Source organism: Vitreoscilla massiliensis, from assembly GCF_001457815.1.
GTDB classification, from domain to species: Bacteria; Pseudomonadota; Gammaproteobacteria; order Burkholderiales; family Neisseriaceae; genus Vitreoscilla; species Vitreoscilla massiliensis.
Window position 1 is genome coordinate 224,516 of sequence record NZ_LN898221.1, and the last position, 227,956, is coordinate 452,471.

Annotated in this window: 226 protein-coding genes and 6 tRNA genes (1 of these 232 only partly in view); 101 read left to right on the plus strand and 131 right to left on the minus strand. The window is 49.1% G+C overall.

The window, feature by feature from the left end:
- On the minus strand, positions 1-178 hold the 5' end (the start) of the coding sequence (locus BN3003_RS12645) for a GNAT family N-acetyltransferase (RefSeq protein WP_058357032.1). The gene continues 335 nt to the left of window position 1, outside the view; 178 of the gene's 513 nt are visible here — the first part of the coding sequence; its start codon is at positions 176-178; its stop codon lies beyond the left edge, outside the window.
- A 155-nt stretch (positions 179-333) separates the two neighbouring features.
- Here BN3003_RS12645 and BN3003_RS12650 point away from each other — a divergent pair, with 155 nt between their 5' ends.
- The 3 genes from BN3003_RS12650 (at position 334) to nusB (ending at position 2,425) form a co-directional block, all read left to right on the plus strand.
- On the plus strand, positions 334-1,422 hold the full coding sequence (locus BN3003_RS12650; RefSeq protein WP_058357033.1) for a metallophosphoesterase: 1,089 nt from the start codon (positions 334-336) through the stop codon (positions 1,420-1,422).
- A 93-nt stretch (positions 1,423-1,515) separates the two neighbouring features.
- The gene (gene ribH / locus BN3003_RS12655) at positions 1,516-1,986 is read left to right on the plus strand and encodes a 6,7-dimethyl-8-ribityllumazine synthase (RefSeq protein WP_058357034.1); all 471 of its coding nucleotides are present in this window, start codon (positions 1,516-1,518) and stop codon (positions 1,984-1,986) included.
- A gap of 10 nt (positions 1,987-1,996) precedes the next feature.
- A complete protein-coding gene (gene nusB, locus BN3003_RS12660) occupies positions 1,997-2,425 on the plus strand; it encodes a transcription antitermination factor NusB (RefSeq protein WP_058357035.1) in 429 nt (142 codons plus the stop codon).
- A gap of 107 nt (positions 2,426-2,532) precedes the next feature.
- Here nusB and BN3003_RS12665 read toward each other — a convergent pair whose 3' ends face one another.
- The 4 genes from BN3003_RS12665 to BN3003_RS12680 all read right to left on the minus strand — a co-directional run bounded on the left by BN3003_RS12665 (position 2,533) and on the right by BN3003_RS12680 (position 7,977).
- Complete coding sequence (locus BN3003_RS12665) at positions 2,533-3,054, minus strand: hypothetical protein (protein WP_058357036.1); 522 nt, start codon at positions 3,052-3,054, stop codon at positions 2,533-2,535.
- Positions 3,055-3,341: 287 nt separating this feature from the next.
- Complete coding sequence (locus tag BN3003_RS12670) at positions 3,342-3,914, minus strand: SMI1/KNR4 family protein (RefSeq protein WP_159061447.1); 573 nt, start codon at positions 3,912-3,914, stop codon at positions 3,342-3,344.
- A 143-nt stretch (positions 3,915-4,057) separates the two neighbouring features.
- A complete protein-coding gene (gene icd, locus BN3003_RS12675; protein WP_058357038.1) occupies positions 4,058-5,296 on the minus strand; it encodes an NADP-dependent isocitrate dehydrogenase in 1,239 nt (412 codons plus the stop codon).
- 449 nt (positions 5,297-5,745) lie between these two features.
- Entirely contained in the window at positions 5,746-7,977 is a 2,232-nt protein-coding gene (locus BN3003_RS12680; protein WP_058357039.1) for an NADP-dependent isocitrate dehydrogenase, read from the minus strand.
- Positions 7,978-8,559: 582 nt separating this feature from the next.
- Here BN3003_RS12680 and BN3003_RS12685 point away from each other — a divergent pair.
- Genes BN3003_RS12685 through BN3003_RS12695 form a run of 3 tightly spaced genes read left to right on the plus strand, consistent with a single transcriptional unit; the run spans position 8,560 to position 11,440 of the window.
- A complete protein-coding gene (locus tag BN3003_RS12685; protein WP_058357040.1) occupies positions 8,560-9,120 on the plus strand; it encodes a pseudouridine synthase in 561 nt (186 codons plus the stop codon).
- A gap of 35 nt (positions 9,121-9,155) precedes the next feature.
- Positions 9,156-10,340 (plus strand): ATP-grasp domain-containing protein, encoded by a 1,185-nt coding sequence (locus tag BN3003_RS12690; RefSeq protein ID WP_058357041.1) that lies wholly within the window; start codon positions 9,156-9,158, stop codon positions 10,338-10,340.
- Entirely contained in the window at positions 10,340-11,440 is a 1,101-nt protein-coding gene (locus BN3003_RS12695) for a hypothetical protein (protein ID WP_058357042.1), read from the plus strand. The genes BN3003_RS12690 and BN3003_RS12695 overlap by 1 nt, the downstream gene beginning before the upstream one ends.
- A gap of 273 nt (positions 11,441-11,713) precedes the next feature.
- On the opposite strand, the gene BN3003_RS12700 is transcribed toward BN3003_RS12695, so the two are convergent.
- The 5 genes from BN3003_RS12700 to BN3003_RS12720 form a co-directional block, all read right to left on the minus strand.
- Positions 11,714-13,018 carry a F390 synthetase-related protein gene (locus BN3003_RS12700; protein ID WP_058357043.1) on the minus strand — a complete coding sequence of 435 codons (1,305 nt, stop codon included), beginning with the start codon at positions 13,016-13,018 and terminating at the stop codon, positions 11,714-11,716.
- A gap of 1 nt (position 13,019) precedes the next feature.
- Positions 13,020-13,823 carry an MBL fold metallo-hydrolase gene (locus tag BN3003_RS12705; protein WP_058357044.1) on the minus strand — a complete coding sequence of 268 codons (804 nt, stop codon included), beginning with the start codon at positions 13,821-13,823 and terminating at the stop codon, positions 13,020-13,022.
- Between the two features lie 2 nt (positions 13,824-13,825).
- On the minus strand, positions 13,826-14,869 hold the full coding sequence (locus tag BN3003_RS12710) for an NAD-dependent epimerase/dehydratase family protein (RefSeq protein ID WP_058357045.1): 1,044 nt from the start codon (positions 14,867-14,869) through the stop codon (positions 13,826-13,828).
- Positions 14,866-15,849 (minus strand): 3-oxoacyl-[acyl-carrier-protein] synthase III C-terminal domain-containing protein, encoded by a 984-nt coding sequence (locus BN3003_RS12715; RefSeq protein ID WP_058357046.1) that lies wholly within the window; start codon positions 15,847-15,849, stop codon positions 14,866-14,868. The genes BN3003_RS12710 and BN3003_RS12715 overlap by 4 nt, the downstream gene beginning before the upstream one ends.
- Positions 15,850-15,946: 97 nt before the next feature.
- Positions 15,947-16,801, minus strand: a complete 855-nt coding sequence (locus tag BN3003_RS12720; protein WP_058358046.1) for a YicC/YloC family endoribonuclease — start codon at positions 16,799-16,801, stop codon at positions 15,947-15,949.
- Between the two features lie 185 nt (positions 16,802-16,986).
- Here BN3003_RS12720 and rph point away from each other — a divergent pair, with 185 nt between their 5' ends.
- Both rph and BN3003_RS12730 read left to right on the plus strand, forming a co-directional pair.
- Positions 16,987-17,724, plus strand: coding sequence for a ribonuclease PH (gene rph, locus BN3003_RS12725; RefSeq protein WP_058357047.1), 738 nt, complete (start codon positions 16,987-16,989; stop codon positions 17,722-17,724).
- Positions 17,725-17,807: 83 nt separating this feature from the next.
- On the plus strand, positions 17,808-19,049 hold the full coding sequence (locus BN3003_RS12730) for an aspartate kinase (protein WP_058357048.1): 1,242 nt from the start codon (positions 17,808-17,810) through the stop codon (positions 19,047-19,049).
- A 375-nt stretch (positions 19,050-19,424) separates the two neighbouring features.
- Here the strand turns inward: BN3003_RS12730 and BN3003_RS12735 are convergent, their stop codons facing one another.
- Positions 19,425-20,825 (minus strand): RtcB family protein, encoded by a 1,401-nt coding sequence (locus tag BN3003_RS12735; protein ID WP_058357049.1) that lies wholly within the window; start codon positions 20,823-20,825, stop codon positions 19,425-19,427.
- Positions 20,826-21,072: 247 nt separating this feature from the next.
- On the opposite strand from BN3003_RS12735, the gene BN3003_RS12740 reads away from it, so the two are divergent.
- On the plus strand, positions 21,073-22,161 hold the full coding sequence (locus BN3003_RS12740) for a hypothetical protein (protein ID WP_058357050.1): 1,089 nt from the start codon (positions 21,073-21,075) through the stop codon (positions 22,159-22,161).
- 180 nt (positions 22,162-22,341) lie between these two features.
- On the opposite strand, the gene hutC is transcribed toward BN3003_RS12740, so the two are convergent.
- The 3 genes from hutC to hutU form a co-directional block, all read right to left on the minus strand.
- Positions 22,342-23,082: a histidine utilization repressor gene (gene hutC, locus BN3003_RS12745; RefSeq protein ID WP_058357051.1), complete on the minus strand. Its 741-nt coding sequence runs from the start codon at positions 23,080-23,082 to the stop codon at positions 22,342-22,344.
- A gap of 82 nt (positions 23,083-23,164) precedes the next feature.
- On the minus strand, positions 23,165-24,700 hold the full coding sequence (gene hutH, locus BN3003_RS12750; protein ID WP_058357052.1) for a histidine ammonia-lyase: 1,536 nt from the start codon (positions 24,698-24,700) through the stop codon (positions 23,165-23,167).
- Positions 24,701-24,832: 132 nt separating this feature from the next.
- Positions 24,833-26,521 carry a urocanate hydratase gene (gene hutU, locus BN3003_RS12755; protein ID WP_058357053.1) on the minus strand — a complete coding sequence of 563 codons (1,689 nt, stop codon included), beginning with the start codon at positions 26,519-26,521 and terminating at the stop codon, positions 24,833-24,835.
- 167 nt (positions 26,522-26,688) lie between these two features.
- On the opposite strand from hutU, the gene hutI reads away from it, so the two are divergent.
- The 4 genes from hutI (at position 26,689) to prfH (ending at position 31,070) form a co-directional block, all read left to right on the plus strand.
- The gene (gene hutI, locus BN3003_RS12760; RefSeq protein ID WP_058357054.1) at positions 26,689-27,909 is read left to right on the plus strand and encodes an imidazolonepropionase; all 1,221 of its coding nucleotides are present in this window, start codon (positions 26,689-26,691) and stop codon (positions 27,907-27,909) included.
- Positions 27,910-27,979: 70 nt separating this feature from the next.
- The gene (hutG, locus tag BN3003_RS12765) at positions 27,980-28,930 is read left to right on the plus strand and encodes a formimidoylglutamase (RefSeq protein WP_058357055.1); all 951 of its coding nucleotides are present in this window, start codon (positions 27,980-27,982) and stop codon (positions 28,928-28,930) included.
- 380 nt (positions 28,931-29,310) lie between these two features.
- Positions 29,311-30,483: an RNA ligase RtcB family protein gene (locus BN3003_RS12770; RefSeq protein ID WP_058357056.1), complete on the plus strand. Its 1,173-nt coding sequence runs from the start codon at positions 29,311-29,313 to the stop codon at positions 30,481-30,483.
- Positions 30,474-31,070, plus strand: coding sequence for a peptide chain release factor H (prfH, locus tag BN3003_RS12775; protein ID WP_058357057.1), 597 nt, complete (start codon positions 30,474-30,476; stop codon positions 31,068-31,070). The genes BN3003_RS12770 and prfH overlap by 10 nt, the downstream gene beginning before the upstream one ends.
- 96 nt (positions 31,071-31,166) lie before the next feature.
- On the opposite strand, the gene BN3003_RS18885 is transcribed toward prfH, so the two are convergent.
- Positions 31,167-31,310, minus strand: coding sequence for a hypothetical protein (locus BN3003_RS18885; protein WP_159061449.1), 144 nt, complete (start codon positions 31,308-31,310; stop codon positions 31,167-31,169).
- Between the two features lie 611 nt (positions 31,311-31,921).
- Between BN3003_RS18885 and BN3003_RS12785 the strand changes: the two genes are divergently transcribed.
- The 3 genes from BN3003_RS12785 to BN3003_RS12795 all read left to right on the plus strand — a co-directional run bounded on the left by BN3003_RS12785 (position 31,922) and on the right by BN3003_RS12795 (position 33,037).
- A complete protein-coding gene (locus tag BN3003_RS12785; protein WP_147645438.1) occupies positions 31,922-32,119 on the plus strand; it encodes a hypothetical protein in 198 nt (65 codons plus the stop codon).
- A gap of 209 nt (positions 32,120-32,328) precedes the next feature.
- Positions 32,329-32,541, plus strand: coding sequence for a hypothetical protein (locus tag BN3003_RS12790; RefSeq protein ID WP_058357060.1), 213 nt, complete (start codon positions 32,329-32,331; stop codon positions 32,539-32,541).
- 310 nt (positions 32,542-32,851) lie between these two features.
- The gene (locus tag BN3003_RS12795) at positions 32,852-33,037 is read left to right on the plus strand and encodes a hypothetical protein (protein ID WP_058357061.1); all 186 of its coding nucleotides are present in this window, start codon (positions 32,852-32,854) and stop codon (positions 33,035-33,037) included.
- Between the two features lie 87 nt (positions 33,038-33,124).
- Here BN3003_RS12795 and BN3003_RS12800 read toward each other — a convergent pair whose 3' ends face one another.
- From BN3003_RS12800 to BN3003_RS12850, 11 genes are all read right to left on the minus strand, one after another.
- Positions 33,125-33,544 (minus strand): outer membrane protein assembly factor BamE, encoded by a 420-nt coding sequence (locus BN3003_RS12800; RefSeq protein WP_058357062.1) that lies wholly within the window; start codon positions 33,542-33,544, stop codon positions 33,125-33,127.
- Between the two features lie 62 nt (positions 33,545-33,606).
- Complete coding sequence (locus tag BN3003_RS12805) at positions 33,607-36,441, minus strand: YadA-like family protein (RefSeq protein WP_058357063.1); 2,835 nt, start codon at positions 36,439-36,441, stop codon at positions 33,607-33,609.
- Positions 36,442-36,455: 14 nt separating this feature from the next.
- On the minus strand, positions 36,456-37,772 hold the full coding sequence (locus tag BN3003_RS12810; protein WP_058357064.1) for an ESPR-type extended signal peptide-containing protein: 1,317 nt from the start codon (positions 37,770-37,772) through the stop codon (positions 36,456-36,458).
- A 1,021-nt stretch (positions 37,773-38,793) separates the two neighbouring features.
- Positions 38,794-39,960 (minus strand): Na+/H+ antiporter NhaA, encoded by a 1,167-nt coding sequence (gene nhaA / locus BN3003_RS12815; protein WP_058357065.1) that lies wholly within the window; start codon positions 39,958-39,960, stop codon positions 38,794-38,796.
- A 250-nt stretch (positions 39,961-40,210) separates the two neighbouring features.
- Complete coding sequence (locus BN3003_RS12820) at positions 40,211-40,456, minus strand: hypothetical protein (RefSeq protein WP_058357066.1); 246 nt, start codon at positions 40,454-40,456, stop codon at positions 40,211-40,213.
- A 116-nt stretch (positions 40,457-40,572) separates the two neighbouring features.
- A complete protein-coding gene (locus BN3003_RS12825; RefSeq protein WP_147645439.1) occupies positions 40,573-40,854 on the minus strand; it encodes a hypothetical protein in 282 nt (93 codons plus the stop codon).
- A 308-nt stretch (positions 40,855-41,162) separates the two neighbouring features.
- Complete coding sequence (locus BN3003_RS12830; RefSeq protein ID WP_058357068.1) at positions 41,163-41,726, minus strand: NADAR family protein; 564 nt, start codon at positions 41,724-41,726, stop codon at positions 41,163-41,165.
- Positions 41,727-41,759: 33 nt separating this feature from the next.
- Entirely contained in the window at positions 41,760-42,149 is a 390-nt protein-coding gene (locus BN3003_RS12835; RefSeq protein WP_058357069.1) for a hypothetical protein, read from the minus strand.
- A gap of 9 nt (positions 42,150-42,158) precedes the next feature.
- A complete protein-coding gene (locus BN3003_RS12840) occupies positions 42,159-42,809 on the minus strand; it encodes an HAD family hydrolase (RefSeq protein WP_058357070.1) in 651 nt (216 codons plus the stop codon).
- 64 nt (positions 42,810-42,873) lie between these two features.
- Positions 42,874-43,737 carry a ferritin-like domain-containing protein gene (locus BN3003_RS12845; RefSeq protein WP_234333072.1) on the minus strand — a complete coding sequence of 288 codons (864 nt, stop codon included), beginning with the start codon at positions 43,735-43,737 and terminating at the stop codon, positions 42,874-42,876.
- 83 nt (positions 43,738-43,820) lie between these two features.
- The gene (locus tag BN3003_RS12850; protein WP_058357071.1) at positions 43,821-44,084 is read right to left on the minus strand and encodes a DUF7336 domain-containing protein; all 264 of its coding nucleotides are present in this window, start codon (positions 44,082-44,084) and stop codon (positions 43,821-43,823) included.
- Between the two features lie 166 nt (positions 44,085-44,250).
- Between BN3003_RS12850 and nadE the strand changes: the two genes are divergently transcribed.
- Together nadE and lolA are read left to right on the plus strand one after the other, a co-directional pair.
- Entirely contained in the window at positions 44,251-45,039 is a 789-nt protein-coding gene (nadE, locus tag BN3003_RS12855; RefSeq protein WP_058357072.1) for an NAD(+) synthase, read from the plus strand.
- A 215-nt stretch (positions 45,040-45,254) separates the two neighbouring features.
- Positions 45,255-45,872: an outer membrane lipoprotein periplasmic chaperone LolA gene (gene lolA / locus BN3003_RS12860; protein WP_058357073.1), complete on the plus strand. Its 618-nt coding sequence runs from the start codon at positions 45,255-45,257 to the stop codon at positions 45,870-45,872.
- 322 nt (positions 45,873-46,194) lie between these two features.
- On the opposite strand, the gene BN3003_RS12865 is transcribed toward lolA, so the two are convergent.
- From BN3003_RS12865 to ilvA, 3 genes are all read right to left on the minus strand, one after another.
- Positions 46,195-47,721, minus strand: coding sequence for a hypothetical protein (locus BN3003_RS12865; protein ID WP_058357074.1), 1,527 nt, complete (start codon positions 47,719-47,721; stop codon positions 46,195-46,197).
- 179 nt (positions 47,722-47,900) lie between these two features.
- Entirely contained in the window at positions 47,901-52,673 is a 4,773-nt protein-coding gene (locus BN3003_RS12870; protein WP_058357075.1) for an NAD-glutamate dehydrogenase, read from the minus strand.
- Positions 52,674-52,900: 227 nt separating this feature from the next.
- Positions 52,901-54,418: a threonine ammonia-lyase, biosynthetic gene (gene ilvA, locus BN3003_RS12875; RefSeq protein WP_058357076.1), complete on the minus strand. Its 1,518-nt coding sequence runs from the start codon at positions 54,416-54,418 to the stop codon at positions 52,901-52,903.
- A 239-nt stretch (positions 54,419-54,657) separates the two neighbouring features.
- Between ilvA and BN3003_RS12880 the strand changes: the two genes are divergently transcribed.
- From BN3003_RS12880 to BN3003_RS12895, 4 genes are all read left to right on the plus strand, one after another.
- Positions 54,658-55,791: a D-alanyl-D-alanine carboxypeptidase family protein gene (locus BN3003_RS12880; protein ID WP_058357077.1), complete on the plus strand. Its 1,134-nt coding sequence runs from the start codon at positions 54,658-54,660 to the stop codon at positions 55,789-55,791.
- A 24-nt stretch (positions 55,792-55,815) separates the two neighbouring features.
- Positions 55,816-56,322, plus strand: coding sequence for a hemerythrin domain-containing protein (locus BN3003_RS12885; protein WP_058357078.1), 507 nt, complete (start codon positions 55,816-55,818; stop codon positions 56,320-56,322).
- A 108-nt stretch (positions 56,323-56,430) separates the two neighbouring features.
- Positions 56,431-57,894, plus strand: coding sequence for a catalase (locus BN3003_RS12890; RefSeq protein ID WP_058357079.1), 1,464 nt, complete (start codon positions 56,431-56,433; stop codon positions 57,892-57,894).
- A gap of 529 nt (positions 57,895-58,423) precedes the next feature.
- Positions 58,424-58,663 (plus strand): hypothetical protein, encoded by a 240-nt coding sequence (locus BN3003_RS12895; RefSeq protein WP_058357080.1) that lies wholly within the window; start codon positions 58,424-58,426, stop codon positions 58,661-58,663.
- A 149-nt stretch (positions 58,664-58,812) separates the two neighbouring features.
- On the opposite strand, the gene BN3003_RS12900 is transcribed toward BN3003_RS12895, so the two are convergent.
- From BN3003_RS12900 to zwf, 5 genes are read right to left on the minus strand one after another with little or no spacing between them, the layout of a single operon-like run.
- Positions 58,813-60,075, minus strand: a complete 1,263-nt coding sequence (locus BN3003_RS12900) for a sugar MFS transporter (RefSeq protein ID WP_058357081.1) — start codon at positions 60,073-60,075, stop codon at positions 58,813-58,815.
- A gap of 38 nt (positions 60,076-60,113) precedes the next feature.
- Positions 60,114-60,962 carry a MurR/RpiR family transcriptional regulator gene (locus tag BN3003_RS12905; protein WP_058357082.1) on the minus strand — a complete coding sequence of 283 codons (849 nt, stop codon included), beginning with the start codon at positions 60,960-60,962 and terminating at the stop codon, positions 60,114-60,116.
- A gap of 1 nt (position 60,963) precedes the next feature.
- Positions 60,964-61,938, minus strand: coding sequence for a glucokinase (locus BN3003_RS12910; protein ID WP_187119863.1), 975 nt, complete (start codon positions 61,936-61,938; stop codon positions 60,964-60,966).
- Positions 61,925-62,659: a 6-phosphogluconolactonase gene (gene pgl, locus BN3003_RS12915; RefSeq protein ID WP_058357083.1), complete on the minus strand. Its 735-nt coding sequence runs from the start codon at positions 62,657-62,659 to the stop codon at positions 61,925-61,927. The genes BN3003_RS12910 and pgl overlap by 14 nt, the downstream gene beginning before the upstream one ends.
- Positions 62,646-64,118: a glucose-6-phosphate dehydrogenase gene (gene zwf, locus BN3003_RS12920; protein WP_058357084.1), complete on the minus strand. Its 1,473-nt coding sequence runs from the start codon at positions 64,116-64,118 to the stop codon at positions 62,646-62,648. Before zwf ends, pgl begins: the two co-directional genes overlap by 14 nt.
- Before the next feature lie 175 nt (positions 64,119-64,293).
- Here zwf and edd point away from each other — a divergent pair, with 175 nt between their 5' ends.
- Both edd and BN3003_RS12930 read left to right on the plus strand, forming a co-directional pair.
- The gene (gene edd, locus BN3003_RS12925; protein ID WP_058357085.1) at positions 64,294-66,126 is read left to right on the plus strand and encodes a phosphogluconate dehydratase; all 1,833 of its coding nucleotides are present in this window, start codon (positions 64,294-64,296) and stop codon (positions 66,124-66,126) included.
- 12 nt (positions 66,127-66,138) lie between these two features.
- Complete coding sequence (locus tag BN3003_RS12930; RefSeq protein WP_058357086.1) at positions 66,139-66,765, plus strand: bifunctional 4-hydroxy-2-oxoglutarate aldolase/2-dehydro-3-deoxy-phosphogluconate aldolase; 627 nt, start codon at positions 66,139-66,141, stop codon at positions 66,763-66,765.
- A gap of 173 nt (positions 66,766-66,938) precedes the next feature.
- On the opposite strand, the gene BN3003_RS12935 is transcribed toward BN3003_RS12930, so the two are convergent.
- The 10 genes from BN3003_RS12935 to BN3003_RS12975 all read right to left on the minus strand — a co-directional run bounded on the left by BN3003_RS12935 (position 66,939) and on the right by BN3003_RS12975 (position 86,042).
- Positions 66,939-77,231: a YadA-like family protein gene (locus tag BN3003_RS12935; RefSeq protein ID WP_234333142.1), complete on the minus strand. Its 10,293-nt coding sequence runs from the start codon at positions 77,229-77,231 to the stop codon at positions 66,939-66,941.
- Between the two features lie 628 nt (positions 77,232-77,859).
- Positions 77,860-79,263 (minus strand): FAD-binding oxidoreductase, encoded by a 1,404-nt coding sequence (locus tag BN3003_RS12940; protein WP_058357088.1) that lies wholly within the window; start codon positions 79,261-79,263, stop codon positions 77,860-77,862.
- A gap of 17 nt (positions 79,264-79,280) precedes the next feature.
- A complete protein-coding gene (locus BN3003_RS12945) occupies positions 79,281-80,279 on the minus strand; it encodes an alpha/beta hydrolase (RefSeq protein ID WP_058357089.1) in 999 nt (332 codons plus the stop codon).
- Between the two features lie 41 nt (positions 80,280-80,320).
- Positions 80,321-80,587, minus strand: coding sequence for a GNAT family N-acetyltransferase (locus tag BN3003_RS12950; RefSeq protein ID WP_058357090.1), 267 nt, complete (start codon positions 80,585-80,587; stop codon positions 80,321-80,323).
- Between the two features lie 31 nt (positions 80,588-80,618).
- A complete protein-coding gene (gene argB, locus BN3003_RS12955; protein ID WP_058357091.1) occupies positions 80,619-81,503 on the minus strand; it encodes an acetylglutamate kinase in 885 nt (294 codons plus the stop codon).
- Between the two features lie 258 nt (positions 81,504-81,761).
- Positions 81,762-82,466, minus strand: coding sequence for a YoaK family protein (locus tag BN3003_RS12960; protein ID WP_058357092.1), 705 nt, complete (start codon positions 82,464-82,466; stop codon positions 81,762-81,764).
- Between the two features lie 66 nt (positions 82,467-82,532).
- The gene (locus BN3003_RS18470; protein WP_082625663.1) at positions 82,533-82,694 is read right to left on the minus strand and encodes a DUF1427 family protein; all 162 of its coding nucleotides are present in this window, start codon (positions 82,692-82,694) and stop codon (positions 82,533-82,535) included.
- A gap of 41 nt (positions 82,695-82,735) precedes the next feature.
- Positions 82,736-84,610, minus strand: coding sequence for an amidohydrolase (locus BN3003_RS12965; protein WP_058357093.1), 1,875 nt, complete (start codon positions 84,608-84,610; stop codon positions 82,736-82,738).
- Between the two features lie 95 nt (positions 84,611-84,705).
- The gene (locus tag BN3003_RS12970) at positions 84,706-85,395 is read right to left on the minus strand and encodes a hydrolase (RefSeq protein WP_234333074.1); all 690 of its coding nucleotides are present in this window, start codon (positions 85,393-85,395) and stop codon (positions 84,706-84,708) included.
- A gap of 461 nt (positions 85,396-85,856) precedes the next feature.
- On the minus strand, positions 85,857-86,042 hold the full coding sequence (locus BN3003_RS12975) for a hypothetical protein (RefSeq protein WP_058357095.1): 186 nt from the start codon (positions 86,040-86,042) through the stop codon (positions 85,857-85,859).
- A gap of 525 nt (positions 86,043-86,567) precedes the next feature.
- Between BN3003_RS12975 and BN3003_RS12980 the strand changes: the two genes are divergently transcribed.
- Positions 86,568-87,047, plus strand: a complete 480-nt coding sequence (locus BN3003_RS12980; protein WP_058357096.1) for a hypothetical protein — start codon at positions 86,568-86,570, stop codon at positions 87,045-87,047.
- Positions 87,048-87,218: 171 nt separating this feature from the next.
- Here BN3003_RS12980 and ruvX read toward each other — a convergent pair whose 3' ends face one another.
- The gene (gene ruvX, locus BN3003_RS12985; RefSeq protein ID WP_058357097.1) at positions 87,219-87,677 is read right to left on the minus strand and encodes a Holliday junction resolvase RuvX; all 459 of its coding nucleotides are present in this window, start codon (positions 87,675-87,677) and stop codon (positions 87,219-87,221) included.
- Positions 87,670-88,248: a YqgE/AlgH family protein gene (locus BN3003_RS12990; RefSeq protein WP_058357098.1), complete on the minus strand. Its 579-nt coding sequence runs from the start codon at positions 88,246-88,248 to the stop codon at positions 87,670-87,672. Before BN3003_RS12990 ends, ruvX begins: the two co-directional genes overlap by 8 nt.
- A gap of 154 nt (positions 88,249-88,402) precedes the next feature.
- Between BN3003_RS12990 and gpmI the strand changes: the two genes are divergently transcribed.
- The 6 genes from gpmI (at position 88,403) to BN3003_RS13020 (ending at position 99,863) form a co-directional block, all read left to right on the plus strand.
- Positions 88,403-89,926: a 2,3-bisphosphoglycerate-independent phosphoglycerate mutase gene (gene gpmI, locus BN3003_RS12995; protein WP_058358049.1), complete on the plus strand. Its 1,524-nt coding sequence runs from the start codon at positions 88,403-88,405 to the stop codon at positions 89,924-89,926.
- Between the two features lie 2 nt (positions 89,927-89,928).
- Positions 89,929-91,176 carry a murein hydrolase activator EnvC family protein gene (locus BN3003_RS13000; protein WP_058357099.1) on the plus strand — a complete coding sequence of 416 codons (1,248 nt, stop codon included), beginning with the start codon at positions 89,929-89,931 and terminating at the stop codon, positions 91,174-91,176.
- A gap of 101 nt (positions 91,177-91,277) precedes the next feature.
- Positions 91,278-92,795 (plus strand): S41 family peptidase, encoded by a 1,518-nt coding sequence (locus tag BN3003_RS13005; RefSeq protein ID WP_058357100.1) that lies wholly within the window; start codon positions 91,278-91,280, stop codon positions 92,793-92,795.
- The gene (locus BN3003_RS13010) at positions 92,788-93,582 is read left to right on the plus strand and encodes a nucleoside deaminase (protein ID WP_234333076.1); all 795 of its coding nucleotides are present in this window, start codon (positions 92,788-92,790) and stop codon (positions 93,580-93,582) included. Before BN3003_RS13005 ends, BN3003_RS13010 begins: the two co-directional genes overlap by 8 nt.
- A 333-nt stretch (positions 93,583-93,915) precedes the next feature.
- Positions 93,916-98,376: a glutamate synthase large subunit gene (gltB, locus tag BN3003_RS13015; protein WP_058357101.1), complete on the plus strand. Its 4,461-nt coding sequence runs from the start codon at positions 93,916-93,918 to the stop codon at positions 98,374-98,376.
- A gap of 77 nt (positions 98,377-98,453) precedes the next feature.
- On the plus strand, positions 98,454-99,863 hold the full coding sequence (locus BN3003_RS13020; protein ID WP_058357102.1) for an FAD-dependent oxidoreductase: 1,410 nt from the start codon (positions 98,454-98,456) through the stop codon (positions 99,861-99,863).
- Between the two features lie 77 nt (positions 99,864-99,940).
- Here the strand turns inward: BN3003_RS13020 and BN3003_RS13025 are convergent, their stop codons facing one another.
- Positions 99,941-100,333, minus strand: coding sequence for a MerR family transcriptional regulator (locus BN3003_RS13025; RefSeq protein WP_058357103.1), 393 nt, complete (start codon positions 100,331-100,333; stop codon positions 99,941-99,943).
- Between the two features lie 2 nt (positions 100,334-100,335).
- Between BN3003_RS13025 and BN3003_RS13030 the strand changes: the two genes are divergently transcribed.
- The gene (locus tag BN3003_RS13030) at positions 100,336-100,521 is read left to right on the plus strand and encodes a DUF2938 family protein (RefSeq protein WP_058357104.1); all 186 of its coding nucleotides are present in this window, start codon (positions 100,336-100,338) and stop codon (positions 100,519-100,521) included.
- A gap of 245 nt (positions 100,522-100,766) precedes the next feature.
- On the plus strand, positions 100,767-101,210 hold the full coding sequence (locus tag BN3003_RS13035; protein WP_058357105.1) for a CZB domain-containing protein: 444 nt from the start codon (positions 100,767-100,769) through the stop codon (positions 101,208-101,210).
- Between the two features lie 68 nt (positions 101,211-101,278).
- Here BN3003_RS13035 and BN3003_RS13040 read toward each other — a convergent pair whose 3' ends face one another.
- The gene (locus BN3003_RS13040; RefSeq protein WP_082625665.1) at positions 101,279-101,917 is read right to left on the minus strand and encodes a short chain dehydrogenase; all 639 of its coding nucleotides are present in this window, start codon (positions 101,915-101,917) and stop codon (positions 101,279-101,281) included.
- A gap of 79 nt (positions 101,918-101,996) precedes the next feature.
- Between BN3003_RS13040 and BN3003_RS13045 the strand changes: the two genes are divergently transcribed.
- A complete protein-coding gene (locus BN3003_RS13045) occupies positions 101,997-102,896 on the plus strand; it encodes a LysR family transcriptional regulator (protein WP_058357107.1) in 900 nt (299 codons plus the stop codon).
- Positions 102,897-103,117: 221 nt separating this feature from the next.
- On the opposite strand, the gene BN3003_RS13050 is transcribed toward BN3003_RS13045, so the two are convergent.
- The 6 genes from BN3003_RS13050 to BN3003_RS13075 all read right to left on the minus strand — a co-directional run bounded on the left by BN3003_RS13050 (position 103,118) and on the right by BN3003_RS13075 (position 109,295).
- Positions 103,118-104,296: a tetratricopeptide repeat protein gene (locus tag BN3003_RS13050; RefSeq protein WP_058357108.1), complete on the minus strand. Its 1,179-nt coding sequence runs from the start codon at positions 104,294-104,296 to the stop codon at positions 103,118-103,120.
- 213 nt (positions 104,297-104,509) lie between these two features.
- Positions 104,510-105,097: a DUF4256 domain-containing protein gene (locus BN3003_RS13055; RefSeq protein WP_058357109.1), complete on the minus strand. Its 588-nt coding sequence runs from the start codon at positions 105,095-105,097 to the stop codon at positions 104,510-104,512.
- Between the two features lie 126 nt (positions 105,098-105,223).
- Entirely contained in the window at positions 105,224-106,486 is a 1,263-nt protein-coding gene (gene rho, locus BN3003_RS13060; RefSeq protein WP_058357110.1) for a transcription termination factor Rho, read from the minus strand.
- A 248-nt stretch (positions 106,487-106,734) separates the two neighbouring features.
- Positions 106,735-107,226: a hypothetical protein gene (locus tag BN3003_RS13065; protein ID WP_058357111.1), complete on the minus strand. Its 492-nt coding sequence runs from the start codon at positions 107,224-107,226 to the stop codon at positions 106,735-106,737.
- Positions 107,227-107,332: 106 nt separating this feature from the next.
- The gene (gene trxA / locus BN3003_RS13070) at positions 107,333-107,665 is read right to left on the minus strand and encodes a thioredoxin TrxA (protein WP_058357112.1); all 333 of its coding nucleotides are present in this window, start codon (positions 107,663-107,665) and stop codon (positions 107,333-107,335) included.
- Positions 107,666-107,735: 70 nt separating this feature from the next.
- Positions 107,736-109,295, minus strand: a complete 1,560-nt coding sequence (locus tag BN3003_RS13075; RefSeq protein ID WP_058357113.1) for an ABC transporter ATP-binding protein — start codon at positions 109,293-109,295, stop codon at positions 107,736-107,738.
- Positions 109,296-109,453: 158 nt separating this feature from the next.
- Between BN3003_RS13075 and BN3003_RS13080 the strand changes: the two genes are divergently transcribed.
- On the plus strand, positions 109,454-109,900 hold the full coding sequence (locus BN3003_RS13080) for a hypothetical protein (protein ID WP_058357114.1): 447 nt from the start codon (positions 109,454-109,456) through the stop codon (positions 109,898-109,900).
- A gap of 491 nt (positions 109,901-110,391) precedes the next feature.
- Here BN3003_RS13080 and BN3003_RS13090 read toward each other — a convergent pair whose 3' ends face one another.
- On the minus strand, positions 110,392-111,597 hold the full coding sequence (locus BN3003_RS13090) for a sugar transporter (RefSeq protein WP_058357116.1): 1,206 nt from the start codon (positions 111,595-111,597) through the stop codon (positions 110,392-110,394).
- Positions 111,598-111,677: 80 nt separating this feature from the next.
- On the opposite strand from BN3003_RS13090, the gene BN3003_RS13095 reads away from it, so the two are divergent.
- From BN3003_RS13095 to BN3003_RS13105, 4 genes are all read left to right on the plus strand, one after another.
- Positions 111,678-111,983, plus strand: coding sequence for a monooxygenase (locus BN3003_RS13095; RefSeq protein ID WP_058357117.1), 306 nt, complete (start codon positions 111,678-111,680; stop codon positions 111,981-111,983).
- 731 nt (positions 111,984-112,714) lie between these two features.
- Positions 112,715-112,888 carry a hypothetical protein gene (locus BN3003_RS18890; protein ID WP_159061451.1) on the plus strand — a complete coding sequence of 58 codons (174 nt, stop codon included), beginning with the start codon at positions 112,715-112,717 and terminating at the stop codon, positions 112,886-112,888.
- Between the two features lie 2 nt (positions 112,889-112,890).
- Positions 112,891-113,097, plus strand: a complete 207-nt coding sequence (locus BN3003_RS13100; RefSeq protein ID WP_058357118.1) for a hypothetical protein — start codon at positions 112,891-112,893, stop codon at positions 113,095-113,097.
- A gap of 2 nt (positions 113,098-113,099) precedes the next feature.
- Entirely contained in the window at positions 113,100-113,660 is a 561-nt protein-coding gene (locus BN3003_RS13105) for a DUF4822 domain-containing protein (protein ID WP_058357119.1), read from the plus strand.
- Between the two features lie 422 nt (positions 113,661-114,082).
- Here the strand turns inward: BN3003_RS13105 and BN3003_RS13110 are convergent, their stop codons facing one another.
- The 3 genes from BN3003_RS13110 to mfd all read right to left on the minus strand — a co-directional run bounded on the left by BN3003_RS13110 (position 114,083) and on the right by mfd (position 118,574).
- Positions 114,083-114,553, minus strand: a complete 471-nt coding sequence (locus BN3003_RS13110) for an OsmC family protein (RefSeq protein WP_058358051.1) — start codon at positions 114,551-114,553, stop codon at positions 114,083-114,085.
- A 273-nt stretch (positions 114,554-114,826) separates the two neighbouring features.
- Entirely contained in the window at positions 114,827-115,183 is a 357-nt protein-coding gene (locus BN3003_RS13115) for a YfiM family lipoprotein (RefSeq protein ID WP_108721543.1), read from the minus strand.
- 49 nt (positions 115,184-115,232) lie between these two features.
- Positions 115,233-118,574: a transcription-repair coupling factor gene (mfd, locus tag BN3003_RS13120; protein WP_407701103.1), complete on the minus strand. Its 3,342-nt coding sequence runs from the start codon at positions 118,572-118,574 to the stop codon at positions 115,233-115,235.
- A 240-nt stretch (positions 118,575-118,814) separates the two neighbouring features.
- Between mfd and BN3003_RS13125 the strand changes: the two genes are divergently transcribed.
- Entirely contained in the window at positions 118,815-119,369 is a 555-nt protein-coding gene (locus BN3003_RS13125) for a protoglobin domain-containing protein (protein ID WP_058357121.1), read from the plus strand.
- Between the two features lie 45 nt (positions 119,370-119,414).
- Here the strand turns inward: BN3003_RS13125 and metW are convergent, their stop codons facing one another.
- Positions 119,415-119,999 carry a methionine biosynthesis protein MetW gene (metW, locus tag BN3003_RS13130; protein ID WP_058358053.1) on the minus strand — a complete coding sequence of 195 codons (585 nt, stop codon included), beginning with the start codon at positions 119,997-119,999 and terminating at the stop codon, positions 119,415-119,417.
- Positions 119,999-121,138, minus strand: coding sequence for a homoserine O-succinyltransferase MetX (gene metX, locus BN3003_RS13135; RefSeq protein ID WP_058357122.1), 1,140 nt, complete (start codon positions 121,136-121,138; stop codon positions 119,999-120,001). Before metX ends, metW begins: the two co-directional genes overlap by 1 nt.
- Positions 121,139-121,215: 77 nt before the next feature.
- On the opposite strand from metX, the gene BN3003_RS18895 reads away from it, so the two are divergent.
- Together BN3003_RS18895 and BN3003_RS13140 are read left to right on the plus strand one after the other, a co-directional pair.
- A complete protein-coding gene (locus BN3003_RS18895) occupies positions 121,216-121,392 on the plus strand; it encodes a protein MIGRI (RefSeq protein WP_159061453.1) in 177 nt (58 codons plus the stop codon).
- Between the two features lie 17 nt (positions 121,393-121,409).
- Positions 121,410-122,243, plus strand: coding sequence for a glycosyltransferase family 2 protein (locus BN3003_RS13140; protein WP_058357123.1), 834 nt, complete (start codon positions 121,410-121,412; stop codon positions 122,241-122,243).
- Here BN3003_RS13140 and BN3003_RS13145 read toward each other — a convergent pair.
- Positions 122,232-122,606 (minus strand): SirB2 family protein, encoded by a 375-nt coding sequence (locus BN3003_RS13145; RefSeq protein WP_082625666.1) that lies wholly within the window; start codon positions 122,604-122,606, stop codon positions 122,232-122,234. The two genes, BN3003_RS13140 and BN3003_RS13145, sit on opposite strands and share 12 nt — an antisense overlap.
- A 262-nt stretch (positions 122,607-122,868) precedes the next feature.
- Between BN3003_RS13145 and leuC the strand changes: the two genes are divergently transcribed.
- The 8 genes from leuC to BN3003_RS13185 all read left to right on the plus strand — a co-directional run bounded on the left by leuC (position 122,869) and on the right by BN3003_RS13185 (position 131,465).
- The gene (leuC, locus tag BN3003_RS13150; RefSeq protein WP_058358054.1) at positions 122,869-124,278 is read left to right on the plus strand and encodes a 3-isopropylmalate dehydratase large subunit; all 1,410 of its coding nucleotides are present in this window, start codon (positions 122,869-122,871) and stop codon (positions 124,276-124,278) included.
- A 302-nt stretch (positions 124,279-124,580) separates the two neighbouring features.
- Positions 124,581-124,721, plus strand: a complete 141-nt coding sequence (locus tag BN3003_RS13155) for an entericidin A/B family lipoprotein (protein WP_058357125.1) — start codon at positions 124,581-124,583, stop codon at positions 124,719-124,721.
- A gap of 63 nt (positions 124,722-124,784) precedes the next feature.
- A complete protein-coding gene (gene leuD / locus BN3003_RS13160; RefSeq protein WP_058357126.1) occupies positions 124,785-125,426 on the plus strand; it encodes a 3-isopropylmalate dehydratase small subunit in 642 nt (213 codons plus the stop codon).
- A 94-nt stretch (positions 125,427-125,520) separates the two neighbouring features.
- Complete coding sequence (gene leuB / locus BN3003_RS13165) at positions 125,521-126,600, plus strand: 3-isopropylmalate dehydrogenase (RefSeq protein ID WP_058357127.1); 1,080 nt, start codon at positions 125,521-125,523, stop codon at positions 126,598-126,600.
- A complete protein-coding gene (locus BN3003_RS13170; RefSeq protein ID WP_082625667.1) occupies positions 126,601-127,917 on the plus strand; it encodes a paraquat-inducible protein A in 1,317 nt (438 codons plus the stop codon).
- Positions 127,904-129,574 carry a PqiB family protein gene (locus BN3003_RS13175; protein WP_082625668.1) on the plus strand — a complete coding sequence of 557 codons (1,671 nt, stop codon included), beginning with the start codon at positions 127,904-127,906 and terminating at the stop codon, positions 129,572-129,574. Before BN3003_RS13170 ends, BN3003_RS13175 begins: the two co-directional genes overlap by 14 nt.
- Complete coding sequence (locus BN3003_RS13180) at positions 129,575-130,111, plus strand: PqiC family protein (RefSeq protein ID WP_058357128.1); 537 nt, start codon at positions 129,575-129,577, stop codon at positions 130,109-130,111.
- A gap of 463 nt (positions 130,112-130,574) precedes the next feature.
- Complete coding sequence (locus BN3003_RS13185) at positions 130,575-131,465, plus strand: hypothetical protein (RefSeq protein ID WP_058357129.1); 891 nt, start codon at positions 130,575-130,577, stop codon at positions 131,463-131,465.
- 411 nt (positions 131,466-131,876) lie between these two features.
- On the opposite strand, the gene BN3003_RS13190 is transcribed toward BN3003_RS13185, so the two are convergent.
- Together BN3003_RS13190 and BN3003_RS13195 are read right to left on the minus strand one after the other, a co-directional pair.
- Positions 131,877-132,128: an NGO1151 family protein gene (locus BN3003_RS13190; protein WP_058357130.1), complete on the minus strand. Its 252-nt coding sequence runs from the start codon at positions 132,126-132,128 to the stop codon at positions 131,877-131,879.
- Positions 132,129-132,136: 8 nt separating this feature from the next.
- Complete coding sequence (locus BN3003_RS13195) at positions 132,137-132,598, minus strand: GNAT family N-acetyltransferase (RefSeq protein WP_058357131.1); 462 nt, start codon at positions 132,596-132,598, stop codon at positions 132,137-132,139.
- A 69-nt stretch (positions 132,599-132,667) separates the two neighbouring features.
- Here BN3003_RS13195 and BN3003_RS13200 point away from each other — a divergent pair, with 69 nt between their 5' ends.
- From BN3003_RS13200 to hemB, 9 genes are all read left to right on the plus strand, one after another.
- A complete protein-coding gene (locus BN3003_RS13200) occupies positions 132,668-133,597 on the plus strand; it encodes a cation diffusion facilitator family transporter (protein ID WP_234333079.1) in 930 nt (309 codons plus the stop codon).
- Positions 133,594-134,466, plus strand: a complete 873-nt coding sequence (locus tag BN3003_RS13205; RefSeq protein WP_058357132.1) for an EamA family transporter — start codon at positions 133,594-133,596, stop codon at positions 134,464-134,466. The genes BN3003_RS13200 and BN3003_RS13205 overlap by 4 nt, the downstream gene beginning before the upstream one ends.
- A gap of 327 nt (positions 134,467-134,793) precedes the next feature.
- Positions 134,794-134,870: transfer RNA gene (locus tag BN3003_RS13210), tRNA-Arg, on the plus strand.
- Between the two features lie 17 nt (positions 134,871-134,887).
- Positions 134,888-134,962, plus strand: a tRNA-Glu gene (locus tag BN3003_RS13215).
- A 95-nt stretch (positions 134,963-135,057) separates the two neighbouring features.
- Positions 135,058-135,134, plus strand: a tRNA-Arg gene (locus tag BN3003_RS13220).
- A gap of 18 nt (positions 135,135-135,152) precedes the next feature.
- Positions 135,153-135,227: transfer RNA gene (locus BN3003_RS13225), tRNA-Glu, on the plus strand.
- A gap of 57 nt (positions 135,228-135,284) precedes the next feature.
- Positions 135,285-135,361, plus strand: a tRNA-Arg gene (locus BN3003_RS13230).
- 17 nt (positions 135,362-135,378) lie between these two features.
- Positions 135,379-135,453, plus strand: a tRNA-Glu gene (locus BN3003_RS13235).
- A 502-nt stretch (positions 135,454-135,955) separates the two neighbouring features.
- A complete protein-coding gene (hemB, locus tag BN3003_RS13240) occupies positions 135,956-136,963 on the plus strand; it encodes a porphobilinogen synthase (protein WP_058357133.1) in 1,008 nt (335 codons plus the stop codon).
- Positions 136,964-137,096: 133 nt separating this feature from the next.
- Here hemB and BN3003_RS13245 read toward each other — a convergent pair whose 3' ends face one another.
- On the minus strand, positions 137,097-138,200 hold the full coding sequence (locus tag BN3003_RS13245) for a hypothetical protein (RefSeq protein WP_058357134.1): 1,104 nt from the start codon (positions 138,198-138,200) through the stop codon (positions 137,097-137,099).
- A gap of 251 nt (positions 138,201-138,451) precedes the next feature.
- Between BN3003_RS13245 and BN3003_RS13250 the strand changes: the two genes are divergently transcribed.
- Positions 138,452-139,333: a cupin-like domain-containing protein gene (locus BN3003_RS13250; RefSeq protein WP_058357135.1), complete on the plus strand. Its 882-nt coding sequence runs from the start codon at positions 138,452-138,454 to the stop codon at positions 139,331-139,333.
- A 508-nt stretch (positions 139,334-139,841) separates the two neighbouring features.
- Positions 139,842-140,186, plus strand: coding sequence for a hypothetical protein (locus tag BN3003_RS13255; RefSeq protein WP_058357136.1), 345 nt, complete (start codon positions 139,842-139,844; stop codon positions 140,184-140,186).
- A gap of 157 nt (positions 140,187-140,343) precedes the next feature.
- Here the strand turns inward: BN3003_RS13255 and BN3003_RS13260 are convergent, their stop codons facing one another.
- Positions 140,344-140,988, minus strand: a complete 645-nt coding sequence (locus BN3003_RS13260; protein ID WP_058357137.1) for an NADPH-dependent F420 reductase — start codon at positions 140,986-140,988, stop codon at positions 140,344-140,346.
- Between the two features lie 101 nt (positions 140,989-141,089).
- On the opposite strand from BN3003_RS13260, the gene BN3003_RS13265 reads away from it, so the two are divergent.
- Positions 141,090-141,992: a LysR family transcriptional regulator gene (locus BN3003_RS13265; protein WP_058357138.1), complete on the plus strand. Its 903-nt coding sequence runs from the start codon at positions 141,090-141,092 to the stop codon at positions 141,990-141,992.
- A gap of 275 nt (positions 141,993-142,267) precedes the next feature.
- On the opposite strand, the gene BN3003_RS13270 is transcribed toward BN3003_RS13265, so the two are convergent.
- Positions 142,268-142,720, minus strand: a complete 453-nt coding sequence (locus BN3003_RS13270; protein ID WP_058357139.1) for a hypothetical protein — start codon at positions 142,718-142,720, stop codon at positions 142,268-142,270.
- Positions 142,721-142,841: 121 nt separating this feature from the next.
- Entirely contained in the window at positions 142,842-143,951 is a 1,110-nt protein-coding gene (gene serC, locus BN3003_RS13275) for a phosphoserine transaminase (protein WP_058357140.1), read from the minus strand.
- Between the two features lie 297 nt (positions 143,952-144,248).
- On the opposite strand from serC, the gene rimP reads away from it, so the two are divergent.
- From rimP to BN3003_RS13305, 6 genes are all read left to right on the plus strand, one after another.
- Positions 144,249-144,674: a ribosome maturation factor RimP gene (rimP, locus tag BN3003_RS13280; RefSeq protein WP_058357141.1), complete on the plus strand. Its 426-nt coding sequence runs from the start codon at positions 144,249-144,251 to the stop codon at positions 144,672-144,674.
- A gap of 34 nt (positions 144,675-144,708) precedes the next feature.
- Positions 144,709-146,211, plus strand: coding sequence for a transcription termination factor NusA (gene nusA / locus BN3003_RS13285; RefSeq protein WP_058357142.1), 1,503 nt, complete (start codon positions 144,709-144,711; stop codon positions 146,209-146,211).
- Positions 146,204-149,230 (plus strand): translation initiation factor IF-2, encoded by a 3,027-nt coding sequence (infB, locus tag BN3003_RS13290; protein WP_058357143.1) that lies wholly within the window; start codon positions 146,204-146,206, stop codon positions 149,228-149,230. The genes nusA and infB overlap by 8 nt, the downstream gene beginning before the upstream one ends.
- Positions 149,231-149,306: 76 nt before the next feature.
- A complete protein-coding gene (rbfA, locus tag BN3003_RS13295; protein WP_058357144.1) occupies positions 149,307-149,678 on the plus strand; it encodes a 30S ribosome-binding factor RbfA in 372 nt (123 codons plus the stop codon).
- Between the two features lie 312 nt (positions 149,679-149,990).
- Positions 149,991-151,367, plus strand: coding sequence for an ATP-binding protein (locus BN3003_RS13300; RefSeq protein WP_082625669.1), 1,377 nt, complete (start codon positions 149,991-149,993; stop codon positions 151,365-151,367).
- Between the two features lie 165 nt (positions 151,368-151,532).
- The gene (locus BN3003_RS13305) at positions 151,533-152,387 is read left to right on the plus strand and encodes a leucine-rich repeat domain-containing protein (protein ID WP_058357145.1); all 855 of its coding nucleotides are present in this window, start codon (positions 151,533-151,535) and stop codon (positions 152,385-152,387) included.
- Positions 152,388-152,496: 109 nt separating this feature from the next.
- Here the strand turns inward: BN3003_RS13305 and BN3003_RS13310 are convergent, their stop codons facing one another.
- The gene (locus BN3003_RS13310; protein ID WP_147645441.1) at positions 152,497-153,048 is read right to left on the minus strand and encodes a hypothetical protein; all 552 of its coding nucleotides are present in this window, start codon (positions 153,046-153,048) and stop codon (positions 152,497-152,499) included.
- Between the two features lie 245 nt (positions 153,049-153,293).
- Here BN3003_RS13310 and truB point away from each other — a divergent pair, with 245 nt between their 5' ends.
- The 7 genes from truB (at position 153,294) to BN3003_RS13345 (ending at position 161,505) form a co-directional block, all read left to right on the plus strand.
- On the plus strand, positions 153,294-154,208 hold the full coding sequence (gene truB / locus BN3003_RS13315; protein WP_058357147.1) for a tRNA pseudouridine(55) synthase TruB: 915 nt from the start codon (positions 153,294-153,296) through the stop codon (positions 154,206-154,208).
- Between the two features lie 83 nt (positions 154,209-154,291).
- Positions 154,292-154,561 (plus strand): 30S ribosomal protein S15, encoded by a 270-nt coding sequence (gene rpsO, locus BN3003_RS13320; protein WP_058357148.1) that lies wholly within the window; start codon positions 154,292-154,294, stop codon positions 154,559-154,561.
- Between the two features lie 170 nt (positions 154,562-154,731).
- Entirely contained in the window at positions 154,732-156,858 is a 2,127-nt protein-coding gene (gene pnp, locus BN3003_RS13325; protein WP_058357149.1) for a polyribonucleotide nucleotidyltransferase, read from the plus strand.
- Between the two features lie 146 nt (positions 156,859-157,004).
- Positions 157,005-157,784: a hypothetical protein gene (locus BN3003_RS13330; protein ID WP_058357150.1), complete on the plus strand. Its 780-nt coding sequence runs from the start codon at positions 157,005-157,007 to the stop codon at positions 157,782-157,784.
- A 192-nt stretch (positions 157,785-157,976) separates the two neighbouring features.
- Positions 157,977-158,429, plus strand: a complete 453-nt coding sequence (locus tag BN3003_RS13335) for a VOC family protein (RefSeq protein ID WP_058357151.1) — start codon at positions 157,977-157,979, stop codon at positions 158,427-158,429.
- 306 nt (positions 158,430-158,735) lie between these two features.
- Positions 158,736-159,641 carry an HARLDQ motif MBL-fold protein gene (locus tag BN3003_RS13340; RefSeq protein WP_199822591.1) on the plus strand — a complete coding sequence of 302 codons (906 nt, stop codon included), beginning with the start codon at positions 158,736-158,738 and terminating at the stop codon, positions 159,639-159,641.
- A gap of 514 nt (positions 159,642-160,155) precedes the next feature.
- Positions 160,156-161,505: an alanine/glycine:cation symporter family protein gene (locus tag BN3003_RS13345; protein ID WP_058357152.1), complete on the plus strand. Its 1,350-nt coding sequence runs from the start codon at positions 160,156-160,158 to the stop codon at positions 161,503-161,505.
- A gap of 207 nt (positions 161,506-161,712) precedes the next feature.
- On the opposite strand, the gene ubiE is transcribed toward BN3003_RS13345, so the two are convergent.
- From ubiE to queA, 3 genes are read right to left on the minus strand one after another with little or no spacing between them, the layout of a single operon-like run.
- Positions 161,713-162,450, minus strand: coding sequence for a bifunctional demethylmenaquinone methyltransferase/2-methoxy-6-polyprenyl-1,4-benzoquinol methylase UbiE (ubiE, locus tag BN3003_RS13350; protein WP_058357153.1), 738 nt, complete (start codon positions 162,448-162,450; stop codon positions 161,713-161,715).
- A 55-nt stretch (positions 162,451-162,505) separates the two neighbouring features.
- The gene (locus BN3003_RS13355) at positions 162,506-162,859 is read right to left on the minus strand and encodes a gamma-butyrobetaine hydroxylase family protein (protein WP_058357154.1); all 354 of its coding nucleotides are present in this window, start codon (positions 162,857-162,859) and stop codon (positions 162,506-162,508) included.
- 23 nt (positions 162,860-162,882) lie between these two features.
- A complete protein-coding gene (gene queA, locus BN3003_RS13360) occupies positions 162,883-163,905 on the minus strand; it encodes a tRNA preQ1(34) S-adenosylmethionine ribosyltransferase-isomerase QueA (RefSeq protein WP_058357155.1) in 1,023 nt (340 codons plus the stop codon).
- Positions 163,906-164,150: 245 nt separating this feature from the next.
- Between queA and aroQ the strand changes: the two genes are divergently transcribed.
- From aroQ to ppk1, 8 genes are all read left to right on the plus strand, one after another.
- A complete protein-coding gene (gene aroQ, locus BN3003_RS13365; protein WP_058357156.1) occupies positions 164,151-164,591 on the plus strand; it encodes a type II 3-dehydroquinate dehydratase in 441 nt (146 codons plus the stop codon).
- 13 nt (positions 164,592-164,604) lie between these two features.
- The gene (gene accB / locus BN3003_RS13370; RefSeq protein ID WP_058357157.1) at positions 164,605-165,063 is read left to right on the plus strand and encodes an acetyl-CoA carboxylase biotin carboxyl carrier protein; all 459 of its coding nucleotides are present in this window, start codon (positions 164,605-164,607) and stop codon (positions 165,061-165,063) included.
- Positions 165,064-165,122: 59 nt separating this feature from the next.
- On the plus strand, positions 165,123-166,487 hold the full coding sequence (accC, locus tag BN3003_RS13375; RefSeq protein WP_058357158.1) for an acetyl-CoA carboxylase biotin carboxylase subunit: 1,365 nt from the start codon (positions 165,123-165,125) through the stop codon (positions 166,485-166,487).
- Positions 166,488-166,489: 2 nt separating this feature from the next.
- Positions 166,490-167,380, plus strand: a complete 891-nt coding sequence (prmA, locus tag BN3003_RS13380; protein ID WP_058357159.1) for a 50S ribosomal protein L11 methyltransferase — start codon at positions 166,490-166,492, stop codon at positions 167,378-167,380.
- A 93-nt stretch (positions 167,381-167,473) separates the two neighbouring features.
- The gene (locus BN3003_RS13385; RefSeq protein ID WP_058357160.1) at positions 167,474-168,934 is read left to right on the plus strand and encodes an MJ0042-type zinc finger domain-containing protein; all 1,461 of its coding nucleotides are present in this window, start codon (positions 167,474-167,476) and stop codon (positions 168,932-168,934) included.
- Positions 168,931-170,253 carry an amino-acid N-acetyltransferase gene (gene argA, locus BN3003_RS13390; protein ID WP_058357161.1) on the plus strand — a complete coding sequence of 441 codons (1,323 nt, stop codon included), beginning with the start codon at positions 168,931-168,933 and terminating at the stop codon, positions 170,251-170,253. Before BN3003_RS13385 ends, argA begins: the two co-directional genes overlap by 4 nt.
- 64 nt (positions 170,254-170,317) lie before the next feature.
- On the plus strand, positions 170,318-170,590 hold the full coding sequence (locus BN3003_RS13395) for an oxidative damage protection protein (RefSeq protein ID WP_058357162.1): 273 nt from the start codon (positions 170,318-170,320) through the stop codon (positions 170,588-170,590).
- A gap of 104 nt (positions 170,591-170,694) precedes the next feature.
- The gene (gene ppk1 / locus BN3003_RS13400; RefSeq protein ID WP_058357163.1) at positions 170,695-172,752 is read left to right on the plus strand and encodes a polyphosphate kinase 1; all 2,058 of its coding nucleotides are present in this window, start codon (positions 170,695-170,697) and stop codon (positions 172,750-172,752) included.
- Between the two features lie 183 nt (positions 172,753-172,935).
- On the opposite strand, the gene BN3003_RS13405 is transcribed toward ppk1, so the two are convergent.
- From BN3003_RS13405 to BN3003_RS13430, 6 genes are all read right to left on the minus strand, one after another.
- Entirely contained in the window at positions 172,936-174,987 is a 2,052-nt protein-coding gene (locus BN3003_RS13405; protein WP_159061455.1) for an SEL1-like repeat protein, read from the minus strand.
- A gap of 356 nt (positions 174,988-175,343) precedes the next feature.
- The gene (locus BN3003_RS13410) at positions 175,344-176,246 is read right to left on the minus strand and encodes a DMT family transporter (protein WP_058357164.1); all 903 of its coding nucleotides are present in this window, start codon (positions 176,244-176,246) and stop codon (positions 175,344-175,346) included.
- On the minus strand, positions 176,243-176,815 hold the full coding sequence (locus BN3003_RS13415; RefSeq protein WP_058357165.1) for a TetR/AcrR family transcriptional regulator: 573 nt from the start codon (positions 176,813-176,815) through the stop codon (positions 176,243-176,245). The genes BN3003_RS13410 and BN3003_RS13415 overlap by 4 nt, the downstream gene beginning before the upstream one ends.
- Before the next feature lie 390 nt (positions 176,816-177,205).
- The gene (gene pth / locus BN3003_RS13420) at positions 177,206-177,787 is read right to left on the minus strand and encodes an aminoacyl-tRNA hydrolase (protein ID WP_058357166.1); all 582 of its coding nucleotides are present in this window, start codon (positions 177,785-177,787) and stop codon (positions 177,206-177,208) included.
- Positions 177,784-178,074 (minus strand): RnfH family protein, encoded by a 291-nt coding sequence (locus BN3003_RS13425; protein WP_058357167.1) that lies wholly within the window; start codon positions 178,072-178,074, stop codon positions 177,784-177,786. Before BN3003_RS13425 ends, pth begins: the two co-directional genes overlap by 4 nt.
- Positions 178,064-178,498: a type II toxin-antitoxin system RatA family toxin gene (locus BN3003_RS13430; RefSeq protein ID WP_058357168.1), complete on the minus strand. Its 435-nt coding sequence runs from the start codon at positions 178,496-178,498 to the stop codon at positions 178,064-178,066. The genes BN3003_RS13425 and BN3003_RS13430 overlap by 11 nt, the downstream gene beginning before the upstream one ends.
- A gap of 473 nt (positions 178,499-178,971) precedes the next feature.
- On the opposite strand from BN3003_RS13430, the gene smpB reads away from it, so the two are divergent.
- The 7 genes from smpB (at position 178,972) to BN3003_RS13465 (ending at position 184,722) form a co-directional block, all read left to right on the plus strand.
- Positions 178,972-179,427: an SsrA-binding protein SmpB gene (smpB, locus tag BN3003_RS13440; protein WP_058357170.1), complete on the plus strand. Its 456-nt coding sequence runs from the start codon at positions 178,972-178,974 to the stop codon at positions 179,425-179,427.
- Positions 179,428-179,443: 16 nt separating this feature from the next.
- On the plus strand, positions 179,444-179,791 hold the full coding sequence (locus tag BN3003_RS13445) for a hypothetical protein (RefSeq protein ID WP_058357171.1): 348 nt from the start codon (positions 179,444-179,446) through the stop codon (positions 179,789-179,791).
- A 14-nt stretch (positions 179,792-179,805) separates the two neighbouring features.
- Entirely contained in the window at positions 179,806-181,362 is a 1,557-nt protein-coding gene (guaA, locus tag BN3003_RS13450) for a glutamine-hydrolyzing GMP synthase (protein WP_058357172.1), read from the plus strand.
- Between the two features lie 180 nt (positions 181,363-181,542).
- Complete coding sequence (locus tag BN3003_RS13455; protein WP_058357173.1) at positions 181,543-182,715, plus strand: tyrosine-type recombinase/integrase; 1,173 nt, start codon at positions 181,543-181,545, stop codon at positions 182,713-182,715.
- A gap of 96 nt (positions 182,716-182,811) precedes the next feature.
- Complete coding sequence (locus tag BN3003_RS18475) at positions 182,812-183,021, plus strand: helix-turn-helix domain-containing protein (protein WP_082625671.1); 210 nt, start codon at positions 182,812-182,814, stop codon at positions 183,019-183,021.
- A gap of 125 nt (positions 183,022-183,146) precedes the next feature.
- Positions 183,147-183,515, plus strand: coding sequence for a hypothetical protein (locus BN3003_RS13460; protein ID WP_058357174.1), 369 nt, complete (start codon positions 183,147-183,149; stop codon positions 183,513-183,515).
- A gap of 97 nt (positions 183,516-183,612) precedes the next feature.
- Entirely contained in the window at positions 183,613-184,722 is a 1,110-nt protein-coding gene (locus BN3003_RS13465) for a hypothetical protein (protein WP_147645442.1), read from the plus strand.
- 212 nt (positions 184,723-184,934) lie between these two features.
- On the opposite strand, the gene BN3003_RS13470 is transcribed toward BN3003_RS13465, so the two are convergent.
- The 21 genes from BN3003_RS13470 to BN3003_RS13575 form a co-directional block, all read right to left on the minus strand.
- Positions 184,935-185,492 (minus strand): glycoside hydrolase family 19 protein, encoded by a 558-nt coding sequence (locus tag BN3003_RS13470; protein ID WP_058357176.1) that lies wholly within the window; start codon positions 185,490-185,492, stop codon positions 184,935-184,937.
- Positions 185,489-185,824: a phage holin family protein gene (locus BN3003_RS13475; protein ID WP_058357177.1), complete on the minus strand. Its 336-nt coding sequence runs from the start codon at positions 185,822-185,824 to the stop codon at positions 185,489-185,491. Before BN3003_RS13475 ends, BN3003_RS13470 begins: the two co-directional genes overlap by 4 nt.
- A 36-nt stretch (positions 185,825-185,860) precedes the next feature.
- Entirely contained in the window at positions 185,861-186,805 is a 945-nt protein-coding gene (locus tag BN3003_RS13480; protein ID WP_058357178.1) for a hypothetical protein, read from the minus strand.
- The gene (locus BN3003_RS13485) at positions 186,802-188,913 is read right to left on the minus strand and encodes a hypothetical protein (RefSeq protein ID WP_058357179.1); all 2,112 of its coding nucleotides are present in this window, start codon (positions 188,911-188,913) and stop codon (positions 186,802-186,804) included. The genes BN3003_RS13480 and BN3003_RS13485 overlap by 4 nt, the downstream gene beginning before the upstream one ends.
- Before the next feature lies 1 nt (position 188,914).
- Complete coding sequence (locus tag BN3003_RS13490; RefSeq protein WP_058357180.1) at positions 188,915-189,511, minus strand: hypothetical protein; 597 nt, start codon at positions 189,509-189,511, stop codon at positions 188,915-188,917.
- Positions 189,512-189,555: 44 nt separating this feature from the next.
- Positions 189,556-190,314: a leucine-rich repeat protein gene (locus BN3003_RS13495; RefSeq protein ID WP_082625672.1), complete on the minus strand. Its 759-nt coding sequence runs from the start codon at positions 190,312-190,314 to the stop codon at positions 189,556-189,558.
- Positions 190,315-190,647, minus strand: coding sequence for a hypothetical protein (locus BN3003_RS13500; protein ID WP_058357182.1), 333 nt, complete (start codon positions 190,645-190,647; stop codon positions 190,315-190,317).
- A gap of 104 nt (positions 190,648-190,751) precedes the next feature.
- Positions 190,752-191,180: a hypothetical protein gene (locus BN3003_RS13505; protein ID WP_058357183.1), complete on the minus strand. Its 429-nt coding sequence runs from the start codon at positions 191,178-191,180 to the stop codon at positions 190,752-190,754.
- Between the two features lie 341 nt (positions 191,181-191,521).
- Entirely contained in the window at positions 191,522-192,412 is an 891-nt protein-coding gene (locus BN3003_RS13510; protein WP_058357184.1) for a KilA-N domain-containing protein, read from the minus strand.
- 314 nt (positions 192,413-192,726) lie between these two features.
- A complete protein-coding gene (locus BN3003_RS13515) occupies positions 192,727-194,199 on the minus strand; it encodes a PDDEXK family nuclease (protein WP_058357185.1) in 1,473 nt (490 codons plus the stop codon).
- A protein-coding gene (locus tag BN3003_RS13520; protein ID WP_407701090.1) for an IS3 family transposase occupies positions 194,196-195,334 on the minus strand; the annotation gives its coding sequence in 2 pieces (ribosomal slippage) (positions 194,196-195,097 and positions 195,097-195,334; 1,140 coding nt in all). The genes BN3003_RS13515 and BN3003_RS13520 overlap by 4 nt, the downstream gene beginning before the upstream one ends.
- Before the next feature lie 22 nt (positions 195,335-195,356).
- Positions 195,357-195,713, minus strand: coding sequence for an IS3 family transposase (locus BN3003_RS13530; protein WP_058355569.1), 357 nt, complete (start codon positions 195,711-195,713; stop codon positions 195,357-195,359).
- A 59-nt stretch (positions 195,714-195,772) separates the two neighbouring features.
- Positions 195,773-196,051, minus strand: a complete 279-nt coding sequence (locus BN3003_RS13535) for an IS3 family transposase (RefSeq protein WP_058355568.1) — start codon at positions 196,049-196,051, stop codon at positions 195,773-195,775.
- Between the two features lie 22 nt (positions 196,052-196,073).
- Entirely contained in the window at positions 196,074-196,667 is a 594-nt protein-coding gene (locus BN3003_RS13540; RefSeq protein ID WP_058357186.1) for an ATP-binding protein, read from the minus strand.
- A 148-nt stretch (positions 196,668-196,815) separates the two neighbouring features.
- Entirely contained in the window at positions 196,816-197,820 is a 1,005-nt protein-coding gene (locus BN3003_RS13545) for a zinc ribbon domain-containing protein (RefSeq protein ID WP_058357187.1), read from the minus strand.
- 86 nt (positions 197,821-197,906) lie between these two features.
- Positions 197,907-198,368 (minus strand): hypothetical protein, encoded by a 462-nt coding sequence (locus tag BN3003_RS13550; protein ID WP_058357188.1) that lies wholly within the window; start codon positions 198,366-198,368, stop codon positions 197,907-197,909.
- 78 nt (positions 198,369-198,446) lie between these two features.
- Positions 198,447-198,773, minus strand: coding sequence for a hypothetical protein (locus BN3003_RS13555; RefSeq protein WP_058357189.1), 327 nt, complete (start codon positions 198,771-198,773; stop codon positions 198,447-198,449).
- Positions 198,774-198,809: 36 nt separating this feature from the next.
- Positions 198,810-201,221: a hypothetical protein gene (locus tag BN3003_RS13560; protein WP_058357190.1), complete on the minus strand. Its 2,412-nt coding sequence runs from the start codon at positions 201,219-201,221 to the stop codon at positions 198,810-198,812.
- Positions 201,222-201,283: 62 nt separating this feature from the next.
- Positions 201,284-201,784 (minus strand): hypothetical protein, encoded by a 501-nt coding sequence (locus BN3003_RS13565; protein ID WP_058357191.1) that lies wholly within the window; start codon positions 201,782-201,784, stop codon positions 201,284-201,286.
- A gap of 7 nt (positions 201,785-201,791) precedes the next feature.
- Positions 201,792-203,135 (minus strand): AAA family ATPase, encoded by a 1,344-nt coding sequence (locus tag BN3003_RS13570; RefSeq protein WP_147645443.1) that lies wholly within the window; start codon positions 203,133-203,135, stop codon positions 201,792-201,794.
- Between the two features lie 682 nt (positions 203,136-203,817).
- Entirely contained in the window at positions 203,818-204,354 is a 537-nt protein-coding gene (locus BN3003_RS13575) for a BRO family protein (protein ID WP_058357193.1), read from the minus strand.
- Positions 204,355-204,507: 153 nt separating this feature from the next.
- Between BN3003_RS13575 and BN3003_RS13580 the strand changes: the two genes are divergently transcribed.
- Positions 204,508-204,699, plus strand: a complete 192-nt coding sequence (locus tag BN3003_RS13580) for a hypothetical protein (RefSeq protein ID WP_058357194.1) — start codon at positions 204,508-204,510, stop codon at positions 204,697-204,699.
- Here the strand turns inward: BN3003_RS13580 and BN3003_RS13585 are convergent.
- From BN3003_RS13585 to BN3003_RS13750, 33 genes are all read right to left on the minus strand, one after another.
- Positions 204,696-204,887 (minus strand): hypothetical protein, encoded by a 192-nt coding sequence (locus tag BN3003_RS13585; protein ID WP_058357195.1) that lies wholly within the window; start codon positions 204,885-204,887, stop codon positions 204,696-204,698. The genes BN3003_RS13580 and BN3003_RS13585 overlap by 4 nt on opposite strands.
- Positions 204,888-205,138: 251 nt before the next feature.
- Entirely contained in the window at positions 205,139-205,366 is a 228-nt protein-coding gene (locus BN3003_RS13590; RefSeq protein WP_147645444.1) for a hypothetical protein, read from the minus strand.
- Positions 205,367-205,380: 14 nt separating this feature from the next.
- Positions 205,381-205,761 carry a hypothetical protein gene (locus tag BN3003_RS13595; protein WP_058357197.1) on the minus strand — a complete coding sequence of 127 codons (381 nt, stop codon included), beginning with the start codon at positions 205,759-205,761 and terminating at the stop codon, positions 205,381-205,383.
- Positions 205,762-205,771: 10 nt separating this feature from the next.
- A complete protein-coding gene (locus BN3003_RS13600) occupies positions 205,772-206,209 on the minus strand; it encodes a hypothetical protein (RefSeq protein WP_058357198.1) in 438 nt (145 codons plus the stop codon).
- Positions 206,209-206,598 (minus strand): phage tail terminator-like protein, encoded by a 390-nt coding sequence (locus tag BN3003_RS13605; protein WP_058357199.1) that lies wholly within the window; start codon positions 206,596-206,598, stop codon positions 206,209-206,211. Before BN3003_RS13605 ends, BN3003_RS13600 begins: the two co-directional genes overlap by 1 nt.
- On the minus strand, positions 206,595-207,125 hold the full coding sequence (locus tag BN3003_RS13610) for an HK97 gp10 family phage protein (protein WP_058357200.1): 531 nt from the start codon (positions 207,123-207,125) through the stop codon (positions 206,595-206,597). The genes BN3003_RS13605 and BN3003_RS13610 overlap by 4 nt, the downstream gene beginning before the upstream one ends.
- Before the next feature lies 1 nt (position 207,126).
- The gene (locus BN3003_RS13615; protein ID WP_058357201.1) at positions 207,127-207,477 is read right to left on the minus strand and encodes a hypothetical protein; all 351 of its coding nucleotides are present in this window, start codon (positions 207,475-207,477) and stop codon (positions 207,127-207,129) included.
- Between the two features lie 2 nt (positions 207,478-207,479).
- Complete coding sequence (locus BN3003_RS13620; protein WP_058357202.1) at positions 207,480-207,839, minus strand: hypothetical protein; 360 nt, start codon at positions 207,837-207,839, stop codon at positions 207,480-207,482.
- 1 nt (position 207,840) lies between these two features.
- The gene (locus BN3003_RS13625; RefSeq protein WP_058357203.1) at positions 207,841-208,026 is read right to left on the minus strand and encodes a HeH/LEM domain-containing protein; all 186 of its coding nucleotides are present in this window, start codon (positions 208,024-208,026) and stop codon (positions 207,841-207,843) included.
- A gap of 46 nt (positions 208,027-208,072) precedes the next feature.
- Entirely contained in the window at positions 208,073-209,023 is a 951-nt protein-coding gene (locus BN3003_RS13630; RefSeq protein WP_058357204.1) for a major capsid protein, read from the minus strand.
- 13 nt (positions 209,024-209,036) lie between these two features.
- The gene (locus BN3003_RS13635) at positions 209,037-209,834 is read right to left on the minus strand and encodes a hypothetical protein (RefSeq protein ID WP_058357205.1); all 798 of its coding nucleotides are present in this window, start codon (positions 209,832-209,834) and stop codon (positions 209,037-209,039) included.
- Positions 209,835-209,963: 129 nt separating this feature from the next.
- Positions 209,964-210,326: a hypothetical protein gene (locus BN3003_RS13640; protein WP_058357206.1), complete on the minus strand. Its 363-nt coding sequence runs from the start codon at positions 210,324-210,326 to the stop codon at positions 209,964-209,966.
- The gene (locus BN3003_RS13645) at positions 210,323-211,393 is read right to left on the minus strand and encodes a minor capsid protein (protein ID WP_058357207.1); all 1,071 of its coding nucleotides are present in this window, start codon (positions 211,391-211,393) and stop codon (positions 210,323-210,325) included. Before BN3003_RS13645 ends, BN3003_RS13640 begins: the two co-directional genes overlap by 4 nt.
- Positions 211,390-212,739 (minus strand): DUF4055 domain-containing protein, encoded by a 1,350-nt coding sequence (locus tag BN3003_RS13650; protein WP_058357208.1) that lies wholly within the window; start codon positions 212,737-212,739, stop codon positions 211,390-211,392. The genes BN3003_RS13645 and BN3003_RS13650 overlap by 4 nt, the downstream gene beginning before the upstream one ends.
- 36 nt (positions 212,740-212,775) lie before the next feature.
- Positions 212,776-214,014, minus strand: a complete 1,239-nt coding sequence (locus BN3003_RS13655) for a PBSX family phage terminase large subunit (protein WP_058357209.1) — start codon at positions 214,012-214,014, stop codon at positions 212,776-212,778.
- The gene (locus tag BN3003_RS13660) at positions 213,992-214,414 is read right to left on the minus strand and encodes a terminase small subunit (protein ID WP_058357210.1); all 423 of its coding nucleotides are present in this window, start codon (positions 214,412-214,414) and stop codon (positions 213,992-213,994) included. Before BN3003_RS13660 ends, BN3003_RS13655 begins: the two co-directional genes overlap by 23 nt.
- Before the next feature lie 19 nt (positions 214,415-214,433).
- Positions 214,434-214,787, minus strand: coding sequence for a hypothetical protein (locus tag BN3003_RS13665; protein ID WP_058357211.1), 354 nt, complete (start codon positions 214,785-214,787; stop codon positions 214,434-214,436).
- On the minus strand, positions 214,784-215,170 hold the full coding sequence (locus tag BN3003_RS13670) for a hypothetical protein (protein ID WP_058357212.1): 387 nt from the start codon (positions 215,168-215,170) through the stop codon (positions 214,784-214,786). The genes BN3003_RS13665 and BN3003_RS13670 overlap by 4 nt, the downstream gene beginning before the upstream one ends.
- Positions 215,167-215,469, minus strand: coding sequence for a hypothetical protein (locus tag BN3003_RS13675; RefSeq protein ID WP_058357213.1), 303 nt, complete (start codon positions 215,467-215,469; stop codon positions 215,167-215,169). The genes BN3003_RS13670 and BN3003_RS13675 overlap by 4 nt, the downstream gene beginning before the upstream one ends.
- 76 nt (positions 215,470-215,545) lie before the next feature.
- On the minus strand, positions 215,546-215,728 hold the full coding sequence (locus tag BN3003_RS13680) for a hypothetical protein (protein WP_058357214.1): 183 nt from the start codon (positions 215,726-215,728) through the stop codon (positions 215,546-215,548).
- A 497-nt stretch (positions 215,729-216,225) separates the two neighbouring features.
- Positions 216,226-216,765 (minus strand): hypothetical protein, encoded by a 540-nt coding sequence (locus BN3003_RS13685; protein WP_058357215.1) that lies wholly within the window; start codon positions 216,763-216,765, stop codon positions 216,226-216,228.
- A 2-nt stretch (positions 216,766-216,767) separates the two neighbouring features.
- Positions 216,768-217,064 (minus strand): nuclease domain-containing protein, encoded by a 297-nt coding sequence (locus tag BN3003_RS13690; RefSeq protein WP_058357216.1) that lies wholly within the window; start codon positions 217,062-217,064, stop codon positions 216,768-216,770.
- The gene (locus BN3003_RS13695) at positions 217,064-217,477 is read right to left on the minus strand and encodes a recombination protein NinB (RefSeq protein ID WP_058357217.1); all 414 of its coding nucleotides are present in this window, start codon (positions 217,475-217,477) and stop codon (positions 217,064-217,066) included. Before BN3003_RS13695 ends, BN3003_RS13690 begins: the two co-directional genes overlap by 1 nt.
- Entirely contained in the window at positions 217,474-217,830 is a 357-nt protein-coding gene (locus BN3003_RS13700; RefSeq protein WP_058357218.1) for a RusA family crossover junction endodeoxyribonuclease, read from the minus strand. Before BN3003_RS13700 ends, BN3003_RS13695 begins: the two co-directional genes overlap by 4 nt.
- Before the next feature lie 125 nt (positions 217,831-217,955).
- The gene (locus tag BN3003_RS13705; protein ID WP_199822593.1) at positions 217,956-218,276 is read right to left on the minus strand and encodes a DUF3310 domain-containing protein; all 321 of its coding nucleotides are present in this window, start codon (positions 218,274-218,276) and stop codon (positions 217,956-217,958) included.
- 48 nt (positions 218,277-218,324) lie between these two features.
- The gene (locus BN3003_RS13710) at positions 218,325-218,642 is read right to left on the minus strand and encodes a hypothetical protein (RefSeq protein WP_058357219.1); all 318 of its coding nucleotides are present in this window, start codon (positions 218,640-218,642) and stop codon (positions 218,325-218,327) included.
- A 61-nt stretch (positions 218,643-218,703) separates the two neighbouring features.
- Positions 218,704-218,925: a hypothetical protein gene (locus BN3003_RS13715; protein WP_058357220.1), complete on the minus strand. Its 222-nt coding sequence runs from the start codon at positions 218,923-218,925 to the stop codon at positions 218,704-218,706.
- Positions 218,925-219,380 (minus strand): hypothetical protein, encoded by a 456-nt coding sequence (locus BN3003_RS13720; RefSeq protein WP_058357221.1) that lies wholly within the window; start codon positions 219,378-219,380, stop codon positions 218,925-218,927. Before BN3003_RS13720 ends, BN3003_RS13715 begins: the two co-directional genes overlap by 1 nt.
- Before the next feature lie 177 nt (positions 219,381-219,557).
- The gene (locus BN3003_RS13730) at positions 219,558-220,223 is read right to left on the minus strand and encodes a hypothetical protein (protein ID WP_058357223.1); all 666 of its coding nucleotides are present in this window, start codon (positions 220,221-220,223) and stop codon (positions 219,558-219,560) included.
- A 5-nt stretch (positions 220,224-220,228) separates the two neighbouring features.
- Positions 220,229-221,200 carry a hypothetical protein gene (locus BN3003_RS19000; RefSeq protein WP_058357224.1) on the minus strand — a complete coding sequence of 324 codons (972 nt, stop codon included), beginning with the start codon at positions 221,198-221,200 and terminating at the stop codon, positions 220,229-220,231.
- Between the two features lie 128 nt (positions 221,201-221,328).
- Positions 221,329-222,033, minus strand: coding sequence for a phage antirepressor KilAC domain-containing protein (locus BN3003_RS13740; RefSeq protein ID WP_058357225.1), 705 nt, complete (start codon positions 222,031-222,033; stop codon positions 221,329-221,331).
- A 77-nt stretch (positions 222,034-222,110) separates the two neighbouring features.
- Positions 222,111-222,593, minus strand: a complete 483-nt coding sequence (locus BN3003_RS13745) for a phage regulatory CII family protein (RefSeq protein WP_058357226.1) — start codon at positions 222,591-222,593, stop codon at positions 222,111-222,113.
- 12 nt (positions 222,594-222,605) lie between these two features.
- Positions 222,606-222,827 carry a transcriptional regulator gene (locus tag BN3003_RS13750; protein WP_058357227.1) on the minus strand — a complete coding sequence of 74 codons (222 nt, stop codon included), beginning with the start codon at positions 222,825-222,827 and terminating at the stop codon, positions 222,606-222,608.
- Between the two features lie 107 nt (positions 222,828-222,934).
- Between BN3003_RS13750 and BN3003_RS13755 the strand changes: the two genes are divergently transcribed.
- From BN3003_RS13755 to BN3003_RS13800, 10 genes are all read left to right on the plus strand, one after another.
- The gene (locus BN3003_RS13755) at positions 222,935-223,627 is read left to right on the plus strand and encodes a LexA family transcriptional regulator (protein ID WP_058357228.1); all 693 of its coding nucleotides are present in this window, start codon (positions 222,935-222,937) and stop codon (positions 223,625-223,627) included.
- A gap of 125 nt (positions 223,628-223,752) precedes the next feature.
- Entirely contained in the window at positions 223,753-224,091 is a 339-nt protein-coding gene (locus tag BN3003_RS13760; protein WP_147645445.1) for a hypothetical protein, read from the plus strand.
- Positions 224,092-224,122: 31 nt separating this feature from the next.
- Entirely contained in the window at positions 224,123-224,581 is a 459-nt protein-coding gene (locus BN3003_RS13765; RefSeq protein WP_058357230.1) for a helix-turn-helix domain-containing protein, read from the plus strand.
- A gap of 2 nt (positions 224,582-224,583) precedes the next feature.
- Positions 224,584-225,045 (plus strand): hypothetical protein, encoded by a 462-nt coding sequence (locus BN3003_RS13770; RefSeq protein ID WP_058357231.1) that lies wholly within the window; start codon positions 224,584-224,586, stop codon positions 225,043-225,045.
- A gap of 549 nt (positions 225,046-225,594) precedes the next feature.
- Entirely contained in the window at positions 225,595-225,918 is a 324-nt protein-coding gene (locus tag BN3003_RS13775) for an Acb2/Tad1 domain-containing protein (RefSeq protein WP_058357232.1), read from the plus strand.
- Between the two features lie 449 nt (positions 225,919-226,367).
- Positions 226,368-226,553 carry a hypothetical protein gene (locus BN3003_RS13780; RefSeq protein WP_058357233.1) on the plus strand — a complete coding sequence of 62 codons (186 nt, stop codon included), beginning with the start codon at positions 226,368-226,370 and terminating at the stop codon, positions 226,551-226,553.
- Between the two features lie 185 nt (positions 226,554-226,738).
- Positions 226,739-226,921 carry a hypothetical protein gene (locus BN3003_RS13785; RefSeq protein ID WP_058356805.1) on the plus strand — a complete coding sequence of 61 codons (183 nt, stop codon included), beginning with the start codon at positions 226,739-226,741 and terminating at the stop codon, positions 226,919-226,921.
- Between the two features lie 2 nt (positions 226,922-226,923).
- On the plus strand, positions 226,924-227,160 hold the full coding sequence (locus tag BN3003_RS13790) for a hypothetical protein (RefSeq protein ID WP_058357234.1): 237 nt from the start codon (positions 226,924-226,926) through the stop codon (positions 227,158-227,160).
- Positions 227,157-227,429 (plus strand): hypothetical protein, encoded by a 273-nt coding sequence (locus tag BN3003_RS13795; RefSeq protein WP_058356803.1) that lies wholly within the window; start codon positions 227,157-227,159, stop codon positions 227,427-227,429. The genes BN3003_RS13790 and BN3003_RS13795 overlap by 4 nt, the downstream gene beginning before the upstream one ends.
- Positions 227,430-227,459: 30 nt before the next feature.
- The coding region (locus BN3003_RS13800; RefSeq protein ID WP_199822594.1) for a DUF7666 domain-containing protein at positions 227,460-227,956 on the plus strand (497 nt) is incomplete at its 3' end.

Consider the following 227,956-nt stretch of genomic DNA (forward strand, 5'->3'; position numbering starts at 1 on the left):
TCGCATCAATAAAGCTGAACAACACCACCGCGCCATCGTCCACATCGGCTTGAATTTGTGCGGTGGTCAATGGGTAGTGGTAATGTGGGCCAGCAAACTGCATCAACATGCGTGCATCGCTGACGGCGGCAATCAACGCGGCCATGTCCGTGGCTTGAAACAAACGCAAAGTCAGCATATCGGCCTTAACTTAAGTAATTGTTGTTAAATCCCCATAAAATCGCAACAAATGTCGCTATAATCTGCGCAGTTGGCGCTGCCGCGCTGCTGGGGAATCCTCCCACACAGTATGCAATGTCAGTTGCTTCTTTGCCCATACTTCTTTGAGAAAAAATGCGTAACCCTGCCATATTTTGGGGCGTGATGGCCCTGTTACAGGTTTTTTGGATGGTCATCGCCTTGGGCGCATACTGGTGGCTACGACCACTGTTGCCCAAACGCCCGCACCCGTGGCTGGCGATAGTCGCCACTGCCTTGCTCGGCAATGGCTTATTGCTGTTGTTTAATTTTATCGTGCCCGAATGGCGTTGGCGCGGCACCATGGCAGTATTGCTGTTCGCCGCTTATGCCTTGATGTTCACGCTGCTGTGGAGCGCTGTGCATGTGTTGCTGCGCTGGCTATTGCCACGCGCTACGCTGAACCGCGGCATCCGCATCTTGGTGCCACTGGCTTGGTTGGCCGCCATTGCAGCCGGCCTGTACGGCGCTTATGTGCCCAAAGTGGTGCATTACCAAGTGCATATCGACAAGCCTTTGGCCCAACCAATCAAAATTGCCTTGGTCAGCGACACCCATTTGGGGCGCTTCATCGGTGCGCGCCATTTGCGTGAATTGCAAGCCATCTTAAAGCGCGAACGCGCCGATGTGTTGCTGCTGGCGGGCGATGTGATGGACGATGTGCCCACGGTCTACCGCAAACAACACATGGCCAGCTTAATGAGCGGCCTGAAAACACCACTCGGACAATACGCAGTCTTGGGCAACCATGACAATTACGGCGGCGAACAAGCCGGCATCGTCAAAGACTTACAGGCCGCTGGTTTCACCACGCTCAGGGATGAGCGCATTACGGTGGGCAAACAATTTGTGTTGGTCGGCAGGCGCGATAAGGTTGAAAACCGCGACAGCGCCAAAACAGTCATTCCGAATTCCAAGCTGCCCGTCATTGTAATGGACCACCAACCGGCCGATATGGACGCCATTGCTAAAACAAGCGCCGATGTGGTGGTGTCGGGGCACACGCACCGAGGACAAGTGTTTCCCGCCACGTTGTTGATCAAATACTTCCAAGCCTATCCGTATGGGCACTACCGTGTGGGCGACACACAATTGGTGGTGACCTCAGGTTATGGCTTGTGGGGACTGCCATTTCGCTTGGGCGCGCGCTCGGAAGTGGCGATGATTGAATTAATTGGCAAATAGCTACAGGCTAGAGGCCGCATTACGCTATAATACGCCATTCGTTTATTGACGGCGCTTTTTGCAAGCGTCGTTGTCTTTCATAAAGGATTAAACATGCAAACCTTAGCGGTAAACCATCAAGGCAGTCATTTGCGCATCGGCATCGTACAAGCCCGTTTTTCAGACGGCATCGGCAGCCATTTGCGTGAGTCTTGCATCCGCAAATTATTGGCTTTGGGTGTGCAAGAAGACAACATCACCGTGGCCACCGTGCCCGGCGCTTTGGAAGTACCGTTGGTATTGCAAAATTTAGCGGCTACGGAACAATACGATGCCTTGATTGCCTTGGGCATCATCATCCGTGGCGAAACTTACCATTTTGAACTGGTTTCGAATGAATCAGGTGCAGGCGTTACCCGCGTGGGTTTGGACTTTAACATTCCCATCGCCAATGCCATCTTGACCACCGAAAACGATGATCAAGCCATTGCGCGCATGAACATCAAAGGTGAAGATGCCGCAGTGGTGGCCGTGGAAATGGCCAATTTATTAGCAGACATCCATCACGCAGACGCAGCAGAATAAGGACTTAAGCATGAAAACAGCACGCCGCCGCGCGCGTGAATTTGTGGTACAAGGTTTGTACCAAGCACAATTGAACAGCGCTTTGACTGCCAGCAACATCCGCAGCAATTTGCTCGACAACGAACAATTCTTAAAAGCCGACGAACCTTTGTTCACGCAAGTGTTCGATGGTGCGTTTGAAACCCAAACCGAATTGTTGCAATTGATTACCCCGCATTTGGACCGTGACTTAGCCGAAGTCAGCCCGATTGAACGCGCCGTTTTGTTGATGGCGACATTTGAATTGCGCGCCATGCCAGAAACCCCCTACCCAGTGATCATCAATGAAGCGATTGAAATCACCAAAACCTTTGGTGGCACCGATGGCTTTAAATTTGTGAACGGCATTTTGGACAAAATCGCCCCACAATTGCGCCCTAACGATCCTCCACGCAAATAATACTGTATTTGCAGTAATGTTCTGCATGATTGTGTTTTAATCAAAAAAGCGGCCTGTAAATCCCTATTGGTTTACAGGCCGCTTGTCTGTCATACACTGGCAATGGCTTAATCGGTTTCTGTTGCCTCGTTCAAAAAACCGACTTTGATTTCCGCTGGCAAGTCTTGGTGCCACCATGCGTAAATGCTGGCTTTGATGTCGGCGTCCTCTTCGGGGTCGTTGAAAGGTTCGTCGTCTTCGCGCACCAATTCGTCGCCATCGTATTTGAACCAAAATTCCCACGGGTCGTCGTCGCCACAACCCCATGCCTGCACTTGGATGCCGGGCAATAAGTCATGCACAAACGCCACGATGCTCTCCATGTTCTCATCGCCCATAGAGCCGTGCACAAAATGGACGATGCTAAAACCTTCAGCGTGTTGCACCGCATCGGGGCGCAAATCCCATTCGATTTCGTCAACCGAGTCTATCAAGTCTTGCGCCAGCTCAGCGCCCTGTTCGGCATTCAAGGCTTGCGCGGCGGCGATGATGTGTTCAGCATCGCCCTCATGCCCTTGCCACAAACCATCCAACTGCGCCATCACTGCTGCTTGTGGATGGCGGTAATACAATACGCTGTGTAACTCCATATTTCCCTCGTTTCTGTTTTGTTTTCACCTTGTGACTGGCTCGCGCTGCGTGATTCCCGTGCCTGAGAGCAAACCCATCGCAGCGCCAAATACGTTAAAGCAAACAACAAGAGCAAACAAATCAAAATTCAAATGGATAAGCGGCCTGTAAAGCAATAACAAACTTACAGGCCGCTTATACAATGAAATCTGTGCTGCTGATACTGCATATACTCTGTAATACGGCTATTGCAATCTCTGGTGCCACACACATCATCACAGTGAAAGGTTTACAGGCCGCATCTTGTTTACGCAGAAACCGTCGGCAAGCGTGGCAATTGTTGCCAAAACCCACAGTCATCCACTTGTAAATACGCCAAGGCCTCGGATACTGAAACGGTGTTTAAATACACACTGGCGACGGCGCGAAAGAAATCGTCAAACCCGCACGCCAACAATACCGCGTCTTTCTCCTCGCTATCCACGGCCAATACTTCGCCGCTGGTCACATCCAAAATAATGGCATGTGTTTCAGCGATGGCAATGAGTATGCGGTTTACAGGCCGCTTATCGCCTTGCCACCAAGAGTTGATGATGCCTGCTTGGTTCATTTGCCACACATGGTGCAAATAATTCTCACCATGCCCAAATTGCACATTGGCAATGGCAAAATCGTCTACTTGGTAATGGTTTAGAAATTGCACAAATTCGTGCGGCAAGACCACAGCCAGCGCCTGCTCAAATGCGACAATGGCCTCGTTGGGAGACAACAAATGCGGTATCAACAACAAGTCGTGCAAATCCAAGATTTCATCGTCATCCACCACATGGGCAAAATGGCGCAGCAAGGCAGTTTCAATTTCGGCATAGGTTAACAACATGGTTTTCATCCATTTTTTTCAAACAATACATGGCGGCTTGCATGGCAGCGTTCACACATCCAGCCTTAAACACGCCAACACATCCAAGCGCCAGATAAAAAACCCAAGCCTAAGCTTGGGTCTGTTTACTGTTGCGGCACAGCTTACATGCGCTCTATCATCGCGTCGCCAAAGGCGGAGCAACTGATTTCATGCGCGCCATCCATCAAGCGGGCGAAGTCATACGTCACTTGTTTGTCGCCTATGGCTTTTTCCATGGAAGCAATGACCAAATCCGCCGCTTCGGTCCAACCCAAGTGGCGCAACATCATCTCGGCCGACAAAATCAACGAACCCGGATTGACCTTGTCTTGACCGGCGTATTTCGGCGCCGTGCCGTGCGTGGCTTCAAATACCGCGTATTCATCGGAAATGTTCGCACCAGGAGCGATGCCGATACCGCCCACTTGCGCTGCCAAAGCGTCAGAAATGTAATCGCCATTCAAATTCAAGGTGGCAATCACATCGTATTCGGCTGGACGCAGCAGAATTTGCTGCAAGAACGCGTCAGCAATCGAATCTTTCACCGTGATGGTTTTGCCGGTATTCGGGTTTTTGAATTCACACCACGGACCTGCACCGATTTCAGTGGCGCCAAATTCGTTTTTGGCCAAGGCATACGACCAATCGCGGAAACCGCCCTCGGTATACTTCATGATGTTGCCTTTGTGCACGATGGTCACGCTGCTGCGGTCATTGTCTATCGCATATTGAATCGCCGCACGGGTCAAACGCTCGGTGCCTTCGCGCGATACTGGCTTCACACCTATGCTCGAGGTTTTCGGGAAACGGATTTTGTTCACGCCCATTTCTTTTTGCAAAAAGTCTATGACTTTTTTGGCATCGTCGCTTTCGCCCATCCATTCAATGCCGACATAAATGTCTTCGGTGTTTTCACGGAAAATCACCATATTGACTTTGCTTGGGTCTTTCAATGGCGACGGCACGCCAGTAAAGTATTGCACTGGGCGCACGCATTGGTACAGGTCGAGCTTTTGGCGTATGGCCACGTTCAAAGAGCGAATGCCGCCGCCAACCGGCGTGGTCATCGGGCCTTTGATCGACACTTTGTATTCTTGTATCGCTTCCAAGGTTTCATCGGGCAACCACACATTGTCGCCATAAATGCGCGTCGCTTTTTCGCCGGCGAAAATTTCCATCCAGCTGATTTTTTTGGCACCGTTATAGGCTTTGGCCACGGCCGCATCAATGACTTTAATCATCACCGGGGTAATGTCCACACCAATGCCATCGCCTTCGATAAACGGGATAATGGGATTATTGGGTATGGCTTGGCCGGGAACGATTTTCTGGCCTTCAGTTGGCACTACGATATGGCTCATGTAACACTCCTGTTAAAATAATGATGGGATATACACCACGTCAATAACGTGTTTCAGCGGATGAAGCGCTCGCGATGGTCAAATGCTATGCGGTACTGAGCAACACTAGTGGCAACGGTGACAACGGTTGCAAGCGTGTTACGCAGCGATTGGAAACTCAGTCTATCAGAAAATGTGGGCGACAGGTGTGACTGTGTGGGGCATAAATTGCACTGACAAACTCGCCATGATGCTGCTCATAAGCGGCCTGTAAACCTCTGAAGCAAGCTCTTAAGCTAATGGTTTGTTTCTTTAAGATATTTCTCACTCACCAATCATCTTCCAGCTTATTGTTTATCTTGTAAGCTGCTTAATACAGGCTTGATTTACCCATTAAATTACCGAGAAACAGACGCAAAAAAGCCAGTGTTTTGCAACACTGGCTGAGTTGATGCGCGTTTAAGCAGCGCTTACACGGCTGCCAAGATGGCGTTCAAGGTAGCGCTAGGACGCATTACCGTGTCCACTTTGGCTGGATCTACTTTGTAGTAACCGCCAATGTCAACTGCAGCGCCTTGTACCGCTGCCAATTCGGCAACGATTTTGTCTTCATTGTCGGCCAAAGCTTGAGCCACTGGCGCAAATTTGGCTTGCAATTCCGCATCTTCGTCTTGAGCTGCCAAGGCTTCAGCCCAGTATTTGGCCAAGTAGAAGTGGCTGCCACGGTTATCCAATTCACCTGTGCGACGTGATGGCGATTTGTTGTTGTCGAGCAATTGACCCGTGGCTTGATCCAAGGCTTTGGCAATCAATTTGGCGCGAGCATTGTTTTCTTTGATGCCCAATTCTTCCAAAGACACGGCCAAGGCCAAGAATTCGCCCAAAGAGTCCCAACGCAAGTGGTTTTCTTCAACCAATTGTTGTACGTGTTTTGGTGCAGAACCACCGGCACCAGTTTCGTACATGCCGCCACCGGCCATCAAAGGCACGATAGACAACATTTTGGCAGAAGTGCCCAATTCCATGATCGGGAACAAGTCGGTCAAGTAGTCACGCAAGATGTTACCGGTCACAGAAATGGTGTCCAAACCGCGAGCCACGCGTTCCAAGGTGTAACGCATTGCACGTACTTGTGACATGATTTGGATGTCCAAGCCTTCGGTATCGTAATCTTTCAAATAAGTTTGTACTTTTTTGATCAATTCGTTTTCGTGTGGGCGGTATGGGTCTAACCAGAAGATTGCTGGCATGCCAGAATTGCGCGCGCGTGTCACAGCCAATTTCACCCAGTCTTGTACCGGAGCGTCTTTGACTTGGCACATGCGCCAGATGTCGCCTTCTTCCACGTTTTGTGACATCAACACTTCACCAGTGTCCAAATCGGTGATGTTGGCTACGCCGGCTTCAGCGATTTCGTAAGTTTTGTCGTGTGAACCGTATTCTTCTGCTTTTTGCGCCATCAAGCCCACGTTAGGGACAGTACCCATGGTGCGTGGATCGAAGTTGCCATTCCATTTGCAGAAGTTAATCATTTCTTGGTAAATGCGCGCGAACGTTGATTCTGGCATCACGGCTTTACAGTCGTAAGGTTTGCCATCAGCGCCCCACATTTTACCGCCGCCACGAATCATCGCCGGCATAGAAGCATCGACAATCACATCGTTAGGCGAATGGAAGTTGGTAATGCCTTTGGCAGAATCCACCATTGCCAAAGCAGGACGGTGTTCTTGGCAAGCGTGCAAATCACGGATGATTTCTTCGCGCAAAGAGGTTGGCAAAGTCGCGATTTTTTCGTACAGGCCGGCCATACCGTTGTTGACGTTAATGCCCAATTCGTCAAACAATTTGGCGTGTTTTTCAAACGCTTCTTTGTAGTAAATTTTCACACAGTGACCGAACACGATAGGGTGAGACACCTTCATCATGGTCGCTTTCACGTGTAAAGAGAACAAGATGCCCGCTTCGCGGCAGTCTTCCAATTCTTTTTCATAGAAATCGCACAAGGCTTTTTTGCTCATGAACATAGAATCGATGATTTCTTTGTCTTGCAAAGCCACTTTTGGTTTCAAGACGATGGTTTCACCTTTGGCGGTGATCAATTCCATTTTCACATTGCGCGCACGGTCCAAAGTCATGGATTTTTCACCGTGGTAGAAGTCGCCTTCTTGCATGTGTGACACGTGGGTTTGTGACCAAGGTTTCCATTCACCCATAGAATGAGGGTGTTTTTTGGCGAAGTTTTTCACCGCAGCAGGTGCACGGCGGTCAGAGTTGCCTTCACGCAATACTGGGTTTACCGCAGAGCCCAAACATTTGCCAAAGCGTGCTTTTAAGGCTTTTTCTTCTTCGGTTGTCGGGTTTTCTGGGTAATCAGGAATCGCAAAGCCTTTGGCTTGCAATTCTTTGATACAAGCAGTCAATTGCGCCACAGAGGCACTGATGTTAGGCAATTTGATGATGTTGGTATCAGGATTTTGGGTCAAACGGCCCAAAGCAGCCAAGTTGTCAGCCACTTTTTGGTCTTCGTTTAAGAAGTCTGAGAATTCAGCAAGAACACGTGCAGCAACAGAGATGTCACTTTTTACAATTTCAATACCCGTAGACTTGGTAAAAGTCTCGATGATGGGAAGAAGCGAGTAAGTTGCCAATAATGGCGCCTCATCGGTCAGGGTGTAAATGATGGTTGACTTTCCACCAGTCATATGGAGCTCCTTGCTTTTGATATTAATTGGTTAGGGCTGAAATATGTGTGTCGCAGCCGCTGCAAACCAGTTTGCTTGAATGAAACCTTGAGAGTATCGACCCTCACAGCTTTTCAGTCAATGGATGTTGGCCCGAATTGACCCATTATTAAGAAAATAATCGCAAAGATTTCGCTGTTTTTTTAGAGTTTCATCCAATAAAGCCTTGCTCATGTCTTCTATTAAGTCAATAAAAGCGATGTTACTGCCATTCTCTGATAAACAGGAAATGGTCATGATCATAACTGCATTGACAAAATCCAGTCATACCATATGCTTAATTTTATATAAAAAACCCTGTTTCTGTCCATCCATAAACATGTATCTACCAAGCAAACCGGCGATTTTTATTCACCATTTGTTCATTACATAAAATTTTCATAAAGATGATAATTAACCAACACTCGCCCGCATTAAATTGGCTCATACTTGGACTTAAAAGCGAATGTCAACTCTGTCCAACCCGCCATCAGCCCGCACACTGCAAGCACAATCGTCTTTTTTCACTGGCAGCAAGCGTAGAGTGCTTGTAAAATTTCGGCCATGAATGATTTAATCGTATTGAACAAACCTTACGGGGTGATTTGTCAGTTCTCCGAACATGAAAAACACCCTACTTTAAAAAGCTTGGTCGACGTGCCGCATTTTTACCCTGCAGGCCGCTTGGATACCGACAGCGAAGGCCTATTGTTGCTCACCAACAATGGCTCTTTGCAGGCGCAGATTGCCAATCCGAAATTCAAGGTCAAGAAAAAATACTGGGCGCAAGTGGAAGGCGTACCCAGCGAAGACGCGCTCAACCAATTGCGCCGCGGTGTCGATTTGGGCGACTTTGTGACCCGTCCGGCGCAGGTACGGGTGTTGGAAGAAGCGGAATACACGCAATTGTGGCCGCGCAATCCGCCGATACGCGTGCGCAAATCCATCCCCGATACGTGGATAGAAGTGCAAATCTCCGAAGGCAAAAACCGCCAAGTGCGGCGCATGACGGCCAAAGCTGGTTTACCGTGCCTGCGCTTGGTGCGGGTGGCCATCGGCGACATCAACTTATTGGATTTGGGGGTGGAACTGGGCGCGTGGCAATATGTGAACCAACGCCCTTAAACACTTAATCTCTCGTGCAGTGACGGACCAACGCCATGCCAGCCACCTTAAAAGTATTGATACTCAGCGCCCGAGCACCGGTGGCGCTGGACTGGGCCAGACAAGTCGCTGCCGCGGGACACACGGTGTATTTGGCCGATTATGGTGCGGGAGCTTTGGGCGGATGCAGCGCACTGGCGGCGGATTTTTTCAACTTGCCAGCGCCGGCGCAAGCGCCTGAAGCCTTCATTGCCAGCTTGGCCGCCTTGATTGCACAACACCAGCTGGACTGGATTATCCCCACTTGCGAAGAAATCTTTTGCCTCGCCCATTACCGCCATTTACTGCCCGCCTCTTGCCAGATTTTCTGTGATGATTTTGATACCTTGCATCTGCTGCACCACAAACAGCGCTTGTTATTACAGGCCGCCTCATTGGGCACAGACACACCGCACAGCGAGTATTTCGATGAACATGGCTTAAGCGATGTGTGGCGCAGCCAAAAACGGGTGCTCAAACCAGTGTACAGCCGCTTTGGCCACCAAACCCACATCCTCGACGCCGGTGCCGATTGGCCTAATCACATTCCACGCGATGGCACTTGGCTACAACAGACTTACATCACCGGCCGCGAAATTTGCAGTTACAGCATTGCCCATAGCGGCCGCATCCTCACCCATGTCAACTATCTCGGTCGCTACCGCTATAAAAACGGGGCCTCGTATTATTTTGAGCCGCTTGAGCACGAACACATCCGTGCCCAAGTCGCCAAACTGGTACAGGCATTGAATTTCACCGGCCAAATTGCCTTTGATTGGATAGAAGAAGACCTTACAGGCCGCTTGTGTGTGTTGGAATGCAATCCGCGCGCCACCAGCGGTTTGCATTTATTGCCGCACGACGGTGGCGTCTTCCAAGCTTTGTTGCAACAACAGCCATACCAAGCGCCACTGACGACCAAGATGTTTGCCGCAATGATGCTCAGCGATGGCCTCAAACACGCATGGCAACAAGGCTTATTGGCCACATGGTGGCAAGATTGGCGCCGCGGCACCGATGTGTTGGGACAGCTGCGTTTGTACCGCGGCGTGTTGCAAGACAGTTGGGTATTTTACCGCCTGTCCAAACGCTTACAACTGCCACTCGAAGCTGCCACCAGCCATGCTTTTGAATGGAATGGCCAAACTTGGCCTAAACTTCACGATGTGAATAACATAGGGGTATTGCGAGGTGAGCGCTGATGTTAAACAACCACCGCGACCGTACCGAGGCTTTTGCCGCATTGCTGCAGCAACACCCACTGACCGATTTGCTCCACAACGCGCCCCATGTCAGCATGGACATCGTGCGCAGCGGCGACTTGGCCGTGCCCATCAGTGTTTGCCACGACGACGCGCCGCAAACTTGGGTGACCTCACCGCTGGCCATGTACGCCGATTACACCCAAGAAGAAAGCCGCCGCCACCTGCCCGCTTACGCCGCCCACCCCATCATCGCCGCGGTGGAATTGCTCAAACGCTATTTGCGCCAACAACACTTTGCCCGCGCCGTGACTTTGAACAATTGGCTCATCAGCACCAATTTGTATCCCGCTTTAATCCCCCAAGCGGCCTGTAAGTTGTTGCAACAGACGCGCGAACATTATCCGCAGCATGCGCTGTGGTGGCGTTCGCTCAATCCCATCCAACACAGAGATTGGCTGCAATTCTTACAACAACAAGGCTGCCTGCTCATCCCCGGACGGCGCATCTTTATCTTGTCTGACCCAGCCGCCGCACGGCAACGCCACCGCGATTGGCAACACGATGCACGATTGCAGCGCAATACCCGTTTGCATTATTGCAGCGATGCCGATTTTCAGCGCACCCAGCCGTATGAGCGCGTGCGCGATTTGTACAATCTGCTGTATTTGGCCAAATACTCACAGCTCAATCCGCAATACAGCCACACTTGGATGCAAGCCTTGCACCAACATGGTCTGCTGCACCTGCAAGGCTATGCCGATGACAGCGGTGAATTGTTGGGCGTGGCAGGCGTGGTGGCGAACGAAGCGACGCTGACCACACCGATTTTTGGCTTCGATACCAGCGTGGCACAAAAAGTCGGCCTGTACCGTTTGCACAATGGCTTGGCCGCCGATTACGCCATAGAACAAGGTTTGAGCATCAATATGAGCGCCGGCGCAGGGCAATTCAAGCAACACCGTGGCGCGGTGGCGTGCATGGAATACAGTGCCGTCTACGCCCATCATCTGCCACGTTCACAACAACGCGCCATACGCGCCGTGCAGTTCATCAGCCAATATGTGGCGGCGCCGCTGATGCAGCGTTTGGATATGTGAGCATTGGCACCAGCCATGATTGTGCCTATTGTGATTGGTTTAAAACGCGCTATATGCTGCGCAATTGATTAGCCAGTATTGGCGTTTGGATAGGTGAGTTTGACTGCAAGCAGCCGAAAATAGTGATGCAAAGCGATGGTGAAACAAGCCGCGACATCAAACGGTTTTCAAACAACGCCTCCCAATAATCGGGCAAAGTCCAAGCTTCGCATGCCCGTTGCATCTTGCTGATGGCTTATGACCTACAAACCGCCAGCAGCATTGACCATCAGGCTAACCCGCCATATCCACTTTAATACGCCGACGTTTGATGACCATCGCAGTGATTTCAACCGTGTCCGACAACGTCCACACCAACCCATCCACATCGACAGATTGCTGGCGCATATATGCCATCAATGCGGCCTGTAAACGCTGTAAGTCGGTGTAACTGGCTTGGGCTTGTAAACTTAAAGCTCTGGCAGCGGTTTGCGTGAGTTGGTAATCAGCGTGCATGGGCAGGTGTTGCGCGATGATGCGCTCTAAGGCATCGGCAAACAAGGCCACCGTAGGCTCTGAGGGCGATACTGTGTCTGCGTGCACACGCGGCAAGCGCAACACATCGTTCAAACGCCCTTCTATGCGTTTAATCACACGGCTGACGCGCCCACACGGGCACGGCTGGTCATCATGGTGCAACACATCATCGAGGCGGTAGCGGATGATGGGCTGACTGCTGCGGGTAAAATCGGTGATGATGGGCACATAGCGCACCTCGTCCAACCATTCTTGCTCCACCATCAAAAATTCTTCATTCAAGTGCAAGCGTCGGTGCTCACACGTCACCGCCAAAAAGCCTTCGGTGGCTTGGTAGACTTGGTGCAATTCGGGAAAACTGCGCTCGATAACGGCGCGGTCAGCATCGCTCAAAACTTCAGCTGCGGAGATAACGCGCTTGGGCTGGAGGGACAGCGTACCTTGTTGCTGCGCCACGGCCAAGGCACGCAAGACTTGTGCTGGCGCGACGATGATGCTAGGCCGATAAGCCTGTAATTGGGTTGCAATCTCATCAAACGATTGCAACAAATCAAAAAATCGAAAGGCGATAAAGCGGTTGTCTATGGTCTCGTACAAATTGTTGTTCGCCCGCAGCAACAAGGCCACGCGTTCGCCACTGAACAAGCCTTGCGGCAATAATTTCGCCAAAATCGTGCCGGCCCAACGCGCTTGCTCGGCGCGGCTGACCACAAACACGCCACGGCTGGCGGAAGTGCCCGACGACAGCCCCACGCTGTAGCCATTGAGCGTCGGTGCAAAATCGCGCTCTTGCTCGGCACGCTGCGCCAAGGCAAAAGCAGCCTGTAAATCAACGCCAGCAGTGTTCATTTGATTAAAATGTTCCAGCATCAACGCCTTGTTCATCAATGGCCATTGTGCCAACGGCAGACCAATATACGGGCGAAAATAAGCGCTGCGCGACAATACTTGCTGCTCAAAACGCTGCCACTGCGTTTGCTGGTAGGCTTCCAAAGCGGCGCGACTGTCAAAGTGCAAACGCTTGCCGCGCCAATACGCATGCACCAAAGACCACAATGCCATGTCACTCCTCCTCGTGGCTCAAGTGGATGCGCACCTCGCCACCCGCATCGAGTTGTTGCAATTGCCGCAGCGTGTGTTTGAACGCCGCCGCCTTGTCCATGATGATGTAACTGAGCGGCGATGGCAGTTTCCAGTCTTGGTAATTGGCACGGCTCCACGCCGCATCGGCAGCAAGCAAATGCCAACCATCATCACACGCCATCAACACGCCAATGTGACCGGCAGCATGACCGGGCAAATCCAGCAACAATATCTCGCCATGACTGTGCGGCAGCACATAAGCGGCCTGTAAAGGCGCTGCCTCACTCGGCAAGGCCACTTGCGCCAAGCTTTCGATGGCGACAAAGCGTTGGTCTGTGTCTTCAGGCATTAATTTGGGCACAAAGCCTTGCAATAAGGCGCGCACCCCATCCAAACGCCGCACTTGCTGCCAACCCTCGCCACTGCCGATGATGGGAACATCAGGAAAATCTTTCAGGCCGCCGATGTGGTCACCATGAAAGTGCGACACGATGACGCCGCTTAGATCGCGCTCATGCACGCCAAACTCGCGCAATTGCAGCCGCATCGCTTCGCTGTCATTGAAATACACCGGCGTGACCTGGCGGTACAAGGCAAACACGCCTGTGGCGGTGGCGTCCAAAAAGTGTTGCGCATAGCCAGTGTCAAACAGCCAAAACCGCCCCGCCGCTTCCAGCAAAAACACTTGCGCAGGGAACTCACACGCTGCCAAGCCCGCACCGCGCACCGCCATACAGGCCGCATGGGTGCAAAAACCGGCTTTGAAGGTGTGGATTTTGGCCATGTTTATTCCAGTGTTTTGAAGCGTTCCGCAGTGTTTATAATGGCTTGTTGCATGTCAACAAGCGGCCTGTAAGCCAGTATTTGTTGTGCTTGGGTATTGTCCAACGTCATGTCAAACGCCAATGCACCTATGGAATACGGCGTGAATTGTGGCTCTTTGCCGCTGATGTTGGCCCATGTTTGTGCCAAGGCAGCTACCCGTTTGGCCAAGCCATACGGCACCGACTTCACCGCCATTGGTTTGCCCATAGCCGCAAACAGCTGTTCCAATACGGCTTTGAGCTGCCATGGCTCTTGATTGGTAATGTTGAACACGCTGCCCGAGGCAATGTGCGGACTCACGCTGGCCAAGTGCATCGCCTGCACCACATTGCCGGCGTAAGTCATGTCCATCAACACCTCGCCGCCACGCGGCAGCTTGAACACGCCGCCACCGCTGCGCCACAATTGCAGCAAACGCGGCATCAACACGCGGTCGTGTTCGCCGAATATCGCCCGCGGTCGCAACATGATGTATTGCGTTGCAGGATAATCGGCAGCGGCCTGTAAGATTTTTTGCTCGGCCAACCACTTGGTTTGGGCATAAAAATTGGCAAAGCGCGGCGGCACAAAGCTTTCAGGAATGTGATGGCGCGATTGAAAATCAAAATACAGCGACGGCGTGGAGATGTGTACAAAGGTCTGCACCCCGGTTTTGCCGGCCGCCTGCGCCAATTGCTCGGTGGCATGAACATTAGCGGCGTAAAAATCGTCGTAGCGTCCCCACGGCGACGATTTGGCGGCGCAATGCCACACCGTGTCATGTCCTTGCAGCAAGCTCAGCGCATCTACTTGGTTAATTAAGCTTAAATCAGCGGCCTGTAAGGCGACTAGAGCGATGGCTTGATCTGATTGCAAGGCCGCGCGCGCCATCTGATGGGCTTGTTCTTCGCCCAAATCGCGCACATTGCGTGCGACTGCGGTGATAGATAGGTTGCGCTCCATCAACACCTGCAAAGCGCTGCGACCCAAGCCGTGGCTGGCGCCGGTGAGCAAGACTTTGTTCATAGCGTTAACACCATGCCCGCAATGCTAAAGCCGGCGGCCGTACCGATGAGCATCATGGTTTGGCCTTTGCGCGCGCGGCCAGTGCGAAACGCCTCATGCAAGGCGGTCGGTATCGACGCCGCCACTTGGTTGCCGTGGGTGGCGTAAATGTCGATGACTTGCTCACTGCTGAGGCCCAAGCGCGATTTGATGTGTTGCATGGCCAAATGGCTGGCCTGATGCGGCACCACCACATCGATGTTTTGCGGTTTAAAGTCCAGTTCGGCAAACAAACACTGCATAAACGATGGCATCAATTGCGACGCCAGTTTGAATACAGGTTTGCCTTGCATGCGGAAATAATGGTCGCTGGTGTCCAAACCCATGCGCGGATTGCGGTGAGTGCCGCCGGCGCGGATTTCACACAAATCGCGCCCTTGTGGGTGGGTTTCCAAACGGTAGGCAATGCAAGCGGCGCGGCCATCGCCTTGTTCGACGATAACAGCGGCCGCACCGTCACCAAAAATCAACGAAGACTCGTGGTCTTGCCAATTTAGACCGCGCGAGGCGATTTCCGCTGAAACAATGGCAATGCGGCGGTACAGGCCGGTTTGTAATAAAGCCGTAGCTTGAAACAAGGCAGTGACGAAGCTGACGCAACTGGCATTGATGTCAAACGCAGGCAAGCCCGCTTTAAGACCACTGGCGGCAATGATGGCACTGGCGGTATACGGCAATGCTTGTTCAGGAATGGCGCTGGCGCAGATGAGCAAATCGATGCTGTCCAAGGCAATGTCGTGGTGGGCGCAGGCATCGTGTAAGGCAGCGGCGGCCAATTGCGATTGGCTGGTTGTGTTGTCGGCGAAATGGCGCCACAACAGGCCGGATTTTTTTTCAACACTGCCGGCTTTTAAGCCCAATTGGGCATCCAAATCGGTCGATAACACCCGTTGAGAGGGCAAGGCTTTGCCGGTGGCAATGATGGAAATGGGCAGTTTCATGGCAGCGCGTCCGCAAGTACGACGGGATTTGATGATGCCACAGCATACAGCAAATCCCGTTATTCACCACAAAACAGCGGCATATTTTGCTACTTGTTTACTCGATATTCTGTACTTGCTCGCGCATTTGCTCAATCAGCACTTTCAGCTGCATTGAGGCGTTGGAACACTCGATGGCAATGGCTTTGCTGCCCAAGGTATTGGCTTCGCGGTTCAATTCTTGCATCAAAAAATCCAAGCGTTTGCCCACTGCGCCTTTGCCCTCGCTGACGATGCGTTCCACTTCGGTAATGTGGCCTTTTAAGCGCGACATTTCTTCGTCGACATCGGCTTTTTGCATGAATATGGCAAATTCTTGTTTGATGCGGTCGTCTTCGATGGTGTCCAAAGCCTCGCGCAAACGCTGCTCAGACTTGTCCAAATGCGCTTGCACCAAGTTTGGGAACACGGCCTGTAACTCGTCAACGATGACGCGCATTTGCGCCAAACGCTCCAACAAATGCTGCGCCAATTTCTCGCCTTCGCGTTTGCGTGAGGCATTGAAGTCTTGCAAGGCGCTGCTTAACATGCCCAAGACAGCGGCCTGTAAACCCTCGGCATCGGTTTCCGATTGCGCCACCACGCCAGGGAAACGCAAAATATCGGCCACACTCAAAGCCTGCAAATGCGGGTATTCGGTGGTCAAATCGCTGTTAATGGCCGCCAATTCATCGACCAATTCGCGATTCAAATGCAAACCGCTTTGTTCAGCGATGGCTTGGATGTAAACGCGGCATTCCAATTTACCACGCGCCACCGCCGCGGCGATGCTTTCACGCATTTTGCCTTCGAGCACGCGCAAATCGTCTGCCATCTTAAATTGCAAGTCCAAATAACGGTGGTTGACGGCGCGCAATTCCAAATTGATGCGCTCACGGCCAAAGTCTTGTTGGGCACTGGCAAAACCAGTCATGCTGTTGATCATAATGGGTACTTTCTAAGCGGGAAATACAACATGCCATCACCATAACGGCCACAGCAAAAGTTAATAAATGCGTTAATTAAGTTGCAGTGCAAAAAAATCTCATGCAGCCCCGCCTCAATGCGGTTTATCTAGGCTATAATCGACGTTTTGAAACACCTGTGTGCCTAGCTTACATGAACGAGCCCATTATCCGCCAACACCGCCAGCCAAATCAAATCCGTCCGATTACCATTACCCCCAATTACCTGCCGCATGCCGAAGGCTCGGTATTGATTGAGTGTGGCAACACGCGCGTGATTTGTACCGCTTCGGTTGAGGAAAATGTACCGGGCTTTTTGCGCGGCCAAGGTTTGGGTTGGGTCACGGCCGAATACGGCATGTTACCGCGTTCCACCGGTTCACGCATGCGCCGTGAAGCCGCGGCGGGCAAACAATCGGGTCGCACCCAAGAAATCCAACGCTTAATCGGCCGCTCTTTGCGCGCGGTGGTAGACCGCAGCAAATTGGGCGAGCGCCAAATCTTGATCGATTGCGATGTGATTACTGCCGACGGTGGCACCCGCACCGCCAGCATCACCGGCGCGTTTGTGGCTTTGCAATTGGCAATCAATGGTTTAATCAAACAAGGCTTGATTGCTGAAAATCCCATTACTGAGCAAGTGGCCGCCGTATCGGTAGGCGTGGTGAATGGTGTGGCCTTATTGGATTTGGATTATCCCGAAGATTCCGGCTGCGATTCGGATGTCAATGTGGTGATGACAGCCAGTGGCAAAATCGTCGAAGTGCAAGGCACGGCCGAAGGCGCGACCTTCAGCATAGACGAATTGAATACCTTATTGAAATTGGCCGAACACGGCATCAAAGAATTATTGGATCATCAACAACATGCCCTGCAGTCACAAGCTGCCTGAATATTCTTCAGCAATACCATCATTACCGATGATGGGGCACAAACTTGATGCGCTTGACTTAACTTAAACGGAAGCAAAGAAACATGGCATTAATCGTACAAAAATACGGTGGCACTTCAGTGGGTTCGCCAGAACGCATTAAAAACGTGGCCAACCGCATTGCCAAATTCAAAGCAGCTGGCCACGATGTGGTGGTGGTCGTGTCTGCAATGAGTGGCGAAACCAACCGTTTGGTGGCTTTGGCTGAGGCGATGCAAGAGTATCCAGATCCGCGCGAGATGGATGTGATTTTAGCAACGGGTGAACAAGTGACCATAGGCTTATTGGCCATGGCCTTGAAAAACATCGGCTTGGATGCCAAGAGCTATACCGGTTGGCAAGTGGCGGTCACCACCGACTCTTCGCACACCAAAGCACGCATCGAAGACATAGACGCCGATCACATTCATGCCGACATCAAAGAAGGCAAAGTCATCATCGTGGCTGGCTTCCAAGGTGTGGACAGCAATCGCGACATCACCACTTTGGGGCGTGGCGGTTCAGACACTTCTGCCGTGGCGATGGCGGCGGCATTGAAAGCCGACGAATGCCAAATTTACACCGATGTGGACGGCGTTTACACCACCGACCCACGCGTGGTGCCTGAAGCACGCCGCTTGAAAACCATTTCATTTGAAGAAATGTTGGAATTGGCGAGCTTGGGTTCTAAAGTTTTGCAAATCCGTTCGGTTGAGTTTGCCGGCAAATACAAAGTGCGCTTGCGCGTATTGAGCAGTTTACAAGAAGGTGGCGAAGGCACCCTGATTACCTTTGAAGAGGACGAAGACATGGAAAAAGCAGCAGTGGTAGGCATCGCCTTCGATAAAAACCAAGCACGTATCAATGTACGCGGCGTACCTGACAAGCCAGGCATTGCTTACCAAATCTTGGGTGCAGTGGCCGATGCCAACATCGAAGTGGACATGATCATCCAAAACGTGGGCAACGAAGGCACGACCGACTTCTCATTCACCGTACCACGCGGCGACTACCAACGCACCTTGAACATCTTGCATGAAGTGCAAAAAAACATCGGCGCGCAAATCGTTGATGGCGACAACACTGTGTGCAAAGTGTCTATCGTAGGCGTGGGCATGCGCTCACACGTGGGCGTGGCGTCTACCATGTTCCGTACCTTGGCCGAAGAAGGCATCAACATTCAAATGATTTCAACTTCAGAAATCAAAGTATCGGTGTTGATCGACGAGAAATACTTGGAATTGGCAACCCGCGTCTTGCACAGCGTGTTCGGCTTAGACGACCCAAGCAAAGTGGCACAAGCTTAAACACGGCAACACACATTAATAAAGCGGCCTGTAACTGTTTACAGGCCGCTTTCTCATGCCACACATAATTGTATTGCATCCAATCACACATTGCTGTTTGAATGTGGTGTGCGCAGCGTATGTTTGTCCATAAGCATGCAGTCGTGAGCAACAGTTTGTGTCTCCAAGCTAACCCATAATCCGATGAACTTCACAAATCCATTGCAACGAAAAGCCATTCAACAAGACGCTTATCCCATTACTGCACATGCGGCCTGTAAACGCCATAAACATACGCAAAACCAGCACCACACAGCTTAAACCCAAATTGGATTCACCTTATGACTACAGCGCCATCAAACCAGCCCACACAGCAGCATTCTCAGAGACATCCACTCACGCCTTAAACGTAAACCACGGCTTGAGTCTGGCCACGGGTTCGAGCAAGCCCGCCGCTTGCTGCGCCGCGATGACGGGCTTTACCGCTTTATAGGCTTGCGGCGCTTCCTCGCGCAAACGCTCAGGCTTTAAGGTGATACATTCAAACGGCAAACCGTTATGCTCAGACGCGTTGTGCTGGCGCATCGCTTGGCGCCGCACCGAACGCCCCGCCCCGTGTGAACATGACCACAGCCAATCGGGATGGCCCAAACCTGCCACCACAAACGAGTAGTCGCCCATAGAGCCGGGGATTAAGGCCAGCTTGCCTGCATGCGCCGGCGTCGCACCTTTGCGGTGAATGTTCATGCCTTGCTCTTGCAAGACGACATTGTGCGACACATCCACCACCACGCGGCTGTGGTCGCTGCCCAAGACTTGCCGCAAACCGGCACGCACCAATTCGGTGATGGAGATGCGGTTGGCCCACGCATAGCGCGCCGCGCCGCCCATCGCCAACAAATACTCGGCGGCGCTGCTGCCGGCCAAGGCAAACAAACCTGAAGTGGGGTATTTTTCGGTCGCAGGCCATGCTGCCTTGGCCTTGTCTTGCCAACGCTGACCGACATAAAAACCGACATCGCGCGAACCGGTATGCACCATAATGACCACCTCGCCCAGTTTCAGGCCGGAAGCATACGCCCAGTGGCGTTGCAAAATTTCGTCTACCACTTGGATTTCGACAAAATGGTTGCCCGAACCAACCGTGCCCAAACTGGCAGGACGCAAGATGGCACGCTGTTCAAAAAACGCTTCAGGCGCATAGCGACTGTCGGCCTGTATCTTATCGGCATCGAGGATGTGCGCCAGCTCTGCCTGCATGCGCGCTCTGTCGGCATGTTGCCACAGACCCGCTGCTGGCAAAGCCGCCAACCATGCATCCAAGCCCTGATCAAACAGCGCCCACATCGCTTGCGGTGTCACCGGCAAATCGCGCTGATCCTCCAATAACAAGGCTTTCAACACTTGCTTTAAACTGGCCACATGCGGCAATAACTGTTTCATTTGCAAGCCGGTGGCGATTAAGCGCATGCCGCAATTGATGTCGGTGCCTATGGCCGCAGGGATGACCATGTCGGCACTGGTAGCAACAATACTGCCGACAGGTGCGATGCTGCCAGGATGAAAATCAGGCGTGGCGCGAGCACTGAGCACTTTGCCTGGGTGCTCAGGCAGGTGTACAGCGGCAAAATCCAGCAATTGCAACACGGCTTTTTCTTCTAAGGGCAAAGCCTCAGGCAACAGCAATTGCGCGTGCGCACCATCGCTGGCGCGATGGAAACGGTAAACCGCATGATCATAAGTGGTGTGTATTCCCAAACGGGACAGGCGTTTTTGTAAACGCAAAAAAGAAGACATATGAGCTACTTTCAGAAAAACAAATACATTGCCTCCAGCTGTATTCACAGCCAGAGACTTGTTTTTCCTGCAGCAGCAGAGTCAGGAAGAATGGCGTGCATGATAAGAGGCCACACTCTAAAAGTAAACCGTTTTTTGTGATTTGTTAAGCCACATCAATACCAGCGGCCTGTAAAGCTTGAAAATACGGGCACGGCTGTTATGCTGCCTGTCGAAACAATCCTACACACATCCTAAAGAAGTTTGCATGTTAAAAATCCCTCTCAGCTGCGGCTTATTGCTGCTCAGCGCCCACAGTCCCCTGCTTTGGGCCGAAACCACTGCTCAAGCGGCGCCAGAGCGCAATGCCTTAGGCGAGCTTATTGAAACCACGGTCGAAGATTGGGGCGAGCGTGTGCCACAATTATTGCCCGCGCAAAGCGACCGCGCTACCGTGCCGCCGCAAACCGAAACCGAAGACGCCACCAAGCTAGACCAACACCACGGTAAATGGCGCCGCCGCATAGACACTTGGGCACATGGCATAGACGATTGGTTTGGTGAACCCGACCCCGACCGCCCTGCCAGCGCCAATGTGCGGCTGATGTTAGACCAAACATGGAGCGAGCACGAAGGCTACCATGTCAAACCTCGCATACGCGGCCGCATCAAATTGCCGACCTTGGAGCGCCGCTTCAGCGTGGTGTTTGGTGACGACAGTTTGGACGACCAATTGGCCACATCTAGCCAGTTGCAAGACAACCACAGCGCCGTCAACTCAGACAAACGCTACGATGCCCGCAACACGCGTGAAAGCAATCAATCTTTGGCCTTGCGTTGGTCTAAAGGGATGAAAAACATCGGCGTCGATACTGATTTGGACTTGGGTGTGCGCAGCGGCGACGATGTGTATGTGCGCGCCAAAGCCAGCAAAGACTGGCGCATTGCCGAACATGTGACCACGCGCGCCGAGCAAATTTACCGCTATGGCATAGACAGCAAACACTATGTGCGCAGCAATTTTGAAATCAAACACCAGCGCGATGGCCAGCCGTTTATTGCCAACCAAGTGGATTTGACTTACGCCGATGACGACCAAGACGCCGGCATCAGCTGGGGCAACACCGTGCTACGCGAGCACCAATTTTTCAAAGGCAACCGCATGTCTTATGGCATCAGCGCCAGCGGCTCCAGCAAGAAAAGCCATTTCAACAGCTATGGGCCGTTTGTGTCGTGGCGCCAACCGTTTTTGCGCGATTGGTTTTTTGTGCAAGCCGATGTCAATTACAAAAACAACCGCGACGAAGACCGCGACCATGAAATCGGCACGTTTGTGCGCTTGGAAGCGATTTTTTAAACCTAAGATTTTTAAACCAGCACAGTGGATGTCAACCCAAGCTGCGGGTTGGGTTTTGCATGCCATCGCTGTCGGTATGAAACAAGTGACTGTCATTGAATAAGATAAAATACGTATGTTGCAATGTTTACAGGCCGCATCAGCGACCTGTAAACACATAAATAGCTTGGAGATAGTCTGTTAAGCTTGCGGGGCAAAGCGACCGCTTAAACGGTAGCGACTGCTGGGAAACCACAAGCGCACAAACGTCACCACCGCCCCTTGACTCCACGTGCGGCGTTGGATGACCAAACACGGCTCGCCTTTGGGCATGTACAGCGCGTCGGCGATGTGTTTGGGCGGCAACAGCGCTTCGACAATGTGTTCACCTTCGGAAATGGGCGCCATTGCGCTCAAATAATCATGTGCAGTGGTGCGCTGGTAGTCTTGTTCCAAATATTGCGCCGCCAATTGTGGGTTAACCCAACGGTCTTCAAATTGCACCGCGCGCCCGTCCTCATCGTGCACCATTTGGCTGTGAAACACTTGCGCGCCCGGCACCACATTCAAGGCCAAAGCCACTTCAGCATCGGCGGCCACCCGTTCCAATGTCAAAATGTGGCAGCTGTGCACATGGCCACGGGCACGGATTTCATCGGCAATGCTGTGCACCTCAAACAAGGCCGATTGGCTTTTGGGCTGTGCCACAAACGTGCCCACCCCTTGCAAACGCACCAAGCGCCCTTCATCGGTCAGTTCACGCAAGGCGCGGTTGATGGTCATGCGCGAAAAACCAAATTGCGCCACCAACTCGTGTTCGGAAGGCAGGCGCTGATTCACTTGCCAAACACCACTGTCGATTTGCTGCAATATGTGTTGTTTGACTTGCTCGTATAAGGGCTGGGGTATGTTCAGACTCATGGTCGGTCGCGGCTGTGACATGGTAAATGCCCCATTGTAGCTGATTATGGAGAAAGACAGGCATCTTGCGCCGCAAGATGCCTGACAAATACCCACTCGATGCTTAAGCCATGCTCACAAAAATGTGTTGTGGCAACAAGTGATTCAATATTCGTTGTTGCAATAAGGTCGCGGCTTGCTCGATATCGGGCGCAAAAAAGCGGTCTTCTTCGTAAAACGCGACCTTGGCGCGCAAAGCCTGACGCGCTTCTTCCAGCAACACCGTGGTTTTCAAACCCTCGCGCAAATCCAAACCCTGGCACGCGCCCAACCATTCTATTGCCAAAATGTGGCGCACGTTTTCGCTCATTTCCCACAAGCGCGCACCGGCACGCGGCGCCATAGACACATGGTCTTCTTGGTTGGCCGAGGTCGGAATGCTGTCGACCGAATTCGGGAAGGCCAAAGCCTTGTTTTCGCTGCACAAAGCTGCAGCCGTCACTTGCGCAATCATAAAGCCGGAATTGACCCCACCATTTTTCACCAAGAACGGTGGCAATTGCGACATGTGTTTGTCCATCATCATTGAAATGCGGCGTTCAGACATGGAACCGATTTCGGCAATCGCTAAGGCGATGTTGTCGGCGGCCATCGCCACTGGCTCGGCATGGAAATTGCCACCAGAGAGCACATCGCCCTCATCGGCAAACACCAACGGATTGTCGGACACGGCATTGGCTTCGATTTCCAAGGTGATGGCCGCATGGCGCAATTGGGTTAAGGCCGCTCCCATCACTTGCGGCTGGCAGCGCAGACAATACGGGTCTTGCACCTTGCCACAATGCTCGTGCGACAAGCCCACTTCGCTGTCGTGGCCCAATAAATGGCGGTAAACCATCGCTGCATCAATTTGCCCCGGCTGACCACGCACCGCATGGATGCGCGCATCAAACGGTGTGCGCGAGCCCAAAGCCGCTTCTACGGTCAAACTGCCGGTGACACTGGCGGCGGCATACAAATCTTCCGCTTCAAACAAGCCTTTTAAGGCAAACGCCGTCGACACTTGGGTGCCATTGAGCAAGGCCAAGCCTTCTTTCGGCGCCAATTCGATGGCCGGAATGCCAGCTTGCTTTAAGGCGTCTGCCGCCGACAGCCATTGCCCTTGGTAACGCGCCTTGCCTTCTCCCAACAGCAGCAAAGACATGTGCGCCAACGGCGCCAAATCACCAGAAGCGCCAACCGAGCCTTTGAGCGGTATGTGTGGATACACACCCGCATTGACCATGGCAATCAAATGGTCGATGACAATTTGGCGTATGCCAGAAAAACCGCGTGCCAAACTGTTGATTTTCAATACCATGATTAAACGCACCAGCGCATCGTCCAAAGGCGCGCCCACACCAGCGGCGTGGCTTAACACGATGGAGCGTTGCAGTTTTTCCAAATCTTGTTGCTCAATGTGGGTAGACGCGAGCAAGCCAAAGCCGGTATTGATGCCGTAAGTGGTGCGGTCTTCGGCGACGATGGTATTGACGCAGGCCACACTTTTGGCGATGTTGGCAGCGGCATCGTCGCTCAAACTCACATGACAAGCGTCCTGTAATACCGCGCGTAAATCGGCCAAATTCATTTTGCCTGGGTTGATGGTCAATGCATTCATGGGAACACCTTTGTAGAAATGGGGGGAATTGTATTTATCGTTGTTTATCGTTGTAATGTGACTTGTAGTTATCGCTGCATGTTTGGGTTTACAGGCCGCATTGTTAAAGATGCGGCCTGTAAACCATAAGCATTATTTACCGGTAATCATCGGCAAATTCAAGCCTTGTTCATGCGCACAATCGATGGCGATTTGGTAACCGGCATCGGCATGGCGCATCACGCCTGTGGCTGGGTCATTGGTCAATACACGGGCAATGCGCGCTGCTGCTTCATCGGTACCATCACACACAATCACCACGCCCGAGTGTTGCGAATAACCCATGCCCACGCCACCGCCGTGGTGCAAAGACACCCAAGTGGCACCGCCAGCAGTATTGAGCAAGGCATTGAGTAGTGGCCAATCCGATACCGCATCCGAGCCGTCTTGCATGGCTTCGGTTTCGCGATTCGGGCTGGCTACCGAGCCCGAATCCAAGTGGTCGCGACCAATGACGATTGGCGCAGACACTTCGCCTGAGCGCACCATCTCATTAAACGCCAAGCCCAATTTGGCACGCCAGCCCAAACCTACCCAGCAAATGCGCGCTGGCAAACCTTGGAAGGCGATGCGTTCGCGCGCCATGTCCAGCCAACGGTGCAAATGGGCATCGTCAGGAATCAATTCTTTGACTTTGGCATCGGTTTTGTAAATGTCTTCAGCATCGCCCGACAAAGCCACCCAGCGGAACGGGCCCACGCCGCGGCAGAACAATGGACGGATGTAAGCTGGCACGAAACCCGGGAAATCAAACGCATTGCTCACGCCCATGTCTTGTGCCATTTGGCGAATATTATTGCCATAGTCAAACGTCGGCACACCCATTTTTTGGAAATCCAACATCGCTTGCACATGCACCGCCATCGCTTGTTTAGCGGCCTGTACCGTCGCTTCAGGATTGGTTTTGGCCTGTTCGCGGTATTGCTCCCACGTCATGCCTTGCGGCAAATAGCCATTCAACGGGTCATGCGCACTGGTTTGGTCGGTCACCATGTCTGGGCGCACACCGCGACGCACCAATTCAGGCAACACATCGGCAGCATTGGCACACAAGGCAATCGAAATCGCCTTACCTTCTTTGGTGTAACGCGCCAAACGCGCCAAAGCATCGTCCAAATCGGTCGCTTGTTCATCGACATAGCGCGTGCGCAAACGAAAATCAATGCTCGCCTGTTGGCATTCGATGTTCAAAGAGCTGGCGCCGGCCAATGAAGCCGCCAACGGCTGTGCCCCGCCCATGCCGCCCAAACCGGCGGTCAATATCCATTTGCCGGTCAAATCACCGCCATAATGTTGGCGACCCGCTTCAACAAACGTCTCATACGTGCCTTGGACAATGCCTTGCGAACCGATGTATATCCAGCTGCCGGCGGTCATTTGGCCGTACATGGCCAAACCTTTGGCATCCAATTCATTAAAGTGCTCCCAAGTGGCCCAGTGCGGCACCAAATTGGAATTGGCTATCAACACCCGCGGCGCGTCTTTGTGGGTTTTGAACACGCCCACCGGTTTACCAGACTGCACCAACAAGGTTTCGTCTTCATTCAATTCTTTTAAAGTCGCGACGATCTTATCGAAACATTCCCAATTGCGCGCCGCGCGACCGATGCCGCCATACACCACCAATTCTTTCGGATTCTCAGCCACATCAGGGTCGAGATTGTTCATCAACATGCGCAGTGGCGCTTCGGTCAACCATGATTTGGCGGTCAATTGGGTGCCACGCGGGGCACGAATTTCCACATCGCGGAAGCGGTCGAGGTTTTGGGTGGCAGTCGTCATGGTTGCATCCTTTGCAGAGTTGTTGGTTTCAATTCAAGATGATCTAACTTGTATAGACAACATAGTACAAATATTATATTCTGCATGCAAGAACTTTTTATGCTGCCTCGCAACAAGCTTTTTCAAATGCTTATCTGCATAATCACCACAACACTTAAGGAGTAGCCATGCCCACAACCTTATGGCGCAATGCCACCTTAGTCACCATGGACGCGCACATCGATGGTGCTTATGGCTTATTGCCACAACACGATGTGTTGGTGGAAAACGGTCACATTACAGCCATCCAAGCTACAGGCCGCTTGAGTGCCGATACAGTCATCGATGTGCACCAAAGCCTGATCACGCCAAGTTTAATCGACAGCCACACTCATTTGGTGTTTGGCGGCAGCCGCGCTGGCGAATGGGAGCGGCGCCAAAATGGTGTGTCTTACCAACATATCAGTGCCGAAGGCGGCGGCATCAATGCCACCGTGCGCGCCACCCGTGCCAGCAGCGCCAGCGATTTGTATGATTTGAGCGTCAAACGCTTACAAAACTACCTGAACGAGGGCGTGGGTTTAATTGAAATCAAATCGGGTTATGGTTTGAATCTAGAAGACGAGCGCAAGTGTCTGCAAATTGCCACAGAATTGGGGCAACGCCACCACATCGACGTCAGCCGCACCTTACTGTCTGCCCATGCCATCCCGCCCGAATACAAAGACCGCGCCGATGACTATTTGCAAGTGGTCATCAACGACATCATGCCGACCTTATGGCAAGAAGGTCTGTTTGAATGTGTGGATGTGTTTTGCGAAAACGTTGGCTTTACCTTGGCGCAAAGCGAGCGCTTGTTTCAGGCCGCGGCCAAGCTGGGCATCCCCATCAAAGGCCATACCGAACAATTGAGCCTCATGGGCGGCAGCGCTTTGGTGGCGCGTTACCAAGGTTGGTCGGCCGATCACATTGAGTATTTGGATGAGGCCGGCGTTATCGCCATGGCCAAACACGGCACGGTGGCGAATTTACTGCCCGGGGCTTTTTACTTTCTGCGCGAAAGCAAAAAGCCGCCGATAGACTTGCTGCGCCAACACGGCGTGCCCATGGCGGTGGCATCTGATTTCAATCCCGGCACCAGCCCGTTTGCCTCGCTGCGCTTGGCCATGAATATGGCCTGCGTGCAATTTGGTTTGACCCCATTGGAAGCTTGGCAAGGCGTGACCATCCATGCGGCGCGCGCGCTCAGGCGTGAACATGATTTTGGCCTGCTCAAAATTGGCAAACCGGCGCATTTCAATGTGTGGGATTGCGATCATCCCGTCGATATTTTGTACGAATTGGGCCGTCCATACTTAAAACAGCGCGTGATTCATGGCCAAAGCCAGCTTGGCGCGGCACCTGCTTGATGGCGAAGCTTGCAGCAACACTTTAATCATAATAATGAACCATTGATCATTAACCATAGGGAGAAATGCCATGTGGCAAGCCAGCAAACCTGAGCTTTGGACGGGTCGCGATGACAGTCGCGAAAGCGACAAGGCCAAACGCGTGTTCCAAACCCTCGATGTCGCCAACACATGGCAACCCGAACTCAGCCGCAACAAAATCGCCTTATTGGGCTTTGCCTCAGACGCAGGCGTGGCGCGCAATTTGGGTCGCATCGGTGCGGCTGCTGGGCCGCCCGTGTTGCGCAAAGCCTTGGCCAATATGGCCAGCCACACCAGCGCCTATCCTTTGGTCGACTTGGGCGATATAAGCTATATGGGCGATGATTTGGAAGCCGGCCAAGCCGAGTTTGCCCAAGCAGTGGTCGACATCCACGCCGCACGCGGCAAAACCTTGGTCTTGGGCGGTGGTCATGAAACCGCGTTTGCGCACGGCAGTGGTTTGTTTCAAGCCTATCCGCAGCAACACATCGCCATCATCAACTTCGACCCACATTTGGATTTGCGCCGCCACCCTACGCCAACTTCGGGCACGCCGTTTGCCCAATTGGCCGCCTTGGCCGCAGCGCAACACCGCGTGTTTGACTACACTTGCATCGGCGTCAGCCGCGCCGCCAATACCGCACAATTGCTGGAAGACGCCCAAGAATTCGATGTCAACATCGTGTGGGACACCGAAGTGAACTGGGGCAATGTGCAATACGTGAACACCACCATTGCCAAAGCGATGGCACGCGCCGATGTGGTGTATTTGACCGTGGATTTGGATGTGTTGCCCGGCCACCAAATGCCGGCGGTATCGGCACCAGCGGCGATGGGCATCCCCTTGGATTTGCTGATGCACCTCACCGGCCCGATTTTGCGCAGTGAAAAACTGGTCGGCGCCGATGTGGCCGAATTCAGCCCCCCTTTAGACATCAACGGCCAAGGCGCACGCGTGGCCGCACGCATGCTGTGGCATATGTGGCAATCGTGGTATTAAAACCAGCTTGCTGGCATTAGAATTTGAATATGAGCACATAAGCGGCCTGTAAGCCTTTACAGGCCGCTTATATTGATTTCAATCATTCCGTGTCATTCCTGTTTCATCATTATCACCTGTATATTTATTGCAACATTCAACCGATTTCGTTGCCATAAACCAACACATCAATACCAATAATGGCTTAATCGTTGCCAAAACACGACAAACTCACTTAAGCTGGCGGCTCATTATTTCAGTTCACCCACTTGTAAAGGAGACCACCATGCGACACCTCACCATGCACCCTCACCTTTGCAATCGTGCGTCTGTTTAAAGCCTGAGCTGCTTTCTGAACCACACGCGATTGCGTGTTTTTTTGTCTTTTCAGAAAGTGAAACATGGGCAATCTTATCCCAAGCGCCAAGGTCAACATCTTGGCAAATCACAAGGTATGGCTAGAAGACAATGCCATCCAACAATTGCACACCACTGCCCAATTGGCGCACATCCGCGCCGCCGTTGGCTTGCCCGATTTGCACGCAGGTCGCGGCTATCCGATAGGTGCGGCATTTTTTTCCACTGAGCATTTTTACCCCGCTTTGGTCGGCGGCGACATCGGTTGCGGTATGGCTTTGTGGCAAACCGATTTGCTGCGCCACAAAGTGTCTGGGCGCAAATTGGCCAAACAATTGGGCAATATCGATGGCAGTTTAAGCGGCGATGATTTACAGGCCGCTGCTGACGCTGTGCAACAATTATTGGCGCAACATGCGCTCAGACATGACTATGCCTCTTTACCTCTGGACGCGCACAGCATGACAGCCAGCGTGGGCACCATAGGCGGTGGCAACCATTTTGCCGAATTGTTGCAAACCGATACCGTTTACGACAGTGACACCGCACCCGACCCCAGTCGCGTGTATTTGCTGGTGCACAGTGGCTCACGCGGTTTGGGCGGCGCCATCTTGCGCGAACACGTCGAACAATACGGCCACCACGGTTTACAGGCCGCTTCTACTGCCGCCAGCGCCTATTTGGCTCAGCACAATACCGCATTGGCCTATGCCAAACTCAACCGCGATTGGATTGCCAAGCGCATATTGGCGGCGTGGAAAACCCCAGCGCGGTGCTTGCTCGACATCCACCACAACCATGTGTTGCCAGCGCGCATCAACGGTTGCGATGGCTATTTGCACCGCAAAGGTGCCACGCCTTCCGACCAAGGCTGGGTGATGGTGCCTGGCTCGCGCGGCGATTATTCGTATTTGCTCGCGCCCACCGACAGCAGCGAGTATCTGTACTCCTTGGCGCACGGCGCCGGGCGCAAATGGGCGCGCCAAGACTGTTATGGGCGCTTGTCTGGCAAGTACACGGCGCAAGACTTGCACCAAACGCGTTTTGGCAGCACCGTCGTTTGCGGTGACAAAGGCTTGCTGTTTGAAGAAGCACCAGCTGCGTACAAAAACGTCGATGCGGTGGTAATGACTTTGGTCGAAGCCGGTTTGTGCCGCCTCATCGCCCGCTACAAACCGATGCTCACCTACAAAAAAGGAGACAGCGCATGTTGCTAATCCAAATCAGCGCCGCGCAAGGGCCAGCGGAATGCGAATTGGCGGTGAAATACACGCTGCAACGGCTGCTCAAAGATGCGCAAACAGCCAAGATAGAGGTGCAGCTATTGGAAGCGCTGCCCAGCCAACACGGCTATTTGTCGGTATTGTTACAGGCCGATGGCGATGGCGTGCAAGCGTGGGCAGACAGTTGGTGCGGCAGCATACAGTGGGTGTTTCAAAGCAAAATTCGCCCCAGCCACAAGCGCAAAAATTGGTTTGTCGGCGTTGCCGCTGTTGCCCCAGCCGCGACCTTGCCCAACGACGACAGCATCGTGTTTCAAGCCTGTCGCGCCTCAGGCAGTGGTGGCCAACACGTCAACACCACCGACTCGGCCGTGCACGCCACCCACGTTGCCACTGGCATCAGTGTGAAAGTGATGAGCGAGCGCAGCCAACACGCCAACAAAAAGCTTGCACGCCAACTCATCGCCTTGAAACTGCAATCCTTGGCCGAGTCGGCACAAGCAGACCAGCAGCAACAACGCCACCAGCAACATTGGCAACTGGAGCGCGGCAATCCCGTGCGCGTGTTTAAACTGCCTTAAACACACACAGACAGACCGAGGTCTGTCTGTTTTTTCATCTGTCTGTTCAAAATCTGTACTTAATCGACCTTGTTCACAACGATTTACAGGCCGCATCTATATTGATGCAAACCAATAAGGGACTTCTGCAAAAGCCTGCATCACCGCATATAAGGCATCCTCATCCATGATGTAGACGTGTTTAAACTCCCAATATTGCTGGCGAAAACCCCATTGCGGTTCTGCCCAACTGATGCACATCTGATATTCCTGTGCCTGTGTGCGGCTCAACTGTAGCTTGAAAGTCCCATCAAGGTTTTACAATTGTGCTTGCACCCGACTTGCGAGTGGCAAAGCTTGTATATCCTGCTGAAACAAACGCAGCTGAGCGCACTCCATGTAGAATTTTAAGCGATGCGCAGATTCAGTTTCAAACGACGATGTTTTAAGCGTAACTTGCACGGCCGCAGTAGCCTCTCTGTCTTCCAAGGCCAAGATGTCCAAGCAAAACTCACACGGGTGATGAAAAACAATTTTCAATTTTGCCTCTTTTCTAGCCCATTATTGCTGGCTGCTTAGGGTTTACGCTAACCTATTACTTAATCATTTCCTAGAAAAAATCCATCGCAAACATTGCCTTGCATTTCATGGCAATGAAACAGACCCCGCACAGCAATCTTCAATACTGCAACACCACCCGTTCTGCCATGCAATCACTACAGCTGGCATTGATACGGCGCTGATACTCGTTTACAGGCCGATTGTATGCCTTTCAATGGCATCAATACACCGCAACAAGAACCTTGATGGTGATGCATCCAAATCATGCTGACATGTTACATTAGCGCATTATGATTTTGACAGACTCACACATGCACACCGAACCCATTTGTTGTGAACACTGTTTGGCTGCATTGGTAGCGCGTAAATGTCTGACTGCGGTGGATTTTTGGGTGGAAGCGAATTACGATGGCCGCTTGCGCTTGAGTTATGAATATGTGTGTCCACGCTGTTATGCACAGCGACAGCGGTGGTGTAACGACTTAATCCCCGAAGCTTGCCAGCGCTGAGGTGCAGACATCAGTCTGGGCGAATACCATCTTTACCCTAGCCATCACGCCAATGGCAAGTCATTGTTCATTCATGGGGTCAAGCACACCAACGAGTGTGAGTTTTTGTGTGCCACTTGCCATGCCGCTGCCAAATCAGCATCGGCATCCTAGGCCAAATGTGGAATTTGGGTTAAGCTGACCATATCTTCTTACCCACATGCACCACCATGACCGACCGCGAAATTGCCATTACCCTTATCGTCCTCATCAGTGCGGTGTCGATTTTGACCACGCCGTTTATGCTGATGAAACGCGGCCAAGCGCGCGCGGTGCCGGTCAAACGCAGCCCCTTGGGTTGGGCCTTGGTCATCGCCAGCAATGTCGCTATTACGGTGTTGTTGTTGTGGTTGGGCTTTTATCTGTACCAAAATTTAAGCTAAAAAGCGGCCTGTAAGCGGATATTTATGACTGTTTATCCATGCCAACACCATGATGTTGATTTTTATCGCACAAAACTCCACCATTACTTGATGATTTTGTGACATTTAACACACTATTTAGTGGTTTCTCGGAAAAACACGCGTTTGGGACTTGTGCGCGGCAGCAATTTAAGCCACTATTCTAGAGCAGTTCTGGTAATGTTTTCAAAGCAGTAAATCGTAGCACTGTCTTCTTTTAACTTGGACATTGGCAACTTTATCCGTTGCCCACAGTCTTAAAGTTTCATTTTGCATAAAATGAGGAGGTAACATGGCATACAAACGTGATTGCGCAAGAGCCGAGAGCATACGCATTAAAGATGCTACCGACGCGCACATACGCTCACTCTTTCGTGGTTTACCTCATCCCAAACCAACCGATAAACAACGTGAGCTGGCCAGCCGTCGCATCGCCGCCAGCGTTGATCGTTACTACTTAGAAAGCACCCTCGAGTAAGACTTACCTTGGTTTCTCTGGTAAAAAAATAAAGGCGCAAACCTTAAGGTTTACGCCTTTCGCTTTTTAAATGCGAGCCAACTGGGTTTACAGGCCGCTATTGCTGCTGCTGAGCCATTGTTTTTGCATTACTGCGCACTCAGCTTGTTTCCAATCCAAGTTTTCAACAAAACCATGTTTGTCGAATTGCACTTGCAAATCACAGCGTTGGTAATCTTGGCTTTGCGGTTTGCGGATGTCCAACACATAATTCCACACTTTGGCGCCAAACACGCCTTCGTCAAAATGCGGATTGCCGAGCAAATGGCGCACTTGGTCTTTGTTCAGATTTTTTTCCAAACGCACCACATCGCCTGCTTCATAGCGTTTGACTTGTTTCAAATAACTTTGGTCGAACTCGGGGAAATCCACTTTGCGTTCTTCATTGCTTTGTTTGGGCATGGCAAAAGCCGATACCACCAAGCAAGATGTCACTCCTGCCAACACGTATTTCAATAATTGAGTCATGTTACTCTCTGTTAATTGCGATGCTCGGACAGGTTTACACCTGCCCGATGTCTGCTAGATGATTAGTTGATGATGCCACTGAAGCCTACGCGCACACTGGCGGCACCTTGTGAACCTGCGGCCACACCACCGGTGATTGACCAACGGCCGTTGTCAGAGGTTTTGCGCAAGGTCGCACCGACGGCGTTTTCACCACCGTGGTAAGCGGCGCCCACGGCATAAGTGTATTTACCAGCGATAAACGGTGCGGTTTCCATTGCCATGGCGGCAGCGATACCGGCATTGGCCTTTTTCTCAACATCGTCTATGCGTTGGTTCACATCGCGCAAACCTTGGTTCAAATTGGTGATGCTGTTGCCCAAGGCTTGGTCTTGCTTGTTCAAGGCATCCAAGGCGCCGCCGACATTGTCATAGGTTTGGGCATTGTCACCGTGACCGATGGTGTAGCTAGGTGCGGTCATGACATTGTTTTCCATTTTGGCACCGCCACCCAAGGCATTGGCGATTTGTTGGTTGCTGGCATTCAATTGCGAACCATTCACAGCATCGGTCGAACTTGAATTCACCGCACCTGCAGCCACACCGGTGATTTGGGTATTGCCGGCATCGATGCCTTTAGATGTGATGCTGACATTGCCCACTTGCACTTTGTCTGCGGTCACAGAATCAAATTTCACATCTTTGGCGGTAGACACGGTGTAAATGCTTTGGCCATCTGCACCGGTAGATTTGTTCACCACGATGTTATCGCCTTGCACTACTTCGGTTTTGGCCGCTTGCGCTGCTTGGTTCACATTGCGGATGGCATCGTCTATCGTTGATTGGCCTGTACCACCGATGTCATTATTGCTGATGCTGCCATCAGGGTTAACCGTGGTATTGCCACCGATGATGTCGGCGGTGTTTTTACTCGCATCCAACATGGCATTGTTCAAATCACCGGCGTTCACGCCTTTATTGGCATTGGCCACGTCTTTGTAATCGCCGGCGCTGGCCACATTATTCAAGCTGGTGCCACCGGTGGTGGTGATTTTGCCTGTGGTCGCATCTTGATTAGATGTGGCTGGGGTGCCTTCAAACGTCACGCTGTCTTTGTTGACACTGCCATCGGCATTTTTGTCGTATTTCACCGCAGAATCATTGGCTGCTTGTTGCTCACCTTGCAATTGGTCTTTAACGGCCTGTAACTGCTCTTCGGTCGCCGCACGGCCTGCTTGGGCAAAGTCGCTGGCGGATAAATCGGTATTGCTCAAGCCAGTAATGGTATTGCTGCTGCCACTCATCAACACATTGCCCACCATCACCGAATCAAAATTCACATTGCGCGCCGTGGCCACAGTGTAAATGCTTTGACCATCGGCACCGATGCTTTCGATGACTTCAATATTATCGCCTTCTATCACTTCGGTTTTGGCCGCTTTAGAAGCAGTGTTGACCTTTTTGATCGCATCGTTAACATTGCTTTCACCTGTATCGCCAATATTGGCGTTAGTAATGCTGCCATCAGGATTGATGACGGTATTGCCACCAATGATGTTTTGCACATTGTCTTGTACCACTTGCACTTGCTCTTCAGTCGCAGCACGGCCTGCTTGGGCAAAGTCAGCAGCAGACAAGTCTTTGTTGCTCAAACCGGTCATGGTGTCTGTGGCTTGATCAAGCTTCACATTGCCAACAGTCACAGTGTCAAAATTCACATCTTTTTTGGTCGCTACGGTGTAGATGCTTTGGCCATCTGCACCAGTGGTTTCGGCCACTTCGATATTATCGCCTTCTACCACTTCGGTTTTGGCTGCTTTAGACGCAGTGTTGACCTTTTTGATTGCGTCGTTAACATTGGTTTCGCCTGTACCACCAATATCTGCATAGCTGATGCTGCCGTCGGCATTGATCACAGGTGTACCACCAATGGTGTTCAAGACATTGTTTTGTACCACTTGCACTTGTTCTTCAGTCGCAGCGCGGCCTGCTTGGGCAAAGTCAGCAGCAGACAAGTCTTTGTTGCTCAAACCGGTCATGGTGTTGGTGGCTTGATCCAATTTCACATTGCCAACAGTCACGGTATCAAAGTTCACGTCCTTTTTGGTCGCTACGGTGTAAATACTTTGACCGTCTGCACCTTTGGTTTCGCTGACGTCAATATTGTCGCCTTCCAAAACTTCTGTTTTGGCCGCTTTGGCAGTGGTGTTGACGTTTTTAATCGCATCGTTGACGTTGGTTTCACCCGTGCCACCGATGTCAGCATAGCTGATGCTGCCGTCGGCATTGATCACAGGTGTGCCACCGATGGTGTTTAAGACATTGTTTTGCACCACTTGCACTTGTTCTTCTGTGGCTGCACGGCCTGCTTGGGCAAAGTCAGCAGCTGACAAGTCTTTGTTGCTCAAACCGGTCATGGTGTTGGTGGCTTGATCAAGCTTCACATTGCCGACAGTCACGGTATCAAAATTCACGTCTTTTTTGGTCGCTACGGTGTAGATGCTTTGACCATCAGCACCTTTGGTTTCGCTGACGTCAATATTGTCGCCTTCCAAAACTTCTGTTTTGGCCGCTTTGGCAGTGGTGTTGACGTTTTTAATCGCATCGTTGACGTTGGTTTCACCTGTGCCACCAATATCAGCATAGCTGATGCTGCCGTCAGCATTCACAACTGGTGTACCACCGATGGTATTTAAAACATTGTTTTGCACCACTTGTACTTGCTCTTCAGTTGCAGCGCGGCCTGCTTGGGCAAAGTCAGCAGCAGACAAGTCTTTGTTGCTCAAACCTACCATGGTGTCTGTGGCTTGGTCTAGCTTCACATTGCCAACAGTTACGGTATCAAAATTCACGTCTTTTTTGGTCGCTACGGTATACACCGCTTCACCATTGGCTCCGACTGTTTCAACCACATCCATATTGGCACCCGCTTTTACCGCACTGCGAGCGGCCTGTAAGGCATCGCCAACATGTCATAAGTGCTTGTGCCCAAGGTGTAAGCAGGCGCGGTAATGCTGCCAGTGGTAGAGTCTAATGCAGCACCACCGCCCAAAGCATCGGCAGTAGAATTGGCAATGTTGTCTGCATAAGTCTTGATGGTTTTCAATTGCGCCACGTTCACAGCATCACTGTTTTCCGTACCCGCGGCCACACCAGTGATTTGACGGGTCACGCCATTGGCGACATCACCGACAGATACGGCAGCGCGGCTAGAATTCCAAGTGGCATCAGTGGCGGTACTGGCCAAACCGGTAATCGGGTCGTAACCGGCCACACCTTTGTCTATGGCAGAAACAGAGTCTGTACCGATGGCCACGCCGCCAGCCAAAGTGGCTTTGGCGCCTGTACCGATGGCAGTGGCATCAGCGCTGGCTGAAGAGCCGCTGCCAATCGCAGTTGCATTGTCACCGGTGGCTTGTGCACCACCACCAGCGGTATTGCCTGAACCAATGGCAGTAGAATTCACACCTTGCGCATCGGTATTCATACCAATGGCAGTGGCACCTGATGCGGATGCGGTAGACACCGCACCAATGGCCATCGCACCTTGATCTGTGGCCAAGGCACGCGTACCCATGGCGATAGAGGCAATGCCAGATGCTTCAGAACGGGTACCAATAGCGACTGCAAAAGCCTCACTGGCCACATTTTGCATGCCCAAAGCGGTAGATGCTGCACCTGAAGCGGTGGTTGGAGTGTAAGCGCCAGCTTTGAGCACGTCGCCAGTCAATGCGGTGTATTTGGTACCGTCAGAGGCAATGGCTTTATCGATGTCATCACCACCAATCGCCACACCAGAGTTACCAGAAGTACGCACATTGGCGCCAAAAGCTATGGATTGGTCACCTGAAGCCCATGCTTGATTACCAATGGCTATGGATTGACCGTGATTACCCGTGCTAGACGCATTTTTAGCGGTTGAGGCATTGTTACCGATGGCAATCGATTGTTGCGTCGGGGCACAAGCGCCATTGGTGGTAGGCGTGGTTGCAGTAGGATCTGAACCGATGGCGATGCCTGAATCCATTTTCGTACCTGAACCGGTACTGTTGGCGGTACAGTTGGTATAGGTACTGCCGCCGCCGGCTTCATAAGCCATGGCGTTTTGGCTGGCAGCCATTAAGCCGACAACGGCGATTGCTGTGGCCAAAGCGCTTTTCTTCGCTTTGGTTTTTGATGCTGTTACCTCCGAAACCACTGCCCATGCGTTAATGCTTGTATTCCATACCAATTTGTATATTTTATTCATTATGATTTCTCTTGTGTGTGCGATACCAAAAGTGATATTTGGATTCGATGCCTGTAATTAATATGTAAACATTATATTTACGTAAATTTCCAATGTAAAACAAAAATCTCAATATTTTCAATTAATAACATTACACAAATTACATATTATGACATTAATATATTTAAATTAATTAGACCCGTAAACCCAATAAGAATAATTTATTGCAAATATCTTGATTTAAATCAATACTTTAAAAAATAAAAATATTCTTAGCTCATACTCTATTTTCATTTTGCACAATATTTTGTTGCATTATTCAAATTAAAAAGTAAATGCTGCAAAAAACCAACATTTCGGACATTTTTATTCAATCATAATTTTTTTCTGACATAAAATTACAATTTATAAAAATATCAGGCATTAAAGTTTCATTATCAACTGTTTTAGAGCTCTACTTTTAGCTTCAATACCTGTCTATACCACTGTGCATATCGGTGCTAAACCCGCGACTACTCATGTGCGAAGCCTCATCAAAGCACCATCACAAACCCATGTTTTCATTGATAAATCAATTGAAAACCTCAAATTAACCCCTATCGTTCCCTGCTTGTGATGCCAAACTCAAATACCACTGCCAATTGGCTTGTTCGGCCAATATTCGTGACACTCAGTCGATAAACCCTCTCAAATGAAACAGCTTGCTTGGGCTGACAGCGCCGATAGGGGCCATAAACACCGACACAGTGCGGCTTGCCTAAGCAAAACCGGTTTACCACAGCAGTTGAAATACCAAGGCTGATACAGCATTGGCCATAGAAGTGTCTTGATGGCACAGTTTTGCCAGTACAGACGCAAAAGCGGCCTGTAAACCGCATATTGGGTTTACAGGCCGCTTATTGATTGCTGAGCCACACATTATTACTGTTTGATTATTGCTTGCTATCGCTTAATGCTGTGAATGAGGCTTAAGCCATCTGTAAGCAATGGGACAGCGCACAAACACCACCGTGCGCTTAAAACAAATTGCTAAAACAGCTTATCACCCCACACAGCTCGCTTCGGCTGTGGCCGGTTTTTGCAAACGCAACACCGCATAGCCTGCTACGCCAGCCAAGAGCGAGCCGGCAAACACGCCCAGCTTGCTCAAGTCTTGCCATTGCGGCTGGACAAACGCCAACACACTGATGAACAAACTCATGGTAAAGCCGATGCCACAAAGCAAGGCCACGCCATACACATGCCACCAATTGGCGCCTTGTGGTCGCGTTAACAGTCCAAGTTTCTCGCCCACATACACCATGCCAAACACGCCCACTTGCTTGCCCACAAAGAGGCCCAGCGCAATGCCCCACACCAACGGCTGCGCAAGGTCGGTCCAGCTGATGTTGGCAAACGACACGCCAGCATTGGCCCAACCAAACACCGGCACCACCAAAAAACCTACCCAGCGCTGCAAGCCATGTTCCCATTGCAACAGCGGTGGCCAGCCATCGCCGTGTGGATTCACCACCCGCAGCGGGATGGTCAAGGCCAAAGCCACGCCAGCCAAGGTCGCGTGTATGCCGGATTTCAATACCAACAGCCACAGCAACAAACCCAATATAATGTAAGGACTGTGGCGGTACACATGGCGACGGTTAAGCGCGTACAAACACAGCAACACCAGCGCCGCCGCCAGTAAATACAGCCATTGCAAGCCGCTGCTGTAAAACAGCGCAATTACCACGATGGCCGCCATGTCATCCATGATGGCCAGCGCCGCCAAAAACACCTTCAAACTGCTCGGAACCCGCGAGCCCAATAAGGCCAATACACCCAAGGCAAACGCAATGTCGGTGGCAGTGGGTATCGCCCAGCCCGCCATTACCTCAGGATGACCCCAATTCATGGCCACAAAAATTAACGCCGGCACCAGCAAACCCGCCAGCGCCGCCAAACCTGGCAGCAAGCGTTGTTGCAGGCTTTGCAAAGCACCACCGATAAATTCGCGCTTCATTTCCAAACCCACATACAAGAAAAACACCGCCATCAAGGCATCGTTAATCCAATGCAAGATTGATAAACCAAAAACGCTGTGGTTTAAAATTTGAAAATAGACAGGCGCAAACACACTGTTGGCAAGCGCCAAACCCAATACCGAAGCCAACATCAACACAATGCCGGCAGCAGGCTCAGACGCAAAAAAGACTTGAAAACGTTTGATCATCAACACTCCATAAGCTCGTTCAATCCACAGCCCGCCCCATGCAGCCTGTAAACTCAAAAAACTCAACTCAGTATTGAAACAGAGGCTGAATTATAACCGATTTGCATTTATTCACCCATAAAATCGGCATCTGCATACAAAAACTTACATTAATCAACATTTCACACAGATACCATCATGCAAAAAGATGCGGCCTGTAAACACTGAAACAGGTTTACAGGCCGCATCTTGGTATCGGTCACCTTGTCCATCATCGAAATAGGTAAAACAGCAGCGCAATCAAGCCAAAAAATCCCAACAGCCATATCAAACCAGCGCCCAAGAAACGCAGCCATGCCCACGCTTCAGCATCGACAGCGCGAAAACCATGGCGCAAATGGCGCCAAAACACCCGCAAGCCCTCCAGTATGCCTTCAAATACAGCTTCCAAAATAAGCTCAGGCAACAGCCACACCACCAAGGCGAGCAAGCCTAGCCCCAACAATGTTTCTAACATGGCCCACGTTTATCCATCAGGTCTGGCTCCATTTGCGGTCACTTTCTTTGCTGCAAACCACATCAATGCCGCTATGAATCGCCGCATGTGTTTACAGGCCGCATAATCACGGCGGTTTAAGCCAACACCCATATCATCCCATATATCAGTACTGCGCTAATACCAACAAATAAACCTGCCCACAGCAACATCCGCATGCCCCAGCCCAAACACCCGCGCACATCCTCATTCACCCAGCCCCAGAGCCGACAAATGTGCACCCAGCCACGATAAGCTTTGAGACACACCAGCCGTAACAGACCCCATAAGGCTGCAATCCAAATCTCAGGTGACAATACCAGCACGCAGATGGCCAATAAGCCATGCACAGCCAGCACACAGCGCCACAGTGCTTGCATGATGGTTTGCGCCCATTTATCCAACATCCCCACTCCCGATCATGAACCACACCCCTATCGACATACCACCTGATGTCAAGCCAACAGTTTGCCTTACCATCTCACCTCCAGCCTTAATGCAGATTGCATTCCAATACCGTCGCCACCTATTGAGCAATACATCGCAACGGCTGTGTTCTTACGCCAAACAAACTCTCTCAATCAATAACAAGCGACCTGTAAACGCTGAAACAGGTTTACAGGCCGCTTGTTGTTAATGCAAAAGCGTTGAAATACATGCAGTGTTTTAGGCAAAGAGATGGATGAGCTTAAACCTCGCGCTGTTGCAATTCTGAACGCACTTGCATCAGCGCAAAGCCCAATAAATTCAAGCCTTGCCAGCGCTGAGCTTGTTTGGCATGGGCATGGTTGGCGGCCAAGCCTATGCCCCAAATGCGGTCTACTGGCGAGGCTTCGACCAACACCCGTTTGCCGGTAGCCAACAAGAAGGTTTGCAAATCAAGGTGCTGCGAAAATTTGGCCAGATTGCCAGCGCACACGATGGCAAAGCGTTGCGCCTCCCATACGTCTTCTTGATAGCCGCGCACTTGCCGTCCCAAGTCTTTGGCCTGTTTTGGTGTAGCGGCCTGTAATACCTGCGCAAACACCGCTTCATCGCCAAACAATAAGGCTTTTTGCGCCATCATATAGTGTTCAGCAGTAGCATAAACATGCCCATCCACACTGAACGGCGCCGGATACCACTGACTGAAGCAGCTTTGGTCCACGCTGTAGCCAGCTTTCGGCGTGTGCCCCCAAAAACACAGATAATCGAAACATTCACCCTGCGCACACGCTTGCTGCAATTGCTGCACATACTGCTTGTCACTCATGTTCACCTCTCATGCCACCACTTACAGGCCGCTTCAAATCAAATCGTCATCATCATAAGGCAAGCTGTCGACATCGACATTGATGTAATCAGGCGCAGGCGTATGGGGCAAACGCTGCGCGGCAATGTGGCTGTGCCCTGCCAACACGGCTTTAACGATGCGGTGCATGCCATCCATCAAGCCGCCTTCGGCATCAATGAGGATGGGATAGGCCAAGTCCGCCGCTTCAACCAAACGCATGTGTACAATCAGTTCCAGCGTAGTAGGATGGCTGTCGGCATACCAATACGCTTGCTGCAATTCGGCAATCTCGGCCAGCGCCAATTGTTCTGTTGGCAAATCGGCGTGCACGCGCAGCAAACGGTTCACGTCCCACACATGGGTGTCGCTGCCGACTTGGCGGATGTGGTATTGCTGGCGCATCGCTCGTCCTTACAACAATTGCAACAATTGCTCAGGCGTGTCGATGACTGTGTCGGCCGGCCACGCAGCGATGTTGTCATCGGCATGGATGTAACCCCAAGACACCAACACGGTGTGCATGCCAGCATTTTTCCCGGCTTGCATGTCGCGCTCGGCATCGCCAACGTACAAACACGCTTCTGGCGCGACATCAATTTGTTCACACGCATACAACATCGGTTTGGTGCTGGGTTTGGCTTCGGCAGTGGTGTCGCCACTGACCACCACATCCGGCGCCACGCTAAAGCCCAATTGCGGCACCAAGCGGTGGGTGAAGGTGTGCGGCTTATTGGTGATGATGCCCCATTTCAAACCGCGCGCATGAATGGCCTGTATCAAGGCGTCTATGCCGTCGAACAAGACCGTGTCTTGATCGAAACAGGTTTCGTAAGTGTCCAAATACTGTTGGCGCAAACGCGCGTGGTTGGGGTCGGATTTGTCGAGATTCATGCCCAGTTTCAATAAGCCGCTGGCGCCGTGGCTGGCAACAGGGCGTATCTCGTCCATGCTCACGGCGGGCAAACCGTGCTCACGCAACATGGTATTGAGGGCGCCGCCCAAATCCAAGGCGGTATCGGCCAAAGTGCCGTCCAAATCAAATAACACTGCTTTGATGCTCATGCCTGTCCTTTAGCTTGAGAAATTAAGTTTGTTGGTATTGCTGAAATGATGGTATCAATGTGGTTTAAACGCGGCTTAATGCCTGTTTCCATTGCGGCGCTTGTTGGCTTTGAGCGGCCTGAAAGTCTTGCAGCAGCGCCAATTCAAACGAGCTAAAGCCAGCGCGTTCGCGCGCTTCCACATTCAAATGGCCACGAAACAAAAACAAATCGTAGCGCTGTATCAATTGCTGAAACAGTTGTAACGCGTCCAAACCACGCTGTTGACACAACACATGGTACCAATGATTGCCCACTTGCACATGGCCGACCTCATCGCGGTAGATGATGTCCAATACCGCGCACGTTTCCAAATCGCCGCGCTGTTCGATTTTGGCACGCATCGCCGGCGTCACATCCAAACCGCGCGCTTCCAATACCCGCGGCACCAAAGCCATGCGCAATAGCGGATCGTAAGCGGTTTTGTAGGCCATGTCCCACAAATGGTTGTGCGCTTCAAAATCACCATAATCAAAACCCAAGGCGCGCACGCGCTCGCGCATCAAGCCAAAATGGTAAGCCTCTTCAGCCGCGATGCGCAGCCAATCCAAGGTAAATTGGACATCAATGTGACGAAAACGGTAAGCGGCGTCCAAGGCCAGATTGATGGCATTGAATTCGATGTGCGCCACCGCATGCAATAAAGCCGCATAGCCTGCTTGTGTGCCCATTTTGCGCGGCTTCACATCTTTGGGATCAACCAGCAGCGGCCGCGCGGGCTGACCGGCACGGGCAAAATCCAAAATGGGCGCATCCGCATCCCACACCACGTCCTGCGTCAACGCTGCTTGTTGCAACTCGGCGGTCAATTGGCATTTCACATCGGGATTGGTCGCCAATAAAGCGGCCTGTAACTGGGCAAATAAGGCTATCACGGCATCAGCCAACAATGAAAACCGCCATTTTAGCCGCAAATGCCGATAAATTCAGCCCAATCAAGCATAGTATCGACCAGAGTCAAATCATGCCGCACTTAATTGGCATCCAAATCATAGCCTTCGGGCCAATAATCTTGATCCAAATCGTAGCTGTCTATGCTGAAACCTTGAAAATCGGGATGTTCGGCATCGTAATCGATGAGATTGGGGTGGTCACGAAAACCGCGTTGCTGCTTCAAGCGTTCTATCGCGGCCAGCGCATTTTCTTGCGTGGTATAAATGCCCACCCATTTTTGCTGCTCTTGTTCAAAATCGGGTGGCAATAACACCACGTGGCTGAGTACAAATACTTGTTTCATTGTAACTTCCTGTCTGAACGGGTTGCTCATCAACAAATGGTTGTCCTACCCACTGGAATTTTACACTGCAAATACTCATTTTGAGACACATAATCAATGCTTTTCAGGCCGCCTTAAGGCTTGTATCATGGGGCGCTGTGAGTTTTTTATCTTATTCGGAGGCAGTATGCAAGCCCAAGCCGTGATCGAACACATCGTCAACTGGTTAAAAGACTATGCCGCACAAGCCCGTGCCAAGGGTTTTGTGATAGGTATTTCAGGTGGCATCGATTCTGCGGTGGTATCCATATTGGCAGCCAAAACCGGTTTGCCGACCTTGCTGCTGGAATTGCCGATACGCCAACAAGCCGACCAAGTCAGCCGCGCCCAATTGCACATGCAGCAATTGCAGCAGCGTTTTGCCAACGTCAGCGCCGCGCGCGTGGATTTAACCCCCACTTTCAACCAATTTGCCGCCGACAATGAAGTCGATGGCAATGCGTTTACCAATAAAGCCTTGGCTTTGGCCAATGCGCGCTCGCGTTTGCGCATGGTGACTTTGTATTATTACGGCCAATTGCATGGCTTATTGGTCACCGGTACGGGCAATAAAATCGAAGACTTTGGTGTCGGTTTCTTCACCAAATACGGTGACGGCGGTGTGGATTTAAGCCCGATTGCCGACTTGACCAAAACCCAAGTATACGAATTGGCGGCTGCTTTGGATGTGGACGTGTCGATACAAAAAGCCGTGCCTACCGATGGCTTGTGGGATGAAGAACGCACTGACGAGCAACAAATGGGCGCGACCTATCCTGAATTGGAATGGGCTATGGGCGTGTACCCCGACCATACCGCTGCCGATTTCAGCGGCCGCGAGCAAGAGGTGTTTCAAATTTACGACCGTTTGCACCGCGCCATGCAGCACAAAGTTAATCCGATACCGGTGTGTGTGATTCCTCAGGCCTTGCTGTAAGCGCTGTCGCCTGAAAATTCATGCAAGTTTGTGTTACGATGACACGCAGATACTTAGCCGATTTTATCGGCTAATTTTATTGTGTCACAGGTGTTTAGCTCGGCATTAACCTTGCTTCACATAGCAAAGCGGCCTGTAAGCCCCCGCAGACAATGTGAATGTTTTGGCCTATAGTCTGCCCAACATTCATACAAACATACCCGAAAGAGGTTGTAATGAAATCGACCGTATTAAAAGCAATCGCCGTGAGCGCCGTATTCGGCTTCAGCATTCAAGCCCAAGCCAGTGGCATTGATGCCTTGAAAAAATTCAATAACGATGCCAATGGTTTGTCTGGCAGCTTCAGCCAAACCGTGACCTCGAAAAAGAAAACCCAAACCTCCAGCGGTACTTTTAAAATCTTGCGTCCTGGTTATTTCCGTTGGGACTACACCCGTCCTTACAAACAAGTGATTGTTGGCGACAGCAAAACCGTGTGGCTTTACGATCCTGAGTTAAAACAAGTGACCAAAAAATCACAAGCCGCGGCTTTGGGCGACAGCCCTGCTGCCATCTTGTCTAACCGTGGTGCCTTGGAAGGCAGCTACACCTTGAAAGACGAAGGCAACCAAGGCGGCATCGATTGGGTGCGCGCCACCCCGAAATCATCCAATGCGGGATATCAATACATCCGCATCGGTTTCAAAGGCGACCAATTGGCACGCATGCAATTGCGCGACAGCTTCGGTAACAACACCACCGTCAGCTTTGGCAGCTTGAACAACAACCCCAATTTGTCAGCCTCCAGCTTCCGCTTCACCCCACCCAAAGGCGTGGATGTGTTGAGCAATTAAGCTTTAGTAATCAGATACAAAAAACCACTGCACCGCAGTGGTTTTTTTGGTTTACAGGCCGCATTGCCCTCAAAGCAGCAGCTACGGCGATTTAAAGCCTAATTCTTTTGGTGAGTCTTACACTGTTCAAGTCAAACCACTTCAATACAGTGGTTTTTGGGTTTACAGGCCGCATCCATTTAGCTGCTGCGTCTGCTTAGGCTTGGTTGGCTCAGAACTTTTGAACATCAATAATTGGTCTTAGCTGATGCAGTTAAAGAAAAAACCACTGCCAAACAGTGGTTTTGATTGATTTACAGGCCGCATCAAACCGCATGCATGCTTAAGACTTGGTTTTCTTGGCTTTGGCCTTTGACTTTTTCGCTTTGGCCTTTACCGGTGTGGCTTCTGCTGCAGCGGCATCGGCGGCGGCAGCCGCTTCTTCAGCCGCCGCAACAGCTTCAGCAGTGAACGCTTCGGCATCGGCCGCAGCCTCATCGCCCTCACTGTCTTGGGCTTTTGCTTCTTTAATCAATTGCCAAATCGATACTGTCGGCTGGGTATTCGGGTTTAAGGTGAATTTCGGATTGCCATAACCGTGCATTTTCACGCGCGACACATACACCAAAGCCTTGGGATTTTTCTTGCCCGTCATCACCATGCGGTCTTGGATGCCGAGCACGCGACCACTGCGGCTTAAATACAAGTCTTCATGTACCTTAGGCATTTGACCCATTTCTTTTTTCAATTCGTCCAAAGCATCGTTGCCAGAACAGGCCAATTCCGATTTCATGGCAGCGCTCAAGCCGCCCACTTCGCTGCTCTCGGTCTCAGCCGTTGCCGCTGCTGCCGCATCCACTGCTGCTTGGGCATCGCCGTCTTTTTTGCACTCATTGCTGTCGCCACCGAGCAACATTGCCCCCAATAACAACACCGATTTGGCATCGTTATAGGCTTTTTCTGAGATGCCGGCTTCAGGTTCTTCGCGTTGCAAACGCAAAAACTCTTGGTTATAGCCTTGTAGCAAGGCCTTGCTCCACTTCAAGCTGTCTATGGCATCGTAAGACACTTGCACACGGTAAGCGGCGTGCAATTCACGTCCATATTCGTCCATAGGCTGCAAACTGAATTTCTCGGCTTCCATCGCGCCCAAATACGCCTCTAAGCCTTTAGGAAAAGCACGCAACAGGCTTTTCACCGGATAGCGCTCTTTCATGTCTTCTGGCTGTTTGATTTCCAACAAAGCGCCATTTTCCAAACGCTTGATGCCATCCAATTGCTTTTCTTTGCTGCTGCCTAAGATGGCCGCTTCCATCCAGCCAGCATAGCCTTGGGTGTCGAGCAAAATGCTTTCGCGTTTGGCATCCACCTGGATGGGCAAACGCCCCCACATGCCGTAATTGCTGGTGGCCATGTTCAAAGAAGGAATCATTTCCACTTTGCCTTGCGGCAAATCCACCGCACCTTCGATGCGCACATTGGAATTTTTCAAGAACGACTGCACCAACGGATAGCGGTCGGCTTCGGTCAACATGGTGTCAAACACCTCATTCCAATCTTCTTTGTGGTGCGATACTTCAATGTCTTCATCGGCACTGGCGGCAGCGGCGATTTCCGCTGCAGCAGCGTCAACGGCGGCGGCAGCGTCTGCTGTAGCTGCGCTATCGACCTCAGTGCTTGCGGCGCTTTTGGCAGCACTTGCCGCATCGGCAGCAGTGGCCGTTTGACCCAAAGCCAAAGTCGCCGCGTCCAAGCTGGCCTTGTCTTGCATCTTAATCGTGGCTTCGCCACTGAAATTGTAGCGATTGTCTTTTTGGAGGTTGTTCATCACCGCTTGGCGGTACATTTGATCCGGACGGTTGGTGTCCATGGTGGTACAAGCAGATAAGACTGCGGCGGCAATACAGCTAAGCATCAGAGGACTATAACGCATACGATTCTCGGGTGTCAGTTGGAAAACAGCTCGATATTAGCATGGAAAAAATTAAATACTCAAAAAAAAGCGCCCTGTTTGTTACAGGACGCTTGATATGCTACTTAAATGAACACTCAGTGCACGATTTTGCTGATGCTGCGCAGCAAAGCCGACAACATCGCCAAGTCTATGTGCGCATACGGCTGCATGGTCGCCACTTGCTGTTGGATCAATTGCAGCTTCTGTTCCAACACCGCTTCGCCACTGGCGTCTTCCACCACCAACATTTGTTTGGTGATGTCCAGCAGCAGATTTTGCGTATCTTCACGGATGGCCAAGCAAGCTTGGTTTTGCCAATGGTTTTCACGCGGCAAGGCGGCGATGGTGTGGTAAAGCCAATCGCTGTTCAATTTGGCACTGGCATCGAAATAATACTCGGCCACCATCGCCAACGGCTGCTCGGTTTTTTCGCTCAAATCAATCAAATTCAACAGATTTTCAGCGTAGGGCAAGCGCGCCAAGAATTGTGCGGTATCCGCAGCGATGGCTTCTTGACCAGACAACACTTCCAGCGAATTGACCACGCTAGGATGGATATCGGCTTTAATCAATTGTGGCAATTGACCCAACAAGTCTTGCACTGGCGCTGAATAATGCTCTTGCCATGTACGGATGTCGGACAAGTTGGCATGGTCTTTTAAGAGGCCACGCGCCACACGGCTGATTAAGCGCGCCAATGCCGCCATCAAACGCATTTGCAATTCGGCATTAATCTCGTTGTCCCAGCTTTCAATGTGGGCGAAATGGCGCTCAGCTTGATACAGCTCGCTGGCAATCCAATACGCACGCACCACATCGTCTATCGAGCGGCCCATCTCGGTGCTCAAACGCTGCACAAAGCTGATACCCATGCGGTTCACCACTTGGTTGGCCACTTGGTTGGCGATGATTTCACGGCGCAAATAGTGGTTTTCAATTTCGGCCGCGTATTGCGTTTGCATCGCTTGTGGGAAGTAATTCACCAAGACCGAATTGAAGGCGACATCATCAGGCAAATCGCCCGCCAACAATGCGTCTTGTAAATGCATTTTGCTGTAAGCCATCAATACCGCAATTTCCGGATTGGCAAAGCCTTGGCCACTGGTGAGGCGCTGTTGCAATTGCGCCGCATCCGGCAAGAATTCAAGTTTGCGTTGCAAACCAGCATGCTCTTGCAAATACGCCATCAACTCGGTCAAAGCTGGCAGATTTTTCACCACATCCAATTGGTTCATCGCCAACATTTGCGTTTGCAAGTAATTGTTGCGCAATACCAAATGTGCGACCTCATCGGTCATGGATTTGAGCAATTCATTGCGGTCTTCTATGCTCAATTGACCCGCTTGCACGATGCCACCGAGCAAGATTTTGATGTTCACTTCGTGGTCTGAACAATCAACGCCGGCGGAATTGTCGACCGCATCAGTATTACAGCGACCACCGTGTTGCCAGTATTCAATCCGCGCCAATTGGGTCATGCCCAAATTGCCGCCTTCGCCTATGACTTTGGCTCCGACTTCGTCGCCGTTCACGCGCAACACATCGTTGGCCTTGTCCATGGCATCGGCATGGGTTTCCGTACTGGCTTTGATGTAAGTCCCAATACCACCGTTGTACAACAATTCCACATCGGCCTGTAAAATGGCTTTGATCAAATCATTCGGTGCCATCGAGCCTTCAATCACATTCAGCCATTGCTGCACTTGTGGGCTCAAGGTGATTTTCTTGGCGCTGCGATCGAACACGCCGCCGCCTTCAGAAATCAAGTCGGTGTTGTACTCGCCCCAACCAGCCACTGCTTCAAACAAGCGCTGACGTTCCAAATAACTGCTGGCCGCATCGGGATTCGGGTCTAAGAAGATGTGTTGGTGGTTGAACGCCGCTTTCAAACGAATGTGCTCAGACAACAACATGCCATTACCAAACACGTCACCGGCCATGTCGCCAATACCCACCACGGTAAAGTCTTCAGTTTGGATGTTTTTGCCCAAGTGACGGAAATGGCGTTTCACCGATTCCCATGCACCGCGTGCGGTAATGCCCATGCCTTTGTGGTCGTAACCAGCAGAACCACCAGAAGCAAACGCATCGTTCAGCCAGAAATGGTTGTCTATGGCAATTTGGTTGGCGATGTCAGAGAATTTGGCCGTGCCTTTGTCTGCTGCCACCACCAAATACGGGTCTTCAGCATCGCGGCAATGGGTGGCTTGAGGGTGTTCCAAACTGCCATCGGCCAAGCGGTTGTCGGTTAAATCCAATAAACCTTGGATAAAGCGTTGGTAACAGGCGATGCCCTCGTTCAATACTGCTTGGCGGTCTTTCGGATTGGGGCTTTGTTTGCACACAAAGCCGCCTTTAGAACCATTCGGTACGATGACGGCATTTTTCACCATTTGTGCTTTGACCAAACCCAACACTTCGGTACGGAAGTCTTCCATGCGGTCAGACCAGCGCAAACCACCGCGCGCCACTTTGGCTCCGCGCAAATGCACGCCTTCTATGCGTGGGCTGTAAACCCAGATTTCAAACATCGGCCAAGGCTTGGGCAAGAAATCGATTTTGCCCGATTCAATTTTCATGCTCAGCACCGGTTTGTGAGCACCATCGGCATCTTGTTGCCAGAAGTTGGTGCGCACCACCGCCAAAATCACGGTTAAGAAGGCATTCAAAATGCGGTCTTCGTCGGCATTGCTGACGTCATCCAATTGCTGCTTGAATTGTTTCACCACAGAATCGGCTTGCGATTGGTTGGCCTGTTGTGGATGCAAACGCATTTGCCACAAATTGCACAAACTCAATACCGGCGCGATATTGTGTTGCAAGCATTGCTCCACATAGGCTTGACTGAATGGCAGCGTTGCTTGTTTCAAATACTTGGCCAAAGAACGCAACACCACGGTATCGCGCCAAGCTATGCCGGCTTTCAACACCAAGGTATTGAAACCATCGACTTCCACTTGTTGGTTAAACACTTGCTGTAACAAAGCGGTAAATTCGCTGCGCACCTCGTCCAAATGCAAGCGCTCACTGTCTTCGGCTTGCACTGCCAAACCAATGTCACTGATGGAAATCAGCGAGCCGTCTGCCAAGGTGAATTCATATGGAATTTCCTCGTACACGGTCACGCCCAAGCTTTCTATCATCGGCAATACTTTGGACAAGCTCGGCAATTGGTCGCGGTAATACAAACGCAAACGCCAAGGAATCTCAACATCGTCGCTGGCATCCAAATAAATGCCCACTTGCTGGTCGGCAATGCCATACCAACGTTGAATGTCTTGCCACGCTTCTTCCGGTTTGTGTTGGTCTTGGTAAGCCTTGCTCAAAGAATCTATGCTGAATTGGGCAAAGCTTTGTTCCGCTTCGCTCACATCGGCAAGTAAGACCTTGAATTGGTCTTGCCAACCGCGCACCAATTGTTCAATTTCTTGTTCCAAAGCCGTTGCATCCACAGGTGGCAACAATTTGGCATCGGTACGGAACATGAAGTGCAGGCGCGCCAACGGGCCATCGCCTTGGTTAACCGAGAAATCAAAATCACTGGAGGCAAACGCGCGTTCCAATACCGCCGCCACACGTTCACGCAAATTGGTGTTGAACGCTTCGCGCGGCAAAAACACCATCGCGCTGACATAACGCTTGAAATCGTCAACACGGGTGAAAATGCGCGTGCGCGGACGCTCTTGTAAGGTCACCATGCCTTCAACAATCGGTGCTAAAGCTGGCGCGGTGATTTGCAATAACTCATCGCGTGGATAAGATTGCAAAATAAAATGCAAAGTCTTGTCTTTGTAACCACCGGCGACATAATCGCATTCTTGTACCACATAACGGCATTTTTGGCGGATAACAGGGATGTCCCATACCGAGCTCAAATATGTTTGCGCGGTGTACAAACCCATGAAGCGCCATTGTCCCACCACTTCACCAGCGGCATTGAGTTTGTGGATGCCGATCAAATCGTAATGGGTGTTGCGGTGTATGGTGGCACGTTGTTGTGATTTGCTCAGGATTAAACGTGGGCCGCTGAGCCAAGTGGCTTTTTCATGCGGCTCCAAATTAGAGAAACCGCTGGAATATGGGTATACAGGCCGCAATTGGAACAAACCCAAGCAACTGTCTTGGTGTATCGCCAATTGTTGCGCGCCCTCATCGTCTTGGGTCAAATCGTATTCACAAAAGCCCATGAACAAGAAATGGTTGGCCGACAGCCAATTCAAGAACGCCAACACTTCTTCATTGTCTTGGTGCCATTGTTGCTGCACTTGTGTGGTCACTTGCGACAACGCACGGCGCATCAAACCCTCATCGCTGACCACTTTGTACAAAGTCGCCAAAGTAGATTCGATTTCGCCTTTTAATTGGTTGGCATGCGCTTCCGACAATTGGTTTAAACGGATTTGTACCCAAGATTCACGGCCATTGTCGGTGCTGCGGCTGCGCGACCAGCTTTGCAACTCGCCTTGCTCATTGCGCTTGATGGTGAATATCGGGTGCACCAACAATTGCAAATCCACTTTCACTTCACCACTTTGTTGTGGTGGGCGGTTGAGCAACATGATTAAAGAGTCGATGAGAAAAGGCAAATCGTCGAAGACGATGTTGATGACGGTTTCGTTGGCGGCAAATTCTGCATCGGTATGTTGCTGCAGGATTTCCACATGCGATTGACCGGGCAAACGAGGTAAGGCGGCGGTGCGTTGGTGGCTGCGGGCAGCAGCAACCAAATCGCTGACCGGCAAGAGGGACAAATCTTCGCTGTCCACATCTTCATAATAGGTTAAAAAGAAGGTTTGACCCGCTTCATTAATATTATGCTCTTGAGCATATTGTTGCAATTGTGTCTGCCAAGCGTGTTGCATCGACATACCGCCTCCACTCTCTTATCCGGTAATATAAGTAAACTCAGTCCAAATTACGCTGTATCCAGCCTCTATCCCGACTGAATATTGTTCTACTCACCACCTTAGCGTAGACGCTCGAAACGCACAAGAGCCACTCGGTACGGATTTTTTAAACCATTAATACACAAAAAGCACTGTTAATATCATAACAGTGCTTTGAAAGGCCAAATGGGGCAACGATGTTGCAGTGCTTATAAGAACAAGCGGTAAGCCTCATTGTTGCTGTGGTCTTGCCACACAAAGCCCAACTTCTCAATAAACTCAGCCAAAGCGGCATCGTCTTCCGGTGGCACATCTATGCCGATTAAGATGCGGCCATAGTCGGCGCCATGATTGCGGTAATGGAATAAGGTAATGTTCCAGCCCGTTTGCATCGAGGTGAGGAAATTACCCAAAGCACCAGGACGCTCAGGGAATTCAAAACTGAACACACGCTCATTCGCCACCTTATCGGTACGACCACCCACCATATAGCGAATGTGAATTTTGGCGATTTCATTCTCAGTCAAGTCTACCACTGGCAAATCAGCGGCCTGTAAGGCTTGAATGATGGTGTTTTTGTCGGCAGTGCCATTGGTTTGTATGCCGACAAAGATGTGCGCTTCGTTTTCATCGCCATAGCGGTAATTGAATTCGGTGATGTTGCGTGAGCCCAAAATTTGGATGAACTTAAGGAAACTGCCGCGGCGCTCAGGAATGCTCACCGCCAAAATCGCTTCGCGTTTCTCACCCAATTCGCTGCGTTCGGCCACATGGCGCAAGCGGTCAAAATTCATGTTGGCGCCACTGGTCACCGCTACCAAGGTCTGGTCTAACGCTTGTTCGCGCTCTATATAAGCTTTCAGGCCGGCCAAAGCCAAAGCGCCTGAAGTTTCGGCGATGCTGCGCGTGTCATCAAAAATGTCTTTAATCGCAGAGCAAATGTCATCGGTATCGACCAAGATGATTTCATCGAGCAAATCGCGGCACATCGCAAACGTTTCTTCGCCCACCAATTTCACCGCCGTACCGTCGGCAAACAAACCCACATCTTTCAGCTCTTTGCGTTCGCCCGCTTGGATGGATTGGTACATCGCGCACGAGTCTTCGGTTTGCACGCCGATGACTTTGATGTCAGGGCGCACGTTTTTGATGTAAGCGGCCACGCCTGCGGCCAAACCGCCGCCACCGATGGCCACAAACACCGCATCAATTTTTTTCGGGTGTTGGCGGCAAATTTCCATTGCCAAAGTGCCTTGGCCGGCAATCACATCCGGATGGTCAAACGGCGGAATGTAAGTCTTGCCGGTTTCTTCCACCAATTTCACCGCATGTTGGTAAGCATCGCTGAACGATTCGCCGGCCAACACCACCTTGCCACCACGGTTTTTCACCGCATCCACCTTAATATTGGGCGTGGTTTTTGGCATCACAATAATCGCCTCACACCCCAACAATTGCGCCGACATCGCCACGCCTTGGGCATGGTTGCCGGCGCTGGCGGTAATCACGCCTTTGGCCAATTCTGATGGCGACAATTGCGCCATCATATTGTAAGCACCGCGCAATTTGAATGAGAACACCGGTTGCAAGTCTTCACGTTTTAAGAAGATGTGATTGTTCAAACGTTGTGACAGGCTTTTGGCAGCGTCTAAAGGCGTTTCTATGGCGGCATCGTATACCGATGCGGTCAGGATTTTGGTCAGATAATGTTGATACGAAGAACTCATGATGGGTTTTGCCATGAACGAAATCGAAAAAAGGATTTCAACAATAACGCGTCAAGAGACTGGATGCAAGCCTGATTAATGTGTATCTTTACATCTCTTAATCAACTAGCATGCGCAATAGCCGCCGTATAGCCGCTATAATGGCTTTTACAGGCCGCTTACTTTAATGTTTCGCTCTAGGGTAGCGGCTGATTATTGTATTGTTAATTATCACCCTTTAAACACGGTTGTATTGTCACATGAAAAAACATTTGCTTGCACTGGGCTTGTCTTTATTTGCCTTTCAAAGTTTTGCTGCCGATGTCCCTGCAGCGCCTGCATTAGAAGCTTCTGCGTATTTATTTTTTGATGCCCAAAGCGGACAAATCCTTACCTCTAAAAACCCAGATGCACGCATAGAACCCGCATCGTTAACCAAATTGATGACGGCTTACCTGACTTTCGATGCCTTGAAAAATGGCCGTTTGAAGTTAGACCAACAATTGACCGCCTCAGAACGCGCGTGGAAAAGCGAAGGCTCACGCATGTTCTTGGACCCGAAAGTGCCCGTCAGCGTCGACAATTTGATCAAAGGCATGATAGTGCAGTCGGGTAACGATGCCTGCGTGACCTTGGCCGAAGCCATTGCCGGCAGCGAAGAAGGTTTTGCGCAAATGATGAATGCGCAAGCCAAAAAATTGGGCATGAACAACACCCATTTCACCAACGCCACCGGTTTGCCTGATCCACAGCTCTATACCACCGTGCGCGACTTGGCGACTTTGTCCAATGCCTTAATCCGCGATTTCCCGCAATACTACCCAACGTATTCCATCAAATCGTTTACCTATAACAACATCACCCAACCCAACCGCAATTTGTTGCTCTACCGTGATTCCAGCGTTGATGGTTTGAAAACCGGCCACACCGATTCGGCTGGCTTCAACTTAATCGCATCGAGCAAACGCGATGGTCGCCGTGTGATTACCGTGGTGGTGGGCACCAAGTCTATGGAAGCGCGCGCGACCGAATCAAGCAAATTGCTGAATTGGGGCTTGAGCCATTTCCAAACGCCTAAGCTTTACGACGCGGGCAAACCTCTGTCCAAAGTGACGGTATACAAAGGCAGCGCCAATGAATTGGACGTCGGCTTCTTGCAACCGGTATACGTGACCTTGCCGCGCGGCAGCGAAGAAGTGACACCGGTGTTGGAAACCGTGCAACCGGTATTGGCACCAGTGAAAAAAGGCGCGGAATTGGGCACTTTGAAACTGATGTCGGGCAATAAAGTCTTGGCCGAGCGCAAAGTGGTGGCCTTACAAGACATCGAAGAAGCTGGCTTCTTCGGTCGCATGTGGGACAGCATCGTATTGTGGTTTAAAAATACCTTTTAAAACCACTTAACACAGGAGATGGCGATGGGCGTGATGCAATTGGGTAACCACCTTGCACCGAGTTTTGAAGACCCCATCGCCATGCTTTTGGCCTGTCACGATAAAATCCGCCGCTTTTGCGCCGAACTCAGCTTATTACCCTCCTATGTGGCCGAACACGGCTGCGATGAGCAAGCCCACGCTAGCGCAAAGCGCATACGCCAATACTTCAATCAAGCCGCGCCCTTACACCATTTGGACGAAGAAGTGGATTTGTTCCCCGCCTATTTGCCCATGGCCCATCCTCAAGATGCCGCATTGATACGACAATTGTGCGCCGCCCACACCGATATGGAGCAGGCTTGGCAACGCTTAAACACACAATTGCACAATCTTAGCGACAGCTTATCTGCTGCTGACATACAATTATTCTGCCAACTTTACCAACAACACATGGCCTTAGAAGAACCGTTGTTTACACGCATACAAGCAGGTTTACAGGCCGATGTCTTACTCGGCTTGGGTCACAACATGGCCAACAGACGTAAATAGTATTTTTCTATACACGCATAAAATATAAAAACCTTACCGCAGCAACTTCTTAAGTAATATGGCATCAGAACTTCTTGAACCACCTCTTAAACCATAAGGATGCGTATCATGTCTGAACAAAAAAAAGCTGGTCCTGCGCTGTACACTGTCGCGGGTGCACCCGTCGCCAATAACCAAGACTCGATTACTGCGGGTGCCCGCGGTCCCGTGTTGTTAGAAGATGTGTGGTTGATTGAAAAATTGGCCCATTTCGACCGTGAAGTCATCCCTGAACGCCGCATGCACGCCAAAGGCTCAGGTGCATTTGGCACGTTTACCGTTACCCATGACATTTCCCAATACACGCGTGCCAAACTGTTCAGCGAAGTGGGCAAAAAAACCGATTTGTTTGTGCGCTTCTCTACCGTTGCGGGCGAACGCGGCGCCGCCGATGCCGAACGCGACATCCGTGGTTTTGCCGTAAAATTTTACACCGAAGAAGGCAACTGGGATTTGGTCGGCAACAACACGCCAGTATTCTTCTTCCGCGACCCATTGAAATTCCCAGACTTAAACAAAGCCGTCAAACGCGATCCGCGCACCAATTTGCGCTCCGCCACTTACAACTGGGATTTCTGGTCTTTATTGCCAGAGGCGATGCACCAAGTCACCATCGTCATGAGCGACCGCGGCATACCTGCGTCTTATCGCCACATGCACGGCTTTGGTTCGCACACTTACAGCCTGATTTCTGCCGACCAAAAACGCTATTGGGTCAAATTCCATTTCCGCACCCAACAAGGGATTAAAAACCTGACCGACGCTGAAGCCGAAGCCATCATCGGCAAAGACCGCGAAAGTCACCAACGCGATTTGTACGATGCAATTGAACGCGGTGATTTCCCGAAATGGACTTTGAGCGTACAAATCATGCCCGAAGAAGACGCGGAAAAAGTGCCGTACCACCCATTTGATTTGACCAAAGTGTGGCCACATGGTGATTACCCATTAATCGATGTCGGCGTGATGGAATTGAACCGCAATCCAGACAATTATTTCGCCGATGTCGAGCAAGCTGCATTCTCACCGGCAGCCGTGGTACCGGGCATCAGCTTCTCGCCCGACCGCATGTTGCAAGCGCGTTTGTTTTCTTACGCCGATGCCGCGCGCTACCGTTTGGGTGTGAACCACTTCCAAATTCCGGTCAACGCCGCCCGCAATGGCAAACCAATCTACCACCGCGATGGCACTGGCCGCGTCGATGGCAATATGGGCTCAACCTTGCATTACGAACCCAACAGCTTCAACACTTGGCAAGAGCAACCCGACTACAGCGAGCCACCATTGAAAATCGGCAATTCGGCACAGCGCTACGATTTTCGCGCCGATGACGACAATTACTGGTCACAACCGCGCGCGCTGTTTGAATTGATGTCGGCCGAGCAAAAACAAGTGTTGTTCGACAACACCGCCCGCGCCTTGGGCGACGCCTTGGACTTCATCAAAGAGCGCCACATCGCCAACTGCGGCAAAGTGCATCCAGACTATGGCGCGGGTGTACAAGCAGCGGTCAATAAATTAAAGAACGCATGATCTTCAGCGTGTCTGAGCAATAACAAAGCGGCCTGTAAATGTTTACAGGCCGCTTTTTGATGTGGGTTCAGACTCGGCTGTGATGGTTTTCATACCGTATTTATGCTGCAATGCACACTCCGCGCAGTCACACCGAGGCTGATGAATCTAAGCTGCTTGTTTGATTAGCCACTGCAGCCGTATTTTGCACTGCAACATTTAAACCACAAACCCAACCCAGTGATGCTTTGTACCATAGCAATGCCCAAGCACAGTAGCGCGCCCACTCATCGACACCGTCATCAATATCATTGGTGTCTAAGCTCCATATGCCCCGGCTCTAAGCTGCATTACCAAGCCTGCCAACACTGTTGCCACGCCACAGCCGCATCTGTGGTCTATCAATTGATAGCCCGCTGTTTTTGATTGTAAAAATCGCCACGAAACAATTCGGTTGCGGAACTCTAAAGCTTCTAGTAAAGTCTGAATATGTGTTTTGCACTGCACAAATTATTGGTAACTTACCCACCTCACACAAGGGACAGACACCATGACCGAACATGAATTACAACAGACTTTATGGTCCATCATCACCACTGAGCCGGTCATCTTGACCGATGCCCGTTCTGCCTTACAGCGCTACCAAGCCGCCGGCGGCACCCGCCAGCAAGCCGAGCGTTTGCTGCACCAAATGAATACCGCCAGCCACGGTTACAATGAAAATGCCATATACAATGTGTTGGACATGGTGGTCGGCAGCGACGCGCACAAACAACGCATTTGGCAATAGCCACTTATAGCACTCAGTTTTACGTCTTCTTTCCCTGCACACACGCATGGTCATAGGGATTTGTTGTAGGTTCATTCATACTCAAACCCACATGCAAATAAGCGGCCTGTAAACCGATTTACAGGCCGCTTTTAAACCGTGACGCAGCGCTAGACTTGGACTTTATGCCCTTTCAAGCCGAAATAGACGATGTAGACATAACACAAAGCCGGCACGATAAACGACAACATCAAGCCGATGTGGTCGGCAAAAAAGCCTTGCACCACCGGCATGATGGCGCCGCCGACGATGGCGGTACAAATCACACCCGAGCCGGCACTGGTAAAGCGCCCCAATTTGTTCACCGCCAATGAAAAAATGGTCGGGAACATGATGGAATTGAAGAAGCCTATGGCCAACAAACACCACATCGCTGCATGGCCGCCCAGCGTCATGGCCAAGGCAATCAACAGCACATTCATCAAGGCATTGAACGCCAAATACACATTCGGGGCAATTTTGCTCATCACCGCGCTGCCGATAAAACGCCCGACCATGGCACCGCCCCAATACATGGCCAAATAGCGCGCGGCGCTTTGGTGGTTCAAGCCCGCCACTTCAGGCAAGCCCATCACATTCACCAACAAGCTGCCTATGCCCACTTCGGCGCCCACATAACAAAAAATCCCCAAAGCGCCCAAAACCAAGTGTTTGTATTGCCATACCGAGGTTTTGCCATCGTTTAAGCTGTGGCTGCTGTCGGTTTGCACTTGCTCGGCCTTGGGCAAGCGTATCAAAGCCACCGCCACTGCCAACACCACCAATACCGCCGCCAAGGCCAAATACGGCATTTGCACCGACGCAGCTTGTTCAGCTTGGTAAGTGGCCAAAGCGCTGGCATCCAATGCCGCTTGTTCCGCCGGCGTTTTCACCACCGCCGCCAGAATAAACACCGAGCCCAATAAAGGTGCGATGGTGGTGCCCAAAGAATTGAATGCTTGCACCAAGGTCAAGGTGCTGGATTCCTTACCCGGCTTACTCAGCAAGGTCACATACGGATTGCCCGATACCTGCAATAAGGTCACACCGGTGGCCAAGATGAACAAGGCAAACAAAAACAAAGGGTAAAGCTTGGAAGAAGCCGCAGGATAAAACAGCAAACAGCCGACGGCGGCAATCAAGAAACCACCAATCACACCGTTTTTATAACCCAGTTTGATGATGAATTTGCTTGCCGGTATCGACATGATGGCGTAAGCGCCAAAAAAGCAAAATTGCACCAACATCGCTTGCACATAGCTTAAGGTAAACACCTCTTTCAGGTGTGGCACCAAAATGTCGTTCAGACAGGTGATGAAACCCATCATGAAAAATAAAGACGTCAACACCACCAAAGCGTGGTTGTGACCTGATGCTTGCGTGTGTGATGGCATAGCCGCTCCTTTGTATTGTCTCGACTTGGCAGTTGTTTTTAGTGTTGTTGCTTGTAGGAATTAATGCTTTTTTTGGTACGGCTTAATTGTTCACTCGCGCCGGGCATGGCCAAGGCCAAGCCTGTGGTCAACACGTCTATGGCCATCAATTGGCACAAGCGCGCAATCATCGGGATGTATTGGCTGTTGTCTTCGGTGGCTGGAATCGGCAGTAGCGCATCGGCCAGTATGGCCAAGGGTGTGTCGTTTTGGGTTAAGGCCAATAAGGTCGCACCAGACTGTTTGACCAAATGCGCCACTTGCAAGATTTCTTCGGATTGCCCCGACAAAGACACCAACACCGCCACATCGTGTTCGCCCAGCACAGACGCGGCCATGCGCTGGCTGTGGCTGTCGGTATAGGCGATGGTGTTTAGGCCAAAGCGAAAGAATTTGTGTTGCGCGTCTTGGGCAACGATGCCGGAATTGCCCAAGCCATAAAACTCAATGCGCCGCGCCGCCATCAAGTGCCCTACACAGGTTGCCAACAAGGTTTCTGACCACAAATCTGGCAAACGCCCTAAGGCATTTTGGGTGTTTTGTACCATTTTGTGGGCAATGGTGGTGTAACTGTCGTCGCGGCTTAAATCGGCGTGCACAAACGGTGTACCTTGGTGTTGGCTGAGGCTGCCAGACAATTTCAGCTTAAACTCAGGCAAGCCGCTGCAACCCAATACCCGACACAAACGTATCACCGTAGGTTCGCTCACGCCAACTGTCGCGGCAATGTCGGCCACCGCCGCTTGCATAAACACTTGTGGCTGTTGCAGCGCGTATTCGGCCACTTGCTTTTGGGCGGGACTTAAACCCGGTAAGGCTTGCGCCACTTGCTGTAAAAAAGTGGCCATCTTATGCCTCCAAAGTTTGTTGTAAGGCCACGGCAGCGCCCAATAAGCCGGGACATGGGCTCAAGACCACATACACCGGTATCGCCGCCAAATAGGCATCGAAACGGCCTTTGTTTTCAAAACGGTCGCGAAACGGCGATTGCTTAAAATACTCAATAAAACGCGGAATGATACCACCGCACAAATACACGCCACCGCGCGCGCCCAAGGTTAAGGCCAAATTGGAGGCGATGGTGCCGAGCATGGCGGAGAAGATGTCCAAGCTCAAACGGCACAGTGGATGCTGTCCGGTCAAGGCACGGCTGGAAATGTCTTGAGCGCTCAATTTTTCGCGTTTAATGCCTTCGCGTTCGGCCAAAGCCTCGTATATCAGCGACAAACCAGCGCCAGATAAGAAACGCTCGGCCGACACATGGCCAAACTTGGCCTTGGCATAGGCCCAAATGGTGGCTTCGGTGTCATCAAATGGGCTGAAACTGACATGACCGCCCTCGCCGGCCAAAGGCGTATAGCCATGGGCATGCGGAATCAAACCCGACACGCCCAAACCCGTACCCGGGCCGATGACGGCAATGGGCATTTGCTCGATTGGACTGCGACCACCGATTTTCACCAATTCGTCTTTGGGCAGGTGTGGTACCGACAGCGCTTGCGCGGTGAAGTCGTTGAGCAAAATCAGCGTTTCCAATTGTAAGGCTTGGCGGGTGGTTTCAATGGAAAACGACCAATGGTGGTTGGTCATTTGCACCCAGTCGCCGACTATCGGATTGGCAATGGCAATGGCGGCATGGCTGACTTTGATCTGGCCCACTTGCTGCAAAAAATGGCGGATGGCATCGGTAATGGTGGCAAAATCATTGCAGGCCAACACGCTGACATCGCTGAGCACCAACGGTGCGGTTTCGAGAGCAAAACGGGCATTGGTGCCGCCGATGTCGGCCACCAAACGCGGCCACAGAGGTTCAGCAATAGACATGAACAGGGATTCCTTGTGAGTGATGCAAAACCAAGCTGATGGGCAAGTTCACATCGGCTTGTTGGGCTGCTTGTTGCAACACCTTGCGTTTGGGTGCGCCAAAAGCGGCGATGTAGATGCTTTTGGCACTTACGATGGCAGCTAGTGTCATGCTGATGCGCCAATACGGCGCGGCCGGAGGCTGCAGAAGCAGCAACGGTGTTGCATTATCCAAATCAATGCCCGCGGCCAATTGCTCAGCATGTGCAAACAACGATGCGGTATGGCCATCTTCACCCATGCCCAACACCACCACATCGGGGCGCTGATAGGCTTGTAATGCGGCCTGTAACACTGTCATGCGCTCAGTTTCGGTCAATTCTCGTGGCGCGTCATTGGGATTGATAACTGGCAACAAGGGCTGCCACTGTGCTTGCGCGGCATGGTGTTGCAATAAGTTGGTTTCAATCAACACGCTGTTGCTGTTGACATGGCCACGACTGAGCAAGCGTTCGTCCACCCATTGGATGGTGACGCGTGACCAATCCAAATCTGCTGTGCTCAAGGTTTGCATCAGCGCACGCGGTGATTTGCCACCGGATACGGCCAGCAGCACGTGGTTTTGGCGGCTGAGCAAATCACGCAACTGACTGATTAAAGCACTGGCCAAGGCCAAATTAAATTCGGCCTCGGTCGCAAACTCATGCCATTTTTCCAGATGTTTTTTATCAGGCTTCTTCATGCCACATCACCCCGTTTTTGGACAATAAGGCGCTGGAAGCCGCAGGGCCCCAAGTGCCGGCGGTATAGGATTTGGGTTCATCGCCTTGCTCGGCCCACGCTTGCATGATGGGTGTGACCCATTCCCATGCCGCCACCAATTCATCGCGGCGCATGAACAAAGCCAGCTTGCCATCGATGACATCGAGCAATAAGCGCTCATACGCCTCGGCACGGCGGCCATCAAACATTTGGCAAAAATCCAAACTCAGGTAAGTCGGCTTCACCTTCATTGCATTGCCCGGCTCTTTCGCCATCAAATACAAGCGGATGTCTTCTTCTGGTTGCAAACGGATGACCAAGCGGTTGCCCGCTGCCACGCCGCCAGCAACTGGAAACACTGCGTGCGGCACTTCGCGAAACTGAATCACAATTTCGGCCACTTTTTCTTGCATGCGTTTGCCGGTGCGCAAGAAAAATGGCACCCCCGCCCAACGCCAATTGTCGATTTGTGCCTTCAAGGCGACAAACGTCTCGGTATTGCTCGCCTCGGGCGTGTCTTCTTCGTCCACATAAGCGGGCACGCTGAGGCCATCAATCGCACCGGCTTTGTATTGGCCGCGCACCACTTGTTTGGCGACATCGTTAATGCGCAGCGGCTTCAAGGATTTCAACACCTTGAGTTTTTCATCGCGTACGGCATCGGCCTGTAAACTGTGCGGCGGTTCCATCGCCACAAAACACAGCAATTGCAGCAAGTGGTTTTGCACCATGTCGCGCAAAGCGCCGATGCCATCGTAAAACTCACCACGACCGGCCACGCCCAATTTTTCTGCCAAGGTGATTTGCACATGCTCGACCCATTCACGCCGCCACAAAGGCTCAAACAACACATTGGCAAAACGCATCGCCAGCAGGTTTTGCACCGACTCCTTGCCCAAATAATGGTCAATGCGGTAAATCTGGTTTTCGGCAAAATACTGCGCGATGGCTGCATTGATGTTGTTGGACGAGGTCAAATCGGTGCCCAACGGCTTTTCCAATACCACCCGGTGTGGCTCGTGGTTCAAGCCAACGGCGGCCAAATTCGCGCAAATGGGCTCGAAATACTGCGGCGCAGTGGCCAGATAATAGACATTGAGCACACCTACATGACCGTGCAGCTTGGCTGCCAAGGCTTGATAATGTTCGGCTTGGGTGGCATCCACTTGCACATAATCGATGCGCGCCAAAAAGCTGTCCCAGCCTTCGGCATTGACGCCTTTGATGCGCGGCTTGGCCTCGGCTTCCAATTGCGCCACATAGGCAGCGCGACCCAAATCCTTGCGACCCAAGCCGATGATACGGCCTGTAGGATGCAGCAAGCCATGTTGGTGGGCGGCATACAGCGCCGGCAAGAGTTTGCGCATGGCCAAATCGCCCGTGCCACCGAACAACACCATATTGAACGGCGTTTTGGCATGAGGTAGGGTTTTCGACATAGGGATTCCCAGTTGAACATGTGTTAAGGTAGTAATATTACTTCATCATTGGCAACAATTCCATATTTAGGCATTGTTTTGCGGCATTTTTGAAACTTGTGTAAATACCCTTGTACAATCACCGCCAAATCCACGTAAAATATGTAATAAAATTACAAGCATTGGAACAACCACCATGAGTTCTGTATTGAATGCCGATTTGGCGCGCATCACCGAGCGCATCCGTGCGCGCAGCGCCAACAGCCGCCGCGCTTATTTGGACATGATTGCCAGCATGCGTTTGCAAGGCAAATTAGAGCGCAGCCAATTGTCGTGCACCAATTTGGCGCATGCGTTTGCCGCCATGCCCAATGCCATCAAAATCGAATTGCAGCAACAATCCGCGCCGAACATTGCCATCGTGTCGGCCTACAACGACATGTTGTCGGCGCACCAACCTTTACAAGCCTATCCAGACATCATCAAACAAGCGGCCTTGAGTGTGGGCGCGACGGCACAGTTTGCTGGCGGCACGCCAGCGATGTGCGATGGCGTGACCCAAGGCCAAGCTGGCATGGAATTGTCGCTGTTTTCGCGCGATGTTATTGCCATGAGCACGGCCGTGGCCTTGTCGCACCAAATGTTTGATGCGGCTTTGTATTTGGGCGTGTGCGACAAAATCGTGCCCGGTTTGCTCATCGGGGCTCTGAGTTTTGGCCATTTACCAGCGCTGTTTGTACCAGCCGGCCCGATGGAAACCGGCATCAGCAATGATGAAAAAGCCAAAGTGCGCCAATTGTATGCCACCGGCCAAGTCGGGCGCGAAGCCTTATTGGCCAGCGAAGCCGCGTCTTACCACAGCGCCGGCACGTGCACGTTTTATGGCACCGCCAATTCCAACCAAATGCTGATGGAAATCATGGGGCTGCACCTGCCTGCCAGTGCATTTGTGCATCCGAATACCGAATTGCGCACCGCCTTGGTCAAGCAAGCGGCAATACAGGCCGCCTCTTTGGCCAAAAGCGAACACATTATTGGTGTGGGTGAGATGATAGACGAGCGCAGCATCGTCAATGCCATTGTTGGTTTGATGGCAACCGGCGGCTCGACCAACCACACTTTGCATTTGGTGGCCATCGCCCGCGCGGCCGGCATCCGCATTGATTGGTCAGACTTTGACGACATCTCCAATATGGTGCCACTGCTCGCCCGAGTCTATCCCAATGGCAAAGCCGATGTGAACCAATTTCACGCTGCTGGCGGCATCGCCTTCATCATCCGCGAATTGCTGGATTCGGGTTTGCTGCATGAAGATGTGCGCACCGTGATGGGCACAGGTTTGCGCGCTTATGCGCAAGAGCCGTTCTTACAAGAGGGTCAATTAGTATGGCGCGATGTCACCGCGCACAGCTTGGACGACGGCATAGTGCGGCCTGTAAATCTGCCTTTTGCCAACAATGGTGGCTTGAAACTGTTACAAGGCAATTTGGGGCGGGCGGTGATTAAGGTTTCGGCAGTTGCCCCCGAGAACCGCATTGTTGAAGCACCGGCGGTGGTGTTTACCGAGCAAGCGCAAGTGATAGAAGCCTTCAAACGTGGCGAACTCAATCGCGATTGTGTGGTGGTGTTGCGCTTCCAAGGGCCACGCGCCAATGGCATGCCAGAATTGCACCAATTGACGCCGCAATTGAGCGTGTTGCAAAACCAAGGTTACAAAGTGGCTTTGGTCACCGACGGGCGCATGTCTGGCGCGTCTGGCAAAGTGCCTGCCGCCATCCATTTGACACCAGAAGCCTTGCTCGGCGGCACCATCGCCAAAATTCAAGACGGCGACATCGTGCGCTTAAACGCCGAAACAGGCGAATTGAGCGTGTTGGTGGCCGATGCGCTCTTGCAACAACGCCCTGTTGCCACGGTCGACTTGAACCCACACCTGCACACCGTCGGTCGGCGCTTGTTTGCTGGCATGCGCCAATTAAGCTCCAGTGCCGAGACTGGTGCCATGAGTTTCGGTGGTGATTTCAACTAAGGATTTTTTGCAATGAATACCCGTGAATTACTCGCTTTAAGCCCCATCGTACCGGTGATGGTGGTCACCGATTTGGACGACATCGTCCCTGCCGCGCAAGCCTTGTTTGATGGCGGCATCCGCGCTTTTGAAATCACCTTGCGCACACCGATGGCCTTAGAGGCGATACGCGTGTTAAACCAAGCTTTGCCTGCTGAAGCTGTGGTCGGTGCCGGCACCATCACCAACCCTGCTCAATTACAGGACGCTATCGCTGCCGGCGCACGTTTCGGTGTCAGCCCCGGCTTGACCGCAGATTTGGCTCAGGTCATACAAGCTACAGACCTGCCTTTCTTGCCCGGCATTGCCAGCGCCAGCGAATTGATGCAGGCTTTGGACTGGGGTTTTGATACCTTGAAACTGTTTCCTGCCGAAGCAATAGGCGGCGTGAACTTGCTCAAAGCCTTGGCCGGCCCATTTGCACAGGCGCGCTTTTGTCCAACCGGTGGCATCCATGCCGGCAATGCGCCCGACTATCTGTCTTTAAACAATGTGTTGGCAGTCGGCGGCAGTTGGGTCTTGCCACAAGACAAGATGCTGCAACACGATTGGCAAGGCATACGTGAGTTGGCACAAGCAGCGTGTGCACTCAAAGCTTGAATATCAAACCCATCTTTAAATAATACGGCCTGTAAACCCATATCGCTGTCGATACAAGAGCGGCCTGTAAATCATTGCCAGCAGTGGATTCTAGGTATTTACAGGCCGCATTCTTGTGTTTACACGCATAAAAAAAGCCAGCCCTAGGGCTGGCTTCGTTACTCTGAATCAGTTTAGTGCATCTTGAAGAACACACCGGCACCGGCACCAAACTTGCCTTGGCTGTTGCCCGTGGCTGAGGCTTTGAACACCCAATTGCCGTTTTCACTGATGGCCGAATAACCTACCGCATAGCCCGATTCACCTTGGTAAGTACCGACACCCAAAGACATACCGCCTTCACCTGCGTAAGCCGGTTGTGGCAAGTTGGCCATCGCCATTGCCGCTGCCGTACCGGCATTGGCATTGTCCTCGACATCGTTGATGCGGTTGCCCAAATTGGTGATGTTATTGCTCACTTCTTTGAGCTGGCTCACGTTCACCGCATCGGTGTCATTTCTGCCCGCTGCGACATTGGTGAGGGTTTGGTTGCCCGCATCAATGCCGGATTGGGTAATGCTGGCGCCGTTTTTACCGTCTTTGCCCTTGATGGTGACACCGTTGCCATTGACGACGGTGCTGCTGCCATCGGCATTTTTGGTGGTGACGCTGTTCAAATCCAAGTCTCTGGCAATGTCGACTTGTACTTGGGCACCGGTTGTGGTTTGCGTTGGCGTTACGGTGACATTTTTGCTGCCGGCGGCAAACTCAACATTTTTACCATCGGTAATTGGCACGCTGACAGAACCACCTTTGCCATCTTTGCCCGTCACATTCCAATCATCCATGCTGCCCGTACCCGTGCCGCCGGTTTTTGAAGACACGGTATAAGTGTTGGAATCCTTGTCGTAAGTCACGGTGGTGCCATCTTTGCCAACAATGTTGAGGCTTTCATTCGGCAAAATGGTGTCACTGCCGTTTTGGACATGCAAGCCAGCGTATTTCGAGCCGGCGATGGCTTGATTCAATTGGCTCAAGTTCACGGCATCGGTCAAAGCGGTGCCCGCGGCGACATTGGTAATGGTTTTGTTGCCGGCGTTGATGCCATTAACGGTCATACTCGGGCCATTGTTAATGGTAAAGCCTTTGCCATCCACCAATACATCACCCATGACGATGCTGCCGGTACTGCCCAAATCGAGGTTTTTGTTGAGTTCAAAATCAATCACATTGCCATTGCGGCTGACCTTGATGTTTTTCTCGCCATCGGCCACACCAATGTTAACAGTATCGCCCGGTTTCACTTGGCTGGCTGTATCCCCATCGGTTTGCAAATTCCAACCTTTGCCTGCCGTGGTTTGCACCGCAGTCAATTGGTCGACGTTCACCGCATCTTTGCCATTTTTACCCGGCGCCACATTGGTAATGGTTTTGCCACCCGCATCAATACCGTCGATGGTAATGCTAGGGCCATTGACGATGCTCAAACCACCATTGTTAATGGTCAAATCGCCCATTTTGACGCTGCCAGTGCTGCCCAAGTCGAGATTTTTGTTGAGTTCAAAATCAATCACATTGCCATTGCGAGTGACTTTGATATTTTTCTCGCCATCGGCCACACCAATGTTAACGGTGTCCCCCGGTTTCACTTGACTGGCTTTGTCGTCATCGGTTTGCAAATTCCAACCTTTGCCCGCCGTGGTTTGTACCGCAGACAATTGGTCTACATTCACTGCATCCGTGCCTTTCACACCAGGTGCCACATTGCTGATGACGGTATTGCCAGCATTGATGCCTGTGGTTTTGTTAATCACCACACCACCCACTGTCACTTGGTCAAACGCCACATTCGGTGTAGTGGCGATACTGATTGCATTGCCTGATTGGGTAATGGCAATATTGCTGCCGTCTTTAAACTCAATCTTCGACCCTTTGCCTATGCTGCGCGCCGGATCATTGTTTACCACCAAATCCCAATTGCTGCTGGAATTGGCGATGGCATTGTTTAATTGACTGACATTCACAGCATCGGTTAAGGCAGAGCCAGCAGCCACATTGCTGATGACGGTATTGCCCGCATTGATGCCTGTGGTTTTGTTAATCACCACACCACCCACTGTCACTTGGTCAAACGCCACATTCGGCGTGGTGGCGATGCTGATGCTGTTGCCGATTTGACTGATGGCAATGTTTTTGCCTTGGTTAAAGTTGACGGTTTCACCGGCGGTGATTTGCTCGGTAGTCGCGCTGTTATTGCTCGCCAGCGTCCAACCTTTTTGCAACTCGGTAATGTCATTGCCGTGTTGGTTCAAGGTCGTGGTGTGCTGCGCCAAAGTATTGGCATGTTGGTTTAAGATATTGCCTTGTTGCGTCACAATGGTATTGGTTGCATACAATTGCGAACCGTTAACCGCATCTTTAGAACTTGAGCTTAAGGTGCCTGGTGCCACATTGGTAATCTTCAAATCACCTGCATTGATGCCTGTGACATTGTTAATCACCACACCACCCACTGTCACTTGATCAAACACCACATTCGGTGTGGTGGCAATGCTGATGCTGTTGCCAGTTTGGCTGATGGCAATGTTTTTGCCTTGATTAAAGTTGACGGTTTCACCGGCGGTAATTTGCTCGGTTTTGCTGCCATTGTTGCTGGCCAGTGTCCAACCTTTTTGCAACTCGGTAATTTCGGTTGTGTGTTGGTTGACGATGGTATTGGTCGCATACAATTGCGAGCCATTGATGGCATCGGTGCTGCTGCCAGACAAGCGGCCTGCAGCCACGTTTTGGATTTGGCGCTCCTTGCCCACAGAACCGACGCTGACCACACCCACAGGCGCTGAACCTGCAAAGCCAGCCACAGGCACAGCCGCTGTATCGGCTACCGAATTGGCACCCAAAGCAATGCTGTTATCAATGCTGGCGGCTGCACCATTGCCCACTGCCACACTGCCCACACCTGCCGCATTGGCATTACTGCCCACGGCTGTGGCGGCATTGCCTGCTGCCACAGTGTCCACACCGATGGCAATCGCATTCACACCGCTGGCACCGTCATTGCCATAATTGCCTTTGCTTGGGTCTTTGCTGCCTATGCTGACAAAGTGGATGGCGCTGGCATTGGCTTGCGCGGCCAAGGCATACAGTTGTGAGCCATTGATGGCATCGGTACTGCTACTGGAGATGCGACCTGCAGCCACGTTTTGGATTTGACGCTCTTTGCCCACAGAACCGACACTGACCACGCCAACAGGAGCGCTGCCGGCAAAATTAGACAAGGTCACATTGCCTATGGTCACGCCAGAGGTCGGCGTGGCCGCGGTATTGGCGACCGAATCTGCGCCCAAAGCCACGCTGTTGGCCACCGAAGTCAAGGCATTGCTGCCCAAAGCCATGCTGCCGGCGATGCCTGTGCCCACCGTCGCATTGCTGCCTATGGCCACGGCTTGGTTGGACTGCGCCAAACTCAAATTGCCCAAAGACACGGTATTGCTTACTGCCAAACCACTTGCGGCCACTTCATTGCCATTGCGATCGAAATACTTGTTTTGGGCACTGTCGTAAGACACCAAGCTGCCCGCCATTTGCCCCAGCAACACATTGTCACTGCCTTGCAAGGCCACACCAGCATTGCTGCCATTGATGATGTTGTTGTCGCCTTTGGCGGTTAAGCCGGCCTGTAAGCCTTGTGCTTGGTTGAAATTGCCTTGTAAACCACCACCCGCGAGTTCACCCGCGAATTGGTTGTTATTACCACTGGACTGAATACCGGCTTGTGCGCCAGACATGATGTTGCCATTGCCTTTGCTCATGCCTCCGGCTTGCACACCCATGATGATGTTGGCCATGCCCTCAGACTGCATACCGGCAGCCTGACCGATGGCAATGTTGACATCGCCTTTGGCGCCGGTTGCCACATTATTGCCCAGCAACACATTGCCAAAGCCTTCGCTTTCAAACGCAGCAGCATTACCCACAGCAATACTGCCTGACACTTTGCTGTTGGCGCCTGCATTACTGCCGGCCATAAAGTTGTATTCACCTACGGCATTGCTGCCCGCATACTCACCTATGGCCGTATTGTGTCCACCGCCTTTAGTATTAAATCCGGCTCCCAAACCGATAGAGGTATTGTTGTCTCCTTCGGAGCGACTGCCAGCACCGTAACCCAGCACAGAATTGTTATTGCCCGTGCTGGCCAAACCCGCGCCCGTACCCACGGCGGTATTGAAAGAGCCTACCGCATCATTACCGGCTTGTTGGCCTAAGTAGGCATTCATGTCGCCTTGAGAATTGCGCCCTGCGGCCACGCCGACGGCCAGATTGTTGTCGCCAACCGTGTTTTCACCTGCAGATTTACCAATGAAAGTGCCATAAGTACCGGTGGCGTTGCTGCCAGCAGAATGGCCTATTGCCACTGTTTCCACACCCAAAGCCTGCGCGGCCAAACCAATGGCGATGCTATTGGCTTGTGCGGCATACGCATTCGAGCCCATGGCCACGGCATCGGCACCATCAGCACGTGTATCTACACCGATGGCAATCGCATCGGCACCTTTGGCACCATCGTTGCCATAGTTGCCTTTGCTGTCGTCTTTACTGCCTATGCTGACAAAGTGGATGGCACTGGCATTGGCTTGTTCGGCCAAGGCATACAGCTGTGAGCCATTGATGGCATCGGTACTGGTCTTGCTGATTTGACCCGCGGCCACGTTTTGGATTTGACGCTCATTTCCTGCTGAACCCACGCTGACCACACCGACAGGTACTGCACCAGCAAACTGGTAGGTGGTGCCATTGATGGTCGCACTGGCAGTAGGCACTGCCTTAGTGGTAGTGGAGTATGCGCCCAAGGCCACGCTATTGGCTTCAGTAACCACCGCGCTGGTGCCCAAAGCCACAGCCCCAGTCACATCCGCTTTGGCATTTTGACCCAAGGCTGCACCAGCCACGGTTCCAGCTGTGTTGACGCCATTAAAGTAAGTCGCTATCGCGCCATCACCGAAGGCCGCACCGCCATTGCCAGCTCGTGAGCTGGCACCCATGGCTATAGAACCTGTCGCGATTGCATCACGGCCGATGGCAATGCTGTCCACACCCAAGGCTTGTGCGGTCACACCCACGGCCACCGCACCGGTATTGGCACGACTGTAATCACCGATGGATACCGCATTGGCCATGTCGGCCTTGGAGGCAAAGTCAATATTGTTGCCTAACAAGATGCTGTTTTTGGCGCTGGTGGTGGCACTGCCCACCACCATATTGTTGCCCATGGCGATGACATCGGCGGCATTGGTGATCGTATTATTGGTGCCCGTGGTAAATACACGAGCAGTATTGTTAATTTTGCTGTCTGAACCTGAGATTGAAGTGAAATAAATGGCATTGGCTTGTTGTGAGAAGCCTTCCACTGAAGATTTATTGGCATAGGCAACATTATTGCGTATACCGCTCACCACAGTATTATTGGCATTGTCCAATTTATTGCCAGCACCGATTACCCCAACCTGACCCAATTCAGTTTTACTGTCTGCAATAATGCCCGCAAGATTGCTGTCATTGAGTCCACTTAAAATACCACTGATGTCTATTTGGTCTTTGTATGAATTGGTAATGGAGTTGCCATAACCTGCGATAAACGCACCATTGCTGTCTGTGACTTTGTTGGCAGAACCCATGACACTGACCGCAACACCACTGTAAGGCTTAGGATTGGTGGTATTGTCTGAATTGTTAAGGCCTTTTTGACCAACGGTGTTATAAGCACCCATGATGCTGGTAAATGCACCTTGTGCCACAAAAGGTCTGCCCAATAAATCATTCACCGTAATGCGTTGGTTGACCAAAACTTGACTGTTATTACCCATTACTGTGTTGTACAAGCCTTGCGCCGCAGCTTCGTAACCTATTAAGGTACTGCCTTTTCTGAATGCACCGGTGTGACCACTGTCATTACCACGCACGGTGGTGGTACCAATGTGTATGGATTCAACACCAGCATAAGCCGTTTTACCTATCGCAATCGTGTTGGTTTGGGTGGCATCTGCACCATTACCCATGGCCACGCTGTCATTGCCGGCTGCAGTATAGGTACCTACAGCGATAGCATTGGTGCCATCTGCACGGGCAGTAAAGCCTAAGGCCACAGATTGGTTTCCGGCACTGGTACGCTGCCCATTTCTATCTGAGAGACCAGTACCTATGGCCACACCACTGCCACCTACGGCTTGGGCATTCACACCCATGGCAACACCATTGTTGGCAGTAGCATTGGCATAGTAACCAATGGCAGTGGATTTACTACCAGTAGCATTGCTGTCACCCAGCGCTATGCTGTTCAGGCCGCTTGCATTGCTGCTGTAGCCCAAAGCAGTGGCGTAATTGCCATTGGCAAATGCATCCACACCCACGGCGGTGGCTTCTATGCCTTTGGCACCATCATTGCCATAATTGCCTTTGGATTTGTCTTTGCTGTTGATGCTGACAAAATGGATGGCAGAAGCATTGGCTTGTTCGACCAAGGCGTACAGTTGCGAACCATTGATGGCATCTGTGCTGCCTGTCGCCACTTTACCGGCCGCCACATTGATGATTTGGCGCTCACCGCCTTGTTTACCCACACTCACCACACCATTGGCCACTGAGCCAACACCGTCAAATTGGTAGGCTTTACCATCTATGGTGATGCCTGTTTCCGAAGTGGCTGCACGGTCAGTCGACACATTGCCCAAAATCACGCTATTGCCTTGGGTGGAAGTGATGTCATTACCGAGTACAAAGGTGTTGTTTTGCGCGATATTGTTATTGTTACCTATCGAATAAGCCGCATCTCCGGTCACCACGGTTGGATCACCGAACGCACCTGAAGCATTGCCAGAAACCTGATTGCCCACACCGATGGCAATGGATGAGGTACCAGTAACATTGCTGTTGCTACCTATGCCTATCGAGTTAGCACCACCCACCATCGCATTGGTGCCTATGGCCACAGCTTGATCGGCCTTGGTCAAACTCAAATTACCAATGGCCACGGTATTGCTGACCGCCAACACCGGCGCAGTCGTGCCTGTAAACAGCGCACCATCACGGGTACGGTAGCTGTTGGCCGCGCTGTCCCAATACAACATACCATTGGCAGCAGTGCCCATGGCCACATTGTCATTGCCTTGTAAGCCAGTACCACTGGCAGTACCAATCAGACTGTTGCTATTGCCTTGCGCCCAAGCACCGCTGCGGGTACCGATAATATTGCTGTTGGAAACATTGCTGGCATTGCTGCCTGCTCGTGTACCCATCAGGTTACTGTTACTGATTTGTGAGGCATCTCGGCCAGCTTGTGTGCCTATTAAAGAGCTATTGGAAACTTGACTGCTGTTATAAGCAACGTAAGTACCCATCACATTGCTGTCAGACAATGCTTTCGCATAAAGACCTGCGTAATTACCAATGACAGTGCTTTGCGAAACGTTGTTAGCATATGCGCCAGCCCATTCACCTATCATGCTGCTGCTGGTGACATTTTTCGCATCACTGCCTGAGAGATAGCCTATCATATTGCTTTTAACAATATTGTCGGCTCTTCTCCCTGCAAAGCCGCCTATCAAATTGCTGTAATTGATGTTGTTGGCTTGATAACCACTCAAACTGCCCAAATAGCTGCTGTTAATCACATTTTTGGTTTCTTGACCGGCGGAGTTGCCGGTAAAACTACTCATTGAAACGTTATTGGCTAACTCACCACTGTGCACGCCGGTAAAGCTGCTGTCGGTGACGTTGTTGGCCCAGCGACCACTTTGCAGGCCGACCATACTGGTCACGGAAATCTTTTGGGCCTCATAACCGGCTTCATAACCGATCAAGCTGGATTGCGACACATTTTTGCTGTCTTGACCGGCGCGATAGCCAAAATTCAAATTATTGCCATCGCCTGATGAGCCAGTGCCCAGACTGGTTTGACCCACACCGGCTTGTTTGCCTATGGAAACGGTTTGACCTGTAGCGGCCAAAGCATCTGTACCTATGGCTATGCTGTCTGTGCTTAAGGCCACTGCATTAGAACCCATGGCCACACTGTAAGCACCATTGGCTTGAGCCATCACACCGATGGCCACCGCATTCACGCCCTTGGCGCCATCATTGCTGTAATTGACCAAACCACTGGATTTATTGTTGATGCTGACAAAATGGATGGCACTGGTATTGGCTTGCTCTTGCAAGGCATACAGTTGTGAGCCATTAACAGCATCAGTACTGCTGTCAGAGACACGACCGGCCGCCACATTTTGAATTTGACGCTCACCGCCTACCTTACCCACACTGACCACACCCGCTACTGTGTTACCCGCAAACGCATAGGTTTTACCATCTATCACGGTATTGGGGGTTGGCGTACCTGTCGCAGTGATTGAGCCTGAACCCAGTGCCACGCTGTTGTTGGTGATGGCTTTGGCCGCAGTTCCCAAGGCGACACTGTTATTGGTATTGGCAAAGGATTGATGACCTAAGGCCACCGCATTGCTTTGAGCAGCATTTGCTTGCAAACCCATGGCAATTGCATTGGTCGCATTGGCTTTGGCATACGAACCTATGGCAACACCACCACTGGCACTGGAGGTCAAATAGCCCAAATTGGTGCTGTTGGTTTGACCTGTAGACATATGCCCAATGATGGTGCTTTGGCCAGTCCCAGTTGAACTGGATAAAGAACCGATGACAACAGACCCCACCCCTTGTGCATTGGCAGTATAACCAATGGCCACATTATCGGTTGCATTGGTGTTGGCATAATTGCCTATCACCACGCCGTTAGTCGCAGCCTTACCTAAGACGATGTCTTTGCCAATAGCCACAACCTCGGTCGAGTTGCTGCGTGAGCCTACGCCTAACACCATACTATTGGCGCCCGCAGCACCTTTATTATCATAGTTAACGGCACCAACCACACCATTGTCATTGACACTCAAATAAGGTTGTATCGCAGCTTGAGTGGCCGCAGCGGCGGCAATTTGCAATTGCGCCACATTGACCGCATCGGTCAATTGTGTGCCCGCAGCGACATTGGTGATTTGACGGGTATTGACCACATTTTTACCATCGTATGGATCATCTCCGCCCACAGACACAGCAGCCAATGTCGATTGCCATACTGGCGAAGTATTGCCTGTTGGTGCCAAATAACCTGTGATGCCCTTATCAGTGGTAGCAATAGATTGACTGCCTAAAGCCACACCTTCAGAGACAGTCGATAATGAATAATTGCCTAAAGAGACGGTATTGCTGACTTTACTCATTGCCAAAGCAGTTACAGGTGCACCGCTGCGCTGGAAATAACCCGTGGCATTATCGTTAAAGCCTATCAGAGAGCCTGCCATGCGCCCTATGGCAACATTACCATCACCTTGCTGTTGGCTACCGGCATTCACCCCTAAAGCCGTATTGGAACTGCCATTGCTGTACAGGCCGGTAAATGTCCCCAACATGGTAGAATTTTTGGCACTAGTACGAAAACCTGAGTAATAACCCATATAGGCATTGTTATCATTGCCAGTACCTTGCGTACTCGTAGCCGCATTGTAACCTAACACACTGTTATTATTGCCACGCAAACCGGGCTGAATGGCACCCGTATTGGGGTCTACATCAGCAGTACCTGCATAAGTACCCATGATTAAGTTGTGGTTGCCTTGCACTCCCCATCCAGCGCCACCGCCTAACATGTAATTGTTTTGCCCTTTGGCTTCTTCACCTGCTCGATTACCAATGGCGACATTGTTGCCACCATTGACATTCTTACCCGCTTGCCAACCGATGGCCGTGTTGTAACCACCGTTGGCATTCAGGCCGGATTCCTCGCCTATGGCCACATTACGCATTCCACCAGAATTGCTGCCAGCCTTATAACCCATCGCCACACCCGCATAGCTGCTGGCATTGTTACCGGCTTGATAACCGATGGAGACGCTGAAAGCATCTTGGGCTTGTGCGCGGGTGCCTTGTGCAATGGCAAAATTGCCTATGGCTTGGGCATTGCTGCCCAGTGCAATACCACCTGCATTTTTGGCATAAGCGTGGTTGCCTATGGCAGTGGCATCGTTCCACACGGCCTGGGCATTGGTGCCTATGGCGACGGTATTGGGGAAGGAAGCCAAGGCATTGGTGCCTATGGCCACCGCGCCTTTGCTTGCAGCCGCACCATTGCCCAATGCCACCGCATTTTCAGCGGCGATGGTCGGTGTCGTACAACCGGTGCCTATGGCCAAGCTGTTGTCGCCAACCAAGTAGCCTGAGTAATATCCAGTCGCGGGCACTGCAATCGGTAAACCACTTTCATCGTAAATGGCTTGAGGTGGGTAAGGCAGTGGGCTGTTACAAACCGTCCCTGCGGAAAAACCATCGGTCACATACGGAGCAGCACCAGCACCACCGGTTGAAGTGGCATCTGCCTGTACCAAGCCAGACATCAATAACACCCCAGCAGCGGCAACCACAGGGGCCAATAATTTCGTGCCTCTGCTGGCTTTACCCCGTGCATGGGTAAATTCGGCCACGGCGACATAAGACCGGTGTGTTGATTGTAGATGATGCGGTAGGTCTTATTCATGTGTATCTCCAGGCCTCTGCTACAGGCCGCTTGCAGTGTGTATGGGCGTGATACGCTGATTGGATAAGGTAAATGAATTTTAAAGACCGTATTCAGTGCGTGTGTGTTGAGCTGACACTGACACGGCCAATTCCGTTTGTTTGATGCGCATGATAGACAAGTGAAGCGATTACTGTGCCCAAATCAAGACTGAGCATGGCTTCTAGGCAAAAAAGTCATGTTGCATAGTCAATTGCACCGCTAAAAAATCCCATTTCAATTTGAGTTAATACTGATAAATCGTCGCAATCATAAAAAAAGGCTTTGATTTTGTAAACCTTTTAGCGAGTCTTAGGCACTTAACTTCAAAAATACAACATTTTTAGAATAAGCCACTTAAATATTCCTATGCAATGAAATTAACTGACAAAATATGTCGATGATTCGGTGTAATTTATTCCATATAACTAAAAATGGCAGCCCTTATCCTTACGAGGGCTGCCATAGCAGAAAGTTTCATTTTTTAAGACAGTGTTTTAATCTGGCAAGACTTTGCCTTGATTAAACAGGCAATTTGGATCGAGCTGCTTTTTGATGGCGAGCATCAAAGCCAACTCAGTGCCGCTGCGCATTTTGTCCATCCACTTGGTTTTAAGCTGACCAATGCCATGCTCGGCGGCGACCGTACCGCCGACAGCAAACACTTGCTCGTACACCAAGGCATTCATGCCGGCCTCGTATTGATACACATCGTTGCTGAGCACATCGGGCATGAACACATTGTAATGCAAGGAGCCATCGCCCAAATGCCCAAACACCACGATTTTGGCATTGGGATAAGCGGCCTGTAACACCGGTGCACACGCGTGCACAAACGAAGCCACACTGCGTATTGGCATGGCGATGTCGTGTTTGATGCTGGCGCCCAAATGCCTTTGCGCATCGGAAATGTTCTCGCGCAAAGACCACAATTGTTCGCGCTGTTGCTCCGATTCGGCCAAAACCGCGTTTTCAAAACCAGCGCCCAGCAAACACTCGCCCAATTGCTCAGGCAATAAGGTATTGTCGGTGCTGTCGGTCAATTCCAATAACACATGCCAAGGCGCGCTCAACGGCTGGCTTAACTGCGTGTGTTGCGACGACAGCTCCAAGGCAAAGTCGCTGATAAGCTCAAAACTGCTCAAGCGCTCGGCAAAATGTTGCTGCGTCAATTCCAGCAAAGCCACCGCATGGTCTATGCTGTCCACGCCCACCCACGCGGTCACATGCGTGCGCGCTGGCGCAAACAATTTCAACGTGGCGGCGGTGATGATGCCCAAAGTGCCTTCAGAACCGATTAACGCGTGTTTGACATCAAAACCGGTGGTGTTTTTGTGCAGCGGGCTCAAATGGCTGAGCAAGTCGCCATTGGGCAACACCACTTCCAAGCCCATGACCAAATCGCGCATGGGGCCATAGCGCACCACATTGACACCACCGGCATTACAAGCAATATTGCCCCCGATTTGACACGAGCCTTCCGAGGCCAAACTCAAGGGAAACATCCGTCCCACTGCTGCCGCGTCTTGCTGCACTTGTTGCAACACCCGTCCGGCTTCCACGGTGATGCAGTTGTCGGCCAAATTCACCTCACGCACCCGATTGAGCTTGGACAGCGACACAATGATGCCCAAACCAGCGACGCTGTCCGATGGCGTGGCACCACCGCACATGCTGGTATTGCCGCCTTGCGGCGTCAGTGGAATCTGCTGCTCATAACAATAGCGCACGGTTTTTTGTACCGCTTCCACGCTGTGTGGCTGCACCACTGCCCATACCTTGCCCTCAAAGCGGCGGCGTTGGTCTATGCAAAAACCAGCCATGTCTTGCGCATCGGTGATGATTTCATGCGGCGCTAGCCACTGGCTTAATACCTGCAAATGCTGTTGTGTGTTGCTCATTGCATGCGTCCTGTAACTTAATGTGCGCGATAAGTGTATTTGATGCCGTCCAAAACCGCACGGAACATCGCGCCAGTGTGGGTTTCGGCGGGGTAATGCTCACTTTCTACACGCAAATGCTGATTGGGTAAAGCCTGCAGGCGTTTGGCCATGGCATCGACTTTGTCCACCATTTGCTTATCGGCCAAAATCTTGGCGCGTTCGCCATTGGCGTCCACATAAGGCGAAGCCGCTTGTTCATACTCACCAACGGTGATGCGCACAAACTTGTCTTGCTTGGCCTGTAGCAAAGGCTTGAAATAACTGGCGGGCAGATGTTGCAAAGCGCCCTCGTTCCACCACATCGACGGGCTGGAGATAATGTAATGGCTGAAGTCTTGTGGGTGTTGCAACAGCGCGTACAAGGCCAACACGCCACCGTAAGAATGGCCGATGATGGCAGCTTTATCGGCTTGTAAACGGTATTGCTGTTGCAACTGTGGTTTCAATTCACTGCGCAACATGCGCAAAAACGCATCGGCTTCACCGCGCTTGGGCTGAGAATCGCTGATTTTGCCCTTGGCAGCCATCGGCGGCGTGTAATCGAGCGAACGCATCGGGATGTCCAGTAATTTGCCATTGTCGTAACCGATACCCACAATCAACAAAGGCTGAGCGCCATTGTCTTTGGCATGGTGGTAAAACGTGTAAGCGGCGGTGGCAGCAGTGGGAAACATCATGTCGCCATCAAGCACATACACCGGCATATAGCCTTCGGTAGGCTGAGAACCCACCGCCATGGTTTGAATGCGGTAAGTGCGGCCTGTAAGTTTAGAATGCAACAGGTATTGCTGTGTTTGCGGCAAGGTGGCTGCGGAGGCAGATGGCTGTTGTTGCGCAGTCTGCTGCAGGTTTACCGTAGCTTTAGGCAATACTGGTACAGCCGTATCCGATGCAGTACCCGTAGTGGTTTGCGCTTGAGCAACACCCGCGAGCCATCCCGCCACCAATACAAATGATAATAATTGTTTTTTCATATTTAATCGCAAAAAACCGCCATCACGGCGGTTGCAGAGGTTTAAGCGTGTTTGCGGGCCAATACCTTGGTGGCATAGCTGCAAGAGCTGCTCAATTGGATGTTTTCCGCCTGAGCATGGGCATCGGCGGCATCGACCAATAGTCTGGCAATGCCTTGACCTTGCAAAGACGCATCGACGCCAGTGTGATGAATGTGCCAATGCGCATCGTCGCGCACCAGATAATTCAATTCACCTTTGACTTGCCCATCTGCCAACACATATACCCAACGTTGCTCGTTGGGGCGAAATTCAATTTGACCCGCCATCACGCTTCCTTTTTTTCAGTTTACAGGCCGCTTACGCGTCCAAAATCATTGAACCGACACCGGCATTGGTGAACAATTCTAATAACAGCGCATGCGGCACCCGTCCGTCTATGATGATGGTGGCTTTCACGCCGCTGGTGGCCGCGTCCAAAGCCGAGGCGATTTTCGGCAACATGCCACCGCTTAAGGTACCATCGGCAATCAAATCGTCAACCAGTTTTGGCGTCAAATCGGTCAAGAGCTTGCCTTCTTTGTCCAAAATGCCTGGGGTATTGGTCATCATGATCAGGCGCTCTGCCGCCAATTCCTTGGCCAAACGACCCGCCACCAAATCGGCATTGATGTTAAACGCCTCACCATTGCGGCCCACACCAATCGGCGCAATCACTGGAATATAGCCTTTTTCGGCCAAACCGCTGATTAAAGTGCCGTCTATGCTGTCTATGGTACCGACTTGGCCGATGTCGACGCCGTTTTTATCCGGCGTGTTGATGAACAGTTTTTTGGCCTTCATAAAATGGCCGTCTTTGCCGGTCAAACCGACGGCTTTGCCGCCAAATTGGTTTAACATCGACACGATTTCCTTGTTTACCGAACCGCCTAACACCATTTCCACCACTTCCATGGTTTCGGCATCGGTCACACGCATTCCTTGCACAAATTCGCCGTGTTTGCCGACTTTTTCCAACATGTGGTTGATTTGCGGGCCACCGCCGTGCACCACAATCGGATTCATGCCGCACAGCTTTAACAACACCACATCTTTGGCAAAGCCTTCTTTTAAGGCCGCATCGGTCATGGCATTGCCGCCATATTTAATCACTATGGTGGCACCCGCATATTTGCGGATGTACGGCAAAGCCTCGGCCAAAATCTCCGCCCGCTCTTGAGCGTGATTGGTGTTTTCAGTGGACATAAACGTCTAACCCTATCATTTTGTAATGGACAAATGTGTGTTGGCAGCGACTGACACACCACCAACCATGTTAATGAACTGCCCATATTAGCCCATCAAACCGCAAACGCAAATGCCCAAAACGTGTTTTTGTCACATCAAGCGGCCATGCGCGCTGTTTACAGGCCGCTAAAAACAGACACATGCGGCCTGTAAAGCCATGGTGATGTGTTTTGCAAGACGATTAAGAGTTGATGTAATCACCATCGTAATATCAGCTTACTCTGGCGTTTTAAACCTTTGTTGTGAAGCCAAATACGCCAAGTAAAACACCGGCAAGGCAAAAAATGCCACGCTCCAAAAGTCCAATTTCACATACAAAAATGCGCCTAAAAACGCCCCAACGACAAAGCCAAACACAATGCTAAAGCTTTTAAGCAAGGCTTGCCGATGTTCGGCACTGCGATGGCGCAAATAATTGGACAAGTCTATGCCCAATTGGGTGGTATTGCCCGTCATCATGGTGCTGGGGCTGATGTGTTTGATGAGGGTTTTGCTCGAAGTATTGCGCACCGCCAAGGCCATCAAACCCAAGCCACCGGTGATGGCAACGTGCACGCTATTGGGATTATCGAACGGCTCAAAACTCAAACCGGCCAGCATAAACGCGATCAAAAATATCCCCTCAAACAGGAATAAATACGTCAACGCATGGTGTTTGTGCTGACTGCGGTCGATAAAGGCTTTGGTAATCAACACCGTCAGTATGAACAAGGGAATGGCCGCGAGCTTAATCCAAATGCCTGCGCCGTCTTTCACCCAAGCCGCGCCCGCCAACACCAAGTTGCCGGTCACATGAGCAGTAAAAAAACCAAACAAGGCAATAAAACCAATGGTGTCTATGGCGCCGCCAACCAAGGCCAAGACGATGGGATCGCGGCAACTTTGCCAAAATCCTGATGGAGGGTGTTGCTGAGTGGACATAAGCATTTCTTTGTGAGGGTTGATGAAAAACAGCGGTAATCACGAGGTCTTACCGCTGTGATGCGCTTACAACATGGCTTTGATGATGGGAATGAGTTGCTCACCAACGACCATGCCCAACAGTCCTACCAAGGCCACGTACGGCGGCGCGGGCGATTTCACATTCAACAGGTAATACAACACCCCCACCAACAATCCCATCGCCATGGCCAACACATAGGCTTTCATCGTCTGCTCCTTAATTCGTCAAACAGATGGTGCCACAGGCCTCAGAACGCGAAACAAGAACAGCCTAAGGCACCCCAAAACGCTTTTTTACTGTTGTCCCGTACCGGCACATCCAATAACCACGCATGCTGATGGCCGTGCATGCCACACTTGCTGGAACACGCACAGGCAGCAGATGCGGCCTGTAAAGGACGATCTGAGGCCGCATTTCTGCCCTCAGACAAACGCCAACCGCCACCAAAACGCTTCACTGGCGACCAGTCTGGTGAAGCCGGTGGTAAGGCGGGATCATCGTGTTTGAATTCGGCCGCGGCATACACCACTCGTCCGCCCAATACCGTCAACACCGATTCTATCCACTGAATGTTTTCAGGCTCAACTTGAAAATAGTCGTCGGACAACACCGCCAAATCGGCAAATTCACCCTCAACCACCGCACCTTTGAGCGCTTGTTCGCCCGAAAACCAAGCAGAACCCTTGCACCACAAGGCCAAAGCGGTTTGCCTGTCGAGCAAACAGCTGTCTTCGTACAAAGACAGGCCGCCCAAAGTCTTGCCCGTGGTCAGCCAATACAAACACACCCACGGATTGTAAGAAGCAACGCGGGTGGCATCGGTGCCCGCGCCCACCGGCACGCCCAATTCCAGCATGCGCTTAATCGGTGGCGTGTTGGCCGCCGCTTCTTTACCATAGCGCTGCACAAAGTGTTCGCCCTGGAAAGCCATGCGGTGTTGAATGGCGATGCCGCCACCCAAGGCACCGATGCGCTCGATATTGCGCTCGGAAATGGTTTCGGCATGGTCGATGATGAAACGGGTTTGGAACGGCTGTTTGGCATTGACGTTTTCAAACACATTCAGAAAACGCTCTATGCTTTCATCGTAAGTGGCATGCAGGCGAAACGGCCATTTTTTCTCGGCCAGTAACTCCACGATGCGCTCCAATTCCGCTTCCATATTCGGCAGCAAATCGGGACGCGGCTGCATGAAGTTTTCAAAATCGCCGGCCGACCAAGTGAGGTTTTCACCCGCACCATTCATCTTCAGGTAATCATCGCCGTCGCCCGGGAAAGTCATCTGCGTCCATTCTTGATAGTTTTGGAATTCAGAGCCGGCTTTTTGGGCAAACAAATTGTAGGCGATGCGGATATTGAGTTGATTGTCGGCATGCAAACGCTGAATCACCGCGTAATCATCAGGATAATTCTGGCCGCCACCGCCCGCATCAATGACCGAGGTAATGCCCAAACGATTGAGTTCGCGCATGTAATGGCGGGGGGGATTGACTTGGTCTTCCAGTTCCAGCTTCGGTGCCATGCCCAAAGTCGAGTACAAAATCATCGCCGATGGCGTGGCCAGCAACAAACCTGTTGGTTCACCGTGGGCATCGCGTTGGATTTGGCCACCGGGCGGATTGGGGGTGTTTTTGTCGAAACCCAAGGCGCGCAAGGCAGCGCGATTGAGCATGGCACTGGCGTACAAATGCAGCACAAACACCGGTGTATCGGGCGCGGCTTGGTTGAGTTCATCCAGAGTCGGCAAGCGTTTTTCGGCAAATTGAAATTCAGACCAACCGCCTATCACACGCACCCATTGCGGCGCAGGCGTGTTATCGGCCTGTTCTTTTAACAAACGCATGGCATCGGCCAGTGAAGGCACGCCTTCCCAACGCAATTCCATATTGTAATTCAGGCCGCCACGAATCAAATGCAAATGGCTGTCGTTTAAACCCGGAATAACACGGCGGCCATTCAAATCCATGATTTGGGTGTTGGCGTCTGCCAGTTTCATCACGTCTTCATTACTGCCCGCGCGCAGAATTTTGCCAGCCGCAATGGCCACTGCCTGTACTTCGGGTTGGGCTGGGTTTAAGGTGGTGATTTTGCCGCTTTTGAGTATCAATTGAGCATGGGTCATGGTTTACCTCACGAGAAATGTGAACGGTGAATGACGCAAGAAATGCATCACAGGCAAACAAAAAGGCAGCTAACAAGGTAACTGCCTCCCAAGGTTTACTTCGCCGGCACAGGTGCCAAGATTTCGTGTGCACCTTGCGCGCGCTCAGGCGCTTTGTGCACCATGGTGTAGCAATAATCAACACCCATGCCATAAGCACCAGAATGCTCTTTCACCAAAGCCATGACCGCATCGTAAGTGTCGCGGTGCGCCCAATCGCGTTGCCATTCCAGCAACACTTGTTGCCATGTCACCGGAATCACGCCCACTTGAATCATGCGCTGTATGGCCATATCATGCGCTTCTTGTGAGGTGCCGCCAGAGGCATCGGTGACCATGTAGATTTCATAATCGGTGTCGTGCAAACAGCTCAAAGAAAAGGTCAAATTGCACACTTCCGTCCACAAACCCGATACCACAATTTTCTTGCGTTGGTTTTTGGCCAAGGCATCGCGCACTTTTTGGTCGTCCCATGAATTCATCGACGTGCGCTCCAACAAAGGCGCATTCGGAAACACGTCTAGCAATTCCGGAAAAGTATGGCCAGAAAAGCTTTCGGTTTCCACCGTGGTAATGGTGGTGGGAATGTTGAAGATTTTGGCGGCTTTGGCCAAGCCAACCACATTGTTTTTCAAGGTTTGGCGGTCTATGGATTGCACGCCAAACGCCATTTGCGGTTGTTGATCGATGAAAATCAGCTGACAGTTGTGAGGATTGAGCAATTCTAATTTTGATGATTTAGACACGGAATCTTCCTTCATGTGAGTGAGGTTTGCAGGTGGCAACCGAAAACGACCGCTGCATGTTAAGTTTCAAACTCAAATTACCGAGCATTGACTTAAGACCAAAAACAGAAGTTCAGCCACAAAACGCTGCAAGCCGAAAGTGTTTGTTTTTCCTATCCATTCAATCTGCGCATGGGATGATGTGGTGACCTGAGAGCGGCCTGTAACGAGTCAGGCATAAACCTAATACATGCAAGGCTTTGATCATGGACACGCGCCGATTATGTTGATTTTTATCCAAAATAACAATCTGCTTTCACACCGAAAAGCGGCCTGTAAATGTTTACAGGCCGCTTTAACAGGGGTGTGTGAGGGTAAAAATAGACTGCAAGCACAAGCCCAATCGGTATTTGTCTGAGTCTGTGCACACCTTGCACATTTACACAATTTGATGGGGCTTAAACTGAATTTTCACTTGCGCTTCAATAGAATTTTTTGGCTTGCCAGATATTGACCGGGCATTTGAGTTTGGGTGGGACAGGTTTTTCCAAAGCAGTGCGTTCTAAGGCTTCGTCTATGGTGTCAAACACACCCAGCCTCACCCCATCGCGCTTGGCGACATAAAAAGTTCCGTTTTCGTCTTTTAGGATTTTGACATACAGATTCACTAAACACCTCCACAATATTAAGTGACAGTTTTCGCAAATGAATCAGTCTTATACCATTTATAAACATTTAAATCAAATTCAAATAACAAAATGAAATATAATGTTTATCTGTTTGAATCAAAACCATTTGTTAAATTTTTTAATAAACATGCCATATGGCATGTTTATTAAAACATGTTGACTGTGTGATGATGGCCTAGTCATCGCGCTGAAAACCACACAACTGCTGACGCCAACACCCTCCACGGTTTAAGAGCTAGGCTATTCAAGCAAGATGAAGCAGCCACTGATTAAATGGCTGCACGAAGCGTGTTATAAGCTGTAGACGCAGATTTGCAGACGCCTACAAAACATACATGGCGAGATACCGCAAGTCTGTCTTGACGCATCCCATGCCGCGACAGCGATGAGAACATGGTAATGGACGCGCTGCTCCAGCGGCTATCTGATGATTCTTTTGCTACCATTCAATACCAGTAAAAATGGCGAAACACCTTATATTTATTGTTTAGGAGCGGCGCTGCCATGAATAAAATTTTCACCCATGAACACATCATATCGATGTTGGGAACGCAGACGGATACCGCGCAGCTCAAGGCGATGTTGGATTATTTTGGTCTGTCTGTGGGTAATATATCGGTGGTGGACAAAGATTTTATGAGGCGAGGCATCAGCTTGAAGCACATCGGGGCGTTCTTTTTTCTGGATAAACTCGAGACACACCCAGCATTAAACCATCATGTGCTTGGTGCAGGACCTTACGTTCTGGAGCAACTGACATTAACCGGCTACCGGGACAAGTATCAAAAATTCTGTCAGTTCCAATTGCAGGGCCGATGTTTGAATCGTCCTATCAAGATGTGGTTAACACTGTCGGCGCAGCCTATCATCGCCCCGACAATCCTACCGACCCGGTCGCTTGAAAATTTGATGGCTACAAGTTTTCCATCCATTGGGCCGAAGACCACAAAATCAGATCCATCACTATATTGGTGCTTGCCATAAACTCTGGCAAATTGTGCGGGCAAGCTTGTGTGCGTGTGCAAGCTATCTCATATCATCTGTAAACGCGCTATATAAAGCCAAAACCAATAAAAAGCGGCCTGTAAACATTACAGGCCGCTTATACATGCTCTTCAAACCACACCATAAGAAGGTATTGCAGAAGTTATTCTGTTATTCTTCTGTGTGTCTTTGCACTTGCTCCATCGCGCCATTTTCAAAGAACGTCATCAAGATTGCTTGCGCAGCCACTTGGTCTAGATAGGCTTTTTGCTTCTTGCCATACACTTGCGCTTCGGCGAGCAGACTTTCGGCATACACCGATGACAAGCGCTCATCAACCAAAAACACCGGCAAGCCGTAGCGGCCGTGCAAACGCTGCGCAAATTTGCGGCACAAGGCCGAGGTATCGTGTTCGACCCCGTCCATGTAAGCAGGCAAACCCACCACCAATTGTTTCGGTCGCCATTCCTTGATCAAGGCTTCGACTGCCGCAAACTTCTTGCTGTTTTCGGTTTCGTGGATGGTGGTAATCGGGTGCGCCATGGCCACTTCGGCATCACCCTCGGCCACACCGATGCGCGCCATGCCAAAATCAAAGCCCAGTGTGGTGCCGCGTGGTGCTTCAAGCATGGCCAGCTCCTTGCACCAATTGCCCTGCGTCTATGCCCAGCAATTTCATCGCCGCTTGGTAGCGCTCGTCCACTGGGATATCAAACATGATGTGTTGGTCTGCTGGCACAATCAGCCAGGCGTTTTCTGCCAATTCTTGCTCCAATTGGTTCTTCTTCCAACCCGAATAGCCGATGGTGGCCAAGGTTTTGTTGGTGTGGTTATCGTGGTTTTTGGCCAAGTTTTCGATGATGTCGCGCGAGGTGGTAAAGGCGATGTCATCAGTAACGAGCAAACTGCTTTCCCATGAACCCACCGGTGTGTGCACCAAAAAGCCACGGTCGACTTGCATGGGGCCACCGAGCAACACTGCGGTTTCATCGTATTGCAACGGCGTGCGCGCGTTAATCGCCTCGAAAAACTGGTTCATCGTGAGCGGCGACGGCTTGTTAATGCACACGCCCATCGCGCCTTCGTCATTGTGCTCGCAGATGTAAACCACGCTGCCAGCGAAAAACTGATCGTCCATTTCGGGCATGGCAATCAGGAAATAATCGGTTAAGTTATCAATTTTTTTGTTCTTGATTTGCATGATGACACCCCCTTTGCTATCTAAACAGTATTTTTAATTGATGTTGTATATGGGGTTATACATTGAGTTTGACAAGTCTTGCGCCTTATAATTGCAACTTTACCACGGTATGCACTGGCTTACCGTGATTGTTTTGAATTCCAAAGGCCCCACAGTGAACATTACCAAACCCATCGTCTTATTGATTTTAGATGGCTTCGGCTACCGCACCGAAACCGAAGACAACGCCATTGCCGCAGCCAACACGCCAAATTTAGATGCCTTAATGCGCGATTACGCGTTTGGCACCATAGACGCGTCTGAGCGCATGGTGGGTTTGCCGCGTGGTCAATTTGGTAATTCAGAAGTTGGCCATTTGAACATCGGTGCAGGTCGCGTGGTCGAGCAAGACATCACCCGCATTGATGTGGCCATCGAAAACAACAGTTTAAAAGACAATGCGGTGTTACAGACCGCTTTTGCCCATACCAACGGCCACAAATTGCATTTAATCGGTTTGTTGTCTGACGGCGGCGTGCACAGCCACATTGCCCATTTCTTTGCGGTATTGGACGCCGCCATCGCCGCGGGCGTGCAAACCATTGTTGTGCACCCCTTCTTAGACGGTCGCGACACACCACCACAAAGCGCTGAAGCCTATTTGCAACAATTGCAAGACTATGCCGCCGCACACGTGCAAGTGCACATTGGCGCTGTGGTCGGCCGCTTCTTCGCCATGGACCGCGACAACCGTTGGGAACGCGTACAAACCGCATACGATGCTTTGGTCGGCGTGGGTGCACCTTATGCTGCCAACAGCGCGGTAGAGGCTTTACAGGCCGCTTATGCACGCGGTGAAAACGATGAATTTGTACAAGCCACAATTATTGAACCCGATATGTTATTGGCAGATGGCGATGCGGTATTGAATTTGAATTTCCGTGCCGACCGCGCACGTGAAATCACCCAAGCCTTGCTCAATGCCGATTTCGACGGTTTTGTACGCGCCAAACAACCACAACTGTCGTATTACGCCAGCCTCACCAGCTATGGCAAACAATACACCCACCCAGTGATGTTCGCACCGCAAACCATCAGCAATGGCTTGGGCGAGTATTTATCCGCACAAGGCTTTAGCCAATTGCGCATTGCCGAAACCGAAAAATACCCGCACGTGACTTATTTCTTCAGCGGCGGCCGTGAAGAGCCGTATGCGGGCGAAGAACGTATTTTGGTGCCATCGCCCAAGGTCAAGACATACGACATGCAACCAGAAATGAACGCACCCATCGTGGCGCAAAACATCGTCGAAGCGGTGGAAAACCAGCGCTTTGATGTGATTATGTGTAACTTCGCCAACGGTGATATGGTTGGCCACACTGGCGTGTTTGATGCGGCAGTGAAAGCGGTGGAAACCTTGGACGTGTGCGTCGGCCAAATCGTTGCCGCAGTGCAAAAAGCCGGTGGCGAGGTGTTGATTACCGCCGATCACGGCAATTGTGAAAACATGTTTGACCATGCCCACTACCAAGCGCATACCCAACACACCACCCAACCGGTGCCGTTTATCTATGTGGGTCGTCCTGCCACAATCAAAACTGGCGGCGCTTTGAAAGACATTGCGCCATCCATGTTAGCCATGCTCGGCATTGCCCCACCCGCCGAAATGACGGGCCACAGCTTGATTGCGTTCAAATAAACATGCGCATCAAGCCTTATTTGCTTGCCATCAGCGGTCTCACCGTCCTCAGTGCCAGTTTGGCCTTATGGGCGGCGCCGGCTGCCGACGATGCTGCGCAGCTACAGCAACAGTTGCAACAAGCGCAGCAAAAACTGCAGCAACAGCAGCAGCAAAAGCAACAGCTCGCTGGCGACATCAACCGCACCCAAGCCGATTTACAGGTCGCATCAAAAGAGCTTGCGGCCTTGAATGCCAAGCAAAAACAATCGGCCAGTGAATTGGTGCGTTTGCAACAGCAATTGTCACGCTTGCAAACGCAAAACCAAGCCAATAAGGCGCAAGTGCAGCGCCTGCTCAACAGCCAATACAAAAACAAGCAGGCCAATGCCTTAGTGTTGATGTTGAAAAACAGCAATCCCAATGACAAAGGCCGGCAAATGGTGTATCTGCGCTATTTGAACCGTGCCAATGAGCAAGTGTTGGGCGATTTGAAACAGCAATTGCAGCAAATCAACCAACAACAGCAAAAAATCAACAGCCAACACGCTAGCCTGAACAAATTGCAACAGCAAAGCGCGCAAGCGGCCAAGCGTTTGCAAAACCAACATGCCAGCCAAGTGCAGCAAAACACGGTCTTGAGCCAAGACATTGCCAAACAACAAGCGCACATTCAGCAATTGAAACAAGACGAAGCGCGTTTAAACCAATTATTGGCCTCGCTCAGCCGCAAACAGGCGAGCAAGCCCAAAGTGCACGCAGCCAAACCAGCAGACACGGGCAAAACACCTAGCGTCGTACCAACCAAACCGAAACCACAAGGCTTGACCCACGAAGATTTGGCCTTGTCCGCTCCTGCGGCCACGGCAGAAATCAGCCCTGCCAACCGCTTTAGCCAAATGCAAGGGCGCATGGGCATGCCGGCCGCCGGTGCGATAGCCGGCCGTTTTGGTGGACCACGCGCCAGCGGTGGCACTTGGAAAGGCTTGTTCATCGCCAACAATGGTGCGTCTGTGCACAGTGTTGCCGCCGGTGATGTGGTCTATGCCGCACCGTTGGCCGGCTATGGCAATACCGTCATCATTGACCACGGTGCTGGCTATGTGACGGTGTATTCTGGTCTGGCTGGCATCAGTGTCGGCGCCGGTCAAAACATCAGCGCTCGCCGTGTCTTGGGCAGCAGCGGTCGCTTGCCCAGCGGTGAAGTCGGCCTGTATTTTGAAGTCAGATACCAAAATCGAGCCATGAACCCACTGTCTTGGGTTGGATAAACAACCGCTTAGCAAAGATTTACCCCTTAACGGTTGTGGCTTACCCTAAAAATGAATATGCTAACGCCCTAGCAACCTTGTTGACCAATGGTAAAGAGATAATGTCGAAACAAAACAATACGGTTAAAAAATTAGCGTTATATGGTTTCGGTACCTTAACCGGTATCGCCTTGAGCTTGAGCGTACAAAGCTTTGCCAATGAAAAAGACAAGAGCGGTTTGCCGGTGCAAGGCATACGCACTTGGGCAGAAGCCTATGGCCAAATCAAGGCCAATTATGTGGAAACCACCGACGATGACAAACTGTTGGAAAATGCCATTCAAGGCATGGTTTCCAGTTTGGACCCGCATTCTGACTACATGTCGCCCAAAGACTTTGTCGATTTGAAAGAAAACACCAGCGGTGAATTCGGCGGTTTGGGCATGGAAATTGGCTCGGAAGACGGCTTTATCAAAGTCATCGCCCCAATTGAAGACACCCCTGCCGAACGCGCCGGTGTGAAAAGTGGCGACTACATCACCAAAATCAACGAGACCTCAACCCGTGGCATGTCGTCTACCGAGGCAGTGAAATTGATGCGCGGCAGACCCGACACCAAAATCACCCTGACTTTGTCACGCAAAGACACCACCCAACCAATTGTCGTGCATCTGACCCGTGCCGTGATTAAGGTCAACAGTGTGCGCAGCCATTTGCTCGAACCGGGCATAGGCTACATCCGCATTACCCAATTCCAACAACCGACTTTGGACTTGCTCAGCCAAAACGTGCAAAAACTGACCAAGCAAAACGGTGGCGAACTCAAAGGTTTGATTTTGGACTTGCGTGACGATCCAGGCGGTTTGCTGACAGGTGCGGTCGGCGTTTCTGCAGCATTCTTGCCAGCAGACAGCAAAGTGGTCAGCACCAAAGGCCGTGATGGCAAAGAAGGCATGAACCTGAAAGCCAATAAAGACGATTACGCCGGTGGCGCCATCAAAGACCCATTGGCCGGTTTGCCTGCCAGCATCAAAAACATTCCGATGACGATTTTGATTAACTCGGGTTCAGCCTCAGCGTCTGAAATCGTTGCCGGTGCCTTGCAAGACCACAAACGCGGTGTATTGGTGGGCACGCAATCGTTTGGTAAAGGCTCGGTACAAACCGTGTTGCCTTTGTCCAATGGTGGCGGCATCAAATTGACCACAGCCTTGTATTACACCCCTAACGACCGCTCTATCCAAGCGCAAGGCATCTTGCCCGACGTGGAAGTGAAAGATAAGAGCCGCACGTTTGAAACCCGTGAAGCCGATTACCGCGGTCACATAGCCAATCCGAATGGCGGTGAAGAAAGCAAAGGCGGCCCACAGTCTTATGAAGAAGACAAAGCCGCTGCCAGCGAACCGGTGGTCAAAGAAACTGAGGCAAGCAAAGACAAAAATGCCAAAGACAAGAAATCGGTGATAGATGAGGTGTTGGCTTCGCGCATACCGAATCCCGCCAAAGACGCGCAATTGGCCAAGGCTTTGGAATTGGTGAAATCACCTGAGGCGTATAAAGCCGCCATAGGCAAGGGTTTGGACAAGGCCAAATTGGCCGCAGCCAAAAAAGAGAAGGATAAAGACAAGACAGATGAGTAAATCTGAATTGCCGACCACTGCCCGCTTAGCGGGCAGTTTTGATATGCGGCCTGTAAGCACCAACGACGACAGCAAACTCTCCACGCCGCCATTGCCGCCCAAAGTGGTAACGACTTTGGCGCAGCTGCACATCCACACGCTGGGCGACCTCAAACAACACGGCGCTGCGAAGTGTTTTGCCTTGCTCAAAGCCAGCGGCCTCACCGTCACCAAATCCACGCTGTGGCAATTGGGTGCTTTGTGTTTGCATGTCCCAGTACAAGCACTCACTACCGAGCACAAACAAGGCTTACAGGCCGCTTATCAAGCCTTGCCACCAATACACATCCCGCCCAGCGCCGATGAACAACAGCGCCACATGCAAGCGGCGCTGGCAGAAGCACAATTGGCGGCGGACAAGGGTGAAATTCCCATCGGTGCGGTGGTGGTTTACCAAGGCAACATCATTGCCCGCGCCCACAATGAATGTGTTGGTCGCCATTTTGTCGGTGCCCATGCAGAAATGTTGGCGTTGGAACGCGCTGGCGCGGTGCTTGGCACTTACCGTTTGACGCAATGCGATGTGTATGTGACAGTAGAGCCGTGTGTGATGTGCGCCGGTGCGCTGCTGCAAGCGCGGGTAAAACGGGTGGTGTATGGCATAGACGAAGCCAAGACCGGGGCGGTAACCAGTCAATTGCAATTGGCGACGCACGATTGTTTAAATCATCATACTGCCTTCTTTGCCGGCGCAAATGCGGAGCAGTGCCGCCATTTAATGCAAAATTTCTTTAAATCCAAGCGTTAAATTTTATGTAAATGGCTTTTTTAAACGAAAATGCCAATATATTGCGTATATAAGGCGTTTTCACCTTTTGTTAAGTTATTTTTAATCTCATTTTTAGCATAATCAGCGCCAAACCACCCTGTTGCACAGCAACATCTGTTAATACTGGTTAAAACACAAAATACAGTCTTTTTAACCGTTTAGCTTAGATGGTTGATACTACATAAGATTTATCTCAATTTGAGAACAAAAAAAACCTTTGACGCAGAGCAACATTTTTCGTATGTTTACAGACCCAAGTTTAAAAATAACCTCCTCATCGACACAGACCAGCGTCAGAAAGGTCTTTAAGACATGTTGCACGATCGCTCCTTGGTAAAAGACAATTGTGGCTTCGGCTTAATCGCCCATTTAGAAGGCCAACCCAGCCACAAAGTTGTCCGTACCGCTATTTTGGGTTTATCCCGCATGCAGCACCGTGGTGCCATCCTCTCGGATGGAAAAACCGGTGATGGTTGCGGCCTACTCTTACAAATGCCCAAATCCTTCTTCCAAATCGTCGCTGAAGAGAATCATGTACATCTTGCAAAAAACTTTGCAGTTGGCATGATTTTTTTTCCCCAAGACGATGCACTCGAAGCCGAATACAAGGCCATCATTGAAGAAGAATTCCTGCAAGAAACCTTACAAGTGGCATGGTGGCGCGATGTGCCCGTGGATGCCAGCATTTTGGGTTCCATTGCCTTAGAATCAATGCCGCGCATCCGCCAAGTCTTTGTCAATGCCCCATCGGGCTGGCGTGAAAAAGACATGGAACGCCGCATGTTCATCACCCGTCGCCGCATTGAAAAACGCATCGCGCACGAAGATTTTTATGTGTGCAGCATGTCCAACCAAGTGATGATATACAAAGGCTTGTGCATGCCCAAAGACTTGCCTAAGTTCTATTTGGACTTGGGTGACTTGCGCATGCAATCGGCCATTTGCCTGTTCCACCAACGCTTCTCGACCAATACCTTACCGAAATGGAAATTGGCGCAGCCTTTCCGTTACTTGGCGCACAATGGTGAAATCAACACCATTTCTGCCAACCGTGCTTGGGCACAAGCGCGTGCGTACAAATACCGCACGCCATTGATTCCCGATTTGCAAACCGCCGCGCCGTTTGTCAATAACTCAGGTTCGGATTCGAGCTCGCTCGACAATATGTTGGAATTGTTCGTCAATGGCGGCATGGACTTGTTCCGCGCCATGCGTTTGTTGGTGCCACCAGCATGGCAAAACAACCCTGACATGGACGCCGAATTGCGCGGCTTCTACGACTTCAACTCCATGCACATGGAGCCTTGGGATGGCCCTGCTGGCATCGTGTTGTCTGACGGTCGCTATGCGGCCTGTACGCTAGACCGCAACGGCTTGCGCCCTGCTCGTTATGTGATTACCGATGACAAGTTAATGACCATCGCGTCTGAAGTCGGCATTTGGGATTACGCACCCGATGAAGTGGTGTCTAAAGGCCGTGTTGGCCCCGGTCAATTGCTGGTGATTGATACCCGCAGCGGCAAATTGATGCACTCGCACGAAATCGACAACGAGCTCAAAGCCCGCCACCCTTACCGTGAGTGGTTGGACAAAAATGTGTTGCGTTTGATTCCATTTGAACAAATGCCTGACGATGAGGTTGGTGATGCGTGGCTGAACCAAGCCGAATTGGATATTTTCCAAAAACAATTTGGTTACAACCAAGAAGAATTGGAAAACGTGTTGCGCATCTTGGGCGAAAACGGTCAAGAAGCCGTTGGCTCTATGGGCGACGATGCACCGTTTGCGGTGTTCTCGCACAAATCGCGTTTGGTTTACGATTACTTCCGCCAATACTTCGCGCAAGTGACCAACCCACCGATAGACCCATTGCGTGAAGCGCATGTGATGAGTTTGGCCACTTCGATAGGCCGCGAAATGTCGGTGTTCTTTGAAGCCGAAGGCATGTCCAGTCGTGTGAACTTCAAATCGCCGGTATTGATGTATTCCGACATGCAGCAATTGTTGCGTTTGCCAGCCAAAGACTACCAACACCAAGTATTAAAAGCGGTTTACAACCCCAACACCACCAGCTTACAGGACGCCATCAAACGCTTGTGTGATGAAGCCGTAGAAGCGGTGAAAGGCGGCGCGGTCTTGTTGATTGTGTCTGACCGTGAAATCGGCAAAGATTTGATCCAAATTCCAGCGCCTTTGTCTGTCGGTGCCATCCAACAACGCTTGGTGGAAACCAATTTGCGTTGCGATGCCAACATCGTGGTGGAAACCGGTTCGGCGCGTGACCCACACCATTTTGCTGTGTTAATCGGCTTGGGTGCGACCGCGGTTTACCCTTATTTGGCGTATGAATCTTTGGCCAATATGGTGGCGCGTGGTGCCATCAGCAAACCTTTGCGCGTGGTCACTGCCAACTTCCGCAACGGCATTAACAAAGGCCTGTACAAAATCATGTCGAAAATGGGCATTTCCACCATTTCGTCTTATCGCTGCGCCCGTTTGTTTGAATTGGTGGGCATTGGCAATGAAGTGGCCGACTTGTGCTTCAAAGGCATGGTCAGCCGCATCAATGGCGCCGGCTTTAGCGAGTTGGAAGGCGATTTGAAACGCTTCCACAAAACCGCATGGCGCAAGAGCCAAACCTTGGATGCGGGCGGCTTCTTGAAATACAAACCACAAGGCGAGTACCACATGTACAACCCTGATGTGGTCAATACCTTGCAACGTGCGGTCAATTCTGGCGACTACCAAGACTACCGCGCTTACGCCGATGTGGTGAACAACCGCCCTGCGTCGACCATACGCGATTTGCTCCGTGTGAAAACTGAAAACGCCACCGCCATTGATGTGGCCAAAGTGGAAGCAGCCGAAAATCTGTACAGCCGTTTTGACTCGGCCGCGATGTCAATCGGCGCCTTGAGCCCAGAAGCACACGAAGCCTTGGCCACTGCCATGAACCGCTTGGGTGGTTTCTCCAACTCAGGTGAAGGCGGCGAAGACCCGAAACGCTACGGTACCGAACAGGTTTCGCGCATCAAACAAGTGGCTTCAGGCCGCTTTGGTGTGACCCCTGCTTACTTGATGAGCGCCGATGTCATCCAAATCAAAGTGGCACAAGGCGCCAAACCAGGTGAAGGCGGCCAATTGCCGGGCGACAAAGTCACCCCTTACATCGCGCAACTGCGTTATGCCGTACCCGGTTCAACCTTGATTTCGCCGCCACCGCACCACGACATATACTCGATTGAAGACTTGGCACAGTTGATTTTCGATTTGAAACAAATCAACCCAACCGCCTTGATTTCGGTGAAATTGGTGTCTTTACCGGGCGTGGGCACCATCGCAACCGGTGTGGCCAAAGCCTATGCCGACTTGATTACCATCTCGGGTTACGACGGCGGTACCGGCGCATCGCCATTGACTTCGGTAAAATACGCCGGCAGTCCGTGGGAATTGGGTTTGGCCGAGGCACAACAAGCATTGGTGGAAAACAATTTGCGCCACAAAGTGCGTTTGCAAGTCGATGGCGGCCTGAAAACTGGCTTGGATATCGTTAAAGCGGCGATTTTGGGTGCAGAAAGCTTTGGCTTCGGCACGGGTCCTATGGTGGCCTTGGGCTGTCGTTACTTGCGCATTTGCCACTTGAACAACTGCGCTACCGGCGTGGCCACCCAAGACGACACTTTGCGTCGCCAACACTTCCACGGCTTGCCTGAAAAAGCGATGAATTACTTCAAATTCATTGCCCAAGACGTGCGCGAGATTTTGGCTTCATTGGGGGTGGAAAAACTCACCGATTTGATAGGCCGTACCGACTTGTTGGAATTGGTCGAAGGTCAAACCGACAAACAACGCGGCTTGGACTTGTCTGGTTTGCTTTATGCGCCAGTTGTGCCTGAAGGTTCGGCGCGCCATTGCACCCAAACCAACCCGCCGTTTGACAAAGGTTTGCTCAACCAAGCCATTGTCGAATCGACTGCGAAGGCTTTGGAACAAGGCAAAAACGTGCAGCAACACTTTGACATTTGCAATTTGGACCGCTCGGTCGGCGCCACCGTGTCTGGCATCATCGCCAAACAATTTGGCAACCGTGGTCGCATTGAGCAAAGCATAGACTTGCACTTCAATGGCACCGCTGGCCAAAGCTTCGGCGTGTGGTTGGCAGGCTCGGTGAATCTGTACTTAACGGGCGATGCCAACGACTATGTCGGCAAAGGCATGGCTGGCGGTCAAATCGTCATCCGTCCGCACAACGGCACCGCGTTCAAAGCCGAAGAAGCCACCATCGCTGGCAACACCTGCTTGTATGGTGCCACTGGCGGCGCTTTGTACGCCTCAGGCTGTGTCGGCGAACGCTTTGGTGTGCGCAATTCTGGCGCCACTGCCGTGGTAGAAGGCATAGGCGACAATGGTTGCGAATACATGACCGGCGGCGTGGTGACGGTGTTGGGTAAAACCGGCATCAACTTCGGTGCGGGCATGACTGGTGGTTTTGCTTACATCTTGGATGTCGATGGCGGCTTTACCGGCCGCATCAATGGCGAAATGGTGGAAGGCTTGTCCATCCGCGATTTGCCTATGCACCAAGAGCACTTGCGCGGCTTAATCGACACCCATGTGCAATTGACCCAAAGCAATGTGGGTGAACGCATTTTGGCCGATTGGGAAGCCTACATCGACCAATTTGTGTTGGTGAAACCGAAAGCCAATGACGTGAATGCCTTATTGGGCCACAAACGCCGCAGCGTCACCGAATTGCGTGCCGTTACCCAATAAACCAGCGCCCAAAGCGGCCTGTAAGCCCCACTTGACTTTACAGGCCGCTTGTTAAGACCAAAACTAGGAACACCCTCATGTCGCAACAAGAAAATGTTTACCAATTTATCGACTTACCGCGCGTAGACCCGCCCAAAAAACCCCTGTCTGCGCGTACCAGCACGTTTGTGGAAATTTACCAAAGCTTTACCGCCACCCAAGCCGCCTCGCAATCTGACCGCTGTTTGGGCTGTGGCAATCCATATTGCCAACACAAATGCCCGTTGCACAACAACATTCCCAACTGGCTGCGTTTGGCTTACCAAGGTCGCATCATCGAAGCGGCCGAATTGGCGCACTCGACCAACAGCTTGCCAGAAGTGTGTGGCCGCGTGTGTCCACAAGACCGCTTGTGCGAAGGCGCGTGCACGTTGAACGATGAATTTGGCGCCGTCACCATCGGCAGCGTCGAAAAATACATCACCGAAACCGCGTTTGCGCAAGGCTGGCGTCCGACTGTGCAACCTTTGGAAGCCGATGCCAAACGCGTGGCGGTGATTGGTGCAGGCCCTGCAGGCTTGGGTTGTGCCGATGTGCTGATTCGCAATGGCGTGGCCGTGACTGTGTATGAGCGCGCGCCCGAAATTGGCGGCTTGCTCACCTTCGGCATCCCTGCGTTCAAATTGGAAAAAGAAGTGTTGATACGCCGCCGCGAAGTGTTCACCGAAATGGGCATCGAATTCAAACTCGGTGTCAATGTGGGCGTGGACGTGACTTTGGAACAATTGGCGGCCGAATACGATGCCGTGTTCATAGGTGTCGGCACTTACCAAGGCATGCAAGCCGATTTGCCGAACGAAGACGCCGACGGCGTGTACTCGGCCTTGCCATTTTTGATTGGCAATACCGAAGACTTGATGGGCTACGACAACGGCAATTTTGTCTCCATGCAAGGCAAACGCGTGGTGGTCTTGGGTGGTGGTGACACCGCCATGGACTGCGTGCGCACCTCCATCCGCCAAGAAGCGGCCGAAGTCATCTGTGCCTACCGCCGCGATGCCGACAATATGCCCGGTTCACGCAAAGAATTCCAAAACGCCAAAGAAGAAGGCGTGAAATTCAAATTCAATGCCCAACCGGTGGCCATCGAAACCGATGCCGCAGGCAAAGTCACCGGTATCAAAATGGTGAAAACGCAAATGGGTGCACCGGATGAACGCGGCCGTCGCCGCGCCGAAATCGTGGCTGGCTCGGAAGAAGTGTTGGCTTGCGATGCGGTAATTGTCGCCTTTGGTTTTGCGCCACACGCGATGCCATGGTTGCAAGCTGTGGGTGTGAACGTGGACAGCCGCGGTCGCATCGCCCAAGAAGGTGAGCTGAAACAGCAAACAGCCAATGCCAAAATCTTCGCCGGTGGTGACGTTACCCGTGGCTCAGACTTGGTGGTAACCGCCGTGGCCGAAGGCCGCGACGCTGCCCAAAGCATCTTGGAATACTTGGACATTTAATCCCTTATCTTGCTTGAGATAACATAAGCGGCCTGTAAGCATTTACAGGCCGCTTTTAGCATGGCTAAAACAGACTCTTACTGCTGCTGTGGCAATACCTCGTTTAACAAGGCTTGAAACTCAGGGCAGTCCAAATGTTGCGCATGAGCACACGCCGACAAATGCTGTAACAAGGCTTGCATGGTTTGCAAATGCCGTATTTGCTCGGCCACTGCTTGTGCTTGCAGGTTAAACGTCTCGCGCCGCACCGCAATCTGACTGCTTAAACCAAACGCCGCATCGATTTGTTGCAGCGACATGCCCACTTTTTGCCCCAAGTGGATGAGGCGCAGATTCAACCACACCCCATCGGCATACACCCGCTTTAAACCACTGCGGCTCACCGCCGTAATCAAACCGCGGCTGTCGTAATAGCGCAAAGTATGCGCGGCGATGCCGCTTTGTTTAGCCAATGTGGCGATGTCTATCATGTATGCATTCCCTCTGTTTGTATGGCAGCGCCACCGCAGTGTTACCGTTTTTCATCATGCAACCCTTAATGGGCATGGGCATCGCCGCCCGCAATACCGCCACGCCGTGGCGCAATCGTGGCAAGTCTCTTGTTGTCCATGTTTTATTTGGCCTCAGTGTGTATGTGGTCGCACAACTGCTGTATTAAACATGCGGCCTGTAAAGCTGATACTGGGTTTACAGGCCGCTTAATGTGTTCAATCTGGCTCTGATATCCAACACCACGCTTTGTATGTTTGATTGCCAGAAACACACTGATGCCAGCAAATGCACAAAGCTTAAGACACATCAATATTGCAAGACTAGAGTTTAGATACAGTTGCCTCATTTTGCGCTGACGCTGTGCTGCAATCAGCCCAAAGCAATGGTCAATCATATTCAAAGGAACAAACAATGGCTTTAGAAATGTGGATAGATGGTTTAATCAAAGGCGACGAGCCTGTCTTGCCGGTGGCACGCGATGCGATGATGCTCAATGGCTTGTCGGTCATCGATGCCATAGAGTCGCATGTACACTGGCGCAACAAATGGTTCAAAGCCTTGCGTTTAGAAGATCCAAACGCCAAAGACGCGGAAAAAATTGCCTGCGACCATTTGTGCCAAGTCGGCCAATGGATTTATTCCTCTGGCAAAGTCTATGAGCACTTGCCCGAATACGCCGACTTAAAACAACGCCATGCCGCCTTCCATGTCTGCGCCAGTGAAGCGGTCAATCTGCACAATAAAGGCGAATTTTTAGAAGCCGTGGCCTTGGCCATGGGGCCGCTCAGTGTGTCATCCAAGACTGTGGCTGTTGGCTTTGTCAATCTGTTTAAAGCCAGCGCCAGCAAAGCCTAAACACACTCACAATAAACTGCTGTACATCAACAAGCGGCCTGTAACGATTACAGGCCGCTTGTTTGGTTTCAATACCCCACTTTAAACACTTGTCCGGTTTGTATGCCGGCGATGCTGCGCTCGTAGGCCCGTGCTGCTTCGGCGCCGGCGACACTGCCAAAACCAGGAAAATACGGTGCGAAATCAGGCAAGGCTTCGGTCAACACATTCGGGCTGACGGCATTGATGCGAATGCGGTTGGGCAATTCCAACGCCGCCGCTTGCACAAAACCTTCCAAGCCCAGATTCACCGCCGTGGCGTTCACACCTGCGGCGATGGGTTGGTGCCCAGTAATGCCGGTAGTCAAAGTAATCGAGCCACCTGCGTTTACAAAGGCTAGTCCGATCAAAGCCAAACGCACTTGGCCCAAGAATTTGTCTTGCAAACCCAACATAAATTGCTCAGTACTCATGCTGCTCAAGGGTTCAAAACTCACCACACCGGCAGTGGAAACAATCGCATCGACCGTGCCGGTACGAGCAAACAAAGCGCGCACACTGGCATCGTCGCGGATGTCGACCCGCTCCATGCCACTGTTGCGACTGGCGGTGATGATGTCGTGACCTAAAGCCTGCAAATGCTTCACCACAGCTTGTCCCAAGATACCTGAAGCACCTACCACAATGATTTTCATGTTATTTCCTGTGTTGTTTAACCATGTCGCCATTATTCTCCTAAGTTTTCATTGCATAAATATGCTATAAATTTGGAATAAATTAACTTTGAGTTAGCAATGGTGGCGATTAATGGACAAAATGCGTGCTTTAGAAGTGTTGGTGGCTGTGGTGGAAAGTGGCAGCTTCAGCAAGGCGGCAGACACACTCGGCATCTCGGCGGTGATGGTGGGCAAATACATTGCCGCCTTGGAGGCCGAAGTGGGCACACGCTTGATTGAGCGCAGCACGCGCCTGCAAAAACTCACCGCTGCTGGCAACGCTTTTTACCAACAGGCCAAATTGACTTTGGCCCAATTGCAGCACACGTTTACCGTGGTAGAGCAGTTACAGGCCGCCCCCACGGGCACACTCAGCATCAGCGCCCCGCCCTCGTTTGGCGCACAAACCATCGCGCCTTTGAGCGCGGCCTTCCAAGCCTTGTATCCCGCCGTGAAAATCGTGCTGGATTTGAGCAACCGCCGCGTCGATGTGTTGCAAGAAGATGTCGACATCGCCATCCGCATCGGCGCCTTGCACACCGATGCCACCGTCGCCAAATACCTGTGCGCCTACCGCATGGCCATCGGTGCCGCGCCCGTGTATTTGCAGCAAGCTGGCACACCCCATAACTTGGATGACTTGTACCAACACCGCGTGCTGGTGCACAGGTTATGGCACGACTTAGACCCGCAGCAATACCCGCATTTGCAAGCCTTGCAATTGATGCAAGAGCAATCGACGTTTGTCAGCAATGATGGGCTGGCCTTACGCATCGCTGCCGAGGCTGGCGCCGGCATCATCGTGCAACCCGAGGTATTGCTGCAAGACGCGTTTGCCAGCGGCCGCTTGCTGCGGGTATTGCCGCACATCACCTTGCCCGAACAGCCGGTGCATGTGTTGTACGCGCCGCACAGCAAGGCCTTGCCTAAGGTGGCGCTGTTTGTGCAATTTTTATTGCAGAACATAGAAACATATGTGCCGGTGGCTTAATCCAAGCTGCCAAACAGCAATCCCGTTTTGCGAAACAACATATAAAAAAAATAGGTTCAAACACAGCCGCATCAGCATATTGAGTTCGTGCTTCGCAGTAATTAAAGCGGCCTGTAAGTGTTTACAGACCGCTTTAATATCAAGTTAATAATACAATATTAATTATCAATTTAAATATAATGATAACCAATATTATTTAATAACTTCAATAATATTGAATGCTAATTATTACCTAAATTTTCAGTATCAATAACAGGGTTTTCATTAAACTGAGCATTTTCAGCTTTAATTTCAGACTGCTTCAAATCCAATGACACTTGTTTAACACACTTTTTAAATGCGGGCATATCTCTTTTATTCTCCATAATTTTTTCAAATATTGAAATTGCTTGTTTATTACTTTTAGAATTTTTAATAAATGCATTTAAGTTACTTTTGCATAAGTCTAAATTCAATTTCGCAGCTTCTAAGCGTGCCATATTCAATGCTGTATCAGCTCTATTTGGCTTTAACCTTATCGCCTCTTTTAATGCTGCTTCAGCTATATCTAAATCTTGAGTAAATATTAGCGAGTAACCTAAGTTGTCCCAATATTCGACTTCATTTGCATCTTTTTCAACTGCAATCGAAAATAAGGCTTTAGCAACATCATAGTCTTTCTTTTGTATACTTTGCCTACCAAGTTTATTAATTCTTTTTGCATCTATAGCCTGAAAAGATTGTTCAATACGCGTACCGTCTGGTTCAGTATAAATATAACTAAATATCTCATCGTCAGTTAATAAATTAAAATCTACATATTCTAATTCACTTTTTCTTTCAATATTATTTGATACTATGTTCGGTGTAGCATCTATAACATTATCAGATACAGAATTTATATCCTTACTAACATTATTAAGCGTAGTGATATCTTGCTTTTCATTTTTAATAACACCTTGACCTACATAATAGTCTTTATAAACAAAACCACCTACAAGAATTACTGACACGATTGGCAAAAATATAAATACAATTGTTTTTCGATGAATTCCAATAAAACCTTCATCGCCTGAAGTGGAATCAGTTACATCTGTGAATTGAAACTGGTTTGCTTGTGTTTTAAACTTTTGGCTCTGTTTATTTTTCGCAACTGCATCAAAATCAATCTCAGTAACAACTGTATTCATGATACTAAGACACACATCATTTACTTCTGACCGTGATAGTCTTTTCAGATTTAAAATTACATATGGATTATTGACTGAATCAATAAGTAATTTTGATATAATTTCCTCACTCTCTTGATAATTATGTAAGTTAAATGCATAAAATGCTTTTTTAAATGCAATGTTTATATCAGATTTTGCCTTGAAGTATAAATACGCATCTTTCAAATAAAATAATATATTCTTAACCATTAAACTTTTTCCAAGAGTAGCTTTTTATTTTAGTAACCAAATACAATATTCCTCAAGCATAATGAATAAAAATCACTACAATTATGGTAAATTTGCTACCTCATCCTATCATTTCAAATAAAAGAACATCCAAAAAATTATGCCCACAATTTACATTACACACACTTCACTGTGTGAGTAATTTGTATATCAATAGTTAACTTAATACGTAAATCAATAAGAAATTAAATCAATTTTCAGGCTAAGCACGCAGCGAAAGCCACGCGCGGCGTAATACGAGTCGGCGCCATTGTGGTAGACAAACACCGTGTCGTAACGCCGGTTTCCAAACAGCGCCCCGCCCAAACGGCGAATCGCATCAGGTGTGGCCAGCCACGATGAGGTTTTCAAATCACACGGCCATAGTTGTTGCAAGACTTGGTATTGTTCGCTGTTCATCAAACTCACGCCCATCGCCGCGGCCTGTTCCATAGCGCTGCCTTGTGGCGGGTGTTGTTTGCGCGCATGCAAAGCGGCCTCGTCGTAACACAGACTGCGCCGCACCTTGGGGCTTTCAGCCGCAGCATCGCCAAACCACAGCAAGCCCTTGTCGGCATCGTAAGCAAATACGCTCGGCTCGCCATCGCTGGCCTCCATTTGTGCCAACGACCACAAAGCCGTGGTTTGTTGTTGCAAAGCCAGCGCTATGTCTTGCCAAGCCACATCGGGGAAATGCGTTTGCGTGGTTTCAAAACGGCGGTGCAATAAAGCCAGTTGTGCGCTGGTTTGCGCGGCGTTCAATTGCTGATGGCTCTCATCCATGCGCCACTCCTGATTTTGTAAGGTTCGTGTTTGCATAAAAAAAACAAACATCAGTTTAATCTGAATGCGGCCTGTAAACACAAAAAAGCCCGATGTAACATCGGGCTTGTTAATTTAATCTGTGTATTAGCGTTTCATTTGATCGAAGAAATCGGCATTGTTTTTCGACGATTTGATTTTGTCTTGCAAGAATTCCATCGCTTCGACATCGTCCATAGGATGTAAGAATTTGCGCAATAACCACATGCGTTGCAATTGGTCGTTTGGCACCAACAATTCTTCGCGACGTGTGCCAGAGCGGTTGAGGCTGATGGCTGGGAACACGCGTTTTTCGGCCAAGCGGCGTTCCAAATGCAATTCCATATTGCCCGTGCCTTTGAACTCCTCGTAAATCACATCGTCCATGCGGCTGCCAGTGTCGACCAAAGCGGTGGCGATGATGGTCAAAGAACCGCCTTCTTCCAAATTGCGCGCGGCACCAAAGAAGCGTTTCGGACGGTGTAAGGCATTGGCATCAACACCACCGGTCAAAATCTTGCCAGATGCTGGCACGACGGTATTGTAAGCACGCGCCAAACGCGTAATCGAATCCAATAAAATCACCACATCTTTGCCATGCTCGACCAAACGCTTGGCTTTTTCGATGACCATTTCGGCCACTTGTACGTGACGCTGCGCCGGTTCGTCAAACGTAGACGACACCACTTCACCGCGCACTGAGCGGGTCATTTCGGTCACTTCTTCTGGACGCTCATCAATCAACAACACAATCAATTCCACTTCAGGGTAATTGGTGGTGATGGCGGTGGCGATGTTTTGCAACATCACGGTTTTACCGGTTTTCGGAGGCGCTACCAACAACGCACGTTGGCCAAAGCCTATCGGTGCCACCAAATCAATGGCACGGCTGGTGACGTTTTTGTCTTCTTTGTTTTTGCCTTCACGTTCCAATTTGAATTGACGTGTTGGAAATAACGGCGTTAAGTTTTCAAACAGGATTTTGTGTTTGCATTTTTCCGGATCGTCACCATTGATGATGTCCAGTTTCACCAAGGCAAAATAGCGTTCACCGTCTTTGGGTGTGCGCACGCTGCCTTCGATGGTGTCACCGGTGTGCAAATTAAAGCGGCGGATTTGGCTGGGGCTGACATAAATGTCGTCAGGGCCGGCCAAATAAGAGGTGTCTGGGCTGCGCAAGAAGCCAAAGCCATCAGGCAAAATCTCTAAAGTACCTTTACCAGTAAAGCTTTCGCCTTTTTTCACTAGGGCGCGCACAATGGCAAAGACCAAGTCTTGTTTGCGCAAGCGGTTGGCGTTCTCTATGCCGTGTTGTTCGGCCAAAGTCAGTAATTCAGAAACGTGTTGTCGTTGTAATTCAGAAACGTGCATGATATCGATTTAAGTGAGTAAGTTTTATTTTCCGCATCGAGCTTGCGCAAAGAATGTGTTTTGTGCAAAACACCCGAGAATCTATATAAAGAATGTATTTTAGAGAGATTGGGACCCAGAGAATATTGCTGCTTTAGGCGGGGTCATACTAAAGGTTTTTTTAAGCGCTTGTCAAGCGAGTTTTACAATTGCGCCTTGGCCGTGGTAAGCCTTGTCACACATTGGCTTGTATCCTCTATTATTTAAGCCTAACGCTCTAATACTTCATAGGTTTTGAGTGTATTGCCCCAACCCCAAGCCTGTTGTTTGTCGGGTTCGATATCCAAGGCGAATTCGTGCACTAAACGCAAACGCCCGGCAGAATCGATGGAAATCTCTGCCGTTTCCAAGGTTTGCTGCTCGGTATAAAACACGATGTGCGTACCATCCAGCCGCCAATAACTCAAACGCGGCTCTAACAACACACACGCGCCTTCTTCACCTTCGACATCTTGGTAGATCGCATAAGCATCGGCGCGCAAGCTGTAGCTGCGTTGCAATCGACAGCGGTTAAAATCATATGGTTGTTCTTGTTCAGGCGTCACTTGTGTGTCTATCCTGCCCGCTTGCTGCAAACGCCAATGGCCTTGAACCTGCGCCACCGTCACCGGTGCGGCCTGTAAACTGCTTGCCAAACCTAGTAATGCGGCCAATGCCCACAAACGTGTTTTCTTGGTTGGGATTACATCAGACAGAAACATGTGTGCGCTTTCTATGGCAAAAGACCATGTTAAGCCGTTTACAGACCGCATGCATGAAAAAACCCGATATCAATAGACATCGGGTCAGGACTCAAACTTGAAGCAATTAAGCAATAGAAGCGTCGATGAAGGCTAACAATTGACCTTTGGCCAAAGCGCCCACTTTGGTGGCGACATTTTCACCATTTTTGAAGATCATCAAAGTAGGAATGCCGCGCACGCCGTATTCGCTAGGAACGGCTTGGTTGTCGTCCACGTTCACTTTAACAATTTTCAATTTGCCTTGGTATTCAGGAGCGATGTCGTCCAAAACAGGGGCAATCATTTTGCAAGGACCACACCAAGGGGCCCAAAAGTCTACCAATACAGCGCCTTCGGCTTTCAATACTTCGGCTTCAAAGTTGGCATCGGTGGCATGGATAATCAATTCGCTGCTCATTACAATTCCTTTTAAGGGGTTTTTATAGGCTCAGGAGGGAGAATATAGGCATAACCCCTATTTTTCAAGCCTAGCGGTGTTGCAATAGATTTTGTGTATACGGGTGATTAGGTGCGGCAAATATGGCGGCCACTTCACCTTGCTCCACCACTTTGCCATGTTGCAACACCAGCATGCGTTGTGACAAGGAAGCGATGACATCCAAATCGTGGCTAATAATGAGCATACTCAAACCATATTGCTGTTGTAATTTGGCCAGTAAACGCAAAATATGTTTTTGCAAACGCACGTCTAAGGCGCTGGTTGGTTCGTCCAAAATCAACACTTGTGGCCGTACCACCAAAGCACGGGCAATGGCCAAACGCTGGCGCTGACCGCCTGAAAATTCGTGTGGATAACGCTTTAAGCTGTCGTGCGGTAAGTCGACATCGTCTAATACCTGAAGCAAACGCTGTTCGCGCTCACTATCGTTCAAGGCAATTTTCTGGATAAGCAAAGGCTCAGACAGCGCTTGTTCCATGGTCATGCGCGGATTGAAGGCGGAAAACGGGTCTTGAAACACCATTTGCATGTGGTGGCGCTCAGGCGTGAGTTCATTCATGCTTAAGGCCAGCCAATCTTTGCCAGCGATGTCGACCTTGCCCGAAGCGGGCAGCAAGCGCATCAAAGCCTTGGCCAACGTGGTTTTGCCACTGCCCGATTCTCCAACAATACCCATGGTTTCACCACGCTGCAAACGCAAACTCACCGGCTCCAATAAGCGAATCTTCTTAGTCTGAAACCACGAGGCCGCTTGCTTGACTTCTACTCCCACGTTTTCGATGGCCAAGACGGTGTGCGCCTGATCCACATCAGGATTGCACATGTTTTCGGGTTTGGCATTGAGCAATTCTTGGGTATACGGATGTTGGGCGGCGCTGAACAAGGTTTGCGTAGGTGCATGTTCGACCACATGCCCTTGCTGCATCACCACCACCTCATCGGCAAAACGCTCAACCAAACGCAAATCGTGGCTGATGTAGAGCAAGGCCATGTGGTATTCGGCCTGTAAACGCTGCAGCAATTGCACAATTTGCGCTTGCACGGCCACATCCAAGGCCGTGGTCGGCTCATCGGCAATCAGCAATTTGGGACTGGCGGCCACGGCCATGGCAATCATCGCCCGTTGGCGTTGCCCACCCGACAATTGAAACGGATAGGCTTTGACTTTGGTGGCTGCGTCTTGAATGCCGGTTTCTTGTAAGATGTCTATCGCCGCTTGCCATGCTTGCGCACGCGTTAAGCCCAAATGCTGGGTATACACTTCGGCAATTTGGTTGCCAACGGTAAACACCGGATTCAAGGCCGTCATCGGCTCTTGAAACACCATGCCGATGTCGCGACCGCGGATTTTGGCCAATTGCTTTTCAGGCATGGCCAACAAATTTTGCCCTGCATACTGAATCTGTCCTTGCCAGCTCACATCGGGATTCAAACGCATGATGCCTTGTGCCAACACGGTTTTGCCGCTGCCAGACTCGCCCACAATGGCAACTTTCTGTCCTGCCGCCACTTGCAAATCGACATCAAACAAGACTTGTTTGGCGCCAAAATAGGCATTGACTTGCTCTACCGACAACAACGCATCCATGAACATCCCCTTAAGTGTTGCAAGCTTTATAGCAGCTGCGCTGGCTTTGAACAAGTTGCAATGGTTTACTTGGCGCAAGCGAGTGCTTATCATGCGTAAGCCGCGCAAAATTTGCGTTTAACTATTAGCGTTATGTCAATTAAGGTAGGAATAAAAAAATGAACCCTGTCCGCACCGCCAGTATTGCCGCCCTTGCCGCTGTTTGCGCCTATGCCAGCAGCGCCCAAGCGGCCCCCATCAAAGACAGCAGCACCGAAATGGACCAAGCCAGCCAAGCGGCGGTCACGGTTTACCGCAACAAAGGCAACCCTGGCCTGCAACAAGCCATCAACGATTGCTACAAATCGGTGGGCTATGCCACCCCGTTTTGCGTGTACATGGATGTGGCCGGCCGTGAAATCGACTTCAGTGTCGCCCAGGCCTACAAAGAATTGGGTCAAAACGTCGCCCCACACACGTATTTCCAAAGCAAGGCATTTGGTAACCGCGTCGCCTCGTTTTACATCTTGCACCACCAAACTCGCAGCGAATCCAACGCCCATATGCGCAAAATTCAGCCGCAAATCCAAAAACGGGTTGAGAAAATTCTGTTTCCAAATGGCTGATAGTGAAGCCTGAAACACATCAAAAAGCGGCTTGTAAATCGTTTACAGGCCGCTTTTAGCATTATCTTCATCTTTATTGTGTGGAGTACTAAACTGCTTATCTGTTGACGCTCTATCAATAAGGCTTTGTATTGCACCAGATGTATGTAGGGCTTTGATGAAAATGGCAACGCAGACACTGACCTTACCCACGCCACCGTATCCAAGGCCATCAAAGTCAGATTTTATCCATATCAACCTACTCATCATTTAATATATTTGACGCTGTACATCCATGCATCTCTAGATACAATGCAATCAATACATAAGCGGCCTGTAAACTGTGTTACAGGCCGCTTATATCGATTATTGATGTGGGTTTGCATTGAGTTTGCAATGTGTATCAGCTGATTTTATCAAACTGCCTTATGTGCTAATTGCTCTGCTCAGACATACCAATGCTGCAAATCCAGCCTAGGCGAACAATTGACCAAGCTCAGTCCAACTCCTGCTTAAGCTTGTTTATTCACCGCCACTGCTTTCAACCACAATTGATTGCCAACCAGCCCAAACAACAACACCGCCAATACCGCCAACACGCTGCCGATGTAGCCGATAAATGGCAAACCCAGATGCAAGATGACTTGGCCACCCAATAAGGCGCCGCCGCCGATGCCGATGTTGTACACGCCCGAGAACATGGCGATGCCGATGTCAGACGCATCGGGCGCCACTTCCAAGACTTTATTTTGCAACACCATGCCAAGTATGGTGATGGCCATGCCCCAACACAAGGCCAAGACCAACATTGTTGCAATATGCAAACTGGCCATGTGCAAAGCCAATAAACACAGCAATAACAGTCCCATCGGGATGACCAATAAGCGCAGCGGATGGCTGTCCAAATTGCGCGCAAACACGATGCCGCCCAAAATGCCAGCAATGCCCACCACAAACAACACCGCCACCACCCACGCATCCGACATGCCGCCGACTTGGTGCAAGAATGGCGACACATACGTGTAAGCCGTGAAGTGTGCGCCCACCATCAGAGCCAAAGTCGCGTACACATACACCAGCGTCGGCCGTTTGAGCAATTTTGGTAACACGCTAAAACTGCCCGATACCGTGCTCGGCAAACGTGGCAATACCATCAATAGCAACACCAAAATCAGCGCCGCAATGCCACCTATCAGACCGAAGGTCACGCGCCAACCCAAATGTTGGCCGATGACCGTGCCCAAAGGCACGCCCAAAACGGTGGCCAAAGACGAACCGGTGACAATCAGGCTCAAGGCCTTGGCTTTCTTGCCTTCAGGTGCCAAACGCACCGCCATTGGGATGGTAATCGCCCAAAACACCGCATGTGCCGCCGCAATGCCCAAGCGCCCCATCAACAGCGTCGTGAAATTCCACGCACACGCCGCCAACACATGGCTGGCCACAAACAACACAAACAAAAATGCCAACAGACCACGACGCTCAAAACGGGCGCTGAGCATGGTTAAAGGCAAGGAAAACAGCGTGACCGCCCACGCGTACACCGTCATGATCAGGCCGGTATGGGCCACATCCATGTCAAAACTGGCGGCGATATTGGGCAACAAGCCCACAGGCACAAACTCGGTGGTATTGAAAATAAATGCCGCGATGGACAAGGTGATGACGGCAAACCATGAGTGTTCTGGCCGCGCCTTACTTGGGGATAAAAAAGACATATGCATTCTTGAGGAGGTGGTGTGCGGCCGCGCAAACAGCTTATACTGAGGGCTGACTGACCGCCAATTGAAAGTAAACCATGATTGTACTGCAAATTGATTTCCCCAGCAGCGGCCCATTTGGTGCCGAAATGACTGCCGCCTTCAGCGCCTTGGCGCAAGACATCGCCCAAGAACCTGGTTTGATTTGGAAAATTTGGACTGAAAACGCCGCCGAAAACAGCGCCGGTGGCATTTATTTGTTTGCCGACGAGGCCACCGCCTTGGCGTATTTGCACAAACACACCGCGCGTTTGGAATCGTTCGGCCTCAGCAATATTCGCAGCAAAGTCTTCCAAGCCAATTTGGAATTGTCAGCGATAGACCATTTCACCCCACCGAAGTGATTGATAACAGTGACCTAAACACTGATTCCAAAATGGTTTTTCAACACATCAACAAGCGGCCTGTAAGGCTTACAGGCCGCTTGTGTGTGGTATCTAGGAGATGATGATTTTGATAAGCCACCTCTTTTCATCAAAACCATCGCTGTAAACATATCAAGTGCAAACTTACACGGCTGTCGCGCAGCATTTATTTATGTCTGCCCAAGTGCTGACACCCCTATCTTATCCGCCCTCATCCCCTCACGATGCCCACAATTTATCCGAACCTGTCCCATCACTAATACCCAAACTTATCCGCACCTGTCTCATCATTAACACCCACAGCTTATCCGCATCCGTCCCATCGCTGATGCCAACATCTCATCCACACACCACGCCACAGCTCAAACCAAGCGACACCACGCAGCCACCATTAAATTTTGCTATGCAACAACGGTGTTTTATAGTTTTAAGCCCAGATTCAAACCCTTGAAATTTCAGCTTTTCCATGTTTTACACATCTTGAGCACATACAAACTTCATAATGCGGGTTTTCGTCAAAATCGCGCTATTTTTTTACGAATTGGCGCTTATTTGGGTTAGATATGCCAATTTTTGCGTAAAGACAGGTCAAAATCGCGGCGATTTTATTGTCAGCGCTTCGCCTTGTTGCCTAAGCTTTAGCGCAAGCACTGCTGCAGTGCCCACTGCATCAACCATTTTGAAATGTCATAGACAAAAGGACTGTAAACATGAAGAAAACCATCTCTGTTGTAGCCACTCTTGCCAGCTTGGCGGTGTTAAATGCTTGTGCCAACACCCAAAACAGCAGCACCGACGCCGATGCGGCCAACGCACCACCCGCAGTTGAAGCCGCCGCCAGCGCCGCCAGTGCAGCAGATGCCAATGTCTTTCAAGGAGAATAAACATGAAAACTGTTTTGACACTGTTAGCGACGGGCATTTTCATCAGCTCATTGACAGCCTATGCCAATACCATCAATACTGACGCTGCAATTTCGCAAACCGTCACAGACGCGAGTCAACCTCAAGCCAGCGCACCCGCAGCCAGTGCCACAGCCAGCAGTGCACCGTTTGTGAGTGATGAAGGCCTACCAGACCAGCAAGGAATCTGATTATGAATTCATACCTACGCTCTATTGCCGTATTGACCACCGCCGCCACATTGGCCGCTTGCTCCAGCATGGGCAGCAAGAAAGAAACCCCTGTTGAGCCTGTCAATGCCCAGCCGCAGCCGCAAGCCCAAGTGCAATTGCCCAGCCACATCAATCCTTACGAAAGCCTGATGTTGGGCAAAACTTGGGTGACCATTGCTGCGGTGGACCAAGACAAAAAACAAATCTCAGCCACCGACAAACGGGTGAGCAATTATTTTGGTTTTGCACAATATGGCGTTAATGGCCAATTCATCATGTATACGCCAGATCAAAAGCCAAAAATGCAAGGCGACTGGAGTTTCTCTGAAGACGGCAAAGTGCGCACTTTGATTGCCAAAGATGCTGCTGGCAAAGTGTTGTTTGAGCGCAAAGTCGAAAACGTGGGTTTGAATAATGATATGTATGCTTACCGCATTTATCCAAATGCGAAAAACAAGAAAAAATACATTGATATCGTCCATCAAACGGTAGAGTCTTTGCAGCGCGCACAAGCAGCCCAAGCCGCGCAGCAAGCACAATAGGTTTTTTCATCCGCAAGCGGCCTGTAAATATCACAGGCCGCTTTTTTGTATTGCGCCACTGCGCGTGCAGATTCTCACCAGACACTTATCAAGCCCATAGCAACGGCTTAGTTCTATGGGGAAAACACCCATGGGCATAAGCTCAAAATCTATGGTCTGTGCAATCGATGACGAAACGATGTGTACACTGACAAGTTGTTTTATAGTTGATGATGGTGAACCTTAGAATTGCGCAGTGCGATTGCATCTGGCCAGCAATGGCTATCCATTAGCTGCGAAGTGATATGAATCATGTCTCAAACACTAGTGCCGACAGACATAAGCATAAGCGGCCTGTAAACGATTTACAGGCCGCTTATTGGATACCTTGCTGATACGCACATAAGCCATGCAATAGCAGCTGGCTCGCACACTGCACTAAGTTAGCGCAGTGGCGCCTCCACCGTGACCGTGGCCAAAATGGAATTGGCGATGTAGCAAGAGTGGTGAGCCAAAGCGTGGATTTTGGTGACGGTGACCGCATCCGGTTGCTGGGCGCCGCCAAACACGATGTCGGGACGCAAGAAAATTTGCGTGATGGCGTCGCGATTGGCGGCGTTTTTCGCCATGATTCCTTCGGCTTGGTCGTCATACGATTCGACCACGATGTCTTTTTTGGCGCAAATGCCCAAAAACCACAGCATATGACAAGAAGACACCGCTGCCACCAACGCTTCCTCAGGGTCTACCGCCGCGCTGACCGAATGCGGTAAAGGCACTGAGTGTACCGAAGACGAAGCCGGCACACTCACACCCTCATCGAATTGCCATTGATGCAAACGGCTGTAAGCATTGTCGGTAAACGCCTCTTGTGGCTGACGCAGCCACACCACCCGTGCTGCATATAAAGACATGGATTGCCCTTCTGTTTTTTGTTCAAAGAATGGCCAATATAATTGAAACACATGGCCCACGCTGCGACCGCCATCGAAATCAAATGTGGGCAATACGTGTTAGCTACCTGTGCAAACATTCATACGCATACCTGAAGGCTTTAAACACTGTTGCTGACAGAAAACCGGCTCACCCAACCCTCTGTTCTATCCTGCGTCTGTTTAAAACGGCCTGTAAGATTCTAAAACCGTACCAATCGCTTACAGGCCGCATGCTGCATCTTGATATCCACATCATTGCGTCGCACGGTAGAGGCCATAACCTGTCAGCGCGCCGGCGACGTTATATGCCATGTCGCGCCAACTGAAGCCGCTGCCACCACCGCGGGCATCGCGCAATTCTTTGCTCGTGCCCAAGGCCAAACTCACACCTATGCCTATCGCCGCTTGCTGACCACGCCTGTCGCTGTGATTGGCAGCGGCATGAGTAGCGGCCGCGCTCAAAGCCGCCGACACCGCAAAATGCTTGGCCTTATCCCGCCCCGTCCATGCATCGTCGGCATAATGGAAGGTTGTGCAGGCATTGCACAACAGCAAGCACAGCAGTGTGAACACTTTCAATAGCGGCCTGTAAGCATGGCGCTCATGCATTTCACATCCTTTTTGAGCATGGATCATCAACATCACCCAACTGCCGTCACTATTGCAACAGTTTCAACACCGCCTTCACCTGCTTGATGCGTTCTTCCACAGTGTCGTTCACCATTTTCACTTGCAACTTGTCCGCGCCTTGCAGGCGGAAGTTTTTGTCCGACTGGATGAGCTGAATGATGTTGGCAGGGTCAATTTGATTGTGTTTGCCTATCACCAAAGAAATGGTTTCGGTGGTGGCATCGATGCTGTCTATGCCCATGGCCTTGGCTTGCAAGCGCAGGCGGTGCGACTCAACCAAGGTTTTGACCGGCGTTTCCGGCAGGCCAAAACGGTCGATCAATTCTTCTTGGATGTCGTCAATTTCGGCCGTACTTTCGCAAGTGGCCAAGCGTTTGTACAACACCAAACGCTCATGGATATCAGGACAATAGCCTTCTGGCAACAAAGCCGGACTGTGCAATTTGATTTCGGTGGTCACACCCAGCGGCGCATCCAAATCGGGCACACGGCCTTTTTTCAAATCGCGCACTGCCTGTCTGAGCATTTCCGAATACAAGGTCAAACCGACCTGTAAAATCTCACCCGATTGGCCTTCTCCCAATATTTCACCGGCGCCGCGAATTTCCAAGTCTTGCATTGCCAAGGTAAAGCCTGAGCCGAGTTCATCGGCGGCGGCAATGGCATCGAGGCGTTTTTCCGCATCTTTGGTGATGTATTCCGGCGCGAGCAAATACGCATAAGCTTGGTGGTGCGAACGGCCAACGCGGCCGCGCAATTGGTGCAGCTGCGCCAAACCGAATTTGTCGGCGCGGTTGATGATGATGGTGTTGGCATTGGGGATGTCGATGCCGGTTTCGATGATGGTCGAACACAGCAACACATTGTAGCGGTGTTGCATAAAGTCACGCATCACCTGCTCCAGCTCACGTTCGCGCAATTGGCCGTGAGCAATGGCGATTTTGGCCTCGGGCACCAATTCGCTCAAGCGCTCAAACACATTTTCAATGGTGTCGACCTCGTTGTGCAGGAAATACACTTGGCCGCCACGCTTGAGTTCGCGCACAATGGCTTCGCGCACCGTCGCCTCAGAAAACGGTTTCACAAACGTTTTCACCGCCAAACGGCGGCTCGGGGCGGTGGTAATCAACGAAAAGTCGCGCAAGCCTTCCAAAGCCATGGACAGCGTGCGCGGTATCGGCGTGGCGGTCATGGTGAGCACGTCGACATTGGCACGCAAACGCTTCAATTGTTCTTTTTGGCGCACGCCAAAACGGTGTTCCTCATCAATCACCACCAAGCCCAGATTTTTAAACTCAACATCGGGTTGCACCAATTTATGAGTGCCGATGACGATGTCTACCGTGCCGTTCTGTAAACCTGCCAATGCCGCTTTGGTTTCCTTACTGGAATTAAAACGCGACAATTGCGCCACTTTGACGGGAAAATCGGCGAAACGGTCGGCAAAATTTTGCGCGTGTTGCTCGACCAACAGCGTGGTCGGTGCCAATATCGCCACTTGTTTGCCGCCCATTACCGCCACAAAAGCGGCGCGCAGCGCCACCTCGGTTTTGCCAAAGCCGACATCGCCACAAATCAATCTGTCCATCGGTTTGCCAGCCAACAAGTCTTTGATGGTGGCAACGATGGCACTGGCTTGGTCTTCTGTTTCTTCATAGCCAAAGCCATCGGCAAATTGTTGGTAATCGGCTTCGTTCAAGCTAAACGCATAGCCTTCCAGTGCCGCGCGTTGCGCATACAAATTCAATAATTCGGCGGCGGTATCGCGCGCTTTTTCAGCCGCTTTGCGTTTGGCCTTGCCCCAAGAGGCATTGCCCAATTTGTGCAAATGAATGTTGTCGGCCGCATGGCCAGCATAGCGGGAAATCAAGTGCAACTGCGCCACCGGCACATACAATTGGCCGCCATCAGCATACTCGAGCAACATCATTTCATTGTCGCCCTCGCCCAAATCCAAGCTGACCAAACCCATGTAACGGCCTATGCCATGCTCTTCATGCACCACTGGGTCGCCGATGTTGATTTCGGCCAAATCGCGCAAAGCACTGTCGGAAACATCGGCGTGTTTGCGGCGTTTGTGGCGGCGGCCGGTACGCAACACATGTTGGTACAAATCGGCTTCACTGATGACAGCCAGTTGTTCCTTCGGCGCTTGAAAACCGCGCGCCACCGGCGCCACGGCCAAATTCAAAACCGCTTCACTGTGCAAAAAGTCTTGCCAAGAAGCCACGGTTTGCGCGCCCAATTGCTGTTGTTGCAAGAAGGCCAACATGGTTTCGCGGCGACCCAAGCTCTCAGCACACAGCAATATCTTGCCTTTGAATGCGGCCTGAAAGTGTTGCAAAGCCTGTAGCGGCTGCTCTTTGCTGCGGTCTACCGCCACCACGGGCAAATCGTAATCATGGCTTTGCGGCTGCAATACAATGTGCGCCAGCGGTTTTAAGCGCGCCCCCAATTCGTCTTCGCTCAAAAACAATGCTTGTGGCGGTAACGGTGGGTAGCTGGGGTCGGCTCCGGCCATGTCAAAGCGCGACTTCACATCCAGCCAATGGCTGTGCGCCGCCGCCATGGCATCGTGCACCGACACCAATAAGGTATCGGGCGGTAAATAATCAAAAATCGTTGCCAACGGTTGTTCAAAAAACAGCGGCAAATAATACTCAACGCCGCTGCCAAACTGGCCTTTGCTGACGGCTTGGTAGACCAAAGCTCGCGTCGGGTCGCCGTCTACATGCTCACGAAATTGATTGCGAAACAGGTTTTGCGTTGCTTCATCGGTGGGAAATTCGTGTGCGGGCAATAAGCGAATTTCCGACACCGGCATCATCGTGCGCTGGCTATCGGGGTCAAACGTCTTGATGCTGTCGATTTCATCGCCAAATAAATCAATGCGGTACGGCCACTCAGAGCCCATAGGAAACACATCCAGCAAACCACCACGCACCGAAAACTCGCCCGCTTGCACCACATTGGAAACATGGTTGTAACCGGCATCGACCAATTGCGCTTTGAACTGCTCATCGTTGAGCGCCTCGCCCACTTTCAACCAAAACGTGCGCCCTTGGATGTAAGACAGTGGCGCCAATTTTTGCATCGCCGTGGCCACTGGCAATAACACCATGTCGATTTGCTGGTTTTTCAATTGCCACAACACCGCCAAACGCTCAGACACCAAATCTTGGTGCGGTGAAAAACGCTCATACGCCAAGGTTTCCCAATCGGGGAAAAACGCGGTTTTCAACTCTGGCTGGTAAAACGATAAGGCTTCTTGTATGCGCAAGGCCTGATCCACATCCTCGGTTAAGACCATTACAGGCCGCTTACGCGGTAAGTGATGGGCCAATTGCCACGGGGCAGTGCCCAAAGACATGTCTGTCCATAGTGACTTTTGACCTGCTGCGGGAATTGTAAATAAACCACCTGTCATACTGTTTACCTTAAAATTTGATGCCCATCAAATAGCTGAGATTATCCGTTTGTAACATAAGACTTATTTTCATTTATATATTAAAATAGAGGTTTTGGTGCTGCGCATATCATATATTAATAATGCATATGACAGTCAAAAGCCTGACACACACTTGTTTTACCGTAATCGAAAGCACACATCATGAGTTTAAACATCAACACGGCCAATGATGCAGATTTGGCCGAATTTTTAAGTCACAATGGCTTTTGCGATGCCGATGCCGCTTGTTTAGTGGCCTTACACCCACACATCAGCCCTTTTTTACCACAATTAACCGAGTCATTTTATGAACGCATTTTGGCCTCAGATGCCATGCGTCCATTCGTCATCGACCGTGTGGATTCTTTGAAAGAAACCCATTTGCGTTGGATGAACATGTTGTTCAGTGGCCCGTTTGATGACCAATTTGTGCAAATTCACCAACACATTGGCGAAGTGCATTTGAAACAAAAAATCCCACCTTTGTTCGTGGCTTCGAGCATGGCCTATTTGCGCGCCGAAATGCCCAAATTGTTCACGCCCGAATTGTTGGCCAAATTCCCACAATACGATTATGCGTTTTGTACCGCCGCCTTGTTGCGCTTGATAGACACTTGCCAATTTTTGGTCGACCGCACTTACTACCGTTCATTGATGGAATTGCTCGGCATTTCGCCAAAACTGTTCTTGCGTCTGATGACCTCAGCCAGCAAATAAGCTGCAATCAAAATTCCCCGCCAAGTGCGGGGAATTTTAATGGTTTTAACCCACTCGGTAAAATGCCAAGCTGCCGAGCAAATTCGGCAAAAAATCTATGCGTTTGCCACCCGACATCACCGTGCGCTCCAGCACTGCCAAGCCATTCTTCTGACACAAAGCATCAAAATCGGCCAGCGTACACCAATGGATATTCGGGGTGTTATACCACTCATATGGCATGGATTCCGATACCGGCATCCGCCCTTGCGCGATTTGCAGGCGGTTGCGCCAATAGCCAAAATTCGGGAAGGTCACAATCGCTTGGCGTGCCACCCGCTTCATTTCCTGCAAGATGATTTCGGTGTTTTTCATCGCCTGTATGGTTTGTGATAACACCACCACATCGAAACTGTTGTCGGTAAAGCCTTGGCGCAAGCCGCTTTCCAAATCCGATTGGATCACGTTCACGCCCAAATCCATCGCGGCAATCACGCTGTCGGTGTCCAATTCCACCCCATAACCGATACAGTTTTTTTCTTCGACCAAAGCCGCCAGCAATTGACCATCGCCACAGCCCAAATCCAATACCTTGGAATTGGGTGCAATCCAATCATAAATCAAGCGCAAGTCTTCGCGTAATTCGCGCATCATGCCACCTCTTTCGCAATTTTGCCCATATAGACATGCATGCCGCGCATGTATGCAGCATCTTCCATTAAAAACGCATCGTGGCCGTGTTGTGACAACACTTCCAAATACTGCACCGATTTTTCCGCCGCAATCAAGGCACGCACGATTTCATGCGAGCGCTCAGGACTGAAACGCCAATCGGTCGAAAACGACACCACAAAACACTTGGCACTGATGTGTTTGAATGCGGCCTGTAAATCATCATCAAAGTCGACCGCCGGATCAAAATAATCCAAGGCCTTGGTCATCAATAAATAGGTATTGGCATCGAAAATCTCGGCGAATTTGTCGCCTTGGTAGCGCAGATACGACTCCACTTCAAAATCGATGTCGTAATTGAATTGGTAATCGTCGTTGCGCAGGGCGCGGCCGAATTTCTTGCCCAAACCGTCTTCCGACAAATAAGTGATGTGCCCCATCATGCGCGCGATGCGCAGACCGCGGCGCGGCAAAGTCTGGTGTTCTTGGTAATGGCCGGCGTAAAAATCAGGATCGGTAATGATGGCTTGGCGTGCCACATCATTAAAAGCGATGTTTTGAGTCGACAGCTTCGGTGCCGACGCGATGATGATGGCGTGGCGCACGCGCTCAGGCATGTCTATGGCCCATTGCATGGTTTGCATGCCACCCAAGCTGCCGCCTATGACCGCCGCCCATACATTTATACCAAAATAATCGGCCAAACGTGCTTGGGTTTGCACCCAGTCTTTGACCGTAATCATCGGAAAGTCGGCACCATAAGCCTTGCCCGTTTCCGGATTGTTGCTCAATGGGCCACTGCTGCCGTGACAACCGCCCAAATTGTTCAGGCCGATGACGAAGAACACATTGGTGTCTATCGGTTTGCCAGGGCCGACCATATTGTCCCACCAGCCACTGTGCTTATCGCTGTCGGCATGTTTGCCCGCCACATGGTGGTTGCCCGACAAGGCATGGCAAATCAACACCGCATTGCTTTTTGCCGCATTGAGCGTGCCATACGTCTCTACCATCAAATCAAAACGCGGCAACACTTGCCCATTTTGCAATGCCAACGGCTGTTCAAATGCAATTTTTTGTGGCCTTACCAAACCAACACTGCCAGAATTTTTCGTCATCGTTTCAACACAAGTTAGCGCTTATGCGCAAATGATGTCATTATAATGGTTTTAGCATGATTGACTAGGTAGAACAGGTGCAGATACTGACAAAATTATGGCAATTATCTGCATGGATTTTGCTGGGCATGGCCGCCATTGCCCTGTTTCTCAATCGAAACCAACGCTTAGCCTTGCATGGCTATGTGCGCTTGATAGCGGCGGTATTGCTCACTGGCGCCGCCACCGCCCTTGTTTGGCATCTGCTTACTTAGTTAACAAAGTCCATACCATGACCCAAAGCCCAGAAACTTCAGCCCGTGTGCGCTTAAGCGCCGCCTTAATCGTCAAAAACGAGGCCGCCAAACTCGATGCCTGTTTGGCCAGTGTTGCCGATTGGGTCGATGAAATTGTTATTGTGGATTCGGGCAGTACCGATGCCACTTTGGACATCGCCGCCAAATACGGCGCCAAAGTACACACTTATATTGATTGGCAAGGGTTTGGCACCCAACGCCAGCGCGCCCAAGCCCATGTGCAATGTGAATGGGTAATGTGGTTAGATGCCGATGAACGGGTGACCCCTGAATTAAAACAATCGTTACAGGCCGCATTGCAGCAATACCAGCATGAACGCAATGTGATTTTTGAATTCAACCGCTACAGCTGGGCGTTTGGCAAGTTTATCCGCCATTGCGGCTGGTATCCCGACCGCGTGTTGCGCGTGTACCGCAGCGATTACACCGCTTACAACGATGCTTTGGTGCACGAGTCGGTGGTGCAGCCGCAAGACGCCAAAGTGGTTAACTTACACGGCGATTTGCTGCATTACACCTTCGACAGCTTACCCCATTACATGGCCAAGCAAACCCAATACGCGGGCGCGTGGGCACTGCAAAAACAACTGCAAGGCAAAAAAGTCGGCTATGGCAGCGCTTTAAGCCACGCCGCGTTTACCTTTGTCAAAATGTATGTGCTTAAACGCGGTTTTCTCGATGGCAAACAAGGCCTGTTATTGAGCGTGTTATCGGCGCAATTTGTCTACGTCAAATACATGGATTTGTGGCTCAAGCAAAACACCGCCTCTGCCCACGATTACGAAGCCAAACACCCACTACCCAAGTAAGGGCTTGAAATGTGCCAAGCTCGCCATCGCCAGCACACACACCATGCTCATCAACCACCACAGCCACGCCCTGCGCTGTGGTGTTTTTTTCAGGGTTTGGTAACCCAATAACACATACACCAGCAACAACACCAACTTCCATCCCAACCACATGGCATTGCCAAACGGCACCCAGCCACTGCAGTACAACAAGCCCAAACCACTTAACAATAATAAGCTATCGTTCACATGCGGGGCGATTTTGGACCATTTGGGCAAATGGCTGGCTTTTTGTCCCATGTGCATGCCAAAACGCCAATTGAACAGCAACACGCTGATGAGCACCAAAGTCATGTGTGTGTGTTTAAGGGCGAGATAAGTCATATTGTTGCCGCAATCAGAAAATGAGTGATTGTAAAATGCGCCAAATTTGCGGCATTTGATACAAACCAAATAGATGGAAAATGGGATTTTACAGGCTGATATTTATACAATTTGTCTAAATTATCCATATTGTCCAATAAAATTGACAAAATATCGGCCTGTAAATAAATATTTTGGACAAAATCTTGCCAAATGTTGCACAGCAACCTAATATAAGCAGGCACGAACGTCTAATAATCAGTTAACCAACCGGATGCACCGCATGAGCGCTTTAACCTTATACGATAAATTATGGAACAGCCACATCGTTGACGAAGCCGACGATGGCACAGTTCTGCTTTACATAGACCGTCACTTGGTGCATGAAGTCACCAGCCCACAGGCATTTGAAGGCTTGAAACTGAATGAGCGCCCATTGTGGCGCAAAGACAGCATCGTCAGCACTGCCGATCACAATACCCCAACCGACCACTGGGATGAAGGCATTAAAGACCCGATTTCCAAATTACAAGTCGATACCTTGGATGCCAACATCAAGGAATTTGGCGCTTTGGCGTATTTCCCGTTCAAAGACAAAGGCCAAGGCATTGTGCATGTGATGGGTCCTGAGCAAGGCGCGACTTTGCCGGGCATGACCGTGGTGTGTGGCGACTCGCATACCTCTACCCACGGTGCATTCGGCGCATTGGCACACGGCATAGGCACGTCTGAAGTTGAACACACAATGGCCACCCAATGCATTACCGCCAAAAAATCCAAATCCATGTTGATTGAGGTGAATGGCGAATTGGCCGCTGGCGTGACCGCCAAAGACGTGGCTTTGTACATCATCGGTCAAATCGGTACCGCTGGTGGCACTGGCTATGCGATTGAATTCGGTGGCAGCGCCATCCGTTCACTGAGCATGGAAGGCCGCATGACTTTGTGCAATATGGCCATTGAAGGTGGCGCCCGTTCAGGCTTGGTCGCGGTTGACCAAACCACCATTGATTATGTGCAAGGTCGCCCATTGGCGCCAAAAGCCGAGCAATGGGAACAAGCGGTGGCGTATTGGAAAACCTTGGTGTCTGATGAAGGCGCACAATTCGATAAAATCTACCGTTTTGACGCGGCCGACATTCAGCCACAAGTGACTTGGGGCACTTCACCTGAAATGGTGTTGTCTGTTGATGGCAAAGTGCCTAACCCTGCCGACGAGCAAGACCATGTCAAACGCGAAGGCATAGAACGCGCCTTACAATACATGGGCTTACAGGCCGGCACAGCTCTAACCGACATCCAAGTAGACACAGTATTCATCGGTTCTTGCACCAACAGCCGCATCGAAGACTTGCGCGAAGCGGCGGCAGTGGCCAAAGGTCACAAAAAAGCCGACAACGTCAAACGCGTGCTCATCGTACCGGGTTCTGGCTTGGTGAAAGAACAGGCCGAGCAAGAAGGCTTGGACAAAGTCTTTATTGAAGCTGGCTTTGAATGGCGCGAACCGGGCTGCTCTATGTGTTTGGCCATGAATGCCGACCGTTTGGAGCCGGGCGAACGCTGTGCCTCGACATCTAACCGTAACTTTGAAGGCCGTCAAGGCAATGGTGGTCGCACCCATTTGGTCAGCCCTGCCATGGCAGCCGCTGCCGCCATCAATGGCCATTTTGTTGATGTACGCAGTTTCTTGTAAAGATTAAGCAGCCAAGGAACCATTGCAGCTTAGGGTTATCAGACTAGTCGTTACTTGTCTGTCATGAGATAGACGGACAAGAGCACAAAACGTCTATTCAATTGTTTTGAATGGGTATTTTAAACTCTGAAAACCACTGATGCACAAGTCTTATACAAACACCAAGACTTGTGTTGCTAAGGTTCCAAAAGCTGCTTGTGACACCGTAAAAGGTGCTGGACAAGCCATCAGTGCCCGCAATACGCACAACAGTGCTGCGGAATCCGTTTTTAGACGTAACCATCTGTTAAGGAGATGAAGTCATGAAACAAATGCTCTTGATTGCTTGTGCAGCAGTTGTGTTTTTAGCTGGTTGTAACACCGTCAAAGGTGTGGGAAAAGACGTCAGCCGTGGTGGTCAAGCCGTGACCAACACCGCCACTAGCGTACAGCAAAGCATGTAATATTGCTTCGGGCGGCGTTCGCGTCGCCTGCTTTCCCCAGCCAGCTTTTATTTGGAAAACCTTATGAAAGCCTTTACCACTGTAAATGCCGTCGTTGCCCCATTGGACCGTGCCAATGTCGATACCGATGCCATCATTCCGAAACAGTTTTTGAAATCCATCAAACGTTCAGGCTTTGGCCCAAATTGCTTTGATGAATGGCGTTATCTTGACCATGGCGAACCGGGCATGGACAACAGCAACCGCCCCTTGAATCCCGATTTCAGCCTCAACCAAGCCCGTTATGCCGGTGCCAATATTTTGCTCACACGCAAAAACTTTGGCTGTGGCTCTAGCCGCGAACACGCGCCTTGGGCTTTGGATGATTACGGTTTCCGTGCGGTGATTGCACCGTCGTTTGCCGACATCTTCTTCAACAATTGTTACAAAAATGGTTTGTTGCCGATTGTGTTGCCCGAAGAAGTGGTCGACCAATTGTTCCAAGAAGTGGAAGCACAAGAAGGCTATGCTTTGACCATAGATTTGGCCAGCCAAACCTTGAGCACACCCAGCGGACAAAGTTTCAGCTTCGACATTACCGAACACCGCAAACACTGTTTGTTAAACGGTTTGGATGAAATTGGCCTGACTTTGGCACATGCGGAGCAAATTAAAGCGTTTGAAACCAAACACCGCAGCGCACAGCCTTGGCTTTTTCAAGATTAATCCTCTAAAATACCGCAAAACATGGCAGGTATGAACTTACAGGACGCTTGAAGCGTCCTGTAAAACACTCTATAGCAAACAAGGCATACTCAATATGACTCAAACCATTGCAGTTTTACCCGGCGACGGCATCGGCCCAGAAATCATTGCACAAGCAGTGCGCGTGTTAGACGTATTCAAGCAACGTGGCTTAGACGTAGACTACCAATTTGCCCCACTCGGTGGTGCCGCTTACGATGAATACGGCGCACCTTACCCAGAATTCACCCAAAACATCTGCCGCAAAGCCGATGCAGTATTGTTGGGTGCGGTGGGCGGCCCACAATACGACAACATCGAACGCGCCTTGCGTCCTGAACGTGGCTTGCTCGCCATCCGCAAAGATTTGAACTTGTTTGCCAATTTGCGCCCTGCCATCTTGTACCCAGAATTGGCCAATGCTTCTACTTTGAAACCCGAAGTAGTTGCTGGTTTGAACATCTTGATCGTGCGCGAATTGACTGGTGATATTTACTTCGCCGAACCGCGCGGCATTGGCCAATTGGCCGATGGCACACGTGAAGGCGTCAACACCATGCGCTACCACGAGTCTGAAATTCGCCGCATCGGTCACATTGCCTTCCAAGCAGCGCAAAAACGCAATAAAAAACTGTGCTCAGTCGACAAAGCCAATGTGTTGGAAACCACAGAATTGTGGAAACAAATCATGATTGAAATCAGCGCCGACTACCCAGAAGTGGAATTGAGCCACATGTATGTCGACAATGCGGCTATGCAATTGGTGAAAGCGCCAAAACAATTCGACGTGATGGTCACCGGCAATATTTTCGGTGACATCTTGTCTGACGAAGCCTCTATGTTGACTGGCTCTATTGGCATGTTGCCATCGGCTTCTTTGAATGAAACCGGCAAAGGCATGTACGAACCATCACACGGCTCTGCACCTGATATCGCCGGCCAAGACAAGGCCAATCCATTGGCGACCATTTTGTCGGCCGCAATGATGTTGCGCTATTCCTTCAATCAAGACGCGTTTGCCGATGAAATCGAACAAGCGGTACAAACCGTGTTGAAACAAGGTTTGCGCACAGCTGACATCTATGAAGAAGGTTGTACTTTAGTAGGCTGTACTGCCATGGGCGATGCCGTGGTGGCAGCTTTACAGGCCGCTTAAATGATCAACCGGCACGTTTGGCAACGCTGGTGGCGGTTTAAACGCTATTTGAATGTTGCCAACCTGCCTGCCCACAACGTGGCCTGTCCATGTTGTGGCACACAGGTGAGCTTGCCCAGCTTGGGCCAAGCACAACGTGCCAATTGTCCGCAATGCGGCGAATTGCTGGTCAAAATACAATCCAATCCGTTCGTGGCGCCGTTGGCGTTTGTGAGTGCGGGTTGGATTTTGATGTTATTGGTGGGCACACAATTTTATTTGGGCATGGACATGATGGGCGTGGTGTCGGAACACCTGACCTTAATTGATGTGTTCGACAATTTGCGCCGCCATGAATACGGCTTTCTGGCCACCGTGATGTTGTTATTGGTGTTTTTCACACCGGTATTGTTTTTATCGATGTTCATGTATGTGCACATCGCCTTATACCAACAAGTCAACCTGCCGTTTGTCAACACCATTACCCGCCACATGATACGCATCAAGCCGTGGTTGATGGTGGATGTGTTTTTTATTGCGACCTTGGTTGCCATTGTCAAAATTGCCGCCATCAGCGAGGTCAGTTTTGGCCCTGCGTTTGCGCTGATATTCGCCTATGCTGTGACCTTGATTCACATGGGGCAAATGGTCAATCCGCACTGGATTTTTTACCAACTGGCCAAACTAGACCCAGAACACAAAGTCTTTGTCCGCACCCAACACCGTCACGATGTCATCAATTGCCGCCGCTGTCTGTATGACCAACCGGCAACTCAAGACGATTGCCACATTTGTGGTGCCAGTTTGTACCACCGCCGCCCGTACAGCATCCAACAATCGTTGGCGATCTTGCTTGCGGCATGCATCTTGTTTATTCCCTCCAATGTCTACACCATGATGCGCACCGAAAGCCTCACTGCCGACGTGCAAAGCAATGTCATTGATGGTATTTTCATCTTGTGGAATGAGAATGACCGCTTGGTGGCGGTGATTATTTTTACCGTGAGTTTGGTCATCCCCATTGCCAAAATCATCATGATGGGCATCTTGCTGTACAGTGCCAAATTCCGCTTGCTGCTGCATGCGAAAACGCTCAGCAAGATGTACCATTTTGTTGAATTCATCGGCCGCTGGTCGATGATAGACATATTCGTCATCATCATTTTGATGGCGGTATACCGAACCAACCTGGCCCAAGTCACTCCTGGCTTGGCCTCGATTTACTTTACTTTTGTGGTGTTTGCCACCATGGTATCCGCCGAAGCACTGGATATCCGCCTGATTTGGGACAAACAACGCCAAGCTGATGCGGCGGGAGAACAACATGAACGAGCCTGAACAAGAACAGGAACACGAGCCGAGTCAAGATACTCAGGCCAGCAGCACCGACACCGCCCAAGCCGCGCATGTGAAGAAAACCCGCGTGTTTTCGATTGTGTGGTCGGTGCCCATCGTCGCCTTGGTGGTGGCGCTGTTTTTGCTGTTCAATTACATCCGCAACAATGGCACCGAAATCACCTTGTACATGCCCAATGCCGACGGTATTGAAATCAACAAAACCCAAATCAAAATCCTCAATGTGGAGATTGGCAAAGTGGTGGATGTGCGCCTCAATGGTGCCGATGGCGTGATACTAACGGCCAAAGTCAAAGCCAATATGGCCGACAAACTGCGCAAGGATTCGCAGTTTTGGATAGTAAAGCCGCGCATAGACCAAAGCGGTGTGCGTGGCTTGGATACTTTGGTGTCTGGCTCTTACATCGGTTTTAAACCGGGCACAGCCGAAGAAACCAAACACGAATTTGTCGTCAGCGACAATCCACCCTTGGACGATTTGGGCGATGGTTTGCGCCTGCGCTTGGTCAGTGACAAGGCCAAAATGTTGCCGGTGGGCGCGCCGATTTTGTACGAAGACTTGCAAGTGGGCCAAGTGCAGCGGGTCGAATTTGATTCTGAAACCCAAAAAGTGCGTTACGACATTTTCATCACCAAACCAAATGTGGTGTTGGTCGGCAGCAATGTCAAATTCTGGATCAAGTCTGGCGTCAACATCCAAACCAACAGCCAAGGCATCCAAATCGATGCCGCGCCCGTGGGCAGCATCTTAAGTGGAGCCATCGCCTTTACCCAGCCTTTAAATGTGGGCAAAGGTGCTGCGGTGAAAAATGGCCATGAATTCCACCTCAATTCCAGCATTGCCGATGTGATGGAACCGGCCAGTCCACGTGCGTTCTATTTGGTGGCCTTCTTTGACCAGTCCATGCGCGGTTTAACGGCAGGCTCTACTGTCGAATACAAAGGTTTGCCCATCGGTGTGGTTGAGCAAACGCCGTTTTTTGAGAAAAACGATCAAGTCAATTTGCTGGAAAACAGCCACATCCCCGTCAAACTGCGTATCGAGCCGGCTGCCATCGAAATGGGCGCAACCGCACTCGATCCGAAAGTGTGGCGTGAAAAATTCGATACCGCCATCCGCAAAGGCTTGTACGCCACCATGGTCAGCAACAATTTGGTCACCGGCAATATGTCGATAGACTTGACCGATGAGGCTTCACCCGACCCTAGCCTGCGCCCACACAGCGTGTATGGCGGCTACAGCGTCATCCCTACCCGCGCCGTCGGTGTGACCGCAACCATCAAACAATTGAACCGCATGTTGATCAAGTTTAACAATTTGCCGCTGGAGCAATCGGTGGGCGAATTGAATGCCAATTTGGCCGAGCTTAAAACCACCATCAAATCGGTGAACGGCTTGCTGGGCAGCAAAGACACGCAAAACATGCCTAAGGAATTGAACCAAACGCTGATGCAATTGCGTCAGACCTTGGCCGGTGTGTCGCCCGATTCACCCGCCTACCGCGACATCCAATCGACTTTGCAAAGCCTAGACCGCACCTTGCAAAAAACCGATCCGCTGTTGCGCCAATTGGGCGAAAAACCGAATGCGCTGATTTTCAATGACAAATCACCAGACCCGATACCGAAAGGCCGCTAAATGAAAGCTCTGTTATGCGCGGCAGCGACCGCACTCGTATTAAGCGCTTGTGCCAGTGCACCGGCGACCGAATACCACCGCTTGCCCGATGCGGTCTACCGCCTGCCCGACAACCACAAACCCAGCGTGGTATTGAAAGTGGTGTTGGCTGAGCCGCTTAAAGGCAATGCTTTGCTGTACCAAACCGATGCCCACACCGTGCATTTTGCCAAGCAACACCTGTGGTCACAGGCTTTGGACATCGCCTTGCGCAACCAATTGGCGAACGAACTCAATCGCCGTGGCAGCGCGTGGCGCTTTGTGCCAGCTGAATTGAAAACCTCCGAGCAAGAGCTGGTGGTGTACATCGAAAGCTTCCAAGGCCGTTACGATGGCTCTACCCAAATCGATGGCTATACCGCGTGGCGCAACAACAATCAAACCGTTCCGGGTCGCAATTTCAGTGTCACCACGCCACAGCAAGGTGATGGCTATAACGCCATGGTGGAATCGCTGAGCTTGGGCTTGCAGCAAGTGGCGGCAGAAATTTTGCCTTAATATCCTTGTTACAATCATGGTTTGCATACTATAAAGCGGCCTGTAAACCCAGTTATTGGGTTTACAGGCCGCTTTTTCATGTTGGTTTCGCAGTCACTACCGCCTCATTCAAGCAAAAACACCCTTTCTCACCTCACACCACCTGCGTGCGGCTTTCACATTGCCATCTAAACCAAGCTCCTGTCTTTACAGTATTGATAGCAACAATGTACATACACCTGAGCACTCTAAAAAATAGGCTTGGGCGGTTATTGTTGCTCACAGGACTGACTTAATTGAATCCGTAATCCAATCTAAGCCACCGCTGATGGGCCTTGATTCAGCTGATATCTGCCACTCAACATGGGAGGATTACCGATCCATAAACTGCAATGAAATTCATTTTCAGCATGAATTAAAATAAATACTAAATATTGATTAGAATTCAGTTTTATAATCCAAAAAACCAATTGAGAATCTCGAAATGGCAGACTTTAAACCCAAGCCTTATCAATGGTTGATGGTGGCTGCAGTGATGGTGCCATTGGCAGTTGTTGCTTTTTATCAAGCTAAAAAAACCTTGGATTTTCCATTGATGTTGAAGCAGTATGAACGTGGTACACCAGCTCGGATACGTTCATTCGGATGTGGTTTGCCTACAAAAGATGGGCACCAATATGCCTCGGTTCAACAAGGTGCGATGACGCTAAAATTTCCTCAAAGTGAAGAAGTAGGAGAAGTGTATCGTCTCAATGACATCAAAGACGGTTGTATTCCAGATCGATTTAGAGTTCGTTTGTTTTGGTACCAAGGTCAGCTGCTTAGCAGTGATGAATATGAGGCATTATCAGCCCTACCCAATGCCCCTTATGTTGAAAATATCAATCGGTATACAGTCTATTTAAGCTTTAATGGTTTGGATGTCCCTGAGAATCTGTATCTGCAGCGTTTGTTTGAAAAAAATCTGTTTTTTGAAGCTGAGCGCTATACACCCAGTTTTGAGCATAGGGTGTTACCACTAACTTACCATCCCAATTTTTTTGCCAAAGAGCTGAGTGAGGGGCACACTGGTTTTGATACGCCTTACTCTATTAAAGACAGTCACAGTTTTATTACAGGCTTACCCATAAGGGTGTCGTGCAATATCACCAGTAATACAGATAGTAAAAATAAATCGGCTTTAGAAAGAGCGCTCACTACCAGAATGATGACTTTGAAAGAATGGGGCGGATCCCATTGCCAAGGTGTAGATGCAGTGAAAAAAAATGGGCAATACCTGAAATTCGCATTCGATGTTGATCCTGATGCTGTGGTTGATTTGGATAAGATCCATCAAGCCATGTTAACAAGAGTCAAATCCTATATTCAGGAGTAATTCCCAATTACATTTCAATCTTGGGCGATACAAAAAAGAACCTGAATTGAATACATTCAACCTGATAAGGTAAGCCACAGCAAAACGCTTATATTAAGCGTTACAAACGCATCGTCAGGTATGGGTCGTTAAATCAGCATTTGTTGAAGAGTTTTGGAAGACATTCAAGATGGTGCTAGCAATTGGTTATGGTTTTTCAAAAATGAAAGACCCCATCGCGCCCAGGCTGGTAAGTCTGCGCTGACGGGTTTTGATTTTACTGAAACCTGCCATAAATATGTGAGGATTGGCACTGTGCTAGCAACAAGCCCCTGTCCAAATTGTCGCACTCAATCTGACATACCAACCATAAAAGCGGCCTGTAAACGCACAAAGCATTTACAGGCCGCTTTAATAGCGATGATGAGTAGACTATTCTTTTTCGTGGAAGAAATCGTAAGTCACGTCGTGGAACACATCGGCTTGTGGGTGGTTGTGGTAGTTCAATTCGCCACTGGTGTTGTCGAAGGTGAATTGGATGGATTCAATCACATCCACGGCCAAGTCTTGCGGCAAGCCGCGGATGATGCCTTTGATGGCGGCGGTGAGCACGCGGTTTTCCATGCGCACCACTTCGATTTGTTCTTCCAAAAATTCCAAACGCTTTTCTAATTCTAAAGACATGTCGCTTCCTAAGCTGTGTGTACCAGACGCATTTTAACGTGTTCTACACCACCATCGTCAAATACCTCGCCCTCGCTCACGAAGCCAAAACGCTGATACCAAGCTTGCAGCGGCGTTTGCGCGGCGATGACCACGTCCAATTGTGGGAATTGGCGCTGCGCCGTGTCCAATGCGGCCTGAAACACTTCCGTACCCAAATTTTGACCACGGTAAGCACTGGCCACCACCACGCGTCCGATTTGCGCATGTGGGATGCTCAAATGCGGTGGCACGATGCGCGCGTAGGCTGCCAATTTGGCGCCGTCGTACACCATCACATGGGTGGCGTTGACATCGTTATTATCGGCATCCAAATACAGGCTGTGCTGCTCTAGCATAAACACTTGCTGACGCAGTTGCATGATTTGCTGCAATTGGATTAAGCTCAAGGCTGCAAACGGTTCGATGATGGTTTCAAATTGATTCAACATACAGACCTTCACGGTGGCAAAGCCCACACCTTAACCGCAAAACCCATGTCAGTCTAATCAATCCCGACTATGACCACACAGAAAGAAATGATGACTCAGCGCGCCCATTTACTCAAACTTGCCACTTACAGCTCGGTTGCGGTGGCGCTGTTACTCATCCTCATCAAAGCCGTGGTGTGGTTCATGAGTGGCTCGGTCAGTATTCTGGCGAGCTTGGTCGATTCCTTGATGGACGCAGGCGCCAGTGTGCTCAATTTGTTGGCAGTGCGTTTGGCCTTACAGCCGGCCGACCATGAACACCGCTTTGGTCACGGCAAGGCCGAAGGCATTGCCGCCTTGTTTCAGGCCGCTTTCATCATGGGTTCGGCCTCGTTCTTGATGCTCAATGCCATAGACCGCCTGCGCCATGCCAGCGCATTGCACATCACGCCGGTGGTGTTTGGGGTGATGTTGGCCTCGCTCATCATCACCATCGCCTTGGTGTCGTTTCAGCAATGGATTTTAAAACAAGTGCATTCCAGCGCCATCGCCGCCGACCGCTTGCACTACCTCACCGACATCCTCAGCAACATCGCCGTGCTCATCGCCTTGGGACTGAGCTGGTATGGTTGGCACCAAGCCGACGCCATCATCGGCATAGGCTTGGCCGTGTGGATAGGCTGGAGCGCTATCGGCATAGGCCGCGAGGCTTTGAACATGTTGATGGACAAGGCCTTGCCCGACAGCGACATCGCTGCCATCAAAGCGGCAGTATGCCAAACCAGCGGCGTTTTGGGTTTGCACGATTTGCGTACACGCTTATCCGGTGAAACCCGCATCATCCAATGTCACATCGAATTACAAGACGATTTGCCCTTGCTGCAAGCACACGACATCGCCGTGGCAGCCGAGCACAACATCGCGGCGCTGTTTGACGACAGCGAAATCATCATCCACCTCGATCCTCAGAGCGTGGTCAACACACACACAACAACACACACACAAGGTTGTAATTCATGAGCGGTTTGGACAAAGCAGGTGCTTTACTGGTAGTGGTTTTATGGGGTTTGAATTTCTATTTTATCCATTTGGGTTTGCTCGATACCTCACCGTATTTATTGGGCTGTTTGCGCTTTTTGTGCGTACTCTTTCCAGCCATCTTCTTTATTAAAAAACCGAATGTGCCGTGGAAATGGCTGATTTTGTACGGTTTGTTCATCAGTTTTGGGCAATTCAGTTTCCTGTTTGGCGCCATCGCCGCCGGCATGCCTACTGGTTTGGCGGCGATTATTTTGCAATCGCAAGCGTTTTTCACCATCGTCATCGCGGCCTGTATGATAGGTGAACGGGTCAAGACTTACCAAATCCTCGCCATGCTCATCGCTGGCGTCGGCTTGGGTTTGATTGCGTTTGGCCAATACCAAGGGCAGTTGCCGGTATTGGGGGTGTTATTGGTATTGCTGGCGGCGCTGTCGTGGGCCATCGGTAACATCACCGTCAAATACGTCGGTGCTGTCAACCCACTCGCCTTGGTGGTATGGGGCAATTTGATTTGTCCGCTGCCGTTTTTCATTGCCGCCGTCAGCATAGACGGTTGGCAAGCTACCATAGAGCAGTTGCAACACTGGAGTTGGGGCCGCATCATCTCTTTGGCGTATTTAAGCTGGGTGGCCAGCATTGTTGGCTATGGCTTATGGGGCAAGCTGATGAGCAAACACAGTGCCGCCAGTGTCGCCCCTTTGTCGCTGTTTGTGCCGGCAGTCGCGCTGGTGGTGGCCTTTTTTGTGTTGCATGAGCCGCTCAATCAATGGCACATCTTTGGCATTGCGGTCTTGCTCATCGGTTTGATGGTGCATTTATTGCTGCCTTCATTGCGGAAAACCGCATAATTTTTGATTGCTGCACATCTTTTTTACCGTTGTTACAGGCCGCTTGAGTGCTGAATCCATCAATATAAGCGGCCTGTAATTGGGTTTTGACAAAATAATTTCACTTTTTTGGGCATGGATTAATTCGGCACAAATGGCCAACAAAGCCCAAAGCGTTCAAACACTTGTTAACAATCACCGTGTGCAAACCCTGCCAGAATCAGGCCAAACATGACATGTGCACGAAAAATAATTGCAAAAAGCGCTTGCCAAGATGGCAGAGCATCCCTATAATTCGCCTCCGTTGTCGCAGTTAAGCAATCACAAGCACAGCAAGTGATTAACACCGCACCCGTAGCTCAGTTGGATAGAGTATCTGGCTACGAACCAGAGGGTCGGGCGTTCGAATCGCTCCGGGTGCACCATTAACTGCCACATCATTGCGCTCATCGTCTAGCGGTTAGGACACTGCCCTTTCACGGCGGCAACCGGGGTTCGATTCCCCGTGGGCGTACCAGTTTTCAAAAATCCAAAGCGATTTGGGTTTTAACCGAAGTAAGTTTTTAGTTGTCGCAGTTTTGAATCACCCCTGTTTCAGTAGTGATTGATACCGCACCCGTAGCTCAGTTGGATAGAGTATTTGGCTACGAACCAAAGGGTCGGGCGTTCGAATCGCTCCGGGTGCACCATTAAACTGTTTCATCTATGCGCTCATCGTCTAGCGGTTAGGACACTGCCCTTTCACGGCGGCAACCGGGGTTCGATTCCCCGTGGGCGTACCATACAATGATTCCTCGGAATCTACATTTTGTTGTTACAGTCACGGTTTCGCAAGAAATGCACCCGTAGCTCAGTTGGATAGAGTATCTGGCTACGAACCAGAGGGTCGGGCGTTCGAATCGCTCCGGGTGCACCAAAAACTGTTACATCAACGCGCTCATCGTCTAGCGGTTAGGACACTGCCCTTTCACGGCGGCAACCGGGGTTCGATTCCCCGTGGGCGTACCAACATTTAAAGCCAGCTTTTAAGCTGGCTTTTTTGTCGCTTGCATTTTGCTCAGCGCTTGGATTCACAAACCGCACGTCTGAACACCATCACCACAAGCACATTCAAACCCACACTCCAATTACTGAAGTTTAAATAATATTTTAATAATATGACCAATGCGGCCTGTCATAATGTCAGGCCGCATTTTTATTAGATTCAATACCTATAAAGATAAAGCCATAAGTGCATAAAACCCACAATCATTTATGCATTAACACAGTTTTGCCTATGTCAAAATGCTTGAAGAGCTGCCTGACTCGCAAACCGCCCTAGGCACACTTAAGCAAGGCCAACAATGCGCTAGCGCCAACTTGCCATTGGTCATCGCTGCTGCGGTTTGCATGTTCAAGCATTTTGGGCTGTGCACAGACAGCAAAAACGCCGCAGTGTTTGACTTGGCCCCATGAAAGCCCCTGCCAAAACGGGTACAATGTCGCGCTATAATAATATTGAAAGAAAGTCATGAATTTCCCACCTCGTTACACACCCTCTACCCGCATGCGCCGCATGCGTCGCGATGCTTTCTCGCGCCATTTGATGCAAGAAAACACATTAACGGTTAAAGATTTGATTTTGCCAGTGTTCATCTTAGAAGGCAGCAATGTTGAACAAGATGTGAGCTCCATGCCCGGCGTGAAACGCCAAAGCTTGGACAAATTGTTTGATACCTGCGAAGAGTGTGTGCAACTCGGTATCCCCTTAATCGATTTGTTCCCTGCCGATTTGAGCAACAAAAGCCTGTACGCCGAAGAAGCCTACAATCCAGACGGCTTGGTGCCGACCGCCATCCGTGAAATCCGCGCCCGCTTCCCTGATTTGGGCGTGATGACCGACGTGGCCTTAGACCCTTACACCACCCACGGCCAAGACGGCATCATCGATGCCGACGGCTATGTGATGAACGACATCACCATCGAAGTGTTGATCAAACAGTCGTTGTGCCATGCCGACGCTGGCGCGCACATCATCTCGCCTTCAGACATGATGGATGGCCGCATTGGCGCCATCCGCGAAGCCTTGGAAGACGCAGGCCACGAATTGACCCGCATCATATCTTACTCGGCCAAATACGCGTCTTGCTTCTATGGTCCCTTCCGTGAAGCCGTCGGTTCGGCTGGCAATTTGGGCAAAGCCGACAAAAAGACTTACCAAATGGACCCTGCCAACAGCAACGAAGCCTTGCACGAAGTGGCTTTGGACATCCAAGAAGGCGCGGACATGGTGATGATCAAACCGGGCATGCCATATTTGGACGTCATCCGCCGCGTTAAAGACGAATTCGCTGTTCCCACTTATGCTTACCAAGTGTCAGGCGAATACGCGATGTTGATGGCAGCGATACAAAACGGCTGGCTAGACCGTGACCAATCCATCTTAGAAAGCCTGATGGCATTCAAACGCGCTGGCGCCGATGGCGTGTTAACGTATTTCGCCATTGAAGCGGCGAAATTAATCCGCCAACAAGCGTAATACCTCGTTGTGATTCAATCAAGCGGCCTGTAAACACATGATGTGCTTACAGGCCGCTTTTTATGTTGTTTACCATCTGTTTAACTTTGTTGTGGCTGCTTTTACATACGCAACACCCACAGAGCATTAAACCTTAACGGCTGCGCTGTTCATACACCCGTCCCCAGCGCGAATTTTGATTGCTGGCTTGGGCATGCACTTGCAAGGCTTCGTAACGCATGTTTTTAAACGCCTCGGCCGCTTTGGGGTAACCCAGCTCTGCCAGCGGCGTGGTGCGGGCGAAATCGGCCAAAGAAGTGCCCATGCGCACGGCGGTAAAGCGGTTGACCCGACAGGTGATTTCATCGCCTGCACTGGCGCTGCAATCATTGGGATTGAAACCCACGTTTTGGTTTTCGGCATAAAAGCCGTCTACCAACACGATTTCACTGGGGTTGACCTTGAAGGTGGCAAACGGCTGGTCCAGCCCCACACGCAAACGCAGATTTGGCACTTGCTTGGATTGAGTCGCCAAATACCAACCCGCCGCCCGATCGAGGCTGCTGTATTCATACGCATAATCCGAATACTGCACACAAGCACCGCTGGCCGTGTGCACCAAGGAGCAATAGCTTTGCGTGGCCGTTTTGGTGCTGTAACGGTCGTTAGACCACTGCGGCTCTTGGTGATACTCCGTCGCTTCGATCTGCGCAATCAACACCTTGCCCAAGCCGCCGCTTTTCAATTTCGCTTGCGGACTCAACACTGGCAAAGGGCTGCGCGGTCGCACGGTTTCACTGGCCTTCAAGCCATAACGCCCCGGCGCCACAATAAACACCTGATAGGCAGTGCGCCCGTCGACCAATTGCAAGTGCGCGCTGTGCTCTTTTTTCGTGTGCCAATACAGGTGCCCAGGCCCAGCATTAAAATATTGACCAGGGATGTCCAAGTTTTGCCATTGCATGCCCGAATCGCGCAACATATTGAACGTCACCATGTCATCGGCACGGCTAAAATCCCAACCGCCTATGCTGTCCAAATTCGGTGTGGTCATCACCACCACTCCCATGCCGGTTTGCACCGCCGCGCTGATGCGCACCTCCACCGCATCCCGCGCTTGCTTGCTGCCATTGCGATTGCCTATGTACATGCTGTTGCTGCAGGCACTGAGCACACACACCGCCGTCCCCACTGCCATCCATTGCCCCATGCGCAGGCGCCGCGTGCTGTTTGGCATGTCTTGTTGGTTGCTGTTCATCGTGGCTGCTCCCGTGTCTATCGTGTCTTGTGAGTATGTAACGCCGCCGTGACCACTACATTCATTTGGCAAAATAAAATATTTGCATCTGTGCGTCAACACTTGCCTACAAGCGGCCTGTAAACCTGCATGTTCAATTGCAACTTGTGCAACAAACAAGGACTTAGCCCCAAGCACGCACACGAAAACACTTGAAATTGGCCGCCGTTCTGCTATCTTCAAGTCAGTCCACACACACCACCACACCTTCCATGAGTTTTTTGTTAAGCCCCATAGACACTGTTGACACCATTACCCGCGCCGATTTTTGCCAACACTATTTGTTGCCGCGCAAACCGCTGCTCATCAAAAACATGACGCACTCATGGCCGGCCTACCACAAATGGAATTTGGATTATATGAAGCACGTGGTTGGCGACATCACCGTGCCGCTGTACGACAGCGCCAAAGCCGACCCTGCCGCCCCCATCAATGCCGCCAGCCGAGAAATGCGTTTTGGCGATTACATCAATTTAATCCAACGCCAACCCACCGACTTGCGTATTTTCCTGTTTGACCCCATCAAACACGCGCCGCGCTTGCTCGATGATTATGGGTTTCCCACCGATTTGATGGGCGGCTTCTTGGACAAACACCCGAATTTATTCTTTGGTGGTCAAGGCTCAGAGACTTTTTTGCACTACGATTTGGACTTGGCGCACATTTTTCACAGCCATTTTGGCGGGCGCAAACGCGTGTTATTGTTCGCCCCCGAGTGGAAGCAGCGCCTGTATCACATTCCTTACGCTACCTATGCCTTAGAAGACTACGACATTGCCAATCCCGATTTTGAGCGTTTTCCAGCGTTAAAAGACATCGAGGGCATAGAGTGCATACTGGAACATGGCGACACCTTGTTCATGCCCAGCGCTTGGTGGCATTGGATGCAATATGTGGACTGCGGCTTTTCGCTGTCGCTGCGCGCATGGGACAAATCGTGGCGCATCAAGGCGCAATCGCTGTGGAACCTGACCGTACAGCGCCAATTTGATAATTTTATGAAAGCCAAATACCAAGGCCGCTATATGGCATGGAAAGAACAACAGGCATGGCAGCGCGCCGACAAGGCTTTGCGCAATCACTTGCCCAAATAAGCTTGTGACCATAGAGCAAGCGCTTGCCACGACACAATGTTCTAAAACACTGGGTTAAAACCAGCGCAGTGACAGCGATAATAGCGCTATCAAAGCCATGCCCAAGCGCTGTATCGCAAACTCTGTATCTTTAGCATAAGCGGCCTGTAAATAACTTTGTTGCGTTTCCATATCCTTGTGCGCACATACTGCATGCATTTAATGATGGCAATAGCACAGCAGAATGTTTGCATGCGCTGCTTCGCTTCCTCTATGGTGATTTTATTGATTGCCTCCACAATGAAACATCGCTAAAACCACCGCAATACTCATCTAGCGACTGCCCCCTGACTGTGCCCATTTAAGCAAGAAACACCTGTAGATGCGGCAACATCTGTGCCACTACACCGCCCAACTGCACCGAAATGCAGCCTATGTGTAAATAACAGGCCGCTTGTGAACACTTTTGCACCTGCGCAGTCTATGCAACATCTTCCCTCTGCGACGGCTTTAGCGAAAGGTGACGGCCATGACACTGAAAACCTACCACGTTTTTTACCATTTTTATGCCAATGGTGACTCAGTGCCATCGGAGTTTCCGGTGTCCATGAATGAAGCCGACATCTACTCGCCCTTATTGGGAAAACTGCACCAAGATGGGGATTTTTTGGGTTTGATTGATGCACAAGGTGAAACACTGCAAGTGATGTACGAAGCCGACAACGACTTGTATTGGATAGAGGTGTTGGCCTTAGAGCAACGCGGCTCGTATGGCAAATACGTCGGCTTTGATGAGTTGACCGACTTCTTCAAAGCCTTGCCCGAACATTTTCAACACGACAGCATCAGCAACGCCACGTTTATGGCGTGGTAAACACGGCAGATACGGCCATCACCCCACAATATTGTCTCTATCACATCACAAGCGGCCTGTATGAACGATTTCCATGCTTACAGGCCGACTTAAATCATGACATGCTCTCAACCTTCACCTATGCATGCTTAAAAACACATGCCTAAGAGCAATCGCCTTATCTGTGCGCAGTACCAAGCGACTGCGCCGCTTGCAAGGCCTGAAGTAAAGCCGCGCGCGTCAGCAAAGTGCAATACGCAGGCGTGCCGTTTTCAAAACGCCAACCTTGTGCCAAGTCGCCAACATCCACGCAGTCCAAACCGACTGCATTAACCAAGCCTGCGACCACGCTTTTCGCCGCCGCATCGTCACCCGCCATAGGAATTGCCACCCGTGTTGCTGTTCCTGCCGGCGCGGCCACTGCGGCGATGTCTACCATGCGGATGGCGTTAAAAGTCTTGACCACGCGCGCCTGCTGAAAATGCGCTTGCACCATGGCGCTGGTTGAATTTAAGCCTTGGTCTAATGCGTAGATGTGACCATCGCGCTCAGGATAGTAATTCATCGCATCAATAACAATTTTATCGGCCAAGACCGCAGCCGGAATGGTCGCAAATACCGTAAACGGCATCGCCAATATCACCACCTCACCGAATTGCGCCGCCTCCACGCTGCTGCCGGCCAAACAGCCCAAAGTCAAACGCAGGCTGAACAAACTCTCAGGTGCGCGCGAATTGCTCAACATCACCTCATGCCCTGCCGCCACCAAGCGCTCAGCCAAAATGCGACCCACATAACCTGCGCCCAAAATCCCGATTTTCATGTTGTATCCTCAATGTGTTTTGATGCAAGCAGTTTAATTCAGCGTAGATTTATGATAAATAAGCTGACAATAACAACACTAACAACTGTGAGTGGTGAATCATGGAAAAATTGCACAGCATGGCCGTGTTTGTCAAAACCGTGGAATTGGGCAGTTTTTCCGCCACTGCCGAAGCTCTGAATCTGTCGCCACAAATGGTGGCCAAACACATCGCCAGTTTGGAAGCGCAATTGGCGAACAAATTAATCCACCGCACCACCCGCCGCCACAGCCTCACCGATGTTGGCCGCGCCTATTACCAGCGCTGCAAACAAATTTTATTGGACATAGAAGCGGCCGATGCCATGGCCAGCGACATGTTGGTGCAGCCCAAAGGCGTGCTCAAGGTCAGCGCACCGCTCACATTTGGGGTGTTTTCCCTGCCCAATTTCATCAGCCAATTTTTGGCGCGTTATCCCGAGGTCAGCATCAATTTATCGCTGAACGACCGCTTTATCGACCCCTTGGTGGAAGACATCGAAGTGATGATACGCATTGGTGATTTGGGCAATTCGGGTTTAATTGCGCGGCGCTTGGCGGATGAGCAATTGCTGATTTGCGCCGCCCCCAGTTATTTGCACCAGCGCCCTGAGCCGATGACGCCCGCCGATTTGAGCACACATGAATGCCTGATTTTCGGCCAATCGTCCTTGCCCACGCCAACGTATTGGCAGTTTCAACACCAAGGCAAGAGTATCTCGCAATTGGTACAAGGGCGTTTGCGCAGCAACAGCGGCTCGTGTTTGATACAGGCCGCATTATCCGGCATAGGCATCATGCTGGCACCGGCACGCATGGTCGCGCCAGCCATCGCCGATGGGCGCTTGGTCCAGTTATTACCGCAATACTGCAATCCTGCCAAACCCATGCACGTGCTATACCCTGCTTCACACCAACCCACAGCCAAGGTCAGCGCATTTGTGAATGCTTTGTTGGAAAGCTTTGGCGACACGCCAAGCTTGTAAAGCAGCACCGCAGTGGTTAAAAGTGATGACAGTGTACATGCGCAGCCCGACACGGGCACTGAAAACCGACACCATCAACACCGAATCCATATTGCTAACTGACAGAATCATCGCCACCACTGCCAACACCTTAAACAAAGCGGCCTGTAAACGTGTTTGCACATTTACAGGCCGCTTATGGCATATATGGCCATGCATGCAGACTGGCGCTGTAGATGTTGACCCTAAACCACCATCAACATTGCCATCTGCATTACATCACCAACACTGTGGGCTTACCAATCCATGCGGTCTAACACATGGTGCATTTGCACGATTTGCAACAAATTCTGTTTGACCTTAGCGCCTTGGGCATTGGTCAATACCGTATCGCCGCGCTGCAATAACAAGGCTTGGCTTTGCTTTTGGTAGGCAAACGTCCACACCGTGTCACCACAATTGTGCGGTTCGCAAAACGTGCCAACGCTGACGGTTTGATTGGTTTCAAACGTCTTAATCGGCGTCACCACCATATTACCCGACTTAAAACCCGACAAAATCCAATCATCGGCCAAGCCGTTTTCACCCAATACTGCCAAAATATTGATTTTCAAAGCAGGCGTGGCTTTCAACACCGCATCGACATACGGCTCACCGGCGCGCTTTTCCAAAGCCGCGGGCAAAGTGCTCTCGGCCCACGCCGCTTGCAGGCAGGCCAATAAGGCCATGCACATCATGGTTTTTTTCATATGGATTCCCTTTAATGATTTCTTTGGCTGGTTTCTTTTGGATTGTTGCAATACATACAAATGCGGCCTGTAAACCGATTTCTGTAGTTTACAGGCCGCCTCATACATTCATGGCACAGGCTTAACCATAGCGTTTTTGGAATTCGCCCATGAAGTCGATTAAGGCTTCCACGCCTTGCAATGGCATGGCGTTGTAAATGCTGGCACGCATGCCGCCCATGGTTTTGTAGCCTTTGAGCAAACGCAAGCCGCGGGTGGTCGATTCTTGTGCGAACAATTTGTCCAATTCTGGTGTTGGCGCATGGAAGACCACGTTCATTTGCGAACGCGCGCGCGCGGCCACTTTATTGGTGTAGAAACCGCCACTGCCGTCTATGGCTTCGTACAATTTTTTCGCTTTTAAGGCATTGATGGTTTGCATCGAAGCCACGCCGCCTTGCGATTGCAACCAACGGAACACCAAGCCTGAGATGTAAATCGGGTAAGTCGCTGGCGTGTTGTACATGCCTTGGCGCTCCACATGCGATTTGTAATTCCACACGTCTGGGATGCGGTCAGAACAGCGATCCAACAAATCTTCACGAATGATGACGATGGTGGCGCCTGATGGGCCAATGTTTTTTTGCGCACCGGCGTAAATCAAACCAAAGTCGGCGACATTGATCGGACGTGACAAGATTTCGCTCGACATGTCGCACACCATAGGCGGCAATTGGTTGGCAAATGGCTTAGGCACGTCGCGGTATTGCAAGCCGTGCACGGTTTCGTTAATCACATAGTGCACGAAAGCCGAATCTGGGCTCACATCCCAAGTAGAAGGATCGGGTAAGTCGGTGTAATCGTATAACTCACCACCATGCGCGGCCAAATGAATCTTGGTATCCGACAATTTGCCCATTTGATTGTGGGCGATGCGACTCCAGTTACCTGTTACCACTGAATCAACGCGTTTGAAACCATTGGCAAGGTTCATTACCACCATATTGAACTGGGCGCTGGCGCCGCCTTGTAAGAACAATACTTTATAGTTATTGGGAATGTTCATCAGTTGACGCAAGTCTTGTTCGGCGTGATAGAGAATACTCATAAACACGTCGGAACGGTGACTCATGGTCATCACTGAAAAACCGGTGCCGTTGTAATCGAACATCTCTGATTGCGCTTGACGCAATACTGATTCTGGTAAAACAGCAGGGCCTGCAGAAAAATTGTAAATAATGGGCATGGTCATGGTGAATCGGCCTTTATTTGGCTTGGTTGGCAAAACTTTGGCGCCGCCCTCACGGGTGTAACGTCACACTTTTCTCTCCACCCCAACAATTTGGTGATTTATTCTCAGAAATCATCAAAAAATAGGAGTTTATGGATTCTAGTGCGTTGCAACATTAGAGGCAAGCCAAAGTTTGTGTGATTTTCTGTGCTAAAAATGCCTTAATACTTTCTTTTCCCACTTAAAACGGGTAAAATCAGTACGTTTTTCAATTTCGAGAAATGGGCTTCAGCCCATTTTTTTATTTGTGGGAGCCAAATGGACGTCCAAACCATATTAGACAAAACCTTACCTGGTTTAGGTTATGAGTTGGTTGATTTCGAATTAACCGCCCAAGGGGACTTGCGAGTTTTCATCGACAGCCCAAACGGCATTACTGTGGAAGATTGTGCCACAGTCAGCAACCACTTGAGCCGAGTGTTTTTGGTTGAAGACATCGATTACAAACGCTTGGAAATTTCCAGCCCAGGTCTAGACCGCCCGTTGAAAAAGGCCAAAGACTTTGCGCGCTTTAATGGTCAGCTGACCAAATTAAAAACACGCTTGCCAGTCGACAATCAAAAAAACTTCTTGGGTCGCATCATCGCCAGCAATGACGACAGCGTGACTTTGGCTTTTGACGGCAAAGAAGTAACCATCCAATTAAGCAATATCGATAAGGCTCGATTGAAGCCAGAATTTTAATCCATCGGAAAAACACGTTTGGAGAAAACAAAAAATGAGCAAAGAAATATTAACTTTAGTCGATGCCTTGGCCAGTGAAAAAAACGTAGACCGCGAAATCGTGTTCAGTGCACTGGAATTCGCCTTGGCCACTGCGGCAAAAAAACGCTTTGAACAAGACCACATTGATGTGCGCACTGAAATCAACCGTGAGTCAGGGGAATACCAAAACTACCGTCGTTGGTTAATCGTTAAAGACGAAGACTATACCTACCCCGATACCGAAATGACTGAGGAAGAAATCGAAGAGAAATTCCCAGGCATGCATTTGGATGCGGGCGAGTATTACGAAGAAAAAATTGAAAACGTTGAGTTTGGCCGCATCGGTGCACAAACCGCCAAGCAAGTAATTTTGCAACGCATCCGCGATGCCGAGCGCGAACAAATCTTGAACGAGTTTTTGCAACGCCGCGAAAACCTGATTTACGGCACGGTAAAACGTGTTGAACGTCACGGTGCAGTTATTGAAATCGGTCGTTTAGAGGCTTTGTTGCCACGCGATCAAATGATTCCTAAAGAAAACTTGCGCACCGGCGACCGCGTGCGTGCGTACTTGAAAGAAGTGGCACAACAAGGCAACCGTCCTGTAGTCATTTTGACCCGTACTTCAGGCGAGTTTCTGGCCAAATTGTTTGAGATTGAAGTCCCTGAAATCGAAAACGACTTGTTGGAAATCAAAGAAGTGGCCCGTGACCCAGGCTTCCGCGCCAAAATTGCGGTAAAAGCCAACGACCCACGCATAGACCCACAAGGCACTTGTATCGGTGTGCGTGGTTCACGTGTGAACGCCGTGACCAATGAATTGGCGGGCGAACGCATAGACGTGGTGTTGTGGTCACCGGATACCGCCCAATTCATCATCAATGCTTTGTCACCTGCTGACGTGACCCGCATCTTGATTGATGAAGACCGTCACACCGTTGATGTGGTGGTGGCCGAAGACCAATTGGCATTGGCCATTGGCCGTGGTGGTCAAAACGTGCGTTTGGCGGCTGAGTTGACTGGCTGGAGCCTCAACATCATGACGGTTGAAGAAGCCGACGAGCGCCACCAAGCCCAAGATTCGCAAACCCGTGCGTATTTTGAAGAGCATTTGAACATAGACAGCGAAGTGGCTGAAATCTTGGTACAAGAAGGCTTTGTGACCTTGGAAGAAGTGGCTTATGTTCCGATTCATGAATTGCTCGAAATCGACGGCTTTGACGAAGAGCTGGTAAACCAATTGCGCAACCGTGCTCGCGACGCCATTTTGACTTTGGCGATTGAATCTGAAGAGCAATTGGAAAAAATAGACGATGATTTGAAATCAGTAGCAGGCATAGACCAAGACATGTTGCGCGATTTGGCCCAACATGGCATCACCAGCCGCGATGATTTGGCCGAATTGTCGGTGGATGAATTAATTGAAATCACTGGTGTAGACACCGATGCTGCGAAATCCATCATCATGGATGCAAGATCGCACTGGTTCACCGAAGAAGGAGGTGCGAATGAGTAATACGACTGTTGAACAATTTGCTTTAGAACGCAGTATGCCAGCCGAACGCTTGTTAGAACAATTGCGTGCAGCAGGTGTGAGCAAACACTCTACCGCCGATGTTTTGAGCACTGAAGACAAACAAAAATTATTGGCGTATTTGAAACAATCTCATGGTGAGACCGAAGGTCAAAAAATCACCGTGAGCCGCAAGCAAAACAGCTCAGTCAAAACCGCCGCAGGAACTGTGCAAGTGCAAACCCGCCGTCGTCGCAGCATCCAAATCGACGACGCTGTTGCCAGCGAAGCCCCTGTTGCCGAAGTGGCAGCGACCGAAGCCCCTGTTGCAGCTGCAGCAGAGCCTGAAGCGGTTGCAGCTGTGGCTGCAGCACCAGTTGAGGCTGTTGCCAACGACGACGCAGAAGCACGCCGCGCCGCTGCCAAAGCCAAGGCCGAAGCCGAAGCCGAACGCATTGCCCGCGCCAAAAACAAACAAGCCACTCCTCCTAAAGCTGAAGTGGCACCCGAAGCTGTGGCCGTTACTGCGGCTGCAGAAGCACCCGCCACACCAACCCCAGCTGAACCAGTTGCGGCCGTCGTGACCCCTACCGAGGCTCCCAAAGCCGAGGCTGCGCCACAAGCCACTGCTGCGCCAGTTAAAGAAGTTAAACAGGAAGCCACAGAAGAAGTGTCAATCGAAACTGCCAGTCCAAGTCCAAGCAAAGCCTCTAAACCAGCCGCTCCTGTAGCAGCCCCTTCAGCACCTGTGAATGTGATTTCTGCTGAAGAACAAGCTGCTCGCGATGCCGAAGCCAAACGCGCTTCTGCTTTGCGCGCTCACCAAGAAGCTTTGTTGCGTGAAAAACAAGAGCGTCAAGCGCGTCGTGAAGCGGCCAAATTGCAAGCCCAACAAGAAGCGTTGGCGCAAAAACAGCAAAAAGAAAACCGCTCAGCCAGCCCTTCTGCCAAAAAAACAGAAGCTAACCAAGCCAAAGCCACTGCCGCAGCCAAACCTGCCGCTCAAGGCAGTGCTGACAAACCAGCTGAGAAAAAAGCCGTGGTGGCACGTACCAATGCGGACAAACCTGCACGTACTGGTCACCAACAGCCGCAAAATGAAGACAACCGCGGTGGCAAACCGAAGTCTAAATTAAAAGGCCGCGGTGAAAGCCAACGCGACGACAACAAATGGCGCTCAGGTAAAAAAGGCAAAAAAAGCGGTCGTCACCAAGTTGAAATTGACAACCAACACACCTTCCAAGCCCCTACCGAGCCTGTGGTACACGAAGTCTTGGTGCCTGAAACCATTACCGTGGCCGAATTGGCACACAAAATGGCCATCAAAGCCGTTGAAGTGATCAAAGCCTTAATGAAAATGGGCTCTATGGTTACCATTAACCAAGTGTTGGACCAAGAAACCGCCATTATCGTGGTGGAAGAATTGGGTCACATTGCCAAAGCAGCCGAGCCAGATGATCCAGATGCATTCTTGATGGACGGCGAAACCTCACATGCCTCAGAAGCCGAAGCCTTGCCTCGCGCCCCTGTGGTGACGGTAATGGGTCACGTTGACCATGGTAAAACCTCTTTGCTCGACTCGATTCGTAAAGCCAAAGTGGTGGACGGCGAAGCCGGCGGCATTACCCAACACATCGGTGCCTACCATGTGAAAACCGCTCGCGGTATGGTGACCTTCTTAGACACCCCAGGTCACGAGGCGTTTACCGCCATGCGTGCCCGTGGTGCCAAAGCCACCGACATCGTGATTTTGGTGGTGGCAGCCGACGACGGCGTGATGCCACAAACCATCGAAGCGATTAACCATGCCAAAGCGGCTGGTGTGCCTATGGTGGTGGCGGTGAACAAGATCGATAAAGAAGCGGCCAACCCTGAGAAAATTCGCCAAGAATTGAGCATCCACGGTGTGAACCCAGATGCTTGGGGCGGTGACACTCAGTTTGTCGACATTTCTGCCAAAAAAGGCATCAACATCGACGGTTTGCTCGAAGCGGTATTGCTTGAAGCCGAAGTATTGGAATTGACTGCGCCGGTTGACGCACCTGCCAAAGGCATCATCGTGGAAGCGCGCTTGGACAAAGGCCGTGGTGCGGTGGCAACCTTATTGGTGCAATCAGGTACTTTGCGCAAAGGCGACATGCTGCTTGCCGGTTCTGTGTTCGGTAAAATCCGTGCCATGACCGACGAAGATGGCAAAACCATTAACGAAGCTGGTCCATCAATTCCAGTGGAAATCTTGGGCTTGTCGGATGTGCCTAACGCTGGTGAAGACGCGATTGTGTTGGCCGATGAGAAAAAAGCGCGTGAAATCGCCTTGTTCCGTCAAGGCAAATACCGCGACGTGCGCTTGGCCAAACAACAAGCGGCCAAATTGGAAAACCTGTTTGCCAATATGGGCGAAGGCGAAGTACAACGCTTGTCTGTCATCATCAAAGCCGACGTACAAGGTTCTTACGAAGCCTTGGCTGGCAGCTTGCGCAAATTGTCTACCGACGAAGTGCAAGTGGATGTGTTGCACAGTGGCGTAGGTGGCATTAACGAATCTGATGTGAACTTGGCGATTGCTTCTAACGCCACCATCATTGGCTTTAACACCCGCGCCGATGCTGCAGCACGCAAATTGGCCGAGTCTGAAGGCATTGATTTGCGTTACTACAACATCATTTACGATGCCATCGACGATGTGAAAGCAGCGATGAGCGGCATGTTGGCACCAGAGAAGAAAGAACAAGTCATCGGTACTGCCGAGATTCGTCAAGTCATCACGGTGTCCAAAGTCGGCAATATTGCTGGCTGTATGGTGACCGATGGCGTGGTGAAACGCGACGCTTCTGCCCGCTTGATTCGCAACCACGTGGTCATCCACACTGGCCCACTCGACTCGTTGAAACGCTTCAAAGACGACGTGAAAGAAGTGAAACAAGGTTACGAATGTGGTTTGATGCTCAAAGGCTATAATGAAATCGTCGAAGGCGATACCTTGGAATTCTTCGAGATTGTTGAAGTCGCACGCAGCTTGTAAGCATTTAAGCGGCCTGTAAACATAAGCTGTCTGGACGCTTAGGCCTCTGGACAGCTTTTATATTAGGAAACACAACATGAAAAAACAACAGCGAGGCTATGCCCGTCAAGACCGCGTGCAAGAACAAATCATGCGCGACTTGGCCGAATTGACCCGTACCGGCTTGAAAGACCCGCGCGCTGGTTTCATCACCATCACCGAAGTCGAGCTCACGCGCGACTACAGCCACGCCACCGTGTGGTATACCGTGATGGACGAGAAAACCCGCGAAGTCACCGCCGAAGCCTTGGACAATGCCAAAGGCCATTTGCGTTCGGAATTGGCCAAACGCATCAAAGTGTTCAAAACCCCAGAATTGCATTTTGAATACGACGAATCCATCGAGCGCGGCATGAACATCTCCAGCCTCATCGACCAAGCCAATAGCGAAAAACCGGTACAAGATTAATCACATGCTGCTCATCAGCATGCTTTAAACTGAGTTTTAAATATTTACAGGCCGCTTAGATACTTTCTAAGCGGCCTGTAAATATCTATCCTAATCAAAATCTAACTAAGCTCCCTAACTTACTATATATTTCAAAATATAAAGTTGCATGTATGGAGTAATATTCTTAGTCTACAATGTTTTAACCGCATATATAACATTGGGCAAATTTTTTTATTTATAAAGTTATTATATTTCATTAAATTGACATAAAATTCGCTATATACAACTCTTTCAATAAAGATACTGAAAACATTATAGGGTAAGTTTTATATGCATATTTTTGAAATCTCTGACTCTCAAGCTTTAAGCTTGCTTAATTTGGAAGAAAACTATCTCAATGATGTAAAAGCAAAGGAGATTAAGCCCAGTAAGCTTTCTGAAACTGTTTCTGCTTTTGCAAATGCAGCTGGTGGTGATTTATATATTGGGATAAAAGAAAATCAAAGCCAAAGCTTAAATAATTGGGATGGATTCACTACTAGAGAACAGGCAAATGAAATAATTCATGTTCTACAAAAAGCACATTCTTTTGGTAATCATTTGAAATTTGAGTTTTTAGCAAATAATAATTATCAAGGCTATATCTTGCACATTACTGTCAGCAAAGTTAAAGACATTGTTAAATCCTCTTCAGGTGAAGTTTTTATACGTTCCAACGCTGGAAAAATAAAGATATCTACCGATGAAGAGCTTGCTAAATTAAAGCTAGATAAAGGAATTGTTTCATTTGAAAATGAATGGGTTGATATCAATATTCGATTAATTGAACAAAGCAATTCAATTAATAAGTTTATACATAATGTAATACCACATTCTGAACCAAGAAAATATCTATTAAATCAGGATATTATTAGGGATGAAAAATGTAAAGTTGCCGGAATATTACTATTTACCGATGAACCACCTATTTATTTACCCAAAAGGTCAAGTGTAAAAATTATGCGGTATAAGACTTCATCAGATGACATTGGTCGAGAGTTTTTAGACAGCGACCCATTAACTGTGGAAGCCGATATATATAATTTAATTTATAATTCAGTGGAGAAAACTAAAAGCATAATACAAGGCATAAAAAAACTGGGAGAAAAAGAACTAGAATCTATTGCATATCCAGAAGAAGCATTGCATGAGGTTATCACTAATGCTGTTCTACACCGAGATTATAGTATCGCACAAGATGTTCAAATTAGAATATTTGATAATCGAGTTGAAATTGAAAGCCCAGGAAAGTTGCCAGGACATGTAACTGTTTCAAATATCCTTGATACCCAATCTGCAAGAAACCCTACCTTAGTCAGATTAATTAATAAATTCCCTAGTCCTCCAAATAAAGACGTTGGTGAAGGATTAAATACTGCATTTAGAGCAATGGAACAATTACGGCTTAAAGCTCCTATAATTACGGAAAAAGATAACTCTGTACTTGTTATTATTAAGCATGAAATGCTCGGTTCACCTGAAGAAATTGTACTAGAATATTTATCAAAAAATGAAGAAATTACAAATTCAATAGCAAGAGGTATCACAGGTATAAAAAGTGAAAATACAATGAAAAATGTTTTTTTACGATTGAAAAAAAGAAATTTACTCGAACCCAACCCAGATAAAAAAGGTTCTAAGTCCACATGGCGGAAACCTAAAAAATAACGTGCAACAAATTTTATAACTCCGTAGTAGTCTCTTTAAGGTACCTCTGTGGTGTAAGACATGAAAATTGTACACAAATTAGCAATGCCACTGTTTGTCATTGTTTTAACAATCAGACAAACATGATTTCATCTGCTAAATCCCTCCCAGCACAGAAAGCCGCCCATGTATGTAGGCAGTACCGATGCACAGCGTCCCGAGCGATTTGTGGTGTTGGAGCGAGCTGATGCTGCCGCGGCCTTGCTTGATTTTGTGCATGAGCATGACTGCCACAACTTCATCTTGGATGGGCAGCTGTGCGAGGTGTCGCTTTGGACGCAGCCTGAATACGAAAGTGTTTTTGCCAAAGCCGATACCGTGCATGTGGCACATGTGGATTTTGCCAACAATCAAGCCATCGCGGTGTTGCAAGCGAGTCGGCGTTTGGAATTCAAACACTGTCGTTTTCTGGGCAAGCAAGCACTGGATTGGCGGCAGTTCTCGCGCTTGCAAACGCTATTCGTGCCGTATAACCGCCATTTTGAACACCTGTTTGCGCATCCGCTGCTGCACACCTTGTTTGTCGACAACTTCAATCAAGCCGATTTCATCTTTCCCGCCAATTCCAGCTTGCGGACTTTATCAATTACGCGCAGCAAGCCTTGTGCTTGGCACAGCTTAAGCGGCTTTAGCGCGCTAGAAGCACTGTATTTAAGCGACATCCCCAGCCTCACCGACCTCTCATGGCTGCCACAACTGCCAGCCTTACAAGAAATCGAGTTGCACCATTGCAAAAACACGCTGCAGTTATTGCCGACTTTGGCACAGCTGCCCAAGCTGCAACACCTGTGGCTCAGCCGCATGGGCGCGCTAGAGAGCTTAAAACCATTGCAAGCCTTAAACGAACTGCGGGAATTGACCATAGAATCCGGCGGCAAACTCGCCGACCGTGATGTGGCCTTCTTAAAACAGATGCCTTGTTTACAAGACTACAGCATAGAAATGGCCAATTTTGCTTACAGCCCAGCCTGTATCGATTGATAGCAAGATAATGCAAGACTACATGATGACCAAGTTTACAGGCCGCTTTTTCTGTTCTTAAGCGGCCTGTAAACGCTGTTTATGACTGATTTGTACATGATTCAGCTGTTTATGATTGAGCTTTATGATGCAAACGCCATTCACGCCACTTTTTGGCCAAAGCCAATAGCGACAAGGCCAGCACTGCCCACACACCCCAGCGGTGTTCGTACAGCCACAAATAGCCTTTTTCATCCCATGTCAGCGTAGACCACAGCTGCGATGCGCCAGCACAAGCATTCATGTTTGGAATTTGGCCTTGCTGGGCCATCAGCAACACTTGGCTGCCCACTGCCAGTGAAAAACTGAAATCATCAAACGTCCGCAGTGGCCCTTCTAACTTATGGGTTTGCACATAGGGCACACTGCTCGCATCGCCTTTATACTGCCATAGCACCCGAAAGTCATTTTGATACACCTGCGTATTGTCGGCGGCTTTAGCACCGATGGGCGTGACCTTGGTAATCTGCACCAACATCACCGTATCGGCGGCACTGACGCGCTCGTGCAAACTGGCCGATTCACACACCGTGGCTTGAGCTTGACCGCCCAGCAGCATACACATCATCAAAGCGAGCATCCATGTCTTGACTGGTTTTTTGTATTTTGTTTTCCACATCATTGAGTCCATCCGTGTTGTTTCATTGACCCATATAAGTACGACATCTGCACACGCCATCACCAACATCACTGATGCAGACAGGATTGAGCCACCTGTCCATAAGCAGCCAACAGCTTAGCCACGCTCGGCCGCCTTCATCTGCACGCCCATCTTAGCGGCCTGTAAACTCACCCAACGCAATGTGCTTGGGAGTGCTTGCATTCGGTGGTAAACTCTGCCCCATTCTAGACACTGTTAACACCTGCATGACCTCAGCCAAACTTCCCAAACGCCGCATCAGCGGTGTGTTGCTTTTGGACAAACCCAAAGGCAAATCCAGCAACATCGCCTTACAAATCAGCAAACGCCTGTTTCAAGCCGAAAAAGGTGGCCATACCGGCATTTTAGATCCCTTGGCCACAGGCTTATTGCCGGTGTGTTTTGGCGAAGCGACCAAATACGCGCAATACTTGCTCGACTCCGACAAGGCTTATATTGCCGATTTGCAATTGGGCGTAGAAACCACCACTGGCGACGTTGAAGGCGAGGAATCGTCACGCACCGATGCGCGCATCAATGCGGCACAGTTTCAGGCCGCTTGTGTGGCGTTCACGCGCACGTATGAGCAAATGCCACCGATGTTTTCGGCTTTAAAACACAATGGCAAGGCTTTGTATGAGTACGCGCGGCAAGGCATCAATATCGAGCGCAAACGCCGCACCATCACCATTTTCAGCATAGCAGTGTTGGCATTTGACGAGGCCGCACAAACCGCGCAAATCGCGGTTTCGTGTTCCAAAGGCACTTACATTCGCACCTTGGCCGAAGACATCGCCCGCGAGGCTGGCACTTTGGCGCATTTGACCGATTTGCGCCGCACCGCCACCGCCGGTTTCAGCATCGCCCACAGCCACACTATTGAGGCCTTGGAAGCGCTGGAATTGGACGGACGTGATGGCTTATTGCTGCCATGTGAGGCTTTAGTGGCACATTTACCTGCGATTACACTGGCAGACGCGGAAATTGTTCGTTTAAGGTATGGGCAACAGGTGCAAACTTCCGTGAATTATGGAATAATGGCGGCCTTACGGGTGTATGACGTGCAGCAGACGTTTATCGGTTTGGTGGAAGCCTTGCCTGAACAACGTTTAAAAGCCTTGCGCTTGATGAGCACGAATTAAACACGTATTCGGAGGTAGTAAGGGTCTCGGCTCTGCTGTCTTGTCGGGTTTGAATACCCATTTTATATTTTGGAGCATTACAAATGGCATTAACCGTAGAACAAAAAGCACAAATCGTTAAAGATTTCCAACGCAAAGAAGGCGATACTGGTTCAAGCGAAGTACAAATTGCTTTGTTGACTTTCCGTATCAATGATTTGACTCCTCACTTCAAAGCCAACTTGAAAGACCACCACAGCCGTCGTGGTTTGTTGAAAATGGTTAGCCAACGTCGTCGCTTGTTAAGCTACTTGCGCCGTACTGACGCGGTAACTTACCGCGACGTGATTACCCGTTTGGGCTTGCGTAAATAAGTTAAGCTTTACCTTAAAGTCGCAGCAGACGCTGCGACTTTGTTCTATCTAGAATGGTTTTTTATTAATCTGGGATGCGATTCTGAATAACTAACCATGCACATTGGTATTTTGCTGTGTGTGCATCATTAGTGATTCAGGTCGGTATCCAAATCTCTTAAAGGAAGTTCATGTTTAACAAACACGTTAAATCTTTCCAATACGGCAACCAAACCGTGACCATTGAAACCGGCGAAATCGCACGCCAAGCCACTGCAGCGGTGAAAGTTGCCATGGGCGACACCGTGGTATTGGTGTCTGTGGTTGCGGCCAGCAAAATCAAAGAAGGCCAAGACTTCTTCCCATTGACTGTGGATTACTTTGAACGCACGTATGCGGCCGGTAAAATCCCTGGTGGCTTCTTCAAACGCGAAGGCAAACAATCTGAAAAAGAAATTTTGACCAGCCGTTTGATCGACCGTCCAATTCGTCCTTTATTCCCAGAAGGCTTCTACAACGACATCCAAATCATCGCGATGGTGGTGTCTGTAGACCCTGAAATCGATTCTGACATCCCTGCCATGATTGGTGCTTCTGCTGCTTTGGTATTGAGCGGTGTGCCTTTTGCTGGCCCTATCGGCGCGGCTCGCGTCGGTTATGTGAATGGCGATTACGTGTTGAACCCTACCAAAACCCAATTGACCGAAAGCCAATTGGACTTGGTAGTAGCCGGTACATCTAAAGCCGTATTGATGGTGGAATCTGAAGCCAAAGAATTGTCTGAAGCGGTGATGTTGGGCGCGGTGGTTTATGGTCACGACCAAATGCAAACCGTGATTACTGCCATCAACGAATTGGCTGACGAAGTGAACCCAGCGGTATGGGAATGGACTGCGCCAGTAGAAAATGTGGAATTGAAAGCCAAAGTCACTGGTTTGGCTGGCGTGCAAATCGCTGAAGCCTTCAAAATCCGTTCTAAACAAGAACGCACGGCCAAATTGAACGAAGCTTGGGCAGTGGTTGAAGCGGCTTTGATTACTGAAGAAACCGCCACTTTGGAAGTGAACGAAATTCGCACCATCTTCAAACATTTGGAAGCCGAAATCGTGCGCGGTCAAATCTTGGATGGTCAACCTCGCATCGACGGTCGCGATACCCGCACCGTGCGTCCTATCGACATCCAAACCAATGTGTTGCCACGCACCCACGGTTCGGCTTTGTTCACCCGCGGTGAAACCCAAGCCTTGGCCACTGCCACTTTGGGCACGCAACGCGATGAGCAAATCATTGATGCTTTGAGCGGCGAATACACCGACCGCTTCATCATGCATTACAACTTCCCTCCGTACTCTACTGGTGAAGTGGGCCGTGTGGGTATTCCGAAACGCCGCGAAATCGGTCACGGTCGTTTGGCCAAACGTGCGTTGATTGCCGTATTGCCAGCACAAGAAGATTTCAACTACACCATGCGCGTGGTGTCTGAAATCACCGAATCTAACGGTTCATCTTCTATGGCTTCTGTGTGTGGTGGTTGCCTGTCATTGTTGTCTGCAGGCGTGCCTTTGAAAGCACACGTGGCTGGTATCGCCATGGGCTTGATTTTGGAAGGCTCTAAATTTGCGGTCTTGACCGACATCTTGGGCGACGAAGACCACTTGGGCGACATGGACTTTAAAGTGGCCGGTACCGAAAACGGTGTCACTGCTTTGCAAATGGACATCAAAATCCAAGGCATTACCAAAGAAATCATGCACATCGCTTTGGAACAAGCCAAAGAAGGCCGCGCGCACATCTTGGGCTTGATGAAAGAAGCGGTTGAAGGTCCTCAAGAGATGTCTACACACGCACCGCGTTTGTACACCTTGAAAATCAACCAAGACAAAATCCGCGATGTGATTGGCAAAGGTGGTGAAACCATCCGTGGCATCATCAAAGAAACCGGCACCGAAATCAACATTGAAGACGACGGTACTGTTGTCATCGCTGCAACCACGGCCGAAGCCGGCGAAGCCGCGAAAAAACGCATCGAAGAAATCACTGCGGAAGTGGAAGTGGGCAAAACCTACGCTGGTACCGTATTGAAAATCTTGGACAACAATGTTGGCGCCATCGTGTCTGTGATGCCTGGCAAAGACGGCTTGGTACACATCAGCCAAATCGCGCACGAACGCGTGAAAAACGTGTCTGACTACTTGCAAGTGGGTCAAACCGTGAACGTGAAAGCCTTGGAAGTGGACGACCGCGGTCGCGTGCGTTTGTCTATCAAAGCTTTGTTGGAAAAACCTGAGGCAGAAGCCAAAGAGCCAGCAGCAGAATAAGCGGCCTGTAAGGTCACAAAATGCAACCGCCTGAGAAATCAGGCGGTTTTTTCATGGCCGCGTATGCAAACTGATGGGTTGTTTGCTAGACTGCTTGCACCAAACCTCAAACCGACTGTCATACGACTCAGCCTAAGGAGCACGCCATGTGGTCTTACCGTTACTACCTCTATCTTGCCTTACTCGGCCTCATCAGCGCTTGTTCCACTCCCGTCATGCGCGACAGCAAAACCAATGTCAGCGAGGAGATGAGCAGCAGCCGCGCCGACAGCAGCGCACGCAGCCAAACCGCCGCCGCATCAGAACGCTTGGGCACGCAATGGGGCGACGATGTGACTTCGCATGTGAGCAGCGTCGACCTGCGCCGCGTCAGTTCTGCGCCGATTGCCGAAGCCAGCTTGCGTTATGCCGACAAATCCTATGGCGGCCGCAGCATCAACAGCATGTCTTTGGCCGCCGGCAAAGTGGAGCTCAGCGTTGAAAGCGACCGCGGCCGTGGCCTGCCGCTGTACCGCGATGGCAGCCAATACTATTTGAAAGGCGAAGCGGGTCAAGCCTATCGCTTGGTCTACCGCAACAACAGCAACAACACCTATGAAATCGTTGCCAGTGTCGACGGTTTGGACGTGTTAAACGGCAGCCGCGCCTCGCGCTATAACAACGGCTATGTGTTGCGCCCGAAACAGCGCTTGGTGATAGAGGGCTTTCGCAAAAGCAACAGCGCCGTCGCCTCATTCATCTTCAGTAAACCAAGCGATGCTTATGCCGCCAACACGCCCAGTGGCTCGATTAACAATACTGGCATCATCGGCACCGCCATTTACGAATTGTACGACCCTAATCAGCGCAAGCGGCCCGTCAGCCGTGGCAATGATGGTTTAGATGCTTTCCCTGCCGACGAAGGCTACGCACCAGCGCCGCGTTAAAGCGGCCGCAACTTTTCAGACCATCTGCACACCAAAGACATCTGCCCAGTACGACAGATGTCTTTTTTTATGGCATTACCACAGCCAGTTCCAAACCAAGCCTATGCGGCCTGTAAGTTGCTTTGACACCTTATCGACTTGTTACAGGCCGCATCCGTTTAGCTGATTCATTACTACCGTGAGGTTTTCCGCATGAACATTACCCCGTATTTGAGTTTCGATGGCCAGTGTGCCGAAGCGATGGCATTTTACGCGCAAGTGTTTCAAGGCCACATCGTGTACCAATCGACGTTTGGTGAAATGCCCGCCGACCCCAACATGCCACCGCTACCCGATACCGCCAAAAACCGCATCATGCATGCGCATCTGCAGTTTGGCAGCAATAACATCATGGCCTCAGACACCATGCCCATCTTGCCCGGCATAGATGCACAAGCCTGTGGCGGTGGCTACCAAAAGCCACAAGGATTGTGGATCTCCATCGGTGTGGACAGCGCCGACGAAGGCCTGCGCGTGTTTGCAGCCTTGGCAGAAGGTGGCAATGTCACCATGCCGTTTGCGGCCACGTTTTGGTCTGAAGGTTTCGGTATGGTCACCGACCGCTATGCCATCCCGTGGATGGTGAATGTGGCCAGCGCTGGCTAATCTCTAAGACAATACCTACACCCATGCAGCTTAGTCATCAGCAATGCGGCCTGTAAACTTTATCCCGTTTACAGGCCGCATTGCTGTGTGTATTGATCAAACTGTGCCTTCATCAAATTGCACTGCCATTCCCTACTCATAACTGAGATGTCGCCAGCCACACTGTTCAAGTCGAAAGCTTCCCACTAAAATACGCGCCGATTGCCAGCCTGCACGGGTTTCATGCCGCAGCACAGTCAGGCAAATACGCGTTTTAAACCCACCATAGTCGCTCTTTGCGCGCCTATGACAACACACAGACAGACCATGATGAAACCACACAACATATTATTCAGCGCCGTGCTCGCACTGTGCTTACCTGCAAGCCACGCCGCCTTGCACCCAGACCAAGCCTTAATCGCCGCCCCACCGATGAGTTTGTTTCAAGGCTGGAACGCGCCAATTGAACCGTTTGAAATTTACCCACAGGTGTATTACGTGGGCACCGACAATTTAAGCTCGATTTTGTTCGATACCGGCAAAGGCTTGGTGCTCATCGACAGCGGCATAGATGCCTCAGCGCCGCAAATCAAGGCCAATATCGCCAAACTCGGTTTTGAAATCAGCGAGGTGAAATACCTGCTCAACAGCCATGCGCGCTTAGACCAAGCCGGCGGTTTTGCCCAACTCAAAGCATGGAGCGGCGCGAAACTGGTGGCCAGCGCCGCCAATGCCGAAATGTTGGCCAACGGTGCGGCCGAAGACTTTGCCTTGGGAGACCAATTGCGCTTTCCACCGGTACAGGCCGACATCATCGTCGGCGATGGCGATGCAATCCGTTTGGGCAAGCTGCGTTTTACCGCCCACCTCACCCCCGGTCATCTGCCCGGCGCCACCTCATGGAGTACCGAAGTCGGCAGTCTGTGGCACAAACAAAAAGTGGTGTATGCCGACAGTTTGTTCACCGGCGGTTATTCGCTGTTAAACAACAAAAACTACCCGAACATCGTCAGCGACATGCGCCACACCTTTGCCACTTTAAATGGCTTACAGGCCGATATCTTCTTGGCCAACAAAGCCGACCGCTTTCAAATGAAGGCCAAATTGGCCAAACTCAAAGCCGGTGACAAACACGCCTTCATAGACAGAACGGGCTTGCAAACCTATGTCGCCGCCGGTCAACGCGATTTTGAGCAGCAATTGTCACAGCAGCTGCACCCTTCTCACCCTTAAACACATTTGGCAGCCACCGCACCATTGCAGTGGCTGCTGCACTTCAATTAATACGCCACTGCCTACCTGCCCTCAAATCGCCGTACTTGGATGCATGGCGTCCTTCTCAACCGCCACAGCATGCCCCGCTTTTATGGTGACTTCCATCAGCTGTGCCGGTTGTCCGCATTGCCCTTAAACCTCCCAGTTGCCATACCGTTCTCATGCTCCCGATGCGACTTAAGCCCAAGCACGGCTGAATGGAGTTAAGCGTGCGCAATAGCGCACAGCCAGATAAAACGTTTGTGTCAAATTTCGGCTTTTTTTGTCAGTTAAACCCATAAAGCATGGGTTATTTGAATGTAAATTGACTGAACATACGAAATCATCTTGAAAATTGCCCGAAAATTAACCAATTTCTATGCAGTTTTCACCGAAATTAAACAGCGCTTTTTTGTGATTTTGACAAGACATGCTAGATTCAAATCGTTACACAAAATCCAAATATCATAATTACTGTAACAAGGAGAAACCTATGGAGAGCTTGAAAAACCTGTTTGACACCTTAGGCGGCTGGGTTTGGGGTCCGTATATGCTGGTTTTATTGGTCGGTACGGGCGTGTATTTGACCATCCGTTTGATGGGCATACAGTTCACATTATTGCCGTTTGCATTGAAGCAAGCCTTCACCCCGCAAAAGAAAGGCGACGGCGATACCCAAGAAGGCGATATTTCCCACTTTGGCGCATTGATGACGGCACTGTCTGCCACCATAGGCACCGGTAACATTGCCGGCGTGGCCACGGCGGTGGTGGTTGGCGGACCCGGTGCGGTGTTTTGGATGTGGATCACCGCCATTTTTGGTATGGCCACCAAATACGGTGAAGGCGTGTTGGCGGTAAAATACCGGGTGCAAAACAGCAAAGGCGAAATGTCTGGCGGCCCGATGTATTACATAGAACGTGGCATGAAGCAAAAATGGTTGGCAATCTTGTTCGCAGGTTTTGCCACCATTGCCTCGTTTGGCATCGGCAGCTCGGTGCAATCTAACTCGGTTGCCCAATCGATTCATGCCTCTTTTGGCATCGAGGGCTGGATTACCGGTGTGGTCTTGACCGCGTTCACCGCCGTGGTGATTTTGGGGGGCATTAAAAGCATCTCCAAAGTGTCGTCTGTCATCGTGCCTTTTATGGCGGTATTTTATGTACTGGGCGGCCTCATCATCATCTTGTTGAATTTGGATGCCTTATTCCCTGCCTTACAATTGATTTTCTCGGATGCCTTCACCGGCAATGCAGTGGCAGGCGGTGCCTTGGGCACAGTCATCCGCTACGGCGTGGCCCGTGGGGTGTTTTCCAATGAAGCGGGGATGGGTTCGGCGCCAATTGCGGCAGCCGCGGCCAAAACCGATCATCCAGTGCGTCAAGCCTTGGTGTCGATGACTGGTACCTTCTTAGACACCATCGTGGTGTGCAGCATTACCGGCATCGTGTTGGTGATGGGCAATATGTACATGGACGGTGAAACCGGTGCGGCTTTGACCACCCACACGTTTAACAAATTGCTGCCTGGCCCAGGTGGCTGGATCGTCACTTTTGGCTTGATTTTCTTCGCCTATTCTACCATTTTGGGTTGGTGTTATTATGGCGAAAAATGTGCCACCTACCTGTTTGGCGACAAAAGCATCACCGCCTACCGCGTGATTTATGTGGCAACGGTGATGTTAGGCACCGTCGCCAGTCTGGATTTGGTATGGGCAGCAGCGGACACCTTCAACGGTTTGATGGCCATTCCTAACCTGATTGCATTATTGGCCTTGTTGGGTGTCATCATCAAAGAAACCAAAGACTTTAAAGCCAAACGCCAAAGTGGCGAATTGCCTTAAACCACACGGCAATTCAACCACAATATCTTAAATGCAATGATGTTCTTAAAGCGGCCTGTAAACCTGATGATTTGGGTTTACAGGCCGCTTAAGCATTGATACTGCTAATCTATATGCAACATCACCCCACACACCGCGCTATCCAAACGCCCATAAAAAAACCGCCCTTGCCTCAACAAGAGCGGTTTTGCGCTTTTCAGCCTCAACTTACAGCTTGGTGCCTTTGTGCAAGGCCACCACGCCGGCTGTCAAATTGTGGTAGTCCACCAAGTCGAAACCCGCGTCGTACATCATTTGTTGCAAGGTTTCTTGGTCGGGGTGCATGCGGATGGATTCGGCCAAATATTGGTAAGAATCGGCATCTTTGGCGATGACTTTACCGAAAGTCGGCAAGAATTTGAACGAGTAAAAATCGTAGACCGGTGCCAACGGTTTGGCCACTTTGGAGAACTCCAATACCAACAATTGGCCACCCGGTTTTAACACGCGGTACATTTCTTTCAAGGCTTGGTCTTTGTGGGTCATGTTTCTGAGGCCAAACGCCACCGATACCAAGTTGAAGTAATTGTCTGGGAAAGGCAATTTTTCGGCATCGCACAAAGCCACCGGCAACACCGTGCCTTCGTTCAACAAGCGGTCGCGGCCAACGGTCAACATCGAAGAATTGATGTCGGTGAGCCACACTTCGCCTTTGTCGCCAACGCGCTTTTTCCAACCGCGTGACAAATCGCCCGTACCGCCGGCGATGTCCAATACTTTTTCACCTTTGTGCAAACGCGCGGTATTGATGGTGAAATGTTTCCAAACACGGTGCAGGCCGCCCGACATCACGTCGTTCATGATGTCGTATTTCCCCGCAACCGAATGAAATACCTCCGCCACTTTGCCGGCTTTTTCTGTTTCGTCTACGGTTTTGAATCCGAAATGGGTTTGTTTGTCTGTCATGTTTTTGCTTCTTCCAATGCGGCCTGAAAGCCTGATTGTAACCTACTCAGAGGCATTATGCGTCACGAGATGCGCCGGCTGCGGTCAATCTTTGCAAATATTGCTGCCATTTATCGGCTTCGGTTTGCGCCAATTCATGTAAATACGCCCAATCGTACAAACCCGAATCGTGGCCATCGCTGAACACCAGTTTCAAGGCGTAATTGCCGACGGCTTCGACGCCGATGATGCGCACGGCGCGTTTGCCCACTTGCAACACTTCTTGGCCCACACCGTGGCCGCGCACTTCGGCGCTGGGCGAGTATACGCGCAAGTATTCGGCATTTAAGGAAAACTGCGCTTGTTCATAATCCAAATGCAACACGGTTTTGGATTTGTCCAAACGGATGGCTACGGGAATTTGCGTCATGCTCATGCCTTTAAGAAATTAACTTATGCTTTGCGCGTTAACACCATCGCATCGCCATAGCTGAAGAAGCGGTATTGGTGCGCAATCGCGTGTTGGTACAAAGCCATGATTTCATCATAGCCGTGAAACGCCGACACCAACATCATCAATGTCGATTTGGGCAAATGGAAATTGGTAATCAAGCGGTCTATCACCTTGAATTCAAAACCGGGGGTAATGAAGATGTCGGTATCACCTGAGCCGGCCTGTAATTCACCTGACAATGCCGCAGACTCCAAGGCGCGCATGCTGGTGGTGCCCACGCCCCACACTTTTTTACCAGCCGCATGGGCGGTATTGATGGCATCGACCACGCTTTGTGCCACCCAAAAACGCTCAGAATGCATGTGGTGGTCTGCGATATTGTCGACGCGCACCGGCTGAAACGTGCCCGCACCGACGTGTAAAGTCACATAATGGATGCTCACGCCCTTGTCTTGCAAGGCTTGCATCAATTCAGGCGTAAAGTGCAAACCGGCAGTCGGTGCGGCCACGGCGCCGTCGTGAGCAGCATAGACAGTTTGGTAACGCTCATCGTCGTCGGCATCATCGGCGCGTTCAATATAAGGTGGCAACGGCATGTGGCCTTGTTCTTCCAATACCTCCCACACGGTTTTGTCACCGGGGAAATCGAGCACAAACAGCTCGCCTTTGCGCTCGCGCATGATGGCTTGCTCGTCGCCAAACAACAATACCGCATTTTGTTTCGGTGATTTGGAAGAACGGATGTGTGCCCACACTTCGTGGTCGTTGATGACGCGCTCAACCAATACCTCAATTTTGCCGCCACTTTGTTTTTGACCAAACAAACGTGCTTTGATGACTTTGGTGTCATTCATCACCAACACGTCACCGGCCTCAAAAAATTGACTTATGTCAGCAAAATGCAAATCTTGTAATGCCTGTTGTTGCCACGCTGCCAAGAGGCGGCTGCTGCCACGAACCTCGGGAGGATGCTGTGCTATCAGGCTTTCTGGGAGTTCAAAATCAAAATCATTAATGTGCATGGTCACTGCTTTAAAACAACAAAGGGCGCATTATACGCTTTTGCAGCCAAAATAGCGGCCTGTAAAACTGTAGCAACACTCGAATAATTCATGGCACTGGTGCCGACAAAACAGTACAATGCGCATCTTTATAACCTTGGTGTCTTTACTTCAATCGCACAAAACAGCATTCCTTTTATCTGCAGTACTGGACTGTTAGCCGAAATTGCGTAAAAATAACGACATTACTATCTCGAAACCAGTGTATGAGCGACTTATTGGTCTTGCACGGCCCTAACCTGAATTTGTTGGGTAGCCGCGAACCAGAAATCTATGGTGCCACCACCTTGGCAGACATCAATGCCAAATTAACCGACATGGCACACTCAGCCCATCTCAGCATAGACACATTGCAAAGCAACGCCGAATACGTGTTGCTCGACCGCATCCATGCTGCGCGCTTGGATGGTACGCGCATGATCCTAATCAATCCAGGTGCGTTTACCCACCAAAGCGTGGCCTTGCGCGATGCGTTAACCGGTGTCGCCATACCTTTCTTAGAAATTCACTTATCCAATGTTCATGCACGCGAACCGTTTCGTCATCACTCGTATTTATCCGATGTGGCCAAAGGCGTGATTTGCGGCTTGGGGGTACACAGCTATTACCTCGCCATGCAATACGCCATCACCACATTGAAAGCATAAAAAGGAACCTTCCATGGATTTACGTAAACTTAAAAAATTAATCGACTTGGTTGAAGAATCAGGTATTGCTGAAATCGAAGTAACCGAAGGCGAAGACAAAGTGCGCGTTACCCGCACTTATGCTGCCCCTGCCGCTACTTATGCAGCGCCTGCTCCTGCTTATGCTGCTCCTGCTGCCGCCGCCCCTGTTGCGGCCGTGGCCACTGCTGAAGCAGCAGCCGCTCCGGTGGTGTCTGCTGCCAATGCCTTGAAATCGCCTATGGTAGGTACTTTCTATCGCTCAGCCAGCCCGACTTCAGCAGCTTTCGTTGAAGAAGGTCAAACCGTTAAAGTGGGCGACACCTTGTGCATCATCGAAGCGATGAAATTGATGAATGAAATCGAAGCCGACCGTGCGGGTGTGGTGAAAAAAATCTTGATTACAGATGGTCAGCCAGTTGAATACGGCGAGCCGCTGTTCATCATCGAGTAATATTCCCCACATTCTTTACAGGACGCCTTAGGGCGTCTCTACATTCAAGGCCTAAGACCATGTTCAAAAAAATTCTGATCGCCAATCGCGGTGAAATTGCGTTACGCGTATTGCGTGCCTGCCGTGAATTGGGCATAGAAACCGTGGCTGTGCATTCCGAAGCCGACCGTGAAGCCATTTACGTCAAAATGGCAGATGAATCTGTGTGCATCGGCCCTGCCCAATCTGCACAAAGCTATTTAAACATTCCTGCCATCATCGCCGCTGCCGAAGTCACTGGCGCCGAAGCCATCCACCCCGGTTACGGCTTCTTGTCTGAAAACGCCGATTTCGCCGACCGTGTTGAGCAATCTGGTTTTGTCTTCATCGGCCCGCGTGGCGACACCATCCGTACCATGGGTGACAAAGTGGCCGCCAAAGACGCGATGAAAGCCGCAGGCGTACCGTGCGTACCCGGTTCAGACGGCGCTTTGCCAGACGACCCCGCACAAATGATTAAAATCGGCCGCGAAGTCGGTTACCCTGTCATCATCAAAGCCGCAGGCGGCGGTGGTGGTCGTGGCATGCGCGTGGTTGAACGCGAAGAAGACTTGATTTTGTCGGTGGAAATGACCAAAACCGAAGCCGGTTCTGCCTTTGGCAACTCTACCGTGTACATGGAACGCTATTTGCAAAAACCGCGTCACGTCGAAGTGCAAGTCTTGGCCGATGAACACGGCAATGCCATTTACTTGGCTGAGCGCGATTGCTCTATGCAACGCCGCCACCAAAAAGTCATCGAAGAAGCACCGGCTCCGGGTATTACCGATGCAGAACGCAAAGCCATTGGTGAAGCGTGTGTTGCGGCCTGTAAACGCATCAATTACCGCGGTGCCGGTACGTTTGAATTCTTGTATGAAAACGGCGAATTCTTCTTTATCGAGATGAACACGCGCGTGCAAGTGGAACACCCGATTACCGAAATCATCACCGGTGTTGACATCGTACAAGAGCAAATCTATGTGGCCGCTGGTTTGCCATTGAGCTACAAACAAGAAGACATCGTCATTCGTGGTCATGCGTTTGAGTGTCGCATCAATGCGGAAGACCCGTTTACCTTTGTGCCTAGCCCAGGTTTGATTCAGACTTACCACGCACCGGGCGGCCCTGGCATCCGTGTCGATACCCACATTTACGAAGGCTATTCGATTCCGCCATATTACGACAGCATGATAGGCAAAATCATCAGCTCCGGTCACGACCGTGACAAAGCGATGGCGCGCATGCGTGTGGCCTTGTCAGAATTGGCAGTTACCGGCATCAAAACCAATACCGAATTGCACCGCGAATTGTTTGCCGATCCCGGCTTTATCCAAGGTGGCACCAGCATCCATTACCTCGAACACTGGATGGAAGAACACCACCCTAAAGGCAAGGGAGCGTAAGCATGCCGTTTTTGCAAGTGAACATCGTCGTGCCTTCTAGCCACGCCGAATTGTTATCGGATGAATTGATGGAAGTGGGCGCTTTGTCTACCGCCATTGAAGACGCTTACGCCGGTACCGACAAAGAGCAACCGATTTTTGATGAGCCGAATGAGCCCAGCGCCGAAATTTGGGAACAAAGCCTCATCATCGCCATGTTCGATGCCGATACCGATGTCGATGCAGCAGTGGCGGCTTTGCCCGCCAATATGCGGCCTGTAAAAGAAGCGTATACCATTACCGAAGTGGCCGACCAAGATTGGGTGAAATTGACCCAATCGCAATTCGACCCGATTCATGTATCGGAACGCTTGTGGATCACGCCAACTTGGCACGAAGCGCCAACCGACGGTTCAATTAACATCGAACTCGACCCCGGTTTGGCCTTTGGTACTGGCAGCCACCCAACCACCTTCTTGTGTTTGCGTTGGTTAGACGCCAACATGCCACAAGGTGCGACGGTATTGGATTACGGTTGTGGTTCGGGCATTTTGGCGATTACCGCGGCCAAACTCGGTGCCAGCCATGTGGTCGGTGTCGACATCGACAAGCAAGCCATCCGCGCCAGTCACGACAATGCCGCGCAAAACAATGTCAGCATAGACGTGTACTTGCCGGATGCGCAGCCTGAAGGCCAATTTGATGTGGTGGTGGCGAATATCTTGGCCAACCCACTGCGCATGTTGGGACAAATGTTGGCAGGACGCGTCAAAAATGGCGGTCAAATTGTGTTATCTGGCATTTTGGCCGAACAAGTTGACGAAATCTCTGCGCTGTATCAACAATGGTTCGACATGAAACCTGCTACCATCCAAGACGGCTGGGCCTGCTTATTTGGTACTAAACGTGCTTAAATAACTGTTGTCCTGTGGTTAACCTGTGATAGGCTTATGCTTCGTGCATCAGCACCACACAGGTTAACCTTTTATTTTGTCATTAGGTGAGTTATGACCGAAACGTCACAAGTGGTTTATCACGCACAGTGCCCACACTGCGCAACTATTCGTAAAATCAGTCATGCACAATTACAGGCCGCCAAAGGCTTGGTGCAATGTCGACAATGTGACCAAACTTACCCCGCTCGTGGTAACTTGTTAAAACCCGATCAAGTCAAATTAATCGTAGATCAACCGTCCATCGCCCCGAGTGCGACGCCGACACCGGTCACCATTACCGCACACCCACAAGTCATGACCAATCATGACCTGAACCAAACAAACACCCAAACTACTCCCCATATCGACAGCTTGGATACTCCCAGCGACACCTCCGTCTTGGACGATATTTTCGAGCGCTTGGCGGCCGATGCCAGCATCCAAGCGCCAGCTAGCGAACAAACAGGCGCTGTCCAAGCGGCTGTAGCTACCGGTGATGCCGATGAAACTTCTCCAGTAGCAGCGAAGAAAGTCAAAAGCAGCGGCTTGTTTGCCAAATTGTTATCACGCAAAAACCAACACCAAGAAGCGCATGAGGACGATGAAGCCGACATCATTTTTGAGTCCATCGATTTGGAAGACGGCTTCAAAAACCACAAAGCACAATTGCATGTGGACGCCGATGCGCGGCCACAAGCGGTGTTGATGGAGCACATCAGTGCTGCCGACAGCGATGACATGGTGAAAAAATACCGTGAGAACAAGCAAGCGGCGAATAAGCGGCCTGTAAGCGAAAGCGCCACCGCCGCTGCCGATGCCATATTGGCCACCTTGCAAGGCGCAGGTGCAACGGTGCTCAGCGCCGACAACAAGCCCGCCGCCGAAGCTCCTGCAGCACCAGCGGCCACCACCACCCGCCATGCCGACGACTTTGTGTTTCAACTGCAAGAAGACTTCAGCCTCGACGGTGTTACTGATGACAGCAGCGAACCTGCGCCCAGCAAAGCCAACAAACCGAGCTCGCACCAAAGCAAATTGCAATCATTGTTGGTGCGCGAACAAGCAGACGAACGCGCCCAAGCACCATTGACCGAAGCCGATGTCATCGCGCCCGATTACGATGCCAATAAAGAATGGTTTACCCAATTCTTTAACAGCTTGAACCAAAACCAAGCCATGTCCATCTTGGGCAATCCTGATTTACAGGCCGATAACACCACGCTAGATGAAAACGGTGAACCGATTGCGGCGGCCAAACGCATGCACGACGGCGGCAGCAATACCGTCGCCATGCGCTTGCCTGAAAACAGCATGTTGGTGTTCACCTTAGAGGATGATGGCAGCAGCCACAGCCAATTGTCGTTTATCGATATCCAAGAGCACTTGCCACACAAAAACCCAGAAACCACCCACACCACCATCGTGCAACAAAGCAATCACAATGAGCACACGATATGGACGGTGGCCTGTATCGTGGCGATTTTGGTGCTCATTATTCAGATGTTCTATTATTTCTTGTTACTCACCCCATGACCGAACACACAGAACTCGATTCTTTTGTACGGGCGTTCCGCGAGGCAGCGCCCTATATTCATTATTTGCGCGACAAAACCATCGTCTTGGCCATCAGCAGCCACGTCATTGCCGCCGAGACTTTTCAAGCCTTGGCGCAAGACATCTCCTTGCTCGGCAGCTTGGGCATCAAAGTGGTGGTGGTGCACGGTGTGCGCAAATACATCAATGATTTGATGCAAGAGAGCCACGCCACTTTGCCGTCTTACCAAGGCCGCCGCATCACCAATGAAAAAACACTGGTCAAGGTCAAACAAGCCTGTGGCGAGGTGCGCTTTGATTTGGAAGCGGCATTGTCGGTAGGCTTAAGCAATTCGCCACAATACGGCACGCGCAACCGCTTGGTATCGGGCAACTTCATTTCCGCCAAGCCTTTGGGCGTCATCGATGGCGTCGACATGGGCTATACCGGCACCATACGCCGCATCGACTTCACCCTCATCAAGCAATTGTTGCAACACAATTGCATGGTCTTGGTCAGTCCCATCGGCCATTCGCTCAGTGGCAAGACCTTCAGCCTGTCCATGGACGAGGTTGCGGCCGAAGTGGCCATCGGTTTGCGTGCCGAAAAACTGGTGTTCATCAATGAAGAAGCCGGCATCATCGATGCCGATGGCGCATTGGTGCGCAATCTGTCTGCCAACGAAGCGGCGGCGTTTTTTGAAGCGGTGCCACAGCAAAAAGCGATCAAGCGCTTGTTGCCATCGACTTTGCGCGCCTTACAGCAAGGCGTGAAACGGGTGCAATACATCGGTGCCCACACCGAAGGCAGCTTGTTCAGCGAATTGTTCACCAAAAATGGTTCTGGCACTTCGTTTGCGCAACACGCGTTTGTGCACATCCGCCAAGCCATCAGCGATGACATCCCCGACATCATGCGCATGATACAGCCGCTGGAAGACCAAGGCGTGTTGGTACACCGCAGCCACGATTATTTGGAAAACCACATTGATGAGTTTTCGATTTTGGAACACGACGAGCAAGTGTATGGCTGTGTGGCGCTGAAACGCTTCCAAGGCAGCAATATGGGCGAACTCGCGTGTTTGGTGGTATCTCCCGATGCGCAAGAAGGCGGCTATGGCGAATTGTTGCTGGAGCATGTGCAAAAACAAGCGCGTTCGGCCAAATTGAAAACGCTGTTCTGCCTGTCTACCCATACCGGTGAATGGTTTAGCGAACGCGGCTTTCAAGATGCGACTTTGGCGCAAATCCCATTGGAGCGCCAACGCCAATACCACCAAGACGGCCGCGGCTCACATGTGTATCTGTTGCCGCTTTGATGGGCAAAAACGGCGGCTTCGTTTACAATAAGCGTTTAATCAGCAGCACTATTAAGGAATACAAATGACTCGTATGGTTCAGTGTGTCAAATTGGGCAAAGAGTTGCCAGGCATGAAATTTGCGCCCTTGCCCAATGCTTTGGGACAAAAAATCTTTGAAAATGTGTCACAAGAAGCTTGGAATGGTTGGCTCAGCTACCAAACCATGCTCATCAATGAAAACCGTTTGAGCTTGGCCGATGCGCGTGCGCGTGAATACATTGCCGGTCAAATGGAAAATTACTTCTTTGGCGAGCAAGTAGACGGCATCAGCGGCTACACCCCTCCTTCTGCATAATCAAGACCGGCTCGTGCCGGTTTTTTTATCGCTACGGCCTGTATTGTCACCAAGCTGTCAAATAAGTACATTATCATTTATAAGATTTATTTTGAGGAATAAGCATGCCCCAATCCGCTAATTTACTGTGCCGCGAAATGAGTTTGTTGGCATTTAACCGCCGCGTATTGGCTCAAGCTGAAGACCAACGTGTGCCCTTGCTCGAACGCTTGAAATTCCTGTGCATCGTGTCATCGAATTTGGACGAATTTTTTGAAGTGCGCATGGCATGGTTGAAACAGCAATTGCGCTTGAATCCGCACCAAGCCTTGGCCAATGGCGAATTGCCGCAGCAAGTCATCCACAATGTCATCGCCGAAATTCGCAACATCATCACCACCCAATACCAATTGTTCAACCAAGATTTGCTGCCGGCTTTGCAAGACGAAGGCATACGCTTTTTCCGCCGCCGCGAATGGACAAGCGCCCAAGCCGCTTGGGTAGAAGAGTATTTCCTGCGCGAATTGAAACCGATTTTAACCCCCATCGGTCTGGACCCATCGCACCCATTTCCGCGCTTGATGAACAAATCGCTGAATTTCGCCGTCGAGCTCGATGGCAAAGACGCGTTTGGACGCGAATCGGGCATGGCCATCGTGCAAGCGCCGCGCATCTTGCCGCGCGTGGTGCAATTGCCGCCAGAATTGTGTGACGGCCAATACGGTTTTGTATTCTTGTCATCCATCATGCACGCCCACATCGACACCTTGTTCTCAGGCATGGAAGTGAAAGGCTGCCACCAATTCCGCGTCACCCGCGATTCTGAATTGGCGGTAGACGAAGAAGACTTGAAAAACCTGCGCACCGCCATCCAAGGCGAGTTGCGCGACCGCCAATTCGGCGAAGCCGTGCGTTTGGAAATCACCCACACCTGCCCCGAGCACGTCAGCGATTTTCTGTTGCAGCAATTCCAATTGAGTGATGAAGCGATGTACGTGGTCAATGGTCCGGTCAACTTGGTACGCTTAATGGCGGTCACCGACATGGTAGACCGTCCCGATTTAAAGTTTCCTTTGTTCCGGTCCAGCATCCCAAAAAAGTTACGCCAGCGCGAAAAGATGTTTGAAAACATCGCCGCGCAAGATGGTTTGCTCCACCATCCTTACCAGTCGTTCCAACCCGTGGTCGACATGATACGCCAAGCCGCCAAAGACCCGGCTGTGGTGGCGATTAAAATGACGATATACCGCACCGGCAGCAATTCCGACTTGGTCAAAGCCTTGTTACAGGCCGCATTGGCTGGCAAACAAGTGACGGTGGTAATGGAATTGATGGCGCGTTTCGATGAAGAAACCAACGTCAATTGGGCCAGTCAATTGGAACGCGTCGGCGCGCACGTGGTGTATGGCGTGTTCGGCTACAAAGTGCATGCCAAAATGGCCTTAATCATTCGCCGTGAAAATGGCTTGCTCAAGTCTTACGCCCACTTGGGCACCGGTAATTACCACCAAGGCACCTCGCGCCTCTACACCGACTTGGGTTTGTTTACCGCCAACGAGCAAATCACCCAAGACGTGAACCAATTGTTTATGGAAATCACCGGCTTGGGCCAGCCCAGTCGCTTGAACAAATTGTTCCAAAGCCCGTTCACCCTGCACAAAATGCTGCTCAATAACATCGAGCGCGAAATGGCGCATGTCAAAGCCGGCGGCGCCGGCCACGTCATTGCCAAAATGAACTCTTTAATTGAACCGTCCATCATCCAAAAACTGTACGAAGCCAGCCAAGCCGGCGTGAAAATCGAACTCATCGTGCGCGGCATGTGTGTGCTCAAGCCGGGCATAGAAGGCTTATCGGAAAACATCCGTGTGCGCTCGCTGGTGGGCCGCCTGCTCGAGCACTCGCGCGTGTTTTACTTCGGTAACAACGGCGACAGCGAAGTGTTTATCTCCAGCGCCGACTGGATGGGTCGCAACTTCTTCCGCCGCATCGAAACCTGTGTACCGGTACTAGACCCGCAATTAAAACAACGCGTCATCCGCGAAACCCTGAGCTTGGCTTTAGAAGACAACGCCCAAGCCTGGGACATGCAAAGCGACGGCACTTACCTGCGCGACCACCCAGTTGGCAACGAGCACGAAACCAATTTACAAACCATCTTGATGCATGAGTATAGTTTGTAAGTGGTTTATGTTTAATCAAGCACAAAAGCGGCCTGTAAACCCCATAGTAGGGTTTACAGGCCGCTTTTTATTCCCTAGGCTGCACTGAATTGATGAGATTGCATTAGCCACCGAATATCAACACGGGTATCGTTCTGGCCGAATGAATTTGCAATGAAGATCCAAATGCTTGCTGAAAACGCATTATTTATCGGCATTTTTCTTTGCCTTTCGATGCCATTTAGCCGCTTTTTTTAAGTCACGCTTCACGCCATGGCCTAGTTGGTACATGTCTCCTAGGTGCTTCTGGGCCAAGCCATGATTTTGTTCTGCGGCCAAACGGTACCATTTCACTGCTTCTGTATGGTTTTGTTTCACACCACGGCCTGTTTGGTACATCAAGCCAAGATTAAACTGTCCGGTAGCGATATCTTGTTCAGCCGCCAAACGATACCATCTCACCGCTTCTGCATCATCTTGTTCTACACCATGGCCATTTAGGTACATCTCTCCAAGATTGTTCTGGGACACACCATGATTTTGTGCCGCTGCCAAACGATACCAATTCAGCGCTTGTGCATCATCTTGTTTCACACCACGACCTGTGTGATACATCAGGCCAAGATTAAACTGTCCACTAGCAAGACCTTGCTCGGCTGCCAAACGATACCATCTCACCGCTTCTGCATCGTCTTGTTCTACTCCATGGCCGTCTTTATACATCCCTCCAAGATTTTTTTGAGCCATGGCGTTCTGTTGTTCCGCCGCCTGTCGATACCACTTTACCGCCTCTGCGTAATCTTGCTCTACACCTTTACCATCTTCATACATCACGCCAAGATTATTCTGAGCACTTTTCTCCCCCTGAGTCGCCGCCAAACGATACCACTTAAGTGCTTTGGCATAATCTTGTTGCACACCATGGCCATTTGCATACATCACACCAAGATTACTCTGAGCCAGTGCATGATTTTGCTTGGCCGCCAAGCGAAAATACTTCAGTGCTTTTATATCATTTTGCTTCAAACCATGACCATTACGATACATAATACCCATATTATTTTGTGCAAAATCAAATCCTTGATGCACAGACAAACGCAACCACTTAATCGCCTCTGCATAATCTTGTTTCACCCCATAACCATTTCTATACAACCATCCCAAATTATTTTGAGCGAATTTCTCCCCCTGCTCTGCCGCTAAACGATACCAATACACTGCCTGCGTATAATCTTGTGTCACACCGAGGCCTTGTTCATACAATCCCCCAACATTGGTCATGGCAGTTTTTTCACCTTGCTCCGCCGCCAAACGGTACCATTTCATCGCCTCTGTATAATCTTGTTCTACACCATAGCCATTTCTGTACATCCAACCCAGATTGCTCTGAGCCATTTTAAGACCTTGTTCCGCTGCCAAGCGATACCATTTCAGCGCTTTTACTAGGTCTTTTTCTATGCCATAACCATTTTTATACAATCCACCAAGCCCGATTTGAGCGTAGCCAATACCCTGTTCTGCAGCCAATAAGTACCACTTATGCGCTTTTGTATAATCTTGTTTTACACCATAGCCATATTTATACATCACACCCAGTTGCCACTGAGCCATATCAACACCTTGCTTTGCCGCCACACGAAACCATTTGAACGCTTTAGCATAATCTTGTGGCACGCCACGACCATATTTGTGCATCCAACCCAAATGAAACTGAGCTGACTCCAAACCTTGTTTCGCCGCCAAACGATACCATCTCACCGCCTCAGCATCATCTTGTTGCACGCCACAGCCATACTCATACATCCTACCCAAGTGAAACTGCGCCGCCTCAAGACCTTGTTTTGCTGCCAAGCGATACCATTTCACTGCTTCTGCATCATCTTGTTCCACACTCAAACCATGAGCATACGCCCAGCCTAAATTAAACTGTCCATCATCCAGACCTTGCTCAGCCGCCAAACGATACCATTTCACCGCCTCAGCATAGTCTTGTTTCACACCCAAACCATATTCATATGCCCAAGCAAGATGAAACTGGGCAGTATCAAGACCTTGTTCCGCCGCCAAACGAAACCACTTCACGGCTTGTGTGTGACTTTGTGCGACACCCTGACCATTTAGATACATCAGGCCAAGATTAAACTGAGCCGATTGTTCACCTTGCAGCGCCGCCAAGCGGTATTGTCTGGCAGACTTTTTAAGATTCAGGACAACTTGGTCAGCATCGAATTCAGTTTCAATCTGTTTTTTTGACATTTTTTCCTCCATCAAAGCCAGCTAACAAGCCACATGTGCCCTAATTCAGCAGGTGCACAGCTTGAACAAAGTGCGTTCAACACTTTCTCTAAACAGGCTTTTAAATATGCTTATGCAAACCAACCTTATCACAGAAAAACCAACACTGTAGCCCAAGTCTATTTTTTTTGATTTGAGTCTTTGAGGCCAGTCCGCCTTAACAAAACTTGGAAGCAATTCTTTCTTCACCTGCACTCAGCTTGCCCCTGACGGTGCCATCCTATTACCAGAAAAATGCTCAAGCAATCACTGCAAAAGCGGCCTGTAAACCCCATAGTAAGGTTTACAGGCCGCTTTAATGATTACGACAACAATATTTACTTGGCTTTCGACAACAGCGCCAAACACACAAATATCAATCCCATGCCCAGCCAGCCTATGCTGGCGAGTTGTTCGCCGACCAAGACGATGGCCAATAAGGCGGCGACCAAGGGTTCAAACAGGGTTAAGGTGATGGCGCGGCTGGCGGGAATGTGTTTCAAGCCGAAACCAAACAACACATAGCCGATGAACATGGGAATGAGCATCATATAGGCCAAGACGGCAATGTGGGTGGTGTTGGCCAAGACATTGCCGCCGCTGAAATACAGGCTAGGCAACAAAATCAGCGCACCCAAGCCGAAAATCATGCCCATCGCGGCTTTGGCGGCTATGCCGTGTTGCATCAGTTTTTTCGCTACCCATGAATACAAGGAATAGGTCAAACCGGCGAGCAAGCCCAAACCTATGCCCAAGGCTTTGTCGCTAGTGGCAGCGCTTGCGGCCGCATCTGGCGACGCTTCACCCACCGACAACAACAATACCCCCAATACGCCAAACACAAAGCTGACAAACCACAACATTGATAAAGGTTTGCGGTCGAACACCCGTTCTAAAATGGCGGTGAACAAGGGCGCGGTGCCAATAGACACCACCGTGCCGACGGTAATGCCGGCGTAATGCATGGACGAATAAAACGCCAATGGGTAGATTGCCACCGACACCACACCCACAGCCAACAAGGCTTTTTGCGCTTTAATCTGCTGCCAATACTGAGCGATGCTGCTGCGTGCGAGCAAGGCTTGTAACAAGCCGCCGCCGCCCATCGCCACGGCACCTATGGCCAACGGGCTTAAATGCGGTGCGAACGAAGCGGCTGTGCCGGTTGTGCCCCACAAAAAGGCCGCTGCCAATACCGCCATAAAACCCCATTGCTGATGCTGCTGTGCCGCCACACTCATGCTGCCACCTCTTGCAACACCAAGGCCTGCGCCATCGCGCGGGCGGTGACGATGTGTTCACTGTTGCCTGCCAAACCTGCGCGCGTGATGGCACCTTCGAGCACAAATGACAACAATAAAGACAGGTGTTTGACTTTGTCCGCATCGGCAAATAACTGGCTTAAATGCCCTGCCAAGATTGCTTCGACTTCTTGCTTGTGCAGGTTGACCGCCGTACGTTCGGGCGTGTTAGCGCCGAATTCGGCCGCCGCATTGAGCAAACCGCAACCACGAAAACCGTTTTCATACTCGCATTCAGCATGGTCTTGGTAGGCATCGAATACCGCCATAATGCCTTCAACCGGCGTGTTCACGTGTTGCGCACGCAGTGCATACAAGTCCAACCATTCTTGGTGGCGGGCGGCGATGTAAGCCGTGACCAAATCGGCTTTGGTGGGAAAATGATTGTACAGCGACATCTTGGCGACATTGGCACGGGCGATGATGCTGTTGATGCCGCTGCTGTTAATGCCTTGGTTGTAAAACATGCTGGCGGCAGCATCGAGGATTTTGTCTTTGGCGGTGCTCATTTTGATCTCAACTAGACAGACTGGTCTACCCATAATAATCAACTCACGCGGATTTGCCAAATGATTTTTGCAAAACAATCAATAGACTGTGTTACCCGATGCCATTCCAACATTAAAACAAGCGACCTGTAAGCGCTGTTGTGACTAAATGTAGGGCCATACTCAGCGCCTTACTTGTCTGTACAAATACGGCTCCCAACCCATCCGCAGCCATAGATGCGGGTTAACAAACACACTTCTGCTTGCTCTGTGTCGGTTAAAGGCAGCATTGCTGCAAGTGCAGGCAATAGGTGTTTTATCCTCATCTTATTCAGTAAGGCTTTAAACCAATAAAAGCGGCCTGTAAATCGTTTACAGGCCGCTTTTAAATACTGAATTAACTATCCGTGCTTATTTCGGATTATTGCTGTGCAACACGCGCATGGCTGCTTCCATATCGCCGGTTAAGATGTCGTTGATTTCACAGCGGGTGCGCCAAATGGCGTCGTCTATCGCCTCTCTGTCGTCGCGGCTGGGTTTGTTGAGCACATAGCCCGATACCAAATTGCGGTCGCCGGGGTGGCCTATGCCCAAACGCACGCGCCAAAAGTCGGCGCTGCCCATTTTCGCTTGGATGTCTTTCAAGCCATTGTGGCCGCCGTTGCCACCGCCTTTTTTCAGGCGCACATGACCAGGGGGAATGTCGAGTTCATCGTGCAAGACCAATAAATCTGACACCGGAATTTTAAAGAAATTGGCCAAAGCGCCGACGGCTTGGCCGGATTTGTTCATGTAAGTCGATGGTTTCATCAACCACACTTCGCCATTGGGCGTGTTGGCCTTGGCCACTTCGGCGTAATATTTTTTGTCTTCGCGAAACGACGCGCCCCAAGTGGCGGCCAATTCGTCCAATAACCACCAGCCAGCATTGTGGCGGGTGTGTGCGTATTCGGGGCCGATGTTACCAAGGCCCACAATCAATTGTATGCTCATGCTTCGTTTTCTTTGTTTTTCGCGGCGCGGCGGCGGCGGTTTTCTTTTGGGTCTATCAATAAGGGACGGTATAGCTCAACACGGTCGTGCGCTTCCAACACCGTGTCGGCCGCCACGGCCTTGCCATACACGCCCAGTGGATAGTCTTGGGTGTGCGGGTGCTCAACATACAGGCCGCTTAATTGGGCGGCCTGTAAAGCCGTTGTGCCCTCGTCCACTTCCAAGGCCACCACATATTGCTGTTCTTTGGTGGCATACACCACTTCGACGGGGATTTTATTTGCCATGGCGTTTGTCGGCTTCTTTGATAAAGGAATCGACCAAGGTGCCAGAAATGCGGCCAAACACGGGCGCGATGATGTGTGAAATCAAGCCACTGGCAAATTCATATTGCAATTGAAAATCGATGCGGCAACCGATGTCGCCAAACGGGGTGAATTTCCAAATGCCTTCTAGCGATTTAAACGGCCCTTCCAACAATTGCATGCGGATTTCGCGGCCATCTGTATTGGTATTGCGGGTAGAAAAACTCTGTTTCAAACGCATATAGTCTATGCCTACCGTGGCTTCCACCACATTGGCCTCGCGCTTGTGCACCACCGATTGATTGCACCAAGGCAGAAAATCCGCGTAATGTTCAATATCGTCAACCAAAGCAAACATTTGCTCTGCTGTGTGTGTCACCAAGACATTTTTCTTAACGGTGTTCATGTACTCGTCTTCAATCTGGGTTGATTTCAAAATTCTTTGCTGGCATGGAGGCGGTTTTTCGTGTGCACGGCACATTGGCAACAGCGTCAAGACAGGTTAGCGCCATTTGAAGTACTGCAAACCTTGGTCAATTGATGACCGCAATGCCTTACGCAGCAATCACAGCGCTGGTTTCAATCCATTATCAACCATAGCGTGAGCTTTACAGGCCGCATCAACAGAGAAATCAAACACGTTAGAGAACTTGTGCGTTCATACCATATGTTTGGCACAGCGCCCATGCACCGCGCTTGCACCACCGAATTGTCTGCACCACCGCGCCTTAACAGCCAGCACGTGCAAGCTTTGCAATGCTTGCCCATCTGTGCAGATGCAACAAAGCGCTATTATGCCATCAATTACCTGTTGGCGAAAATCCACGTAAGCGTCGCTTTCTGTTAAAATAGCGGCCTGTAATTTTAGGGGGCGCTGTCATGAGCATCATCAGCAATAAAAAAGCCTTCCACGACTACTTCATCGAAGAGCAGCTGGAAGCAGGTTTGGTATTAGAAGGATGGGAAGTCAAAGCCATCCGCGCTGGCCGTGTGCAAATCAAAGAAAGCTATGTGTATTACCGTGATGGCGCTTTTTATTTAATCGGCTGCCACATCACCCCTTTGCCTGAAGCCTCTACCCATGTGAAACCCGATGTCACCCGTTCGCGCAAATTGCTGATGAAGCAAGGCGAAATCGAGAAATGGTTTGGCAAGGTCGAACGTGCTGGTTTGACAGTGGTGCCGCTGAATTTGCATTACAGCCGTGGTCGCATCAAAGCCGACATCGGTTTGGCCAAAGGTAAAAAACTACACGACAAACGTGAAAGTGAGAAAGATAAAGACTGGCAGCGCGAAAAACAACGCATCATGAAACATTCCAACAATGATTCTTAAGAAGGCGTTCTAAAACATGCGCAGTCGCTCTTTGTTTATTCCTTTGTTTTTAATCGTGATGGGCAGTTTGTGGTTCATCAAATCCATCGATTTGATGCCAGAAACCTCGTCCATCATCGCCATCGGTTTGGCGGTCTTGGGTTTGGTGGTGTTGATCACCGACGGCATCAACAAGCAATCGTTGGTTGCCGGCCCTTTCTTAATGTATTTGGGCGCGGCCGTGTATTTGTATTACGAAGAATGGTTTCGCATTTCCCACATTTTATCGGTGGGCATGGTGGTCTTGGGGTCTTTATTGCTGATTTCACGCAGCAGCTTGGTGCCAGACAAATATGCCCGCCCTCTGTTTCCTCCACAAGATTGATTTGAGAATTTCTGATGGACAAAATCCTGATTTTAGATTTCGGCTCACAAGTGGCGCAGCTGATTGCGCGTCGTGTGCGTGAAGCCCATGTTTATTGTGAATTACACCCGTTTGACATGTCTTTAGCAGACATCAAAGCATTTAATCCTAGCGGCATTATTTTGTCTGGCGGCCCTAACTCTGTGTATGAATCCGATTATCAAGCCGACACTGGCTTATTGGAATTGGGTGTACCGGTATTGGGCATTTGCTACGGCATGCAATGGATGGCGCATGTGATGGGCGGCGAAGTGACGCCAGGCAACCAACGCGAATTTGGTTACGCCGAAGTGGCGATTGAGCCTAACCGCTTGACCGATGGTTTGAGCGACGACAGCCACATGTTGGAAGTGTGGATGAGCCATGGCGACAAAGTGGCCAAATTACCACAAGGCTTTGACGTAGTCGGCCATACCCCAAGCTGCCCGATTGCCATCATGCAAAACCCAACCAAAAACTTCTACGGCGTGCAATTTCACCCCGAAGTGACCCACACCATCAAAGGCCGTGAGTTGTTAAACCGCTTTGTGTTGGACATTTGCGCGGTCAAACCAAGCTGGACCATGCCCAATTACATCGACGAAGCCATCGCCAAAATCCGCGAACAAGTCGGTACTGACGATGTGATTTTGGGTTTGTCAGGCGGCGTGGATTCTTCTGTCGCTGCAGCCTTGATCCACCGCGCCATCGGCGACCAATTGACTTGTGTGTTTGTTGACCACGGCTTGTTGCGCCTGAATGAAGGCAAAATGGTGATGGACATGTTTGCGCGCAACTTGGGTGTGAAAGTCATCCATGTTGATGCTTCGGTTGATTTCATGGGCAAATTGGCCGGTGAAACCGATCCTGAGAAAAAACGCAAAATCATCGGCGCCGAATTCGTGGAAGTGTTCCAACGCGAATCGGGCAAATTGACCAATGCCAAATGGTTGGCACAAGGCACCATCTACCCTGACGTGATTGAATCGGCCGGCGGCAAGAAAAACAAAGCCCACGCCATCAAATCGCACCACAATGTCGGCGGCTTGCCAGAAGACATGCATTTGCAATTGCTCGAACCACTGCGCGATTTGTTCAAAGACGAAGTGCGCGAATTGGGCGTGGCCTTGGGTTTACCGCGCGAAATGGTTTACCGTCACCCATTCCCAGGCCCAGGCTTGGGCGTACGCATCTTGGGCGAAGTCAAAGCCGAATACGCTGATTTATTGCGCCGTGCTGACGACATTTTCATCCAAGAATTGCGCAATTTCAAAGACGAACAAGGCGTGTCTTGGTACGACAAGACCAGCCAAGCGTTTGCCGTATTCTTGCCAGTGAAATCAGTCGGTGTAATGGGCGATGGCCGCACTTACGATTACGTGGTCGCTTTGCGCGCCGTAATCACCAACGACTTCATGACCGCACATTGGGCTCACCTGCCTTACGATTTATTGGGTACTGTGTCTAACCGCATCATCAACGAAGTGCGTGGCATCAACCGCGTGGTTTACGACGTGTCTGGTAAGCCACCAGCCACCATCGAATGGGAATAGTAGCAAAGCTAATCTTTAGTTATCACAGCTTCTCATAATCACTTAAAAGCCCTGATTTAATTGGGGCTTTTCTTATCACTGCTTCTCATAGCCTCTCATCTCATCTCACTTAAAATACAGTATCACACACAGTATCGTCGATATGCTATTATTAATTCACCATTCTGATACTGTATCGCCATGCTAAATGACACCAAAATCAAGGCTTTAAAGCCACAAGAGAAACAATACAGGGTTACTGACCGTGACGGCTTGTATCTTGTCGTCCTGCCAACTGGCACAAAGACGTTCCGCTACGATTACAAAATCAATGGACGCAGAGAGACCTACACAATTGGCGTGTATGGAATTGTTACGCTAGCTCGTGCGCGTGAAATGCTCTTAGAAGCCAAACGATTGCTGGCAGATGGTATTAGCCCAAGTCAGCACAAGCAGGACAAGCGGCAATTTGAAAGCGAGAACACGCTTGGCGCTTGGTGGAAAAAATATCTAGATGCTAACCAAGGTTTTGCGGCTGGCACGCTCAAAATGAAAATATCAACATACAAGAAAGATATTGAGCCGAATTTCTCAAATAAATTGCTTTCTGAAATTAAGACAAACCACATACGCAAGTTGTGTGAAGATATTAACGAGCGTGGCGCACCCACAACAGCAGTGCGAGTAAAGACCATCTTCAATGAAATTTACAATCTTGCGATTATAAAGGGAATGGATATTCCAAACCCAGCTACTGCAATAATCAGCAAAGGAATTTATGCAAAAGTTTCTCGCAACAGAGCTTTGTCGTCAAACGACATAAGACAATTTATTATTAAATTAAATGAGTCTGAGCTATACCCCGCCATCAAATTGTCAATTGAAATATTGCTTTATACCATGCTGAGAAAATCGGAAGTGGTAAACGCAAAATGGGATGAAATTGATTTTGAATCGAAAATGTGGACAATTCCTGCTGAGCGCATGAAAGCTCGTCGCGCTCACAATGTCTACTTATCTGAACAGGTAATTTCGCGCCTGAAAGATTTGCAAGTTTATTCGCGTGGCTCTGATTTTGTTTTCCCTGCTCGAGGTAACAAGACAAAGCCAATGGCAGTTTCAAGCACAAATCGCGGCGCAAATGAAACCATTGAAAAACTAAATGGAAAAGTTGAGCCGTTTGTTATTCATGACTTTCGACGAACCGCATCAACTATTTTGCATGAAAAGGGTTACAACACTGACCACATCGAAAAGTGCTTAGCACACGTTGATGGCAGTGTTAGGGGTGTGTACAACAAAGCAGAATATGAGTCCGAGCGTCGAATCTTAATGCAAGACTGGGCTGATATGATTGACGAATGGGTCAAATAGCCTAATCGCACCGCACAATGTAAAGATTGGATTATTTTGCGGTCACATCTTATACTACTGCATTAAGTGCAATAACAATAATCACGGTAAAGCATCATGAAATTCCCCGAAATAGGATACACACCAAACAACTTGCGTACATTAATCGAATCTACTGGATTGAGTCAGACAGCTTGGGCAGAAGAAAACGGATATCCGTTAAATCGAGTGCAACGCTGGCTAATGAGTACAGACAAGACCAGTCATGCAGACATGCAGCTTGCGGATTGGGAAAAGTGCTTGCTGAAGTACTGTAAAGATGTGTAAACAACAAAAGCAGTGCTTGTTTTACTGCATTTAACGCAGTAATATACACACATGGCAGCAAACAACAGCATCCACCCGCAAGAGGCCAGCGGTTTTAAATGGTCTTAAACAAAAGGAATAACAAAATGACTACCAAAAAAATCGTAAACATCAATGCTCAAGATGGTTTCTCTACCGAAATCCACGAAATTCAATTTTTCAATCAATCTTTCATACGCGGCGATGGCGAAGAAATCAACGCATACGGCGCAAACGTGGCAGTACAAGTGGGCGATACAGGTATCGTAATGATTTGCTTACATGGAAATGATGATGAAGCTGGCTGTTCTTGGCCTGATAACTATTATGACTGGTCGGAAGAAGATGCCGCATTCCAAGAGTATGTGGAATCAGAATTCACAGCCCGCGAATTTTTAGAGTGTTTGGAAAATGATAACGGCTTAGAAAACAATCGCGAATACTTAAAAGAGAATGGATTTGAGTATTTCAAATAAGTAAATTAAGCCAAGCCCCCAAGGGGGCTTTTGTCTTACGATCCACAGGAAAACCATCATGATAGCCACTCATTCCAACAAAGCCATTGATTCGCGCATGAAACAAGAACCCATCCGCGCCCGCATTGGCGTATCCAACCCCGCCATTTTTGGCAGCCACTTACTGCCACTGACTTACTTTGCCGCGCCATTTAGCGCCGCCGACATACGCCACGAGCGCGAACAGGCGGCAGAGGCCAACGCTCAGCAATTATCATTAGACGAAATTGGCATCGAATTGCCAGATATTGAAGACGGCCGCATTAAGCAATTGTTGGTGCCGTACTTGAATGATTATGCAGCCGTGACACCTGTGCCTAGCCTTGCTGTGATGAAGGCATTAAATGAAGAAAAATTAGCCAGCCACCATTGGCACTGCTTGCAACCTGTAGGCGCTGCGGCGTCTAATCACGGCGACCCGATTGCAGCAAAGCGTGGATTTATCAAGCTTCAGCACAACAAGTGCACAGGCGATATGTACAGCGGCCGCTTTCACAAATCATTTGTGCTGTTCACTGCCTACGCTCAAAATATTAACATGTCAGCTTGCTATGTGAGCATGGGTTTACCAGCGCTTACGGGCATTGGCGGCGCAGTGCATGTTCTTGAGCGTGAGACTGGCTTGGCCTTGTCATTCGGATTTGGCATTAAGAATATCGAAAATCTTACCCACGCATCACGCGGTGCTAACTCACATCGCACTGCGCTCAAGCATCAAAAAGCCATGCCGATGGTTGTGAGCAATGAGGTTACAAGCAATGCCGAAATAGCGATTATTATTGCATGCGATGACGCGGACAAAGCTCAAGCAATCATTGCCGCTTGTGACAAATTGCAACGCCTGTGCGGCGGCTCATTGTTTGAGCAGCAAGCAAGATTTGTATCAAACAACGACTTGCCCCCGTATTTTTGGTATGCCCAATTTGATGATTTTGAATCTGACGATTGGAGAGGCTACATAACGGCCATCAATCAGCGATCCGCCAAATTGGTGCAATCAGGCTATGCCCTACTTGAGCAGCCAAGACCCAAGAAGTTGGCGCGAAATTACCCGCATGCATGGGCGGAGCCAGTGTTTTCTTTAATCAAGTTGGGCAGTCCGCCTGATTTTTTCAGGCTTGAACATGTTGATGGGAATTGCTTAATGTGGACAAGTACAGGCGAATAAACAAAACCCCGCACAAAGCGGGGTCTTTAAATTAGGCTGCTTATTCAGCAGTATGAGCACTCTTAAAATAATAGCAGCTTTTCTAATCTGCTTATTCAGTAGTGATTCACTTGAATGTCGTAATATTTAAAAGCTGCTTGCTCAGCAGTGAATGCACTATAGATAAATTTTTGATTTTGGTCAAATCAATAAAGCCCCAATCGGAGCTTTTGTCACTTCAGTGCAGCTTCAAACTGACGCGCATACCCTGCTGTCAATTCTGCTTTATCCGTACCATTAATGATTCGACGCGCACCCACATAGTCTGCCTTTGCATTGATGTAATCAGACAGCTTCTTGCCCGTAAACCATCCCTCACGCATACCAGCAATCAAGATTTGCGCCGCATATGTCGGATTTAACGCTAACTCAGGATGATTCACCAAGTCCACACAAATCTTGTCGCCTGCTCGTTTGTAGTTAGTCAGCCATGTCAATTGGACGTAACCCCTGCCATAATAAACATGTGGCAAGCCAACATAGCGCGAGCCGTCTATATCAATGTTCTGGCCATACTTGCGCCCTCGCCCTTTGCCATATTCCTCAATCGGCAGCATGGTTGCGGCTGTTTCATGATAAGCAGTAGCCAGCATGTAGGCCATCTCCTGCGCGGACAGCCCACCATCTTGCTCAAACGCATCAAGCAAAAAATTAAGGCCATCAACTTGGGATTGTGACAGCCTTTTGAATAGAGAGCGGATGGATGCAAAAAATTGCGGCCTATTAATCATTTCATGCCCTCACTTCGATTGCTGATTACCCGCTCCCATGCGGCAGTAAAAATATCAATCGCCTTACCACCCAGGTATCCTGACATGGATACTGACGCACATAAGATGCCCGTCATCTCTGCTGAGCCTGTAAAATCCAAATACAGCCAAAATGTTAAGAATCCAGCAAATGACGCAATGAACAAATCCCCAAGCGTCTTTATCATCCATACGCTAAGTGACATTTTCGTACCCTCCTTGGGATAGCGCCGAATTGCATCCACCATCCCACCAAACATCGACAACGCGGCAACAAGTACCCATGTTTTAAGCTGCGTGATTAAATCATCCATATATACCCCATAAAAAAATCCCACCGATTTGGTGGGTTATTTAAATTCCGCTTCTGTTTGTGATTCAGTCAGTTTTTTGACTGTCTGTACCTTGCCGTCTTTAATCTCAGCAGTCTGATTGTATTTTGCTTGCGTCACTTTTACAGTGTCACCATCTACTGCGACTTTAACCTTATTGCCATCCTTGTCGCACAAAATACGCTCTTTTTCGCAAGACTTGTACTTATCAAGCACTTGATTGTTAAGCTCTGGGCACAAAGGCTCAAAGCAGCCTTTTTCTTTGTTCCAAGTTAGATGATTGCGGTCTGGAGCTGGCCATTTTGACTTTGGCGGCGGTAAGTCGCATACCGCATTGTATTCTGCTGAGCAGTTTTGACGCGTCACACTGACTAAGTATGTTCTGTGACATGCGCTGTCATAACAGCCGCCAAGTGAACCCGTGAAACTACCACCAAGCTGGTCTCTTGCTTCTTGAGATAAGTTTGGATTACCCAAGCAGAATGTATTTGCTTCTCCAACTGTTTGAGAGTATCCCGTGGTTTCACTAGTAATTACACCATCTGTTGATGCTTTTGATGTTGCTTTCCAGTAATAGCCTGTCTCGTATGATGGGTCTGTAGGCTGCTCTTTGCAGTCCTCAAAACCTGTTGGGTACTGCTCTGAACCATCATTACCGAGTCCATCAATCTTGACCTTTTCACCCGTTTCACAATCGTACAAGTCTTCAAGTCTATCGAACTTATCTCCTTGCTTGATTTGCTTTCCCGCATCACCTGCTCCATCCCCTTTTTCTGCGCCACTCGATTCTTCACCCTCTGGCACTGTGTCAGAATCAAGCGAACCACCACCACCTGCACCACCTGAGCGCCCTGCCGTACGGTCAATTGCGCCACCTACGCGCCCACTTTCAAGTCCTGATGACTGGTCTTTTATGCCAAGAAACTTGCGCCACGACTCCCGATTGCTTTGGTTTGTACTCATGCCACCAACTCCTGCAAGTCGTTTGGAATGCCCATTTCCACTGTGGTTTTCGCTTCAATTTCCATCGTTTCAGTGCTTTCTTCTTCTATTTCGTCTGCAATCACTTGAAACTCAACCTCTTGACCAAATGTGACGCCACGGTCTGTGTAGGTTTCTTCTCGTATCAAGCCGTTGGCTTTGTAATACAAGAAACGCTGACCAGTTGCTATACTCGGCATACCCCCCTGCTCATCCGCCCAATCTAAATAATCTTCTTCGTCATCAAATACTTGTGCATTCATTTCAATCGTATGAACACCAAGATTGCCGTTGTATGTAGGGTTTGCAAACAAATTTAAAGCCGCTCTCGGCGGCTGTATGTTTTGTACTGAGTAGGTTTGATTGAGAGCGCTTGAAAACAGCTTGTATGTCACTTCAGTGTGCGCCCATTTATTTGTTAAATCCAAATCATGAACCACACGCGCAACTTTGAATCGCCCCTTTACATGTTGAAAATCAATATCATGCGTCTGGGTGACATTGAATTGCGGCGCAAATTTACTTGTTCTAAGCGTCATCTCAATACTACGATGACTAGACAGTATTTGCGTTTCAGCGACTTGTTTTGCAACATTTAAAGCATTCTGCAATGCACCTTTGTCAATATTGTCAGCACGTCGCGTCCAGTACCCATTTGATTGCTTTTCCGCTCCGCTTCGCACAGGATTTTTGTAAGTATTGTAGTTTTCCCACCGCTTGATTTTTCTGTCAGTAGCATCTTCGCGGTCTTGATATACGGTGATATTAAGCGTTGATTCACGTTCTTCGTAACGTCCAATTGATGCGTTATTCTGTACTGTAACTTCAATCATTTCTTCAATGGGCTGCGCCCAGCGCGTCGAAAGCTTGAGTGATGCGGATTGCGCAAACATATTTGTTAAGTCAGTTACAGTGCGGAAATCGTGGGAATCATTATCTTCATTGTCAGCAGGTGTAAATGTTCCATTCTTTGGATTCCACCTCATTGGAGCAGGATTGCCACCACGCCATGAGCACATATAAATGCCACTTGGATGCAGTCCTTTGCTTGAGTAATCCGACATTACCCAGCCCGTGCCTTGAGCTGCTGATTTAATTGTGGCGTTAGCAGGCGGTTGTCCCCACGTTGCATAGTCGCACACTGAATAGCCGCTGTTAAAGTAATATCCACGTTCTGCGTGATAGAGCAAATCCCATTGATGCTGGAGTTTAATCACCACCTTGTTGATGATGTTTTCTTGTGATAAGACACTATTATTTGCATTCAAACGCAAAATATCGCACGCACCGAGCATGTAATCTGCCGTCTGCTTTGGCATCCAAGACGTGACTATAGGATTGCCATTGATGAAATCCAATGATGCTGGAATCGTGCTTAAACGGTCGTTAACAAGCGACCTCTTGTCATCGTATTCATCAAGCTTTCTGAATACGTTTACATCATGCACGCCGATTGCGTTGATTTGCGCATCTGTCATCTTTTCAAACAAGCGTTCGCGCGGTGCTACTGCATTCCATTCAATCCACAAATTGCCAATTTGATAAGTGCTGGCATCAAATTTGCCCTCATACAGCACATAAGCCGGCTTATTTGGACGTGTCAACTCAATGCGCATTGGCTTGTTCAAATGTCGATACAGCTCAACACGCTCACCCGTGTTTTGCTTGAACACCATTTTTGCAGTCGAGGCTTTATCTTCTTCAAATGTGACTTGAATAGATTGCATGTAGTCGCAAATCGGGATTTCGACACCATCACTGACAATGCGAATGCCGAATGCGCCAAAGTCATCAAATGCGACACTAGAAGAAAATGGGTATTGCTGCTGAGTGCTTGAAACATATTGCGAAACTACAGCCAAATCACCGTTATAGCTTGCAGTTACACTCTCAGCTACTGAGCACAAATCACCGCTATACTCGATATTCAAAATGACAGATTGTTTAAATACGGCCAAGTCACCACTGTATAAAATACCGACAGTTTGCGATGTAAGGCATAAATCACCCTCATAATCAACGGGCGCAAATTCAGAAGCAGAATTTTTAACTGCCAACTTACTTGTTGCAAGACGTTGATTTGCTAACATATTAAACTGCCTTTTCTGTCACTTTATTAATTTGAATGCGGATAATCGGGTCTGTTGCATCACTGCGTAAGTATGCATCCGTGTTTGTTGCTTTGAACCAAATTGGCACAGGCGCGCCACTTGCCAAGGTAGCCGCCAAATCAAGCACTTGATTGCCACTTGCCAAGCCTGATTCTGAGCTCGCAAGCTTGATATCCGACATGTCGAAAGCCTTACCGATGTTTACCCATCGCGTTGTGCCATCATCGACACCAGTGTCAACTACTGTCGGCCAAGTTGGTGCCGTGGCGCCCGTGGTACCACCCTTGGATGCACGATACATATACCCGTTTTCGGGTTGCACTATCTTGCCTGAAGTAACAGCTTTGCCAGCAACCCAAGCCTGATTTGCTTCTGCAACTGACAACTTGATTTTGGTATCCGTGCTTGATTCTTGCACTGAAAGTTGTCGCGATGGATTCGGGCTGCCGAAGTACAGTAAACCGGTCTTGCTTTCTGCCCCGTTAAACTCCAACCGTAATACAGGCTTACCATTTTCTAGCGGCAATGGTATGGTCATTTCGGCATCAAGCCACAATTTAAACGTTAATTCGGCCATATTTTTCTCATTAAAAAACCCGCCGGAGCGGGTGTAAATTCACATTATATTGCTGATATTTGCGCAGCAAACACCGACCAACCTGTTGCTGTTTTGTACGCATCAACTGAAGTCGCTGGCACTTTGATTGCCGCAGATGTGGGTATGCCATTGAAGAATGTGCCCGATGAATTGACTGTCGGAGGTGTTGTGGCACGCACAATAATGGTGGTCACCGCTACAGCTTGTGTTAAAAAATTGGCCGCAATGCTTGTCACGCCAGTACCAATTTCCAGTGTTTTCAAAGCAGGACTGGATGCAAGCACGCCGGTTGGCAAACTGACCACATTATTGCCGATTTTAAATCCCGTCATTAATGTATTACCTTGACATGCCGAGGTGCCAATGGACGTCACCGCATCAGGCACGGTAATCGTTCCAGTGAACGCCGTCCAACCTGCCAATGCAAATTGTCCCAAAGTTTTGAGCGTACTCGGTAAAGACAGCGATACTGCCGAACTCCAGCCGTTGAACGCATAGTCACTAAGTGTCTCTATGCCCTCACCCACCACCAAGCCTGTCGGCGCTGTCCAGCCGCGTAAGGCATGTGCTGGTATGGTTTTCATTGCGCTGTTAACGGGATTGATGGTTATCACTTCTGCTTTGCCAAAAACAATAGTTCCGCTTGATGTAACTGGCAGAGCTGTAATTGCAGCAGCATAAGTCGAGAAGTTATTGCCAACTGAGCCGCCTTTGTTGTTTATTGCTGTTCTGATGTTTTGCTTGATTGTATTGAGCTGCGTGAGTTGGTCTGAAATAGCCATTTACGCTCCTATGATTGCAGTGAGCGCAGTTGAGATGTCGCCAATCTGCGCCAATTGAGCTGCCGTCAAGCCGCACAACACTGTGCTACCGCTTGCCCACTCCTGTGCTTTAGTGCCCTCTTTGCCACGCTCTATGGTCAATGTATTGCTACTGATTGCAGTCACGTCCACAAGCTCGTACAGCGTCGCATCAGCATTTTGAATTGTCAGTCGATACACTTCACCGCTTGTGAGCGATAAACCTGCAGCATTGGCTACAGTCATACTCGTTGCGGCGGCTGTAATCGCGCCTGTAAGCGTTGTTTCAAAATTGTTTATGAATTTGTACGCCATTTTTAACGCCCATAAAAAAGCCCCGCAGTTAGCGAGGCTGGTTGATTCGATGCTTCTAATGAAAAAGCCACTTGTTTAGCAGTTTAAAAAATATTTCCATTCAATTAAGTGGCACTTTCCACTGAAAAAACAACGCTATGGGCTGATAAGCCATGCTCCACTTCATACTCAGCAAGCCTTCTGTTGATTTCCAATTGTAAATCCGCTAAAAGCTCTGGAGTGGCTGAGGTGGTTTTAAAAGTGTAATCCAATGTTTGAATGCCGTCATCGCAGTAAACTTCTGACGTGTAATCATGCACCCTTAGTCCTGCTTGAACAATTACACCAATCGCAATGCCTATCATTTCTTGAAATTCGCCTTGGGATATATTGAAATCACTCAATTTAACCTCACCAAACCTCTCCGTCGTAGTGAAAAATCGACTATCAATCAAAGAATCCACGCGCACAATTAATTTGTACAATATATAGGTCATTACAATCTGCATTACAGGAGTAAGCAGCCCGAATAGCTTTACCCAAAATTCAAACATACACACTCCTTAAAAACAAAAAAGCCCCGAATCTCGGAGCGAATTACACAAATGCCAAACGAACAAAAGCCCACTGCTCGTACACAATGGGCTTTTGAATGTCTTCACACTATGAAGGTAGTCGTACTGAGTAGCTGACCAAGCTCCCTAAGTTTTTAAGCCAATATAGGAGGCTTTTAGCTCTATGGTCTATTCAGAGATGGGATACCAAACAGACGAACCCATACTAACACTTATAATTAATTTTCTACAACCCTAAATGCCTGATTAACATCAAATCAATTCAAAGTAGCACAAATAGCGCCCTGTGGTTGCAGGACGCTTGTTAGGTTATTTAGGGATTAAGCGCTCTTGAAAGGAAGTGGCGCTAACTCGGTATTGTCACTGCCCACTCTTAAAACGTAATCGCCATAGCAATCTTCAGGCAAGACAATAAAGCACTTTTTAATACGATGGTTTATCCAAGGTCTCTGCACTTCGGCTGGAGTAAATCCTATGCTATTGGCTGCGGTACGGGCAGATACAACTAAGGTTTGGAAAAATTGATTCATACTTGATGCAGTATTTGAATCAAGCTTTCTTGCTACTAAGCTCAAACTCTCCCATGCCTCAGCACAAGTTAATGCGCACATAATTAGCGGCTGCCAATTATTCGGCAGTGCCACCGACTTACTTTCCGACTTCTCGCCATCAAACATCAACCGATGCAGATACTCCGTCGCCTCGCCAACCTGTTCAAGCGTTAATTCGTCGATATGCTCAACATTGAAACGCTGATGCACCAGTCTGTAGGCATCGGGGTAGAGCATACCTTTTTTGCTTACTATGGCGTTGACTGCGTTGCGTAGGCCTGTGCGGTCGTCACGGGTGGTTTTCTCCCCACCAAGATTCACACCCAAAATGCGCTCGATTTGTTCGTCACACCATACAGCGAATTCGGGGGATAACCAACGAGCAAAGTCTATGGCTAGTTTTGGGTGCAGCCATGTACCCGATTCAGCAACGTTACCGCCTTTTTTGACGATAACTAATTGAATTTCTTTCAAAAGGATATTTCTCCTTTTGCTTAAATTTTGTGCAAGCGCTGAAATATATTGTTTGGTTTGCTCATTACGTAAGTAGTCCTTAGCTAATTTCCCATATTGCTTGGCAATACTGGTAGCGTTAATGTAGGCATCATTACGGAAAGAGACATTAAAGCCGTTGAAGTCGGCATTGATGATTGCGTTCATAGTGAACACTCCTATTAGATTAGTTTAAGTGTGCCCACATTATGAGGTGGACGGGTCTCAACTACCACTAATAGATGGCTGCTGCTATTTCCCCGAAGGGTGTTGTATTTACAGCTATCAACCCGTCATAAAAAACTGGTGCAATTATCCTAAGATTGAGTGGAGATAGGATTGTGCAGACGCAAAAAAACCGCCAGTCTATCGGGTGCGGATGGCCGCTATTAGTTCAGTAGTGACACAATCATAAAACAAAAAACCACCTTAGTAAAGGTGGTTTGCAAAGCCTGCATGCGATGGATAGGTCTAATATCCGCTTATTTATTTACAACCTTCGGCTCAAGATGTCCATCATTTACAACCTTATCCCTATATGAAGATGGTAAAAATTCTTCATGTTTTTCAAACAAATATGTTCTAATATCATCATCACTGGCCTCAAACTGCAATTGCTCTTGATAAAATTTTAACCTTGCCTTCGCATTATTAAGAACTTCTGACCACGTCATAATATAAAGTTCAATATTGCCATATGTAGCAATTTTACCCCTCACTGAGGCGGTACTTGCATCCATTTCAGCAACATCGTCGAATTCATTTGAAATTGCAATCAACTTCCATTTGCACTTTTGCTTGTCAAATCTTTCATCATTTGATATTGCTTGAGCATAACCTTTTAGCTGCCCCATTACTGCGTTATCTATTTTTTGGGAAGGTCGTTTTAATTCTACAACTAGAAAGTCTCTATAACCTGGCCGAATTTCAACTGACTTGTGAAGCATTAAGTCCAATCTACCTTGTTTAATGCCATTAATATACACAGGCTCTTTAGATTCGTCTTCTCGCCGACCTAGTAATTTTAGATGAATCTGCAATGCATCCTCTAGCCTTTTTTCAGTGCCAGATAAACTAAAATGCTCATCAAAAATCCATGCTTCATTATTTAATATCTTATGTAATTCATCACGCTCTAAAAGGGTTTTTTTGTGATTAAAAACCAAATCAGATAATGCATCTAAGAACGCCAATCTATCTACAACCACTTTCGCTGACTTTAAAATAGAAGACAAGCTAGTTTTATCTAAAAGACTTGCAAACATCTCTTGCTCCTCTTTATTCAAATTCAACACTTCATAAATAATTTTTTGGATTGAAGCAGGGTTATCTTCCAAGGCTTTCGCCATTAATTTAAAAGTAAACTGTTTTGACTCAACACTACTTTTTTGAAATTTTTTAAGTTTATCCTCTACCTGAACCGCAACAATATCGAATACACTTTGTTGTGCGATTTCGATTGCAGTTAATTCTTCCTTCTTTTTGTTCAGGTATGGATAAATGCCATCCTTAATCCAATTTTCTTTTCGTTTGTTTTGTTCTTCTTTTTTTAAAGAAACTAATTTTGTATTAAGTGCATCAACTGCATTCCTTACTAATTCCCTTGCATCCCCATCTAAATCAATAGTTCCAATTGTTTCGCTATTGAAAATTTCGCTAGATAAATATGCAGAAAATTTATACCCAGTCGGCTTAATTTTATATTCTTCGCCAGTTGGAATTTCATATAAAACAGCACCATTTGATTTACATAAATATAAATCAGTTTGATTAATACCATTCCAAAACAAAATTTTAAGTTTTGCAGTGGTTCCATTGGCTGAAATTACATCTAGTTCAATAGGGTCATCTCTTAAGAATAATGTAGGATCTAATTTCCTATCATTAATTGAGATATTAACGTCCGTATAGGTAATTAAATAGGGTGCAAATGGAATAGTTAATGTAGTGGTCAAGCCGCGCAGGACACTTTTATCTGAGAATTTTCATACTCCAATGGGCTCATTCCATTGTTGGCTGTATGTGGCCGTTTAAAATTGTAATAATGAATAAATTGCGTGATTTCTTGTTTGACTACACTTTCATTCATGCTCGTGGTATGGCCTAAACCTTCATATTTCAAACTGCCAAAGAATCGCTCTACTACCGCATTATCGTAGCAACATCCCATATCAGACATACTCAAACGCATCTTTAATTGACTGGCTTTCTTAGCGAAGGCTCGACTGGTGTACTGTGAACCTCGGTCGCTGTGAAATACACAGCCATACTGCGGTTGGCGTAAGACATGTGCCTGTTGTAACGCTTGAATCACCAAGTCAGCTTTCATGCGTTCAGCCATACTCCAACCCACAATGCGGCGAGAGAACAAGTCCATCACCACAGCCAGGTAGCGCCAACCTTGGCTGGTTTTGATGTAAGTAATGTCGCCGGCCCAAACTTCATTGGCAAACAACGGTTGGAAGTTTTGATTCAATAAGTTGAATTGAACTTGGTGCCTCTCATTGCGTTTGGTTGTCACCTTAAATGCTTGACGCTGCTGACATACCAAACCCAACTTTCTCATCACACTGCGAACTTTGTACCTTCCGACTTGGAATCCAATTTGTTGTAATAACGCTTTAATTGTGCGAGAACCTATACGTTGTTTGTGTTGGTTAAACAGAGCTCTGATTTGGATTTGTAAACCAACTTCAACCAGATTTGTCCGTTTAGGTTCCAAGGCATAGTAGGCTGAAACACTTACTTTCATTACTTTGCACAGAGTCTTAATTGGGTAATGGCGTTGATTTTGTTGAATAAAATTGTATCTTACTTCACGTGCTTCGCAAAGTAAGCGCTGGCCTTTTTTAATATTTCTTGCTCCATTCGAAGCTGTTTTATTTCTTTGCGCAATCGCAATAATTCGGCCTTCTCATCATCATTCAATATTGGCTGTTCAGTCAGTTTGGCTTTCCATTTATAGAGCAAAGCTGGAGTGATACCGACTGCTCTAGCAGCATCAGCCACTGAATAACCTTGTTTCAACACCAAATCAACCGTTTCTTGTTTGAATTCATCTGAATGACGGCGTGGGCTCTTTTTTGCCATGATTTTGACCTTTCAAAGGGAATTAATATTCTCTCAGAAATGTGTCCTGTTGTATTAGACCACTACANTCATTGGCAAACAACGGTTGGAAGTTTTGATTCAATAAGTTGAATTGAACTTGGTGCCTCTCATTGCGTTTGGTTGTCACCTTAAATGCTTGACGCTGCTGACATACCAAACCCAACTTTCTCATCACACTGCGAACTTTGTACCTTCCGACTTGGAATCCAATTTGTTGTAATAACGCTTTAATTGTGCGAGAACCTATACGTTGTTTGTGTTGGTTAAACAGAGCTCTGATTTGGATTTGTAAACCAACTTCAACCAGATTTGTCCGTTTAGGTTCCAAGGCATAGTAGGCTGAAACACTTACTTTCATTACTTTGCACAGAGTCTTAATTGGGTAATGGCGTTGATTTTGTTGAATAAAATTGTATCTTACTTCACGTGCTTCGCAAAGTAAGCGCTGGCCTTTTTTAATATTTCTTGCTCCATTCGAAGCTGTTTTATTTCTTTGCGCAATCGCAATAATTCGGCCTTCTCATCATCATTCAATATTGGCTGTTCAGTCAGTTTGGCTTTCCATTTATAGAGCAAAGCTGGAGTGATACCGACTGCTCTAGCAGCATCAGCCACTGAATAACCTTGTTTCAACACCAAATCAACCGTTTCTTGTTTGAATTCATCTGAATGACGGCGTGGGCTCTTTTTTGCCATGATTTTGACCTTTCAAAGGGAATTAATATTCTCTCAGAAATGTGTCCTGTTGTATTAGACCACTACATAACTTATCAATTAAATTATCTAAGTTACTAAAAATATTTGATTTCCTATCCACTGTATGCGCATCATGGAGTTCAGTAATCTCGACAATGGTTCCAGTTTTCTTATTTAAAGAATGTCTCAGTTCTGAAATTTGAATCTTTGTAATTTCATCTTTAGAGCTGGCAATATCAAATTCAAATAGCTTCTTATCTTCTTTAAATATTGTTTTCCATTGAACATAACGACCTATTGAAAAGGCCTTAAAACGCCCTTCTCCTTTTTCGCCATGTAAAGTTCTGCCTGCGCCAGTTACATCCTTGAGCTTCTTCCAGCTACCGCCAACCTTATGCAGATAACCATCAGCAACTTTATAATTGATACCAGAGCCATCATCTTGAACGATAATACTCTGATGTAAATCATTAAGGTTTACTTGAACAGTTATGTTATTTGCATCAGCATCTAGACCATTCCATATCAACTCAGCAATTGCTCTTTCAGGACTTGATTTTGCCAAACGACTTACGCCATCCTCTTGAATATCTAGCGATTTAATTATTCCAGCCATATAACTCTCCCCTTGTATCTTTGCAATTGTATCTGACAAGGGGTGTCTGCATGTTTGATTTATTCAATTAGGATGTGCATAAACAAAAAGGCCGCTTTAACAAGCGGCCTGTAAAAAAGCCCACCTGAAATGGATGGGCTTTGTTTTGTTATTTTTTTTCTGCTGGCTTAATGCCAACCATTCTTTGAGTGCTTTGATACGTCTCGTTGTTGTAATCATATTGGTACTTATATTCCCAATTGGGGTCAGTGTTTGGGCTGATGCTATTAGGCAGTGCAGTGAAAATTTTCATGACCGCCTGTCTATCTAGGCGTGGGCACAATTCATTCTCTAGTAAACCATCCTGTAACTCTTTTTGAATTCTCGGTTTATCGAATATCCACTTACCAAATACATCAAATTGACCATACTCAAGCCAACCACCACCCCATACTTGAATAGGCATATCAAGCCTGTTACACCCAAAAATATGATTGTAATACTCACTATTATTGGCGCAGTATTCTTCTTTGTTGTAAGAGTTGCAGTATTTTCGATAGCAACCAAGCGCCCCCATTGTTAAGTCGCGCTTTGTAATTTGTTTGTGCCCAATATGGAATGTAGAAGTTTTCCAGTTGCCGATTATTTCATACAAATTAACTATCAAATCAATTTCTGATAGCGGTATGGAAAGCTTGTGAACAGTCTTGTTGCCATCACCAGCTACTGAATAACTCGGCATGTTCTCACAAATTGCCACTGCCCTGTCGTATGAAGCTGAGGAGCTATACCCAAAAGTTATAACTACATCACTCTCATTTTCACCGCTAGACACCTCATTCTCTGATGCAATATCTCGATAATCAACAGGGTCGCCGCAATTTGGACAGAATTTACTACCACTTCTAATTGGTGTTGAGCATTTGTCACACACCAACTTAGCGCCCTGTGGTATTTCCTTGTTGATTGCAATCTGAGTAAATAATTCGGGATGCTCTTGTTGTAATTTCTGATTGTATCTTTGCCTCACATCTGGCACAAGAAGCCATTGCTTTGCAGCCTCAATAGCCTTTTCAGGCAAGGTTTTAGCCTTTTGATGGATGCTAATAGCTAGCTGAATTGTCTTTGCATCATCATCAATATTAATGCCTAGTAGTTGGTAGATATTAACCATAAAAATACCCCTTTATAATCAGGGGCATTATAGCTATGACGTTTGGGAGTGGGAAGTAGCTTGCAATCCCTATAACGAGGGAGGCTTTATTTTTGCCTCGTATCAACCTTACATTCAGTGAGTCTGACTGAGCCATATTTGGTTAGATTGCTTATATCAACTTTGTTGCACTCAATAATTAATGACTCGCCAACAACAAGTGATGATGCTTCATCTTTGCTATCTAAAATTGCATATACATTAGGGGTTTCCACTATGCTACTTTTCTTTCGGTAAATTTCATGATATCCGAATGAAATCAATGGAAGGTTATCACTACTTGATTGCTTAATCGACTCAATTTTCCCAATTAATTTTATAGACTTTCCTGCAATATTTTTTTCAAATGCAAATGGATTCTCTAGAGCTTCATTGTAAATCTTATCAGAATCCATTGTTACAGACTCTCGATGGATTGGCTGACTTGCAGCCTTGGGCTCTTCCTTTTTGCTTGAGTCACATGCAGACAAAGTAATCGCAGAAAAACTTAGTATTAAAAGCCACTTCATGCCGCCACTCCTAAGTAGAAATGACGGCATGATAACTCAAGAATTGGCAGCCTGACCATTGGCGGCATGAGGTTGGCTTTACTGCCGCACTGAGCAGTTATCCACATTTACTATTTTCACCTTGTCATTAATAGCATAACTCTTAACTTTGCATTCAAAATGGTAAGATTTATCTTTCTCAACTCCAATTCCGCCTGCACCCTCTGCAATAATTCCAAGCCCCTCTGATGGCCGAATGACAACTCCATTACCAATTATTTCATAAGCTTCACCAGAAAACTTTACGGATTCCCCTACTTTTAGAGAGCCATTTGATGCTGCTTGTATTATGCTCTCTACAGTTTGCTCGCTCGATCCGCACCCTGTAATTACCAGTATACAAATTAGTGCTAAAAATCTTTCCATACCATCACCTCGTATTAAGAATGATGGCATGGTACATCAAGTATTAGCCGCGGCACCATTGCGAACCATCTCGCTAACTCCCATAACTGCTATTTGCTTGATGATTTTTACATTTTCAGGAGTTGCTAAGACTTTTGCCATTTGTTTGCCATCCTGTGAGGCAATGTACAGAACGCCAAGATTTTGCATGCTTTGGTCAATATTGCTGGTAGCGTTATTAAACTGTTGCTGCTTCTGCACTGCTGCGGGGCGGCTATCACTGCCATAAAAAGCCTGTATTTGCGGCACTTCTTTGCCATTCGCATCCAAAACCTTGCCATTGGCCTGTTTATCGACCGACTGACCAAAGCTGCGTACTGATTCGTTAAAGGCTTTCGATGCTGCTGATTGCTCTTTGGTGGCGGCATCTTTGGATTTGGCATCATCCATGTCTAGCTTTTGTTTTAACTTAAGCTGATCTTGCTGCTCTTTGAGTAACTCTTTGTTGCGCTTGTCTAGCTCCTTGCCTTTGGCTTCTTCGGCCTTGGCCGCATCTTTGGCGGCATCAACGGCTATGCGATTATCGTAATCCTGAGTAGACTTATCGGTTTTTTTCGATTCCAAATCAACGAGTTTGTTTTGTAGCTCAATCAGGCGATTTTGCACTGCAATTTGCTGTGCATGAAGCGTGTTTTTATCAGCAACACTGGCTTCTTGTGCGCTTAAAGCATTTGCCTTTTTCATTTCTTCCAATTGCTGCTTGGTGGATTCAATGAGATTTTTTGTGGCTTCAATTTGCTCAGAATTATTTACAGACTCTGTTTGCGGACTGGTTGGCAAGCCTTGTGCTTTTAGCTGGCTTTCAATTTGCTTCATTTGCGCCAATACTTCTTGCGCTTGAGCTTTGGATTCTTGATTATCCTGTTTCAATAACTCTTGGTATTGCTCTTGAAGATTTTGAAATGTTTTTTGTAAGCCTGTAGCTATCTTATCTTCGGTAGATTTCTCTTTGGCAGAATCATCGATGGCAACAGTAGCCTTTTCTTCAAAGTTTTTGCTAAGATTTTTTATATTATCTGCAAGAGTCTTGGTTGATTTCTGAAAGTCCTCTGCAACCAACCCTGTTTGAATTGTTGCAGCTAAATTAGCTTTTGCAGTTTCATAGTCCGCCTTAGCTTGTATGCGCTCAGGGTCTTTAGGGTCTAGCATTACTGCTTTACGATACTTGCCTTCAGCCCACTCATATTGCAAATTTGCAACGGTTCCCGATGCGTCAGCCATTAACTTTCTTGCATTTGCAATCTGCTCAATCAAATACCCAAATGCCTGAACACCCGATGCCGCAGTTTCAATCATCACCTTGGCAAAGCTTTGAGCCGCCCCCTCCGCCCCACCATACTGGTCAATCAGCTTATTAAACTCATTGGTCAGTATTTCAAGCGGCTTGGCCAAATTGCCCGCAACTTGTGCTGCAAATGCCTCAGCGCGTGAAATCAAGCTGTCTAGGCTCTCTTTGTATGACTTCATGGCCTGTAACTGACCATCAGACAAGATGCGCCCCTCGCGCTGTGCTTGGTCTTTAAACGCTTGCATTTTGGCTGCGCCATCGTCCAGTAACGGTAATAATGCACTGGCCTCATCCGCAATCGCCTCAAACAAGAATGTGCGGTCTTGTGCGTTTAAGCCCTCGGACTCTTTGGCAATGCGCATCAAGACTTTGTCAGGACTCAAGCCAATCAGCTCGCGCACATCAAGATTCAATGTCTCGATAATGTCCTTGGCCTCACCGCCACCAGTGCGAACAAAGTCACCAATCTTGTCGTTAGTGTCTTTGAAAATATCGCCCATTTTGTCGGCATTGATATTCATCTTTCCCGCAGCATAAGTCCATTCTTGCAGTGTGCGCGTGTCAACATTCAAGCGACTGGAATCAATCAGTACAGTAGCGGCTTTTGCAGCTTCTGCATTAATGCGCTGTATGCCACTGACAATGATTTGCTGGGCATTGCTGACGATTGCAGATGTAACACCACTTACAACGCCGCCAATGACACCGCCTACCGCGCCACCCACGGCGCCAGCCATTGCACCCACTTTAAATGAAGTGCCTTTGCCGCCCACATCAATCTTTTGTGAGGCATTGCCAGCTTTCTGTAATCCAGTTTCAAGAATTTCAGCTTCTTTGCCAGTCCGTTTTAACTCGGCCTGTAATGCCTTTAACTTTTGGCCTAATTCATCATTCTGCTTGGCGTATTTGCCTGTTTGGTCATGCAATCGGCCTTGTGCATCAAAATAATAGCCCGCATCTTTAGCGGACTTTAATAATGCTTTTTGTTGGTCATTTAGTGAACTTGCAGAATCACCCACACGTTTTGCCAATTCTTCAGCAGCCTGCGTGGATGACTTTACTTTTTTCTCAAACTCTTCTGCATCAAGTTTGAGTTTTGCGGTTAATTCAGCATCAGCCATGTGTGCGTCCAATAAAAAAAGCCCTGAATTAATCAGGGCGGAATTTAGATTTACTTTTCTACCTAGGAAATATCATCAAACATTTTTTTCTTATCTTTCAGTGGTTCGAGGCAATTAATTAATTCTCGACTCCAAAGTAGAGAGCGGTTAAATCCAGCTCTATCAAGCCTATCTTCTAGATTGCTAATTTGGAGAAATTTTTCTTTAAACTCTTTTGCGCTACATCCATCAAAACAGCTATGCAATTGCCTATTATTCTTAATTTGATTGCATGCATAAACTAGTTCATCTTCTAAATTTTGAGTTTGCTGCAATAGATGGATAAATAATCCATCTTGATTGGCGACAACCTCAATATTCTTTATGAAGCGACTAATTTCTGAATCTGATAAGGATTTATCCGTATCAAACACAATGTAGACATGTGAATTTTTCGAAAATTTTCTTATTATTTTTGCTATATCATTTTCCCAGCAATTGAATTTTTGTGTTTTCCCAATTTTTAGAGCTTTAATCAATGCTTGTTCAGTTTCACCTTCAATGCAGAATATATTTTTAGCCATATATCACCTATTCAGACAACATTAAATCATCAATCTGAGATGTATCTGGCAATGTACTGAAAATATCATTCTTTACATAATTCAAAAGGCTTCTATCATTTTTATTGAATACTTCCTCTGGGTGTACAAAAACCGAAGCAGCTTTAACTTTTTTTAAGAAAACATATGAATGAACAGGAAGGCTCATGTCCAAAATATCATAATTATGTGTTGTATAAAAAAATTGAGAATGTTTTGGTAGTTTATCTATAATTAAATTTACAATAGCTTGCTCTAATTCAGAGTGCGCAAAAGCCATTTTTTCATCTAAAAAGTATGTTACGCCAGCTCCATAAATAAACTCACAATTTATCTTATGGGATATAATTTTTGTAATAAATCCTACTACTTTTAATGCATCAAATGTTCCTTTTGAAAGCCTTTCCTCATCTGTAACATTGCCATTCATATCAATTAGCAATGTGTCCCCATTGGAAAATTTGATAGCATATCCATTTTTCACTTTCGCTGTTGTTTCGCTATTCGCGCCTGATACCTCAAAACTTTCAACAACATCAGTAATTGATGTATCAAATGTTTTCAGTATAGCGTTTAAAACATCAATTCTATTGAGCTTATTTTTTTCACTATTCGATGTATCAATATTGCCAGATAGTAAATATGTCCAGCCAGTTGTGCCAGCTAAGTATGATTTATCAAGATGAGCTTTAAAAATATCTAAATCAGCACCTAATTTGCTTGTTTTGCCTATAACTTGATAAACAGACCCTCTTGGGGCTTTTTGTGCACTAATAATAGAATCTAATTTTTCTCTGGCTTTAGTGGCACTCATGCTTACACCAATTTTAGTGGAAGCATAATGTATTTCAATTTGACTGTCTGACCCGTGCCTTTTGGTGCCATCATGCAGACTGGTGCCATCGTGTCTTACTGCTTTACCTTTATCTGATGTTTCAAATGTGCTAGCTTTCAACTTGATTGTAACGTTATGAATTTTTGAATCACTAGGAGTAACAAATTCGATTGTCACTTCAGCAGGTTTTAATTTATTAAATACATATTTGCGAAAGCCCTTTTCGATATCATAACCAAGGGGATTAGTAAGAAAATTCTGTAAAGACATAATAATCTTACCAATAGATGTTTTCCCAGTTGCATTAGCTCCTGAAATAATGCAAACCCTTTTATATCTAAAATTTTCTCTATCTTCTATGTACTCGTTCTCTATCGTGCTATTAGTAACAAGTTTCTTAATAGTAAGATCCAGTGTTGTATTGCTAAAGTTAAAAACATTATCAATATAAAGTTTTGTAATAATCACTTTTGTTCCAATTCTTGGAATATTTATCACATAATAGGCTTACTAAGACTTATTAGCAATATTTTGCGTGGCGATTCTATATTTTTCAGCAAATACATACTCCCGCTGAAGCCCTCTAACATTTGCAATACTCAACACTCTTACCACCACTTGATAAAGTAAAGCCCTGCAAATGCAAGGAACATCAACACTCCCAAGCCGCTACAGCAAAGGAAAAACTTAATGCCAAAGGAAATATCATCGTTCATTCTTAATAAACTTCTCACTTGAACACGGTATTATCGACACAGCCACTTTCTAACCTCATTCAGTCCTATTGAATGAATAGACTTGCAAATGGTGTTGCCATCAGTAAAAACATTCCTAGTGCGAGCAGCAAAATAGCCACACCTATACAAACTCTAATAAACGGACTTGCTTCAGTTTCCATATCCATGCCCTCTTGTGGCGCGTTATTTCAATACTTCTATCAATTTAGCAATCGCCTGAATTAATGGCGGACATCCAAAAATTAGGATGCATGTACCTATTGTTGCGTAAAACATTCTTCGTAATGTTTTGTGTTCTTTAAATAACTTAAGAGCTTCCACAATCCACTCCCCAATGTTAAAATTCATACCGTTAGCTACTCCATTCCTTTAATGTAGTTAACCAAAAACCCCGAAGTGCTCTAACACTTGCGGGGTATTTTTTTGGGCAATAAAATGCCGCTCTAGGCGGCTTGTATGAAAATGTCAGGCTGTATTTTTTGTTCTATCTCAGCCAGTGTTGATTCAATGTGCGGCTTATCTCTGCGCCACTGATTTAAACCCTTGCCACACATACTGGCACTTGCCTTGCCTGTGGTGTATGCAATGAGTGCTTTGTGATATTGAGTGGTCAAAATACCTATTTCATCATTATGGCTTTCAATCACATCAAGCACCCATCGACGAAACTCTTTTGCCTTTTCCGTGCGAGCCAACATGCCAAGCAGGTGTGCGCCTCGTAAACTAAACACACGAACTTGCTGTTTGCCGCCTGTTGTCTCAATATCAACGAGCCGTGTCATTTTGTGCGTAAACTCTTCTTCATGTCGGTTATAGAGTCGATTAACCTTGCCTGCGAAGCCTTTAAAGGGTGCGTCAATTTGACTTACCCTTTCGGAATAGCCATACAGTGCTTGAGCAATGTCTTTTGTTGTTAACCAAATCGCACCATCTTTATCAATGGCGCGCAATGTCACATCCTGAAACTGAAATTCTTTCATTCTCTTATCTCCTGCCCATTTTAATAATTGCATTCACACAAGTGGGCAAAAGCTTGTGCAAAAGAAAAACCCCGCTCAGATGAACGGGGCTAGTTTTATGAATACATCATGCTAAGATTACGATTCCACTCAATAATCTATTCAGGATGAATCATGTCTAAATTGTCTGATTTTGAAGCACTACAACTTGCAGCAACATTAATTTCATCAAGTAAATACACTCCACAAGCATCAGAGGCGGAGTTAATTGAAAAGTTATTCGATACGTCTGAAAAAATTAAAGCCGAGCAAGAAAAACGCACGCCGCCAAGAAAGATGGGGAAGGTTGATATTGGCTTAATCTAGGCCACTTTATTCAAGATTTCCTCTTTAGAGATTTCTTGTTCAAATTGCCTAACCTTCAGAGCAGCATCGTAAGCCACCTCTAATGGGGTGGCATCTGTACTAGTAACACATGCCACATGATTCAATACCAAAATGCCATTTTTACGGCAGGAAACAACGATTTCATAGTTATCAAGTTTTTGCGACATGTTAATTCCTTGTTAAAGTAAAGGATGCCCCAAAATGAGGCACCCTTATCGGCACTGCAACAGCGCTTCACAGCGGATGTAAACCATATTCAAAGGGTAACCCCAAAGTGACACCCCCTTAAATTTTCCTGTTTGAAACAGGAATATTGCAAGGATGCCTCAGTTTGAGGGTATCCTTTTGGAGTAAACCGATACAAACCTACCTTTTGGCTCAGCATCTGCTGATTTAAAGATGTATGGGTTAAAGGGCGCTAGATGCGCCGTTGCTTGTTTAACTTACCCCTAATGTACTTCATGCGGTCATCAGGACTTAGAGACGCCTGTAACTCACGCTCTGCTTCTGCTTGGTAAGCTGCCACATAATCAGGGTCTTGTGTCTGCTCGTATGCCCGATAAAGTGTTACTTCTTCATTCGTCATATTTAACACATCACTCAATTTGCGATTGTGCTTGAGAGAAAACGCAATTAACCACCTCATGCGCGGCAGCTTCATCAGTTTTTTGCGACGTCATCCTGAGAAAGCACATTCTCACCTGCAAAAGCGTCAATTTGCTTAGAAACTGCATAAATTTGGTCATCAGTCAGGCAGTAGACGCTATCGCTCGTGAAAACTGGCCTATTTTCTTGGCTGGGGTCAATCACACAGCAAGCCACTTTACAGGCCGCTAAACGCAACGGATTGGTCTGTACATAGACCTCGCCACCATTGCCCAATACATGACTACCAAACAATCCAAAAACCTCATCAAATTTCACTTGGTCTTTGGCTTGTGGTCGCTTGATAAAAATATCACCGCCTAATTCTGGAACGGTGATTCGTTTTGTTCGCGTGACAGCTAATTCCTGTAAGGCATCAAAGCTCAATAATTCCATTTACCATCCTTTATGGTGCAAGTGTCCAATCGCCCTCACCAACCAAGCCAGCCTCCCATGTGCCGCGAATGTTGATGTTTGATAAAGCGGGCTGCTCTTTGATTTTGCTTTTTTTGATGACTTTGTAGACAACTTTGTCGCCATTCTCAAACTCTACCGTGTAAAGCATTTTGGAATTGCGCGGGGCATCATTGATTAACTTCTGCCCCTCATCACGCGGGTCATAGTTTGAAAAATTGACTGCTAAAGTGCCAGGATTTTCTGTGCCATACAGAGGCACTTTGCCCTCACAATATGAGTCAATCACCTGCTCATCCGGTGCGCCAAAGTTTGGCTCGAAGTTATCATGCCCGCAAAGCGTCTTTGCAGTGCCCTGAATCGCCCATGCTGCATCCGCCAGTGCGATGGTTGTAATCGCCCCAGCAGTATAGATGATGTTTTGTGCCATCATTTGTCCTTGTTAAAGTAATAAATTGAAACTGGTATCTGATACTGCGTCTCTGTCGTTATGGCCGTTGCAGCCACCGCTTTGGTGATAATCACGCCATCGTGATTGTGGAATTTGAAGTGGTCAGCGATGTTGTCAGCCATTTGCTGCACGCTTTTGCGGCCTTTATTTCGCTCACCTACCACTGTTACTTGGAAAATCCCCGTTTTCTGCTCCGTGTAGCAGTAGTCCACTTGCTCAGCATCAGCAGGGATAAAGTGAGTAACCAAAAAAATAGCAGCCTGTTTAATGGCTGCTGATTCGCTGACGTTTTCATTAAGTATTGGTGGCGCTTGCGGCATGACATTCAGCCAGTCGAGCAATATCTGATTGATTTGGTAATTGGTCATTTTTTACCCATGCGCTTTTTAGCGTGCTTACGAGCAATGCTATTAAATTTCAGCAGACTGATTCGCAACATGCCTTTTGGTGCTTGTTTGCTGTAGCCGCCCTCAGAGCGAATTTCATAATAGGCAGCTTCTGTTACTTTGCCGTCTTTATCTTTCTTGGCTCTAACACGCGTGCCAAGCTTTGGAGGATTTGGATAGCCGCCATATTCGACAACCTTCGCATAAGGCAAATTATTAGATATGGTAATGTGGTCAAACTGTGTACCATCTGATTTAATTTTTGCAGCTAATGTTGCGGCTGCCGACAAACCCTCACCTTTTACATGGCTTTCATCGTAATCAGTATCAGTCGAATCAACGGCCATACGCCAGTTTGAACGCAGCGCGCCATTATCAACTGGCGTGGCCATCACGGTATCGCGCATGATTTCAAGCGCAGTATCAACTAACACCTCCTGCGCCTGTTCTCTAATCTCTACCAGCCCAGCCTTAAGCTGCATTTCGAAGCTTTTCGTATCAATAGCCATCTCACGCCCTACATTGCAAAATATAAATCAAAGACACATTGGCAGGATTCACGTCACGAAAATCAACAATGCGCCAGTCCTTACCGTTTGCGGTGATTTGGTCGCCGCGCTCAGGCCGCACAGGCAAAGTGCAAATGAGCTTGGCATCGTTGGCTTGCAAGTCTGCAAACGTCTTGTCATCGCGTTCTGTGAAGCCACTAACAACGCCTGAGCCGATGTGCTGTGTCTCGGTTTCATCTACTGAGCCGTCGCTATTGTCTGTGCTATCAATTCGACTTAGTGTGACAGGCTGTCCATTCTCACTGATAAGCCGCTTTGCAACGCCTTTGATGCGATTGTAGTCAATTGCCATACCTACACCTTAGCCAGCATGACAACGCGGCCTGTAGAGCGTTTTAAATACGGCTTGAGCATATCCTCAACCATCAACAGCCAGCCAGCTTTAAACTTGGCATTGGCTGAATAGGATTTACTCTCTGCAATTACGTCTACTTGCACCGATTCAGACAAAACGCCTGTTTGTTGGTCGGCATACAGTGATTCGTAATTTCGTGCCAGCTCAATAGCAGCAGCTTTCACCGCATTAGGAATCACATTGTTGTCGAACGGCTTAAACTCAAACTTGGTCATGTACAGATTAGCCAGCATCACAGCGCGGTCTTTGTCTGCAATACTTGGCTCGTTTGCAATGTCTGCAACTGTGATGTAGTCCATGCTATGCCTCGATTAACTTGAGTAATTCGGCTTTGCTGGCTTTGGGGTCAAATGCAACACCATGCTCGGCCAAATGTTCGCGTAATTCTCCGACTGATAGCTTTGACAAATCAGGCTTTACGACTACATGCTCAGGCTTTTTCTGCTCAGCCTCACGCCGCATACGATTAAAACTGGATAATCCCATTGTGTACTCCATGAAAAATGCCGCCCATTTCTGGGCGGCCTTACTGTTAAGCCAATTTGTGTTTCAAAGCCACAATTCGGATTTGTTTTGGGTCGTACACGCGCGTCCAGTTGGTATCAGTGGCCAAGCCAGCATTATCAGGAGCCAAACCAGCAGCACCCGCCCACTTAATGCCACGCGGGTGCAGTACAAAGTGACGACGGTTAATCAAAATGTCCTCACTTGCCAGGCTGTCACGGTCTGTCTCTACTGCAACAGGGGGTGTTACTTCTTGATAGCCCAATGCACCAGCGCCAAACAGGTAGGATGTGAACACATCGCCATCTTTAGGCATGCCATCGTCCACAATCACACGCTTACCCATGAAGCTGTGATACAAAATCACGCCGTCAGCATCACGAATGGTTTCAATCAAACCCTGTTTGGCCAAGACTTGCATGGTCGCAGAGTGCAATGCTACTGCTGACAACTGGTCTACTTGGTCGCCCAGTTTGTACGAGGCATCAATGAATGCAGCGCCATCAATCACAGCAGCAGCGCCAGTGCCACCTGAGATATTATGTACATTTGCAGCCATCGTAGTCGAAGCAAACACGCCCTTCAGTGAAGCCAAGGTAATTTTTTGCATTTCACGTTGCCAGTAGGCTGCTGCCAAGTCAGCCACCGCACCCATAGGGTCATCGCCTGACAATGCCTTAGCCAAGTCGTTTGCGCCCCATGCTTTACCACGAGCATGCAAAATAGCCACGTCCGCTGCAGCTTCGATTTTGTTAACGGTCAATGCTGAGCTATCAGATAAAACCTCAGAATCACCGCTCAAATCTTCCCAAAATGGCAAGGTAATGACTGCACCACCTTTCTGGCCAAACAGGCCAGCCTCGGGCAATGTGGAGATAATGCCCGATTGAAAAAATGCCGATTTCTCGACAGTTCGGTTAATCACGTACGGAGCAAATAACTCAGGTACGATTACATCAGCAATTTTTGTCGCTGCCATATTTCACTTTCTTTTAATGAATGTCTAATTTGATTCCAGCCTGAGCAGCTAATTGCTGGGCTTGCGCTGGGTTTTCTCGCAGCATCTTGCCCTGCTCAGTCAGGTTGAATGTTTCTTTTGCAAATGGATTTTTTGCAGCTGCCTGTGTGTTGCGCGCACTCAGTGCACCAATCCCCTTGGGTTGATGGAACAAGTGAGGCATACGGCCTTTCTTTTCTTCCAGCCACTCGGCCACGGTTAACGGTTGCGTAGGGTCTTTTCCATACACAACATCACCATCAGCATCTAATGCCACCACTGCACCATCGTCATTGGTCACAAACACGCCTTTGGCCATTGCTTGTAATGCCTCTAATGACTCTGGTAATGCGCCCACAGTGGTTGCTGCGCTTGTTAAAGCACCGTTTACCGCCATTTGGCTCAACTTCGCCGCTCGCTGCTCTGAGGCAGTCAAGCGTGCGTCAACTTCTTGCAATTGTTTTTGATAGTCATTGCGCAATGCAGTGGTGCGCTTCTCAAAAGCTGCATCAACATTGCCACCCTCCAGTAACTTGCGCTCTTCTTCGTCCTCAACCTGCTTGAACAGGCTTTTAGCGCGTTCAGGGTCGATGCCGTCATACACAGCAAGCTTTTCACGCAAGGCTTTTTTGTCACCAATTAACTCTTGGTTTTTCTTCTGTAAACCTTGTGTTAATGCCTCGACTTCGGCTTGTGTGAAGGTTTTTTCTTCGGTTGGTTTTTCACCACCCAAATCACTACCCTCACCATCATTGGGTGCGTAAAACTTCAAAAACATGTTGCGATATTTCATATTGAATCCTTTGGATTGCGGCATAGCCGACTTGTTAAACAGGAATAAAAAAGACAGCCATAAGCTGTCTTGTGTTGAAATTTGCTGAAATGTACCTTTTTTAAGGTTTAATGTACCTACTTTAAGGCATCATCCACAGGCTATTAACCTGTCGTATTCGTAGAATAAGTCTTGTGCGATTCGCTGTATTGAGTAAGCTTCAAACTCACAACTAGGTGCATCCTCGCCCATCGCCTCTTTTGCTGCTTGCCATATGTGCACCGCTTCATGCGTCAAAAGTGCGTATGTTGCATGGCGCGGCCTATCCGCAGTCCTTAACTCAACGATTGCCATTGTCTTGCCCTTGCGCTCTTTGAATCTTGTTTGAGCGCACTTGCCAAGACTGAGAAAATTAAGCGATTTGTCTTTCGATACTTTGTGAAGCTGCTTCTCATTTACCACAAGCGCATATGTGACATGCTCAAATGGCGTTTCATAAAACCGTGGCTTCATCCGAAAATATCCTTAAACGTCTGCTCGTCTTTTTCCTGCAACTCAGCAAGTGAATATTGCTTGCCTGTTTGTGGGTCAACGAAGCGATCTATTGTGTATTTGCCGTCTTTGTACAGCTTGTAACGTGATGCACCCAGCCACTCTTGCTGAAAGGCATCTGATTGCTTGCTGAACCATGTCGCATACGTTTCATTTGCCGATACTGTGCCGCGTTTGTCGCCGTTTTCAGGTCGTCTGCCATCCAGCTTTTCATCTTCATCAAATATGGGCACTGTTACACTGCGACAGTTCGGGTGCATGGGCGGTGTTGGATGCGATTCACTTGTCCTGTATCGCTTTCCGTCTAATGATGCACAGGTTTTAGATGTGCGCCCATCCAGCGTTGCCACAAACTGTATCCACTCCACGCCAGCCTTCTTATACGTCTCCGCATAAGCAGTATTGCCGATGTGGTTGCGTATCGTACGCACATCACGGTCAAGCGACTGGCGCGGTGCATTTAACAGGCCATCGATGTAATCGGCCGCTTTAGTACCACGCAATCGCTGAATGATTTGTTGATTCGTCATGCCATCTGCAATGCCCTGTCGTGTTGTATTCAACAAGATATTGCGACTTGTTTCGTCTATGCTAGACAGCATCTCATCTATCAACCGACCGCCCATCACTGGCTTGGATTTAGCCGCTTTCACCACAGCAGCGCCAGTCACCGCCCCTACATTTGCGCCACTTGCCTGCATCAACTTGGTGACATACTGCGCTTCTTGTGCTGCAAACGCATGTATTTGCTCGTCAAACTTTTCAGCAATGCTTTGCCCAACGTCTGACTGCCACTCATTGATGAGGCTCTGTATTTCGCGTAATGGAGGCGTAGTGTATTTGCCAGCCATTAAAGCCGTTCGCTCTGCATCTGATAATTCAAGAAGCAAAATAAGCAGCTTATCAAGCATGGAATTGGTTTGTGCATTGAACAGCTTTAGTAATTCATTCACCGCATGTGTACTCGCTCTGGTTGAGTATGCACTGTGTTGTGCAAGTGCTTGAATGAGTTTATCTAAATTTGTCATGTCGGTATATCAGCTTGAGTAATTCCAGTCCGCAACAACACATCATCGTCATATGTGCGCTCAGGTATCTTGCCTGTTTGCAAGTAATCCCACACGGTTTGGTCTGATACTTTGCCCATTGTGGCAAGGTTAATCAACTGCTGGAGCATGGCTGTGTCAGTCACATTGCTTGTAAATTCAGGCTTAACTGTGAATATCACTTCATCTTGATTTGCACCGATTAGCTCTGCGATGTATTTCAAGACTTGCTCGACACCCTCAGCAACCGTCACCACTACACTGTACAAGCTGGCATATTGGTCATTCTGTCGTGCTTTACGCGCTTCGCCAGACTCTTGTGATGATGTGTCCATCACCTTTGCGCCAGCTTCGAGTGCCGCGTTCTTTTGGTCTTGCATCGCAGTGCGCTTAGCCGTGATGCCAGTGCCTGTTATTTCCAGGTATCCGCATGACGCATCCGTTGGCAAGAGCCAAGCAAAAATACCGCTTGCAACCCTTGGCACTTCATCCTCATCCATGCCGATAATGTACGGCTGTGGGTGGGCTGTGTGGTGTAACTCTTGATAATAGTCAGCGCTTAACTGGTAATACTTCACAGCAGCGTAGGCCATTGTGAGCAATGGTATTTTGTCCACATCGACTGAATTATCAGTGCTGCCAGTGATAACAGCAGGAATGTAAGACAAGCCTTTGCCTGAGCTGGTCATGTATGGCACAGCTTCTTCGAGCGTCTGGCCTTTATCGTCCAACAATTCCGATACACAGTAGCCATCTTGCAACGACAATACGCGGTACACATCGTCATATTCATGACTGTATCGGTCTGCATCGGGCTTTTTGCGCTGCTCTTTCAGCACAAGCAACGTAATGTCTTGGCGGCCATTTATGCCTGTTACTTGCCAGTTAATCAGACTCTCAGCGTTATAGACCGCAATGTACGGCTTGCCGCTTTCATCAATATCAGCAAGCAAGCATGAGCGTCCCGTCTCCATGACATCGTTACATGTGCGACTGTACATCTGCTTTAGACTGAAGCCATCATCCGTGGCATTCTGCTCCATGTCTTGCATGGCACTTGGCAACTCGACTTCGGGCATTTGCTTGCTGATTAAGCCCGTTGCAGTGCGTAGTGCATCTTGCACCCAATTCGGATATTCGGCTCGGCTCAGGTAGGCTTTGTACACATCGCTTTGCATATCAGCGTCTAATTGCCTCATGCCGTTAGACATGGGCAAAAACTTCACCCGCTTGTCTTTTACCGCTTGCTGCCCTTTTGCAGCCAGTCGCACCAACTCCCACAATGGAGCTGCTTCGGCATATTCGGGATGTGTTGTGCTTACTGACATATTGTTCTCAATAAAAAAGCACCCCGAAAGGTGCTGTTAAATCATTCTGATGCTTGTTTGTTTGAATGAGCCGCGTTTTTTCATTATCGGCTCTAGTGCATAGCGTGCTGCATCAATCCAATGGTTATGCTCATCCATTAATACTGGTAACACATCGCCACTCAATCGGTCTGTTTTGTAGCTGTATAGCCTGAACTCACTTGCAACCTGTTTGCAGTCGGGGTGGATGATGATTTCATCAAATGACTTCATGAACTCGATGCCATCCTCTACACTGCCTTTGCCCTTTTTCACGCCCACCATCTTTGGCAGTCCATGTCGCTTTAAGTAGCTGATAGATTCAGGACGCGCACTGTCTGCACGCATCGGGTATTTGGCTGCATTAGGCATGTGGCGCAGTATGTGTGGTGCGGTTGCGTCCAGCTCCAAGCCAGTCTTTCCGCACTCACGGCGTATGTGTAGCGTGTTGCCATTGATATAGCACTCAACGCCAGCAGTCGGATCGTTTGCGAATCCAAAGTCGAGACCATAGTATGGCCCTTGCCAGTTTGATTGTGGCTCGAATGCTTGGATACGGTATTTATTGCGGAAAACTTGTGCTTCAGATTGCGTCCGATACGCGCCCTCCCAAATCCACGCATATTCTTCAGGACTTAAGCGGCGCATATCGTCCAGCCGCTCTTGTTCAAGTACAGCAGGAAACCACGGATTGTCTGTGTAATTCATCTCGACAATGATTGCATCACTTGGAGGCGTTACGCGAAATCGCGTATCGGTCGCGGACCCTTTTGCCTCAGGATTCCATGTCACCCACACTTCTGAATCATTTTCACGCACTGTAGGCGTGAGTTTCTTCCATGCAATATCTGAGACTGTTTCAGCTTCATCTACCCATGCAACCAGTATTCGCGCTTTAGACTTGATGCTGTCTAGGTTTGTACGCAAACCGCAAAATGAATAACTGACTAAGCCATTTTTGGTTCGTATGTACTTTTCACCAATGTCAAAATAATCATTCAGCCACGGTATTGAGTGGATTGCCTGCTTCACCTCCTCCATCGAAGAATCTTCAAGCGAGTTCATAAACTCACGGCCACACAGTATCGTGCCTGATATGCCAGCTTGTGCTGCTTGGTAAGCCTTTACTGCCGACATGAGTGCAAATGTGCGTGTCTTAGCACTTCCCCGCCCACCGTGTGCGCCCTTGTACCGTGACTTGCTCGCAAATACAGGTATTAGCTTCGGTGGTAACTCAATCCGTGCCGTTTGTGACATTTGGTGCTACCAATTGAATTATGGTTGGTGCTTGATTCATCTTATCGCCACCTGTTGTGACATCTAACTCTTGTTTGTCAGACCATCCAAAATTCTTTAATGCGAAAATTGGCCCTGTAGCAGAGCTGAAAGTGTTGAGTCGTTTTTCATACTCCATTTCAACCAGAAGCTTTGCCCTTTTTACCGAGTCCAGAAATTCAGGATATTCCTCATAATTATAGAAAGCTTGCTTGCTACTCAGGCCAAGTGCAAGGATTAAACCCGTAAGCAAGATTGGTTCTTCTTTTGAGCGACACCAACTAATGTAGGTATCCACACGCTCATCAAATTCTTGCGGCGACTTTATCAGTCTTGGCCGACCCACAGCATTTGGCGCTGCGTCTTTTGCAGCCTCCGTCATGCTGCTACTCCTTTACTTGTTATTTGCTTGATGCCGCTTCTTTGGTTTGCTTGTGCAACTCATCACGAACCATCTCACGCACAGCATTGGGCAGGTCAATCTGAATAAAATCATCTAACCTCTTATTCATCAGTTTGCTTGAGATTAAATCCATCAGTACACTTACGGCCTGCTCATTCAGCATCTCATTGTGCGCCATCTCCTTGAGCCTACCAACTTCCACGCCCATAGCATTGGCAAATGGATACATAATTTCGGGCGCAAACTCAACCAATGTCTGTACTGTGTTTAATGTGATTTTTCCTGATTTAATTACAGTTGAAATTGCAGCACTTAGATATTGCTCATCACTTCTCATGTCATCAATATTCATTTAATCTCCATTACTGCGGCCTTAGCCTGCTTATTCATCTCATCTTGAACAATAGCACGCACAGCATTGGGCAGTGTAGTTTTAATAAAGTCATCCAGCATCGATTGAAACTCTTTCGTATCAACGCTAATCTTCATTTCTGCATTAGCCATATCTTGCCCTTTGCTATCGTCATTCATTGCTGAGAATCGGTAATGGCCACTATTCATACCCTTGGCGCCACCAAACTTCATTGATTCATCGGCATGGTATTGAATGGTAACAATGCCGTCTTTCACTTCCACACTGCTGACATTATCCCCAAGCGCATTGCCTTGGCTGTCACATGGGACAATCACAGTGCCGTGATTTGGATAGTGCTTTGTCGTTAATCCAAGCTTCATTTGATTTCACTCCACTTCTTCAACGGACACGCCTCGGTCGCATACTCAATCTTCTTGAGCACCTTGCAACCACACTCCAAGCACTTGTCGTCACTGAGTATCGTTGCTGGCGATGGCATCCCGTTCTTTCGGCTCACTTGGTCGCATTGCTCACATATCAAATAGCGCTCTTTCTGTTGTTCTTTTGTTGCAAGCACCTGTTCGCCTGTCAGCGCAGCTTTAACCACCTTGCCAGCAGATTGCACAAAATGCTTGGCTTCTCGTGCCAGTCGTCTTTCTTCACATGATTGACAGCCCATCACTTAACCTTTCTCAATAGCATCACAAGCCAAAGCAGGAATGCCCACAACTGTTTTAAGCTTTGTTTGCGCTCATTCATTGAATCACTCGCTCGGGCATCATCTTGATAATCGCATCACGGGTCAGCACCACTTTTGACCAATCGTGAAAGTATTGGAACGTGAACTCGTCACCATCAATCTTTAAGCACTTGGCCGCATTGCCGCTTGGCAGTATCAATTGAGTGCCAATCTTGATGTTTAATTGTCTGCGTTGCATATTTAACGCCCATGAAAAAACCCGCCTCAATGGACGGGTTCAATATCTTTAAATTTTCGCGTTTCTTCGACATATCTGTGTGATATGTACACGCTGTAAGCTAATTTACTTAGTCAAACATAAACAGCAATCTCTATCATGCTTAAGGATTACATTCATCCACTGAATATGTTTGATTAAATAAACTAATTCACTTAAAACATGCGGCACCACAAGCGAGGATTACTCTTAATTGGTTTGGACTTACCCTGTATGCCATTTACCGCATGTTCTAAATAAACTAAAAGCACCTTGATTCTTGATTAAACAAGTGCTTTAAAGAGTAAAGCAGGCGGTAACCACCTGCTGTTACCCTGTTTCAGTAAGATTGTTGAGCGGTAAGACGCCCCTATATTCAACAGCCTAAAATGCAAGCTCTGCCGAATATAGCTAAATCATACTAAAAGTGTGTCACCTTGTCAACAGCATATCGTTTTTTAAATCAAAATGTTGTGATGCTATGCAGCAATTTTCTCACACCAAAATAACTTTTTTGCTCGAAGCTCCTGTTCAAGCTTTTCCTCTGCTGCATACTGCCACTCTCTGCATTGTTTTTCTATCTTGTCTCGATAGCGATACAGCACTTTGCGCTCTTTGTCGTGCTTATCTGCAAGCCGCATCATTTTGTATTGCTTATCACCCTTGCAGTACAAACTTGCAAGCAAATCATCAACAATCAAAATGTTCATGCAAACATGGTCAAATTGCGTTGCAAGCGTTACCAGACCATCTGCAAAGTCTGTGCTGCCACGGCCATACTCGCACTGTATCGCAGCTAGCTCAAACGGGTGGTGGCTTAGTATTGCCTCAACTGTTTGAATCACCCATACGGCCTGTGCAAGCTTCTCCTGTGCGCTTAAATCATCGGGCGATGTACTGGCACTTGCACCGCATTGCTCACCCAGGCGCATAATTGCCGCTGTGTTACTGTAGCCCATTGTGCTACGTTCTGCTGTTTCGTATGACCAACGCAATGCGTGACCTAAGTTTCTGAACATAGCTAAATCCCCTTTATCAAACCTTTATTGACCAAAATGTCCTGCGTTCTAAGCACTGCGGTCTTAAATTCACTGTCCAGATATTCGCCATCAAAATCAGTCTTTACACGACCATCAAGCACATCATGGCAAGCACTGCACGCATAAGCGCCAAATATGTCCTTAGGCTTCTTACCCATACCGCCTAGACCGCCCTTGCGGTAATGAGCAAATACAGTGGTTTCGCTGTTATAGTTGCAAATACCGATTAAGCGCACCTGGCATTCTTCATTTCTTGCTGACTGTGTGATTTTGCTCATCAGTAAACACCTCGAAATTGCACGCCACTCTCAATCCCGTACGCTTCAACATAGGTAATCAGGCTTGCACAGCGCTTAATGCTCATTTTTGCTGTGGATTCACGAATATTCACCCATTCACCCTCCAGTCCCGTGACTACCTGATGCGGCAAATCGGTAGCAACTGCATGGCCTGATACAAACAATGGCTTCCATTGCTGAGGCTTGAGCCATTCACCCTGATATGGCAATTGTTCAGCTACATCGCCAATCATTGCGTGTAAACAGGCGTTTTGCTCATCACTGCGTGTTTTCTCTCGCAACTCAATGACCACTTCCTCATGCTCCAGCAATCCAGCATCAAGTAATTGCATCATCAAGAACAAAACGTGCTCTCTGTTTTTTGGGTTTATGAATCGTGTTACTTTGTTCATTCCATCACCTCATACCGAATCAACAAGCCGCCATCTTTTACTGGCTCGCCGTATTGCAGCTTTATCTTGCGCACTTGGTTGTCATTGACATACAAGCAGCCCTGTAAAGCGTCTAGGGCGACCTTTAAGCAGTTATCAAGGTCTAGGCATACCTTTGACGCTTCGCCGCTCTTTGTAAGCTTTGGCAGCAGCTCTATCGACAAGCAAACGTGGTTATCAATTGGCGCTCTACCAACAATGACTGCAATTTGGCTTTTGTAAGCCACAGCCTCTTTAGATACGATGCTGCGGCCTTTGAAGTGCTTCCAGTATCGATTGGCGCTAATTGGGTACGGCAGCATGTATGTTTTCATCAATTCCCATCCCAGCTTTCGTTAATTGTCATCGTAGCCATCCACATAGCCGTAGCCCTCACCTGTTATTGCGTCATACCCCTCAAACCACATCACCCACCATAGGAAAAAATAAACTGGGTTAATCATTGCTCCACCTCCTCAATCAATCTCGCCAAATACCACTGCGCCTTTTTCAAATCCTCGGCAGGATTCACTTTCTTCTCATAGCGCCACATGTACTTTTGCACATTGCCTTTTAAGTAGCCTGTGAACGCGTCAGGCGTCATGCTGGCTTTGATGGCATCTATGCATTCAATTTCACCGCTTGCGTAGTGTGAGGGGCTGTTTACTGCGTCATGAGCAGCCTCAGCGCCACCCCAGTGCTGCATCTTGTCGTTTTGGCACAAACTCACAGTTTTAAAACCATCCTGCTCGACGCTGCATGAATCACACAAATTGCTCATGTGGCCGTAACCTCCTATAAATCCACACTGTTTGCATCCAACCATCACTCACCCCGCAATCCAATTGATAAAATTAACCAATATGCTCACTAAGCCAAATGCAGACATCGCACCAAGCGCCATTGCAAAACCCTGCATCGTCCAGTCAATGTGTTTTTCTGCTTCTGTTTTCAAATTAGTGCAATGAATTGAAGTGATATCGACATCATCCAAGTTCTGATTGGCTTCTAAAACGAACCTTGAAATTGCAGAGATATTGCTTTCCGTGCCTCTGTAATTCTTGAATGTGATACTTGTTGAGCCAATACACTTCGAGCCGTCCTTGTTGTCGCCCATGTAATTTACTAGCAGCACTTTCTTACTCATCACTCACCCCCTCAACTTGTCCGAATACTCTTGCAATGCACACCACACGTTGTAATAAATTTCAGAGAACAGCATCACTCACCCCTTGAATAGCCACCAGCAAAGCAACTGCTGCAATAAAAAACGGAAATAAAATTAAAACAATTCCGATAAAGGCATAATCCCAAACATGGTATTGCACGCATTGCCAGGTTTTCTTTGCAGCAAGTTCGACATACCAAAATCCTAGGCAAACGAAATAAGCGAACCAAAAAAACGGGATTAAAATATCAACACTTTCCATCACTCACCTCTCACTAATTCAACAATCACACCATTTTCAGCACACACCGCTTTGCAGTTGCAGCAAATCTTGTTAGCACCCCATACACGCATCGTTGCGCCCATTTCAGCCCCTGCATCATCCCATTGGCTGATTGCCATCACTTCGGCATGGGCTGGCTGACGGCATATTTCGCGGCACTTTGTGTAACCCTCACCACTTGATCGTGGGCACTTGGTTTGTGGATTAGCACAGCCATTAAACCCATAAAACTTTGCGCCACTTGGTGTTGTCAGCTCTGCAAATACAGTCTTGTCAGCGCACCAGCCTAATCCCGATTTTTCTTGCAGTTCTTTAATGTGAGCGCTTACAGTTACTATTTGCTCGTACTGCTTAACTCGACTTGCGAAATGAGCATCTTGCTTTTCCATATCATCCAGTAAATCTTTAACTGGTCTTTTTTTGGCTTTATTCATTTATCGCCCCTTTGTCCTAGCCATTGCTTACGTTTTTCAATCGTTTCTTCGTCTGCTTCTTGAAATCTGTTACAACTTGAAATGCGGCCTAAAAATTCCCACTCGTTGCCCAGCTTACACACGCCCCAATACTTCATTTTTGCTTGGGCCGCATCTTGGTAGCTTATGTGCTGGCAGTTATCGCAGTTCATCACTTATCGCCATCTTGTCCGCCAACATTGCCAGCATTGCGCCTGTACGTTGCTGACCAATGCGGCGCTGCTCAGGGGTCAATGTTTGGCCTGTAAGCAACAATTCGCGTGTTTCTGTGGAGTTATCAGGCAAGTAAGCCAATGCACGGCTGCGGTCTAATTTGCCCTGTGCAGTCGCTTCCTTAATTTTCATATCGCGCTGCTCTTTGTCTGTGCCAGCCTCAACAACCCATCTGCAAGGCTCTGATTGCCTCTCTGCTTTCATTCGCTCATACATGCGCAGGAATGCTTGTCTTGCGCCGTATTTGTCACCACAAGTCCACAGCGTGCGTGCATCACCTGCCGCTAGTTGCGCAATTTCAGGAATCACGATGGTCAATGACTCGCTCGTCATGCCATCAGCCACCAATGCCCATGCTTCATCAGCAGATGGGTAGCCGTCATCCAAGAAATCTAAGATTGCAGCCAATGTTAAACGGCCTTTGTGCTCACGACGCACACGGTTTAAGGCTTTGTGAACTTGGTTGAAGTCGTATGCAGCCAATTCTTGCACCACAGCATCCAAAGTGGCCTCAGACCATTTTGTGTCTGTCATCTCAGTGATAATCACCAAGGCTTGCAGGATTTGTATTTTCTGTTCACGGGTAGCCATGTGATTCACTCCTGTTCGGCAGCGTATTTGGCTGCCAAAGAATCGAATGCAGATAAGCGTGATTGGGTTTCATCAGCTTGGCGGGCTTGTGTGGCTGTTGATTTACGGCCTGTAATCCACTGTTGGCGCAATTTTTGGAAGTCACGCAGTAACAGGCTCAAGTCATGGCCTGAGTTGGTGTAGAAAAAGCTGTTGTCAGTCAGGTAGTGAGCAGCAATCAATGGCGCATCATCACGGCCAACGTATTCAACAAACTTGGCAATCATGGCATTGGTTTTGGCATTGCGAATCGGGTCTACCCCGTAGCGGTTGGCGTAAGCAATGCTGTAGGCATCCCAGCAAGCAACGTTTGCAGCACGCTTTTCTTTGTCTACAGGTTTGGCTGGTTTCTTGTCTGCTGGTTGTGCTTGTTCTGCATCCAACACAGCAGGCAAATTTTCGGCGCAGACATCGTCGGCAGACGTGTCGGCAAAAGTATTATGTTTGTAATCTTCTGTAGTAATCTCTTGGTAATCTAATGCTCCTATATACGAATCCCCTTTTTGCGATTCGTCGGATTGCTGATTTGTAGTTTCCCGAATCACTGATTTGTAGTTTCCCGAATCCCCTTTTTGCGAATCGGGAATATCGCTATTGCGTTTCGCGGATTTCTCCATAAAATCAACCATCACAATGTCGTATGCATCGAAATCGATTTTGAAATAAAGGCGATGCTCAAGGCGCTTGTGGGTTTCATGTAAAACACCCAATTCACGCAGCTTTTTGCGAGCAGTTTCTTGCTCTTTTGTGGTCAAGCCTGTTTCTTGCTCAATCTCTGCGGCAGTCTTGTAAACGCCAAGCTCGTGGTCTGTTTTGTCCGACCAGTAAACAAGCTGCCCGAACAAGACAGCAGCATTAACGCCGCCAAGGGGCTTGGCTAAGCGTGGGTGATAGGCAATAGGCTTGCCAATGTGTCTTAAAAAATCTGATGCTTTCATCCAACTACCCTGCCTTCAATTGAGCCGCCTTTGTTGACATTGACCGCTACATATTCCATAATCAATTCACCTTTCGTAGTTAAATGTTTTAAATTAGCCGCTATTGCTGTAGCGGCTTTTCTTTTGCCTCACGCTGCCATCTCCTCAATCGCACGCGCAATCCGAGCCAAGCCCTTAGGCGTTACCAATACTTGCGTACTCAAAAGCTCCACCTGTTGGCTTTTGCTGAAATAGCGGTACTCCGAATGGTGCAAGTAGCCTGTTTGGATTTTGTCTTGGTAGCCAATCCAACTTCCCTTACCATCGCGCTTGTAAATCCATTTATGCTGACTTAACCAGTCAGTCAGGCGACGAGGCTGCATACCCAAGGTTTTGGCTGCATCGGTTAAGCACAAATCACCATCAGCTTGAGAAATGCGGTCTAACGCAGCCGCTTTAGGTGCTGCCAGTGCCAATTGGTCTTGCAAGTCAGCAGCTAGGCGTAGAGCCTCTGAGAACGACTGCGGCAACATGGGTGCACTCTTGGCCTTACGTTCACATTCAATGAAGTACAGGCGTGCTTGTTTGCCCTTCTCGTTGCGCTCAACCATCGAAAGCTCTTTCGCCATATCAAGCGAGATGTGGTATTCAGTGGATGGGCGACCTTTTACTAAATTTTTAGTAAAAGTCACAAAGTCTTGATTTTCAATAAATTCAAATTCTTCAATGCGGTTGCCAATCCAATCATTGAAGCGGCTCTTCACTTCCAAAAACTCATGCAACTCGCGCGCTGAGACCGTTTGTATTGCCTCGCCGTTGAGCGTGCTATTGACCAATGAAAATAATTCGTTCATACTTTTCTCCGTTGTCTGGAAGGCGACATTAATATTTGATATGGGAATCGCCAGTGCCTTCGGGTGCTGGCTTTTCTTCATTCTGAAACCGACTGACGCAAACACACTGCGGCTTCAATCAATTCATCCAAGTGAGCAATAATTTCTTTTCGCTCTCGACGTGACAAATTCTCACCAAGCTCAGAATCATCATGGGTGGCATTTTTAATCGCCTCGCCCACATCACCACACGCGCCAAACACATCAATAAAGTGACTTAGAACGTCTTGAGCCGATGCCCGACAATTCGGTAATGGCATAACCATGTAGTCAATCAAATACGCCATAGAGCGCAACGGGGTGGCATCCTGTGACAACTGCAAAATATTGCACGCGTCGTACAGGGATAAATGTGCATGGTCAGAATTTGGGTTCAACTTGTTATTGAGTGACCGCTCATTCTGTAATCCCATGTCCTGTGCCATTTTTGAAACGCTGCGACCGTCCCCGTATTTCCGAGATGCAAGTCGAAACAAATTCAAAATGTCGGGATGTTCCGTGACTTCTTGGTTAAAACTCATGTGATTTATTCCTCAGGGCTTGGGATACTTGTTGCGTGCTTTTAGCAGTGACTCAAACGCAAGGTCATAAGCAGAGACTCCTGTCGCATCCTCAATATCTAAAGCCGCAGAAGGTGTGATTTGATTTCTGCCTTTTACCCAGCTATTTATAGTTTTTCGGTCTCGTCCTATCAGTCTTGCCAGTTTGGACTGACCACCAGCCACCTGAACGGCTTTATTGATTGCAGCGGTCATGAAAACTCCTTTTAAAATTTACATACAGTCTATTTTGAATGGACTTAAATGTCAATCTAAAATGCACGACTTTTGTCTATTATTAATATACGATTCAGGGGATTTAAATGGATTTTGAGATTATGGAAATTGATATTGGCAAGTGGGTTAAACAAGCAAGGGAATCTGCTGATTTAAGTCAAGAACAGTTAGCGCTTGACCTCGGGTACAAAGGGAAAGGGACTGTATCAGCGTGGGAAAAGAATACCAATGCAATACCCTTTGATAAGATTCTCGAGATATCCCAAAGAACTGGCGCGGTATTGCCTTATGCTAATCAGAGTGACTCGCGCCCAGTAGTCTATAAAGACCCTAACGACGGTCCAATTAAATTAAAACTTTATGACGTGGCCGCGTCCTGCGGAAGTGGTAGATTTAATTCAAACTACCCTGATTTAATAAGAACCGTGTCTTTTACCGAAGAGGCAGCTCTAGAGTTATTTGGCACTACTAACTTAAATCATGTACAGATGATTCCACCTGATGGGGATTCAATGGAGCCAACCATCCCTCAGAAGTCAATGTGCTTCATCAAAACTGACATTAATGAAATTGTAAGTAGTGGTATATATTTATTTACCTTCCAAGGTGCGACATTTTTTAAGCGACTTCACATATCCAAAGGGAACGTGATTCAGGTGACTTCAGATAATAGAGTTTACGAAAAAGGTGATTTTGAAATTACTCCATCTGAACAGGATGAGCTTGTGATACATGGAAAGCTTTGGCGAGCAGTAGATTTGAATCTTATTCAGCTATAACCCCACACTCTGCGGGAGGTGTGGGTGGGTTGTAGAGGTGGGTGCAAAGCTGCGCCATTGATTAAAAATTCACTTTTAAGTAAACTATGATTTGTAAAACAATCTACAATGGCGTTAAGCCGATAGTGGCTATAGCAAAAAATGAAAGTGAAAAATCTATTTTTGAAACTGATTTTGATACTTTTAAAAACCAAAGTAGTACTCAAGGCTCTGCTTATAACCTAGAAGCAATGATGGAAAGATATAGTGCTGGAGAAATGCTCACTGATGGAATGTTCCATATTGCTGGAGAGTACAAGGGTGTAACAATACATGAGTTTAAAGCTGGTAGATTGCGAATATATTGTGCAAAAGCTCCTAACGGTGGATTAATTGTACTTTCGCATACCGAGATGAAAAAAAACTCAAAAAACACCAAAGCAAAGTTTAGCTCAAGCAAAAACTGCTTTGGATACATATATTAGCTTTATCGCACTTACAAGTTAGGAATGTAAAATGAAGCAACTTAAGACTCCTGAACTAGCCAAGGACATCTCTAGAGTTAAGATTGATTTTGCTTTGCAATTAAATAACTTGATGATTGAAAAAAATATTAGTCAAAAAGAATTGTCTGAAAAAACAGGAAAAAGCAAATCATTAATCTCTAGAATTCTTTGTGGGGACAATAATCTAACAATGGAAACAATGGTAGAACTGTACCATGCTCTTGATGAAGTATTAATCATATCCACACAAAAAATAATTATAAATAATGCGTTCATGCTTTTAACAAGAAAATATAATCACGTGCATCACAGTACAAGCAAAGCAGCAAACATTTCAAATGCAAACATTAGTAGATTCATAACTTCAAGCGATAAGAGCCAAGGTATTAAAAATGATGCCATATTACAATTGTTAAAAAAATCAAATAAAACCCAACAAGCTATTGTTTCAATCAATAAGAATAGATAATTATGTTTGATATTGAATTAAATTTACAAGAGATTCGTGTAATAAGTTTTGATACGGATTACTGTGATAATTTTAGAGATTTGTGGCTTTCTGGTGCGCTTGAAAAAGCGGATATCTCTGAAGATTTAAGTATTTCACTTGTAGATGCTTTATTTCGAGAAGATTCAAGGTTAATGCATTTTATATTCAAGGCTGAATATAAAAGTGGTGAGAATTTGGAATCCGACAATGAGTCATTATTTCTGTGTATTGACTCAGAGTACTCAATAATCGTTCTAGTTGAGCCTAGAAACGAATCTGAATGGAATGAAGATATGCTAAATGAAATGTTAGAAAGTATAGACCAAAAAGACAATAAGCTACCCCAAGTATTTGATATAGTTCATGCTCAAATCTCACAATCCACAAAAGATATTCTTTATAAACTTGGCATAAACTCAAAAATATCTGTCGCATCCCTATAATTAAAATGACTTAATAACCGCCCTCGTGGCGGTTTTCCTGTCTCACCCTCACCCAAACAGCACAAGCCGCCGAAAGGCGGTTTTTTGTTATCAATTTTAAATTCATATTTTTTTCAATCAAAAACAATAGCTTAACCATATGTGCATTTTAAATGTCTATTTATGATTGACAAGCAATGTCTATTTTAAATATACTTCACCCATCGAATCACGAAGCACACATCAACACGGGTTTGGTCTAGGTGCGTAGCGGCAGTAATTAACAATTCAATAGCGAAGCAAGCGACCCACTCTGACTGGTGAGGGGTAAATAGACTGGAGCGTTAAACGCTTGCGCGCCAAATCATTCGCTGATGGTAATCCCTATCGGGCACCTGAAAGAAGTATGCGGACACATTACAAGGCGTAGGTAAACCCAAAGCACGACAGCAACCGTGGGGATGTCTATAGGACGCACGGAGGGATGTAATTAGCGGTGCATGTAATCGGCAAGTCGGCTAGAAATTGGCAGTAGTAAATTTTTATAACCAATTCAATTAAGGCAAATATATGGAATTGCATCGAGATAACAACGGCGTTATCACAAGCCACATTTCAACTGAAAACCCAGGGCATAACTACGAAATTTGCCACGATGATGGTTTTGTATCCATTGATTTCCAAAATGGGCCCGTTAAAGAAAATGGTGTGAACGGCATCACGTCAGAAGCCCTGCTGTCAATTTTGATTCACCGTACCGAAGTGCTTAATAGCAACTTTCCTTGTGCTGAAAATGAAGCAGCAATTGCTGGCTTGAAAGCCGCACTTGAAGCATTTGAAAGCCGCACCCGTGACCGCATTGCTCGTCAGGTTGAAGGCGAAAATAAGGTTTAAGCGCACACCCCACGGTGGTGCTGACCAGAGCTAAATAAACAGCAAACCCTTGCGTTTGCTTGCTCTGGTGGTGGTGCTGGCGTGGTACATATTTGATGTTTGTGAGGGCAAGACATGGCGGCATTGGCCATTGAGCAGCGAGCGAGGCGATTGGGGCAGACATCATCTTACTTAGACCCATAAGACTTGAAGTGTGGAAGCTTCTTAACGCAATCCATTAACCACGGAGAACCTGAAGCATTGCATTGCCGCGATGCCAGGGCGCTTTACTTGAACGAGATGCAAGTATGACAGCTCGGAAAGACGAGCAACCTAGATTTCACACAGAAGAGCGCAGGCATGAAAAAAAATGCGGTCAATCAACGGTAGTCCAAATCCTAGTTGGGTTGTGATGTACGAGCGCGGCTGCTCTTTTCTGTGTGGGATTTTTAACGAGTGGAGGTAGTGAGATGATTATTCAGAAGGATGCTGAGGATTTAGGCCGCAGCAAAATGGCACAACTCATGTTGTTGCTTATTCAAAATACAACACAGGAAAAGTTGTCAGAAATCATGGCCGATATGGCTATGAAAGGTGTTGATAGCATTGCTATTGACCCAAGCGGCAAACTGGAAATTGTTTGGTCTGAACCTTAAACAAGTTATGCGTTAGTGGCATCGATAAAACCACCGAGCCAGTGCGAGGCTGGCATCTAGCGTATTCAACAAAGGCGGTGGCGAAACCACTTTTCTAAGCTTAAGCAGTTTCATCCAGCTGCCGCCTTTCCTGAGTACGCTCCCTTAACCCCCCAGCAATGGGGGTATTTTTTTGGAGAAACAGGATGACAGCAATCGCCAAGGCCGCAGGCAAGCGGTTTGAAGTAACCAAAGACGGGAAGCACATCAGCTTTCACAAAACCATGGAAGCGGCCTGTGAGGCGGTCAGCGCCATGGATTTGACGTGGACGCGACAAGTAACGCGCTATCCTGCGGTACCCATCACTTACAACAATCGAAGGGATTGAGAGTGAGTACAAATAAAGAATTACTAAAAGCTTTAACAAGATTGGTTTTTGACTTAAAAGAACTTTTTGAAGAGTCCTATGGTGTAGCTGGGCTTAATCTTAATGGTGAAATCGCAAGATGGGAAGATTTAACTCGTGGCGGCTTTATGGATGAATGGTTGTTTTCATACGAGCCTGCATATAAGTTGCTCGAAAAAATTCAAAGCTTGGAATCAAATAGCGAGGCTCAGGAAAAATGACAATCAAACGCACCCTATGCGGCCTACTGGCCGCTTTTTTATTGGCCTCGTGCGGCTCTACAGCAGACCGACACGATGTCACGTTACAGCAGTCGTCACAGGCCGCACTGGACTTATTGCAGATTGAAGCTGACCAACGCCGCGCGATGATTGAATGGCACCAAACGAAGCTGCGCATTGAAGCTGAAACCAAGGAGTATGAGGCCGCGCTTGAGGCTGCTTTGGTGGCGCGGCGGGCGACGGGGGATTACGGTGAAGTGTATGACTAAGCCCGTAATCGTCTGCCTACTCGGCCTCGCATGGGAAATCCTGAAAACGCCATACTTCTATCTAAAACACTACAAAAAGGTATTCAAATGAATCAACAACCAATCATCGCCTACAAAGGCTTTAACGCTGACTTAACTTGCCGAGATTTTCAGTTTCAAATTGGTGAAACATACACGCACGAGGGCAAAGTTGAGGCTTGCGCTTCAGGGTTTCATGCGTGTGAAAATCCGATGGATGTCTTTAACTACTACAACCCAACATCACGATTTGCAATTGTTGAATGCTCAGGCGAAATCAGCAAGGAAAGTAACAGTGATTCAAAAATTGCGTGTGGGAGTATTCACATCAAAGCTGAGATAGGCTTGCCAACTCTGATTTCCAAGGCTGTTGATTTGATTTTATCAAAGATTAAATGGGATACCGCCAAAGAATCAAACACTGGCTTCCAGTCAGCAGCAACCAACACGGGCTACTACTCAGCAGCAACCAACACGGGCTACCAGTCAGCAGCAACCAAAAACTGGCT

Excerpts from the sequence above, each read along its gene's own strand:
- BN3003_RS12650 (WP_058357033.1), top strand. The coding sequence starts at position 334 with ATGCGTAACCCTGCCATATTTTGGGGCGTGATGGCCCTGTTACAGGTT.
- ribH (WP_058357034.1), top strand. The coding sequence starts at position 1,516 with ATGCAAACCTTAGCGGTAAACCATCAAGGCAGTCATTTGCGCATCGGC.
- nusB (WP_058357035.1), top strand. The coding sequence starts at position 1,997 with ATGAAAACAGCACGCCGCCGCGCGCGTGAATTTGTGGTACAAGGTTTG.
- BN3003_RS12665 (WP_058357036.1), bottom strand. The coding sequence starts at position 3,054 with ATGGAGTTACACAGCGTATTGTATTACCGCCATCCACAAGCAGCAGTG.
- BN3003_RS12670 (WP_159061447.1), bottom strand. The coding sequence starts at position 3,914 with ATGTTGTTAACCTATGCCGAAATTGAAACTGCCTTGCTGCGCCATTTT.
- icd (WP_058357038.1), bottom strand. The coding sequence starts at position 5,296 with ATGAGCCATATCGTAGTGCCAACTGAAGGCCAGAAAATCGTTCCCGGC.
- BN3003_RS12680 (WP_058357039.1), bottom strand. The coding sequence starts at position 7,977 with ATGACTGGTGGAAAGTCAACCATCATTTACACCCTGACCGATGAGGCG.
- BN3003_RS12685 (WP_058357040.1), top strand. The coding sequence starts at position 8,560 with ATGAATGATTTAATCGTATTGAACAAACCTTACGGGGTGATTTGTCAG.
- BN3003_RS12690 (WP_058357041.1), top strand. The coding sequence starts at position 9,156 with ATGCCAGCCACCTTAAAAGTATTGATACTCAGCGCCCGAGCACCGGTG.
- BN3003_RS12695 (WP_058357042.1), top strand. The coding sequence starts at position 10,340 with ATGTTAAACAACCACCGCGACCGTACCGAGGCTTTTGCCGCATTGCTG.
- BN3003_RS12700 (WP_058357043.1), bottom strand. The coding sequence starts at position 13,018 with ATGGCATTGTGGTCTTTGGTGCATGCGTATTGGCGCGGCAAGCGTTTG.
- BN3003_RS12705 (WP_058357044.1), bottom strand. The coding sequence starts at position 13,823 with ATGGCCAAAATCCACACCTTCAAAGCCGGTTTTTGCACCCATGCGGCC.
- BN3003_RS12710 (WP_058357045.1), bottom strand. The coding sequence starts at position 14,869 with ATGAACAAAGTCTTGCTCACCGGCGCCAGCCACGGCTTGGGTCGCAGC.
- BN3003_RS12715 (WP_058357046.1), bottom strand. The coding sequence starts at position 15,849 with ATGAAACTGCCCATTTCCATCATTGCCACCGGCAAAGCCTTGCCCTCT.
- BN3003_RS12720 (WP_058358046.1), bottom strand. The coding sequence starts at position 16,801 with ATGACTGGTTTTGCCAGTGCCCAACAAGACTTTGGCCGTGAGCGCATC.
- rph (WP_058357047.1), top strand. The coding sequence starts at position 16,987 with ATGAACGAGCCCATTATCCGCCAACACCGCCAGCCAAATCAAATCCGT.
- BN3003_RS12730 (WP_058357048.1), top strand. The coding sequence starts at position 17,808 with ATGGCATTAATCGTACAAAAATACGGTGGCACTTCAGTGGGTTCGCCA.
- BN3003_RS12735 (WP_058357049.1), bottom strand. The coding sequence starts at position 20,825 with ATGTCTTCTTTTTTGCGTTTACAAAAACGCCTGTCCCGTTTGGGAATA.
- BN3003_RS12740 (WP_058357050.1), top strand. The coding sequence starts at position 21,073 with ATGTTAAAAATCCCTCTCAGCTGCGGCTTATTGCTGCTCAGCGCCCAC.
- hutC (WP_058357051.1), bottom strand. The coding sequence starts at position 23,082 with ATGTCACAGCCGCGACCGACCATGAGTCTGAACATACCCCAGCCCTTA.
- hutH (WP_058357052.1), bottom strand. The coding sequence starts at position 24,700 with ATGAATGCATTGACCATCAACCCAGGCAAAATGAATTTGGCCGATTTA.
- hutU (WP_058357053.1), bottom strand. The coding sequence starts at position 26,521 with ATGACGACTGCCACCCAAAACCTCGACCGCTTCCGCGATGTGGAAATT.
- hutI (WP_058357054.1), top strand. The coding sequence starts at position 26,689 with ATGCCCACAACCTTATGGCGCAATGCCACCTTAGTCACCATGGACGCG.
- hutG (WP_058357055.1), top strand. The coding sequence starts at position 27,980 with ATGTGGCAAGCCAGCAAACCTGAGCTTTGGACGGGTCGCGATGACAGT.
- BN3003_RS12770 (WP_058357056.1), top strand. The coding sequence starts at position 29,311 with ATGGGCAATCTTATCCCAAGCGCCAAGGTCAACATCTTGGCAAATCAC.
- prfH (WP_058357057.1), top strand. The coding sequence starts at position 30,474 with ATGTTGCTAATCCAAATCAGCGCCGCGCAAGGGCCAGCGGAATGCGAA.
- BN3003_RS18885 (WP_159061449.1), bottom strand. The coding sequence starts at position 31,310 with ATGTGCATCAGTTGGGCAGAACCGCAATGGGGTTTTCGCCAGCAATAT.
- BN3003_RS12785 (WP_147645438.1), top strand. The coding sequence starts at position 31,922 with ATGCACACCGAACCCATTTGTTGTGAACACTGTTTGGCTGCATTGGTA.
- BN3003_RS12790 (WP_058357060.1), top strand. The coding sequence starts at position 32,329 with ATGACCGACCGCGAAATTGCCATTACCCTTATCGTCCTCATCAGTGCG.
- BN3003_RS12795 (WP_058357061.1), top strand. The coding sequence starts at position 32,852 with ATGGCATACAAACGTGATTGCGCAAGAGCCGAGAGCATACGCATTAAA.
- BN3003_RS12800 (WP_058357062.1), bottom strand. The coding sequence starts at position 33,544 with ATGACTCAATTATTGAAATACGTGTTGGCAGGAGTGACATCTTGCTTG.
- BN3003_RS12805 (WP_058357063.1), bottom strand. The coding sequence starts at position 36,441 with ATGGATGTGGTTGAAACAGTCGGAGCCAATGGTGAAGCGGTGTATACC.
- BN3003_RS12810 (WP_058357064.1), bottom strand. The coding sequence starts at position 37,772 with ATGAATAAAATATACAAATTGGTATGGAATACAAGCATTAACGCATGG.
- nhaA (WP_058357065.1), bottom strand. The coding sequence starts at position 39,960 with ATGATCAAACGTTTTCAAGTCTTTTTTGCGTCTGAGCCTGCTGCCGGC.
- BN3003_RS12820 (WP_058357066.1), bottom strand. The coding sequence starts at position 40,456 with ATGTTAGAAACATTGTTGGGGCTAGGCTTGCTCGCCTTGGTGGTGTGG.
- BN3003_RS12825 (WP_147645439.1), bottom strand. The coding sequence starts at position 40,854 with ATGCAAGCACTGTGGCGCTGTGTGCTGGCTGTGCATGGCTTATTGGCC.
- BN3003_RS12830 (WP_058357068.1), bottom strand. The coding sequence starts at position 41,726 with ATGAGTGACAAGCAGTATGTGCAGCAATTGCAGCAAGCGTGTGCGCAG.
- BN3003_RS12835 (WP_058357069.1), bottom strand. The coding sequence starts at position 42,149 with ATGCGCCAGCAATACCACATCCGCCAAGTCGGCAGCGACACCCATGTG.
- BN3003_RS12840 (WP_058357070.1), bottom strand. The coding sequence starts at position 42,809 with ATGAGCATCAAAGCAGTGTTATTTGATTTGGACGGCACTTTGGCCGAT.
- BN3003_RS12850 (WP_058357071.1), bottom strand. The coding sequence starts at position 44,084 with ATGAAACAAGTATTTGTACTCAGCCACGTGGTGTTATTGCCACCCGAT.
- nadE (WP_058357072.1), top strand. The coding sequence starts at position 44,251 with ATGCAAGCCCAAGCCGTGATCGAACACATCGTCAACTGGTTAAAAGAC.
- lolA (WP_058357073.1), top strand. The coding sequence starts at position 45,255 with ATGAAATCGACCGTATTAAAAGCAATCGCCGTGAGCGCCGTATTCGGC.
- BN3003_RS12865 (WP_058357074.1), bottom strand. The coding sequence starts at position 47,721 with ATGGACACCAACCGTCCGGATCAAATGTACCGCCAAGCGGTGATGAAC.
- BN3003_RS12870 (WP_058357075.1), bottom strand. The coding sequence starts at position 52,673 with ATGTCGATGCAACACGCTTGGCAGACACAATTGCAACAATATGCTCAA.
- ilvA (WP_058357076.1), bottom strand. The coding sequence starts at position 54,418 with ATGAGTTCTTCGTATCAACATTATCTGACCAAAATCCTGACCGCATCG.
- BN3003_RS12880 (WP_058357077.1), top strand. The coding sequence starts at position 54,658 with ATGAAAAAACATTTGCTTGCACTGGGCTTGTCTTTATTTGCCTTTCAA.
- BN3003_RS12885 (WP_058357078.1), top strand. The coding sequence starts at position 55,816 with ATGGGCGTGATGCAATTGGGTAACCACCTTGCACCGAGTTTTGAAGAC.
- BN3003_RS12890 (WP_058357079.1), top strand. The coding sequence starts at position 56,431 with ATGTCTGAACAAAAAAAAGCTGGTCCTGCGCTGTACACTGTCGCGGGT.
- BN3003_RS12895 (WP_058357080.1), top strand. The coding sequence starts at position 58,424 with ATGACCGAACATGAATTACAACAGACTTTATGGTCCATCATCACCACT.
- BN3003_RS12900 (WP_058357081.1), bottom strand. The coding sequence starts at position 60,075 with ATGCCATCACACACGCAAGCATCAGGTCACAACCACGCTTTGGTGGTG.
- BN3003_RS12905 (WP_058357082.1), bottom strand. The coding sequence starts at position 60,962 with ATGGCCACTTTTTTACAGCAAGTGGCGCAAGCCTTACCGGGTTTAAGT.
- BN3003_RS12910 (WP_187119863.1), bottom strand. The coding sequence starts at position 61,938 with ATGTCTATTGCTGAACCTCTGTGGCCGCGTTTGGTGGCCGACATCGGC.
- pgl (WP_058357083.1), bottom strand. The coding sequence starts at position 62,659 with ATGAAGAAGCCTGATAAAAAACATCTGGAAAAATGGCATGAGTTTGCG.
- zwf (WP_058357084.1), bottom strand. The coding sequence starts at position 64,118 with ATGTCGAAAACCCTACCTCATGCCAAAACGCCGTTCAATATGGTGTTG.
- edd (WP_058357085.1), top strand. The coding sequence starts at position 64,294 with ATGAGTTCTGTATTGAATGCCGATTTGGCGCGCATCACCGAGCGCATC.
- BN3003_RS12930 (WP_058357086.1), top strand. The coding sequence starts at position 66,139 with ATGAATACCCGTGAATTACTCGCTTTAAGCCCCATCGTACCGGTGATG.
- BN3003_RS12940 (WP_058357088.1), bottom strand. The coding sequence starts at position 79,263 with ATGAGCAACACACAACAGCATTTGCAGGTATTAAGCCAGTGGCTAGCG.
- BN3003_RS12945 (WP_058357089.1), bottom strand. The coding sequence starts at position 80,279 with ATGAAAAAACAATTATTATCATTTGTATTGGTGGCGGGATGGCTCGCG.
- BN3003_RS12950 (WP_058357090.1), bottom strand. The coding sequence starts at position 80,587 with ATGGCGGGTCAAATTGAATTTCGCCCCAACGAGCAACGTTGGGTATAT.
- argB (WP_058357091.1), bottom strand. The coding sequence starts at position 81,503 with ATGTCCACTGAAAACACCAATCACGCTCAAGAGCGGGCGGAGATTTTG.
- BN3003_RS12960 (WP_058357092.1), bottom strand. The coding sequence starts at position 82,466 with ATGTCCACTCAGCAACACCCTCCATCAGGATTTTGGCAAAGTTGCCGC.
- BN3003_RS18470 (WP_082625663.1), bottom strand. The coding sequence starts at position 82,694 with ATGAAAGCCTATGTGTTGGCCATGGCGATGGGATTGTTGGTGGGGGTG.
- BN3003_RS12965 (WP_058357093.1), bottom strand. The coding sequence starts at position 84,610 with ATGACCCATGCTCAATTGATACTCAAAAGCGGCAAAATCACCACCTTA.
- BN3003_RS12980 (WP_058357096.1), top strand. The coding sequence starts at position 86,568 with ATGAATAAAATTTTCACCCATGAACACATCATATCGATGTTGGGAACG.
- ruvX (WP_058357097.1), bottom strand. The coding sequence starts at position 87,677 with ATGCTTGAAGCACCACGCGGCACCACACTGGGCTTTGATTTTGGCATG.
- BN3003_RS12990 (WP_058357098.1), bottom strand. The coding sequence starts at position 88,248 with ATGCAAATCAAGAACAAAAAAATTGATAACTTAACCGATTATTTCCTG.
- BN3003_RS13000 (WP_058357099.1), top strand. The coding sequence starts at position 89,929 with ATGCGCATCAAGCCTTATTTGCTTGCCATCAGCGGTCTCACCGTCCTC.
- BN3003_RS13005 (WP_058357100.1), top strand. The coding sequence starts at position 91,278 with ATGTCGAAACAAAACAATACGGTTAAAAAATTAGCGTTATATGGTTTC.
- BN3003_RS13010 (WP_234333076.1), top strand. The coding sequence starts at position 92,788 with ATGAGTAAATCTGAATTGCCGACCACTGCCCGCTTAGCGGGCAGTTTT.
- gltB (WP_058357101.1), top strand. The coding sequence starts at position 93,916 with ATGTTGCACGATCGCTCCTTGGTAAAAGACAATTGTGGCTTCGGCTTA.
- BN3003_RS13020 (WP_058357102.1), top strand. The coding sequence starts at position 98,454 with ATGTCGCAACAAGAAAATGTTTACCAATTTATCGACTTACCGCGCGTA.
- BN3003_RS13025 (WP_058357103.1), bottom strand. The coding sequence starts at position 100,333 with ATGATAGACATCGCCACATTGGCTAAACAAAGCGGCATCGCCGCGCAT.
- BN3003_RS13030 (WP_058357104.1), top strand. The coding sequence starts at position 100,336 with ATGCATTCCCTCTGTTTGTATGGCAGCGCCACCGCAGTGTTACCGTTT.
- BN3003_RS13035 (WP_058357105.1), top strand. The coding sequence starts at position 100,767 with ATGGCTTTAGAAATGTGGATAGATGGTTTAATCAAAGGCGACGAGCCT.
- BN3003_RS13040 (WP_082625665.1), bottom strand. The coding sequence starts at position 101,917 with ATGGCGACATGGTTAAACAACACAGGAAATAACATGAAAATCATTGTG.
- BN3003_RS13045 (WP_058357107.1), top strand. The coding sequence starts at position 101,997 with ATGGACAAAATGCGTGCTTTAGAAGTGTTGGTGGCTGTGGTGGAAAGT.
- BN3003_RS13050 (WP_058357108.1), bottom strand. The coding sequence starts at position 104,296 with ATGGTTAAGAATATATTATTTTATTTGAAAGATGCGTATTTATACTTC.
- BN3003_RS13055 (WP_058357109.1), bottom strand. The coding sequence starts at position 105,097 with ATGGATGAGAGCCATCAGCAATTGAACGCCGCGCAAACCAGCGCACAA.
- rho (WP_058357110.1), bottom strand. The coding sequence starts at position 106,486 with ATGCACGTTTCTGAATTACAACGACAACACGTTTCTGAATTACTGACT.
- BN3003_RS13065 (WP_058357111.1), bottom strand. The coding sequence starts at position 107,226 with ATGTTTCTGTCTGATGTAATCCCAACCAAGAAAACACGTTTGTGGGCA.
- trxA (WP_058357112.1), bottom strand. The coding sequence starts at position 107,665 with ATGAGCAGCGAATTGATTATCCATGCCACCGATGCCAACTTTGAAGCC.
- BN3003_RS13075 (WP_058357113.1), bottom strand. The coding sequence starts at position 109,295 with ATGGATGCGTTGTTGTCGGTAGAGCAAGTCAATGCCTATTTTGGCGCC.
- BN3003_RS13080 (WP_058357114.1), top strand. The coding sequence starts at position 109,454 with ATGAACCCTGTCCGCACCGCCAGTATTGCCGCCCTTGCCGCTGTTTGC.
- BN3003_RS13090 (WP_058357116.1), bottom strand. The coding sequence starts at position 111,597 with ATGTCTTTTTTATCCCCAAGTAAGGCGCGGCCAGAACACTCATGGTTT.
- BN3003_RS13095 (WP_058357117.1), top strand. The coding sequence starts at position 111,678 with ATGATTGTACTGCAAATTGATTTCCCCAGCAGCGGCCCATTTGGTGCC.
- BN3003_RS18890 (WP_159061451.1), top strand. The coding sequence starts at position 112,715 with ATGAAGAAAACCATCTCTGTTGTAGCCACTCTTGCCAGCTTGGCGGTG.
- BN3003_RS13100 (WP_058357118.1), top strand. The coding sequence starts at position 112,891 with ATGAAAACTGTTTTGACACTGTTAGCGACGGGCATTTTCATCAGCTCA.
- BN3003_RS13105 (WP_058357119.1), top strand. The coding sequence starts at position 113,100 with ATGAATTCATACCTACGCTCTATTGCCGTATTGACCACCGCCGCCACA.
- BN3003_RS13110 (WP_058358051.1), bottom strand. The coding sequence starts at position 114,553 with ATGTCTTTATATGCAGCACGGGTGGTGTGGCTGCGTCAGCCACAAGAG.
- BN3003_RS13115 (WP_108721543.1), bottom strand. The coding sequence starts at position 115,183 with ATGCATGAGCGCCATGCTTACAGGCCGCTATTGAAAGTGTTCACACTG.
- mfd (WP_407701103.1), bottom strand. The coding sequence starts at position 118,574 with ATGTCTTTGGGCACTGCCCCGTGGCAATTGGCCCATCACTTACCGCGT.
- BN3003_RS13125 (WP_058357121.1), top strand. The coding sequence starts at position 118,815 with ATGAGTTTAAACATCAACACGGCCAATGATGCAGATTTGGCCGAATTT.
- metW (WP_058358053.1), bottom strand. The coding sequence starts at position 119,999 with ATGCGCGAATTACGCGAAGACTTGCGCTTGATTTATGATTGGATTGCA.
- metX (WP_058357122.1), bottom strand. The coding sequence starts at position 121,138 with ATGACGAAAAATTCTGGCAGTGTTGGTTTGGTAAGGCCACAAAAAATT.
- BN3003_RS13140 (WP_058357123.1), top strand. The coding sequence starts at position 121,410 with ATGACCCAAAGCCCAGAAACTTCAGCCCGTGTGCGCTTAAGCGCCGCC.
- BN3003_RS13145 (WP_082625666.1), bottom strand. The coding sequence starts at position 122,606 with ATGACTTATCTCGCCCTTAAACACACACACATGACTTTGGTGCTCATC.
- leuC (WP_058358054.1), top strand. The coding sequence starts at position 122,869 with ATGAGCGCTTTAACCTTATACGATAAATTATGGAACAGCCACATCGTT.
- BN3003_RS13155 (WP_058357125.1), top strand. The coding sequence starts at position 124,581 with ATGAAACAAATGCTCTTGATTGCTTGTGCAGCAGTTGTGTTTTTAGCT.
- leuD (WP_058357126.1), top strand. The coding sequence starts at position 124,785 with ATGAAAGCCTTTACCACTGTAAATGCCGTCGTTGCCCCATTGGACCGT.
- leuB (WP_058357127.1), top strand. The coding sequence starts at position 125,521 with ATGACTCAAACCATTGCAGTTTTACCCGGCGACGGCATCGGCCCAGAA.
- BN3003_RS13170 (WP_082625667.1), top strand. The coding sequence starts at position 126,601 with ATGATCAACCGGCACGTTTGGCAACGCTGGTGGCGGTTTAAACGCTAT.
- BN3003_RS13175 (WP_082625668.1), top strand. The coding sequence starts at position 127,904 with ATGAACGAGCCTGAACAAGAACAGGAACACGAGCCGAGTCAAGATACT.
- BN3003_RS13180 (WP_058357128.1), top strand. The coding sequence starts at position 129,575 with ATGAAAGCTCTGTTATGCGCGGCAGCGACCGCACTCGTATTAAGCGCT.
- BN3003_RS13185 (WP_058357129.1), top strand. The coding sequence starts at position 130,575 with ATGGCAGACTTTAAACCCAAGCCTTATCAATGGTTGATGGTGGCTGCA.
- BN3003_RS13190 (WP_058357130.1), bottom strand. The coding sequence starts at position 132,128 with ATGTCTTTAGAATTAGAAAAGCGTTTGGAATTTTTGGAAGAACAAATC.
- BN3003_RS13195 (WP_058357131.1), bottom strand. The coding sequence starts at position 132,598 with ATGTTGAATCAATTTGAAACCATCATCGAACCGTTTGCAGCCTTGAGC.
- BN3003_RS13200 (WP_234333079.1), top strand. The coding sequence starts at position 132,668 with ATGACCACACAGAAAGAAATGATGACTCAGCGCGCCCATTTACTCAAA.
- BN3003_RS13205 (WP_058357132.1), top strand. The coding sequence starts at position 133,594 with ATGAGCGGTTTGGACAAAGCAGGTGCTTTACTGGTAGTGGTTTTATGG.
- hemB (WP_058357133.1), top strand. The coding sequence starts at position 135,956 with ATGAATTTCCCACCTCGTTACACACCCTCTACCCGCATGCGCCGCATG.
- BN3003_RS13245 (WP_058357134.1), bottom strand. The coding sequence starts at position 138,200 with ATGAACAGCAACCAACAAGACATGCCAAACAGCACGCGGCGCCTGCGC.
- BN3003_RS13250 (WP_058357135.1), top strand. The coding sequence starts at position 138,452 with ATGAGTTTTTTGTTAAGCCCCATAGACACTGTTGACACCATTACCCGC.
- BN3003_RS13255 (WP_058357136.1), top strand. The coding sequence starts at position 139,842 with ATGACACTGAAAACCTACCACGTTTTTTACCATTTTTATGCCAATGGT.
- BN3003_RS13260 (WP_058357137.1), bottom strand. The coding sequence starts at position 140,988 with ATGAAAATCGGGATTTTGGGCGCAGGTTATGTGGGTCGCATTTTGGCT.
- BN3003_RS13265 (WP_058357138.1), top strand. The coding sequence starts at position 141,090 with ATGGAAAAATTGCACAGCATGGCCGTGTTTGTCAAAACCGTGGAATTG.
- BN3003_RS13270 (WP_058357139.1), bottom strand. The coding sequence starts at position 142,720 with ATGAAAAAAACCATGATGTGCATGGCCTTATTGGCCTGCCTGCAAGCG.
- serC (WP_058357140.1), bottom strand. The coding sequence starts at position 143,951 with ATGACCATGCCCATTATTTACAATTTTTCTGCAGGCCCTGCTGTTTTA.
- rimP (WP_058357141.1), top strand. The coding sequence starts at position 144,249 with ATGGACGTCCAAACCATATTAGACAAAACCTTACCTGGTTTAGGTTAT.
- nusA (WP_058357142.1), top strand. The coding sequence starts at position 144,709 with ATGAGCAAAGAAATATTAACTTTAGTCGATGCCTTGGCCAGTGAAAAA.
- infB (WP_058357143.1), top strand. The coding sequence starts at position 146,204 with ATGAGTAATACGACTGTTGAACAATTTGCTTTAGAACGCAGTATGCCA.
- rbfA (WP_058357144.1), top strand. The coding sequence starts at position 149,307 with ATGAAAAAACAACAGCGAGGCTATGCCCGTCAAGACCGCGTGCAAGAA.
- BN3003_RS13300 (WP_082625669.1), top strand. The coding sequence starts at position 149,991 with ATGCATATTTTTGAAATCTCTGACTCTCAAGCTTTAAGCTTGCTTAAT.
- BN3003_RS13305 (WP_058357145.1), top strand. The coding sequence starts at position 151,533 with ATGTATGTAGGCAGTACCGATGCACAGCGTCCCGAGCGATTTGTGGTG.
- BN3003_RS13310 (WP_147645441.1), bottom strand. The coding sequence starts at position 153,048 with ATGATGTGGAAAACAAAATACAAAAAACCAGTCAAGACATGGATGCTC.
- truB (WP_058357147.1), top strand. The coding sequence starts at position 153,294 with ATGACCTCAGCCAAACTTCCCAAACGCCGCATCAGCGGTGTGTTGCTT.
- rpsO (WP_058357148.1), top strand. The coding sequence starts at position 154,292 with ATGGCATTAACCGTAGAACAAAAAGCACAAATCGTTAAAGATTTCCAA.
- pnp (WP_058357149.1), top strand. The coding sequence starts at position 154,732 with ATGTTTAACAAACACGTTAAATCTTTCCAATACGGCAACCAAACCGTG.
- BN3003_RS13330 (WP_058357150.1), top strand. The coding sequence starts at position 157,005 with ATGTGGTCTTACCGTTACTACCTCTATCTTGCCTTACTCGGCCTCATC.
- BN3003_RS13335 (WP_058357151.1), top strand. The coding sequence starts at position 157,977 with ATGAACATTACCCCGTATTTGAGTTTCGATGGCCAGTGTGCCGAAGCG.
- BN3003_RS13340 (WP_199822591.1), top strand. The coding sequence starts at position 158,736 with ATGATGAAACCACACAACATATTATTCAGCGCCGTGCTCGCACTGTGC.
- BN3003_RS13345 (WP_058357152.1), top strand. The coding sequence starts at position 160,156 with ATGGAGAGCTTGAAAAACCTGTTTGACACCTTAGGCGGCTGGGTTTGG.
- ubiE (WP_058357153.1), bottom strand. The coding sequence starts at position 162,450 with ATGACAGACAAACAAACCCATTTCGGATTCAAAACCGTAGACGAAACA.
- BN3003_RS13355 (WP_058357154.1), bottom strand. The coding sequence starts at position 162,859 with ATGACGCAAATTCCCGTAGCCATCCGTTTGGACAAATCCAAAACCGTG.
- queA (WP_058357155.1), bottom strand. The coding sequence starts at position 163,905 with ATGCACATTAATGATTTTGATTTTGAACTCCCAGAAAGCCTGATAGCA.
- aroQ (WP_058357156.1), top strand. The coding sequence starts at position 164,151 with ATGAGCGACTTATTGGTCTTGCACGGCCCTAACCTGAATTTGTTGGGT.
- accB (WP_058357157.1), top strand. The coding sequence starts at position 164,605 with ATGGATTTACGTAAACTTAAAAAATTAATCGACTTGGTTGAAGAATCA.
- accC (WP_058357158.1), top strand. The coding sequence starts at position 165,123 with ATGTTCAAAAAAATTCTGATCGCCAATCGCGGTGAAATTGCGTTACGC.
- prmA (WP_058357159.1), top strand. The coding sequence starts at position 166,490 with ATGCCGTTTTTGCAAGTGAACATCGTCGTGCCTTCTAGCCACGCCGAA.
- BN3003_RS13385 (WP_058357160.1), top strand. The coding sequence starts at position 167,474 with ATGACCGAAACGTCACAAGTGGTTTATCACGCACAGTGCCCACACTGC.
- argA (WP_058357161.1), top strand. The coding sequence starts at position 168,931 with ATGACCGAACACACAGAACTCGATTCTTTTGTACGGGCGTTCCGCGAG.
- BN3003_RS13395 (WP_058357162.1), top strand. The coding sequence starts at position 170,318 with ATGACTCGTATGGTTCAGTGTGTCAAATTGGGCAAAGAGTTGCCAGGC.
- ppk1 (WP_058357163.1), top strand. The coding sequence starts at position 170,695 with ATGCCCCAATCCGCTAATTTACTGTGCCGCGAAATGAGTTTGTTGGCA.
- BN3003_RS13405 (WP_159061455.1), bottom strand. The coding sequence starts at position 174,987 with ATGTCAAAAAAACAGATTGAAACTGAATTCGATGCTGACCAAGTTGTC.
- BN3003_RS13410 (WP_058357164.1), bottom strand. The coding sequence starts at position 176,246 with ATGAGTGTGGCGGCACAGCAGCATCAGCAATGGGGTTTTATGGCGGTA.
- BN3003_RS13415 (WP_058357165.1), bottom strand. The coding sequence starts at position 176,815 with ATGAGCACCGCCAAAGACAAAATCCTCGATGCTGCCGCCAGCATGTTT.
- pth (WP_058357166.1), bottom strand. The coding sequence starts at position 177,787 with ATGAGCATACAATTGATTGTGGGCCTTGGTAACATCGGCCCCGAATAC.
- BN3003_RS13425 (WP_058357167.1), bottom strand. The coding sequence starts at position 178,074 with ATGGCAAATAAAATCCCCGTCGAAGTGGTGTATGCCACCAAAGAACAG.
- BN3003_RS13430 (WP_058357168.1), bottom strand. The coding sequence starts at position 178,498 with ATGAACACCGTTAAGAAAAATGTCTTGGTGACACACACAGCAGAGCAA.
- smpB (WP_058357170.1), top strand. The coding sequence starts at position 178,972 with ATGAGCATCATCAGCAATAAAAAAGCCTTCCACGACTACTTCATCGAA.
- BN3003_RS13445 (WP_058357171.1), top strand. The coding sequence starts at position 179,444 with ATGCGCAGTCGCTCTTTGTTTATTCCTTTGTTTTTAATCGTGATGGGC.
- guaA (WP_058357172.1), top strand. The coding sequence starts at position 179,806 with ATGGACAAAATCCTGATTTTAGATTTCGGCTCACAAGTGGCGCAGCTG.
- BN3003_RS13455 (WP_058357173.1), top strand. The coding sequence starts at position 181,543 with ATGCTAAATGACACCAAAATCAAGGCTTTAAAGCCACAAGAGAAACAA.
- BN3003_RS18475 (WP_082625671.1), top strand. The coding sequence starts at position 182,812 with ATGAAATTCCCCGAAATAGGATACACACCAAACAACTTGCGTACATTA.
- BN3003_RS13460 (WP_058357174.1), top strand. The coding sequence starts at position 183,147 with ATGACTACCAAAAAAATCGTAAACATCAATGCTCAAGATGGTTTCTCT.
- BN3003_RS13465 (WP_147645442.1), top strand. The coding sequence starts at position 183,613 with ATGAAACAAGAACCCATCCGCGCCCGCATTGGCGTATCCAACCCCGCC.
- BN3003_RS13470 (WP_058357176.1), bottom strand. The coding sequence starts at position 185,492 with ATGATTAATAGGCCGCAATTTTTTGCATCCATCCGCTCTCTATTCAAA.
- BN3003_RS13475 (WP_058357177.1), bottom strand. The coding sequence starts at position 185,824 with ATGGATGATTTAATCACGCAGCTTAAAACATGGGTACTTGTTGCCGCG.
- BN3003_RS13480 (WP_058357178.1), bottom strand. The coding sequence starts at position 186,805 with ATGAGTACAAACCAAAGCAATCGGGAGTCGTGGCGCAAGTTTCTTGGC.
- BN3003_RS13485 (WP_058357179.1), bottom strand. The coding sequence starts at position 188,913 with ATGTTAGCAAATCAACGTCTTGCAACAAGTAAGTTGGCAGTTAAAAAT.
- BN3003_RS13490 (WP_058357180.1), bottom strand. The coding sequence starts at position 189,511 with ATGGCCGAATTAACGTTTAAATTGTGGCTTGATGCCGAAATGACCATA.
- BN3003_RS13495 (WP_082625672.1), bottom strand. The coding sequence starts at position 190,314 with ATGGCTATTTCAGACCAACTCACGCAGCTCAATACAATCAAGCAAAAC.
- BN3003_RS13500 (WP_058357182.1), bottom strand. The coding sequence starts at position 190,647 with ATGGCGTACAAATTCATAAACAATTTTGAAACAACGCTTACAGGCGCG.
- BN3003_RS13505 (WP_058357183.1), bottom strand. The coding sequence starts at position 191,180 with ATGTTTGAATTTTGGGTAAAGCTATTCGGGCTGCTTACTCCTGTAATG.
- BN3003_RS13510 (WP_058357184.1), bottom strand. The coding sequence starts at position 192,412 with ATGAACGCAATCATCAATGCCGACTTCAACGGCTTTAATGTCTCTTTC.
- BN3003_RS13535 (WP_058355568.1), bottom strand. The coding sequence starts at position 196,051 with ATGGCAAAAAAGAGCCCACGCCGTCATTCAGATGAATTCAAACAAGAA.
- BN3003_RS13540 (WP_058357186.1), bottom strand. The coding sequence starts at position 196,667 with ATGGCTGGAATAATTAAATCGCTAGATATTCAAGAGGATGGCGTAAGT.
- BN3003_RS13545 (WP_058357187.1), bottom strand. The coding sequence starts at position 197,820 with ATGGTTAATATCTACCAACTACTAGGCATTAATATTGATGATGATGCA.
- BN3003_RS13550 (WP_058357188.1), bottom strand. The coding sequence starts at position 198,368 with ATGAAGTGGCTTTTAATACTAAGTTTTTCTGCGATTACTTTGTCTGCA.
- BN3003_RS13555 (WP_058357189.1), bottom strand. The coding sequence starts at position 198,773 with ATGGAAAGATTTTTAGCACTAATTTGTATACTGGTAATTACAGGGTGC.
- BN3003_RS13560 (WP_058357190.1), bottom strand. The coding sequence starts at position 201,221 with ATGGCTGATGCTGAATTAACCGCAAAACTCAAACTTGATGCAGAAGAG.
- BN3003_RS13565 (WP_058357191.1), bottom strand. The coding sequence starts at position 201,784 with ATGGCTAAAAATATATTCTGCATTGAAGGTGAAACTGAACAAGCATTG.
- BN3003_RS13575 (WP_058357193.1), bottom strand. The coding sequence starts at position 204,354 with ATGAAAGAATTTCAGTTTCAGGATGTGACATTGCGCGCCATTGATAAA.
- BN3003_RS13580 (WP_058357194.1), top strand. The coding sequence starts at position 204,508 with ATGTCTAAATTGTCTGATTTTGAAGCACTACAACTTGCAGCAACATTA.
- BN3003_RS13585 (WP_058357195.1), bottom strand. The coding sequence starts at position 204,887 with ATGTCGCAAAAACTTGATAACTATGAAATCGTTGTTTCCTGCCGTAAA.
- BN3003_RS13590 (WP_147645444.1), bottom strand. The coding sequence starts at position 205,366 with ATGAGGTGGTTAATTGCGTTTTCTCTCAAGCACAATCGCAAATTGAGT.
- BN3003_RS13595 (WP_058357197.1), bottom strand. The coding sequence starts at position 205,761 with ATGGAATTATTGAGCTTTGATGCCTTACAGGAATTAGCTGTCACGCGA.
- BN3003_RS13600 (WP_058357198.1), bottom strand. The coding sequence starts at position 206,209 with ATGGCACAAAACATCATCTATACTGCTGGGGCGATTACAACCATCGCA.
- BN3003_RS13605 (WP_058357199.1), bottom strand. The coding sequence starts at position 206,598 with ATGACCAATTACCAAATCAATCAGATATTGCTCGACTGGCTGAATGTC.
- BN3003_RS13610 (WP_058357200.1), bottom strand. The coding sequence starts at position 207,125 with ATGGCTATTGATACGAAAAGCTTCGAAATGCAGCTTAAGGCTGGGCTG.
- BN3003_RS13615 (WP_058357201.1), bottom strand. The coding sequence starts at position 207,477 with ATGGCAATTGACTACAATCGCATCAAAGGCGTTGCAAAGCGGCTTATC.
- BN3003_RS13620 (WP_058357202.1), bottom strand. The coding sequence starts at position 207,839 with ATGGACTACATCACAGTTGCAGACATTGCAAACGAGCCAAGTATTGCA.
- BN3003_RS13625 (WP_058357203.1), bottom strand. The coding sequence starts at position 208,026 with ATGGGATTATCCAGTTTTAATCGTATGCGGCGTGAGGCTGAGCAGAAA.
- BN3003_RS13630 (WP_058357204.1), bottom strand. The coding sequence starts at position 209,023 with ATGGCAGCGACAAAAATTGCTGATGTAATCGTACCTGAGTTATTTGCT.
- BN3003_RS13635 (WP_058357205.1), bottom strand. The coding sequence starts at position 209,834 with ATGAAATATCGCAACATGTTTTTGAAGTTTTACGCACCCAATGATGGT.
- BN3003_RS13640 (WP_058357206.1), bottom strand. The coding sequence starts at position 210,326 with ATGAAGCCACGGTTTTATGAAACGCCATTTGAGCATGTCACATATGCG.
- BN3003_RS13645 (WP_058357207.1), bottom strand. The coding sequence starts at position 211,393 with ATGACAAATTTAGATAAACTCATTCAAGCACTTGCACAACACAGTGCA.
- BN3003_RS13650 (WP_058357208.1), bottom strand. The coding sequence starts at position 212,739 with ATGTCAGTAAGCACAACACATCCCGAATATGCCGAAGCAGCTCCATTG.
- BN3003_RS13655 (WP_058357209.1), bottom strand. The coding sequence starts at position 214,014 with ATGTCACAAACGGCACGGATTGAGTTACCACCGAAGCTAATACCTGTA.
- BN3003_RS13660 (WP_058357210.1), bottom strand. The coding sequence starts at position 214,414 with ATGACGGAGGCTGCAAAAGACGCAGCGCCAAATGCTGTGGGTCGGCCA.
- BN3003_RS13665 (WP_058357211.1), bottom strand. The coding sequence starts at position 214,787 with ATGAATATTGATGACATGAGAAGTGATGAGCAATATCTAAGTGCTGCA.
- BN3003_RS13670 (WP_058357212.1), bottom strand. The coding sequence starts at position 215,170 with ATGAAGCTTGGATTAACGACAAAGCACTATCCAAATCACGGCACTGTG.
- BN3003_RS13675 (WP_058357213.1), bottom strand. The coding sequence starts at position 215,469 with ATGGGCTGTCAATCATGTGAAGAAAGACGACTGGCACGAGAAGCCAAG.
- BN3003_RS13680 (WP_058357214.1), bottom strand. The coding sequence starts at position 215,728 with ATGCAACGCAGACAATTAAACATCAAGATTGGCACTCAATTGATACTG.
- BN3003_RS13685 (WP_058357215.1), bottom strand. The coding sequence starts at position 216,765 with ATGTTCAGAAACTTAGGTCACGCATTGCGTTGGTCATACGAAACAGCA.
- BN3003_RS13690 (WP_058357216.1), bottom strand. The coding sequence starts at position 217,064 with ATGAGCAAAATCACACAGTCAGCAAGAAATGAAGAATGCCAGGTGCGC.
- BN3003_RS13695 (WP_058357217.1), bottom strand. The coding sequence starts at position 217,477 with ATGAACAAAGTAACACGATTCATAAACCCAAAAAACAGAGAGCACGTT.
- BN3003_RS13700 (WP_058357218.1), bottom strand. The coding sequence starts at position 217,830 with ATGAAAACATACATGCTGCCGTACCCAATTAGCGCCAATCGATACTGG.
- BN3003_RS13705 (WP_199822593.1), bottom strand. The coding sequence starts at position 218,276 with ATGAGCAATTTGTGTGATTCATGCAGCGTCGAGCAGGATGGTTTTAAA.
- BN3003_RS13710 (WP_058357219.1), bottom strand. The coding sequence starts at position 218,642 with ATGAGTAAGAAAGTGCTGCTAGTAAATTACATGGGCGACAACAAGGAC.
- BN3003_RS13715 (WP_058357220.1), bottom strand. The coding sequence starts at position 218,925 with ATGGAAAGTGTTGATATTTTAATCCCGTTTTTTTGGTTCGCTTATTTC.
- BN3003_RS13720 (WP_058357221.1), bottom strand. The coding sequence starts at position 219,380 with ATGAATAAAGCCAAAAAAAGACCAGTTAAAGATTTACTGGATGATATG.
- BN3003_RS13730 (WP_058357223.1), bottom strand. The coding sequence starts at position 220,223 with ATGGCTACCCGTGAACAGAAAATACAAATCCTGCAAGCCTTGGTGATT.
- BN3003_RS19000 (WP_058357224.1), bottom strand. The coding sequence starts at position 221,200 with ATGAAAGCATCAGATTTTTTAAGACACATTGGCAAGCCTATTGCCTAT.
- BN3003_RS13740 (WP_058357225.1), bottom strand. The coding sequence starts at position 222,033 with ATGAACGAATTATTTTCATTGGTCAATAGCACGCTCAACGGCGAGGCA.
- BN3003_RS13745 (WP_058357226.1), bottom strand. The coding sequence starts at position 222,593 with ATGAGTTTTAACCAAGAAGTCACGGAACATCCCGACATTTTGAATTTG.
- BN3003_RS13750 (WP_058357227.1), bottom strand. The coding sequence starts at position 222,827 with ATGACCGCTGCAATCAATAAAGCCGTTCAGGTGGCTGGTGGTCAGTCC.
- BN3003_RS13755 (WP_058357228.1), top strand. The coding sequence starts at position 222,935 with ATGGATTTTGAGATTATGGAAATTGATATTGGCAAGTGGGTTAAACAA.
- BN3003_RS13765 (WP_058357230.1), top strand. The coding sequence starts at position 224,123 with ATGAAGCAACTTAAGACTCCTGAACTAGCCAAGGACATCTCTAGAGTT.
- BN3003_RS13770 (WP_058357231.1), top strand. The coding sequence starts at position 224,584 with ATGTTTGATATTGAATTAAATTTACAAGAGATTCGTGTAATAAGTTTT.
- BN3003_RS13775 (WP_058357232.1), top strand. The coding sequence starts at position 225,595 with ATGGAATTGCATCGAGATAACAACGGCGTTATCACAAGCCACATTTCA.
- BN3003_RS13780 (WP_058357233.1), top strand. The coding sequence starts at position 226,368 with ATGATTATTCAGAAGGATGCTGAGGATTTAGGCCGCAGCAAAATGGCA.
- BN3003_RS13785 (WP_058356805.1), top strand. The coding sequence starts at position 226,739 with ATGACAGCAATCGCCAAGGCCGCAGGCAAGCGGTTTGAAGTAACCAAA.
- BN3003_RS13795 (WP_058356803.1), top strand. The coding sequence starts at position 227,157 with ATGACAATCAAACGCACCCTATGCGGCCTACTGGCCGCTTTTTTATTG.